This window comes from Kordia aestuariivivens, from assembly GCF_014397005.1.
GTDB lineage: Bacteria > Bacteroidota > Bacteroidia > Flavobacteriales > Flavobacteriaceae > Kordia > Kordia aestuariivivens.
Genome location: NZ_JACGWS010000011.1, coordinates 1 through 223362, shown reverse-complemented (window position 1 = coordinate 223362; position 223362 = coordinate 1). Strand labels below are relative to the sequence as shown.

General features: G+C 34.0%; 179 protein-coding genes. 120 read left to right on the top strand and 59 right to left on the bottom strand.

From position 1 onward, the window contains the following. The 15 genes from H2O64_RS17655 to H2O64_RS17585 all read left to right on the top strand — a co-directional run. Positions 1 to 10826: non-ribosomal peptide synthetase (locus H2O64_RS17655; protein WP_187563534.1), on the top strand; the 10826-nt coding region annotated here is incomplete at its 5' end. 10 nt (positions 10827 to 10836) lie between these two features. After that, positions 10837 to 14196 (top strand): non-ribosomal peptide synthetase, encoded by a 3360-nt coding sequence (locus H2O64_RS17650; protein WP_187563533.1) that lies wholly within the window; start codon positions 10837 to 10839, stop codon positions 14194 to 14196. 83 nt (positions 14197 to 14279) lie between these two features. Continuing rightward, positions 14280 to 14978: a HalD/BesD family halogenase gene (locus H2O64_RS17645; RefSeq protein ID WP_187563532.1), complete on the top strand. Its 699-nt coding sequence runs from the start codon at positions 14280 to 14282 to the stop codon at positions 14976 to 14978. A 111-nt stretch (positions 14979 to 15089) separates the two neighbouring features. Beyond that, on the top strand, positions 15090 to 19751 hold the full coding sequence (locus H2O64_RS17640) for a non-ribosomal peptide synthetase (protein WP_187563531.1): 4662 nt from the start codon (positions 15090 to 15092) through the stop codon (positions 19749 to 19751). Positions 19752 to 19793: 42 nt separating this feature from the next. Beyond that, complete coding sequence (locus tag H2O64_RS17635; protein WP_187563530.1) at positions 19794 to 22175, top strand: TonB-dependent receptor domain-containing protein; 2382 nt, start codon at positions 19794 to 19796, stop codon at positions 22173 to 22175. Beyond that, positions 22150 to 22941, top strand: coding sequence for a thioesterase II family protein (locus H2O64_RS17630; protein WP_187563529.1), 792 nt, complete (start codon positions 22150 to 22152; stop codon positions 22939 to 22941). The genes H2O64_RS17635 and H2O64_RS17630 overlap by 26 nt, the downstream gene beginning before the upstream one ends. A gap of 65 nt (positions 22942 to 23006) precedes the next feature. After that, on the top strand, positions 23007 to 24641 hold the full coding sequence (locus H2O64_RS17625) for a cyclic peptide export ABC transporter (protein WP_187563528.1): 1635 nt from the start codon (positions 23007 to 23009) through the stop codon (positions 24639 to 24641). A gap of 42 nt (positions 24642 to 24683) precedes the next feature. Then, positions 24684 to 29108, top strand: coding sequence for a non-ribosomal peptide synthetase (locus H2O64_RS17620; RefSeq protein WP_187563527.1), 4425 nt, complete (start codon positions 24684 to 24686; stop codon positions 29106 to 29108). 58 nt (positions 29109 to 29166) lie between these two features. Beyond that, positions 29167 to 31119 (top strand): alpha/beta fold hydrolase, encoded by a 1953-nt coding sequence (locus H2O64_RS17615; protein WP_317173843.1) that lies wholly within the window; start codon positions 29167 to 29169, stop codon positions 31117 to 31119. Between the two features lie 27 nt (positions 31120 to 31146). After that, positions 31147 to 32517: an ATP-grasp domain-containing protein gene (locus H2O64_RS17610; protein ID WP_187563526.1), complete on the top strand. Its 1371-nt coding sequence runs from the start codon at positions 31147 to 31149 to the stop codon at positions 32515 to 32517. 51 nt (positions 32518 to 32568) lie between these two features. Beyond that, a complete protein-coding gene (locus tag H2O64_RS17605; protein WP_187563525.1) occupies positions 32569 to 33237 on the top strand; it encodes a 4'-phosphopantetheinyl transferase family protein in 669 nt (222 codons plus the stop codon). Positions 33238 to 33364: 127 nt separating this feature from the next. Continuing rightward, the gene (locus H2O64_RS17600) at positions 33365 to 33883 is read left to right on the top strand and encodes an RNA polymerase sigma factor (RefSeq protein WP_235982927.1); all 519 of its coding nucleotides are present in this window, start codon (positions 33365 to 33367) and stop codon (positions 33881 to 33883) included. A 2-nt stretch (positions 33884 to 33885) separates the two neighbouring features. Next, positions 33886 to 34686, top strand: coding sequence for a zf-HC2 domain-containing protein (locus H2O64_RS17595; RefSeq protein WP_187563545.1), 801 nt, complete (start codon positions 33886 to 33888; stop codon positions 34684 to 34686). Between the two features lie 13 nt (positions 34687 to 34699). After that, positions 34700 to 35458 (top strand): DUF4097 family beta strand repeat-containing protein, encoded by a 759-nt coding sequence (locus H2O64_RS17590; protein ID WP_187563523.1) that lies wholly within the window; start codon positions 34700 to 34702, stop codon positions 35456 to 35458. Between the two features lie 12 nt (positions 35459 to 35470). Next, positions 35471 to 36178: a DUF4097 family beta strand repeat-containing protein gene (locus H2O64_RS17585; protein ID WP_187563522.1), complete on the top strand. Its 708-nt coding sequence runs from the start codon at positions 35471 to 35473 to the stop codon at positions 36176 to 36178. A gap of 208 nt (positions 36179 to 36386) precedes the next feature. Here H2O64_RS17585 and H2O64_RS17580 read toward each other — a convergent pair whose 3' ends face one another. The 3 genes from H2O64_RS17580 to H2O64_RS17570 form a co-directional block, all read right to left on the bottom strand. Next, entirely contained in the window at positions 36387 to 37409 is a 1023-nt protein-coding gene (locus H2O64_RS17580) for a hypothetical protein (protein WP_187563521.1), read from the bottom strand. A 212-nt stretch (positions 37410 to 37621) separates the two neighbouring features. Then, on the bottom strand, positions 37622 to 37807 hold the full coding sequence (locus H2O64_RS17575) for a hypothetical protein (RefSeq protein ID WP_187563520.1): 186 nt from the start codon (positions 37805 to 37807) through the stop codon (positions 37622 to 37624). 391 nt (positions 37808 to 38198) lie between these two features. Continuing rightward, positions 38199 to 38426 (bottom strand): hypothetical protein, encoded by a 228-nt coding sequence (locus H2O64_RS17570; RefSeq protein WP_187563519.1) that lies wholly within the window; start codon positions 38424 to 38426, stop codon positions 38199 to 38201. A 307-nt stretch (positions 38427 to 38733) separates the two neighbouring features. Here H2O64_RS17570 and H2O64_RS17565 point away from each other — a divergent pair, with 307 nt between their 5' ends. From H2O64_RS17565 to H2O64_RS17540, 6 genes are all read left to right on the top strand, one after another. Then, a complete protein-coding gene (locus tag H2O64_RS17565; RefSeq protein ID WP_187563518.1) occupies positions 38734 to 40410 on the top strand; it encodes an AraC family transcriptional regulator in 1677 nt (558 codons plus the stop codon). 109 nt (positions 40411 to 40519) lie between these two features. Next, positions 40520 to 40735 (top strand): hypothetical protein, encoded by a 216-nt coding sequence (locus H2O64_RS17560; RefSeq protein WP_187563517.1) that lies wholly within the window; start codon positions 40520 to 40522, stop codon positions 40733 to 40735. 350 nt (positions 40736 to 41085) lie between these two features. Continuing rightward, entirely contained in the window at positions 41086 to 43092 is a 2007-nt protein-coding gene (locus H2O64_RS17555) for a fibronectin type III domain-containing protein (protein ID WP_187563516.1), read from the top strand. Between the two features lie 25 nt (positions 43093 to 43117). After that, the gene (locus H2O64_RS17550) at positions 43118 to 44725 is read left to right on the top strand and encodes an O-antigen ligase family protein (RefSeq protein ID WP_187563515.1); all 1608 of its coding nucleotides are present in this window, start codon (positions 43118 to 43120) and stop codon (positions 44723 to 44725) included. Between the two features lie 226 nt (positions 44726 to 44951). After that, positions 44952 to 45836 (top strand): DUF6962 family protein, encoded by an 885-nt coding sequence (locus H2O64_RS24330; RefSeq protein ID WP_187563514.1) that lies wholly within the window; start codon positions 44952 to 44954, stop codon positions 45834 to 45836. Between the two features lie 176 nt (positions 45837 to 46012). Beyond that, entirely contained in the window at positions 46013 to 46222 is a 210-nt protein-coding gene (locus tag H2O64_RS17540) for a class I lanthipeptide (protein ID WP_187563513.1), read from the top strand. Between the two features lie 480 nt (positions 46223 to 46702). Here H2O64_RS17540 and H2O64_RS17535 read toward each other — a convergent pair whose 3' ends face one another. After that, complete coding sequence (locus H2O64_RS17535; protein WP_187563512.1) at positions 46703 to 46900, bottom strand: hypothetical protein; 198 nt, start codon at positions 46898 to 46900, stop codon at positions 46703 to 46705. A 139-nt stretch (positions 46901 to 47039) separates the two neighbouring features. On the opposite strand from H2O64_RS17535, the gene H2O64_RS17530 reads away from it, so the two are divergent. From H2O64_RS17530 to H2O64_RS17485, 9 genes are all read left to right on the top strand, one after another. After that, positions 47040 to 47597, top strand: a complete 558-nt coding sequence (locus tag H2O64_RS17530) for a hypothetical protein (protein ID WP_187563511.1) — start codon at positions 47040 to 47042, stop codon at positions 47595 to 47597. 39 nt (positions 47598 to 47636) lie between these two features. Then, on the top strand, positions 47637 to 49343 hold the full coding sequence (locus H2O64_RS17525) for a tetratricopeptide repeat-containing sensor histidine kinase (protein ID WP_187563510.1): 1707 nt from the start codon (positions 47637 to 47639) through the stop codon (positions 49341 to 49343). Positions 49344 to 49349: 6 nt separating this feature from the next. Continuing rightward, positions 49350 to 50087, top strand: coding sequence for a LytR/AlgR family response regulator transcription factor (locus H2O64_RS17520; protein WP_187563509.1), 738 nt, complete (start codon positions 49350 to 49352; stop codon positions 50085 to 50087). 669 nt (positions 50088 to 50756) lie between these two features. Further along, on the top strand, positions 50757 to 51434 hold the full coding sequence (locus H2O64_RS17515) for a hypothetical protein (protein ID WP_187563508.1): 678 nt from the start codon (positions 50757 to 50759) through the stop codon (positions 51432 to 51434). A 374-nt stretch (positions 51435 to 51808) separates the two neighbouring features. After that, complete coding sequence (locus tag H2O64_RS17510; protein ID WP_235982922.1) at positions 51809 to 52948, top strand: DUF2891 domain-containing protein; 1140 nt, start codon at positions 51809 to 51811, stop codon at positions 52946 to 52948. Then, positions 52932 to 54122: an Nramp family divalent metal transporter gene (locus H2O64_RS17505; protein ID WP_187563507.1), complete on the top strand. Its 1191-nt coding sequence runs from the start codon at positions 52932 to 52934 to the stop codon at positions 54120 to 54122. Before H2O64_RS17510 ends, H2O64_RS17505 begins: the two co-directional genes overlap by 17 nt. A gap of 21 nt (positions 54123 to 54143) precedes the next feature. Next, entirely contained in the window at positions 54144 to 54824 is a 681-nt protein-coding gene (locus H2O64_RS17500) for a hypothetical protein (protein ID WP_187563506.1), read from the top strand. Between the two features lie 74 nt (positions 54825 to 54898). Beyond that, complete coding sequence (pxpB, locus tag H2O64_RS24325; protein WP_317173841.1) at positions 54899 to 56350, top strand: 5-oxoprolinase subunit PxpB; 1452 nt, start codon at positions 54899 to 54901, stop codon at positions 56348 to 56350. Then, positions 56347 to 57186 carry a 5-oxoprolinase subunit C family protein gene (locus H2O64_RS17485; protein WP_187563505.1) on the top strand — a complete coding sequence of 280 codons (840 nt, stop codon included), beginning with the start codon at positions 56347 to 56349 and terminating at the stop codon, positions 57184 to 57186. Before pxpB ends, H2O64_RS17485 begins: the two co-directional genes overlap by 4 nt. Here H2O64_RS17485 and H2O64_RS17480 read toward each other — a convergent pair. Further along, positions 57173 to 57394 carry a hypothetical protein gene (locus H2O64_RS17480; RefSeq protein WP_187563504.1) on the bottom strand — a complete coding sequence of 74 codons (222 nt, stop codon included), beginning with the start codon at positions 57392 to 57394 and terminating at the stop codon, positions 57173 to 57175. The two genes, H2O64_RS17485 and H2O64_RS17480, sit on opposite strands and share 14 nt — an antisense overlap. Positions 57395 to 57690: 296 nt before the next feature. On the opposite strand from H2O64_RS17480, the gene H2O64_RS17475 reads away from it, so the two are divergent. From H2O64_RS17475 to H2O64_RS17460, 4 genes are all read left to right on the top strand, one after another. Then, a complete protein-coding gene (locus H2O64_RS17475) occupies positions 57691 to 58089 on the top strand; it encodes a hypothetical protein (RefSeq protein WP_187563503.1) in 399 nt (132 codons plus the stop codon). A gap of 12 nt (positions 58090 to 58101) precedes the next feature. Beyond that, positions 58102 to 58779 carry a hypothetical protein gene (locus tag H2O64_RS17470; RefSeq protein WP_187563502.1) on the top strand — a complete coding sequence of 226 codons (678 nt, stop codon included), beginning with the start codon at positions 58102 to 58104 and terminating at the stop codon, positions 58777 to 58779. Positions 58780 to 58945: 166 nt separating this feature from the next. After that, the gene (locus tag H2O64_RS17465; RefSeq protein ID WP_187563501.1) at positions 58946 to 59731 is read left to right on the top strand and encodes a sensor histidine kinase; all 786 of its coding nucleotides are present in this window, start codon (positions 58946 to 58948) and stop codon (positions 59729 to 59731) included. A gap of 1 nt (position 59732) precedes the next feature. Beyond that, the gene (locus H2O64_RS17460) at positions 59733 to 60389 is read left to right on the top strand and encodes a response regulator (protein WP_187563500.1); all 657 of its coding nucleotides are present in this window, start codon (positions 59733 to 59735) and stop codon (positions 60387 to 60389) included. Between the two features lie 93 nt (positions 60390 to 60482). Here H2O64_RS17460 and H2O64_RS17455 read toward each other — a convergent pair whose 3' ends face one another. The 4 genes from H2O64_RS17455 to H2O64_RS17440 all read right to left on the bottom strand — a co-directional run bounded on the left by H2O64_RS17455 (position 60483) and on the right by H2O64_RS17440 (position 65582). After that, positions 60483 to 61217: a nitroreductase family protein gene (locus H2O64_RS17455; protein WP_187563499.1), complete on the bottom strand. Its 735-nt coding sequence runs from the start codon at positions 61215 to 61217 to the stop codon at positions 60483 to 60485. Positions 61218 to 61288: 71 nt separating this feature from the next. Continuing rightward, positions 61289 to 62668 carry an aldehyde dehydrogenase gene (locus H2O64_RS17450; protein ID WP_187563498.1) on the bottom strand — a complete coding sequence of 460 codons (1380 nt, stop codon included), beginning with the start codon at positions 62666 to 62668 and terminating at the stop codon, positions 61289 to 61291. Continuing rightward, a complete protein-coding gene (locus H2O64_RS17445; protein ID WP_187563497.1) occupies positions 62638 to 63162 on the bottom strand; it encodes a DUF4252 domain-containing protein in 525 nt (174 codons plus the stop codon). Before H2O64_RS17445 ends, H2O64_RS17450 begins: the two co-directional genes overlap by 31 nt. A 47-nt stretch (positions 63163 to 63209) precedes the next feature. Continuing rightward, the gene (locus H2O64_RS17440; protein WP_187563496.1) at positions 63210 to 65582 is read right to left on the bottom strand and encodes a penicillin acylase family protein; all 2373 of its coding nucleotides are present in this window, start codon (positions 65580 to 65582) and stop codon (positions 63210 to 63212) included. Between the two features lie 311 nt (positions 65583 to 65893). On the opposite strand from H2O64_RS17440, the gene H2O64_RS17435 reads away from it, so the two are divergent. Further along, a complete protein-coding gene (locus H2O64_RS17435) occupies positions 65894 to 67513 on the top strand; it encodes a tail fiber domain-containing protein (RefSeq protein WP_187563495.1) in 1620 nt (539 codons plus the stop codon). Between the two features lie 293 nt (positions 67514 to 67806). Here H2O64_RS17435 and H2O64_RS17430 read toward each other — a convergent pair whose 3' ends face one another. After that, complete coding sequence (locus tag H2O64_RS17430; protein ID WP_187563494.1) at positions 67807 to 68700, bottom strand: hypothetical protein; 894 nt, start codon at positions 68698 to 68700, stop codon at positions 67807 to 67809. A 289-nt stretch (positions 68701 to 68989) separates the two neighbouring features. Continuing rightward, complete coding sequence (locus H2O64_RS17425; protein WP_187563493.1) at positions 68990 to 69211, bottom strand: hypothetical protein; 222 nt, start codon at positions 69209 to 69211, stop codon at positions 68990 to 68992. Positions 69212 to 69695: 484 nt separating this feature from the next. Between H2O64_RS17425 and H2O64_RS17420 the strand changes: the two genes are divergently transcribed. From H2O64_RS17420 to H2O64_RS17395, 6 genes are all read left to right on the top strand, one after another. After that, complete coding sequence (locus H2O64_RS17420; RefSeq protein ID WP_187563492.1) at positions 69696 to 69896, top strand: hypothetical protein; 201 nt, start codon at positions 69696 to 69698, stop codon at positions 69894 to 69896. A 247-nt stretch (positions 69897 to 70143) separates the two neighbouring features. Next, positions 70144 to 70308, top strand: a complete 165-nt coding sequence (locus tag H2O64_RS17415) for a hypothetical protein (RefSeq protein WP_187563491.1) — start codon at positions 70144 to 70146, stop codon at positions 70306 to 70308. A 79-nt stretch (positions 70309 to 70387) separates the two neighbouring features. Then, positions 70388 to 71350 (top strand): grasp-with-spasm system ATP-grasp peptide maturase, encoded by a 963-nt coding sequence (gene gwsG / locus H2O64_RS17410; RefSeq protein WP_187563490.1) that lies wholly within the window; start codon positions 70388 to 70390, stop codon positions 71348 to 71350. 2 nt (positions 71351 to 71352) lie between these two features. Then, complete coding sequence (locus H2O64_RS17405; protein WP_187563489.1) at positions 71353 to 71538, top strand: hypothetical protein; 186 nt, start codon at positions 71353 to 71355, stop codon at positions 71536 to 71538. Beyond that, complete coding sequence (gene gwsS / locus H2O64_RS17400; protein ID WP_187563488.1) at positions 71535 to 72542, top strand: grasp-with-spasm system SPASM domain peptide maturase; 1008 nt, start codon at positions 71535 to 71537, stop codon at positions 72540 to 72542. Before H2O64_RS17405 ends, gwsS begins: the two co-directional genes overlap by 4 nt. Next, complete coding sequence (locus H2O64_RS17395) at positions 72487 to 74166, top strand: hypothetical protein (protein ID WP_187563487.1); 1680 nt, start codon at positions 72487 to 72489, stop codon at positions 74164 to 74166. Before gwsS ends, H2O64_RS17395 begins: the two co-directional genes overlap by 56 nt. A 25-nt stretch (positions 74167 to 74191) precedes the next feature. Here H2O64_RS17395 and H2O64_RS17390 read toward each other — a convergent pair whose 3' ends face one another. From H2O64_RS17390 to H2O64_RS17360, 7 genes are all read right to left on the bottom strand, one after another. Further along, positions 74192 to 75709: a T9SS-dependent choice-of-anchor J family protein gene (locus H2O64_RS17390; RefSeq protein ID WP_187563486.1), complete on the bottom strand. Its 1518-nt coding sequence runs from the start codon at positions 75707 to 75709 to the stop codon at positions 74192 to 74194. A gap of 585 nt (positions 75710 to 76294) precedes the next feature. After that, on the bottom strand, positions 76295 to 77101 hold the full coding sequence (locus H2O64_RS17385) for a hypothetical protein (RefSeq protein WP_187563485.1): 807 nt from the start codon (positions 77099 to 77101) through the stop codon (positions 76295 to 76297). A gap of 224 nt (positions 77102 to 77325) precedes the next feature. After that, positions 77326 to 77661: a nuclear transport factor 2-like protein gene (locus tag H2O64_RS17380; protein WP_187563484.1), complete on the bottom strand. Its 336-nt coding sequence runs from the start codon at positions 77659 to 77661 to the stop codon at positions 77326 to 77328. An 85-nt stretch (positions 77662 to 77746) separates the two neighbouring features. Further along, positions 77747 to 78811, bottom strand: coding sequence for a methyltransferase (locus H2O64_RS17375; protein ID WP_187563483.1), 1065 nt, complete (start codon positions 78809 to 78811; stop codon positions 77747 to 77749). Between the two features lie 175 nt (positions 78812 to 78986). Next, positions 78987 to 79637, bottom strand: a complete 651-nt coding sequence (locus tag H2O64_RS17370) for an alpha/beta fold hydrolase (protein ID WP_187563482.1) — start codon at positions 79635 to 79637, stop codon at positions 78987 to 78989. A gap of 617 nt (positions 79638 to 80254) precedes the next feature. Then, on the bottom strand, positions 80255 to 80644 hold the full coding sequence (locus tag H2O64_RS17365) for a Rid family detoxifying hydrolase (RefSeq protein WP_187563481.1): 390 nt from the start codon (positions 80642 to 80644) through the stop codon (positions 80255 to 80257). Between the two features lie 62 nt (positions 80645 to 80706). Continuing rightward, positions 80707 to 83424 carry a putative LPS assembly protein LptD gene (locus H2O64_RS17360; protein WP_235982920.1) on the bottom strand — a complete coding sequence of 906 codons (2718 nt, stop codon included), beginning with the start codon at positions 83422 to 83424 and terminating at the stop codon, positions 80707 to 80709. Positions 83425 to 83658: 234 nt separating this feature from the next. On the opposite strand from H2O64_RS17360, the gene H2O64_RS17355 reads away from it, so the two are divergent. From H2O64_RS17355 to bshA, 11 genes are all read left to right on the top strand, one after another. After that, positions 83659 to 84786, top strand: coding sequence for an N-acetylmuramoyl-L-alanine amidase family protein (locus H2O64_RS17355; protein WP_187563480.1), 1128 nt, complete (start codon positions 83659 to 83661; stop codon positions 84784 to 84786). Between the two features lie 64 nt (positions 84787 to 84850). Then, positions 84851 to 85819 carry an MlaD family protein gene (locus H2O64_RS17350; protein ID WP_187563479.1) on the top strand — a complete coding sequence of 323 codons (969 nt, stop codon included), beginning with the start codon at positions 84851 to 84853 and terminating at the stop codon, positions 85817 to 85819. 28 nt (positions 85820 to 85847) lie between these two features. Further along, positions 85848 to 87161 carry a (Fe-S)-binding protein gene (locus H2O64_RS17345; protein WP_187563478.1) on the top strand — a complete coding sequence of 438 codons (1314 nt, stop codon included), beginning with the start codon at positions 85848 to 85850 and terminating at the stop codon, positions 87159 to 87161. Positions 87162 to 87197: 36 nt separating this feature from the next. Beyond that, a complete protein-coding gene (locus tag H2O64_RS17340; protein ID WP_187563477.1) occupies positions 87198 to 87977 on the top strand; it encodes a (Fe-S)-binding protein in 780 nt (259 codons plus the stop codon). A 10-nt stretch (positions 87978 to 87987) separates the two neighbouring features. Then, entirely contained in the window at positions 87988 to 88626 is a 639-nt protein-coding gene (locus H2O64_RS17335; RefSeq protein WP_187563476.1) for a hypothetical protein, read from the top strand. 5 nt (positions 88627 to 88631) lie between these two features. Further along, on the top strand, positions 88632 to 89117 hold the full coding sequence (locus H2O64_RS17330) for an ABC transporter ATPase (protein ID WP_187563475.1): 486 nt from the start codon (positions 88632 to 88634) through the stop codon (positions 89115 to 89117). 149 nt (positions 89118 to 89266) lie between these two features. Then, entirely contained in the window at positions 89267 to 89443 is a 177-nt protein-coding gene (locus H2O64_RS17325) for a hypothetical protein (protein WP_187563474.1), read from the top strand. 76 nt (positions 89444 to 89519) lie between these two features. Further along, positions 89520 to 89690 carry a hypothetical protein gene (locus H2O64_RS17320; RefSeq protein ID WP_187563473.1) on the top strand — a complete coding sequence of 57 codons (171 nt, stop codon included), beginning with the start codon at positions 89520 to 89522 and terminating at the stop codon, positions 89688 to 89690. 173 nt (positions 89691 to 89863) lie between these two features. Continuing rightward, on the top strand, positions 89864 to 91465 hold the full coding sequence (locus H2O64_RS17315; RefSeq protein ID WP_187563472.1) for a sensor histidine kinase: 1602 nt from the start codon (positions 89864 to 89866) through the stop codon (positions 91463 to 91465). Between the two features lie 812 nt (positions 91466 to 92277). Then, positions 92278 to 95193, top strand: a complete 2916-nt coding sequence (locus tag H2O64_RS17310) for a glycoside hydrolase family 3 N-terminal domain-containing protein (protein WP_187563471.1) — start codon at positions 92278 to 92280, stop codon at positions 95191 to 95193. An 11-nt stretch (positions 95194 to 95204) separates the two neighbouring features. Beyond that, on the top strand, positions 95205 to 96332 hold the full coding sequence (gene bshA / locus H2O64_RS17305; protein WP_187563470.1) for an N-acetyl-alpha-D-glucosaminyl L-malate synthase BshA: 1128 nt from the start codon (positions 95205 to 95207) through the stop codon (positions 96330 to 96332). Between the two features lie 137 nt (positions 96333 to 96469). On the opposite strand, the gene H2O64_RS17300 is transcribed toward bshA, so the two are convergent. Both H2O64_RS17300 and msrB read right to left on the bottom strand, forming a co-directional pair. After that, positions 96470 to 96769 carry a GIY-YIG nuclease family protein gene (locus tag H2O64_RS17300; RefSeq protein WP_187563469.1) on the bottom strand — a complete coding sequence of 100 codons (300 nt, stop codon included), beginning with the start codon at positions 96767 to 96769 and terminating at the stop codon, positions 96470 to 96472. A 273-nt stretch (positions 96770 to 97042) separates the two neighbouring features. Next, the gene (gene msrB / locus H2O64_RS17295; RefSeq protein ID WP_187563468.1) at positions 97043 to 97486 is read right to left on the bottom strand and encodes a peptide-methionine (R)-S-oxide reductase MsrB; all 444 of its coding nucleotides are present in this window, start codon (positions 97484 to 97486) and stop codon (positions 97043 to 97045) included. A gap of 1122 nt (positions 97487 to 98608) precedes the next feature. On the opposite strand from msrB, the gene H2O64_RS17290 reads away from it, so the two are divergent. The 10 genes from H2O64_RS17290 to H2O64_RS17245 all read left to right on the top strand — a co-directional run bounded on the left by H2O64_RS17290 (position 98609) and on the right by H2O64_RS17245 (position 113665). Further along, entirely contained in the window at positions 98609 to 99313 is a 705-nt protein-coding gene (locus H2O64_RS17290) for a Bax inhibitor-1/YccA family protein (protein WP_187563467.1), read from the top strand. Between the two features lie 859 nt (positions 99314 to 100172). Continuing rightward, a complete protein-coding gene (locus H2O64_RS17285) occupies positions 100173 to 100559 on the top strand; it encodes an HU family DNA-binding protein (protein WP_187563466.1) in 387 nt (128 codons plus the stop codon). Positions 100560 to 100742: 183 nt separating this feature from the next. Continuing rightward, entirely contained in the window at positions 100743 to 102008 is a 1266-nt protein-coding gene (locus H2O64_RS17280; protein WP_187563465.1) for a DUF6161 domain-containing protein, read from the top strand. Positions 102009 to 102406: 398 nt separating this feature from the next. Beyond that, positions 102407 to 104569, top strand: coding sequence for a type I restriction-modification system subunit M (locus H2O64_RS17275; protein WP_187563464.1), 2163 nt, complete (start codon positions 102407 to 102409; stop codon positions 104567 to 104569). Continuing rightward, a complete protein-coding gene (locus H2O64_RS17270) occupies positions 104566 to 105864 on the top strand; it encodes a restriction endonuclease subunit S (RefSeq protein WP_187563463.1) in 1299 nt (432 codons plus the stop codon). The genes H2O64_RS17275 and H2O64_RS17270 overlap by 4 nt, the downstream gene beginning before the upstream one ends. Positions 105865 to 106058: 194 nt before the next feature. Next, complete coding sequence (locus H2O64_RS17265; protein ID WP_187563462.1) at positions 106059 to 109352, top strand: type I restriction endonuclease subunit R; 3294 nt, start codon at positions 106059 to 106061, stop codon at positions 109350 to 109352. An 87-nt stretch (positions 109353 to 109439) separates the two neighbouring features. Further along, entirely contained in the window at positions 109440 to 111719 is a 2280-nt protein-coding gene (locus H2O64_RS17260) for a P-loop NTPase fold protein (RefSeq protein WP_187563461.1), read from the top strand. A gap of 9 nt (positions 111720 to 111728) precedes the next feature. Beyond that, a complete protein-coding gene (locus tag H2O64_RS17255) occupies positions 111729 to 112577 on the top strand; it encodes a GIY-YIG nuclease family protein (protein WP_187563460.1) in 849 nt (282 codons plus the stop codon). Between the two features lie 2 nt (positions 112578 to 112579). Next, entirely contained in the window at positions 112580 to 112735 is a 156-nt protein-coding gene (locus H2O64_RS17250; RefSeq protein ID WP_187563459.1) for a hypothetical protein, read from the top strand. A 387-nt stretch (positions 112736 to 113122) separates the two neighbouring features. Then, the gene (locus H2O64_RS17245) at positions 113123 to 113665 is read left to right on the top strand and encodes an NUDIX hydrolase (RefSeq protein ID WP_187563458.1); all 543 of its coding nucleotides are present in this window, start codon (positions 113123 to 113125) and stop codon (positions 113663 to 113665) included. A gap of 610 nt (positions 113666 to 114275) precedes the next feature. Here H2O64_RS17245 and H2O64_RS17240 read toward each other — a convergent pair. Next, a complete protein-coding gene (locus tag H2O64_RS17240; protein WP_187563457.1) occupies positions 114276 to 115526 on the bottom strand; it encodes a mechanosensitive ion channel family protein in 1251 nt (416 codons plus the stop codon). A gap of 156 nt (positions 115527 to 115682) precedes the next feature. On the opposite strand from H2O64_RS17240, the gene H2O64_RS17235 reads away from it, so the two are divergent. The 4 genes from H2O64_RS17235 to H2O64_RS17220 all read left to right on the top strand — a co-directional run bounded on the left by H2O64_RS17235 (position 115683) and on the right by H2O64_RS17220 (position 121869). Then, complete coding sequence (locus H2O64_RS17235) at positions 115683 to 118478, top strand: helix-turn-helix and ligand-binding sensor domain-containing protein (protein WP_187563456.1); 2796 nt, start codon at positions 115683 to 115685, stop codon at positions 118476 to 118478. A 338-nt stretch (positions 118479 to 118816) separates the two neighbouring features. Next, entirely contained in the window at positions 118817 to 120103 is a 1287-nt protein-coding gene (xerA, locus tag H2O64_RS17230; protein WP_215907191.1) for a site-specific tyrosine recombinase/integron integrase, read from the top strand. Between the two features lie 104 nt (positions 120104 to 120207). Beyond that, positions 120208 to 120942 carry a DUF7003 family protein gene (locus H2O64_RS17225; protein ID WP_187563455.1) on the top strand — a complete coding sequence of 245 codons (735 nt, stop codon included), beginning with the start codon at positions 120208 to 120210 and terminating at the stop codon, positions 120940 to 120942. Between the two features lie 225 nt (positions 120943 to 121167). After that, on the top strand, positions 121168 to 121869 hold the full coding sequence (locus H2O64_RS17220) for a suppressor of fused domain protein (protein WP_187563454.1): 702 nt from the start codon (positions 121168 to 121170) through the stop codon (positions 121867 to 121869). Between the two features lie 114 nt (positions 121870 to 121983). Here the strand turns inward: H2O64_RS17220 and H2O64_RS17215 are convergent, their stop codons facing one another. Continuing rightward, complete coding sequence (locus H2O64_RS17215; protein WP_235982918.1) at positions 121984 to 123534, bottom strand: IS1182 family transposase; 1551 nt, start codon at positions 123532 to 123534, stop codon at positions 121984 to 121986. A gap of 190 nt (positions 123535 to 123724) precedes the next feature. Here H2O64_RS17215 and H2O64_RS17210 point away from each other — a divergent pair, with 190 nt between their 5' ends. After that, a complete protein-coding gene (locus H2O64_RS17210; protein ID WP_187563453.1) occupies positions 123725 to 124387 on the top strand; it encodes a hypothetical protein in 663 nt (220 codons plus the stop codon). 100 nt (positions 124388 to 124487) lie between these two features. Here H2O64_RS17210 and H2O64_RS17205 read toward each other — a convergent pair whose 3' ends face one another. Continuing rightward, on the bottom strand, positions 124488 to 126038 hold the full coding sequence (locus H2O64_RS17205; protein ID WP_235982916.1) for an IS1182 family transposase: 1551 nt from the start codon (positions 126036 to 126038) through the stop codon (positions 124488 to 124490). A 202-nt stretch (positions 126039 to 126240) separates the two neighbouring features. On the opposite strand from H2O64_RS17205, the gene H2O64_RS17200 reads away from it, so the two are divergent. The 3 genes from H2O64_RS17200 to H2O64_RS17190 all read left to right on the top strand — a co-directional run bounded on the left by H2O64_RS17200 (position 126241) and on the right by H2O64_RS17190 (position 127716). Continuing rightward, entirely contained in the window at positions 126241 to 126957 is a 717-nt protein-coding gene (locus tag H2O64_RS17200; RefSeq protein ID WP_187563452.1) for a hypothetical protein, read from the top strand. An 84-nt stretch (positions 126958 to 127041) separates the two neighbouring features. Then, entirely contained in the window at positions 127042 to 127362 is a 321-nt protein-coding gene (locus tag H2O64_RS17195) for a hypothetical protein (protein ID WP_187563451.1), read from the top strand. A 9-nt stretch (positions 127363 to 127371) separates the two neighbouring features. Further along, complete coding sequence (locus H2O64_RS17190; RefSeq protein WP_187563450.1) at positions 127372 to 127716, top strand: hypothetical protein; 345 nt, start codon at positions 127372 to 127374, stop codon at positions 127714 to 127716. Between the two features lie 511 nt (positions 127717 to 128227). On the opposite strand, the gene H2O64_RS17185 is transcribed toward H2O64_RS17190, so the two are convergent. Beyond that, positions 128228 to 128404: a hypothetical protein gene (locus H2O64_RS17185; protein ID WP_187563449.1), complete on the bottom strand. Its 177-nt coding sequence runs from the start codon at positions 128402 to 128404 to the stop codon at positions 128228 to 128230. 357 nt (positions 128405 to 128761) lie between these two features. Here H2O64_RS17185 and H2O64_RS17180 point away from each other — a divergent pair, with 357 nt between their 5' ends. From H2O64_RS17180 to H2O64_RS17095, 18 genes are all read left to right on the top strand, one after another. Continuing rightward, positions 128762 to 131923 carry a SusC/RagA family TonB-linked outer membrane protein gene (locus H2O64_RS17180; RefSeq protein ID WP_187563448.1) on the top strand — a complete coding sequence of 1054 codons (3162 nt, stop codon included), beginning with the start codon at positions 128762 to 128764 and terminating at the stop codon, positions 131921 to 131923. A 10-nt stretch (positions 131924 to 131933) separates the two neighbouring features. Beyond that, on the top strand, positions 131934 to 133400 hold the full coding sequence (locus H2O64_RS17175) for a RagB/SusD family nutrient uptake outer membrane protein (RefSeq protein WP_187563447.1): 1467 nt from the start codon (positions 131934 to 131936) through the stop codon (positions 133398 to 133400). Positions 133401 to 133426: 26 nt separating this feature from the next. Further along, positions 133427 to 135520, top strand: a complete 2094-nt coding sequence (locus H2O64_RS17170; RefSeq protein ID WP_187563446.1) for a PKD domain-containing protein — start codon at positions 133427 to 133429, stop codon at positions 135518 to 135520. Positions 135521 to 135532: 12 nt separating this feature from the next. Beyond that, entirely contained in the window at positions 135533 to 137161 is a 1629-nt protein-coding gene (locus H2O64_RS17165; RefSeq protein ID WP_187563445.1) for a glycoside hydrolase family 16 protein, read from the top strand. A 515-nt stretch (positions 137162 to 137676) separates the two neighbouring features. Continuing rightward, positions 137677 to 140850, top strand: a complete 3174-nt coding sequence (locus H2O64_RS17160) for a glycoside hydrolase family 2 TIM barrel-domain containing protein (RefSeq protein ID WP_187563444.1) — start codon at positions 137677 to 137679, stop codon at positions 140848 to 140850. 6 nt (positions 140851 to 140856) lie between these two features. After that, the gene (locus tag H2O64_RS17155; RefSeq protein WP_187563443.1) at positions 140857 to 142323 is read left to right on the top strand and encodes a CIA30 family protein; all 1467 of its coding nucleotides are present in this window, start codon (positions 140857 to 140859) and stop codon (positions 142321 to 142323) included. Between the two features lie 21 nt (positions 142324 to 142344). Next, on the top strand, positions 142345 to 143184 hold the full coding sequence (locus H2O64_RS17150; RefSeq protein WP_187563442.1) for a glycoside hydrolase family 16 protein: 840 nt from the start codon (positions 142345 to 142347) through the stop codon (positions 143182 to 143184). 13 nt (positions 143185 to 143197) lie between these two features. Then, positions 143198 to 144037 carry a PKD domain-containing protein gene (locus H2O64_RS17145; RefSeq protein WP_187563441.1) on the top strand — a complete coding sequence of 280 codons (840 nt, stop codon included), beginning with the start codon at positions 143198 to 143200 and terminating at the stop codon, positions 144035 to 144037. Between the two features lie 60 nt (positions 144038 to 144097). Continuing rightward, positions 144098 to 147559 carry a hypothetical protein gene (locus tag H2O64_RS17140; RefSeq protein ID WP_235982913.1) on the top strand — a complete coding sequence of 1154 codons (3462 nt, stop codon included), beginning with the start codon at positions 144098 to 144100 and terminating at the stop codon, positions 147557 to 147559. Positions 147560 to 147574: 15 nt separating this feature from the next. Continuing rightward, positions 147575 to 148861 carry a glycosyl hydrolase family 17 protein gene (locus H2O64_RS17135; protein WP_187563440.1) on the top strand — a complete coding sequence of 429 codons (1287 nt, stop codon included), beginning with the start codon at positions 147575 to 147577 and terminating at the stop codon, positions 148859 to 148861. A 2-nt stretch (positions 148862 to 148863) separates the two neighbouring features. Beyond that, on the top strand, positions 148864 to 150381 hold the full coding sequence (locus H2O64_RS17130; protein WP_187563439.1) for a glycoside hydrolase family 30 protein: 1518 nt from the start codon (positions 148864 to 148866) through the stop codon (positions 150379 to 150381). Positions 150382 to 150394: 13 nt separating this feature from the next. Next, positions 150395 to 151903 (top strand): MFS transporter, encoded by a 1509-nt coding sequence (locus H2O64_RS24090; protein WP_187563438.1) that lies wholly within the window; start codon positions 150395 to 150397, stop codon positions 151901 to 151903. 24 nt (positions 151904 to 151927) lie between these two features. Continuing rightward, positions 151928 to 152836 carry a glycoside hydrolase family 17 protein gene (locus H2O64_RS24085; RefSeq protein WP_187563437.1) on the top strand — a complete coding sequence of 303 codons (909 nt, stop codon included), beginning with the start codon at positions 151928 to 151930 and terminating at the stop codon, positions 152834 to 152836. 13 nt (positions 152837 to 152849) lie between these two features. Beyond that, the gene (locus tag H2O64_RS17115) at positions 152850 to 153734 is read left to right on the top strand and encodes a glycoside hydrolase family 17 protein (RefSeq protein WP_187563436.1); all 885 of its coding nucleotides are present in this window, start codon (positions 152850 to 152852) and stop codon (positions 153732 to 153734) included. Between the two features lie 12 nt (positions 153735 to 153746). After that, on the top strand, positions 153747 to 155333 hold the full coding sequence (locus H2O64_RS17110; RefSeq protein WP_187563435.1) for a T9SS type A sorting domain-containing protein: 1587 nt from the start codon (positions 153747 to 153749) through the stop codon (positions 155331 to 155333). A 129-nt stretch (positions 155334 to 155462) separates the two neighbouring features. Then, entirely contained in the window at positions 155463 to 156431 is a 969-nt protein-coding gene (locus tag H2O64_RS17105; protein WP_187563434.1) for a T9SS type A sorting domain-containing protein, read from the top strand. A 99-nt stretch (positions 156432 to 156530) separates the two neighbouring features. Then, a complete protein-coding gene (locus tag H2O64_RS17100; protein ID WP_187563433.1) occupies positions 156531 to 157529 on the top strand; it encodes a LacI family DNA-binding transcriptional regulator in 999 nt (332 codons plus the stop codon). A 105-nt stretch (positions 157530 to 157634) separates the two neighbouring features. Beyond that, a complete protein-coding gene (locus tag H2O64_RS17095) occupies positions 157635 to 159590 on the top strand; it encodes an endonuclease (RefSeq protein ID WP_187563432.1) in 1956 nt (651 codons plus the stop codon). A 215-nt stretch (positions 159591 to 159805) separates the two neighbouring features. Here H2O64_RS17095 and upp read toward each other — a convergent pair whose 3' ends face one another. Continuing rightward, the gene (upp, locus tag H2O64_RS17090) at positions 159806 to 160462 is read right to left on the bottom strand and encodes a uracil phosphoribosyltransferase (protein WP_187563431.1); all 657 of its coding nucleotides are present in this window, start codon (positions 160460 to 160462) and stop codon (positions 159806 to 159808) included. 511 nt (positions 160463 to 160973) lie between these two features. Here upp and H2O64_RS17085 point away from each other — a divergent pair. Continuing rightward, positions 160974 to 161639: an HAD family hydrolase gene (locus H2O64_RS17085; RefSeq protein ID WP_187563430.1), complete on the top strand. Its 666-nt coding sequence runs from the start codon at positions 160974 to 160976 to the stop codon at positions 161637 to 161639. Positions 161640 to 161947: 308 nt separating this feature from the next. Here H2O64_RS17085 and H2O64_RS17080 read toward each other — a convergent pair whose 3' ends face one another. Next, positions 161948 to 162385: a DUF1801 domain-containing protein gene (locus tag H2O64_RS17080; RefSeq protein ID WP_187563429.1), complete on the bottom strand. Its 438-nt coding sequence runs from the start codon at positions 162383 to 162385 to the stop codon at positions 161948 to 161950. Positions 162386 to 162570: 185 nt separating this feature from the next. Here H2O64_RS17080 and H2O64_RS17075 point away from each other — a divergent pair, with 185 nt between their 5' ends. Next, entirely contained in the window at positions 162571 to 163005 is a 435-nt protein-coding gene (locus tag H2O64_RS17075) for a COG2426 family protein (RefSeq protein ID WP_187563428.1), read from the top strand. Between the two features lie 329 nt (positions 163006 to 163334). On the opposite strand, the gene H2O64_RS17070 is transcribed toward H2O64_RS17075, so the two are convergent. The 3 genes from H2O64_RS17070 to H2O64_RS17060 form a co-directional block, all read right to left on the bottom strand. Next, the gene (locus H2O64_RS17070; RefSeq protein ID WP_187563427.1) at positions 163335 to 163676 is read right to left on the bottom strand and encodes a hypothetical protein; all 342 of its coding nucleotides are present in this window, start codon (positions 163674 to 163676) and stop codon (positions 163335 to 163337) included. 87 nt (positions 163677 to 163763) lie between these two features. After that, complete coding sequence (locus H2O64_RS17065) at positions 163764 to 164843, bottom strand: pentapeptide repeat-containing protein (protein WP_187563426.1); 1080 nt, start codon at positions 164841 to 164843, stop codon at positions 163764 to 163766. Positions 164844 to 165089: 246 nt separating this feature from the next. After that, the gene (locus tag H2O64_RS17060; RefSeq protein ID WP_187563425.1) at positions 165090 to 165941 is read right to left on the bottom strand and encodes an AraC family transcriptional regulator; all 852 of its coding nucleotides are present in this window, start codon (positions 165939 to 165941) and stop codon (positions 165090 to 165092) included. A 432-nt stretch (positions 165942 to 166373) separates the two neighbouring features. Here H2O64_RS17060 and H2O64_RS17055 point away from each other — a divergent pair, with 432 nt between their 5' ends. The 5 genes from H2O64_RS17055 (at position 166374) to H2O64_RS17035 (ending at position 172536) form a co-directional block, all read left to right on the top strand. Continuing rightward, positions 166374 to 167297 (top strand): dihydrodipicolinate synthase family protein, encoded by a 924-nt coding sequence (locus H2O64_RS17055; protein ID WP_187563424.1) that lies wholly within the window; start codon positions 166374 to 166376, stop codon positions 167295 to 167297. Between the two features lie 432 nt (positions 167298 to 167729). Beyond that, entirely contained in the window at positions 167730 to 169313 is a 1584-nt protein-coding gene (locus H2O64_RS17050) for an aldehyde dehydrogenase (NADP(+)) (protein ID WP_187563423.1), read from the top strand. 118 nt (positions 169314 to 169431) lie between these two features. Further along, complete coding sequence (locus H2O64_RS17045; RefSeq protein ID WP_187563422.1) at positions 169432 to 170439, top strand: 4-hydroxyproline epimerase; 1008 nt, start codon at positions 169432 to 169434, stop codon at positions 170437 to 170439. A gap of 407 nt (positions 170440 to 170846) precedes the next feature. After that, a complete protein-coding gene (locus H2O64_RS17040; RefSeq protein WP_187563421.1) occupies positions 170847 to 172097 on the top strand; it encodes an NAD(P)/FAD-dependent oxidoreductase in 1251 nt (416 codons plus the stop codon). A 106-nt stretch (positions 172098 to 172203) separates the two neighbouring features. After that, positions 172204 to 172536 carry a hypothetical protein gene (locus tag H2O64_RS17035; RefSeq protein WP_187563420.1) on the top strand — a complete coding sequence of 111 codons (333 nt, stop codon included), beginning with the start codon at positions 172204 to 172206 and terminating at the stop codon, positions 172534 to 172536. Positions 172537 to 172656: 120 nt separating this feature from the next. Here H2O64_RS17035 and H2O64_RS17030 read toward each other — a convergent pair whose 3' ends face one another. Further along, positions 172657 to 173556: an FkbM family methyltransferase gene (locus H2O64_RS17030; RefSeq protein ID WP_187563419.1), complete on the bottom strand. Its 900-nt coding sequence runs from the start codon at positions 173554 to 173556 to the stop codon at positions 172657 to 172659. 182 nt (positions 173557 to 173738) lie between these two features. Here H2O64_RS17030 and H2O64_RS17025 point away from each other — a divergent pair, with 182 nt between their 5' ends. Continuing rightward, the gene (locus H2O64_RS17025) at positions 173739 to 174383 is read left to right on the top strand and encodes an O-methyltransferase (protein WP_187563418.1); all 645 of its coding nucleotides are present in this window, start codon (positions 173739 to 173741) and stop codon (positions 174381 to 174383) included. Positions 174384 to 174392: 9 nt separating this feature from the next. On the opposite strand, the gene mnmE is transcribed toward H2O64_RS17025, so the two are convergent. Continuing rightward, on the bottom strand, positions 174393 to 175784 hold the full coding sequence (gene mnmE / locus H2O64_RS17020) for a tRNA uridine-5-carboxymethylaminomethyl(34) synthesis GTPase MnmE (protein WP_187563539.1): 1392 nt from the start codon (positions 175782 to 175784) through the stop codon (positions 174393 to 174395). A 353-nt stretch (positions 175785 to 176137) separates the two neighbouring features. Here mnmE and H2O64_RS17015 point away from each other — a divergent pair, with 353 nt between their 5' ends. Further along, positions 176138 to 176584, top strand: a complete 447-nt coding sequence (locus tag H2O64_RS17015; RefSeq protein ID WP_187563417.1) for a hypothetical protein — start codon at positions 176138 to 176140, stop codon at positions 176582 to 176584. A gap of 37 nt (positions 176585 to 176621) precedes the next feature. Here H2O64_RS17015 and H2O64_RS17010 read toward each other — a convergent pair whose 3' ends face one another. Continuing rightward, on the bottom strand, positions 176622 to 176954 hold the full coding sequence (locus H2O64_RS17010; RefSeq protein WP_187563416.1) for a winged helix-turn-helix transcriptional regulator: 333 nt from the start codon (positions 176952 to 176954) through the stop codon (positions 176622 to 176624). A gap of 137 nt (positions 176955 to 177091) precedes the next feature. Between H2O64_RS17010 and H2O64_RS17005 the strand changes: the two genes are divergently transcribed. Both H2O64_RS17005 and H2O64_RS17000 read left to right on the top strand, forming a co-directional pair. Next, positions 177092 to 177895, top strand: a complete 804-nt coding sequence (locus H2O64_RS17005) for a CPBP family intramembrane glutamic endopeptidase (protein ID WP_187563415.1) — start codon at positions 177092 to 177094, stop codon at positions 177893 to 177895. A gap of 154 nt (positions 177896 to 178049) precedes the next feature. Then, positions 178050 to 179219 (top strand): alpha/beta hydrolase-fold protein, encoded by a 1170-nt coding sequence (locus H2O64_RS17000; RefSeq protein WP_187563414.1) that lies wholly within the window; start codon positions 178050 to 178052, stop codon positions 179217 to 179219. 682 nt (positions 179220 to 179901) lie between these two features. Here the strand turns inward: H2O64_RS17000 and H2O64_RS16995 are convergent. From H2O64_RS16995 to H2O64_RS24240, 5 genes are all read right to left on the bottom strand, one after another. After that, positions 179902 to 181383 carry an aminotransferase class V-fold PLP-dependent enzyme gene (locus tag H2O64_RS16995; protein ID WP_187563413.1) on the bottom strand — a complete coding sequence of 494 codons (1482 nt, stop codon included), beginning with the start codon at positions 181381 to 181383 and terminating at the stop codon, positions 179902 to 179904. Between the two features lie 276 nt (positions 181384 to 181659). Continuing rightward, on the bottom strand, positions 181660 to 181968 hold the full coding sequence (locus H2O64_RS16990) for a hypothetical protein (protein WP_187563412.1): 309 nt from the start codon (positions 181966 to 181968) through the stop codon (positions 181660 to 181662). After that, entirely contained in the window at positions 181925 to 182095 is a 171-nt protein-coding gene (locus tag H2O64_RS16985) for a hypothetical protein (protein ID WP_187563411.1), read from the bottom strand. Before H2O64_RS16985 ends, H2O64_RS16990 begins: the two co-directional genes overlap by 44 nt. Before the next feature lie 177 nt (positions 182096 to 182272). Beyond that, positions 182273 to 183460 (bottom strand): alpha/beta hydrolase-fold protein, encoded by a 1188-nt coding sequence (locus tag H2O64_RS16980; protein ID WP_187563410.1) that lies wholly within the window; start codon positions 183458 to 183460, stop codon positions 182273 to 182275. A 155-nt stretch (positions 183461 to 183615) separates the two neighbouring features. Then, positions 183616 to 183747, bottom strand: a complete 132-nt coding sequence (locus H2O64_RS24240; RefSeq protein ID WP_262890650.1) for a hypothetical protein — start codon at positions 183745 to 183747, stop codon at positions 183616 to 183618. Positions 183748 to 183931: 184 nt separating this feature from the next. Between H2O64_RS24240 and H2O64_RS16975 the strand changes: the two genes are divergently transcribed. The 3 genes from H2O64_RS16975 to H2O64_RS16965 all read left to right on the top strand — a co-directional run bounded on the left by H2O64_RS16975 (position 183932) and on the right by H2O64_RS16965 (position 187154). After that, positions 183932 to 185335, top strand: a complete 1404-nt coding sequence (locus tag H2O64_RS16975; RefSeq protein ID WP_187563409.1) for a YfcC family protein — start codon at positions 183932 to 183934, stop codon at positions 185333 to 185335. A 2-nt stretch (positions 185336 to 185337) separates the two neighbouring features. Beyond that, positions 185338 to 186483: an acetylornithine deacetylase gene (argE, locus tag H2O64_RS16970; protein WP_187563408.1), complete on the top strand. Its 1146-nt coding sequence runs from the start codon at positions 185338 to 185340 to the stop codon at positions 186481 to 186483. Between the two features lie 332 nt (positions 186484 to 186815). Then, on the top strand, positions 186816 to 187154 hold the full coding sequence (locus H2O64_RS16965; RefSeq protein ID WP_187563407.1) for a DUF4870 domain-containing protein: 339 nt from the start codon (positions 186816 to 186818) through the stop codon (positions 187152 to 187154). A gap of 291 nt (positions 187155 to 187445) precedes the next feature. Here the strand turns inward: H2O64_RS16965 and dnaN are convergent, their stop codons facing one another. The 6 genes from dnaN to H2O64_RS16935 form a co-directional block, all read right to left on the bottom strand. Beyond that, complete coding sequence (gene dnaN / locus H2O64_RS16960) at positions 187446 to 188564, bottom strand: DNA polymerase III subunit beta (RefSeq protein ID WP_187563406.1); 1119 nt, start codon at positions 188562 to 188564, stop codon at positions 187446 to 187448. A gap of 153 nt (positions 188565 to 188717) precedes the next feature. Then, positions 188718 to 190376 carry a gliding motility-associated ABC transporter substrate-binding protein GldG gene (gldG, locus tag H2O64_RS16955; protein ID WP_187563405.1) on the bottom strand — a complete coding sequence of 553 codons (1659 nt, stop codon included), beginning with the start codon at positions 190374 to 190376 and terminating at the stop codon, positions 188718 to 188720. A gap of 2 nt (positions 190377 to 190378) precedes the next feature. After that, positions 190379 to 191104: a gliding motility-associated ABC transporter permease subunit GldF gene (gene gldF, locus H2O64_RS16950; RefSeq protein WP_187563404.1), complete on the bottom strand. Its 726-nt coding sequence runs from the start codon at positions 191102 to 191104 to the stop codon at positions 190379 to 190381. Beyond that, positions 191105 to 191920, bottom strand: coding sequence for a class I SAM-dependent methyltransferase (locus H2O64_RS16945; protein ID WP_187563403.1), 816 nt, complete (start codon positions 191918 to 191920; stop codon positions 191105 to 191107). It lies immediately after the preceding gene. Positions 191921 to 191974: 54 nt separating this feature from the next. Beyond that, on the bottom strand, positions 191975 to 192271 hold the full coding sequence (locus tag H2O64_RS16940; protein ID WP_187563402.1) for a putative quinol monooxygenase: 297 nt from the start codon (positions 192269 to 192271) through the stop codon (positions 191975 to 191977). A 1-nt stretch (position 192272) separates the two neighbouring features. Then, positions 192273 to 193106, bottom strand: a complete 834-nt coding sequence (locus tag H2O64_RS16935; RefSeq protein ID WP_187563401.1) for an SAM hydrolase/SAM-dependent halogenase family protein — start codon at positions 193104 to 193106, stop codon at positions 192273 to 192275. Between the two features lie 107 nt (positions 193107 to 193213). On the opposite strand from H2O64_RS16935, the gene H2O64_RS16930 reads away from it, so the two are divergent. Then, entirely contained in the window at positions 193214 to 194167 is a 954-nt protein-coding gene (locus H2O64_RS16930) for a PhoH family protein (RefSeq protein ID WP_187563400.1), read from the top strand. A gap of 205 nt (positions 194168 to 194372) precedes the next feature. Beyond that, the gene (locus tag H2O64_RS16925; RefSeq protein ID WP_187563399.1) at positions 194373 to 195323 is read left to right on the top strand and encodes a phosphoribosylaminoimidazolesuccinocarboxamide synthase; all 951 of its coding nucleotides are present in this window, start codon (positions 194373 to 194375) and stop codon (positions 195321 to 195323) included. A 434-nt stretch (positions 195324 to 195757) separates the two neighbouring features. On the opposite strand, the gene H2O64_RS16920 is transcribed toward H2O64_RS16925, so the two are convergent. Together H2O64_RS16920 and H2O64_RS16915 are read right to left on the bottom strand one after the other, a co-directional pair. Further along, positions 195758 to 196090: a hypothetical protein gene (locus tag H2O64_RS16920; RefSeq protein WP_187563398.1), complete on the bottom strand. Its 333-nt coding sequence runs from the start codon at positions 196088 to 196090 to the stop codon at positions 195758 to 195760. Between the two features lie 179 nt (positions 196091 to 196269). Next, complete coding sequence (locus H2O64_RS16915) at positions 196270 to 198888, bottom strand: zinc-dependent metalloprotease (RefSeq protein WP_187563397.1); 2619 nt, start codon at positions 198886 to 198888, stop codon at positions 196270 to 196272. 220 nt (positions 198889 to 199108) lie between these two features. Here H2O64_RS16915 and H2O64_RS16910 point away from each other — a divergent pair, with 220 nt between their 5' ends. Continuing rightward, on the top strand, positions 199109 to 200770 hold the full coding sequence (locus tag H2O64_RS16910) for an AraC family transcriptional regulator (RefSeq protein ID WP_187563396.1): 1662 nt from the start codon (positions 199109 to 199111) through the stop codon (positions 200768 to 200770). 91 nt (positions 200771 to 200861) lie between these two features. Next, positions 200862 to 201050 (top strand): hypothetical protein, encoded by a 189-nt coding sequence (locus tag H2O64_RS16905; RefSeq protein WP_187563395.1) that lies wholly within the window; start codon positions 200862 to 200864, stop codon positions 201048 to 201050. Positions 201051 to 201134: 84 nt separating this feature from the next. On the opposite strand, the gene H2O64_RS16900 is transcribed toward H2O64_RS16905, so the two are convergent. The 4 genes from H2O64_RS16900 to H2O64_RS16885 all read right to left on the bottom strand — a co-directional run bounded on the left by H2O64_RS16900 (position 201135) and on the right by H2O64_RS16885 (position 202630). Further along, positions 201135 to 201335, bottom strand: coding sequence for a hypothetical protein (locus tag H2O64_RS16900; protein WP_187563394.1), 201 nt, complete (start codon positions 201333 to 201335; stop codon positions 201135 to 201137). A gap of 280 nt (positions 201336 to 201615) precedes the next feature. Next, positions 201616 to 201804: a hypothetical protein gene (locus tag H2O64_RS16895; protein ID WP_215907190.1), complete on the bottom strand. Its 189-nt coding sequence runs from the start codon at positions 201802 to 201804 to the stop codon at positions 201616 to 201618. 279 nt (positions 201805 to 202083) lie between these two features. Beyond that, positions 202084 to 202272 (bottom strand): hypothetical protein, encoded by a 189-nt coding sequence (locus tag H2O64_RS16890; RefSeq protein WP_215907189.1) that lies wholly within the window; start codon positions 202270 to 202272, stop codon positions 202084 to 202086. A 178-nt stretch (positions 202273 to 202450) separates the two neighbouring features. Beyond that, on the bottom strand, positions 202451 to 202630 hold the full coding sequence (locus H2O64_RS16885; protein WP_187563393.1) for a hypothetical protein: 180 nt from the start codon (positions 202628 to 202630) through the stop codon (positions 202451 to 202453). A gap of 220 nt (positions 202631 to 202850) precedes the next feature. Between H2O64_RS16885 and H2O64_RS16880 the strand changes: the two genes are divergently transcribed. From H2O64_RS16880 to H2O64_RS16860, 5 genes are all read left to right on the top strand, one after another. Next, a complete protein-coding gene (locus tag H2O64_RS16880; protein ID WP_215907188.1) occupies positions 202851 to 204242 on the top strand; it encodes an MATE family efflux transporter in 1392 nt (463 codons plus the stop codon). After that, positions 204229 to 204456 (top strand): hypothetical protein, encoded by a 228-nt coding sequence (locus H2O64_RS16875; RefSeq protein WP_187563392.1) that lies wholly within the window; start codon positions 204229 to 204231, stop codon positions 204454 to 204456. The genes H2O64_RS16880 and H2O64_RS16875 overlap by 14 nt, the downstream gene beginning before the upstream one ends. A gap of 9 nt (positions 204457 to 204465) precedes the next feature. Continuing rightward, the gene (locus H2O64_RS16870; protein ID WP_187563391.1) at positions 204466 to 205035 is read left to right on the top strand and encodes a phosphatase PAP2 family protein; all 570 of its coding nucleotides are present in this window, start codon (positions 204466 to 204468) and stop codon (positions 205033 to 205035) included. A 594-nt stretch (positions 205036 to 205629) separates the two neighbouring features. Further along, positions 205630 to 205893: a hypothetical protein gene (locus tag H2O64_RS16865; RefSeq protein WP_187563390.1), complete on the top strand. Its 264-nt coding sequence runs from the start codon at positions 205630 to 205632 to the stop codon at positions 205891 to 205893. Between the two features lie 10 nt (positions 205894 to 205903). After that, positions 205904 to 206563: a hypothetical protein gene (locus H2O64_RS16860; protein WP_187563389.1), complete on the top strand. Its 660-nt coding sequence runs from the start codon at positions 205904 to 205906 to the stop codon at positions 206561 to 206563. Positions 206564 to 206603: 40 nt separating this feature from the next. On the opposite strand, the gene meaB is transcribed toward H2O64_RS16860, so the two are convergent. Then, a complete protein-coding gene (gene meaB / locus H2O64_RS16855; RefSeq protein WP_187563388.1) occupies positions 206604 to 207689 on the bottom strand; it encodes a methylmalonyl Co-A mutase-associated GTPase MeaB in 1086 nt (361 codons plus the stop codon). A 327-nt stretch (positions 207690 to 208016) separates the two neighbouring features. Between meaB and H2O64_RS16850 the strand changes: the two genes are divergently transcribed. From H2O64_RS16850 to H2O64_RS16820, 7 genes are all read left to right on the top strand, one after another. Next, positions 208017 to 208568, top strand: coding sequence for an RNA polymerase sigma factor (locus tag H2O64_RS16850; RefSeq protein WP_235982912.1), 552 nt, complete (start codon positions 208017 to 208019; stop codon positions 208566 to 208568). Further along, complete coding sequence (locus tag H2O64_RS16845; protein WP_187563387.1) at positions 208565 to 209089, top strand: hypothetical protein; 525 nt, start codon at positions 208565 to 208567, stop codon at positions 209087 to 209089. The genes H2O64_RS16850 and H2O64_RS16845 overlap by 4 nt, the downstream gene beginning before the upstream one ends. Further along, positions 209070 to 210233, top strand: a complete 1164-nt coding sequence (locus H2O64_RS16840; RefSeq protein ID WP_187563386.1) for a hypothetical protein — start codon at positions 209070 to 209072, stop codon at positions 210231 to 210233. The genes H2O64_RS16845 and H2O64_RS16840 overlap by 20 nt, the downstream gene beginning before the upstream one ends. A gap of 12 nt (positions 210234 to 210245) precedes the next feature. Next, on the top strand, positions 210246 to 211433 hold the full coding sequence (locus H2O64_RS16835) for a redoxin domain-containing protein (RefSeq protein WP_187563385.1): 1188 nt from the start codon (positions 210246 to 210248) through the stop codon (positions 211431 to 211433). Positions 211434 to 211799: 366 nt separating this feature from the next. After that, positions 211800 to 212345, top strand: coding sequence for an RNA polymerase sigma factor (locus H2O64_RS16830; protein ID WP_187563384.1), 546 nt, complete (start codon positions 211800 to 211802; stop codon positions 212343 to 212345). Further along, positions 212329 to 212913: a hypothetical protein gene (locus H2O64_RS16825; RefSeq protein WP_187563383.1), complete on the top strand. Its 585-nt coding sequence runs from the start codon at positions 212329 to 212331 to the stop codon at positions 212911 to 212913. Before H2O64_RS16830 ends, H2O64_RS16825 begins: the two co-directional genes overlap by 17 nt. Further along, a complete protein-coding gene (locus H2O64_RS16820; protein WP_187563382.1) occupies positions 212903 to 214366 on the top strand; it encodes a hypothetical protein in 1464 nt (487 codons plus the stop codon). The genes H2O64_RS16825 and H2O64_RS16820 overlap by 11 nt, the downstream gene beginning before the upstream one ends. Positions 214367 to 214450: 84 nt before the next feature. On the opposite strand, the gene H2O64_RS16815 is transcribed toward H2O64_RS16820, so the two are convergent. From H2O64_RS16815 to H2O64_RS16775, 9 genes are all read right to left on the bottom strand, one after another. After that, positions 214451 to 215092 (bottom strand): response regulator transcription factor, encoded by a 642-nt coding sequence (locus H2O64_RS16815; RefSeq protein ID WP_187563381.1) that lies wholly within the window; start codon positions 215090 to 215092, stop codon positions 214451 to 214453. 113 nt (positions 215093 to 215205) lie between these two features. Then, positions 215206 to 215976: a sensor histidine kinase gene (locus tag H2O64_RS16810; protein ID WP_187563380.1), complete on the bottom strand. Its 771-nt coding sequence runs from the start codon at positions 215974 to 215976 to the stop codon at positions 215206 to 215208. Then, positions 215934 to 216593: a hypothetical protein gene (locus H2O64_RS16805; protein WP_187563379.1), complete on the bottom strand. Its 660-nt coding sequence runs from the start codon at positions 216591 to 216593 to the stop codon at positions 215934 to 215936. Before H2O64_RS16805 ends, H2O64_RS16810 begins: the two co-directional genes overlap by 43 nt. A 22-nt stretch (positions 216594 to 216615) precedes the next feature. Then, positions 216616 to 217296: a hypothetical protein gene (locus tag H2O64_RS16800; RefSeq protein ID WP_187563378.1), complete on the bottom strand. Its 681-nt coding sequence runs from the start codon at positions 217294 to 217296 to the stop codon at positions 216616 to 216618. A 240-nt stretch (positions 217297 to 217536) separates the two neighbouring features. Continuing rightward, the gene (locus tag H2O64_RS16795; protein WP_187563377.1) at positions 217537 to 218469 is read right to left on the bottom strand and encodes a hypothetical protein; all 933 of its coding nucleotides are present in this window, start codon (positions 218467 to 218469) and stop codon (positions 217537 to 217539) included. 298 nt (positions 218470 to 218767) lie between these two features. Then, positions 218768 to 219739: a hypothetical protein gene (locus tag H2O64_RS16790; RefSeq protein ID WP_187563376.1), complete on the bottom strand. Its 972-nt coding sequence runs from the start codon at positions 219737 to 219739 to the stop codon at positions 218768 to 218770. A gap of 344 nt (positions 219740 to 220083) precedes the next feature. Further along, positions 220084 to 220743 (bottom strand): peptide-methionine (S)-S-oxide reductase MsrA, encoded by a 660-nt coding sequence (gene msrA, locus H2O64_RS16785; protein ID WP_187563375.1) that lies wholly within the window; start codon positions 220741 to 220743, stop codon positions 220084 to 220086. A gap of 69 nt (positions 220744 to 220812) precedes the next feature. Next, positions 220813 to 221367, bottom strand: coding sequence for a hypothetical protein (locus H2O64_RS16780; RefSeq protein WP_187563374.1), 555 nt, complete (start codon positions 221365 to 221367; stop codon positions 220813 to 220815). A gap of 96 nt (positions 221368 to 221463) precedes the next feature. After that, positions 221464 to 221814: a DUF6249 domain-containing protein gene (locus H2O64_RS16775; protein ID WP_187563373.1), complete on the bottom strand. Its 351-nt coding sequence runs from the start codon at positions 221812 to 221814 to the stop codon at positions 221464 to 221466. A gap of 304 nt (positions 221815 to 222118) precedes the next feature. Between H2O64_RS16775 and H2O64_RS16770 the strand changes: the two genes are divergently transcribed. Next, the gene (locus H2O64_RS16770) at positions 222119 to 222703 is read left to right on the top strand and encodes an RNA polymerase sigma factor (protein ID WP_187563372.1); all 585 of its coding nucleotides are present in this window, start codon (positions 222119 to 222121) and stop codon (positions 222701 to 222703) included. Then, complete coding sequence (locus H2O64_RS16765) at positions 222687 to 223079, top strand: hypothetical protein (RefSeq protein WP_187563371.1); 393 nt, start codon at positions 222687 to 222689, stop codon at positions 223077 to 223079. Before H2O64_RS16770 ends, H2O64_RS16765 begins: the two co-directional genes overlap by 17 nt. The last annotated feature ends 283 nt before the right edge of the window (positions 223080 to 223362 follow it).

Sequence of the window (223362 nt, the reverse complement as noted above, 5' to 3'; positions counted from 1 at the left end):
AGGCTAGTTTTAATGAGCTCTACGAAAAAGTAAAGCACAATGTGCTGTCAGACTTTGCACATCAGCAATATCCTTTTGATACCCTTGTTGAAGAATTAGGCTTGCAATATGATGCAAGTAGAACTCCATTATATGATATCTCTTTAACGCTTCACAACATCTCAGATATGAGTGACTACAAAATGTCAAACATAACAGATGCAGCAGGTATTAGTGATTTAGGAGAAGGACTGTGTAAAAACGATGTTGAATTCCACGTACAACCCATTGGTGGAATGTTATCCATTGGAGTGATGTACAATACAGATTTATACGATCAGGATATGATCAGTAATTTACTAGTTCACTTTAAAGAACTGACCAAGAACTTGATAGACAATCCAACAAAAGCCATTGGGTATGTTGACTATCTAAAGCAGGAAGAAAAGCATGAACTCTTGCATGATTTTAAAGGTGACACTAAACAATACTCAGGTAAAAACTTTTTAGAATTATTTAAAGAACAAGTAGCCAAGACACCAGAGGCAACGGCACTGGTATATAAAGACAAAACACTTAGTTATGAGGAATTGGATACAATCTCCACACAACTAGCACATAGTTTAACCACAGATCATAAGGTACAACTCGGTGATTATGTTGGAATCCAGTTAGCTAGAGACGAGCGTTTTGTATGGAGCATCTTAGGGATCTTAAAAAGTGGAGCAGCGTATGTATCAATCGATCCTGCGTATCCAGAAGATCGAAAAGCGTATATGGTTACTGATGCAGGCATTGAGCTGTTGATTACAGATACCACCTATATGTTTGATATGGATTACTATGAAGGCGCATTATTAGCGCTGGATGTAGAATTTGAAAAAGACGCCTATCCAACAACGCCATTGCAATTAGAGATTCCAATGGATAGTACGGCCTATGTAATTTATACCTCAGGATCGACAGGCCTTCCGAAAGGAGTTTTAGTGAATCATGAAAATCTGAGCAATCTAATTCACTGGCAAGGAGAATACTTAGGTAGAGTAGAACAAAGTCATGTATTACAATACTTCTCATACAACTTTGATGGGGCAGTAGGAGAGACGTTTTGGACACTTAGTTTTGGACACAAATTATGCATGTACGATCTTAAAGGACACGAAGAACTGAGTATCTCAGAGTACATACTAAAGAACAAAATTCAAGTCTTTGTTACCATTCCAAGTTTATTAAAAACACTCTCTCCAGAAGACTTTACAGGCATAGACAATGTATTAATAGTTGTAGTAGGAGAAGTCTTTGACAAAGAACTCTACGAGCGTTGGAAAGGAGTTGGAACCCTAGTTAATGGTTACGGACCCACAGAAAACACGGTATATTCAACAGTTTATGAACTAGGCGATCGTTTAGATCACAATCGAGTACCGATTGGAAAAGCAATTACCAATACAGGTGTTTATATCTTGGACGATCAAGGCGAACTTGTTGGCAAAGGGATTACAGGCGAACTCTATGTAAATGGCGCTAATGTAGCACAAGGATATCTAAACAGAGAGGAATTAACAAGAGACCGATTTGTGGCAGATATTTATGAGATCCCTTACAAAGGACACTTAACACACAACACCGAAGCAGTCGCTGCTTTTATAGAAAAAGAAGTAGAAGTTAGTGGCAATAGATCCTTCTTTCAAGATAGCATTGAAACGTTTTACAACGATCAGGAATTATCGCAAGACTTACGAGAAAAGATCAAACAACTCTACCAGAGTGAGAGTGATATTTTCAGAACGGGCTTCTTACGTTATTTAAACGAAAGTAAAAAAGGGAGTTACAGCTCATTTGGTTTTACCAAAGAAGTGGTAAAAGAATTATTAGCAGGCGAAAAGTTACAAGGCAAATCTGTATTAGACATTGGTTTTGGAAATGGAGAACTGTTAGATATTTTATCGGATATGGGCGCAAATGTCTTTGGAATAGACGCCAATCCATACTTTGTACACAACCAATCACACAAGGATTATGGAGTGGTAATGTCGCGCGTAGATTTATCTCCAGAAGATTTTAAGATATCGACAGGCTTTACCAAGGATCAGTTTGATATTACATTTATGACCTTGGTGTTAGACCGATTGGAATACCCCAAACGTGTGTTGGAGAGTATGTTTGATACGTTGAAATCAGATGGAAAATTCTGTGTACAGGCTTTGTTACCGATCATCCCATTTGATGATGGCGATCATGAAGATCGAATTGTGTATACAGAAGAAGATCATTACATCACAAAGGGTCAATCAGTGGCTCAAGACAAATACCAACTCTTAACGTTATTACAACAACTTGGTGGTGGCGACTTGGCAGTTAGAAGCATGGATTACTATGTAAAAAGCACCGATGGGAACCAGAAATACACACTTTGGTCATTTACAGGAGTGAACAATGGCAAAGGCAAGTTCATGTATAAAACAGGCGATGTTGGAAAATGGCTAGCAGATGGAAACATAGACTTCTTGGGAAGAAAGGACAGTCAAGTTAAAATAAGAGGACATCGTATTGAATTGGATGAAATCATAGCAGCGTTAGACAAATTACCAGTTGTAAAACAATCAACAGTAATCGTTCACAATGAAAACGAAAACAAAGAACTCATTGCGTATGTAGTTCCAAATGGTGATTTAGACGAACGTAAAGTTCAAAAAACACTCAAAGAACAACTTCCAGATTATATGGTTCCTAGAATATTTATCATTCTAGAAGAAATGCCATTAAATCATACGGGAAAAATTAATACAAAAGCACTTCCTTCTCCAGATGGTAACAGTTACAATCAAAATAACTATATCGAACCAGTTACGGAAGTAGAGAAAAAATTAGCATCGCTTTGGGAATCTGTACTAGGAACTAAAAAAATAGGCTTGCAACATGATTTTTTCGACTTAGGCGGAAACAGTATCAATGCTGTAAAACTAATAGCACAATACAACAAAATATTCCAAAAACGTATTGCGATCAAAGACATTTTCGATCATCCAAAATTACAAGACCATGCTGCTTTACTTGCAAAATCAAGTGAAGAAGCGTATGAAAAAATAAAAACAATCGAAGCAGCGGAAAACTATCCGTTGTCAAACGCACAATTACGTTTATGGCTTACGAGTCAAATAGAAGATGGTCTGGTTGCGTACAACATGCCAAACAAAGTAACACTCACAGGTTCATATTCAGTTGAGAATTTCAAAAAGGCAATTGATACAACGATTGCAAAACACGAATCATTACGAACACTATTCAAAGTATCTGATGCTGGCGAAGTGCGTCAATACATTGTAGCGCCTGAAGAAATCAATTTTACATTAGATTACAAAGATTTCAGTGCTGAAAAAGATGCTTCAAATCAAATAGAGGCATACACTTCAAAAGATGCTTACACAGCATTCGATTTAGAAAAAGGACCATTACTAAGAGCTGCATTGCTGAAACAATCAGAAGAAACATATGTGTTTTATTACAACATGCATCATATCATAAGTGATGGTTGGTCTATTGAAATTTTGTCAAGAGATGTTATACGTTACTATGAAGCATTCGAAAATAATACGATAACAGAAGACAAGCCATTAAATATTCAATACAAAGACTATACAGCTTGGCAACAAAATCAATTATACAGTGAAAAATACGAAGCTCACAAAACCTATTGGTTGTCACAATTAGCTAGCGAATTGCCATTGGTTAATTTACCAAGTTTCCGTCGCAGACCACAACTAAAAACGTATAGCGGACATTCGCAACGTATTTTTCTTTCAGACAAAATCACACAACAACTTCGTGACTTTGCCAATACAAAAGGAGGAAGTTTATTCACAGGATTACTAACGGCAACTAATATTTTACTCTATCGTTATTCAGGTCAAAAAGATATCATTGTTGGAAATCCAGTAGCTGGAAGAGATCACGCAGATTTACAAGATCAAATAGGTTTCTACGTAAACACGTTGCCATTGCGAAACAAACTGAATCCAGAAAACACATTTTCAGCATGCTACGATCAAATCAAAGACAATACGTTGGAAGCGTTGAAACATCAAATGTATCCGTTGGACAAATTATTGGAAGAATTAGATGTACAACGCGATGTAAGCAGAAGTCCATTATTTGACATTCTAATCAACCATAACGGAACGGTTGAAGGAAATTCGGAAGACTTTGTGCCGTTCCAAGTAGAAGATTACGGTTCGGGAATGGTAAAGTTTGACATTGTACTAAACTTCACGGAAATTGGCGATAAAGTCGAAATCGTATTGAGTTACAATACTGATATTTACGATCATGAATTAATGAAATCTTGGTTGCGCCATTTCTATACGTTGCTAGAAAAATCATTAGAAGATGAAAATGCTACTGTAAGTTCAGTTGATTATGTATTGGATGATGAAAAGCAGTATTTAACCAATGTCTTGGGAACGAACTCAGTTCCGTACAACGCGCAGGAAACAATCATTGACCAGTTTAACAATCATGTACAAAACGCGCCAAATGCAGAAGCGATCATCTTTGAAAATACAAAACTAACATACAAACAGCTTGATGAAGCTTCTAATGGATACGCAAATTTCTTATTAGAAAAAGGAATCAATTCAGGTGATTTTGTTGGAATCTACGCGGGAATCAGTGAAAAGTATATCACGTCTATTCTTGGAATCCTAAAAGCTGGTGCAACGTATGTACCGCTTGATGTAAAACATCCAGTAGCACGCAGACAATACATCTTTGAAAACTCAAACATGAAAGCTGTCTTAACAGACAATAGCGAATTGCTGACAACGGAAAATGCGAACATTCCAGTATATGATTTCAATGCTATCAACGCAACAAACGTTTCAGAGGTACATCTAGCGAAAGCTGAAAAATTAGTATACATGATATACACATCAGGATCAACAGGTGTTCCAAAAGGTGTAACCATTTCGCATAAAAACATTGCAGATTATGTTGCAGGATTAACACAATCTATAAACATAGCCACACAAAGTAATTTTGCTTTGCTCTCTACATTATCATCCGATTTAGGAAATACGATCTTATTTGGTGCATTGGCAACGGGTGGAACATTGCATGTATTCGCTAAAGAAAACTTAATGGATGTGTACAAGTTGCATCATTATTTTGAAGATAATTCCATTGATTACATCAAAATTGTACCTTCCTATTGGTTGTCATTGCATAGAGATGAAAACTATATAATCCCGAAAAAAGCAATCATTTTTGGAGGAGAAATGTTGACAAATGAAGCGTTGACGAAAGTAAAAGCAGCAAACACAACAACGGAAGTATTTAATCATTACGGACCGACAGAAACAACCATTGGAAAACTATTACATAAAGTAAATCTTGACACTGAATATCTAAATATTCCTATTGGGAAACCATTCTCAAACACAGGAATCTATATTCTGGACGAACATCAACACATCACACCAATTGGTGTTACGGGTGAATTGTTCATTGATGGTGATGGTGTTTCTCCAGGGTATTGGAATCTTTTGGGAACGCAAGAAGAAAAATTTATTGACCATCCATTTAAAGCGGGTAAAAAAATATACCAAACGGGCGATATAGCACGATGGAATTTTGATGGAAACGTAGAATTCATGGGTCGTAAAGGAAACCAAGTTAAAATTCGTGGATATCGTGTAGAATTAGGTGAAATAGAAGCTGTCATTAGCGAATTAAAAACCATACAACAAGCAATTGTTACGGTTCAAAAAGATGCGGAAAATGTACAACAACTCATTGCGTATATAGTAGCGGACCAAGCTATCAATCAAACAGAAATTCGGAATGCAATTGCGATGAAATTGCCAGATTACATGATTCCAAATATGTATGTAGCATTGGAAAGTATTCCATTTACAGAAAATGGAAAAGTAGATTACAAAGCATTGCCAAATCCAACAGAAGCATCAGAAGCGAAACAAGAAATAATTCCACCAAAAACAACAGAAGAAAAACTGTTAGTAGAAGTCATGGAAGCAATTTTGAAAAGAACTATTTACAGTATTCAAGATAACTTTTACAACTTAGGAGGCGATTCGATCAAATCAATTCAAATTGTGAGCAGGCTGCGTCAAAAAGGATTTGTATTAAGTGTTGCAGACATTTTATCAACACCAATTTTAGAAAAAATGGCGTTGCTCATCAAAGAAAAAACAACAACTTCAAACCAAGCAGAAGTTAGTGGAAACGTACAATTAACGCCAGTACAACAGTACTTATTTAATAACGAACACATAAAAGCACCTGCACATTACAATCAATCGGTTGTATTAAGAAGTCAAAAAACAATTGATAAAAATCATTTAAAAAACAGTTTGCAAGCATTGGTAAAACATCATGATGCATTACGAATGGTATACAAACAAGAAGTTTCTGGTTGGACACAATACAATGAAAAATTCACAGGTGATAACTTCCAACTGCAAACGCATGACTTTACAAATACAGAAGATGCTGTCACTAAAATGGGAGATATTTGTAATGAATTACAAGCTGGATTCAATCTTGAAAGCGGACCATTATTCATTGCAGCAATTTTTAAAATGTCAGATGGCGATCGTTTGGCACTCATCTGTCATCATTTAGTTATTGATGGAGTTTCATGGAGAATCCTATTGGAAGATTTAGCATCGTTATATCAACAACAAGAAACAGGAACTTCAATACTATTGCCTAGTAAAACGGATGCTTTCCAACAATGGGCAATTCAATTAAATGAATATGCAAATCAAAAACAAATTCGTAAACCGAAACAATACTGGGAAAATATAGTACAAGAAAACATTCCAGCATTTCCAACGGATAACACAAATAACATTGCTGAAGAAAGAAACGATCAAAGTATATCATTTGAATTGGGAAGTATACTAACTGAGAAAATTCAAACGCAAATTCACGATGTCTATCATACAGAAATCACCGATGTATTGCTCACAAGTTTAGGATTGGCAATTAACGAAGTATTCAATGTTAACAAAACGGTACTGATGATGGAAGGTCACGGTAGAGAAGATGTGATCAACGGAATTGATGTCAGTAGAACTATTGGATGGTTCACATCACTCTATCCACATATACTAGAAGTTTCGGAATCGGGAGAAATGCTGCAAAGTTTAATTCAGATCAAAGACAATTTGCGCAGTATTCCAAACAAAGGAATTGACTACGGAATTATTAAATATCTAGGCAAAGGTTTTGATCAGGAATTAACGCCAACCATCAAATTTAATTATTTAGGTGATTTTGGTGATACTGTTGGAAACAATGCAGAAGAAACCATGTTTGAATACGGTGCGGAATATATCGGAGAAACAGTAAGCAAGCACAATACAGACGAAACTAGTATTAGTATTTCTGGAATGATCGTTTCTGGAAAATTACAACTATCTGTAGTATACGACAGCCGTTTATTTGAAAAAAATACAATTGCGCAACTGACACTTGCGTATGAAAAACAGCTCTCACAGCTTATAGAAGCGTTGACAGAAAGTACAGAACAATACGTAACATCATCAGATTTAACATACCAAGAAGTTGCGTTTGAAGAAATTCAACAACTCAGTAATACAGGACAAGGAAATGTAGAAGATATCTACGAACTATCGCCTTCACAACAAGGAATGTATTATCACTGGTTGGTTTCGGAAGATCCAATGTTATACTTCGTACAAGTATCGTATCGAATAAAATCAAAAGGACTCACGCCAGAAGCAGTAAAACTAGCATATGATACTTTAGTAGAACGTTATTCAATCTTACGAACAGGATTTATAAACCATGCGCAAACAGGAAAACTATTGCAAATAGTTCGTAAAGACATTCCGAGTAACTTTAAAAACGTACAACTAAACGCAGCTACAAATACAGAAGCACAAATCCAATCATTCAAAAAGAATGACGGACAAAAAGGCTTCAAACTTGATGATGCTTCTCAAATGCGTTTGATGTTGATAGAACTTGGAAATGATGAATTTGAATTTATTTGGAGTCATCACCATATTTTAATGGATGGTTGGTGTAACAGTATTCTAATCAACGATTTCTACAAAATATTACAAGCAAACAGTACACAAACTACGCATAACTTACCAGATGTAAAATCATATGGACACTACATCAAATGGTTAAACGCAATTGACAGAGACGAAACGCTTTCTTTTTGGAAAAATTACTTAGCAGCATATTCAGAAGTAGCAGAAGCACCATATAAATACCTTGATAGTGTTGAAGATGTGTACGAACACGGAATTGAAACCATTGAAATAACTGGGGAAAAATATACCAACTTAACAACGGTTTGTAATGACTTAGGTGTAACACAAAATACCTTCATGGAAGTTGCTTGGGGCTATTTATTATCTAAATACAACAATACACAAGATGTTGTATTTGGTTCTGTAGTTTCTGGAAGACCAGCCGATTTAGAAGGCGTAGAAACCATGGTTGGCTTATTTATCAATACCATTCCTGTGCGTATCAAATACGAAGGAAAAGATACGTTGAGTACTGTGTTGAAAAAAGCGCAAAACAACGCAATTCAATCGTTACCACATCACTATTTAAGTTTGGCTACGGTACAAGGTCAAAGCGAATTGGGAATGTCATTAATAGACCATGTAATGGTATTTGAAAACTTCCCGATTCAAGAATTACTAGACGAAGAACTGGTTGGTGAAAAAGCAGAAAACAAAACATCACTTTCGTTAGAATCAATAGATGTTCACGAACAAATGAACTACGATTTTAGTGTCATTGTAACATCCATAAACAATACTTTAAAAGTTGATTTTGAATACAACAAAAAACGTTACAATACGGAATCACTGAAAAAAGTAATTGTACACCTGCAAAATGTAATAGAAACATTCATTGCGCAACCAACACAACAATTACAATATGTTGAATACTTAAATGAAGTGGAAAATGACGAATTGCTAAACGTATTCAATGCGCCAGCAGTGAGCACACCAAAAGACAAATCGTTATTAGATTTATTTACGGATCATGTTGAAAAAACGCCAAACGCAATTGCATTAGCATACGGAGATGAACAATTGACGTTTGCAGCATTAGAAGAAAAGTCAAATCAACTAGCAAACCATCTTGTCAAACAAGGAATCACAACAGGAACACACGTTCCAATCTGTATAGAACGTTCTACACATTTAATTATTTCGATACTTGCGGTCATGAAAACTGGCGCAGTATATGTGCCAATTGACGCTTCCTATCCGAAACAACGAATTGAATACATTCTAAAAGATGTGGAAGCTTCCATAGTGTTGACACAAGAAAAATTTGACAGTACATTCCAAAAATTAGTAGAAATTCCACAGCTAATATTTGCAGATTCAGAAACGATTGCAAACGAGTCAGTAAGCGCATTAAACACACAAATTGATTTACAACAAAATGTATACATCATTTACACATCTGGAACAACAGGAATGCCAAAAGGTGTAATTATAAATCATGAATCTTTATTAGATAGAACGCATACATGGAAAGATTTATACGGAATTGATGGAACTACGAATGTATTACAAATGGCGAATTTCACGTTCGATTTATTCTCGGCAGATTTCTGTAGATCGCTAATGCTTGGTGCAACCTTAGTAGTTTCTGAAAATGATTCATACGACCCAATTACGATTTATGACCTATTACAAAAACATCAAGTAACATTCTATGAATTTACGCCAGGAATCATCTTTCCATTAATGAATTATGTCTATGAAAATCAACTTAAATTACCATATTTAAAAACTTTAATTGTTGGTTCTGATACGGTAAGTGTAAATGAATTCAAAGAATTGGTAGATCGATTTTCAGATACATTGACACTATTCAATTGTTACGGAACCACAGAAACATCGATTGATGCTTCTGTATTCAGTCCATATCCTGAATTCAATTACAGAGGACTAAACGCTACACCAATAGGAAAACCTATTCAAAACACTACAATGTATGTGTTAGACAAGCACATGAAATTAGTACCAGTTGGCGTTGCAGGCGAATTATACATTGGTGGAATTGGTGTTGGAGTTGGCTACTTAAACCGTCCGGAACTATCCGAAGAAAAATTTGTAAGTCACCCGTTTATAGCAAACGAACGCGTATACAAAACGGGCGATTTAGCACGCTTGTTGCCAGATGGAAACATTGAATTTATAGGAAGAAAAGACGATCAAGTAAAAATTAGAGGATATCGTATTGAGCTTGGAGAAATAGAATCTGCGCTCAACGAAGAAGAAATCGTGCAACAATCTGTCGTAATAGCCAGAGACAATGCAAATGGTTACAAACAACTCATTGCTTATGTCGTTAGAACTTCCGAAGAAATCAACAAAAAAATGTTGCAAGAAGCATTGCAAGACAAACTGCCAGAGTATATGATTCCTGCGGTATATGTATTTATGGATGAATTGCCATTATCTGAAAATAGTAAAGTCAATAAAAAAGCATTGCCATTGCCAGATGAAAGCTTATATCCATCGCAACAATATGTAGCGCCTTCAACTGAAGTAGAAGAAACGTTAGTTACCATGTGGCAAGAACTATTCAAAATAGAACGCATCGGAACGCAAGACAATTTCTTTGAATTAGGTGGCGATTCATTATCAGTGATCAATCTCATCATGAAAATTCAAACGGCTTTTAGCGTAAAAATTAAAATCACAGATTTCTTTGCCAGACCAACAATCAAAGAACTTGGAAACATCATTTACATCGCGATAGAATTATCGAATACCAAAAATCGTGAAGAAAAGAAAAATACGATCACTATCTAACCATTAGACCATGCTAGATTTAATACAAGAATTAAGAAATAACAACATAGACATCTATCTGGAAGGCGAGAATTTAAAACTCAACTTCGATCAGGAAGAAATCAATGCACAGCTGATTGAAAAAATCAGAGATAACAAAGTTGCCATTGTTTCTTTTCTGAAAGAATATGCTGCGCCAAGCGAAAAACAACAAATCAAACCTGTTGCAATTGCTGAAAATTATGCGCTTTCCAATGCACAATTGCGTTTATGGTTGGCATGTCAAACGGCAGAAGAATCTGTGACGTACAACATGCCAAATCAATTCATAATTGCAAATGATTTTGATGCGCTAAACTTTGAAAAAGCAATTATAAAAGTCATAGAACGTCATGAAATATTGCGTACAGTATTTAAAGTAAACGAAGCATTAGATGTACGTCAATATATATTGAATACTGTCAATTTTCAATTAGACGTAAAAGACTTTAGTGAAAACTCAAATGCAGCAGCAATAGCAAATACGTATGTACAATCAGATTATTACAAACCTTTCAACTTTTCGGAAGGTCCATTGCTAAGAGCAGGATTGTACAAACTTGCAGATCGTAAATATATGGTGTATTACAACATGCATCATATTGTAAGCGACAATCTATCTATGGGAATTCTATTAAATGATACCATGGCGTTTTACCAAGCATTGCAAACACAGTCAGAAGCTGCATTGCCAACATTAAACATTCAATACAAAGACTATGCAGCTTGGCAAATAGAGCAATTAGAAAGTTCGGAATACGATGCACATAAAACCTATTGGACAAATAAATTCAATACGCAAATTCCGCCACTAAACTTACCATCTCAAAAAAACAGACCGTTATTAAAAACGTACAACGGAAAAGCAATCAAAACATACATTGCTCCTGCACAAATCAGCACCTTAAAAGCGTTTGCCACAGCAAACAAAGGAAGTGTGTTTATGGGGTTATTGGCAGCTTGGAAAGTACTTTTATATCGATATACTGGAGAAACGGATATTGCTGTCGGAAACATCATTGCCGGACGTGATCATGAAGATTTAGAAAATCAGATAGGATTTTATATCAATATCTTAATTCTTAGAAATGAAATTGATCCAGCGTTGAACTTTACGGAAGTATTCAACACGATCAAAGAAAATACATTGCAAGATTATGAACACCAAATGTATCCTTTTGATGCACTGGTTTCGGAATTAAACATGCAAAGAGATCGTAGTAGAAGTCCGTTGGCAGACATTCATATCAACTATTACAAAGAAGACGATCAAAAGTCAGTAGGTTTATCACATGATACAATCACGGAAGAAGGAACAACTTTTGTAAAATCGGACATTGAATTGCATTTTGTTGAGCATGGCGATTACATTGAATTAGTAGTCAACTACAACGAAGATGTGTATGAAGCGAGCATGATGAAAAAACTCATTCAGCACTATAAAAACTTGTTGAACAATGTGTTGGAAAACCCTTTCGGGGGAATAAACACAGTTTCATATTTCACGAAAGTAGAAATAGAAGAACAAATACACACATTCAATAACACTTTTAAAACATACGAAGCTGATAAAACAATGCTTGATATTTTCCACGAATGTGTTGAAAAATACCCAGAAACAACTGCGTTGGCATGTGAAGAATCAACACTAAGCTATCGCGAATTAGATGAAAAATCGAATCAATTTGCAAGGTTGCTTTCTGAAGCAAAAGGAATTCAAAAAGGAGATATTGTTGGTGTACATGTGCAAAGAGATGAACAGTGTATCATTGTAGTACTCGGAATTCTAAAAGTAGGCGCAATCTATTTGCCTATAGACACAACATCGCCAAAAGAACGGAAAGAATACATCATCAAAGACGCGAATGTAAAACTATTGATCGTTTCTGAAGAAACAACAGCTTTTGAAGAAACGCCAAGTTATATTTTTGGAAGAAACACAGTGCTTTCAGCATACTCAAAAACATACACAAGCAACGTACAAGTAGAAGATATTGCCTATATAATTTATACGTCAGGATCAACAGGACAACCAAAAGGAACATTAATTACGCATGGAGGAATTTGTAACACAATACAAGCGCAAATAGAAGCTTTTGACATCAAAGGAAACCAATACAAATGTTTGCAATTTGCTTCTTTCTCATTTGATGCATCTGTATCAGAAACATTTTTAAGTCTCTTATCTGGCGGAACATTATACGTTGCCACAGAAACACTTCGCGTAGATCCTGCAAAACTAGAAAACTACAATGTAGTTCACGGAATAGAAGTAATGACATTGCCGCCATCATATTTCAAAATGATGAATATTGAAAGTTTCAATGCGGTAAAAGTATTAATTACGGCTGGAGAAGCGGCAGCTGTTCTGCATGCAAAAGCATACGTAGAAGCTGGCGGAACATTTTACAACGCGTATGGACCAACGGAAACAAGTATTTGTGCAACCATATTCAAATTGGATGCAAGCAACATGTCCAACAACAATACAAATGTGCCAATAGGAACACCAATTGCAAATGCGCAAACATACATTTTAGATGCAAACGATCAATTACTTCCAAAAGGGGCTATTGGCGAAATATGTGTGAGCGGAAAAGGATTAGCAAAAGGATATCTAAACCGTGATGCATTAACGGAAGAACGTTTTACAACACATCCTTTTATAACTGGAGAAAAAATTTACAAAACAGGTGATCTAGGATACTATTTGTCAGATGGAAACATTGTATTCATTGGGCGAAAAGACGATCAAGTAAAAATAAGAGGATATCGTATAGAGCTTGGAGAAATTGAAGCTGTATTAAAAACGGTAACAGGTATTCAGCATGCAGCTGTTTTGGTAAAAGAAAATATTGGGAACACAAAACAATTGGTGGCATACATAGTTGCAGATGCATCTGTAAACAGTCAGCAAGTACAAAACACACTTGTAAAGCATTTGCCAGCATACATGATTCCGAAAATATATGTTGCATTGGACGAAATGCCAATCAATAAAAACGGAAAAATTGATAAAAAACAATTGCCAGAACCGCAAGAAGCCGCACTAAATACAACAGCGTATATAGCGCCAACAACGGAAACAGAAAAAGTGCTTTTCAATATTTGGGAAGAACTCTTAGGAATCTCAAAAATAGGAATACACGACAACTTCTTTGAATTGGGAGGACATTCTTTACTCGCAGTAAAGCTAGCATTCACGCTTACAAAATACTATGAAATAGTTATTGATAGAGATATGATCTTTCAATTTCCAACCATAGATATGCAAGCAAAATATTTAGATATCAAAATAAAAGACACTATAAACAAAGATGAAATTGTAGATGACGAAGTACTATACCTATAATTAGTAGTACAACGCATTCAATATCATTTTATACTACATAACCTATAACCAATTAATTAACAGAACAACGTAATTATCTTACCATGGAACTAGAAATCATCAACCGAGTTGTAAATCCTTCTACAAAGAAGGACATCACAAATTTAAAACAACAATTTGATCGAATTGGATACATCAAATTGCCTTCTTTTTTTACTCCTTCTGTCTTTAATAAAATAGAAGTTGAAGTGAATAATCTTTTAGACACTTTCGCATTGCGTAAAGATTTTCTAATGGAAGAAACGAACAATACACCAAGAAGAATCACAACAGTCTCAGGAAAAGTAATCGATCAAGAATCTACTTTTATAACGAGCTTATACAAGAATGAAGAAATCATTGACTTCATCACAAAAATTACAAACAATTCTATTTGTCTAACGCCAGATATGGCAGACAGACATGCGATTCACAAACTGCATAAGAAAAATGATATTCATGGCGGACATTTAGATACCTATCCGTATGTACTTATTACCTGTTTTGAATCACCTGGAAAAGATGGTGGTGGCGAATTAGAATTTGTGCCAAAATCAATGGATTTGAGCGAGTTAGGAACTGACAAAGCAATAACAGATTATCTGGAAAAAGGAGAATCATACCTTATGAATGCAAGTCATTCTGTACACAGAGTACTGCCATTAAAAGAAGATCTAAACAGAACTGTATTGGTATTTACATATGCTGATTTAGCTACGAAAGACGTAGATATTTCGTATTCTTCAAATAAATTATACGATTAAAAAGAAAGAAAAATAAAAATTAGTTGTAACCAAATACATATTTGCAAGTATACACTAATAGGGAGGAATCATACAATCACTACACAAGGAACCAAAGTTAATTCATAACGAATGCAACATAAACAAATCCTCATAGAAATAATTCATAAAGCAAAAAAGCAAGGAATTCATTTGTCTGTTGAAAATGATAACCTAGCGTTGCGTAAAAGTAAAAATGCGGTATTAACACCAGAATTTTTACAAACAATCAAAACGCACAAATCAGCGCTTATTGAATTTATTAAAGTTGAATTTGATACTGCAACCGAAAAGCAGTTTGTTAAAATCAACAAAACAGCTGAAGCTGAAAGCTATCCGCTATCCAATGCGCAAAAACGTGTATGGTTGGCGAGTCAAGTTTCGGAAGCTTCTACGGCGTACAATATGCCCAATCAAATTGTATTGGATGGCGCGTATAACATTGCGCTTTTTCAAAAAGCAGTGCATAAAGTAATTGAACGTCATGAAATATTACGTACAATATTCAAAATGAACGCTCAAGGAGAAATTCGTCAATATGTTTTATCAACAGAAGCATTAAATTTTACAATAAATCAGTATGATTGTCAGCAAGAAATAGCGCCAGAAGTAGCGGCAAACAATATCATACAGAAAGACGCAAAAACAGCTTTCAATTTAGAAAAAGGACCATTATTCAGCATTTCACTAATACAATTGACGGCAACCAAATATATTTTCTATTACAATTTGCATCACATCATTAGCGATGGTTGGTCAATGGAAGTTATAGCAAAAGATGTACTAGCATATTACGAAGCACTTTCAAATGGAACAACAATAAAACCTTTGGATATTCAGTACAAAGACTATACAATTTGGCAGCAAGAACAATTGCAATCGGAAAACTTTAAAGCACATAAAAACTATTGGACTTCAAAGCTTCAAAAGAAAAATCCAGTACTAAAACTTCCATTTCAAAAAGAAGAAATCATAGCTTCTTTCGCTGGAAAAAGTATACAATGCTTTATCTCGGAAGAAACAACACAAAAACTAAGAAACTATACAACTGAAGCTGGAGAAAGTCTCTTTTTAGGAATTTTTACCGTGTGGAATATACTGTTGCATCAATACACAGGTGAAACAGATATTATACTGGGAAATCCTGTTGCAGGAAGAGACCATGCGGATTTACAAAATCAAATAGGATTTTATATCAATACCTTGCCATTGCGCAATACGGTAAAGTCAACGGAAAGTTTTAAAACGATTTTCAAAAATATTGCTACAGCTACGCGTGAAGCTTATGCGCATCAAATGTATCCGTTGGACAAAGTTGTAGAAGATTTAACAGCATTGGATGGTGATGGTAAACGTCACTTATTCAATATACTGATTGACTATCACGGCGTTTCGGATGGTGTACTAAATACTTCTGATGAAATTCAAGAATTAGAAGATACGTTAGTGAAATTCAATGTTGAAATTCACGTAACGGAAGTCAACAAAGAAATTGTAATTACACTTAATTATAATGAAAATATATATGATGCAGCCATCATGAAACGTTTATTGGCGCATTATAAAACAGTACTTAAAGAAGTAGTAAAAGATGCTGATAAAGAAATTGGTTCAATTAATTATTTGACAACTAGTGAACTAGAAAAAATACAACAAGAAGCTATTGGCGAACTAGTTGAAATTCCGGCAAACGAAACTGTTTTAACACAGTTTGAAACACAAGCAATACAAACGCCAACAGCAATTGCACTTCGTTACAAAGAACAAACGCTTACGTATGCAGAATTGCATACACAATCGAGTCAATTGGCAAACTGTTTACTACAAGATCACGGAATTCAAAAAGGTGATTGTGTCGGAATTCATTTAGACAGAGAAATCAATTATGTAGTTGCAATTTGGGGAATCTTAAAAGCTGGCGCAACGTACGTTCCAATTGATGTTGCATATCCATCATCAAGAAAAAATTACATTGCTACGGACGCAAACTTGCAATTGCTAATTTCTGATACCAATTATATTTTTGATATTGATTTTTTTGAAGGAACTGTCCTTGCATTAGATGTAGAATTTGACGCAGAAAATTACGATACAAAAGTAAACGTAAACGTTACACCAGAAGATGCAGCATATATCATTTACACTTCAGGATCTACAGGAAATCCAAAAGGTGTATTGATTTCGCATGAAGCATTAAACAACTATACAGTTTTTGGAAAAGAAAACTACTTAAAATCATCACTCACAAACTATGACTTTGGCTGGTTTAGTTCGCCTTCATTTGATTTAACAATAACGAGTTTATTTCTATCCATACTAAAAGGCGGAACAGTTCATATATTTCCAGAAACATTAGATGCAAGAAGTATTTTTGAAAACTATCTCACACAAGGAATTTCTTGTATCAAACTAACGCCCTCGCACATACATCTATTACAAGAATTATCACTAGAGAATGTAACACTAGAAATGGCAGTTGTTGGAGGAGAAGCATTGAAAAAAATTCATGTAGATGCATTACTAAAATTAAATCCAGCAATTACAATTTACAACGAATATGGACCAACGGAAGCAACTGTTGGTTGTATGATTTCTGAAATAACGAAGGAAAACGCAAACGAACAAATCACGATAGGAAAACCGATTCAGAATGCAGAAATATATATTCTAAATACAAATCAAACAATAGTGCCAGAAGGTGTTATAGGCGAATTATACATTGGCGGAAAAGGATTGGCAACTGCATATATAAATCGTCCAGAACTAACCGCAGAAAAATTCATTCAATCGCCATTTAAAGAAGGAGAACGTTTGTACAAAACAGGTGACATTGCTGCAAAATTGCCAAATGGAAACATTCTATACAATGGGAGAAAAGATGAGCAAGTCAAAATAAACGGCTATCGTATAGAATTACAAGAAATAGAACATGCGTTGGACGGAATTAAAAACATACAACAAGCAGCAGTATTAGCAAGCGGAAACCAAGAAGGAATCTTGCAATTAGTAGCTTACATAAAAGCAAACGAACACTTCAGCGAAAAAGAAGCACAACAACAACTAGCGACACAACTTCCTGAATATATGATTCCGAGAATCTATATCAACTTGGAAGAAATTCCACTGACACAAAACGGGAAAATTGATAAAGATGCTTTAGAAAACATTGATTTTCTCGCAAACAACTCAAAAGAATACATAGCGCCAGAAACGGAAGCAGAAAAAGTATTGGCGGAAGCATGGAAAATGATTCTCAAAAAAGAAAGCGTTGGAAAAAAAGACAACTTTCATCGCTTAGGTGGCGATTCAATCAAATCAATGCATCTAATCGCGTATCTCAAAGGAAAAGGATACATGTTGGAAGTACTTGACAGCATTCAATTTCCAGTATTGGAAGACATGGCAAATGCGATATTTAAAGATGATTTCAAACTTAATGGAGAAGATTTTAATCCAGAAAATGAAGTGTTTGAAAAACCGAATAACACAACAAATACAGATAACATCTCAGAAAATCAACGCTACTTTTTACGCAGACCTTGGGATATGGTAGCTTCACCAATCATGGTATTAAATAACTATGAAAAAGATAATTTTGAAGCGAAACTTAATCAAATTATAAGCAAACATAATTCATTAGCGGTACGTTTTTCAAAACAAGGAAACACAATACAGCAACAAAACATTGCTGCAAGTGAAGTAGCAATTGATTCAAAACATAGCATACTTAACGGAACAGAAGATTTCAATACAATATACAATGAAGCGCATGATTTCTTAAAAAGAACATTCAACTATTTTGATGGTTCTGCTTGTATTCGTGTATTCATTGCAACAGCTATACAACAGCCAAACCGAGCATATGTTCGCATTAGTATTGCGCATGCATTAATTGATATTTACAGTTTTAGTGAAATATGCAGAGCAATTCAAACAACAGCAAACGCAAAAGAATTCACGGTTTCCAACGAAACATTTGCAACATGGCAACAGCAATTCTTAACGTCACATGTTGCGATGGAACAAAGAAATTGGTGGAAAAAACAATTATTGGCAGCTACAATCAAAGAAATACCGCAAAGCAAATCAGAAACTATATTGGAATATGTGGTATTACGCAAAACAATTACAGGATTTGATTATGAAATGCTAAAAGCGGCGGCAGAAGGTTTCAATATGCCACTAAATGCAGTATTGATGACAGCACATCAGTATTTATTATCAGAACTAAACTTTAGCGATTCGGACTTAGTATTGCTTGCTGTTAATGGGCGAGAAGATTCATATAGCGGATTGGACAAAGAAGCATTTTCTGGTGTAATGACAAACTTTTTACCAGTACAAAATATTCCGTTCAGACATACATCAATTCCAGCATACATTACGGAAGTATACGAACAATACATAAATGCACGCTTTCATCAAAAAATACCGTATGAAACCATTCGAAATGATTTCTTAAAACATTCGGAAACTGATATCGAAAAAGGAATCAAAGGGTATTTCAACTTTAGTGTTCAAGATACGATTGATATTTCACAGGAAGATTTAGCATCTGATGAAATTGTTGTCACAGAAGACAAACTGTTTTGGAACACAGTTTACGGAGTCGGATTGGTCTGTGTAGCATACAAAAACGGAATTGAATTACGATTGGTAACACCAGTGGAATTATACGAAAACAATGCATACAATGCACAATTTCGCAACTTTCTAGAAAACAATCTATTTAGCCAATTTGGAAAAATGGTATAATCATAATTAACAAACAACAATTTAAATTAAACATACACAATAATGAAACACCTACTTACATTTCTAGCTATATTTTGCGCTCACGTAAGTTTCTCGCAAATTGAAGTAAAAGGATTGGTCAAAGACTCGAAAGGTCCAGTACCATTCGCAACTGTAGTACTAAAAGATGCAGAAAACACGGTAAAACACTATGATATTACTGATGAAAACGGAACATTCTCCATAAATGCGCAATTAGGCACATTTACAATGGAAATCAGTATTTTAGGTTACCAAACTTGGAACAAAAGTATCACAGTTCAAAATGCAACTACATTAGATGATATTGTATTAGAAGCTTCAAGAGAAGAACTAGACAAAGTTGTGGTAAAAGCGCAAAAACGCTTAATAGAACGCAAACCAGATCGATTGATCTTCAATGTCGAAAACAGTATTGCAGCTAGTGGTGGAAATGCTATTGATGCATTGCGTGTAGCTCCAGGATTAAGTGTAGAAAGTGATGGAGTTAGTATGATTGGTAAAGGTGTTTCTCGTGTAATGGTTGATGGACGTATTATTCAGCTTTCAGGAGAAGAATTGGTAGGATTTTTAAATTCAATTTCTTCGGACGATATTAAAAAAATAGAAATCATTACAAATCCACCTGCAAAATATGAAGCTGCGGGAAGTGGTGGACTCATCAATATTGTATACAAAAAAGGAGTTGGTGATTTTTGGAAAAATACAACTACATTATCATACACGCAAAACACATATAGTTTTTATACGTTGCGGAACAGTTTTGTATATAACAAAAACAAGTTCAAACTAAACTTTAGCTTAAACGGAGACAAAGGCGATATTCGGATCATAGAAACCTTAGATACTGATTATCCAAGCGGTCCGTGGAATACGCGATTAGATTTAAAAGAACAAAAAGACAACATTTCAAGTCGTTTCTCTTTAGATTATGCTTTGACAGATAACACAACGATTGGCGCACAATATATGGGGAATTTTAACGCACCTGATACACGCGATCGTAACATTACGGAAATTCGTAACAACCAAAATCAAATAGATTCTATATATGATAATGTTGGTACAAGTGATCGTTCTGTGAAAAGTCATATGTTAAATGCACACTTAATTTCAAAACTAGATACCTTAGGGAAAACACTTTCTGTAGACTTGGATTATTTCAGTTATGGAAATGATTTGGTAAGAGATTATGTAGTAAACACATTCAATCCAAGCGGACAATTCTTAAATATCAATCAAGCTATTATCAACAGATCAAAACAATCTATTGATAACTACAGTATGCGTGTTGATATGGAGCAACCAACAAAATTTGCAAACATATCGTATGGTGGAAAAATAAACTTTATCAAAACCATCAATGACTTACGAACATTTGATACAGCATCTGGCGCAGCAGTATTTAATGCAGCATTATCTGATGAATTTGAATACAAAGAAAATGTACAAGCTTTATATGTAAACGGATACAAAAAACTAAATGATAAGTGGCAAATGCAACTTGGATTTCGTTTAGAAAACACAATCACAGAAGGATTTTCAACATCTTTAAATCAAACAAACAAAAACGATTATTTAAAACTATTTCCAACGTTTTATGTATCGTACGCAAAAAATGAAAACAATTATTTCTCTTTCAACTATGGAAGAAGAATAACGCGTCCAAGCTTTAGAGAATTAAATCCATTCCGTTTCTTTAATAACAGTAACAGTTTCTCAGAAGGAAATCCATTCTTACAGCCATCATTTACGGACAATTTTGACTTTAACTATACATACAAAAGAGTCTTAACAACAAACATATTTGCAAGTAGCATATCTGATGGATACGGAACTATTTTTTCTGCAGATCCAGTAACAAATACGCAAGCTGTCATAAGACGTAACTATTACAAACGTTTTAGCATGGGAATTGCACAAATCTATTCCTTTAGAAAAATTTCTTGGTGGCAAAGTCAAAACCAAGTAATGTTAATTGGTTACAAATCGGACTTCAGCAATAGTTTGTTAGATGCAGAACCACAAAACGGATTTCAATTCTACGCAGATACTTACAATACGTTTATCGTAAATGATAACACAAAATTACAACTTGATTTCTTTTACAGTTCACCATTAAAAGATCGTTTATCAACATATGGAGAACGTTACGGATTGGACTTTGGAGTTCGAAAAAGTTACCTAAACAACGATTTGCAATTTTCACTCTTCGTAAAAGATATTTTAGATACGGGAAGTTTCAGAAACATTGTATCTAACGTAAATGGAGTTGATGTAACCTATGGAGAAAATAGAAGTAGAAGATATTTCCGATTCTCAGTATCATACAATTTCGGAAACAATAAAATTAATGTAAGAAACAGAAACTTTGGAAGTGATGAAGAAAAAGGAAGAACGAACTAAAACAATCATAAAAACAACGTATCCATTGCAAAGACATCAACTATTTCTGTTGCACTTTGCAGGTGGAAGTAAATACTCTTTTGACAGCTTAAAAGAACACCTAGGAATGCACATTGATTTCTTACCCTTGGAAATTCCAGGACGTGGAAAACGATTCAAAGAAGCGTTGCTAAAAAGCAAAACAGAAGCTGTCCAAGATTACTGTCAACAAATAAAAACACTCAGAAATGAGCAACCGTATATTATTTATGGACATAGTATGGGCGCAACTTTAGGATTAAATATAGTTGCAGAACTCGAAAAAGAAAATGATGCGCCTGTACATTTAATCCTTTCGGGAAACTCTGGACCAGGAATCAAAGAATATGTTGGAGGTAAAGAATTACCAAAACGATATTCTATGAATGACATAAAATTTAAAGAAGAACTCAGACGTTTAGGAGGCGTTCCAGAAGAAGTATTAGAAAATAACGAATTATATGACTTATTCAGCCCAATCATGCGTGCAGATTTTGAAATCTTAGAAAAAGAAGAAAACTCAGAAAAAGGATTGATGATTCACACACCAATTCATGCCATGATGGGTTCAGAAGAAAAGACAAAAGATCATATTGCTAATTGGAAAAAATTTACATCCAAAAAATTCACTTCCGAAATTGTAGAAGGAAATCATTTCTTTATCAATGAACATCCACAAAAAATTGCAGAAGTGATCAATGCGATAAGTAGTCAGCCACCAAAAATGACGAAATCCATATTTATTTAACAATAATCAATAACCACACGAAGTAGTCAATCCTAACCATTGCACTACACTTAAAATTCAAAATCATGATTAAACTAAAAGTTAAAGACATTATTTATCTGTTGCTATACGCGATTCCAAACACAGCACTTAGTTTCGGAATCATTTACATCATAAATAATGTATTGGCAGGAAATGAAGCATTTCTTCAAGATTATATGATGATCGTTTTTATGGCGATAATTATATATACATATTTGCTAAATATCATTTTCCAAAAAGGATTGAATAAATACGCTTTCAGAATATTATATGAAAACGAAAAAAATCTATTCAACCAAATATTACGGGCACCACTTATCACCATTGAAAAGTTTGGAACACAGCGGTTTTACACAGCAATGGAAGATTTGCGACTTTTCTCCAGTTTGCCATATACGGTAACACACACGGTAAGTTCATTACTCATGTTAGTCTTGGGAATTATATACATGTTTACACTTTCTCCAGTTTCGGCACTGATTGTTTTAGGACTTATTATTGTTGTGGCAGCTTGTTATTTTATTGTAATGAATTCTATGTCGAAAGAGGTAGGGACATTGCGTAAATACAACGAATATTACTATGGATATGTAGACGATTTGTTAGGCGGATTCAAAGAATTAAAATTAAGTGCAATCCGAAGAAAAAATATGATGTCTAAATACCTTGGACCAAATCGTGATGATTCTGAAGAACTAGATTTTAAAGTAAACTACGTATTTCTTTCAATCAACATGATAAGTCAATACGGATTGTACGCGGTTATTGGTGCAATTCTATTTGGTTTGCCAGCATTAGGATTATTGGGTAGAGATGAAGTGATTGCATATGTGGTTGTAATCTTGTTCATTTCTGGACCTATCAATAATATTATCAACTTACAACAAATGTACACACGTTTTCTAGTGGCAAATCGAAGAATCAAAACCTTCATGAACGATTTCCAAATTAGTACAGAAAAAGTATTACTAGAAGAAAAAACGGACCATGCTTTTGAATCGTTAGAATTTAAAAACATCGGATTTCAATATGAATCAGAAAATCAAGAAAGCAAATTCGCGCTAAAAAATATTGACTTAAAAATAGACAAAGGCGAAGTGCTTTTTATTGTTGGAGGAAATGGTTCAGGAAAAAGTACGTTCATTAATATCTTAACAGGATTGTACGAACCAAATGCGGGAGATATTGTCTTAAACAATGATCCAAGTTTAACAATCAAAGAAGATTTGCAAGATTCAATGACAGCAATATTTACCAACAATCACATCTTCTCATTCAATTATGACGATTATGGATTAGAAAACAACACGGAATACCGTGAAATGTTGGAAATGATGCAAATGGAAAAGATAATTACGGATGACAAAGAAGACTCTGCACGAAGAAAATTCTCCAAAGGACAAAGCAAACGTATGTCAATGATATTTGCCTTACTAGAGAAAAAACCAGTCTTAATCTTAGATGAATGGGCAGCAGATCAAGATCCACACTTTAGAAAATACTTCTATGAAGAATTAATTCCAAAATTTAAAGCACAAGGAAAAACAATCATTGCAGTAACGCATGATGACGCATATTTCCACTTGGCTGACAGAATTATCAAATTTGATTATGGAAGTATCATTAAAGATGTAAGCGTTCACAACAAACAAGAATTGACAGAAAGTTTGTGGGCATAATTGCAACAAAATTTAACCAAAAACCAAACTACTTTAGAAACTATGAGACTCACACTTCCTCAAAGAGACGTTTACTTTGAGCAATTACTCTATCCTGAAGATCCAATCTATAATATTGGTGCTAAAATATCAGTGGTAGGATACTTAAACTATGAACTATTACACAAATCGTACACCGCGCTAATTGATCAGCACGATGCGTACAGAAGTGTATTGGTTGGAAGTATGTCTGATGCGCAAATTGAAATTCTAGAAACGCACAATGCACAACTAGAATTTATAGATTTTTCAGAAGATAAATCTCCTGAAACAGCTGCAAATACATACATGAAGGAAACTTTTGTAAAACCATTCAATTTGCAAAAGAAAGCATTGTTACATCAATTTGTATTAATCAAAGTACGTGATGATTTTCATTATATATTCTCAAAATATCATCACATCATTACAGATGGTTGGGGAACTTCACTCATGTTTCAACGTTGGGTTCAGAATTACAATGAACTTGTAACGCAAGGAAACATTAGTACCGAATATCCTTTTAGTTACAAAGATTTTGTAGCGAACGATGCTGCTTATCTAGCATCAGAAGATTTTCAACATGATAAAAGCTATTGGACAGAGAAATTTAAAACTCTGCCCAATAGAATCTTTGAGAAAAAAACGGCGCGTACCATTCATCAAAGTAAGCGTGAATTTTTGATGCTAAAACGAGAAACGTACAATCAACTTGGAATCATTGCAAAAGCAAATAGAAGCACAACGTTTCATGTTATTTTAGCTGTATTGTACACATACATTGGTCGCAGTTCTCAACAAAAAGACCTTACCATTGGTTTGCCTGTTTTGAACAGGAGTAAATCTATTTTCAAAAAGACGGTTGGTTTATTCATGGGAATCAATGCATTGCGCATGAAAGTCGATTTTGAAGATACGTTTGAAAATCTAGTATTAGCCATTCGTCAACAATTGCGACAAGACTATCGTCATCAACGTTTTCCGATTGGGAAATTGATTGAAGAATTACAACTTTTCCAAGAAAAAGATCAGTTGATTAATATGACCTTATCGTATGAAAAGCAGAACTATTCAGCACACTTTGAAGGAACTAAAACAACCGTAATTCCAATGACGCATCAAGCGGAACGTGTTGCTTTAGCAGTATACATTCGTGAATTTGATGACACAGAAGCTGTAAAAATCGATTTTGATTATAATATCAACTACTTCGATGCAGCCGAAATGCAACAATTTATAACCCATTTTGAAATATTACTAAACAATGTACTGCGTGAACCTTCTAAAAAACTATCACAATACAAGTATCTTACAGAAGAAGAAGAATTGAAATTATACAATTTCAATCAAACAAAAACAGCATACCCGCGTGAAGAAACATTGCTAACATTCTTCAAAAAACAAGTGAAAATTTCGCCTACAAAAATTGCGGTGAAAAACCATAATACAAACTTTACCTATCAAGAACTAGACACTATATCAGATAAAATAGCGAGTTACATTTTAAAACATTTTTCAGAAGAACCTACGTTGCCAATTGCAGTTTTATTGGATAGAAACCCAAATTTCATTGCAATATTACTGGGAATTCTCAAAGCTGGAAGAGCGTACATTCCGTTAGATCCAAGTTTTCCAAAAGATCGTTTGCAATACATTGTCATGCACAGCGGCGTGAATTATGTAATCTCTACGGAAGAATTACTATCAAAAGTAGCGCATGATACTACGACAAACGTTTTGGTCACTGAACTACTAAATACAAAATCTGAAAGTGTTACAATTGAAGATGAGGTACATGCTGAAAATACAGCATATATCATTTATACATCAGGCTCTACGGGAAATCCGAAAGGCGTAGAAATTGGACATCGTTCTCTATTGAACTTTTTACTCAGTATGAAAGCGCAACCCGGAATTTCGCAAGAAGATGTGTTATTCTCAGTCACAACACAATCGTTTGATATTTCGATGTTAGAATTTTTTGTACCGCTTATTTCTGGCGGAACGTTATACATTGCTGACAAAGAAATTTTAAACAAACCGTTGCAATTAATTGAAGAAATTAATCGTGTACAACCAACAGTAATCCAAGCTACACCAAGTTTTTATCAATTACTTTTTAATGCGAATTGGAATGGAAACAAAGCGCTAAAAGTATTATGTGGTGGCGATTTATTAAGCAAAGCATTGGCTGAAAAATTAGTGCAAAATTGTGGTGAAGTTTGGAATATGTACGGACCAACAGAAACGACAATTTGGTCAAGTATAAAGCAAATTAAAAAGCCAGCAGACGCAGCAATCATTGGGAAACCGATTCACAATACACAATTATATATTTTAGATGCCTATCTGAATGTATTGCCAATTGGCGCCATTGGAACTTTATATATTTGTGGAGATGGATTGGCAAAAGGATATTATAAAAGTCCAGAGTTAACAGCAACTAAATTCATAGAAAGTCCATTTGTAAAAGGAGAACGAATTTATGATACAGGCGATTTAGGAAAATGGAATCCCAATGGTGAAATTGCTTTTTACGGTCGTCAAGACAATCAAGTGAAAATTCATGGGTATCGCATAGAACTCGAAGAAATTGAGAAAAAACTAGATCGCATTCCAGAAATAAAAACATCGGTTGTCATTGCAAAGAAATTAGAAGCGCAAGAAGCAATCTTAGTTGCGTATATTATTTATGAAAAAACGCAGCTCGATATAGAAATCATTATTCAGCAATTACGAAAAGAATTGCCTGCATATATGATTCCGCAAGTCATCATTCCGATGGAAGCATTTCCATTAACACCAAATCAAAAAGTAGATCGTAAAACATTAGCAGCGCTAGAAATCTCCAATATAAAAGAAGCAAATGAAATTGCACAACAACCAACAACAAGCTTGGAAAAAGTGTTGTGTACATTATTTCAACACGTGTTAGAATTGCCAAATGAAGTTGGTGTAACGGATAATTTCTTTCGCTTGGGCGGGCATTCGCTCAGTGCAGTAAAACTGTTAAGCGCAATAGCTGAAGAAAAACACTATCAAATTCCACTAAAAAGTATTTTTGATTATCCAACAGTTGCTTCCTTAGCAAATTATCTGGAAACGGAAGAAACGCAGCAATTGCCTACGATTACTTCTGGAAGTATAAAAGAATTTTATCCTGTAACAAACGCACAATACGGAATGTGGTTAGCTTCACAACAACTAGAAAAATCTGTTGCGTATCAAATGTTTGCGAATTATAAGATCGTTGGAATTATTAATGAAAATTTCTTGGCAAAAGCATTTCTGGCAATCATAGAAAATTACGATGTATTGCGAACAAACTTTATTGAAATCGAAGGAATTCCGCATCAAAAAATAGCAAGTAGAGAAGCTTATAACTTTACCATTGATAAATTAACTAAAGAAACATATCAGCAGTACATTCACAAAGAATTTGATTTAGAAAAAGATGCATTGCTCAGAGTTGGTTTGGTTTATGAAAATAATACGCCAACATCATTACTATTTGTTACGCATCACATTATTATGGATGGTTGGTCGCTAAACATACTGATGCAGCAATTTATTCAAAATTATAAAGCTTTGATTGCTAACGAGAAGATTCAGCAAAAAATAGTACAATTTCAATATCAAGATTATACGCTTTGGTTAGCAGATAAACTAGCAAAGAAACATGCAAAGAATAGTGAGTTTTGGAATTCATATTTGGCAAACTATTCATGGAAAAATTTAGTGCCACATGATGAAAACCTTGAAATAACAGCACATTCGGGCGCAACGTATAGCTATGAAATTGATAATTCTCAAACAACAGTTTTAAAAAATATAGCAGAAACACATCAAATAACAGTGCACACATTGCTTTTAACAGCGTTTAATGTGTTGTTATATAAAACCTATGCACATGATGATATTTGTGTTGGAACGATCAATTCGGGGCGTAATTTTTTACATGCTGATGATCAATTGGGAATGTTTGTAAAAACACTTCCAATTCGAACACAACTAGAAACAACGGATAGTTTTAGTGCGATAGCTGTAAAAACACACGAAAACGTATTGACATTAGATGCATTTCAAGATATGCCAGCAGCAACCTACAGAAACTTGCGTTTGGATATTTTGATAGCGTTTCAAGATGCATCAATGGACTTTGAGAACATTCGCATACACAAACAATTAGAACTTATAGAACAACCTGAACAAGTAAAATATAGCAGACTTCCATTATTAATAAACTTTGCAGTAAAACCTTCAGGAATCAACACAACAATAACATACAATACACACAATTATGAAGAAGCCACAATCGAATTATTGATGTTGCGCTTTACTTCCGTATTAAAAAGTATTACAAATAATCCTAAAATTTCGCTTCATGAAATCGACACAACATTGACTCAAGAATTGGAAAATACACTAGAAATAGATTTTAACTTTTAGACAAACATTAATACCAACAATTAATAACTTACTTATGATAAACGTTTATCAAAAAATAGTGAAATGCACGTTATGTATCATCATAGCTTGTGTACAATTCGGAATGGCGCAAGAAGCGAGTTTCGAAGAAACAGAGACTTTTTATCCAGGCTATACTGAAGTACTTGAAAAAGAGAATGCAGTTTTTGGATATTTAACTACACCTGAAAACTGGAATGATCCACAAAGTAAAAAAGTAAAAGTGGCAGTTTCGATACTGAAAAACTACGAGAATAAAGAAAACGCAGAAGCGGTTATATTCTTGCAAGGTGGTCCAGGCGCAAGTAGTGTGCAAAGTATATGGACATGGTTGCATCATCCGTTGCGAAAAGACAAAGACATTATATTTTTGGATGTTCGTGGAACTGGGTTTTCAGAACCGCGCTTGTGTCCAGATTTGGGAAATGACTTTTTACAAATACTTGCCAAAAATCAATCAGAGGCAGAAGATGAAAAGCAAAAGGTTTTGGCTGCATTGTCTTGTAAGCAAGAATTAATTAAGAATGACATTGATATTGCACAGTACAATAGTTTGTCTGTTGCCAAAGATTTGAATGCATTGCGAAAAGAATTAGGATATTCAAAATGGCATGTATATGGCGTATCTTATGGAACGTATATGGCGCAAGTATATGCAAATGAGTTTCCGCAAAATGTGAGTACATTAGTATTAGATTCTTCTATTCCTGATATTTCTAAGTATTACACAGAAAATACAGACAACTTCATGGGTAGTTTACAAAATGTGTTTGATGAATGTAAAAACAATCCAACATGCAATGAGGAATATCCTGATTTAGAAAAAATATTCTTCAAAACGATTGCTGATTTAGAGAAAAACCCAATTACAGTTTCAGTTAAAAAAAGGGTGGTTGAAAGTGAAACGTTTACGTACAATGCAGAAGATTTTAAAATAGCAATTCATCAGGCATTATACAATAAACAATTGGTAGAAGTAATTCCAATACTGATCTATCAATTTCATGATAGAAATGAAGCTGCACTTGGAAACTTAGTAAGTGCCTTTTCGGGCTTATTATCTATGGATTATGGCGTTTATTATTGTGTAAGTTGCAACGAAGCCTTGCCGAAAAATAATATAGAAGCCTACAATGCAAATGCTTCAAAATACAAATTGCTTGGTGGTGGAATTGCGTTTTATAAATCTGATTTTGCGGTATGCGACAAGTGGAATACCAATCAAAAAGATTCATTATATAGCATTGCACCAACGCTTTCTAACGTATCGGAAGCAAATTTTCCGGTATTAATAATTGCAGGAGAATACGATCCGATAACACCACAATCAAACGGAGAAAAAACAGCAAGTAAATTCAAAAATTCAACGGTTGTAAATGGTACTACTTATGGACACACTCCAGGGTTTACATATTTAGGAAATAAATTGACAACGAACTTCATTAACAATCCAATACAGAAACCATCAAAAGATGCTTTCAAGGAGGCACAACAAATATCGTATGTAAATGATATCAAATTAAATAGTGGCATTTCGGGCATGGGACAAAGTTTACAAGAGTTAAATCCAGTGTTTATCGTACCATTAGCCATTGCATTGTTTGTATTATTACTATTTATTGTATTGCATTCTTATAATCTAATCAAGAAGAAATACAACAAAGTAAGTCGTTACAATCATTGGCCAGATAAAATTGTACGAATTCTAGGAATCATTACATCTGTTATTGGTGTTATTATGATGATTGGATTTTTTAGAAGTTTAGATCATGTATCACAACAAAATTTTTACATACTAGCGTTTGGGTTGCCAAACAGCTTTAATTACTTATTTATCACTCTATTCATATTCGTTGCTTTGTTAGTAATTACAGTTGTGTATTACATCATTAAACTACGAAAAATTACAGACAGAAGTATTGTCTTTTTAGTCGTATTCTCAAACCTCTTATTGTTTGTTTATATGGGGTATTGGGGCGTGTTATCAATATAATTAAGTGTAATAAAAATACGTATTCTTATGAATCCTACAATTCTCTTCAATCATTACGATACATTCGTGTCAGAAGCAACAGCGTCACTACCTCCAATTGCAGATGCTACACACGAAAGCGTACATGAAATATTCAACAATTATGAATATCCAGTAAGTTCATGGCCTGTAATTATTGATTCAGAAATTTCTAATAAACTGGAAAAAATGTGTGTGCGTTTATCAGCATTACTGCGTAAAATACCAGCATGCTATTTTAAAAATGATGTCAAAAAGATTGCTGATTTCTATTTTAATGGAAATGAAATGCTCGCACAATTTGTATTGATGTGTCATGAAAAAGAAGTAGAAATTGGCAGTCGATTGGACTTAACATACACTGAAAACGGTTTTAAAGTCTTAGAAGTAAACATTGGAACTTCCATTGGTGGCTGGCAAATTCAAAGTTTTGATGCGTTAATACGATCGATGCATTCGGCATTATCAAGCGAAGAAACATCAGCAAATTTTACAGCAATTAATACACAACAAAAGTATGCCGAATTTTTAATTGAAAAAATTAAAAACTACGTACCTGGAATTGCAAATGAAATAAATATTATTATTGTTGGATTGCCAAAAGTAGAGAAAGATACTAAAATGGTATCAGATGGGCTTTATTTTTTCAACGAGCTGATTCAGAAAGAATTGCACAAACGTAATTTGACAGGTAAAGTCTATGACGCTGATCCGGCTACATTACAATTTACTCCTCAAGGGTTATTCCTCAACAATATACAAATTCATAGTGTTTTATATTTTAGTTTTAAAGATACGGATGAAATTCCACCAATTCTAACGCGTGCTTTCATTACTGATAAAATATACTTTCCAGATCATATCGGGACTGCCATGTTAGGCGATAAGCGAAACTTAGGCATTTTAAGAACTTTAGCCGAAAAGAAAACATTTAGTGAGGAAGACAATGCACTATTACTCGATTGTATTCCTTGGGCAGCAGAATTAAAAAACCAAGAAGTAACATTCAGAAGTCAAACAACAAACTTACTAGAACTTCTAAAAACACAAAAAGATCAATTTGTCATAAAACCAGCCGCAGGATTTCAAGGAAAAAGTGTATTCGTTGGAAAATTTCTATCGCAAGATGCTTGGGAAAAAGCAATTGAAGAATCATTGCCACATGCGGCTTTTATAGCACAAGAATTTTGTGAATCCTTAAACTTTCATGCACCAAATAATGAAAATGAATGGACGCCTCACAAACTCATTTGGGGCGCTTTTGGTTTTGGTAATAACTATGGAGGTGTTTGGGTACGTATGTCTTCATCAAAAACAGATGGTGGCGTTATCAACTCTGCAACAGGTGCAATTGAAGCCATTGTTTACGAAGGAAAATAATAGGCTCCCAAAATTCTAAGATACCTACTAAATACGACAGAAAACCTAACTATGATTCAAATTCTTTATACATTCTTATCAAAAGAGTTCTATGAAACTTCATTGCAAGAACAACTGAAAATATTTCCAAATGATTTTACGAACAAGATTTGTAAATACAAACGTTGGCAAGATCAACAGGCTTCTGTTTTAGGGCGTTTATTATTGATCCGCGGTATTGCAGATTTTTATGACAAACAAATAAACGGATCAGATATAGGTATTAACGAGAATGGTAAACCATTTTTAAAAGATAGTGATATTGAATTCAATATTTCACATTCTGGAGAATTGGTTATTTGCACGATACAAAAAACGCTACCAGTAGGCATTGATATTGAAGAAATGAAAGAAATACAAATTGAAGATTTCTTTTATCAAATGACCGAAAACGAAAGCGCTACTATTAAAAATAGTACGGATCAAAAACGTGCTTTTTACAATTATTGGACACAAAAAGAAGCCGTTTTAAAAGCCAATGGAAAAGGATTAAGTGTACCTTTAAAATCGTTTGAAATTATAGAAAATCAAACGCAACTATACAAAGATGAATGGTATGTTTCTAAACTAAGTATTCATCCAGAATACAGTTGTCATATGGCAGCCAAACAGAAATCGAAATACATCATTTACTATGTAGATCATAGAGAAATCAATACGTTTATTGAAAAAGTAAATTAATTCTTTCGTACATTTCCGTTACTTATCAAAAAATTTTCAAAAAAAAGATACATTGCGTGTAACCTTTTTCAAAAAACGGGTTATATACAAGTGAACAAAGGATCAAAAACTATCCAACGTGAAACAAATGACAGACGAGCATATTATGCAAAAAGTAGCCGAAGGAAATGTAGCTATGTTACAAATTCTTTTTGAGCGTTATCATAAGCAGATATACATTTTTTTGTATAAAATGTCTGGTGATAAAATGCTGAGTGAAGATTTGACACAAGAGGTTTTTTATCGATTAATTAAGTACAAATCATCGTATAATTTTGATAAAAAATTTGTCACATGGATTTACACAATTGCGCGAAACAATTTAAACACACATTATCAACGACAAAAAGAAAATCACTTAGCGTTGGAAGGTTTTGAGCATAAATTAGTTGAACCGCAAGCATCTAAAAATGAAGAATATTCACACTTAATGAATGTTTTGAATAGGATGGAAGCTTCTGATAGAGAACTTTTGATTTTAAACAGATTTCAGGAAATAAAATACGCAGAAATGGCTGAAATTTTAGGAAGTACAACAGGTGCTGTAAAAACGAAAGTCTGTAGAGCGTTGAAAAAATTAAAAACATTATACCTGCAAAAAGTATAGCAATGGAAAAAGAACATATTAAAGATTTACTGGTTGAATACCTTGACGGATTGTTAGATACATTACAAAAAGATCAAGTAGAACAACATTTAAGTGAGTGTGCTATTTGTGCAAAAGAATTGGAAGGATTGAAAGAAGTAATGAACGCTTTCAAAGAACAATCGCCAGAAATGTCGCCAGAAAGTCTTCGAGAAAATTTTCACAAACGTTTGGATGAAGAACTTCAAAAATATCATAAAGTTGTTTACATAAGTGAAGATAAAAAGCCAAAAAAGCGTACTGTTTGGAAACAAAACATCATGCGTATTGCAGCAAGTATTGTATTGTTAGTAGGTGGATTTGTAATTGGAAAATACCAACAAACAGATACTACTAGCAACGAAATTGCTGTTCTAACGAAGGAAACGAAATCTGTAAAACAAAAAATGGCAATCTCTTTAATAGAAAGTACATCTGCCGGAAAACGAATTCAGGCGGTAAATTCAATAAATCAACTGGAAGAATTAGATCCTGATATGTTGCAAACCCTAGCAAATAGTGTGTTATATGACAATAATGTCAATGTTCGTTTAACTGCCGTTGAAACCTTGCAGAAATTTATCAAAAATCAACTTGTACAAAAAAGTTTCATCAATGCATTGCAAACAGAAAAAAATGCAGGTGTTCAAATAGCAATCATTCAAGCTTTAGCAAATTTAAACGAAGAAGATATTATATCACCAATGCGTCAATTGTTGAACGATTCGGAAACGGAAGGATTTGTAAAAGATCAGATTAAGAAAATAGTCCCTAATATTACTTAAAATCATACAACTTATGAAATTTATAGTCACTTTCATCATACTAATAGGTACAAGTTTCTCGCTACAAGCGCAAACAAGCCATACTGAACCCGTGAATGGTATTCAGTGGATACGTATTACTTCTGAAGCAGATGTTGTCATTAAAGCGCATGATAAAAACGAAATACAGATAGTTCCAGAACGATTTAGACCTGTATCGGAAGATAAAACAAAAGGGTTGAAAAGAGCAGACACCAATGACACAGATAATACAGGAATTGATTTTAATGTGAGTCGCGATGGAAGCAACTTGCTCATAAAAAACTTAAGAGCTTCTGGCGGAGAAAAAACAACTATTTATGTGCCTGCTTCGTTAAATATTGCTGTACATAGCGAAAACCTATGCAATACGGAAATAGAAAACATGGAAGGAGAAATTGAAGTAGATTCAGAAGTTTCAGGAAATGTAACTATTACGGACGTTTTAGGACCTGTTACGATAAGTACAAATGCTGGAAATGTAGTTGCTACATTTAAAAAGATAAATCAAAAAATACCCACCACAATTTCCACAACAACAGGTGAGATAGAAGTCCGTTTGCCAAATAATGCTAGCGCCAGTATTTTTATGGCTTCTATGATGGGGAAAATACATTCGGATTTTAGAATTGACGATCCAAAAAACGAAAAGAAAAAAATTACAGATCAAAAAATAAAAGGAGTGATTAACAATGGTGGCGTTTCTGTACGATTAAGTTCTGCCACAGGAAACATTCAATTAAAAACTAACTAAAAAAATAACAAAATGAAAAAGCAATTTATTATTGTATTAGTCTTCCTCTTTGGAATTCAACTACATGCGCAAAAAATAATAAAAAAAAATATTCCATATAATGGTCAAAAAATTAATTTCTATCTAAAATATGCTTCTACGATTGAAATCAATTCTTGGGACAAATCTGAAGTATATGTAAAAGTAACGATTCAAACAGATGAAGAAAGTTTTATAGAAGATTTTGAACTGAATGTTGCTAGAACATCTGATAAAATAAATGTTGAAGCGGAAGCAGAGAAGATTATTAGAAAAATTTGGGCAGAAAACAATAAAAAGAATCCTGACAACGTAAAGCAATACAATGATACTGATAAGTATACATTTAGTTATGAAATTTATGTTCCTAAAAAGGCGACAATTTATATAAACAGTATGAATGCTGAAGTGACTTCTAAAGAGATTGAAGGTGATCTTTCTGGCGATTTGATCAATGGGAGTTTCAAGCTCAAAAAGTATACTGGAGATTTATTTTTAAGTACTGTTAATGGTGAAATAGATTTAGAAATTGTAGATGCCAGTGTGATTGCAGAAACGACACATGGAAAAGTATTTGCAGCTGAAAAATTAAAAACAGTAAACGTAACTCAATCTATCGGACGAAAGGTAATTGCAAACACGAAGAAACCAATAAGTAGTTTGCAATTAAGTACCGTAAACGGAACCATTTATTTGCGATAAACAATATTTCAATTTAAAACAAAAGCTTCTCCTATTGAGGAGCTTTTGTTGTTAGTTAAGTGTAGCAAGTACAGAAATCTTATTCGAGAGGATGAGATTTTTTTGTGTTATACTTTTTACAGAAACTTAGTTTTTAGTATGGTTTCCATTATCGTCAATTCTTTCTCAAATAGAACAACAATACGACGCGAGTCTCTAACTAAGTATCCTATTTAAAATTTGCTATAATGGCAGCTTGTAACTCTTGATATATTTGTTTGTTATGTCTCCAGTTGTTTAGCTTTCTGATATCTGTTCGTAAAGTCCGCTCTGCAGTCTCTTTCTGTTTTTCTAATAAATAATGTCCTTCTCCTATACCTTCTAATTCAGCTAATATTTCTAAATGAGACGATATGGTTTTAATTCTACTTTCTAAATTCGAAATATCTTTTTTGGTAGTTTTAATTCTATAATTCCAATACGCATTTTGACTAGCTAAATAGATCAATAATTGATTTTTAACTTGAGACGTTAAACTCACAAGTTTCGTATCATAATCATCACTTCGGTCATTTGGCGTATTTTTTCCTGCTGTGGCATATCCGCTATTAGCTAAATGAGTAGCAAATTGTTTAAGGTTTTTATCTTGTTTTTTAAGATCAAGATGCCATCTAGACTTGAGGACTTCTATATGATGTGTAGCAGAAGTAACAGGTGATTCATAAACAAAAGTAGGGCTGTTTTTTTTCTTTTTTCCGCCTTTAGAACTATGTTCTTCTTGCAATAACATCTCAACATGTACGCCTTCTTTTCTTAATTTTTTAATCTCTTCAGGACTTAATACTAACTTTGGATTTCCATGTTCATCAACCACTGTTTTATTGTTTTTCTTACGAATTGCTGCATGTTCATTAAACAATCTATAAAGACCATTAGATTGAATTATTCTGGATGCAGGCCTTTTTTCTTTTGCATTAGGACCTTGTTCACCATACGCTTGTACAATTAAATTAAAGACCTGTTGCATAGATAAAGATTTTTGTCTTGCACCAACTAAAATAGCTGGAACTGCAACCTTTAACCAATCGGAGATGAATTTTGGGTTTTTGGGTTTCTTTTTGTCTCGTTGAACAACATTTGATGGAATAAAATTGTTTTTATTTTTTGTGGCAGCAATAAAAGTTCCTTTTTTAGGATTTCGTTGTGTACTCGAATGCTCATCAAGTTTCTTCTCTGTTGAAGGTTGTGCCATGCCCTATATGGTTTTGAATCTAATAAAGTACTGATTTTTTTTGGAGATCGAAAAGGGAGATTTTCCCCTTTTTAGTCAAAATTATCAAATCGTAGACAATAGAATCATTTCACAAAATATGAACCTAAGCTAAATCCAATTAAAAGGATACCATTAGTAAGCTGATCAACATAAGAAGACTCTGAAATCTTCAGAGTCTTCTATATTTTCTATTAAATGGGTGTTACACAACATCCAAATTGGCAAATAGCTGGAAAACCATTATGAACTGGATGACATTGTTCATTGCTAGTACATGCGCCCAAAAGCGGGATGCACTCTTCTGCAAGGCCGCCATGAATAGTGCTTTGTTCTGCTTTACTTAAAGCTTTTCCAATACTTAAAATGTGTTGTTTCATAATAAAAATTTAAAGGTTAATTATTGCGCAAGCGTAAAAAATAAACTTGCTGTTTATTAGGTGTTTGACTTTGTTTTAAAAAATGCAAAAAGGAGGTATGGTCTTACAAAATAAATTAGTGCCACATACACATTGAGAATTTAAAATATCAAGTGTTGGCATATCTGTTCCTCCTTTTAAGTTAGAAGTGTTCAAATTAGAAACTGTCTTTTTCTTAATATTCAATTGGTGTAAATGCTGTTTTTTCATGAGTAAATCGTTAAAATTATTTTTCAAGCGAACAGTTATAGACACTCGCTTTTTATGTCTTTCATGCTAAAAAAACAGAAGACTCTGAAAACTTCAAAGCCTTCTATCTTATAAAAATTGTTCTTGCAAAAAAGAATTTACATTAATTGACACCTATACAGTGCGTATTCCATTGTATTAATGTTTGTGTTGCTAAAGCATCATTTTCAGCACTAATTCCATCGCCTTCAGGATCATTTGTTAAGGAATAATATACAATAGAAAGCGAACCGCAATACTCTTGAAGATTTGTAAGTGAATCTCCACCATTGATGTTTCTTTGTTGCTCTTTGTTTAATACGGTTCCAATGTTTAAAATTGATTTTTTCATAAATTAAAATTTAAAGTGTTCCTGTTACAGTAAACATTTTAAGACATGTACTGTTTATGTCTGCACAAACTCGGTATTGGCTGTTACATTTGTGCATTACAAAGCAACAGCTCAAAAAAATAGCTGACAAACAGTGTTGTATAACATTCATGAATTTGTAGTATATATTCATGAATCCATGTTTTTTTTTGAAAAAAGAACTATTTTTAGATATCATTTTTTTACATAACTAAAAAAATCTACCACATTGACATTAGATATTAAAAAAGAAACGCGGTTTTCATACAAGAAAATTGGTTTTCTATGTATGATCGTTCTAATAATACTGTATATAAGTAGTTGTAATCAAAAACAAGAAACTGCTATTGATGAAGTGACACGCAAAGAGTATGGCGAAATATACAAGTTGCTACAAGAAGCCACTACCATAGAACAAAAAATTTACTACGGCGAACAATATTTAGAGAAAGCAAAAAACGACAAGCAAGCCACAGATAGTACAAACATCATTGTTGGCTACAGAATTCTTTCCGTAACACATACCGACGAAAATGTACTTGCTTATAGTGATAGTATCATTGCGTTGACTAAAAATAATTCGAGCATTCATTATCCCGCCATTGCTTACGAGAAAAAAGGAGATTTTTATTATGGAAAACACGCCTATCAACGGGCATTAGACAACTATCTTCAATTCTTTGAATATGCGCAAAAACATGACCAAAAAGATATGATTTCTCGCGCAAATTATAACATAGGAACGGTAAAAAGACGTACAGGAAACATCAAAGAAGCGTTGGAATTATATCGGCAGAACTATGCGTACACGCAAAAAAATAAAGAAGCCGTAAATACAATAACCTATTTCAACTCAATTGCGGCATTGGCAAACATCTTCAATGATAACAAAACCGTAGATTCTGCCAATCATTACAATAAAATTGGACATCGGGAAGCCATTCGATTAAAAAACGAATCGTACAAAAATCACTTCGCATTCAATGAAGGTGTAACAAACTATCATAAAAAAAACTATCAAATTGCTATAGACAGCATTCAAAAATACACTCCATACTTTGAAAATATTCACGATGATGATAAATTGGTATTTGTATACTATTACTCTGGAAAAGCGCATGCAGGATTAAATCAACCCGAGAAGGCAATCAATTTCTTTAAAAAAGTAGATAGTATATTTCAAAAAACATACTCCATATTTCCCATCACAAGAGAAGCATACATACAATTAGATACCTATTACAAAAATAAAAACGACTTAAAAAATCAATTGATATACAAAAACCAATTAATGAAAGTTGACAGTATTCTCAAAGCAGACGAACTTTATCTCAACAAAGCAATCTTTAAAGAGTATGACATTCCGAAGCTAAAAGCAGAAAAAGAAAACCTGCGCGAGGAAAAGCAACAACAAGGAAACAGATTCAAAAAAGCAATCATTGGTTTATTTGTGCTTATTCTGTTCTTACTCATTGGTTTTGGCATACAATACCGAAAACGGAAAACATACCAACGTCGATTTGAGGAAGTCATCAACGAAAAAAAACCTAAAAAATCATCAAAAAGCCTAGCTTCTGACGAACAAAAAATAGCAATTCCAATCGATATTGTAAATGACATATTGCAAAAACTTGAAGCATTTGAACATGAAAACAAATTCATTTCCAATCAAACTACGCTCAATGATTTGCCAAAAGGACTTCATACCAATCCAAACTATCTATCAAAAGTAGTCAATCATTACAAAAAATGTTCCTTCTCCACATACATCAATAACTTGCGTATTGAATATACAATTGAGCAGCTAAAAACCAATCCAACATATCTAAAATACACGGTAAAGGCTATTGCTGCAGAAGTTGGGTTCAACAATGTACAATCGTTTTCCAAAGCGTTTTTCAATGCAAAAGGAATCAATCCTTCATATTTCATCAGAAAACTAAAAAAGATAAGCAGTTCAGCGTAAATTTCATAAAAAACGCTACAAATTCATGAATATATACTTTCTCAGACGAAAAAATAGCTGATAAAGAGTGTATTTTTTTTAGATTCAGATTTCATTAAAACTATGACAGATGAAAAAACGTACATTAACATTGGCATTAAACAAAACAAAAATTGTAAACCTATCAGTAACAACTAAAATTATTGGAGGTACAGGTATCGAAAGCGATATAAACGATCCAAACACTGTATGTGGTATTGACACACACATGACAGATGACAAAACAAATGGAAATAATAGCATACCAACTGTTGTTACATTAGTTTGTCTATCAATACTATGTTAACCGTTTGAAAGTACATTCAAAAATCATAAAAACTTGCAGCAATGCGAGTTTTTTTATGCACAATAATTTGGGTGTAACCATCGCGAAAAACTCAGGTCGGGTAAAATATAATTAACCTTAATTTTTAGTGATTACTCTTGTTTTTTTTATAAAGTTTTTAGCATTTCATCTATAAATACCATCATAACTAATCCTTGTAAAATTTCGAATAGTGCTGTTTTAGAAATAATTAAACTTTATTGGGTAACAAAATTTTTATGCGGACTCTTATTAATGAATCGATTCACGTAGGTAAAACCTGAAACCTATTAGTAAATTCAAGCAGGGAATTAAAACTTTAAATTAAAATTATGAAAAAAAGACATTTGTATGTAATGCTACTTTTTATCTGTTTTATGGTGATAGGATGTCAAGAAGAAGAAATTTTACTTAGTTCATCTCTTGAAAAATCATCAGTAGAAAGAAATGGAAGTTCTAATAAATCTAAAAGTTATTTAGATTATGGAAATAAATTGACTAGCGTATTGACTAGTTTAATTGATAAAAAAGAAACTCTTGCCAAAGTATTAGAGTCAAACGCCAAAAGGAAAGATGGTAATAATGAAAGTTTGATAACAGATATATTTAAAACCAATGTTGATGACAGGAATTTGACAGGTTTACAAATTTTCTCAAGAGAATTAGCTCGTAATGAACACATCTCAGTCGATCAAGCAACAGCGTATTTAACGACTAGAGCTGAAGAAATGCCAAACGTTATAATAGCACTGAGAAATAATATCACAACGAGTCCTTCGTCTCTAACTCCAGGAGATTTAGCGATACGAAAAGTTGTTTTTGTTAATGGAGAACATAGAGTTGGTAATTTACTTTTTGGGTATGATAGTAACGATACAAGAGTACAAGTGGTTAATGAAGTTTTTTTAACTGTGCAAGTTAGTGAACGACATGACGATCAAGGAAATTCAATCATGACTTATGATAATCCTTTCTTCTTCGGTCCTTCTGGTCCTGTGGGTCCGTTAGGGGAATTAACACCATCGCAAGTATGTGATGTAGAAAGCATACCAGAACCTGATGGTCCTTGTGACACTCCTAATACTCCTACTAATTTTACAGTAACCATGCAAGATGGTTTTATACAAATAGTGTGGAATAGCGATTTAGAAGAAGCAGGAAGTTGGAATCGTTACGTACTTGAACGACGCAACCCTGTAACTGGTGAAATAAAATTATTTCCTATTTATTCTTGTGGTTATATAAGCAATCAATATCTAGTTACTGATACAGATTTAATACCAAATACAACGTATATATATAGAGTTAGAAGTGTTGTAATGCGAAAATTTCCTTTTGGATCATCCGAAGATTATTGTCGCTCAGCTTGGACAAACTCTATAACCGTACAAACTGATGCTAGTCTTATTGTAGATCCTGTTCAAAATTTTGAAACAAGAAACTATAATGAAGGATTTATTGAATATTATTGGAGTCCACCTGCAAGTTATCAATCTACAGGCTATAAAATTGAAGCCTCAACAAATGGAACTAACAGCTCTTGGTCAAACATTGAAGACATTACTGATCCTTTAGAAATAAGCCATACTGAAGGTCACCCGGCAGGTTGGAAAGGGAATCGCCAACATTTTCGAATTAGAAACAAATTGGGAGCTAATTATTCTTTACCCGTATACGATGTTGTTTATCCTGCATGGAGAGACAGTGGAGACCGTGTCAGAATTAGTGAAATTAATATTCCTGATATTACTACGTTTGAATTACCAGAATTAGGGATGCCAGAGATTTTTATTGCTTCAACAATTGCTACCGATGAAGACGCAGGTACGAAAACATCAGAAGGTATTGTTGGTTTGACGCCAAAATTAGCTCAAGTTATACAGCTTCCATGGCCTTATCAAAATTTTCAACTTCTTATACCTTTTGGTAACGATTATGTTCCGTCTACATCCAATCCTATCTATGCGCATCAGATTCCATACGCACCAGAAATCTTTCTGATTCAAAACTCAACACCAATTACATTGATCAATAACTGGTATGGTGATTATTACAATAAGGTAATTTTTGTAAATATTTCGGAAACTGATACAGGTGAGATAACTACTGAAACCTTTACAGAAACAAAAGAAATAGACGCTAAAGGAACATTTAAAATTGGAAAAAAAGATGTTTTCGATATTGGTCTAGATATAGGAGCCAAAAAAGCGAGTACTGTTGTATTTGATTATCCTGATAAAACCTTACCTATGGGAGCTTTTGATTTATTTTATTGGGAAGAAATTAATAGAAACTATTCTCTCCAAGGCTCAAATATTGTTTTAAGAATTACAGACTAATTTTTGATTAAATAAAAGCCTCATAATGAAAGCACAAACCACAATTAATATGAACCTTAAGGACATACTAATGTGTGTTGTGCTTTCTTTTTTTATAGTGTTAAATCCACTATACAAAACTATTAATATTTCATACCTTATTATTGGCTTGTTGTGCGTTTCTTTATGCTTTATAAATAGCACTAGATACAGTATAACAGAAAATATACTTCTTTATATTTCATTTGTAGTTGCGCTACTCTTGGTATTTGTAAATCAGTACACCGATGTACTGGGAATTTCATTATTGTTATTTTTTTCAATATCCATTCATAAAAGGATAAGTGCAAATCTTCTATTACTAGTATTGATTCCTATAATTTCAATTTTGATTCTAAAATCTGTTTTATTCTTACAAATAGAAGGTATTTCAAAACTAAACGGATTTTATGTAAACACTTCAATTTTAATCATTTGCTTATCCGTTTTAAAAATGGATAAAATCAATTTAGCGATGCTAATTATATTAATCGTTTTTACAATTTTGTTTTTTATAATAAAATCACGCTTGGGCTTTATAGCTACTTGTAGTTTATTACTATTTAAGATCTTTGATCATTTTAAAAGAACTCGATTAAAAGTTTTAAGTGTGCTTATTTTTTTATCAGTATTGATCCCACTTTTGACTATAAAAAAGATATCTATTACAGGTAGAATGCACATCAATACTTTTATTTTAAATCATTTAGACACCGTAAAGTTTTTTGATTATAATCCTTTTACAAATTGGTATAATCATACTATCATTAATCATAATGTTAGTGAAATGAGTCAGATTATTGGTGAAGTTTACAATGTTGCCTTTAATGATTATTTACAAATACTAATTCAATATGGAATTATTCCATTTAGTATATTCGTAGCACTTAACATGTACATACTCTATATCCTATTAAAAAGAAAAAAAGGACTTTATATCGTTTGTTTTCTAATCATAAACTTAATGCTTCTAACAAGTTATCCTTTCTTTATGACTGCTAGTTTATTCTTCTTAATTCTGTTTTATGTTGAAATTGCAAAAAAAGAGAAGTTATTCAAACTAAATATTTTTAATAAAAACACACTATTTACGAATACTATTTCAATTAAGGTGATCACTATTTTATTATTTTTCACATTAAGTGCTGTTTATTATTACCCAAAATTTGTTTTATTAAAAAATATAGATAATTGTGTTTCTGTAAACACTTTACTTGATTCTAAACTAACGCAACATGCTTTTAAAAATAATGAAATTAAATACTGGGTAGCTAAAGAGTACATCAGTAAAGATTCCAAAAACGCAAAGCGCATACTTCTATATTTAAATGATAAAAATCTCTCATATAATATGCTTTTATTTACAGGCGAAGTTTTTGAGTATTTAGGAGAATATGAGGAAGCTTTTAAGTATTATGAAAAATCTCATATAGTAAGACCTTTTACTTTATTACCTATATACAAACAACTTTTAATTAATGATCATTTAAAGAAAAAACATAAGGTAAATGAGTTATTAAACTTTTATAGAAATATGGAATTAAGAGTAGATAATGATCATACTGATGTAATGAAAAAAGAAATTAATGGGATCATTAAAAAGTATAAATTTTAGATAAAAATAGTTTCATTATAAGAAATTGAAGACTTCGTACGCATATCTAAGTAGTATTCACACTTAATAAATACCTTAAAGGTTAAAAATTTAGAGCGTGTATTTTTTCTTTTTCACAAAGTATAATTCATCACATAAAAATCAATTTGGTCACAAATCACAGGTTAATTTCCATAAAAAACAAAACAATTTTGTAACTTCAAGTCACTTTTTTAATCAAAAAACCGTGACAATAGACAAAATAACAGACTACTTTCAACAAAAACACCAACTCATAGATAACCAATCGTATTATCTAAAACTTTCTGTTGTCATTGGAATTGTGCTTACGATGTTTGTCTACATATTTGATCCGTATGATAACTACTTAGCGATTCCTAAATATGAAATTCCCATAAAAGTCATTCAATTAGGTTACGGAATCAATACAGCTTTGGTGATTTACTTTCTGTATTGGTTGCTTTTTCGTAAACTACAATTTGCCAATGAACATCGACCTTGGAAAACCTATCAGCATTGGTTATTATTAGTTGCCATCATGAGTATTGCCGGATTCATTGGAACCATGTACCATCGCTTTATGATGGATGTTGGTGTAGTTGATACAAATTATTATCTATTTGTCACCATTCCACGATCCATCATGATCAGCATTCCGTTGTTCATCATTACAATTTTATTAGATCAATTATACACAAACAAAGCTGTAAATAATAGAAGTAATGTAGTTGCTCAAGTAACTGTTGACATTGCAAATGAAAAAATTGAATCAGACAAAAAAATCATTCTAAAATCGCCAGACGTAAATCAATGTATTGAAGTCACACCTTCGCAAATTGGCTATATAAAAGCTTCCGGAAACTATGTTGAAATCTATTCCATTGGCGACAAAAAAGCACAACTATTGCGCGCACCATTGCGTTTCATTGCAGAACGACTAAAAAACTATGATTTCATCGTAAAATGCCATCGTCAATACTATGTAAACATTCATAAAATAAATTCGCACAAAGGAAACTCACAACGAATATTACTTTCGTTAGAAAATACAACTACGCTAGTGCCTGTCAGTAAAAGTTACGTAAGAATAGTACTTCTATATTTAAAATAAGGCGAAAAATCATACTATTGCATTCGTCACAAAACACATGCATTCGTCACATTTATTTTCAAATACCTAAAAAAGAAGGTAATATTGGGAATACGTTTTTCAGCACATCATTTCTGCAAAATTTTACTGAAAAACTCAAAACCTAATAACCATATAACCATTAAATTTTAACCATTATGAAAAAAAAAAAAATCAACAAACTAACATTAAACAAAAGTGCAATCTCTAACCTAGACGAAGTTGGTGGAGGATTAGCAGCAGAAGCAGCTTCCAATCCTTGCGTAGTATCTAATCCAAGAAGCGCTTGTGCTACAAAATGTGTAACGAATTGCGGATGGACATGTCCAGCACTTGCATGCGTTGCATCTGGAATACTTTTCTGTTAAGATTCTTAGTATTACGATATAGGAAAGCGAGCTTCGGCTCGCTTTTTTTGTTTCACACAAAACCAAGACTTCTACTCCGCTCAGCATATAACAAGTCTAAGTAAGTTTAATAAATCCAACAATCAAAGGAGTCTAACTAAGTCCAACAAATCCATTATCTGGATGTCCCGTATGTCTGTTACCTCAAGTAACAGATAATACGTGTCTTACCAATTGCTTTGTGAGTTGTTTTTTAACTTGTAAAGCAACCTGCTTCCCTTGCTGGTAGAAACTCATTTAGTATTATGATGAAAAACAAGCTTCAGGTTGCCCAGGAGTTTTGTACACCTTTGACTAATTTTAATTGTACTACACAAAATAATCAATGCGCAAGTAGTGTAGTTGCTTGGTGTAGTGTATCATGCTTTATCTGTTAAGATTACACACAAACACAAATACCAAAAGCGAGCTTCGGCTCGTTTTTTTGTTGAGCACTATTTCTTAATGACCAAATGTACTTGTAAAATGTTCAATTACTGCGTTAGTCGCATAATAATCTAAACACTTTTCAAATTCAAAAATCCGATCGTTAATTCCACCAAGCCAAACGCTTACAGATTCATTTATGCCAAATTCATTTATAAATTCAATTCTATATTCGTGGTATTGCATTCCTAAAAACATTGAAAAGTATCCCAACTGAACACGTGTTTATTCATTTTTTTTAAGGAGTAAAAATCAAGACAAGTTCAGTAAAAATTAAAAACTTAGAAAGTGAATTCTTTATTTTAAAGTAATTTTTTTATATTGGGCAGACTAATTATAAAATAAACCTACTATGCACCAACTAATTTATTTCTCTAACACTGATAGTAATATCATTACACAAACCACAAAACGAAGTTTTCCTTCGGATGCTATGGATAAATCCCTTGGACCTTTAGTTCACATATGCGAAAAAAGAGGTATCATTTATGTAACAGCTCATTTTTGTGCTTCAGTGACCAAAGACCAAATAAAGATTCCAACCTATGTAGAAGTCATAGATAACGGTATTACACTTGATATAGAAAATATTAAAGAAGTAAGTTTGCCAGAAAAAGTTACAGCACGAAATCATTGGGAATTTTGGTTTCAGCCAAAAAATAGTAAGGATGTTTTTGGTTTAGCGAAAATAGAAGTAAATATTGATTTTAACGAAAAAATAGTGAGTTATAATAGCGAATTAGTTACTCCAATTAAGGGATTAAAAAAGATAAAAAAAATCACAAAAAACATAAATTGTATTAGTGAACAAAAGGCTCAAAAAAAGATAGCCAAAATATATAAAATATTGGACTCAATTAAATTTGGAGATCCAAAAAGAGGAACTGTATTCATTCCACCAAAATTATGAGTTTGAAGGTTTTTTAAGAAATCAATTTATTTTCTCATAATGAAAACTATCAACTATTTTATATACATACTATTTTTACTCATTTTTAATACAACATTTGGTCAAAATTCATACATTGATGAATGGTTTTCAACATATTGTGAGTATTGTAAAGCGAATACAAAAACGCAACAAAAAGTAAACGTTACAGCAAGTGCGTGGCACAATGCACATGTAAGTTTTGCGAAAAAGGACTATAAAGAGGCAAAACGATATGTGTTAAATGACAGGGAAACGAATGATACGCTAAAGCTATTACTAGAAAAACATATTTTAGTACAACTAGAAGTTGAAAATGAAGCAAAAAATTACTTCTTAAGCATTAGCAATACACCTAATAAAAGCTTGAAACAATTTGTTTACAAGAGTTTGGGAAAACTATATTTTGACCAACAAAAATACGATTCTACAATTAGCTATTATGACAAAGCAATTGCAATTCCTATAACACAAACACATTATTTTAAAACAGAAATATTTGAAAGTGAAGCTTTTATATATTTGTCAAAGAGAAATTACAAGGCTTCCGATTCATTATCTCAAAAAGTATTACAACTATATAAAAAGAATAACGATTCACTTCAAATTGCTAGAACGTATTCAAACTTAGGAAACCTATACTTTGAGCAATATAAAGACAACATCGCCAAAAAATACTTTGATTCTGCGTATAACTTCTCCAAACCATTGAAAGATTTAGAGCTGAAAAGTCAAATTACATATAATATGTATTTGACTTCGGAAGTTTTTAAAGAGCATAAAAAGGCAATAAATTATTTAAAAGAATACACAATACTCAAAGATTCACTTCAAAAACAAAATACAATATGGCAAGTAGCCAAAGAAAAAGAAACATTTAGTATAGCACAAAAACAAGCTGAAGTAGACATTCAAACCGAACAGCGAAATACATTCATAGCCATTTCCATTGCAATTTTACTCGTATTATTGATCGTTTTTATATTCTACAGAAAATTGGCGCGTCAACACAAAGTGATCAATCAGTTGAATGCAAAGTTGAATGAAACAAATGCAGTCAAAAATCAACTATTCACCATCATTGCACACGATTTAAGAAGTCCAGTAGCGCAATTAAAACAAACATTTCAGTTGCGAAAAGTAGCTGAAAATACCACAATCTCATCAGACAAAAATGTATATAAAATCATTGATTCGTTAAGTTTACTATTAGACAATTTACTCAATTGGGCATTAAGTCAATCCGATTTGCTTTCTGTTCAAAAAGATTGGTTTCCATTATGGCCAATTCTCTCGCAAATAGAGCAACAATACGGCGCATTAATTGCCGAAAAAAACATCGAATTTCACATCAAAGTTCCAAAATCTGTATTAATATTTGGAGACATGGAAATTTTCAAAATCATTATCAGAAACTGTTTAGACAATGCAATAAAATTCACGCCAAAAGGAGGGAAAATTGTCATTTCTGGCGAAATCGAAAACGAATCATTTACGGTATTCATCACAGATTCAGGCATTGGAATTCCGGAAAAAGTACTCAAAAGTATTTTCGAAATCAAATCAAACAAAACACAAAAAGATACATCAGGAAGAAAAAGTTCTGGATTGGGTTTAATGCTTACCAAATCAATGATTGAGCTCAATGGTGGAAGCATTCAAATCAAATCAAATCCCGCTGGCGGAACCATCGTAAACATCTCATTACCATATAAAAACGTAGCATAAAAACCTATGGATAAAATAAATATTTTAATATTTGAAGATAATTTAGAAGAAATAGAAATTCTAAAACAAGCACTTTCCGATAATTACAATATCTGCGGAATTGCTACAAATTATGATGATGGCGTAAAGACTTTCAATGAAAACCTTCCCGATATTGCCATATTAGATATTTTTATAGATCAGGCACGCGACGGAATTCGCTTTGCCGATTACATCAATCATCATCATCCAATTCCGATCTTATTTTTGACCAATTCAAAAGACAAAATATCATTCATCGCTGCCAAAAAACAAAAACCCTACAGCTATTTACTAAAACCAGTGAATCCGTTTGAAATTCGATTTGCTATAGAACTTGCCATCGAAAAATATGTGGATCAAATTGGGCAATTGACGACCAAAGATGAAGCAACTTTACAAATTGACAATACATTACTCATCAAAAAAGGAAATGTCTTAGTCAAAGTTGCCATTGACGATATTTACTATGTAGAATCGGATGATAAATACTGTTACATCTACACCAATGATGCTCGATTTTTAGTTCAAAAAAGCTTAAAAAGTTTTTCTGAAACCTTACCACAAAACTTTGTTTCTATCCACAGAAAATATGTTGTCAATACCAATCAAATCTTATCTGTACATACAAATGATTATACCGTCATTCTCAAAAATAACAAAGATATACCAGTAAGTCAACGTCACCGAAAAGTACTATTAGAGCTCTTTACAATTATCAAATAAAACAGTCAAAACCTTTCCTTTTCTTTTTAAAATTTGGGCGTATCCTTCGCGAAAAACTCAGGTCGGGCTTTAGTGAGTCGCTCTTTCCATTGCATTCCAAGGAGCTCCAACAATCACTCTATCCCTTACGCGAATTTGGATATTAAAACGTGAGTTCGATATAACTTAACTTTTAATGTTTTGTTTTTCAGCATTTTAATTCAAATGTCAAATCGAGCATTATTGAAATTAAAATATATTTTAATTGAAAATACCTAGCGTAGCTATCGAGATTCTATAAAAAAAAGCGTTTTGAAGCTTCTCGACTTTAGTTTATCTTGAGCGGCAGTCGAAAGGCTCGAAGTGACAAAGTATTGATTTTAGTACGCTCGGCAATTATATTACTTATTTCTTATGTCGAACTCATGTTTAAAACAAAATTTTAATCTTTAAGTAATTAACTTTTAGACTAATTATCCATATCTAAAAAGATAAAAATCATTCTTTCCGCACTTTTCATCATTCACACTACATTTTGCTGCGTTCATTGAACAATTCATTAAACGGCTTCATTTCATAACTACATTTACATCGTACAAAAGCAAAAATGATATCATTTTAAAATTAAAAGGCGGAATCTGAAAAGCCTAAAATAGAGTAGGAAAATTAATCAAACTAAAATTTAATATTATGGGTCTATCATTAAAAGAATCATTGGAATTGCACATGGAAATGGGCGCAAACTCTAACTGGGTTCAAACAACGAGTATACAAGAAGCAGTAACTTTAGGAAGAAGTATTCTTAATTACAAAGGAGTATTGCCATTAAACGGAACAAATAAAGGATACTTTGTTAGAATTATTGATGGTGAAGGGAAAACTGTCGAGGGTACGTACAAAAGTTATAATGTAAAAAGTAGCCCAGTTGAAGGACAAATTAAATCTAATTATTTGGATTTTTACAGCAATAACTACACGTTAGAATTTGGACCACACTACTTAGATAGCAATGTACTTTCGGTTGCAGCTACAGCTACTATTATTCAAGGCCAAGCGAAAAGATTTCAGTCATCAAGAATTTTCAAAATTAGCAACCGAACCAATTCTGTATCTTACGACTTTAGTGTACCGCCTTCTATTTTTGATAACAAAACCAATGTAAAAATATACTTGGTGGCAGGAACGGAAATAAAAGGAGAGTCTGCGGCAGTCCAAGGAAAAGTAGTTTCTGTGTCAAGAGAAAGTTATACTGGATTTGGAGATTTGACGTTTGACAAACCATTGAACCATAACGAAAAATACACACTATGTATGGGAATATATAGTTCCGTAAGACAAATAGCAAGTAATACTTTCATTTGGGAATAAATAATTTTCAGATTAGATGTAAATTAAGAAATTAAAAGTGAGCATCAGCTTATAATAATTTAACAAAATAGAAGACGCTGAAATTCTTAGCGTCTTCTATATTTACCATTAGTAAAGCTACATACAACAACTATCTAGACTAACTGATACAATTACATTATCATAATTAGGTTCTATTGATTGCTCTTTCAAAAATTAAAATTTATAAATCGCCACTTTTCATTTTAAATAAGTCCAAAAAGTTCCACAAATCCAACATCCAACAAGTCTAACAAGTCTAAGACAGTCTAACAAAGTCCAACAAAGTCTAAAACAGTCTAACAAAGTCTAAACAGAAATTCCTATCTTGAACCTTTAACCAAAACATTTTAAGATTGAGAAAAATTAGCTACCTCATAATGCTTTGCCTGTTCGTTCAATGTCAAACCACAGAAAAAACAGAAAAAGCAGTTCAAGAAACATCAAAAACGGACGAAATCGTGAAAGTTTCTGGTGAAATTGTCAAACTATCTTCAGCAGAAGCAAGCCGTTTGGCTGCATTGCCATTGCATTGCATTCAAGAAGAATATCCCAACAAACTCAATCAAACCATTGGAAGTGGGGAAGATTTACAATCGCCAAAAGCATTGCATCCAGCATTTTATGGTTGTTTTGATTGGCATTCGTCGGTTCACGGACATTGGTCGTTAGTGACGTTATTGAAACAATTTCCAGACTTAGAAAACAGCGCAGAAATCAGAGAAAAACTAGCGCAAAATATCTCCAAACAAAACATAGAAACCGAAATTCTATACTTCAAAGGAAAATACAGCAAATCGTTTGAACGAACCTATGGCTGGGCTTGGTTGTTAAAACTAGCAGAAGAATTACACACTTGGAATGATCCGTTAGCACGCGAATTGGAAACAAATTTACAACCGTTAACAGACTTGATTGTGCAAGGATATGTGAATTTTTTACCAAAACTCAACTATCCAATTCGCGTTGGAGAGCACACAAACACTGCGTTCGGGCTTACATTTGCGTACGATTATGCCAAGACACTTGAAAATACAGCATTAGCCAATTTAATAGAAAACAGCGCAAAAAAATTCTATCTAAACGATGAAAACTGTCCAATAACTTGGGAGCCAAGCGGATTCGACTTTCTATCGCCATGTTTGGAAGAAGCAGACATTATGCGAAGAATTTTAGGAAAAGACGAATTCAAAACGTGGTTGCACAAATTTTTGCCACAATTAGCCAACAAAGACTTTCAACTTGCACAAGGAAAAGTATCCGATAGAAAAGATGGGAAACTCGTCCATTTAGATGGTGTGAATTTCAGTAGAGCTTGGTGTTTATACGGAATTGCAAATCAATTTCCAGAATATGCACACTTAAAAAAGGTTGCAAACGAGCACATTAACTATTCTTTACCAAGCATTGTAGACGATAATTACAGTGGAACACATTGGTTAGGTTCATTCGCTATTTACGCTTTAAATACTGCTGCAAATGTTCAAATGGACTAAAAATATAGGACCTGGAACGCTCGTAGCCGCAGCGTTTATCGGACCTGGAACCGTAACGGTTTGTACAAAAGCGGGCGTGCAATTTGGCTACAGTTTGCTTTGGGCAATGTTACTATCAATCATTGCAACGATAGTATTACAAGAAATGGCGGCACGAACCGGAATCATCACGCGAAAAGGATTAGCGGAAGTCATCAAAGGACAAATAAGCAATCCAATCGTACGAAACTCAGCTATTTTCTTAATTCTCGGCGCTATTGTCATTGGAAATGCAGCGTACGAAGCAGGAAACATCAGCGGCGCAGCATTAGGCATGCAAGTATTTGGTGAAGCAAACGCAGTAGTATATCCAATTCTAATTGGTGCTATTGCATTCATTGTACTATTCATAGGGAATTACAAAGTGTTGGAACGCAGCTTAGTAACGCTAGTCTTACTCATGAGTATATCGTTTCTAATCACGGCAATTCTAACAAAGCCAGACATTATGGCGATGTTAAAAGGAACATTTGTGCCTACGATTCCAGAAGGTAATGTTTTGATTATTATTGGTTTAATAGGAACAACCGTAGTTCCATACAATCTATTTTTGCACGCTTCTTTAGTGAAAGAAAAATGGAAAACGAAAGAAGATTTATCAATTGCTAGAAAAGACACCGTAATCTCTATTATTTTAGGTGGAATTGTCTCTATGGCAATCATTGTCGCAGCAACTGCAACAACTGGCGGCGATATTACGAATGCATTCGATCTTGCAAAAGGACTAGAGCCATTATATGGAGAATACGCCAAATACTTGCTTGGAATCGGTTTATTTGCCGCAGGAATCACGTCTGCAATTACAGCGCCTTTAGCGGCTGCGTATGTAGCAAAAAGTTGTTTTGGGTGGAAAGGAACATTAAAAGACAACCGTTTTCGTACGGTTTGGGCAATCATCTTAGTACTAGGAGTTGTGTTTTCGTCCTTAAAATTTAATCCTGTAGAAGTCATTACATTTGCACAAGTTGCGAATGGATTATTACTACCAATTGTCGCGATTTTCTTAGTTTGGATTGTAAACAAAGCCAATGTTTTAGGGAAGTACAAGAATTCAATGTTTCAAAATATCTTGGCAATATGTATCATCCTTATCACATTTGTTCTAGGAATAAAAGGAATCATAAGCGTATTTTAATCTGAATAGATTTTAAAACTAATGAACATAAGACTCACTTTACTACTATTTTTTACGGTTCAAACATCTTGGGCGCAACAATGCGATTTTGAGATCACAACAATATCAAATCAATTAAATGGAAAGTCTACACTTATTGAAAAATCTGCATACGAAAAAGTCATTGGAATTTCAGAAGAGTATATAGAATTCACATCAATATCAGAAGCGAAACTAGTCCAAAACTATCCAAAGATCTTCAAGCGTAAAGACTCTTGTTACGAATTCAAAATAAAAATTGATGACGAGACGTGTCTTATTCCATCTGTATTTAAAGCTTGTAAAAACAAGGTGCAAACTAAAGAATACTTAGACTATCAATTCAAAGGAATATATTGTGGAAATGCTTTAATTGAACTCTCAAGCTATGAAAGTTGGGGATTTTTATCTATTGATTTAATAAACGGAATTGCCTTTTATACCATGGGAAAACCGTTGACTTCAAATGGTGTAACTGCAATTTCATACTCAAATTATTATACAGAAGAAGAAGTGGCGTTAACTGATCTAAAAACAAAAAAACAATACATGATCAGTATTGAAGGCTGGACAACAACAGCTTCCAAAGTACATAAAAACGTATATTATTTAAAGCTAGTACGAATGTTTTTAAACGATTGTAAAGAAAAAGTTAAATATTTAAAAGTTGAAATAAATGACTAATTACGCGTTTAAAAAGTCTAGACTCTAAAAGCGAAGCGACCCAAAAACCCAAAACCTAACACCAAAAACCCAAAATGATACATATCAATTGTGATGTTGGAGAAGGCGTAGATAATGAGGAAATCCTCATGCCGTACATCAATGCGTGTAATATTGCGTGTGGCGGACATGCTGGTGATGCGGAAACCATGCACACAGTTGTTGCATTGGCTAAAAAATATCAGGTAGAAATTGGCGCGCATCCTTCGTATCCTGATCGTGTCAATTTTGGACGAGCTTCTATGGAAATGCCAGAAGTTGAATTCATCAAAACGATCCAAAAACAAATCTCTGATTTAGAAAAAATTGTTGTGTTGAATGATGCAAAAATCACACACATAAAACCACATGGTGCTTTGTATAATGATGTGGCAAAAAGTGAAGAAAAAGCACAACTTTTCTTAAAGGCAATTTCAACGTATAAAGACAAATATAAGCTCTATATTTCATACAATTCTGTGATTGAAAAAGCAGCTTTAGAACAAAATTTTAAAGTCTATTATGAAGCGTTTGCTGATCGAAATTACAATGATGATTTGACACTAGTGTCGCGTAAAAAAAGCAATGCTATTATTACCGAAATAGGAGAGGTGATTCAGCATGTTTCTACACTGAAAAATGAGCAAAAAGTATGCACGGTTTCTAGTCAAAAAATCACACTAAAATCAGATACATTTTGTGTGCATTCTGATACGCTAAACGCGATTGAAATTGTACAGCAATTATATTCACATTTTAATACAAAAAAAGACAACTCAAAAACTAAATTCCCAACGTACAAATCGTATGGAAATTCAGGGATGTTAGTAACTTGGGAAGCAAAAATGTCACCAGAAGTACTAAATAAGGTGTTGGAATTCAAAGAGAAAGTGTTGAGTTTTAATATTAAAGTAATAGTTGAGTTAATTCAATCAAATAATTCATTATTAATTGTTTATGATGAATTAAAAGTGAATTTTATAACGCTCCAACATTTGTTGGAAAGGTTGTTTTTGCTAAAAAACGATATCGTACAGACTAAAACATACCATTGTTGGGAAATTCCTGTGTGTTATGATTCAAAATTTGGAATTGATTTGCCAGAAATCGCACAAAAAAATAAGTTGACTATTGACGAAATTATACAATTGCATACAGCTCCAAAATATCAAGTATTTTCAATCGGTTTTTTGCCCGGTTTTTTATACTTAGGCAGACTCGATAAACGCTTGCATATCGATCGTAAATCAACACCGCGATTAGAAGTGACGAAAGGTGCTGTTGGGATTGGCGGAATGCAGACTGGAATCTACCCGAAATCAAGCCCTGGTGGTTGGCAAATCTTAGGCAATTCCCCGATCAATTTTTTTGATGCTTCAAGCGAAAATCCATGTTTTGCAAAAGCGGGCGATTTTATAAAATTTGTTTCAATTTCGTTGGATGAATATCACAATATTTCTGAAGCTGTTTCTAATGGAAATTATGAACTAAAATCAAGTGTAGAATGATGGAAGTTTTACAGAGCGGATTGTATACTTCCATTCAAGATTTTGGGAGGTTTGGATACCGAAATTACGGTGTTCCAATTTCGGGTGTGATGGACGAATATCATGGAGCTTTGGCGAATCAGATTTTAGGAAATGATCAAGATGCAGCCGTATTAGAAATCACATTACAAGGTCCAAGTTTGTATTTTCATGAAGCAACACAAATTGTGATTTGTGGCGCAGATTTATCCCCAAAACTAAACAATCAACCAATCCGATTGAACATTCCGATTCATATTGCTAAAGGCGATCAACTTGATTTTGGCGCACGAAACTATGGTGTTCGAGCGTATTTGGCTGTGCAACATGGATTTCAAACAGAAAAAATATTGGGAAGCCGTAGTTTTTATGATGGAATCACAGTAAAATCACGAATTCAAAAAGGTGATTTTGTTCCGTATCAAGCGACAGCGAAAAAAGTAGAATCGTTTTCAAACATTAAATTGCGACAAGATTTATTCAGCGACAGCGAAATAAACGTGTTTAAAGGCCCAGAATTTGATTTGTTATCAAAACAACAGCGAAAACAGCTATTCAGCACTTCGTTTTCAGTTGGATTGAACAATAGAATGGCGTATCAATTGAACGAATTGGTCACAAATGACTTTCCATCCATCATTACTTCGGCAGTATTACCAGGAACAATTCAATTGACACCATCGGGGAAATTAATAATTTTGATGAAAGATTGCCAAACTACGGGCGGTTATCCGAGAATTCTTCAATTAGACCAAAAAAGTATCAGTATACTTTCGCAAAAACATACTGGAGATAGCATCTATTTTAAGATGCTCTGAGTTTTGTAATATCAATTTCGTCGGAAAGTAATTGCATGGCATCTTCTTCGCTAAGTTTTCCTAAAATATCTTGCGTTCCATCTTTAAAACTATCATGATTTAGAAACAAGCGCCACAACGCACGGATAAATTCGGTATAATTAAGTCCATCATTCCACTGAATATATTTTTCAGCGAATGCTTTATCAATATGTGACTTAATAATCATGCGTGATGCACTTATATTTTTATCTAGCGAGGTCATTTTGGAGGTTTACAGTAGTTTTATTTATATAAGCGAATGTACAGCGTTGTGCGATAGCTGACAAGAGGAAAGTCCCTTAAATAAAGGGGCTTTTTCCCCTTTCTAAAAGGAAATTACCTGAGAATTTTCAAGCATTTTCAGGGTAAGATTCTAGTTATCAGTTTTTTAGCTAAAATTGCACATAAATACTGTGTTTAGAAGTTTTTGAATTGTGGTTCTTTATAGATAACTTGTCGATATAATCAACAATATTATTAAGTATGAGTGACTACAAAACCCCTAAAGAAAAGCTTATAACGAATGAGCAAGCAGCTGAGTTAAATGCTTGTTTCAAAGAAAAGCAAAGCGGCCGGTTTAGCGCCGAAGAAGATGACAGCAATTTTTCTTGCTCTAGTTGGTATTCGCTAGAAGATTTAGAAGGCTACATCAATTATGTAAAGCAGCAAGCTTTGGAGAAGGAAGTAACAGTTGATGGCATTCGATTCTATTTTGGTGTATATCCAGAAAGTACAGATGATGAATCCAAAGCTGGTCAAAACACATTGTTTATGTGTCCTACAACCTCTTCTAGAGAGAATTGCAGTAAAGACATTACTGAGATTCCAGCAATGAATTTAGGAGATCAAGGAAATCCTCCACAAAACGATTATGGAGAATAACATTTTAAATTAATGGAAGAACTACGTTTCTTATCAAAATATTTAGTCCTAGCAGCTGCCTTAATAGGTTTATTTTTTTATCTAGTTAATTATACTAAGCATAAGAAAAAACAGTTTGCTGAGACTGAATATTTTTTATTATCAGTCTTTTTAATGGCTGGTTTCGATTTTTTGGGAAGTAAATTTACTTCATGGTTTGGGATGTTAAATTATCCTGTCTATAACACATATATAATAACATTCATGCTCTTTTATTATTGGTGGTATTTCAGGTTAATAAAGCCTAAGTTTAAAAAGAATTTACTAATTTCTTTTGGACTGTTATTTCTTTGTTTTTCACTAATTAATGTATTTTTCATTCAAAATTTTTATACAGGTATACAAAGTTATACTTATGCTTTAGGAGTAATCTTATTAATAATTTCAATATGCTTTTATTTTGTTGAAATTTTTAAAAGTGATATGGTACTTAATATTACTAAATCTACTCATTTTTGGTTTAGTTTAGGGATTTTATTGTTCCATGGAACGTTTTTACCGTTCCAAGTTGCCTACAAATTTTTCCTTCTTGGAGACCCAAAGATATTCAGTACGGTATTATTTTTCTTGAATTTTGTAATGTGTATATGTTTTATAATTGGATTTTCTACTATGCGTAAAAACTATAACAATCAAATAACTGATGTGTAATGGATAATTCAAGTTTAGAATTAACTGTAGTTGTATCTTCTGCTATTATATTTTTTAGTTCAATTATCTTTACTATACTAATATTAATATTACATAAAAAGAAAACTAAAAAGCTATTAGATTATAGAAAAAATGTAAAATTATTTAATATACAAGGGTAAAAATCATGCAGACTGAAGAAGAAGTTCAAATGTTAGTAGTTGTAGCAACATCGTCTTTAGTGTTGCTTATTTTGTTAATAACCGTTATAATTTTATTTGTATTCTTCCAAAAACGAAAATTAAAGTTTATTCTTGAAAAGAAAGAAGCCGAAAAGAAATACATGGAAGAAATTGCCAAATCGCAAATTGAAATTCAAGAACAGGCACTGCAAAATATGAGTTGGGAATTGCATGATAATATTGGTCAGTTATTATCTGTCGCACGCATGCACATCAACATTTTAGGAACACAACTCACATCTGAAAATAAAGAAAAGCTAGATGATATTAGTGAGATTGTGGGCAAAAGTTTGCAAGAGATTCGATTGTTGTCTAAAACCATGAATACGGAAATTATCCAAAACATGGGACTTGTGAAGTCAGTAGAAGTAGAGTTGGATCGATTTAATAAGTTAAACTTTTTAGTCGCAAAATTAGAGGTTGTAGGAGAAGAAAGAGAACTTGATATTAAGGAAGAAATCATTTTGTTCCGTATCATGCAAGAATTCTTTTCAAATGCCATCAAACATTCCAAAGCAAATAAATTAGATGTAACTATTACTTTTGAGTCAGATCGATTAATTATCTTAGCGCAAGATGATGGTGTTGGTTTTGACGAAGGAGAAATAGAAAAAGGATCAGGATTAATTAATATGAAAAGCCGCGCAGCAATCATAAATGCGGAATTTAGTATGAAATCTGCTAAAAATAAAGGAGTTTCCTTAACTTTATCCTATCCCTATAAAAAATAGTATGAAAAAACATTCAGTTGTTATTGTCGATGATCATTTGCTTTTTGCCCAATCATTACAAGGTTTGGTAAATGCATTTGATGAGTTTGAGGTTTTGTACCATGTAAAGAATGGAAGCGAACTGATAAAGAAGTTATTAGAATCTGAAAATGTCCCAGATATCATTTTATTAGATATCAATATGCCTGTGATGAATGGCTTTGAGACGATGGAATGGATCAAAGAAAATCGCCCAAGGATTCAAGTATTGGCACTTTCTATGGACGATCATGAAGAAACCATTATACGAATGTTGCGCTTAGGCGCGAAAGGATATCTACTGAAAGACATTCATCCCGAAATATTTTATAAAGCCCTAAATGAAGTCATTTCTAATGGAATTTACTACTCTGAACGTGTTGCTACCACACTACTAAATACGCTGCACGGAGGAAATGATAATGAAGTCAAAAACGGTAAAAAATTGAAAGACACGGAATTAACGTTCTTAAAATTGGCGTGTACCGAAATGACCTATAAAGAAATTGCGCAAGAAATGTGTTTGAGTCCAAAAACCATTGACGGTTATCGCGAATCGTTATTCAAACATTTCAAAGTAAAAAGCAGAATAGGCTTGGTTTTATACGCAATTCGTAACAATATGGTTGCTAGTAAATAGTTTGTGTTTAGTATTGAGAAATTAGTAGTGAGTATTGAGATTTTTTAGTTTTCATAACTCATAACTCATAACTCATAACTCATAACTCATAACTCATAACTCAAAATACGTAGTTTCAAATGGCACTCTGAATTGTGGTCCGTACACTCCATTTTCATCGCGAACGCCGCAACCAATAACCATATTGATTTCAGCACCACGCGGAAGTTTTAAAATCTTTTTGACGCGTAACGTATCGCTGCCTTCCATCGGGCAAGTATCATAACCAATTGCTGCCATGCTAATCATGAAGTTTTGGGCTGCCAAACCTGCACTTTTGTGTGCTACAATGCGTAAATCGCTCAAGCGAACTTGTCTGTATACTGGTCTGAATAATCCAATACAATTAAAAACGACATATTTTAACCAACCATAAATACCTAGAAACTCTGCATAAATTGGCGGAATTAACTTTTGGTAATAGTTTAAAGCAAATTTTTCTCTCCGCGAATATTCTTGTTTGGGTTTATCGCCATATAAGCTCTTCAAGAAATCTACATTTGCCTTAGCGCGTTGTTTCCATAAATCTTTTCGGGCAACAACAACGACCAATTGTTTTGCGGTTTTTGCGGCATTCTGTCCCAAACAAGCTTCCGTTAATTGTTTCAAAACGGCTTCATCTGTTACATGATAAAACTCCCATAACTGTAAATTACTACTTGTAGGTGCTAGCACAGCATTTTTAACGCATTGTTTCACTTTTTCGGTGTCAATCTCAATGTCTTTGTCAAAAACGCGCACAGAGCGTCTGTATTGAATAGCTTCGGTAACTGTTTTTTCTGGAGTCATGCTACAAACATACCAATCATTTTGTTAAAAATAGTATTAGGAATAGGAATTAATTTCTAGATATAATTGGACTAAAAATATTTCAGAAATGATTTTAAAACTTTCAATTTCCCTCTGTATGGTGCATAGCGCATCGGAATATCGAGCCAAGTAGCTTTGTTTGTGATTGATTTTTTATGTGAAAAGACATCAAAACTTCTTCTGCCATGATACGCGCCCATTCCGCTATGTCCAACACCACCAAACGGCAATCTATGATTTACAAAATGTGTCACGGTATCATTAATGGCACCACCACCAAACGAATGCCGTTCTATCATGCGATTGGCGAATTTTTTATCGTTAGAAAAAACATATAATGCTAATGGTTTTTCATACTTAGCAATAATATCACTAATATCTTCCAAGGTTGAATATACTTGAATCGGTAAAATAGGTCCGAAGATTTCATCTTTCATGACTTCGCTATCAAACGCTGGTTCATCTAAAACTGTTGGCGCCATGTACAAATCGTCTTTATCAACGATTCCGCCATGTAATACATTTTCACCTGCTAATAGTGCTTCCAAACGATTAAAATTCTTTTCGTTGACAATTCTTGGATAATCGGGTGATTCTTGTGGGTTTTCGCCATAAGCAGCTTCAATTTCTTCAATCAATGCTTTTATAAAGTCAAACTTTGCTTGCGCTTGTACAATCAAATAATCTGGAGCGATACAGGTTTGTCCTGCATTTAAAAATTTCCCCCACACAATGCGTTTGGCAGTTAATTTAAAATCGGAATGCAAGTCTACAATACATGGGTTTTTTCCACCAAGTTCTAAGGTAACAGGCGTTAAATTTGGCGCAGCTGCTTTTGCAATGATTTTTCCAACAGGCACGCTTCCTGTAAAGAAAATATAATCCCAACGTTCTGCTAATAATTCTTGAGAAATAGCAACGCCGCCTTGTACGACTTTCACATGGTTTTCTTCAAAAACTTCTGAAATAATTTCTGCTAGTATTTTTGAGGTATTTGGTGTTAATTCAGACGGTTTTAAAACAACGGTGTTTCCGGCAGCAACAGCGCCAATTAAAGGTGCTAAGGCCAACTGATATGGATAATTCCACGGCGAAATAATTAGCGTAGTTCCGTAAGGTTCTGAATGAATTCTATCTTTCGATGGAAAGTTTAATAATGCTGGCAATACACGTTTTGGACGTGCCCATGATCTCATCTTTTTGATGGTTAACTTCAACTCAGCAATCACAATACTTGTTTCGGTAAGTACCGCTTCAAATTTTGGTTTCTTAAAATCAGCATATAAGGCGTCACAAATATCGTTTTCACGTTTTTTGATTTCTTTTAAGAGCTTTTTTAATGAATTTCTTCGATACGTACTATTTTGTGTGCGTCGCGTTTTAAAAAACTCTTTTTGTGCTAATACGATATCGGAGCAGTTGTATTCCATGAGTATTGTTGTGTAATCGATTGGGCTAAATTATCAAATTTTCCTGTTTCGGCGTATTGTTTTATTGTCGTTGGATTGAAATTTCCGTTTAAGTATAAAACCGTATGTTTTTCACCAGCTGTGGTATGTACGATAACTTCTTTAATAACATTTCCTTGTTCACGAACCGAAACTAAGGTACGTTTTAATAAATCATTCTTTCTATAAATATCTGTAAAACGTTCGTTTGTGAGTTGATTGATTTCTGCCTGAACTGCTTGTGCTGCCGATTTATTTTTGGGTTGTAATTGTATGTAGCGAAGATCGTTTACATTGGCTAAAACCGAATTCATTTCTGGCGAAAGTCCTTTTAAAACCGCAAACATAAATCGCGGAACTTGCATTGCCGTTACTTTGTCATCATTTTTGTGTGCATTGTAAAAAGTTGACATTTTGTAATAACTTCCACAAGAGGAAAAGAGTAAAACACTCAGTATCAATATCATTTTCTTCATCACCGACGTTTTAGAATTTGTATAAAAATAAGTGTAAATTACTATTTTTATTTTAAAATCAAGGTGTTTTTTGAGGTGCGTTTGATTTCTTCCGTATTCAACATCATTTTTCTAAATTTCCCTTGAATGTACAGTTCCGCTTGATCTTGATAATGAGGACTGAACGGATTTCCCGATTGTCCCGTTGGTAAAATGCTCATGCCATTTTCAATATCTGAAAAATCAACAACTCGTCGTGTAGAAGGTCCGAAATAAACTTTGTATTCACCTGAATCATCATAATGATACCCAAGATTGTTAATGACTTCACGCGTTCCCGCGACTTCATACGGACCTACATTAAAATACGGACGCAAGGTTTCCACTTGTCCCATTGGATGCGGATGTTCTACAGTATGTACTTTATTCCACGTCCAAGCGTTTACATCATTGCCTAATTGTGTTTCTAACAATGCAATGGCTTCTTTGAATGATTCTAGTAAGATGTCTTTTCTAGTTTCTTTCTTTTCTGTGGAAACGTTATCGTACCAAATAGATTCTTGGTAGAGTAGTGGCGCAGTGAATCGTTTTGCAATATGCGTTTTTATAAGTTGATCAAATGTTTCTTTGTCCAACTCGTCGGTAAATGTATTTTTTAGGTATTGATAGATAAATTTATGATATATAGTTGGCGCAATATCTGTGAGTTGATTGTCGCCATTCCAGTTTTTTAATATGTTGATCGCTTCTTTTTCTTTGGCAGAAAAATTACTGCTTTCAATTACTTTTATGACTTCTTGAATCGCCGCTACATGTGTTTTTGCTGTCACATCAAGTGTCATATTCATCATATCATCTTTTGTCCAATCACTTTTCTGTTCGATGAGTTCTTTGATGCGTTTTGCTCTATTTTCGGGTAAATAATACCCAGGATATAAATCTTTGGCAATACTATCTGGTTGATTGTTGGCAGAATAGACATAATTCCACGGTGGATTTACAGCACCAGGATTTTCATCCGATTTCATGTATCGAATTTTTTCGTTTGCACCTGAAGCACCATCTAAAATTAATTTTGAATTTACATGTGATGGACGTTCAAAGAGTTGTCCGACCGCATACCAACCAATATTATCTTCTGCATCGCCATACATTAAATTTAAACCTGGCGCGTGAATTTTAGGTAAACATTCTTCAAATTCAGCTTGATTGTTTGCATGTGACATAATGTAACAGGCTTCCAAAACCTGATTTTTGTGATGTACATATGCCCAAGACATCGCAACAGGTTGTTCGTAATTGATTCCGTCCGCAATTTGATTTAAAATTGGTCCATGACGCGATATTTTATACGTCAATTCCACAGGTTCACCATCTTTTACTTGAATCGTTTTGGTACGTGTTTCATAGGTTTCCCAACCAGTTGGCGTTTTATACGAATTGTCGTCATTCGGTTTGTTTTCTTCCCAATAGAAATCAATATCATCATTTTCAAACATCGTCATTCCGTAGGCTATTTTTCGGTTGTGACCTAATAATGGAAAAGGGGTTCCTGCCAAGTGATATCCGTACATTTCATAGGTTGGTGTATGCACATGTGCTTCATACCAAACCGAAGGTTGCGAAAATCCAATATGTGGATCATTGGCAAATAATACTTTTCCTGTAGCTGTTTTTTGTGGCGCAATCACCCAACTGTTACTTCCAATAAATTGCGGAATTGGCAATGGATTTAATGCATTGTGAACAGAAGTTACCAATGTATTTTTGATGGCAGTTCTAGCTTTTGAAGGATAATTGTGCAAAAGTGTCGTTTTTGGATCTACATGAACGCCTAAATCTGCCAGATATTCGTTGCCAAGTTTTTGTTGTATATCGGTTAGTAATGGATCTGTTTTGTGTGCCATTGCGAAGCTAAACGCCATGTAACCAATGATGTTGTGAATATCCTTAATGGTGAATTCGGTTTTGTCCGTTCCCGTAAGGTAAAATTCAATTGGTGTAGCGCCATTTGCGACAAATTGATTGATTCCGTTGATGTATGCTTGCGCGAGTTTGTAACTCTGTGAGTTTTTATCGAGTTCTAATAAAGTTTGTTCGGAAGCTTCATCAATCCCTGAAGCGGCAAAAAAGCGATCCGTATCGAGTAATTTTTCTCCAAATAATTCTGATAATCTTCCCGGTGCAATTCTGCGAATGAGTTCCATTTGCCATAAACGATCTTGTGCGTGTACATAGCCTAACGCCGTAAACGCATCGGGTTCATTGTTAGCATAAATATGTGGAATTCCGTATGTATCGTAATGAATGGTGACTTCTTCTTGAAGGTTTTCAATATCGAGTGTTCCGTCGTAGGTTGGCAATAAGGTGGTGTAAAACCAAAATCCTGCAATAAAAATAACAAGCAATAGGATTCCGATAATTTTAGCAGCTTTTTTCAATGTGAATCATTTTTTTTTAAAACTACAAAAATTTATTTAGAGTTTGGAAGTTAAAATTTTGGGGTTTGGTTGCTAGTTTTGGTGCTAAGAATTTTCTTCTTAAACGATAATTTTAAAGTTTCACTATACGAGTTTAATCGTCACCCTTAGTCTTTCCTATTTCTTCTAATTTTTCTTGATATTTTTTTACATTAATTAATGTTTCATTGGTTAAAAACATGTTCTTACAATTCATAAATAACGAGTATAATACTCTTTTTAATAATGGATTAATTCCTACATTGAATGGACTAATTTAAACCATGATAATTATGAAACTAAAAATTATTTTTTTCGGATTTTCTTTATTAATATCTAATTTAATGTTTGCGCAAGTGCCACACGATATTAATGTCGCTAGTAATGGTGACGCAGAACGAGTTGCTAGATTTAAAGTACAAGACGAAGCAAGAGACTTCCTTGAAATTACTAATTCAACAAATCAGACAGGGAAATTTATTCCGTCTATTTGGGCACATCAACAATCAGATAATAGATATGTGTTAAGGAATTTCGCTACAACAACTTCTGCATTTGATACTGGAAGTATTCCTCTGATGATATTCAGAGCAGAGCTTAGAAACAATATTAATTTGAATGCTCCGAGTGGAGGATCATTTCCTTGGGGAACATCAGCGAGCAATGTAGTTAATAGGCCTGTGTTTGCTTGGGAAAATGGTAATACACAGTTAATGACATTACGTGCAAATGGAAATTTAGGGTTGGGAACTACAACTCCAAGTGCTAGACTGCATACAAATGGAGCTGTTAGGTTTCAAAATCTTTCTAATGGAACTACTGCTACTTTTATGTTAGGAACTGATACAAGTGGAAATGTACGAGAATATCCTGTTCCGAGTGGTGGTGGAAGCTCAGATGCCGATTGGTTTAAAACAACAGGAGGCATTCCAACATCGATAAACGATAATATTTATACCAATGGACAAGTTGGTATTGGGACTTCAAGTCCAACGGCTCAACTTCATACAACAGGAAAACTTCGGTTCGAAAATCTTCCTTTTGCAAGAAGTGCTACTTATATTTTGGGAACTGATGCTAATGGTAATGTACAACAGTATTCTAATAATTTTAATGGTGTATCATTAAGATGCTTGTTAGTATCACCTCAAACCCCAACTAACCGTTTAACAAAAGTAACAAGTAGTGGTGATCTTACATGTAGTCAAGTATTCGATAATGGCACTAATGTAGGAGTAGGAACTGTCACACCTACATATAAACTAAGTGTAAATGGTCCTGTTCATTCAATGGCAAATATTTTTATATCGGATAAAAAGTTTAAGAAAAACATAGTTGCTATTGAAAATCCTTTAGAAACGCTACTGAAACTTAATGGAAAAAAATATGATTGGAGAGTTGGTGAATTTGACCAATATGACTTTACGGACCGTAAACAAATTGGTTTTATTGCCCAAGAAGTAAAACAAATCATTCCAGAAATTGTACATGTTGATAAAAGTGGTGAGCATAGCATGAACTATACAGCACTTATTCCTGTATTAGTTGAAGCTATCAAGGAACAGCAGAATCAAATTATATTACTTGAAAATAAACTTTCAGACATAGAGCAATTATCATCATCTACAGATGAAGGATTAAAACTTGGTGATAGAACATCGTTCTCTACAAATTACCCTAATCCATTTAATACAACAACAACAGTTGACTATTTCATTTTAAAGACAGTAAATAGTGCAAAAATCATTATCTATGATTCTAATGGAACCACAATTAATACTTTTAAACTTGATGAAAGAGGAAGAAAGTCTCAATTAGTAATTAATAAAGATAGCCTTAAATCGGGTATTTATTTCTACACATTAATTGCTGATAATATTGTTATGGGAACAAAAAAGATGATTGTGAAATAAAAATGAATATTAATATTTAGAGGTTGTCTAAAAAGTCTTGAAAAGCGGCATTCAGAATCTCAACGTGCTAATTTTCATGGATTATGTGAAACTGAATTAAGTTCAGTTTGATAAAATTATATTTTTAGACAACCTCTTTCAAATTAGAAAAAAACTAATTCTGTTTGTTTAGGTTTTATTCTATTATTAATAGTTTAAGTAACGGTTTCGGATATGTTTTCTACTAGGGTTTAGTTTCTAGTTTGGATATAAAACTTGTTTTTAGACTAGTTGTTTTTAATTAATAACTGCCATTATTCGGTACATTTTTCCTTGTAATCATCTATAATTTTGATATAATTATTTAATAAAAATAATCGGTTGTATTCACTCTCTATATATGCGTCTCTGTCTTTTTTAGGAAGGCTTTTTGACTTTTTCTTGATCTCTTTCATTTTCTTTTTATAAACTTTAGCAAACTCTTTCGCTTGTTTTTGAGACACTTTTGCATAGTTGTAATCTTTATATTGTGCAACAAAAGCATCACAGTCTTTTCCTATTTCTTTAAGCGTAGCAACAAACTTATCAGAAATCAATTTTGTGTTAAACATACCACCAGAAAAATCAACGGGATTTATTACGACGTCTGAGTCTGGATGATTTAAAAAATAATAAATACTTGATACAGGCGGCATCATTCTTCTCGTACTATAGCCATTTTTTTGTTCATTGTACACATCAAAAGTAGTTACTTTATATCCGTAAATATTTATGCTATCGGTATATTGCAACGGTAACAATATATTTTCCGCTACGGTAACTAAATTTAACTCCTTATCAAACCCTTTAATTGTTGAATTTTTGAATTTATAAGTGATGTTCTTCTTTACATCTTCGATAATTAATTCACTGATAGAATCTTTCGGGATTTCTATTTTTTGTTTCTTTTTCTGCTTTACAACAATCTTTTGCTTTTTTAGTTTTTTAATACTTAATGGTTTAAAAGATGGCAAAACAGAATTATTTTGTTTCATTCCTGTATATATCTTAGAAAGTCTGACGTTATTGTATTGCTTTTGTTCATTATTTTTAAAGCTAATAGTAACATTATAACTTGATTTTTCGTCAATGTCAGAATAAAACTCTTGAGAAAAAGCGTATTGACTAAAAACGAATATAAGAATTGAAACAAAAGTTTTTATTTTCATAATGATGTAAATTTTAGAATTTGTTGGATCGTTTTTATTAGAAATAAAAGTTCCTGATATGTAACTTTTTTTTAAAAAGATTTAAAATTTGTTTGAAATTAATTGTTGTCAAATATAATTAAAATGGAAGCAGAGGTAAAGTAGAGCGTCTGACAATTCAGTGAATTGTAGGAGATTTGCCTAAACTTATCAATAGTTTGAGCTACTATTCATAGTGAGGCGTTTTTTTTACGCTAAATGGTTTGCAAATAGTAACTAATTACTATTCAAAATATAAATCCGATGGTGTCTATTCCACTATTCTATGAATAATTACATAGGAACTTATTCTACTTTGTTGTTCAAAATCACCATCACAGATATCCCAATATCCATCAAGAAATTCAACTTCAAGTGTGGCAACTTTAATTTCTGTATCCATCGTAGAAAGATAATTTTCTAAATCTTCACTACTAATTTTACTTTCGCAGAATTTTATATAATAATCTTGTATGGAACGTCGAATGTACATCTCTTTATGTTCAGTTATCTCGCCATTTTTTTAACGAAATTTTTAAAAATTATTGGGGCAGATATGATATACTTTCCATTACTAGATGATATATCTTTTGTTTTATTATTTGACATAATTACGTTCTATTGATTTAAACAAGACCACGTGAATACACAAATGATACACGCCAATATACATACACCATATTTTAGTTTTATTTTTCTCATTCTTCAATATTTATGAACGTATATATATAGGGAATTCCTGTTGTTTTTCTAAAAATACAACTTTTTTGGACATTCCTAAAAACAAGAATATTTCTCAAAATACGTGCTAATTGCTTTTAAATCTTCAATTAAAAAAGTTGACTTTAGGAACCTTAGAGGTACTATAAAAACAACTGTTTTTATGCTCGATATTTATGAATCTCGATGCATGATTCTTTTATTTTTTATTTTTATTTCCAACCTTTAATCATCATTAATTTTAAATTATTTTAATTATGAAAAAAAAGAATCTAAAATCGTTAAAACTTAATAAAACGTTTGTTTCAAGTTTCAAAAAAAATAAAGTAGTAGGTGGAAGTGTTACGCTTATGCCTTCTCTTATAACTGTGAATAGCTTTATTATATGTGAATCTGAAACTTGTATTACTACTGCTCAAGTAGGAGAAGAACTTAAACCAACGTGTGGCAACTGCTAATTAGTCACGCATTCTAGCGAATTTTGGTTCGCTAGAAGGAAAATATGTTTCATAGAGACGGTTTATTCACACAGTATAGTACTGACTGTTACAGATTTTTGTTAAATAAGGTAAAACCCTACTCACAAACCTTTTGATTTATATACTTTGAAAATCATTAAATCAAAAGCAATTCATTTGAATAAAATAGGGAGGAAGCTGAAAATCCTTAAAAAGAGTAAGCATTAATTTATAAATTTTTTTTAAAATGAAAAAATTAGAAGATTTTAATTGTGAAAAAGTTGATATCGATTCAATTTTTGGAGGAAGAATGGCGTCTAACACATTCAGTTCTAACACGGTAACTGTTGGAAGTGGAGCTCCTGCTGATGGAGACGATGGTTCTGATGAAGATTGGGATGACTTAAAGTAATATTTTATTACTAATATTATGATGAGATTGTATGATTCGTTATACAATCTCATTTTATTTTTTTTAATACTATCAATTTATGATATTAATTTTAAGCACACCAAGAGATTATGACACGCAAGCGGTTATCGATTGGTTACATTTTAAAAACACCCCGTTTTTTAGGCTGAATGATGAAGATATTATGACTGGAAAGGCTTCTTTTTTCCTCGATCCAGTAAAAATGGAAGATTCATACATCGTTTCAAAAAACATTAAATTTTATTTTAAAGAAATCACCGTAGTTTGGTATCGAAAGTTTGGTTTTTTTAAAGGATATCAAGATGAATTTGGCAGTAAAAATGATTTGGTACGCTATGTTAGTTCAGAATTTTCTGTTTTAAGAACCATCATCTTTAATTTATTGGAAGATAAAAAGTGGTTGTTCAAAAGAAAGAACATGCTAACGAAGCTTGAAATATTAAATTTAGCGCATCAATTTGGGCTAAAAATACCCAACACAACCGTTACTTCTAAAAAGACTGATCTTGAAGCCTTTTTTAAAAATAACAATAATTCAATTATTTCTAAGTCCTTAGGAGAAGGAAAACATATTCAGTATGAAGGAAAAAATTATCCTTTTTATACGCAAAAAATAGAAGACCTTTCAAAGGTAACTCCAAAATTCAGTCCTTCATTATTTCAAGGGTATATTGTAAAAGAATATGAATTAAGAATATTTTTTATTGAAAAGAAGTTCTACAGCATGGTTATTTTTTCTCAGAATAATGAAAAAACCAAAGTCGATTTTAGAAATTACGATTTCGACAATCCAAATAGAGTTGCCAGATATAAACTTCCAAGTGCTATTGAAAAAAAGTTGTCAAACCTAATGAAGCATATAGGCTTAAACACCGGATCTATTGATTTGGTAAAAGGTATTGATGGTAATTATTATTTTTTAGAAGTGAATCCTTCTGGGCAATTTGGGATGACTAGTTTCCCTTGCAATTATAATTTACATAAGAAAGTAGCAAATTATTTAATTAAAAAATTAGATTGAATATGAAGACTGTTTTAGTTGATGAAATTCCATTAGAGTTTAAAGACTGTTTGCCTATAAATGTTTTTTTTATTGAAGGCAAAGAAGTTGCTCCTATAAAAAGATCAGATTTAACATTTGTGGCTTCTGATTTTTATACGACAGATAAAATGAGGTGTTACGATTTTTATAAACCAGCATTTTTATGATTGATAAAGACAATTATTTCAAGTTTCATAATTCTTGCGTTCCTGTAAAAGGATCAAAAAGAGGCGTTATTTTTGATTTGCAACGTGGAAGTTTTTTCTTTTTCCCAAACTCTATTATAGATTTACTTTTAGAAAACGAAACAAATACGTTGGCAACAATTTATAAAGAATATGAGTCGCAAACTGCTTTGTTAGATAAGTATTTCAATTATTTAGTAGCGAATGAATTGATTCATTTGACGAAAGATGTAAGTCGATTTCCGAGTAATAGCAACAAATTCAGTTCTCCTTTTTTGTTGGATATTCTTTTTTTAGAAATAGACACTTTGCAAGAAAGTAAAATAGCGTTATTACAAAACATCAATTCTTTAGGTTGCATTCAAGTTGTATTCTTGACAAGAAAAGAAGTTGATAGTACACATCTAGAGAACGTTTTGAATCTGCTTGAAGGATCAAAAATCCAAAGTGTTTCACTGATCACTAAGCATGAAGCGGAAAGTGAAGCTGAAATTTTGAATCTTCACTATACGTTTCCAAGATTCAAAAAAACAGTCTTTTTTGAGTCCAACGAACAGGAGCAAGGCGAAGACAAGCCATTTAGCTATGAAAACGGCTCTTTTGATACAGTGCTCACAAAGCGAATAACGAACATACACGATTTTATTTTAAACCAAAAAGCATACAGAGAATCTTTAAAGCATAACCTTTTCTTTAATAGAAAAGCATACATTGATAATGAAGGAAATATTAAGAATTATTATAATTCCGAAATTACACATGGTTCTATTGAAAAGGATGATATAAAATCAATAGTTACTTCCAAAGCTTTTAAAAAATTATGGAAGATACCTAAGGAAAAAATTGAAGTTTGCAAATCGTGTGAATTTAGATACGTTTGTCCAGACAATAGAATTCCTGTACTAAAAAGCAACCTTGAAAATGAAGTATATGAACATAATTCCACTTGCAATTATGATCCGCAGACAACTGAATGGAAGTCATAAAGCAGTTCTATATGTAATAGTACTCATTCTAGTATCATCATGTAGTGTTGTTGACGTGAATAGAAACTATAATTATTTCAACGGAAATGAATTCTACAACGATTCTTTAAAAATCAGCGCTCGTTTTTTTGGAGATATTAACTATTTATTTCCTAGTAAAAGTGAGTACAAAAAAATCATGAGTACCAATGATTTAAACATTAGCTACAAAGATTTAGTCGTAGCCGGAAAAGCGTATTCTTCACCCAAATATGACCTTCTTTTTTTCTATAAAATTGATAAGACACTTCAAAGTAGCACAGAATCTACTACTGTTGATTTAGTTGTAAATGATACTATTGAGAATTTTGTCGTGTACCGAAAAACAGAAAAAACAAAAGCAATTTATGTGTATTTAAAAGCAATTGGCACGCATAAATCAAATAGATCAATGCTACAAGACGGGAAATCAATAGTAAACTCTGTACGATTTGATAATTCATTGAAAGATGAGCTAACGTACATGAAAGTATTCAACACGTATAAGCAAGAAGACAATATTTTATTCGTAGAAAGTAAATTTGAGAATGCTCCGATAGAAAAGAAGAACAATAATGAGTGGACAAAGTTTCAGTTATTAACAACGATTCTTTCCAAAGATCCGACTTATAAAAATTACAATGACTTGGTTGCTAAATTTGAACTCAAAAGGGAAAAATATTTAAAAAAACATATTGATTCTATTTTAAAAAACAACAGAAATGTAACTTTTGAAGATTCGTTTTTAGCAAAAATAAAGCAAATTTCAAGCAAGACACAAGTGCTCATGCTCAATGAAATGCATTGGCATCCAAAACATAGAATCGCTGCTTTAAAAATGTTAGCTACCTTAAAAGAAAACGGTTTTAAATATTTGGCTGTAGAAGCTATCGATAAAGAGAAAAATTCATTCTTTCAAAACAGTAGTTTTCCACTGAAATCTTCGGGCTATTACACCCGAGAACCTTATTTCGGACTTTTCATCAGAGAAGCATTAAAATTAGGTTTTACAATTGTTGGGTATGATGATTTTAGCACAGAAAACAGAGAACAAACGCAAGCAATAAACATAAAAAGCATCTTAGATACAGATCCAAACGCAAAAATAGTGGTCTATTCAGGAATTGATCATATTTTAGAAAAAGATGCTACGAACAAACGAATGGCGGAATATTTTATGGAATTAACAAACATTAATCCTGTAACAATTGACCAAGTAGAAATTCCGTATACTTCTTCAAACACATTGACTTTACTGGAATCAGCTGCGTTAAAAAATGTGCCAAAAATTAATACAAATGTCGATTACTTCTTACTAAACAATCTAAAACCCGCTTTAGAATCTATTTATGAAAAGGAGCAACTTAAAACGATCAATTTCACAAATGAACTCCTAAACAATCATGAGAATGAGCAACTATTATTTTCATTCTATTTTGCAAATGAGTATTCAAAATACAAATCGAATTCAATAGCTATTCTCAATAAAATTAGTGCGATTGATAAAAAAGGTATCAATTTTTCGTTGCCCGTTGGCGCATATCAATTAGTTGTAAAAGACATTCATAATAATTTGATTATTTCTGAATTGATAACTGTTGATTAATTTTAGCTGTTTCCTTCAATATGAATTAGTTTTTTAAGATGCGAATCGTTTTAAAAGCATCATCAATAGTTACTTGCGCAAAATATGTTCCCGATTGTAAATTGCTTAAATCTATTTTAGCTTCTTTAGTGTTTGGAGCGTGTAATTTCACTTCTTGTCCTAACATATTGTAAATCCTAACCTGTTGGATTTTCGATAGCGAATTCAATGTCAATATATTCTCCACAGGATTTGGATAATATGTGAGTGATGTTGCATTCTCGAATTCTTCTACACCTAAAATAGCTTCACCAAAAGTTATATCATCTATGGCAATATCGCTTCGAAATCCGGGTCCCATAATAGCTTTAAAAGTAACTTGTATGGTTTGTCCAACATAGTTTGACAAATCAATAGTAGCCGTTATAAACGGATCATTTTCAGTTGCTTGTTGTTCACCAGATACTGTAAATACAGTTGTCGTTGTGGAGCCATTATCTATAAGAATTTCTAAAGTTCCCATATCAACCCCAAACATATGATACTTAAAAGTCATTTCAGGATCAGCCAAAGTAGATAAATCTACAGAAGGAGATATTAAGTTTGTAACTTCTCCACCTAAAGCGGCAGAAGCTTCTGTAAACATATAATTTCCATCACTTAAATTCGGAGCAGGACCAGTGTCCGTTGACGACGTGTCAGTTGGAGCTGCAACTTCCCAATTGTAACCACCAATACTCCCTGGAGTTCCTGTCCAGCAATTTCCTTCTAAAAAATCAGCTTCGGAAACCGTAAAGTCTTCAAAACTTTCTGCGTATGGAGGCGTCGCTAAACAAGTCGCTATAAATGTATACGGACCTACCCAAGTAGAAGTACCATCTGGGCCACAATCGGCTTGCACATAAAAATCATACGTTGCACCAGAAGTTAAGCCAGTTATATTTTGAGGATTATTGGGAGTGTTGTTAATTGCATTCCCAGTTCCTTGCGTAAAACCAGTTAATCCCCATTCTACATTCCATGCCGTAGCCGCGCCCAATTCTACCCAAGTAAGATCAGCACTTGCTGTTGTGATATTCGTAACACCTAAACCCGCAGGAGCAGAACATGGTGTACAATTTGTAGTGATAGAAAACTCAATGGGTCCATCATTGATTTTATTTCCGACTCTTATATAATAAGTGGTTCCTATATCTGAGAAGAGCGTCGTTGTACTGATAGAACCATTAATAAATCCAGCGCCATAAATACAATTGCCAATCGAAATTCCTGAACATTCATTGTTGGTACTTTCGTAAATTTCTGTGTAGGCAGTTCCGTTAGACATGACTAGCACAAAATTTATTTCATCTCCAGTTCCTTCAAACTTATACCATACATCTTCTCCAATCAGATTCCCAATACAACTATTTGAATCTTCTAATACAGCATTAATTGTATCTTGATTGTTTAAGGTAGTTCCGCAAGAAAGCGTAATTGCATTAACACATTGGTCATTGCTTGGTTGTGCAAACAGTTGCAGTGTAGAAATGAAAGTAAAAATAATGAGTACTGCTTTTTTCATAATAAATGATTTAGAAATTAATCGCTGTCAAATATAGAGAAGTAGCGTATGCAGAAAGTGTGGAGTATCTGACAATTCAGTGAATTGTAGTAGATTTAATTGAATTTAATGCAACAAATAAAGCGTGTTCTTTTACAAACACGCTACTTGTTTTAAAATCGTTAATCAAAAAGGTTGGCTTTATAAACCTTGTTGATACAGAGAAACAATTCTTAAAATTAAAGCCTGATAGTGAGGTTGTGTTATTTTTAAACTACGATTCTATGTTAATTATGGTGTTACCGTAAGTGGTTCTTCATTTGTTTTTATACTTTTTAGTTAACCAAAACATTATATCATGAAAAAAAGTAATCTTACATCATTAAAACTGAACAAAAAATCTATTTCAAATTTAAAGCACGATACTTTAGTTGGAGGTATAGATCCAACTTTTGTAACTAAATGCTATGGATTACCAGGATCGCGTTGTCATTGTCTCATTACAATGGCTTGCATGTAGTTTAGTAAATTAGGCGAACTTTGGTTCGCCTTTTTTGTCTTTAAGATTTTGTAATCAAGTTTGAATACTACTATAACTTTTTTAAACTAGTTTCCTTTCTTAGCGTTAGAACTAAGACTGCTACGACCTAAAATATAACCAGAAATTCCTCCAATTAATGCTGAAATCTCTTTTCCACCCAAAACTCCTGTAATTCCAAATAGAATAATAGCAATAATGATTGAGAAAATGGTGATAAATTGCAGTCCAGCGTCGCCAGAGAAAATTGTTTTACGAATTTCATCATCTCTATACGCTATGACAAAAAAGCCAACAATGACAATCCCAACTAAAAGAGCGAATGACCAACTAATCTGTTTTTTAAAGTTTTGAGTTACAAAAGAAGTATTGTTCAACTCTGTTACTTTTGTGCCAACACTTGAAAGTTGATCTGTCTTTTTTACAATTGTTTGCACTTTGTTTTCTATGATTCGTCGAAAACCTTCTGTCACGCTAATAGATTGCATATTATGTAAATCTATACCGCCAACTGTTTGAAGTTCAGGTAATACAATTTGCGACTTTATTTCTTGTAAACGCTCAATATTCATTCGTTCTTTCATTGAAAAAACACTTGAATCCATACCTTTAGAAATTTTTTCATGGTAGCTATTTACTAATTTTTCAAGGCTTTGCGCTCTCTCTAGTTCTGTAAAAAGACCACCAATCTCATACATCATTGAATACATATCAGCAATAAGCTCTAATCTTTTCTCTTCCAATTCATGATAATCATAAGATTGCTGTATTTCATTTTCTAGCGCTATTGTTTCGGTATCATCTTGTGCAAAAAGTGAAAAATTGAGAATAAGTATCATAGCAATACTCATCAGTAAAGTCAGTGGTTTGTTCATTTTAATTTTTGTTAAAGGGTTATAAGGTCAGTTGAAAAAATAGTTTCAAAATTGTATGCAATACGTATACAGAATCCCGAATATTTTTTACAAAATACTGTTTTCTCTTCAATAACTAATAACTTATGACCAATTTGTATGTAACATTATTGAAACCCTTTTAAACGCTAATAATCCCTTACAAATCGTACACTACTAATCAATCCATTGTTGATTTCATAAATTTAAATGTACTTTGTTTTCTTTCCGTTTTCTGTTACGATTTCATGATTGATTACGTGGTTTCCATTCGTCATTTGGCTTATAATTTCCACCTTTATAGATTTGGAAGTAAATTTGGGTTCAAAAATAGAAGCAATATTTTCGGTCCCTGTTCCTAATAACTTATCTGGATAGGTGTAAATTTTCACATCTTCTTTATAAAGTTTTATAAACGCTTCAAAGTTGTGTTCATTGTACAAACGCATTCTCTTATTCACAATTTCTAGTGGTGTATCTTGTTCCTGAGCAATTCCAACACTAAATGATAGCAAAAGCACTACTAATGTCATTGTTTTCATGTGCGTTCGTGTTTTTGAGTGAATATAAGCAACTAAGTTACTGAAAGCGAAACGAACAATTTTGTGTATTTTCGGAATAGACTTATCAATACGTCAACACCCAAAGTTCTACTTCTTCGGAAGCGCGCCAATGCTGATCGCGTTTTGTTTTGTCGGAAGCCGCTTTTACAGCTCTTGTTAACTTTCTTTCCAATTGAAATCGTCCACCGCTGGCGAGTTCTTTTTCAATAGGATGATCAGTTGTAACATTTGTTATTTGCGCTAAATTTGAGAATATAATAACGAGTTTGCCTTCTGGCAAAAGCCTTTTTTTAGCTTCTGTAAAAAAGTCAGGAAATAAACCTTCAGGATAATAAATAGCTTCATCATTTCTATTTAATTGCTTAGAGGTTGGCAACCATGGCGGATTGAAAACAATGAGTTCGGTTTGTTTTTCCCATTTCCCAAAAAGATGCCCAAAATCTAATTCAACCTTTCTGGACATTTTTGTATCGCCCATAAATTCGGTAAGCCCTACAATTGCATTCGGGTTTGTATCTGTACCAAAAACTTTCTGAAAGCCATGTTTTACTAGTTGAAACGAAAGTACGCCACTTCCAATACCAACATCAATGGCAGACTTTTTTGGTCCTTCGTAGCGTTTCAACCAATTGTCAAAAAGAATCAAATGATCAAAGCGAGTAGGGAAATAGGTGCCGTAATACGGATGCAATTTGTTTCGCAATACAGGAATTGCAATCCCTTTTATATACCATTGCCAAGCACTATTCAGTCCTTGTATTTGTGGAAAAGTCAATAAAAAATTGCCAGTTTCAGGATATAATTTTTCTAACCAACCAATAGAAGGTGCTTTTTTGGGAACCAGTTTATGGTCAGCAATTTCTATTAAGATTTGATTCGATAACTTGTGATATTGCGCACGATATTCGCGTTGTTCTTTAAAAGATTCGGTGGGCAACTTTCTTCTAAGATATACTTGCAATTCTTTCAAAAGCGACAAACCATTGCTATAAAACGCTGTGATTAATACCGATTTTCCAGCTTCTAACGCTTTCATTGTTTGTTTCATATCTGACGAACGATCAAAAAGCACTAACTTTTCTTTAGCGATAATTGGTGTTGGCTTATGTACCTGTATGTCTGTACTCATCGATTGTTTTTACTTGATTTGAAACGAGTTGCAGTGTATTGATTGTCGCAAAACGCATGATTCAGTTCACTTTTAAATGCTAATCGGTAAAGATACTTTTTTAAACGCAGTGTCAGGAGAATACGAACGTAATATAAATTCTTTTAAACGATAGAAATACTACTTTTTTAGTGTGTTACAGTACATTTTTAATCAATGCAGAGATTTCTGCTGCTCTTTTAAGGACACAAATATGCGTGCCGTTTTCAATAGTAAAATCTGTTTTCTTGACTAATTTATACGGAAGAGTTTTGTCGTTTGTGCCATGAATGTGAATTATTTCTGTTTCTGCTGGAATTGTGGGTTCGTGCCAAGTTGATAATTCTCTCAACGCCCATTGTAAATAGCGATTTGTTTGATTTCCAACCATGCTTTTAAATAGGTTTTGCTCGTTCTCAGTTTCAAAACCATGACCTTTTCCCCAAAATCTGACTGTTTTTACACAAAGCCCTTTCGTGAAAAACACATCTAATCGCAATGGTTTTACGAGTTTAAAAGAAAAAGGCAATTCTTTTCTTGATTGGATACTTGAAATTAAAATGACCTTTTCAATGTTATGAGCACTTGCAATTTCTTGCGAAACGATTCCGCCGAGCGAATGACCAATAAGCGTTACTTTTTCAGAAGAAGGTTCAATTTTTGAAAATAAACGCTGTGAATATTCATGAATTTTCTCGTTGGTTTTGGGTTCAATCCAATTAAGATGTTCCACCTCGTAGCCTGATAAATCTAGGTTTTCAAAAATTCGACAGTCAAAAGCCAATCCTGGAATTAAAATGATTTTCATGCAAGGTGTATTATGTCCTTTAAAATTAAAGAATTATTATCGAAATGTATTTTAATCAGACGGCTACTTTTTAAAATTTTGTTAAATAGGGTAAAACCGTAAAGTGTAACCTATTGATTTTTATAACTTTATGCAGCAAAAACTACAAATTTTAGATCAGAAAAGAAGTAAGAATTAAAAGCTTATCCATTTCAAAAGAAACTGTATCAACCTTAGATTCGGCGAGTATTAAAGGTGGAGTTTCAGGACTGTGTACATCAAGTAACAATATTTGCAATGTTATTTTTAGTGCAATACGTTAGATACTGATGGTTGCTAGGATAACGAGCAAGTATTGGCAGTATAATCGCAATTAAATATTAACTAAAAATTCAAAATCATGTTAAAGACAATTCTAAAAATTGAAAATGTAAAAGAACTGAGTAAGAAAGAACAAAATGGTATCGCAGGTGGAATACTATTTTTGTGTGAGGATACCTGTATATTAGGTCAACGACTTTGTTATAGAACGAAGACAGAGACTTTCTATTTGCCTTGTTAAAAGAAACAGTATTCACAAAAAAACCTCAGAAAACAATTGTTTTCTGAGGTTTTTTTAGTTTGAAAAGTAGTGTCTATTAAGCATCTTGTATCGCAATCATAGAAATTTCTACATTTACATACATTGGTAAGTTTCCAACTTCAACCGTTTCACGCGCTGGCGCAGTTGCATCATCAAAATACTGACCGTATACAGGATTAATCTTCTTAAAATCGTTCATGTTTTTTATAAAAATAGACGATTTTACTACATTCTCAAAAGTCATATTCGCTGCCGCTAAAACAGCTTTCATATTTTCCATAACTTGCTTTGTCTCTACTTCAATAGAACCTTCAACGAGTTTTCCAGTTTTAGGATCTATCGCAATTTGACCAGAAGTATATAAAGTTCCGTTAATTAAAATTGCTTGATTGTATGGACCAATTGGTGCTGGCGCGTGTGGTGTTGAGATGATTTGTTTTGACATATTTTTTAGTTATTGGTTGTTAGTTGCTGATTGTTTGATTTAGAGTTCTAAACTCTAAACTCTTACAATCGTCTATCCGGTTCACTTCGTTTTTCCCACTTCACATCACGTAAAACAGATGCTTTAATTCCAATAAAGAAATACCATGAAGCTCGTGAACTAAACGGAACCCAGTTAAAATTGATTCGCCAACTCTTCAAATCGCGTTCAAAACGCATTTGTGTATACGTAAATCCTTTATTCTTAAAATCATACCCCGAAGAAACTCCTATTTTCCATTGTGGTGTCAACTCTACATTTCCAGAGAACATGAGTGAGTTATTGGAAATTTCGTTTTGCCGATTACTATTCAAATAGGTCATGGAGTAGGCAAGACGTAAATCCCACGGAATCTTGGATCTATAGGCTTCTACATCTTCTTTTTCTTCGTCATCTTCATCGTCATCATTGCCAAATGAATCACTATTACTGAAATCTTGTGCACGACCAAACAAATCATCATCACGTCCACCGCTTCGTGTATTATCGGAATCTTTCCTTTCTTTTCCATCCAAGCTTTTACTGGAGATCGAATAATTCAGTGTTAAATTGGCACTTGTCAAACGGAATAAACTTCCGCCATTATTTATATTAAACTTATTAATACGTGTTCCTTGATTATCAATAGAATACGGATCTAAATTGGCGCCAAAGTTTACACTCATCTTATTGTCAAAAAGTTGCGTACTTCCTGATACACGCACAGGTGCCCAAGCCAAAGAATCGGCTGCAATATTATAACTCGTAGAAAAGTTAAAACTATTCAATAACATCACCTTTTTAGGTTCGGTTTGTGTAGAATCATTCGAGCGTACTTTTGCTTCAAGTGTATTGGCTACATTGATTCCAATAGAACTGGCAAACGTTCTGCTTGGCACTCCAAAAAGTCCATCTTCAAAACGGGTATAATCTTGCATTGTACCATTTTCAGCATCTACAATATACGTATCATAATACTGATCAAATGCAGGATTATAACTATAGCTAATAGAAGGTCGTATGGTATGTCGAATAGCTTGAATTTTTCGATCTTCACCACGCGTAAACGTTCCGTAAAGCGTTGTACCAATACTTGTACTAAAATTATATGTTCTGTACGAATCAAATCCGCTAATCGTATCTTTTACGGAAGCTATTTGCATTGTTGTATCATTAGGATCAAGTGTTGCATCCGTACGATTGGTGGTTTTAAAATCCCAAACTTCATCATAGTTTCCACCTAAACTTACACTTAAGTATTTAAACAATTTAAAGTTTGTATTTACAGGAATACTGTGTCGCATACCCATTTTTGCATCTTCAAACATTTCTTTCTTAAAAAATAAAGAATCTGTCGTATTAATTCTGTTTTCTCCTCTCAAATTATATTGAAAGTTGATATTCTGAATAATTCCTTTTTTTGCTCCATCTTTTGGCGCAAACGGATAAATACGTTCAACACTTGCTTGCAATGTCGGCAAGGTAAGGTTGATGCTCTCCGTATTTGTATTTTGTGAATGTGTGGCTGTTAGCGAAACATTTACCGATGGATAGGATGGAAATGTCTTTGAATACGAAACCGAAGAATTTAAGGTGTTATTCAAGAAATTTGGCGTGTTCAATTGATTGATAGACGCTTGATAAAAACTACTACTCCCTAAGTTTACCGAAGCAGAAAATCGCGAATTCGGATTTGCTTTGGCATCTTGATTGTGCGACCAGCGAATATTATAAATATTAGACTTACTATAATCGGGAAAACCTCGCTGACTGTTGATCAATGCTTCAAAACGCACACTTAAATTCCCTCGAAAACGATAACGTACCGCATAATTGGTTTCTCCCCGAAAGGCATAACTCCCATTCGTATAATAATCGGCGAGTAGCGCGAGATCAAAATAATCACTAATGGCAAAATAATAACCTCCATTCTGGAAGAAATATCCACGACTGCTATTTTCTCCAAACGTTGGAAAAATAAATCCAGAAGCTCTATCATCTGTCAAAGGAAAATACGCAAACGGAAAGCCAATGGGTGTGGGAACATCTGCGATGTATAAATTTGTAAACCCAGAAACAATCTTCTTTTTAGGTACTAATTTTATTTTTCGTGCTAAAAAATAATACTCAGGATTGTCAATATCTTTAGAAGTGGTAAACTTTGCATTCTTAATAAAAATTACAGAATCGTTTTCCTTTTTTGTGATTTCTCCTAAAATCTGAGTCCCATTTTGTTCGGTTCTTGAATTCCAGATCTTTGCCTTTTCAGAATCAAAATTGAATCGAATCGAATCGGGTTCAACAATATTATCTCCTTGTTTAAAGTATGGAGGTTGCGAATATACACCTGCCGAATCTTTCAAGCGACCTGCATATACTTCATTCTTTTCATAATCTAAAATAATAATTCCCGACTTTAATTCTGTATCCTGATAATACAATTCGGCTTCATTATATAAATAAATTTGCTTCGTACGTTGGCTAATTTTTACATAATCTTTCGATTTGTATTTTACCAAATCCAGTAATACAGGTGCTTTTTGCGGAACCGAATCTTTTTGAATAGAATCGTTCTTAATCGTATCTCTAACTTTTCGCGTTCCTATTTTGATTGAATCTTTCAGGCTTACCTTTAACGTATCCATTTCCTGAATAGGCTTTATTGGAAGCTTCTTCCTTTCTGGAAGTTCTTGTGAAATAGCAAACGAACTAATCAATAACAGTAGTAGCTGCGTAAGTATGTAATGTTTTTTTGTCTGCAAAGGTTTTAATCAAAATTCGTTATAATTCACAAAAGAAAGATTTCTTTTATGAATAGTCAAGTAACTTTTATATTTTCGTTTAAAATATAGGTCGTAAAAGTATGGTTCAATATTTGAAGTGCCAAACCTAGTTGTGTATTTTTATCATAGATTTATGATAAATTAATCATAATTAACACAATAAAGAACACACAATAATCATTATTACACCAGAAACGAATGAAAATCGAATATATGCAGAAATATTTTTCAGTGCTGATCCTATTATTAACTATTAGTTTTTTAACAGCTTCTAATGGAAATGTAGAAAAAGATCCTCCGAAGAAGAAGAAACAATTTGTAGTCATGATCGATCCCGGACATGGCGGCGGCGATACCGGAACTCCCGGAACCGGACGTTATAAAACCACCGAAAAAGACGTAGCACTCGATGTTTCGTTGGCTTTGGGGAAAATGCTGGAAAAAATTCCAAATGTAAAAGTAGTGTACACGCGCACAAGAGACACGTATCCAACGTTGCAACAACGCGCTATTGTGACGAACAAGAAAAAAGCAGACTTATTCATTTCCATACATTGCAATGCGCAACCTGGGAGAAATGGCAAAAAATTTGGGACTACAGCGTATGGCTCAGAAACATTTGTATTGGGTTTAAGTAAAAACAAAGCAAACCTCGAAGTTGCCAAACGTGAAAACTCGGTAATCTTACTTGAAGACAATTACGAAGAAACGTACGGAGGATTCGATCCAAACTCACCAGAATCCTTAATCAGTCTCATTCTCATGCAAGAAGAATACTTAGATCAAAGTATTGAAATTGCAAGTTACATTCAAAAAGAATTCAAAGTAACTGCCAAACGTAAGGACAGAGGCGTAAAACAGGCAGGTTTTTGGGTACTTTCCAAAACATACATGCCAAGCGTATTGGTAGAGCTCGGTTTCTTGACGCACAAAAAAGAAGAAGATTTTTTAAACTCTAAAAAGGGTAAAAAAATCATGACGCAATCTTTATACAATGCCATAAAAAAATACATTTCATTGCATGCGGATACATCGAGTGAAATTGTGATAAATCATGAAGAACAAGTAACTCCAAGAGTTTACAATGGTGTTACCTTTAAAGTACAGTTATCTGCGAGTTCTAAAAAAATTCCAACAAAATCATATAATTTCAAAGGATTAAAAGAAATCTCACGAGAAAAAGCAGGAAGCATATACCGTTATTTCTATGGTAAAACTTCTGATTATGAAGAAATAAAACGCAAAAAGCAAGAAGCCATTCGCAAAGGATACAGTGATTGTTATGTTGTAGCTTACAAAAAAGGAAAAAAGGTATCCTTGACAGAAGTGCTAAAACAATAATAAATTAGACGTATTCTTAGTAAAAAAATCTTTAATTTTGTGAAGTTCACAAATTCCCAAAAAATTGAAAATATCCAGAGAAATTAAAACAGCATTGCTAGTAATTACCGCACTAGTCCTCTTATACTTCGGAATTAGTTACCTAATGTCAAGATCAATATTATCTACCGACAGAGTATTCTACGCAGAATACAATAATGTTGGCGGCTTAGTTCCTTCTACCAAAGTCTTAATCAACGGTTACAAAGTCGGAAAAGTGCAAGACATACAATTGCAACCATCAGGAAAATCATTAGTTACGCTAGCTATAAACCATGACTTCCAATTTTCTAAAAACAGCTTATTGCAATTACAGGAAAGTGGATTTCTCGGCGGAAAAAACTTAGCAATCCTACTAAAACAAGACGGCGCAGAAATGGCAGTTTCGGGTGATACACTCAAAACGGAAACCCAACTAGGAATGGTTGATGCTTTCAAAAATCAATTACTTCCGTTGCAAGGAAAGGTAGAACACATGATTGTCAGCGCAGATTCGCTCATAACTTCTGTCAACTTAATATTAGACACAGAATCTAGAAACAACATCAAAAACGGAATCAAAGAACTCAACGCCACCATTGCAAACTTCAAAAAAGCATCGGGCACCTTAAATACGATGTTAGATAGTAACAAAGAAAAACTCGACAATACCTTTACCAATGTTGACAACCTAACGGCAAACCTTTCTAAAGTATCAGATTCGTTAGCCAAACTGGAAATCAACAAAACCATGAAGCAATTACAATCAACCATTGAAGGGTTTGACAACATCATTGCAGGAATTGAAAATGGAGAAGGTTCAGTAGGGAAACTATTAAAAGATGAAGAACTGTATAACAATCTTACAGGCGCATCTTTACAAATGGAGCAATTATTGGAAGACATGAAACTGAATCCAAAACGATACGTACACTTCTCGTTATTCGGAAAAAAAGCAAAGCAATACGAAAAAGCGAAAGAAGGAGAAGAAGAAAATACACCAAAGAAAAACTAAAGCATAACCATCTAAAGTTACACTACCCATGGAGTACATTCCAAACATTCTATTTGCCATACTACTAATTGCTGGCGTAGGTTATTTTGCGAAAAATGTCAAAAAACTATCTAGAAACATAAACTTAGGAAAAGATGTAGATCGATCTGACAACAAATCACAACGTTGGAAAAACATGGGAATGATTGCGTTGGGACAATCCAAAATGGTACGCAGACCTATTGCAGGTTTCTTTCATATCATTGTCTATGTAGGATTTGTAATCATTAACATTGAAGTACTAGAAATCATTATTGACGGACTCTTTGGTACACACAGAGTATTTACTAAAATCTTACCAGATAGTATATACGGTTTCCTTATCGGAACCTTTGAAGTATTGGCAATTGCGGTATTAATCTCTGTAATTATATTCTGGATTCGTAGAAATGTAATCAAACTAAAACGTTTCCTAAGTGCCGAAATGAAAGGTTGGCCAAAAAGTGATGGAAACATCATTCTATACTTTGAAGTCGTATTAATGACTTTATTCATCGTCATGAATGCAGCAGATGTGAAATTTCAAGAAGCAGGCGTTGGAAACGTCATCAGTCAATACCTATATCCTTTATTTGAAGGTAACATAGAAATGGCGCATATCATTGAGAAAACTGCTTGGTGGTTGCACATTGCAGGAATCTTGGTTTTCCTAAACTACTTATACTTCTCAAAACACTTACACATTCTCTTAGCATTTCCAAACACATGGTACGCGAACTTACAGCCTAAAGGCGAATTTGTAAACGATGCGAATGTAACAAAAGAAGTGATGTTAATGATGGACCCAAATGCTGATCCGTTTGCGGCACCAGCTGAAGGAGAAGATGAAGGCGAACCCGAAAAATTTGGCGCTTCGGATGTGCAAGACTTAAATTGGGTTCAACTTTTGAACGCGTATACCTGTACTGAATGTGGACGTTGTACAAGCGAATGTCCAGCGAATCAAACAGGGAAAAAACTATCGCCACGTAAAATAATGATGGACACCAGAGATCGTCTGGAAGAAGTTGGGAAAAACATTGACGCTAACAAAGGCAAATTTGTAGACGATGGCAAATCATTACTAAATGATTATGTCACTACGGAAGAACTATGGGCGTGTACTTCATGTAACGCATGTGTAGAAGCCTGTCCTGTAAGTATTGATCCGTTATCCATTATCATGGAAATGCGTAAATACCTAGTCATGGAGCAATCGGCTGCACCAACGGAACTAAACGTAATGATGGGGAATATTGAAAACAATGGAGCACCTTGGCCATACAATCAAATGGACAGACTCAATTGGAAAGACGAAAACTAAGCAAAAAATAAAGTTACAACTTAAAAAAATACAACAATGAAAGTACCAACAATGGCAGAATACATGGCCGAAGGAAAACAACCTGAAGTACTATTTTGGGTTGGTTGTGCAGGAAGTTTTGACGACAGAGCCAAAAAAATAACAAAAGCTTTTGTAAAAATATTGAACAATGCAAATGTAGAATTTGCGGTTCTTGGTGCAGAAGAAAGTTGTACTGGTGATCCTGCAAAACGTGCTGGAAACGAATTTCTATTTCAAATGCAAGCTGTGACCAACATTGAGGTCATGAATGCTTACGACATCAAAAAAGTAGTAACGGCATGTCCACACTGTTTCAATACGCTCAAAAACGAATATCCATCCTTAGGAGGAAATTATGATGTGATGCATCATACACAATTCCTAAAATCATTACTAGATGATGGACGATTGACCATTGAAGGTGGAAGTTTCAAAGGGAAAAAAATCACTTTCCATGATCCTTGTTACTTAGGACGCGCCAATGATGTTTATGAAGCGCCGCGTGAACTCATTCGCAAGTTAGATGTGGAATTGGTTGAAATGAAAAACTGCCGTAAAAAAGGACTCTGTTGTGGTGCCGGTGGCGCACAAATGTTTAAAGATGCGGAACCTGGAAACAAAGAAGTAAATATAGAGCGTACAGAACAAGCACTAGAAGTAAAGCCAGACATCATTGCGACAGGTTGCCCATTCTGTAACACCATGATGACAGACGGAATCAAAAACAAAGAAAAAGAAGACAGCGTGATCGTGCAAGACATTGCGGAGTTGATCGCAAATGCACAAGATTTATAAAAAAATAAGGATGAAGAAAATAATAACAGTAATCGCTTTATGTTTTGCAACCATAGGATTTGCACAAGACAAAAAAGACACTAAAGATGTGGTACTTACTGAAATGACACAAGAAGTTTGTGAATGTGTAAGTGAAAAAAGTTCAGAAGGATTAACCAAAGAAGAAGTAGAAATACAACTTGGGTTATGCATGATGAAATCGTACGGAAAATACAAAGACCGATTGGATAAATACTTGGTTGTTTCTTTAGATGATGCAAACTCTTTAGAAGTATTAGGGCAAGAAATTGGATTCAAAATGTTGGAACTTTGCCCAGATACGTTTATGGTATTTGCAAAAGACTTGATAGAAGATGAAATCAAAGAGCAATCAAATGCGCCAAGCAAAGGAAGCAACACGGCTGTACTTGGGAATGTGGTTAAGTTGACCAATGATCAATTTAACATCGTAACATTCAAAGGTGAAAACAAACGCGAATACAAACTACTTTGGTTGGAATACTTTGAAGGACAAGAATTGCTTTCTGATGTAAAAAATCTCAAAAAAAGCAAGATGAAAGTTTCGTATGAAAGCAAAGAAATGTACGATCCAAAGCTCAAAGACTATCGTACCTATAAAGTACTAAGAAAACTAGAAGTCCTAAACTAAAAAAAATGCTCGTAGAATTTAATACAATCTCGGATGAAGCTAAAGTTTGGATTTACCAAGCAAACAGATCATTCAGTGAAACTGAACTAGAAGAAATCAAAGCGAAACTATCTAGTTTTATCACACAGTGGACAGCACACGGAAGTGACTTACAAGCTTCCTTTGAAATCAAATACAAACGTTTCATTATCATTGCGGTAGATCAAGAAGCACAAGCGGCAACAGGTTGTTCCATTGATGCGTCTGTACGTTTCATTCAACAACTAGAAAAAGAATACAATGTTGATTTAATGGACAAAATGAACGTGTCTTATAAGCAAGGTGAATACATAGCCTACAAAGACTTAAAAGACTTCCGTAAAATGGCAAAAGACAAGTCGGTTACGGCAAATACAATCGTATTCAACAACTTAGTCACCACCAAAGCAGATTTCCTAGAAAACTGGGAAGTTCCTGCACGCGACAGTTGGCACGGACGTTTCCTAAACTAAAAACACACTACATCACTATATAAAAGGTAAGCTATTCGGCTTGCCTTTTTTTGTATAAACTACTCTTATCATAAAATTTGTAAGATTTTGAAGTTTTGGGTTGTATGTTTATTTAGTATCTTATGGTATAAACCAAAACAAACACAATCATGAAAAAGAGAGCATTCAAAAAAATCAGTTTGCAAAAGACTTTAATTTCTAGCTTGCAAGCAACTGCGAAATCAGGACAATTATTTGGCGGATTCGGAACAGGCGGAACTTCTCCCAAGTGTGGAACCAGCGAATTAGAATCTTGTCACGGTTCGTGCAATCAGGGTACGATGTGATTTAATATCGTAAGGGAAAACCGTAAAGGATTGATTATCAAATAGCTTATTTTTGTGATAACTAAAAAAAGGGATCATGAAAAAAAGAAATCTAAACGTAAAGTTAACTTTAGGGAAGAATTCAGTATCTAACTTAGAATCGACACAAATCAAAGGAGGAGCCAAAACAGATATTTGTACAGGCTTGCAAGAAACCTGTTCTAACTGTCAAGGAGTAACCAGAGAATGGCCTTGCCCACAACACTAATAATAGTATATCTAAACTTTATCTGGCTTCAATATGTTTATAAGGATGCATTTTTTAAAGATGTTTAACTCTTTAGTTGGATAAAAGTAGAAAGCCTTGTTCGTAAAGAACAAGGCTTTTTTTTAAACGCGTATATTTGTAGGTATAATTTCCCCTTAAATTATCATTATTACATGTTTAAAAGTTTCAAATATTACGTTGGTGTATGTATTGTTTTAGCAATAACTGGATTTTTATTGCATAACATATTAAATAACTATGAAGCGCTTGAGCAACAAAAAGTTGATGCACAACTAAGCAAAGCACACACTGATGCTACGATAAATGCAAAAGCTGGAATAGAAGTATATGCCTCTTTAGTGTCATCTCTAAAAAGTTATATAAAAAACAGCGAACAGTTTCCTACGGAGATTCAATTACAGAGTTATCTCAATGACTTTTTAAAAGAAATAAAATTCAACGATTCTATATTAATCAACTACATCGATACAAATCATGTATTTAAATATGTAATCACACCTCAAAAAATAGATCCGAATAACTTAAAAGGGTTTTCTGTAAAATCGATTAAATCTCAAAAAAGAATTGATGAATTAGATCGTTTAATGCAAAGCAAGACTATAAAACTATTTACGCCAATCAATCTTAGAGAAGGTTGGGCGGGTTTTCCTTTTAACTTTTCAGCCGAAAATAGTGATAGTGAAGTTGTAGGTTATGTAACACCAATACTAAATGTAAAGTACTTGTTGGAGTATTTTTACGAAAGCAACGATCAAGATGTGTATGTACATAAGTTTTTAATCAATGACTCTATAGATTTAACACGAGAAGCTATTTATGATGGATCTAAAATTTTCAATACAGCTAGAGATGCTGAATACTACAAAAAATTTAAGGTAAAAGAAGAAGACTTTATATACTCAACAGTTCAATTATTTGGATTAAAATTAAAAGTTGGGAGCGCCTACAAAAAGCCACAAACCATTAGTAAAAACATTAGTTATATTTCATACGTATGGTTTGGTGTGGTTGCTATGTTATTATTTTTAGTATTGCATCAATTTTTGAAAAATAAAGTGCTTAATAAAAATCTACAAGAAGCCAACGCAATTGTTATTTCCAAGAATCAAGAACTAGAAGCGAACCTTAGCAACATACAAACACTTATCAAGGAAATACATCATAGAGTAAAAAACAATATGCAAATGATTTCGGGTATTCTAATGCTACAAGAAGATGAATACAAAGATGAAAATGTAAAAAGAGCACTCCGCGATAGTCAAAACCGAATCAAATCCATGTCATTAGTACATGAAAAACTATATGAGAATCTTACATTAAAAAATGTTCAAATTAATGAATACATAGCACAATTAATTAACTTTATAGAAGATACAGTGCGCAACAAGGATTTAGACTTGACAAAAGAAATCGATATTGACAAAGAACTCATCTTTGATGGAGACACAACAGCCAATCTAGGGTTAATCATCAATGAATTGATCACAAATTCATTTAAACACGCTTTCAAAGAACACCAAAAAAACAGTATTCATATTTCAATTACCAAACAAAATGAATATTACAAACTCATCTACAAAGATAATGGGGTTGGATTGCCTGCTGATTTTAATTTTGAAACAGCAACTTCTTTAGGGATGCAGTTAATACAAATACTCACAGATCAATTGAGTGGTACACTAAAATATACCCGAACTCCTGAAAAAGCGTTTGAAATCCATTTCAAACCATTGCCTGATAGCTTTTCACGCTAAGTTTTATGTGCAAAAGCCTGTCTGTACACATCTGTATCTATCCAATTAGATACTTTCAAAGATGACAATTCAACGTATAGCGATGTGCTATTTTGTATCGCTTAATTTAATGCAGGAACAGATGTTTGTTTTGAAACCAATGACTGCGGTGGAACTACAGGAGTACTTTGTGGAAACACAATAGGATCATTCTGTGGATATCAAATCTATAAGTTTATGGTTGTAGATGAGATTTATAATCGGAATAATTAATTAAACTTTAAAAGAGGCTGTCTAAAAGTCAAAATTTCGTCAAACCGAACTTGATTCGGTTTCTCATCATCATTGAAAATCAGTGTAATGAGATTCTGAATCAAGTCCAGAATGACGCCTTCTAAAACTTTTCAGATTGTCTCTTTTTTTATGCAATAAAGTGTGTTTTTAAATCCATTTCTGCGGTTGGTTCATACGTTTTAAGAAACATTAAAATCAAAACATTAAAAATTCTTGTTAAAAACAGCACAAGACTTTTTTTTGTATGCGCGAAAGTCTTTACATTTAATCTATATTCGAGTTAAGGATAGAAACGGCATCCTTTTTGCGTCAGTTCGAGTGAATTTGCGAAGCAAATTTGTATCGAGAACAAGCAAAAAGATACAGTGGATAGCCTGACGAAGAAACACTGAGGCACTCAAAGTGTTTTCTTCGGAACTCCCATAAATGAAAGCGATTGCCACGAATTTTTAAAAAATTCTCGCAATGACTGATTTTAACTATTGAAGTAACTGTATGCTGAGGTACTCGAAGCATACCAATGAAAGAGATTTTACCCTATGAATAAATACAGTACACTTGTACTTGTTGTCGTTTCCCTTTTCATAATAGGCGCACAACAATCGCATCCATTCCATACAAAAAACGATACAGCACAGGACAAATGGGTCGATAGTGTCTATAATAATATGACACCCAAAGAACGCATCGGGCAACTATTTTCCATTGCGGCGTATTCTAACAAAGGATTAGCGCATGACAATCGTGTAAAACAACAAATCATGAGATACCATGTGGGTGGCGTCACGTTTTTTCAAGGGAATCCAACACAACAGGCAACACTGACGAATCAATTTCAAAAACTCTCTAAAATTCCGTTGCTAATCTCTATGGATGTCGAATGGGGTTTGGGCAAGCAACTCGACTCTACAAACCGCTATCCATATAATATGATGCTTGGCGCGATTCAAAACGATACCATCATAGAACAAATTGGGAAACGCATCGGCGAACAAAGCAAACGACTCGGCGTACACGCAAACTTTGCACCTGTAACTACGGTGAAAATAGCACCAGACAACATGATTCTTGGAAATCGTTCCTACGGAGAAGACATCATGAATGTTACAAACAAAGCAACAGCATTTGCCAAAGGATTGCAAAGTACAGGAACCATAGCGGTGGCAAAATACTTTCCAAGTGTAGGCGACAGACATAGAAATGCGGATGACGAATTGCCAACTTCTGTAATTTCCGAATCCTATCTTGACAGCATACAAATAGCTCCGTATAAAGGACTCATTGCCAACAACATTGGCGGAATTATGGTAGGACACGTACAAGTGCCAAGTCTTGAACCAATAGAAGGTTTAGCAGCTTCCTTATCAAACAATATCATTACTAAAAAACTAAAAAATGAACTTGGTTTCAACGGATTAATCTTTACGGATGCGCTAAACATAAAAAATCTCACACAAAACAAAGAAGTGGGCGCTATAGAATTGGCAGCTTTCTTAGCGGGGAATGATGTATTACTGTTGCCAGAAAATGTACCTATCATCATAGAAAAATTTGAAGAAGCCATCATGTTAGGCATCATCAAAGAAGAACGCTTGGCATATTCAGTAAAAAACATACTAAGAGCAAAGCTCAAGCACGGTTTGTTTTCGCTTGAAGCCATAAAAGTAGATTCTATCGGAGCAAACTTATACACCGTCAAAGACGATCTTTTGCATCGAAAAGCGGTAAAACACGCCATTACAGTTGTAAAACATACCAATAATATACTGCCACTCAAAAACTTAGACCAACAAACCATTGCGTATGTTGCCATGGGCGATGCTGACGGGAAAACCTTTATAAACACCTTACAGAAATACGCTTCGGTGACAGTCATCAAAGAAAAAAACTTAGCAGAGTTAGTAGCAAAATTAGCGTCCTATAAAACAGTCATCATTGGGTTTCACAAATCGGATGCAACGCCTAGGGAAGCGTATCAATTTACAGATAAAGAAATTGTTTGGCTGCAAGAAATCGCACGTACCAACACGGTCATTTTAGATGTCTTTGCAAGTCCGTACAGTCTATTAAAAGTAAAAAGCTTTACCAACATTGATAACATCTTAGTATCGTATCAAAACAGCGACGTTTCGCAAGAAATCTCAGCGCAAATCATCTTTGGAGGATTAAAGGCACAAGGAAAATTGCCCGTAGCAATCAAAGATGTATTTCCTATAGGTACAGGATTTGAAACCACAACCTTACCACGTTTTGGCTATGATTTACCCGAATCGGTTGGAATCAACTCCAAAAAACTAAACCGTATTGATTCCTTAGCGGAATTAGTCATCTCAGAAAAAATGGCACCTGGTGTTCAACTTTTAATCGCGCGCAAAGGAAAAATCATTTACAATAAAAACTTTGGGTATCATACCTACAAGAAAAAGCGCAAAGTAAAAGACAATGACATTTACGATATTGCTTCTATGACTAAAATATTGGCAACGCTGCCATTGGTCATGAAACTAGAAGAAAACAAAAAACTAGCTTTGAACTCAGAATTGGCAACACTCTTACCAAAATTCAAAGGTACCAATAAAGATACCATAAAAGTGATCGAAATACTATCGCATTACGCACGTCTCAAACCTTGGATTCCTTTCTACATCAATACCTTGGACAGTGTGACCAAAAAGCCAGACAAAAAGTGGTACAGCAGTAAAAAATCTAAAACCTACAATATCAAAGTCGCTCACAGGCTCTACATGAACAACGAATACAAAGATTCCATCATGCAGCGCATCATTGACAGCGATTTACTAGAACGCCTTCGTTATAAGTACAGCGACTTGCCTTTTTACATCTTAAAAGAATATATAGAAACAACACTCAAATTGGATTTGAATACGCTTACCCAACAATATTTTTACAAATCCTTGGGCGCGCACAACACAACCTACAATCCGTTAGAAAAATTTTCAAAAAAAATGATAGTTCCATCAGAAGTGGACGACTACTATCGAAACCAAACTGTGCAAGGGTACGTTCATGATATGGGCGCTGCCATGCAAGGTGGAATAGGAGGACACGCAGGATTGTTTAGCAATGCCAATGATGTTGCCAAAATAATGCAAATGTATATGAATGGCGGAACCTATGGCGACAAAAAATACTTGGATGCGGCTACCATAGCCAAATTCAATAATTGTTACTTTTGTCATGAAGACAATAGACGTGGCGTAGGATTTGACAAACCGCAATTGGGCGATGTGGGTCCAACCTGTGGATGTGTTTCCATGAATAGCTTTGGACACTCAGGATTCACCGGAACATACACATGGGCAGATCCTGATGAAGAACTAGTGTATGTATTCCTATCCAACAGAACCTATCCGACGATGACGAATAGGAAACTAATAAAAACTGATATACGAACCAAAATTCAAAAGCTCATATACGAAGCAATTGAAGAGTAAACTGAACTAATTTGAAAATAGCAATAGTATGTTATCCAACCTTTGGCGGGAGTGGCGTTGTCGCTACCGAACTTGGAATTGCCTTAGCCAATAGAGGACACGAGATACATTTTATAACCTACAAACAGCCTGTTCGTTTGGCTTTGTTAAGCGAAAATGTGCACTTTCACGAAGTAAATGTACCCGAATATCCATTGTTTCATTACCAACCGTACGAATTAGCATTGTCGAGCAAACTAGTCGATATGGTAAAACTCCATGAAATTGATTTGTTGCACGTACATTATGCCATTCCACATGCCTATGCGGGATATATGGCAAAAAAGATGTTGGCAGAAGAAGGAATTACCGTTCCTATGGTAACCACGTTGCACGGAACAGACATTACGCTGGTAGGAAGTCATCCGTTTTACAAATCGGCAGTAACGTTTAGCATCAACAAATCGGATGTAGTGACGTCGGTTTCGGAAAGCTTAAAGCAAGATACCTTGCGTTTATTTGACATTAAGAAAGAAATAGATGTTGTCCCCAATTTTATAGATGTTACCAAGTACGATCACGGATTTACGGATTGTCAACGAAGTTTGATGGCAACCGAAGATGAAAAAATCATCGCGCATGTGAGTAACTTTAGAGAAGTAAAACGTATTGGTGATGTAGTATTGATCTTCAATGAAATTCAAAAAGAAATTCCTGCCAAATTGATGATGGTTGGAGAAGGACCAGAGCGTGAATCAGCCGAACTACTCTGTGAAGAATTAGGGATTACAGACAAAGTTATTTTCTTTGGAAATAGTAATGAGGTTGATAAGATATTGTGCTTCTCAGACTTATTCTTATTACCGTCAGAAACCGAAAGTTTCGGATTGGCAGCCTTGGAAGCAATGATTTCTTCGGTTCCAGTGATATCGAGCAATACGGGAGGAATTCCAGAAGTAAATGTACACGGTGTTTCAGGATATTTAAGCGATGTAGGTGATGTGGCAGACATGTCGCGCAACGCACTCAAAATACTAACTGACGACGCCGAACTCGAAAAATTCAAAAAAGGTGCAAAGGAACAAGCCTTAGCTTTTGATATCAATAAAATTGTACCAGTGTATGAGTTTATCTATCAGAAGGCTTTTGAGATGGCGTGATTTCGACAGGCTCAATCGCCGCAATTCAGGCTTTTTCGATCCGTCTTTGCGAGGAGCGATAGCGACGTGGCAATCTGTTTGTAGTATTGCGAAATTGAGATTGCTTCGTCGAAACTCCTCGCAATGACGTTAATGAATTAATCAAAATAAAACAACCATCCATCAGACAAATCATTCCATTCGGGATTTTCTTGATTAATCAATTCTTCTTTACGCTTTCTATTTCCAGCCTTTAATTGTTTTTCTCTAGCGATGGCTTCATCCATTGTTTGAAATTCTTCAAAATAAACAAGTATATCACAGTTATATTTAGAGGTAAAACTTTTATATGTTTTTGATTTGTGTTGATATATTCTCTTAGTTAGGTCAGAAGTCACACCAATATAAATGACTGTATTATTTTTATTGGTTAGGAAGTAGACACATGGATTCTTCATAAAAACGAATATAATAATTTTTCGTCAGTTCGATGAGTACGCGACATGGCAACTTGTTTCTGGTTTTACGAGAATGAGATTGCTTCATAGCTTCGCATGGTATCTTCAATCAAAATATATTTTGACTTCAATAATGTTCGCAATAACGTAAAGGAGAATTATTCGCAATGATATTCTTATTACAATGCTAAATTTTAAATGTAAAAGTATTTTCACCTAACACCTAACACCTAACACCTAACACCTAACACCTAACACCTAATACCCAAGAATCTATTCCCCCAACACCAACGACTCCGAATTAATACAAAAACGCAAACCACTTGGTTCTGGTCCATCTGGGAATACGTGTCCTAAATGCGCATCGCAGGTACTGCAGGTCACTTCTACGCGAACCATGCCGTATGTGGTATCTTTAATATAATCAATTACATTCTCCTTTACAGGCTCGGTAAAACTTGGCCAACCACTACTGGATTCAAACTTTAAATTAGAATCAAACAAAGGTGTATTGCAGCATACGCATTCATACACACCCGGATCATAGCGACTGCAATGTTCACCCGAAAAAGCACGTTCGGTACCTTTTAAGCGGGTAATGCGGTATTGTTCAGGAGTTAACTGTGCAATCCATTCGGCTTCTGTTTTCTCAACGCGTCTATCAGGTTTGTTGTTGCCTTTTGTTGCGAGGTGAATAATATCTTTCCAAGTAAGCATCGTTCTTTTTTTTTGTGGTGTAAAGATACGGAGAATGTGTTTAATGTACCAATGTACCAATTTGATGATGTGTTAATTTGGAAATGTGTTAATGAGTTTGGAAATGTGTAGTCTTCGACTCCGCTCAGAATTCTTCAGTGCGTCATTGCGTACTTCGGCTTAGCTCAGCATACAAGGAGTATGCGACGCGGCAGTCTTTGTGTAGTATAGCGAGGGTGAGATTGCCGCGACTGCGTCTCGCAAAGACGTTTCTTATCACGATATTGAATTATGAATGTTAGATGTAATTTTTTTAGTTTTGAACCTTGAACAAACAAATATCAAATGTAAAATGCTAAATGTAAAATGTAAAAGTATATTGAATATCGAATAAACGAAGAACAAAGAACAGAGAACAGAGAAATATCAAATGTAAAATTATAAATTATAAATGCTAAATGCTAAATGTAAAATGTAAAATGTAAAAGTATATTGAATATCGAATATCGAATAACGAACACCGAATAACGAATAAACAAAGAACAAAGAAATATTAAATGTAAAATGCTAAATGTAAAATGCTAAATGTAAAATGTAAAAGTGTGTTGAAGAACAAAGAACAGAGAACAGAGAACAGAGAGCAGAGAACAGAGAAATATCAAATGTAAAATTATAAATGTAAAATGTAAAAGTGTGTTGAAGAACAAAGAGCAAAGAACAGAGAAATATCAAATGTAAAATTATAAATGCTAAATGCTAAATGCTAAATGTAAAATGTAAAATGTAAAAGTATATTGAATATCGAATAACGAATAAACAAATATCAAATGTAAAATGCTAAATGTAAAATGTAAAATTAATTTCACTCACAACTCACAACTCACAACTCACAACTCACAACTCACAACTCACAACCGAACACCTAATAAACAAAGAACAAAGAAATATTAAATGTAAAATGCTAAATGTAAAATGTAAAAGTAATTTCCAACATACCAACATACCAACATACCAACATACCAACATACCAACAACCAAAAAACCACTTTAACGAACAATTAACAGACATTCTACATACTTGGCTATTGCACGGGACGAAACTAAATAGTAAATTTGGATATATATTAAAAAAACCGTAACACAATGAATGAATTTAATCAAATATTGCCAGTTAGCGCTTTGGGTGAAGATGCTAGAGTTGCTTTCTATAAAAAAACATATACCTACTTAGCATTTGCAGTATTGCTATTTGTACTAGTAGAATACCTCTTTTTACAAGTAGACTTTATCGTAAATATTGGACTGCAAATGATCCAAGGTTGGACATGGCTTCTAGTACTTGGTGGATTTATGTTTGTCACCAATCATGTAGAACGAATGGCATTAGGTTCGAAAGATAAAACAGTACATCATACCGCTTTATTCTTATATGTAATTGCGGAAGCTTTTATATTTGTGCCCTTAATTTATATTGCGATTGAAATATCGGGCGCTAGAGAAACAGACATCTTAAGTCAGGCTGCTGTGATGACCTTAGCTTTGTTTGCAGGATTAACAGCAATCGTATTTGTAACGAAGAAAGACTTTTCATTTCTGAAATCGATCATTACTATTGGAAGTTTCTTAGCCATCGGATTGATCGTCGCAGGAACACTTTTCGGAGGATTTACTTTAGGATTGTGGTTTAGCGTAGGAATGGTGGTATTGGCTTCAGGTTCTATTTTATACCAAACATCGAACATGATGCACAAATACGAAGAAGAGCAGTATGTAGCAGCATCTTTAGGATTGTTTGCTTCGTTAATGTTACTATTCTGGTATGTTGTGAGTATCTTTATGAGTGAGTAAGTAGTACTTTCTTAAAATATATTAAAAACCGTTTTGCACTTGTGTAGAACGGTTTTTTGTTTTAGGACTCGGCTTCGCCTGTTAGTATCGCTTCGCTGTTGGATCGCTTCGCTTTTAGTAGCGGCTTCGCCTTTTAGTATCGCTTCGCTTTTGGATCGCTTCGCTCTTAGTATCGGCTTCGCCTTTTAGTATCGCTTGCGCTCTTGGTATTTTGGTAGGTTCGTAATTGTTACATTTTCAAATTTTCACATTGATACATTAAGTTTGCTTCGCTTTTGGGTCGCTTCGCTGTTGGGTCGCTTTGCTTTTGGGTCGCTTTGCTTTTGGGTCGCTTCGCTGTTGGGTCGCTTCGCTCTTAGTAGCGGCTTCGCCTTTTGGTATCGCTTGCGCTCTTGGTATTTTGGTAGGTTAGTAATTGTTACATTTTCAAATTTTCACATTGATAAATTAAGTTCGCTTCGCTTTTGGGTCGCTTCGCTTTTGGGTCGCTTCGCTTTTAGTCTTAATCTTTCTGTTGTCATTCCTGCGAAGGCAGGAATCTATGACTATAATACGTCACTGCGAGGAGTATGCGACGCGGCAGTCTGTTTCTAGTATATCGAGAGTGAGATTGCTTCACTGCATTTGCAATGACGTAATGGAAAACTGTCTAACAACCGAAAACTGAACACTGAACACTGAATACTGAACACTGAGAACCCGTAAGAAAACCCACAATCAGGTGCGGATGTTTTGCCTGAATTTGCCTCGTTTTATCACTATCCATAGTATTTGATTCAAAAAAATAATAGAGATTCACTACATCAAACAGTACTGTACTGTGTTTTAAAACTATTATTAATTCAAAATCGAAACAAAAATGGCAGTAAAATTTAAAGTAATTCAGCGTAAAAATCCTCGTGATTTATTAGCAGCACCAAAAAGCTATGCGATAGCTATTAATAACGGAACGGTTGATATAGACCGACTTGCCGAATTGGTAGGTGACGGTTCCACCGTACGTCAAAATGATATCTATGCAGTAATCATTGGTTTGTTAAATGTCATCGTAGGGGAACTCAAAGAAGGGCGTAGTGTCCGCTTAGACAAATTAGGAATGTTTTCCATTTCAGTAAGTAGTGATCCATCGGACACACCAGAAGAAGTAACCGCAAGCAACATCAAAAGTGCTAAAGTGCGGTATCGTCCTGGAAAGGAACTCCGAAACATGCTAAAAACATTAGAGTATACTAAGACAAGTAGTTAGTATTGAGGTTTTAGTATTGAGAATTGCCAAGCACTATTGTAATTATGTATTACAGTAGTGCTTTTTTTAATGCTCAGTATCTAGTATTTGAAAGGTTTTTTCTGAAATAGTAGTAAGTAAATGAATAGTAGTTGTAACATTACTTACTTTTGCCCTACACATGATTAAACACTGAAACACGCAATGGATCTTATTAATGATTATATTACCCTAGAAGAACTAAAAGAAAAAATAAATACTTTACCAGCAGAAAAACAAGAACACCTTAAAATGTTTGGAGCTACCGCAAACTATCCTCAAGCTAATGTTTACAAAGAATTAAAAGGTTTTATCAATTTATACCGCTTTGTGCTAAAGCAATATAAAGGTTGGGACAGTCAAGAAGATTTAAATGGATATTTTGAAACCTCCAAATTATACTTCCATGAAATATTAAAGTTATTCAATAAGTTTATAGATAATAATTTTCGTGAAAATAAGGATAGATTTAATAATAATGGAGATACAGCAACAGCAGGTATTATAATGCTACGACAAAAGTCGTATAATGATGAATACATATTCACTTATGATGCAGCTGCAACAGAGTTTCTGACAAACCTACACAAAAGAGACGAAAGCAAAGTACACAAGGCAGCTAGCTATTTAGCAGGTGAAAAGATAGAAAATTTAGACTCGGATGACTTCTTCTTTCTACAAGAACTATATGAATTCCGAAGAAATGAAAACGACTACATAAAAAGGAGCGAAGCAGAAAAGAAAAGCTTGCAAGTACTTAGAAGCGAATTCGAATCTTACATTGAAAAAGTAGAACATAAACTAACAAGTTTCGACGGTCGCAGCACAGAGAAATTTGAAGGATGGTTTCGTACTGAACGACAAGATTATGATAGATGGATTACCAAAACCCAAAAAGCATTCCAAACCTTCGATGAAAAAAGCAAACAAACCATTACTGACAAAGAAGAGCTATACGATAAAAAACTACAATTGTCAGCACCTACAGAGTATTGGAGCAAAAGAGCAATACAATTACGTAAAGAAGGAAACAAGTGGCTATACTGGCTTATTGGTTGCTCGGTAATTGCAATAACACTACTCACATTAATACTTTACTTCATATCCGACGGAACACTAAAAGAACTCTATGAAAAAACAGGACTTGCCATTCGGTGGTCTATTGTATTTATTACTCTAATATCTTTCTTGGCATTTGGTATTCGCACCTTTACAAAATTGATGTTTAGTTCGTATCATTTGGCAAGTGATGCCGAAGAACGAAAACAACTTACTTATGTCTACTTAGCATTAAAACAAGACAAAAATATTGACGAAAAAGAACGTCACCTAGTTTTACAATCACTATTCAGTAGGTCGGACTCTGGTTTGCTAAAATCTGATACATCACCAACTATGCCTGGCGGTATATTGGAGAAAATCACTAAATAAAAAGTCTAGTATATATTATAATAAGAGCACTTGAGTAGAAATATTTCTACTCAAGTGCTCTTATTCTGTGCTCTTGTCTAGAATTTTTTTTACTCAAGAGTAGAAAATAAGTAGTGCTGAGTAGCTGTTATTGCTAACTTTTCATAATTTGTTTTGAAACTGTAGAGCATGTATGTATACAAGTAGAAAAACAACCAAAAAGAAGTGCAACGATACCGCACTGCTTCACAAAAAAATGTAAGATAATATGTGAATAATTTGTTGTTTTTATGGCAAATTATAGACTTTTTTCTATCTTTATACCGCAATTACTACACAATAAAATTATAAATCAGTATAGCTTATTATAGATACTTGTGTAAATTGCAACTATTGTATTAAAGAAAGTAATCCTACGAATGACACAAGAAGAACTCAAAGAATTAGAAGACAATTTATGGGAATCGGCAAACAACCTACGCGCCAATTCAGACCTTAAATCAAGCGAGTACGCTACGCCTGTATTAGGATTGATATTCCTAAAATATGCAGATAACAAATACAAGCAAGTAGAAAATGCTATTGATACAGAGTACAAAGCACAAGAAACTTCGCGTAACAAAAAAACAAAACAAGAAATTGCCATTGCTAAGTGTGGCTTTTACTTACCCGATAATGCCCGTTTTCAATACCTGCTAGATATGCCAGGGAAAGAAAGCATGGCGGATGCCTTAAAACTTGCCATGCAAGGCATAGAACAAGACCAAGAAGAAAAATTTAAAAACGTACTTCCCAAGGATGAGTACGCACGCATCGAAAAAAGTAGCCGTACCATTTTGCCTGAGTTGCTCAAAGCACTATCCAACATTCCCGAAGATGCCCAAGGCGATGTATTTGGAAAAATATATGAATACTTCTTGGGGAAATTCGCGCTAAGCGAAGGACAAAAAGGAGGACAATTCTTTACACCAACATCGGTTGTAAAATTTATTGTAGAAGTTATAGAGCCGTACAAAGGTAGAGTATACGATCCTGCTTGTGGTAGTGGTGGTATGTTTGTACAATCGGCTGAGTTTATCCGCAAACGAAAACATGGCAATGTATCGGACGATATCATGGTATACGGACAAGAGAAAACAGGCGATACCGTAAAACTTGCCAAAATGAACCTCATGGTCAACGGATTGCGCGGCAACATTATGCAAGCCAACTCCTATGCAGAAGATCCGTATGACGGATTTGGAAAATTTGACTATGTCATGGCAAATCCGCCATTTAATGTAAAATCAGTAAAAGAAAGTACCGTAGAAAAAGACAAACGCTTTACGGAGTTTGGATTGCCCAAAAACAAAGGTAAAAAAGAAGACAAAATTACCGATGCCAACTACCTTTGGGTAAGTTTATTTGCAACATCACTCAACAGTACAGGGCGCGCAGGTTTTGTGATGGCAAATTCTGCCAGTGATGCACGAAATTCTGAATACGACATTCGCCAACGCGTGGTAGATGCTGGTATGGTAGATGTAATGACAACCATGCCATCCAATATGTTCTATACCGTAACCTTGCCCGCTACATTATGGTTTTTTGACAAAGCCAAAATCAATACCGACCGTAAAGACAAGATACTATTTATAGATGCCCGCAACGTATACAAGCAAATCAGCCGTTCGCAACGCGAATGGACCGAAGAGCAGGTACGTAACTTAGGAATGATAACCCGTTTATACCGTGGCGAAAACGAACGTTTCATTTCGCTCATCAACGAATACCTTTCCGCAGCGCAACCTTTGGTAATGCAAAGCGAAACGAGTTTGGAAGCCTATATTTTAAAACTACAAGACCAAACGGAATATCTTGAAAAATACCTACAAGAAGCCCAACAACATTGGACAAAAGCACAGCTAAAAAAGAAAGAAGACTTTAATTGGAACACCAAATGGAAGGACTTACAAGCAACTGCCATTAGTTTCCCTGATGCCTTTCCGCAAGCACAACTACTACAAAAAGCAATCATTGCGGGTATAGAAGCTACCGAAACACAAAAGCTAGCCGACGCCAACACAGCACAACACCAATTGGCTACTGAATTGGCTACGCTAACACAAAGCCACCAAACACATCAACACCAATTGGCAAGCTATACCAAGCAACTAGAAGCCTTGCTAAGCTTTGCCGAAAAGCAGCTAAAGCTAAAAAACAAAAGTGTTTGGAATACCTGTTTTAAAGAAGCACCGCAGAGAGCACTAACCAAAGCACAACACAATTACCAAAAAGTATATACCAAGCTGGCGTACTACCACGAGTGTATGGCGTGGTTGCAACAACGGTTCCCAAAGGCGGAATACCAAGATGTGGTAGGTTTGTGCAAACTAGCAGACAAGCAAGAAATAACCGAAGAACAAAATTATTCCTTAAACCCAGGACGTTATGTAGGCGTGGAAATTGAAGAAGACAACCTAACAGAGGAAGAATTTAAAAAGAAGATGAGTGATAAAATAAAAGAATTTACCAATTTAACAGATAAGTCAAAAATATTTGAAGATGAAGTTTTGAATAAACTAAAATCAATTTCATCATGAAAGAAGTAAATATTCATACTAGATTAGGTAAATTGATAAATGACAAGAAAGGTTTAGTTTCTGGGCCTTTTGGTTCTTCAATTAGTAAAAAGTATTTTGTAGAAAGTGGTATTCCAGTTATTAGAGGAAACAATTTGAAAGACCCGCGGAAAAAATTTATTGATAATGGATTTGTTTATATAACTGATCAGAAGGCTTATGAATTAAGAAACTGTACTACTGTGTCTGATGATATAGTATTTACCGCAGTTGGAACTTTAGGGCAGATAGGCATCATTCCTAGAAATACAAGATTTCCAAAATATATTATTTCAAATAAACAAATAAGAATAAGAGTCGATAATAACAAGGTTGATCCTTATTATTTATATTACTATTTCTCTTCTGAAAAAATGAGAAAATATATAATATTACAAAATAGAGGTTCTTCTGTCCCATTATTAAATTTATCAGATATTAGACAACTCCCTGTTATATTGCCACCATTACCAACCCAACAGAAAATAGTATCTATCCTTTCCGCCTATGATGATCTCATAGAAAATAACAACAAGCGCGTTGCATTATTAGAAGAAATGGCTTCCGAGCTTTACAAAGAATGGTTTGTACGCTTGCGATTTCCTAACTATGAAAATAGTACAATTGTTGATGGTATTCCGGAAGGTTGGGAAAAGAAACGACTAAACGACCTAATTTCATTCTATATAGGTGGCGGATGGGGACAAGATGAAGAAACAGGAAAGTTTACAGAAGAAGCGTATGTAATACGAGGAACTGATATTCCTAAATTTACAAAAGGTAATCTCAATAGAGAAGTACTTCGTTATCATACAGAGTCAAATTTATCATCACGAGCAATGCAAGAAGGAGATATTGTATTTGAAGTTTCAGGCGGAACGGAAAGTCAATGGCTTGGACGCTCTTGTTTATTAACCCAAAAAGCATTAGATAGATACGGGAAACCAGTAATGCCAGCTAGTTTTTGTAAATTAATTAGAGCAGATAAATCAGTTATTGAACCAGTATTGTTGTATCAATTCTTTCACAGAATATATTATACGGGAGAAGTTTCTATATTTCAAGTACAATCAACAGGAATTAGTAATTATCAATTTGAAGATTTTATACATTCACAAAAAGTATTAGTTCCTTCCGAAGTTATTCAAACAAAATTTAAACAAACCATAGCGCCAATGCTTGAAGAAGTTCAAGTATTAGGAGAAAAAAACAACCTCTTACAACAAACCCGTGATTTGCTGTTGCCACGGCTCATTAGTGGGAAGTTACAAGTATGACTTCGAGTGCCTCAGTCACATACATTTGTTACTGCAAAGAGTAAGCGATGCGGCTTTCTTTGTATAGCATAGCGATGTTGAGATTGCCACGACTGCGTCTCGCAAAGACGTTTCCTTTAAATCTTACAAAGTAGTATCTTACAAATACCTAAGATATTCTTATATTGTATGAAAATTAATGCGCATACAATAGCATGGCAAACTACCTTAGCGAAGATCACTTAGAGCAAGCAGACATAGACTTGTTTATCAACAAACTTGGTTACGACGAACACATTAACGCGTATCGCGATAAGCTACTAGGACGCAGCAGCCTAAAAGAAGTAGTACTCAAAGACCGCTTGCGCGCCAAGTTGGAAGCCTTTAATACACACTTGCCACCAAAAGCCATTGATGATGCCTTGGAAAAACTGACGCAAAGTAGAGCTTCTATGAGTGCCATACTTGCCAACAAAGAAGTACACAACCTCATAAAAGATGGCGTACCTATAACGTATACCAACCATGAAGGCAAGGAAACACCTACCAAAGTACAAGTAGTAGATTTTGACAATGCGGCTGCTAATGAATTCTTAGTAGTATCGCAACTTTCCATACAATACCGAGACATTGAACGAAATCGTCGACCAGATGTATTACTATACGTCAACGGATTGCCTTTGGTGTTTATAGAGCTTAAAAATGCCAGCGAAAAAGTACGCCAAGGCTACGACAAAAACCTAGAAGACTACAAACGCGACATTCCACAACTGTTTGATTATAACTTGCTCGTCTGTATTTCAAACGGAATACAAACCCGGATGGGAAGTTTCAATGCCGATTGGGAACATTTTTTCCCATGGGTAAAACATGATGATACTACGGCAAACAGACGGCAACTAAGTTTGCAAGAAGTAGAAAAGCGAAGTGAAACTACCGACAAACGCCTTAGTTTAGAATATTTTAGCGAAGGACTCTGCAATAAAACCACCTTGCTCGATTATTTTGAAAACTTTGTACTCTATCATAACAATACCAAAAAGATACTTGCCAAAAATCACCAATACTTAGGTGTCAACAGTGCGCTGAAAGCATTTACACAGCGCGAGGACAAAAAAGGAAAATTAGGCGTATTTTGGCATACACAAGGTTCAGGGAAATCGTATTCTATGATATTCTATGCAGAAAAGATCAACCGTAAAATACCAGGCGACTTTTCGTTTTTAATACTCACCGACCGTACGGACTTGGACGATCAAATATTTAGAAACTTTACCGAAACGGAAGCCATTACAGGCATAAGCAACACAAAGAACAATAAGTACCGACCAAAAAACAAAAAGGAACTCTTACAGTTTTTGGGCGAAAACAAAAGCTATGTATTTTCGCTTATTCAAAAATTTGGGACAAAACGCGGGTTACAGTTTAAGCAAATTACAGATCGTACCAATTGGATTGTCATGATTGATGAAGCACACCGATCGCAATACAAATCACTTGCCGACAACTTACGCATCGGCTTACCCAATGCACAATACCTAGCATTTACAGGAACACCACTTATAAAAGGCGGATTAACGGAACGTTGGTTTGGCGACTACGTATCCGAATATAACTTTGCACAAGCTATAGAAGATGAAGCCACCGTGCCATTATTCTACAAAAAGCATGTGCCAACGATGGTAAATGTAAAGGATGATAAACTCATTGAAGAAGCTGCGGATATATTAGAAAAAGAAGACATTACCGAAGAAGAAGAGCAAAAGCTCAATAGAGAGTATAGTACCATAATAGAAGTTGTAAAACGTGATGACCGTTTGGAGGTAGTAGCACAGGATATATTGGAGCACTATCCGTATCGTTTAGACATGACGGACGATGAAGGCAACCGCAAACCCATGAAAGCCATGGTGGTATGTATAGATAAGTATACGGCTGCTAAGATGTATGAAAAAATACAATACAAACAGGAACTATATATAAGAGAACTCAATAAAAAAATAAGTAGAACCTTCAATATAGAAGAGCGCACACGCTATGAACGCGCGGTAGCGTTTATGAAAGAAACGCAAATGTCGGTAGTAATAAGTTCGGATATTAATGACGAAAAACGCTTTGCAAAAAAAGGCTTGGATGTAAGCAAATATCATAAAATGGTTGACGCTAGAGATAACGATGGTAAGAGTGTAGAAGATTATTTCAAAGATGCCAATCATCCGCTTCGGATCGTATTTGTAACTGCTATGTGGCTTACAGGCTTTGATGCGCCTTCGGTATCTACCTTATATTTAGACAAGCCGTTGCGAAATCATAACCTTATGCAAACCATAGCGCGTGCCAACAGAGTATTTGCAGCGAAGAAAAATGGATTGGTAGTAGACTATTTTGGCGTATTCCGAAACTTGAAAAAAGCGTTGGCTGTCTATGCACAAGGAAGTAGCGACAAGGTTACTGATGATGACGATATGCCAATACAAGAGTTTGAAGAACTCGTAGTTATTTTAAAAGATGCTATTGATGAAGGTATGCAGTATAGTAAAGATAATGGTGCCGATTTACAAGAAATCTTAGACATAGGAGAAAAAGGCTTTAAAGAAATTCGCTTATTTGAAACCTTTGGAAATCTCTTATTAGTAAATGATGATGTGAAGAAGCAATTTGCACTCTATACAAACGCCATTGTTTCCTTATACGATTCGTGCAAGCCCGATATATACAACTATCCAATTATTAAGCAACAAAAAGAAGTATTTGAATACTTAAAAAAAGTAGTAGAGCGCAATGCAGGAAGTGATGAACGTATGGACAAGGTACGCGAACAAGTAGATCAATTGTTGGACGAATCCATATTGAAATCTGATGATGCTGTGCAAGAAGAAAGTGTTGGGTACGAAATTACCAAACACAAACAAATAGACCTAAGTAAACTGGACATTGACAAACTCCGAAAAGAATTTAAAGAACGTGATACCAAGAATATTGCTTTTGCAGATTTGCGCGAGTTTTTAGGTGCAAAGCTACAACAGATGATACGTGAGAATAAAACACGTACACGTTTCTTAGAACGTTTTCAGGAAATATTGGACGAGTACAATTCGGGCAGTACTTCTATAGAGGAGATGTATGAAGAAATGCTAAAGTATGCCAAAGAAGTTCAGAAAGAAGAAGAACGCCATATCCGAGAAGAACTCACCCCAGAAGAATTGGAAGTATATGACATGCTTTGCAAAGAAAAGCTAACCAAAGCAGAGCTGCAACGTGTAAAGCTGGCAAGTAAGTATTTATTAAACCGATTAAAAGAGGAGAAAGAAAAACTGTTTGTGATTGATTGGTACAAATCATACAAAACACGCTTGCGTGTACAAAACATCATCAAGGATTTACTAGACGATAAAGAAAAAGGCTTACCAAAAAGCTATGATGTAAATGTCTTTGCAGAGAAAAGTAATGAGATTTTTGATCATATTTTTAATAGTGCCATGAATGGTACTGGTATTGGTGCGGCTTAGATAATATATTGATGTTATTGTGAGAAACCGTAAGAGTACAATCTGTAAATTGAATAGGTTCACAACGAGAATAATAAACCATACGAAATGGCTGAAAATTTAGCAAAGATTGTTACAAGAAATGATGTACTAAGAGCTGTAAATAGTATTGATATTAATAATTTAATTCCATCAACAAAATACGATGTTTTAATTTCAGGAAGATTATACCCACCCAAAGAAATTATACGAGAGGCAGCAAGATATGAAGGCTTAGATCCTAGTAAATATGCGCTAAATGGTGGTGCACCCACCAATGATTATTTAGTAAATATGGGGTTTCCTATATTTGACAAAGAAGGAAATCATTTAGGCGGTGGTGATACTGGTGTTGTTTGGAAACTAGGAACCCGTTGGGGAAAAGGAAACCCTAATTTTCATGAATTACTAAAAAGAGAAAAGATAGTTATTACATTTGAGAAGCATACCTTCAATTCAGGAGATTTAGTAGCTATTACGGATGGTCATACGGTACATGGAGTTGCAAGGGTAAACGATAATATGCAATCCTTTCCAGATTCTCCTTATGCACATTTAGAAAAAGAATTTAGAGAATTAGAGGTTGATTGGGGAGATTGGATATTAGTATCAGATGCAATTATTTACGATTTATCAAAAGAGGAACAATTTGAATATAAACTTGAAGCAGGAATACGACAAATACGGCAAGATGAAGTTAAGAAGAAAGTAACTAAGTTATGGTTTCGAAAAGAATATGAAAGCGCCAAGAATAGCAGAAATTCTAAAAGTGCTGGTACTATTTCTGGAAATTCATTTTATACGTATGATCATGATGTATTACCCAAACTTGATGTTGAAATATTAAGTAAAAGTTTTGCAGAACAGATTTCTAACTTGCAAAACACACCTGGACAAATGCTAGGTGTCTTTGGTCAATGGGGAAGAGGGAAAACGTATTTTATGAATCAAGTTAAAGAGAAACTTAAACTAGATCATCATAAAATTGCCAATAATGAATCAAAAGAAAATCAGTTTTATTATTTAAAGTTTCACGCATGGAAATATCAAGATACGGAAGGCGTTTGGGCGTATTTGTATCAAAATATCATGGAATTATATTTAACTCATAAAAATAATGAATCGCTTAAGTATGGAAACTGGTTTCAGAAAAATATAAGATATCCTATTTTAGCAAAGTGGCATGAAGCACGATTGTTGTTTCGTTTGAATAGAATACGGAATGGCATGTTTAATTTGAGTATGTTTTTAATAGTATTACTACTAGCTATTTTAATAGCTATATATTATCCTAATTTTTTAAAGGATTGGCTATTTTGGAAAGCCTTCTTTGGAACAAGTGTTTCAGTTCAAATATTGGTATTTTTGAGTAAAGCTTGGAAACTCGGAGATAAAGGTAAACGACTCATCAGGACATATACTCATAAACCCAATTTTAATAAATTATTGGGCGTACAAGCAGAAATACAAGAAGAGCTGAGGTTTATATTACGTGCTTGGATGAAGACTGAATTTAAAGAAGAAGATGGCAAACTTGGCAGTAAGCCTATTGAGTGTTTAAAAAATGATCAAAAACGGTTGTTATTATTTGTAGACGATATTGATCGTTGTCATGAAGAACGTTTGATTCAGGTAATAGACGCTTTAAGAGTGATGCTTGAAGATGATGAAATTTTAATGCGTGTTATTATTGTTGCAGCAATAGATAAAGATATTTTGGAACGTGCTATAAAATGGAAATATAAAAATTTTCTTCATGAAAATGAAGAGGAAAAAAGAGATGATACATTAGTGAAAGAATACATGGACAAACTTTTTATATCTTGTTTAAAACTTCCTCCTTTATATGGAGAAGAAAAAAATAAAATATTGGATAGTTATGCAGAAAAAATAGGTCTCAAAAAAGAAAAGAGTGCAGAAGAAAATTTAGAAGGTATAGTAGAAAATAATCGTTCTAATACAACTAATGCTGAAGTTGATAATGTAAATTACTCAAATAATGAAATTTCAGACGAAACTATAGAAGAAATTAATTATGTTATTACATCAGAAGAGTTAGAATTACTTAAAGAGTGTGCAAAAGGTATTGAAGGAAGAATAACTCCACGTCAATTACGAATTTTCATGTTTCGCTATTTGTTAGCAAGAAATATAGGTCAACAATTTAATAGCAACAACAAACTAGATCTTGAATGGTGCACATTCATGATGAAAGAGATTATTAAAAAAAGAAATAATAAACCCGCAGATAGTGTCAATGATATTGAAAGTATACTAGAAGATTTTGATATTTCGGATAAACTGAAATCATCTACCAATAAAATTATTGAAATTATAGCACCTTATTAATAACAACGAATGCAAAACCGACCACAAACTATACAAATATTTCTTCCAGACGGTTCGCCAACCAGTATCAGAGAAGCAGAAATCACCAATAGATTAGTAAAAGCAATTCTGTTTCCTAGAAACAAAATGCAAGAAGTCGCAAAGCGTGAAATGGTTCATTTTACAGGTGTTTATTTTTTGTTTGGAAATACAGAAGACGGAACAAAGCCATTAGTATATATTGGAGAAGGCGAAGATTGTTTTAAACGCATTCAATCTCACAATCGTAACAAAGATTTCTGGACACAGTGTGTCATCATCACAACTAAAACAGATGAGTATACCAAAACAGATGGGAAGTACTTAGAACATTACTGTTTAGATAAAGCAAAAGAAATTGGACGTTATATTATTGATAATGATGCAGGTTCTAAAAAGCCTTCTATATCAGAAAGTAGAGAGTATGATTTATTAGATAACTTTGATACCGCAAAAATACTATTAGCAACTTTAGGCTATCCAATCTTTGAAGAGAAACGAAAAGCAAAAAGTGCTAAAGAATTGTTTTACTGTAAAGGCACAAATAATGGTGCTGCAATAGGAGAGCTAACTGATGACGGTTTCTTAGTCTACAAAGATGGTACAGCTAGTATTGAAGAAACCAAAAGTATGACGAAATGGATAGGTGTGTTACGTAATCGCTTAGTAGCAGAAGGCATATTAAAGGAAGAAAATAATGTGTATGTATTTCAACAAGATTATATATTCAACTCACCAACAGCAGCAGCAGCAACTATTATAGGACGAAATACAAATGGATGGACGAAGTGGAAAGATAAAAATGGCAAAACCTTAGACGAACTCAAAAGACAGAACTAGTCATGCCAAAACCCAAAGGACAAAAAAACACCAAAAACAAAGCCAAGCATACCAAGCTCCTGCAACGCAAGCTCAACAAAGAGCGCGCGGAGAAGGAAGCGACCAAGGCACGGCTAAAGGCTATTGTACAGAAAGCGAAGGAAAAGAATGAAGAGTAAAGACTCAAGAGAAAAGAGAAAAGAGAAAAGACCCAAGACCAAAGACCAAAGACCAAAGACCAAAGACCAAAGAGCATAGAGAAAAGACCAAAGAGCCAAGTAAATGAAAAATGAAAAAGATTAAATGTAAAATGTAAAAGTGTTTTTAGTGTGGTTGGTTCTCGACTGCGCTCGAACTGACATTGTAATTTTAAATGTAAAAGTGTTTCTTTTAATACCTAATACCTAATACCTAATACCTAATACCTAATACCCAATACCCAACACCCAAGACCCAAATTATAAATATTAAATTCAAAATTCAAAATGTAAAATGTAAAAGTTTTAAATTTGAACCTTGAACCAACAACTAATCCCTAATCCCCAAAACCTAATCCCTACAAACACATGGAACTCCTCGACATCCTAGACAACAACGGCAAGCCAACAGGTGAATACTTGCCCAAAGATGAAGTACACCGCAACGGATATTTTCACGGAACGGTACACGTGTGGTTGTATACAAAAAGGGGAGAAGTGGTATTGCAATTGCGCGCAGCAGACAAGCAAAATTTCCCCAATCGTTGGGACGTATCGGTGGCAGGACACATCAGTCATGGTGAAACGGCGTTGCAAGCCGCACAACGAGAATTGGAAGAAGAACTAGGAATACAAGCACAGCCAGCACAGTTCCAGAAAATTGCAAACTTCCAGATAGATTATAAACATGCAGCAGATTATTGGGACAGAGAATTCAGTACTATTTATGCCTGTGAAATAGCCGCAACGACGGAATTCACACTACAAACAGCAGAAGTTGCCGCGGTGACAACGATTCCACTAGCGCAGGTACAGAAAGAATTGGCAACTATTGAACTTGCTCAAAAATATGTTCCGTTTAATGAAGCGTATGCGAAAGAAGTGTTTGCGAAGTTAAAAAGGTTCTTTTAGTAGTAATGGTTCTCGACTGCGCTCGAACTGACATTATGTATTTTAAATGTAAAAGTATTTCTTTTAAGACCTAAGATTCAAGAGCAAAGAGTAAGATTCAAAATTATAAATGTTAAATGCTAAATTTTAAATTAAAAAGTATTTTTGAACACCCAACACCCAACACCCAACACCCAAATTATAAATGTTAAATTCAAAATGTAAAATGTAAAATGTAAAATGTAAAAGTGTAAAATGTGTCACATCGAGCGCAGTCGAGATGCTAAATCTTAAATGTAAAACTTCGACTCAGCTCAGTTTCCGTGTTTTCCAACACCCAACACCCAACACCCAAATTATAAATGTTAAATTCAAAATGTAAAATGTAAAAGTTTTAAATTTGAACCCACAACCCACAACCCACAACCCACAACCCACAACCCACAACCCACAACTGCCACACTGAGCGGAGTCGAAGTGCAAGCAACCAACATACCAAGAGCGAAGCGATACCAAAGCGTAGCGTTTCCAAGAGCTTTATTAGCGATACTAACAATCCAAAATTCTAAGAGCGAAGCGATACCAAGAGATTCCCGCCTACGTGGGAACGAGTCCAAGAGCGTCAGCGAGTCTATGAGCGCAGCGAGTCAAAACTATTCAACTCATACGTTTCCAAATAAAAATACGGAACGGCAGCTAGTAAATGATCAAAGATATCGCCCATAATATGTTCGTAGTTTTTCCAAACCTTATCTTTACTAAACGCATAAATCTCAATAGGAACACCTTGTGGCGTTTGTGCCAATTGGCGACTCATAATCATCATGTTTTCATTAATGGCAGGATGTCTTTCTAAATACGTTTCTACATATTTTCGGAAAACACCAATATTAGTCAAGTTGCGTCCGTTGATGAACAAGGATTTATCTGCCGAACGTTTTTCATTGAACAACTCAATATCTTTCTGACGGTGATCGATATAATTGGAAACAAGCTGTATTTTTTTTAATTCTTCAATTTCTTCGTTGTTGAGGTAATGAATGCTATGCGCTTTGATTAAAATGGCACGTTTTATACGGCGTCCGTCAGATTCATTCATGCCGCGCCAGTTCTTGAACGAATCCGAAATCAATGCGTACGTTGGAATCGTGGTAATGGTTTTATCAAAATTCTGCACTTTCACAGTAGCCAAGTTGATCTCAACGACATCACCATCAGCACCATACTTTTCCATCGTAATCCAATCGCCAATCCGTACCATATCGTTTACAGATACTTGAATACTCGCCACAAAACCAAGAATCGTATCTCTAAAGATTAACAAAATAACGGCTGATAACGCTCCTAAAGTCGTCACAAATGCAACAATAGATTTTTCTGTGATGATGGAAAACGCGGAAACAATTCCGATCATCCAAATAAAGATCATGAATACCTGAATGTAACTATCAATTGGTTTATCGCGAAAAGCGGGCAAGGTTTTTAAGAAATCACGAACAGATTGTAAGATGCTACGAATCACTCTAATGATTAAAATCACTAAAAAGACATCAATTGCTTTTAAGAAACCAACTTCAAACTGTGGAAAATGTATAAATAAATGCGGCGTTATTTGTTCAATAAAAAATGTAGGGACTAGATGTGCTAAATTTTGAGGAAGTTTATTTTTAATTAAAAAATCATCAAAATCATTTTTTGTTTTAGGGGCAATCCGATGTGCCAAAGAAATCAACAAACGCCTAACTATAAAATCGATTATAAAAGCAATAATGGAAACGGCTATTAACAGCACGATCAAGTTTGCATAAATAGCAACTCCTTCTGAGTAGTTTTGCCCTTTTATATAATCATAAATAAAAGTAAATAACTTTTGCGTGTCCATGAATGGTAAGTTTAGTACAAAGATAAAGCTTCCATGCAAAATCATCGAATATTATGGTACTTTCCTATAACTAGATTTTTATTTGTTGTATTTAATTTGAATATAAGTCAAAAAATAATCTTAAATTTAGGATCAAATCCCAAACCCAATTATTTTTTGCGAACATTTATTTACGTATTCATTGTACTGTATTCGTTTTTTTCTTTTGCACAGGAATTGCCGCCAATAATTAAGTACACACCAAAAACATACAATGCGGACAACCAAAATTGGATGATTTCACAATCAGACGATGCATTTATGTATGTAGCCAATAACAAAGGATTGTTGGAATTCAACGGCGCACAATGGAAACTCTACAAGTCGCCAAACGAAACCATTATGCGTTCCGTAAAAGTCATTGAAAATCGTGTATACACGGGGTGTTACAGGAACTTCGGATATTGGGAACGCAATGCCATGGGAAGCCTGGAATACACATCGCTAAGTGACCAATTAGAGATTGAAATGGTGGAAGATGAACAGATTTGGGAAATTATTCAACTAGATCAATGGGTCCTTTTTCAATCGCTCAATAGAATCTACAGTTATCATACAGAAACTAAAACACTGAAAACCATTGAAGCGTCGCAAACCATCACGAAGCTTTATAAGATTGAAGGCGAATTGTACTTTCAGGTACTTAATGAAGGTTTGTATAGCATTGAAAATGGTGAGAAATCACTTGTAAGCGACAATGCAATTTTAAGAAATAATAGAATCGTAGGATTGTATCCAAAAGGTGATCAAAAACTCATCATTACCCGGAATGGAAGTTGGTATACGTATGATGAAAACGGATTGACAGCACTACAATTGCCATATCAACAACAATACCAACAAAAGAGTGTATATACAAGTATTCAACTAAAAGATGGAAGTTTTGTATTAGGAACGATTTCGAAAGGAATTTTTCATATTTCTGCTGACGGCGCGTTATTGTATCATATAGATCAAACGAACGGTTTGGGCGATAATACCGCACTTTCTTTGTTTGAAGATATTGATGGAAATGTGTGGGTTGGACTCGATAACGGAATCAATTGTATAAACACCAAAGAACCTTTTAAATACTTTGATGATCATGAAGGACGCTTGGGAACTATTTATGCGTCTATAATTCATAAGGGTTCTATTTATTTAGGAACGAATCAAGGATTGTTTTACAAGAAAGAAAATAGTACTTCTAATTTTAACTTTGTAGCAGGGACTAATGGACAAGTTTGGTGTTTGCGTGTCATTAAAGATCAATTATTTTGTGGTCATGATTTAGGAACGTTTCTTATCAATAATGGAACACAGCAAAAAATTGCAAATGTCCAAGGTACTTGGGATATCAAATCGGTTCCGGGAAATGAAAATAAGATCATTCAAGGGAATTATGACGGATTGTACATGCTTACCATACAAGATGATTCTTGGGCATTGGATTATAAACTCAAAGGATTCAATATTTCTTCAAAACATTTTGAATGGGCAACGCCGACAAAAATATTAATGAATCATGAATACAAAGGTGTATATGAACTCACGCTTGACGAGAAGTATGAAGAAGTCACAAAATTCGTCAAAAACAAAACCGTTCAAAAAAGTGCCAATTCGAGTCTAATAAAATTCAACAATACCATCTATCAAGCAAATAAAAACGGTATTTACGGCTATAATACAGAAACGGCTTGGTTTCAAAAAGATTCCATTTTGAGTACTATTTTTGAAAATGACGAATATACTTCAGGGAAACTAGTGGTAGACAATGTCGGCTATTTATGGGCGTTTACAGACAATTATATTAATTATGTTACCAAAGAAAAATTAAACGGAGACTTTAAAGTACAGCGCATTGCCATTCCACAATCGTTGCGAAACGAAATGAAAGGATATGAAAACATTGCGCATCTTAAAGGGAAGAATTACCTCTTAGGAACGTCTAACGGATACATTACCATTGATTTAGCGCAGATGCATTCCAAATCGTATGAAATCACGATCAATAGTGTTACAAATTATAAAATTTCGGGCGATATAAAACAAATTCCTTTAGCTGTTGAAAGTGAATTTAAAGCGAATGAAAATTTCTTGGCGTTTATGTATAGCATTCCTGCCTATAACAAATATGAAGTTGCAGAATATTCGTTTCAGCTTGAAGGTTTATACAATGAATGGAGTACCTGGAGTACAAAATCAGATGTAGCTTTTGAAAACTTGCCACATGGTAGTTATACATTTAAAGTAAAAGCACGGATCAACAATCAGGTTACAATGAATACAGCAACGTACGCGTTCATCATTCATAGACCTTGGTATTTATCAAACTTAGCATTATTGCTGTATGGAATTCTAGCCATTTTACTCTTAACAGCATTGAACGGTTACAACAAAAGGTATTACAAAAAGCAGCGCGAACGTTTATTAGAAAAAACCACGCGCGATTTGGCTTTAAAAGAACTTGAAGCGCAAAAAGAAATCATTCAATTAAAAAATTCACAACTAAATAGTGATATCGAATCTAAAAATCGTGAATTGGCAATTGCCACTATGAACATGATTAAGAAGAATGAAACGCTCAATAGTATTAAACATGAACTCAACAAACACGATGGCGATCAAAATGTGACGCCTGTCATTCGTTTAATTGACAAAAACATCAACAATGCGGAAGATTGGAAATTCTTTGAAGAAGCGTTCAATCATGCTGATAAAGATTTCTTCAAAAAAGTAAAAGAACTGCATCCGCAACTGACTGCAAACGATCTTCGTTTATGTGCGTACTTGCGATTGAACCTTTCCTCAAAAGAAATTGCGCCGCTATTAAACATCTCTGTACGAAGTGTGGAAATTAAACGCTATCGATTACGTAAAAAAATCAGCCTTGGGAGAGAAATCAACCTTAACGATTACTTTTTAAACTTGTAGACTACGGTTTAATTGGAGTTTGATATAATAATAGACGCTAATTTTTTCTACGTAGTGGATTCTTTTTTCGCAGTGTAGCAGCTATTTTTCGTTAAGAATTTTTGAAGTCACAACATTCTGGAATCTAAGTTTCCCATCAAAGATATTATATCTTTTGGGGAATATTTAGAGAGGAATATAGAACTATTACAAGCTTGTTAGATTTTATAATTCAGAAAGTAAAAATCAATGTTTTTTAGACGCTTATACATTATTTCTAACGCTTATTAAAAATATACACCAATAAAAATAAAACTTCCGTATATTCCTCTTGTTTGGTGTAATAACAGGAATTTTACATGAAAGTAACAGAGATTTTTTATAGAAATAAGTATTGGTATGTAGTAGCAATTCATGAAAATGACAAAAGAATTGAACTCATTAAAAATAATGTGCTTTCAAAATGGTCAAGTACTTATAGACAATGGGTGTTTCCTAAAAATGAAGAAGCTCGAAAGTTTTTAAAATCCATAGCTAAGCAGCCCAAAAGGAGTGTTACGTTTCTAATACTAAAAGGGAACAGACTGCGTATTACTTGTCATCCAACGCAGAAAGGTATAGAATATATAAAATCATTAAGTTATTATCATTACAATTCAGAATACAAGCATTGGACAATTCCATATACAGAAACTATTGTTGTCAAATTAGAATTACTATTGAAAGATGGTTTCATTATAGACTACATAGATAAAAGAAAAACGAAACCTAAGAGATCTACAAAATCTACGATGTTAGAAGAACACCACAGAAAATGTCCTAGTATAGTTATCGATAAATTAAAGGCGTTACGTTATAGCGCCTCTACAATCAAAACATATTCAAATTTTTTGTCCATATTCTTCACGTACCATTATGCTTATCAACCTCAAGAGATTACAAATGAAATGATTAGATCATATTTAAGATATTTAATTCAAGAAAGAGAAATTAGTGAATCGTATCAAAATCAAATGATTAATGCGATAAAGTTTTATTATGAAAAAGTATTAGGAGGAAAACAACAAACCTATTTTATAGATCGTCCAAAGAAAAGTAAGCCCTTACCAATTGTGCTATCACAAAAAGAAACTATTTTGTTGCTAAAGTCAATTTCAAACTTAAAACATAAAACTATTCTAACAGTAATTTATAGTTGTGGACTTAGAGTAAGTGAAATTATTAACTTAAAATTGTCATCAATATATTTTGAGGAAAACAAAATACATATTGTGGCTGGTAAAGGCAAGAAAGATCGCTATGTTACTATTGCAAATAGAACCAAAAAACTTATTCAAATTTATTTAAAAGAATATGCTCCAGAATATTATTTAATTGAAGGGCAAAGAGGAGGAAAATATACAGCTTCAAGCATACAAAAGTTTTTAAAAAAACAAAGCTATAGTATTGGAATTTCTAAAAATGTTACGCCACATACTTTAAGACATAGTTTTGCAACACATTTACTTGAAAAAGGGATTAGCTTACGCTATATACAATATATATTAGGTCATGAAAGTTCTAAAACAACTGAAATTTATACACATATTACAAATACAGGTATAGAAAACATTAAAAATCCTATTGATGATTTTGATTTTGATTAGGAAAAGAGTAGTTTAGAATTCAAAGAAAAGCTAAACTATAAAAAGGTTTAGCTATAGTAGAAATATACGGAATTCCGTATATACATACGTTACCATACATACGAATGAACATTTTCGGATTTAAGAAAAAACAGGAATATTCATCAAAGGATATTTTAAAACAACTGGACAAGTGTGCGGAGGATTTTACGTTTCCAATGTTGGATAATGGATATGTTTATCCAGTTCATTCTAAATTGAGTGCTTATCGAGATGAAAAACGATGGGCTTTGATAATTGAAGTAATCGGATTTAATTATCGTGGTGGTGGACATAACGGAATTTCGAATTGTTTGCACATTTTTGGAAATTGTATTGAGACAAAACCTGGAACCGATAACAACAATTTCTTGTATATAACAGATGATAGTTCCGAGCATTCAACTTTTGATGAAGAATATCTGGAAAGCTTGAATCCCGAAACTAAAACAATGGTTTTGAGAGATAAAGAAATTGATATTAATCATAATCGCGATTTCTATTTAAAAAAAGGAATTGAACTTGAAGAAAACGACAAAATTTTCATTTGGGAATTTTTGAGAGGTTTAGAGCCTGAATACAGTAAAGAATTTGAAGCAACTGAAAAGGAAATCAGAGACCGAATCCCAACGGATATACCAAAAATTATGGAATTGACGGAATGGAATCATCCAGACTGTGCGGATTCTGAAATTCCGAGTAAAAGCAAAACTTTTAAGCAAATAGCCAAGGTTCTTGAAACTGGACAAACGGAATTTTACAAACCGACTGAAAAGCCAAATAATCATTGGAAAAATTGGCCTGATGGTGGAACGTTGTAAAAAAGTACGTATGGTAACAACGTGTATAAAACATAGCTAGTAAATGCTAAATCTAAGGTTTGTGCTTATTTGCAAAGACCGCCAAATTTTTAAATTTGGCTTTTAGAATAGAAAAATTAAAAACAAAATATAAAAATTCGGCTCTGTGTTAATCCGAAAAATTAGTGTCTTTTTGCACGCTACGTTTCATACACAAGACCGTTAGGCACAAGCTGAAAAAAACATATGGCTGAATACAAAAATCCGTTCTCGGAAAGAAAACATTATCACGAACACGCTGAATGGATTGACGAACATTTGAGCAAATTTTTCGATGATAAGTTAGTCTCTGTATTTCACGAAATACCTACTTTGGATTTACATCTTGACGTTTATTTCATAAAACCTGAAAGCTCGTCATTCAACATACTTTTGACCTCTGGAATGAGTACTTTAAAAATGAATGTTGAGGACCAAGTGGAAAATCCAAAAGATGTTGAGTTTGCCGAATTAATGATGCTTATTCCAAAAACTATCGAATTCGGACAAGTTTACTCTGGAGAAAATAAAAATGATTGGATTATTTCAATTCTAAAAAGAACTGCGAAATTCCCTCATTTTTATGACACTTGGATTGGAATTGGACACACAATACAAGCAGAAGAGGATTTAACGCCTTATGGAAATGATACGGAATATGTCGGTGCACTAATTCTTCCTTCTGTTACTTTTGATAAAGACTTTACCGAAATAAATAAGGACGGTAAAAAAATAAATATTTACAACGTTCTTCCTCTTTACAAAAACGAGATGGAGTTTAAAATAGAAAACGGATATAGCAAATTATTGGATTTATTAATAAAAGCCAACGGAAAAGAAGTGTTGGATTTAAACAGAAAAAATCTGATTTCTAAAAAGTCGTTTTGGGATAAAATTAAAGGCAAATGATTAACCGAAAGGAAAAGCCTGTGCCTAACATTGGTAACCGTTGCGCAACCCTATAATTTCAAAAAAAACAAGGCATTCTTAGCACTTTTAAGAGTGCCTTTCTTTTGATTCTCGTTATAGAGTTCTAAAATTAACTCCGCTTACAATCAAGATATAGTGTTTAAATAATGGCTTTATTTTAAAAATGACTAGAGCAAGTGGTTTTACTCCACTTTTTGCTGTTTTTGTAACGAATTTCAGGTATTTCTTCAAGTTATAGGCAATTGCTGCCAAGTGCATTACTTTGTTTGCTTGTTTAATTCCTAATGTGTTGATCTTTCTAAGTCCCGTATATTCCTTTAGTGTTCCAAAGACTGGTTCTACCGTGCTTTGCCGTTTCCTCTTCATATAACGTCCTTGTTTGCTACGGACTCTTTTGTTGTTACGTTCATATGCTGATCGATAATATGTAACAGAGAATTTTTTCTCCTTCGCTGTCTTTCCTAAACATTGTGAAGCTATTGGGCAGCCTTTACATATTTTGGAAGAATTTCGGTATTCTTTTTTCTTGGTCTTGGTGCGATAATCTAAAAATACTTTCTTAAACGGAATAATCTCTCCTTGTGGACATAGATAATGATCGGATTCTTTGTTATATATAAAATCATCTGGACCACCTTTGTAAGTTCCATGTGGTGGAATGTAACTCTTAATTCCTTGCGACTCTAAAAACGCATAATTCTCTCCGCTGCTATATCCTGTATCAGCTACTATATTTTCAAAAAGCACACCTGATTTGCGTAAACGTCTTTGTACTCTTATGGTAATATCTTGTAAATATTGATTGTCTTTCTTATCAGCATGATACGCCTTTATATCACTAATCACATGATGCGCTGTATCCACACTAAGTTGACTCATATAATTAAGTTTTCTTGCTTTGCCGGGTTTTACACTAATGCGAGCATCAGGATCTGTGGGACTGTAATGCGTTTTGTTACTGGTATAACGACTGCCTTTATTACCTGCACCTGGACGTTGATCTTGATCCTTTGCCCATTTTTTGTTTCTTGATTTGATAGCGTTGAGTTCCTGAGTATTGGCAGTAATTGTCTGTTGTTCTTTAGTCGCCTTATTTTCAACTTGACGATCTCGATAACTTTGTACGCGAACTTTGGATAGGTGCGCTTCTAAGTCTTCTTCGGGAACTTTGAGTTCCAAACTATCCATCGAGGCATTTGCCTTGATTGGTGCGGAATCTATTGCCTGCGTATGACCGCTAACCATGCCTTTGTCAACACAAAGCATAAAAACCCGCGTAAAAACTTCTTCAAATATTGATTCAGGGAACAACTGTCGCGTTCTACTTATGGTACTATGCCATGGAAGTTCCTCATCAATATCATAACCTAAAAAATACAGGATATCCAATCGCAAACTACAATGCTGAATCAATTTACGATCACTAATAATATTTTCTAAATAACCTACCAAACAGAGTTTGAAGAAAACTACTGGATCAATACTTTTCTGTCCGCTTTTACCATAATACCTTTTAGTAAGTTCATACAAATAGTCTAAATCTAACTCAGATGATAATTGACGATAAAAGTTCTCTTGGGGAATACGTTCACTTAACCGAAATGATATGAATAATTGTTCTTGGTATACTTTCTTGCCTTGCATTATTCAAGATAAGAAATTTATCAATATCTTAGACTTGTGCAACAGGCACACCGTATATAATTTATTGCTAGTTCTAGCCTACTTACGAAAATCCTCGCGGATTTTCTATTCGGTTTATATTTGCTAAATTAGGTGCTTAAAACACGCAACAAACCATATACAAACACGTTACCACACATTTGAGAAACCAATGTTAGAGGAATTAATTAAAAGAACAAACACCACAAAATTCTATCAAAATGGACATTTTCATTTGACCGAATTAAAAGGTCAAATTGGACATTTTAAAACAATGGAATTCAATTTTATCGTTGAAGAACGAGATGATTATGGAAAAATTACTGATGTTGAACATTGGCGATTAATTGCTCATAATACAATAAAATTTAGCGGAATTTTTAGCGAACAGTATTTACCATATATAAAACTAAAAGTCTTAACTGAACATCCACTACTTTGGACTTTCAACAAAAACGAATTGGAATGTGAATTAAATGGTTTTCCGACAAACGCAAGTGAATTTATTGGAGATTTATTCTTTGCCTACGAAAAACACGCTGGAAATTGGTTGCCACTAAATGAGAATTTTTACAACATCAAAGAATATTATAAAAAAGCTGGAAAAATGAATCTCGGAATTTCAGAACCGCTCGCTGAACCGATAAGAGCAGTTTGTGAAAAACACGGAATTGAATTTAATGTTGAGAACGTAATTAAGGATTTTGACAAAGGTTATGCGTATCGACCAAATGCAAAGCTTCTGATTTTTGGAAACGAAGATGTTAGTCCAAACGATTTTAGTTTGGGACAACCATATATAATCGCAGATGAATTTATTGCAAACCAAAAATAAAAAACGTGTGGTAACACCGGTAACCGTTGCACAAGCCCTTAATTTTATAAAAAGTGCCTAATTTTCAGTTTTTTTAAGGATATCTTTCTTTTGGATTATGCTATTGAATCCTAAAATTAGCATCTCTTAGAATCAAGATAAATTTGCCTAATTGGAATTTTATTTCTAAAAAAACAAAGGCAAGTGATCTTGCTTCACTTTTTACTGTTTTTGTGATGAATTTTAGGTATTTCTTCAAATTATAAGCAATAGCAGCCAAGTGCATTACTTTGTTTGCTTGTTTAATTCCTAATGTGTTGATCTTTCTAAGTCCCGTATATTCCTTTAGTGTTCCAAAGACAGGTTCTACGGTGCTTTGCCGTTTCCTCTTCATATAACGTCCTTGTTTGCTATTGATTCTTGCTATGTTACGTTCATATTCTTCGCGATAATACGTAACCGAGAACTTCTTTTCTTTAGTTGTTTTACCTAAACATTGTGAAGCAATTGGGCAGCCTTTACATATTTTGGAAGAATTTCGGTATTCTTTCTTCTTGGTCTTGGTGCGATAATCTAAAAATACTTTCTTAAATGGAATAATCTCTCCTTGTGGACATATATAATGATCGGATTCATTGTCATATATAAAATCATCTGGACCACCTTTGTAAGTTCCATGTGGTGGAATGTAACTCTTTAAGCCTTGAACTTCTAAAAATGCATAGTTTTCTCCACTACTATATCCTGTATCAGCTACTATGTTTTCTAAAAGCACACCTGATTTGCGTAAACGTCTTTGTACTCTTATGGTAATATCTTGTAAATATTGATTGTCTTTCTTATCAGCATGATACGCTTTAATGTCGGTAATTACATGATGTGCTGTGTCCACACTAAGTTGACTCATATAATTAAGTTTTCTTGCTTTGCCGGGTTTTACACTAATGCGCGCATCAGGATCTGTGGGACTGTAATGCGTTTTGTTACTGGTATAACGACTGCCTTTATTGCCTGCGCCTGGTCGCTGATCTTGTTCCTTAGCCCATTTGGTATTCCTTGATTTAATAGCGTTGATTTCCTGTGCGTTGGCGGTAATTGTTTGTTGCTTTTTAGTTGCCTTGTTTTGAACTTGACGATCTCGATAACTTTGTACGCGGATTTTAGATAGGTGCGCTTCTAAATCTTCTTCGGGAACTTTAAGCTCCAAACTATTCATCGATGCATTTGCCTTGATCGGAGCAGAATCTATAGCCTGCGTATGACCGCTAACCATGCCTTTGTCAACACAAAGCATAAAAACCCGCGTAAAAACTTCTTCAAATATAGATTCAGGGAACAACTGTCGCGTTCTACTTAATGTACTATGCCAAGGAAGTTCTTCATCAATATCATAGCCTAAAAAATAAAGGATATCCAATCGCAAACTACAATGCTGAATCAACTTACGATCACTAATGATATTTTCTAAATAACCTACCAAACATAATTTAAAAAACACAACAGGGTCAATGCTTTTTTGTCCGCTAGTTCCATAATACCTTTTGGTAAGTTCATACAGATAATCTAAATTTAGTTCAGATGATAAACGACGATAAAAATTTTCTTTGGGAACGCGATCGCTTAATCGAAAATCTGTAAATAATTGTTCTTGGTATACTTTCTTGCCTTGCATTATTCAAGATAAGAAATTTATCAATATCTTAGACTTGTGCAACAGGCACAAAGTGTATAATTAATTGCTTGGGTCTGTGTTACTCGGAAAATCCTCCGGATTTTCCTGAGGTTCGGTTTCCTTTTGCTAAATTAGTTGCGAAACAATCGCAACTAACCATACACAACACGTTATGCCTAATTAAAAAGAATTCTAAATTTAAATGAAAGAAGAATTAGAACTTTTACAATCTGAACTCAATAAAAGTTATAATGAATTACTTAATATAGAGAGTAATAAAATAACTGTTGAACCTGACTTTACGTTTGAATCCAATATTGAATTAAAAGATAAAGATAGAAGTTGTAAAATTTACCCATTTTTTTTTAGCGAAATTCCGAAATACGTTTTTGAATGGGATGATTGTCCAATTTTTGAAATTTCAAGTACCGACATTAAAAGACAAGGGGAAATAATAATTGACTGGGTATTAGAAAAATCAATACCATCAAAAATTCAAACTCAATTTCCTGAAATAGAACTTAATGAACTGGCAAAATATTATGAAAATGGAGAAGGAATAAAAGGTGAGTTCATAGAAAGTTGGAACATTCTGGAAGAAGATTATAATCAACGACTGTCAATTGAACCCTATGAACAAGACAGAGATGTTATTAGGTTAATGAAAGAAATGAAAGATTTTAAACTTGATGAATTATTGCGAGTTGGAACACAATTGTCTGTTTTCATTTTATCAAGATCAAGAAGACATGGAATAGATGAAAATAAACCTCAAATAAGGATAGCTTTCTTAGGTGCCAGTAGAATGAAAATATATTCCAATTTGAAGAACAAAAAGAAAAGTTTGGAGTGTGAAGTAAAATATGAAGGGTATCTTGAGAGAATTGTAAAAGAACTATTAAAAGAAAAAATAAAATAAAAAGGCATAACAATTTGTATAGTTCATTTGCTCCCTGCGGGAAGCAAACGCACCATACAAGAGACGTTGCCAACCATTTGAGAAATGAGCAACATAAAAGTATCAGAACTAAAGATATTATTCGAAAGAGTTATAAATAAACTCGAAACGGAATATGGTAAAGATTCGGAAATGAAACTTAATACTTCCGTTTATAGATTAATTCCAACATATAAATGGAATAAATTCGAAAAGCCCGAAGATTGGTTTTCAGCATCTGAAATTTCTCAAGGAGATTTACAGGATGATTTAATGGAATTAAAAAAACTAATTAAAGATGATGATCGAATTTGCACTTTTGTTGATTTTGATAGATTAGCAAGTATAATAAGAGAAATCAGTGAAGTAGAAAATCCTGTAGAATGAAAATCTGAAATGGAAAGCGTTGAAAAACTATATAATTATCTAAATCTAAAATTACCAAACTCTTTGGTTTATGAGGATTTATATAATTTGTATTATTCCTTGTTTTGTACTTTGGATATTCTGCCCGAAAATTTAAAATCTTTAAAACTCACAAAAGAAGTTCTCGCTAAGACATTTGTGAAATTAGCAACTGAAAAGAATATTACCAATTTTCCAAATCAACATAGTTCTGAATTATTATCAATTAACAAAATTCAAAACGAGAATTATTGGATTGAACAAATTGCCATATTTATGAGAGCTGATAAGTGGCCGAATCACGAAATCGCAAGAAAATTAATCGGAACTGAATAAAAAACTGTGGGTAACAATGGTAACCGTTGCACAACCCTATAAATTCAAAAAAACGAGACATTCTTAGCGCTTTTAAGGATGTCTTTCTTTTGAGTTTTACTATTAAATCCTAAAATTAGCACGGCTTACAATCAAAATATAGTTACCAAATAATGACTTTATTTCTAAAAAAACAAAGGCAAGTGATCTTGCTTCACTTTTTACTGTTTTTGTGATGAATTTTAGGTATTTCTTCTCAAGTCTTGGAGAAATCTAAGATTCATGAATACCTTGATTTAAAGTATAAATGCATGAACTAAAAAGCGCACTTTCTTTTGTTGAAGCCTGTGCTGAACTTGATTCAGTATTCTTTGTACGAACAAAGTAAAACAATTAAAAATGAATTACTTAAGTTCTTATTTTATGAAGATAAATAGAATTACTTTATTGCAAAAAAATAAGCTACAATACAACAATAGGATATTGCTGCGTTGTAGCTCATTAAAATAAAACTATCTAAAATAAATAGTTGTTATTTCGCACAACCAATACTAGGAGGGCAGTCTGGTTGTGTTGTAAAACCACCACACCCTTGTTGACCAGAACCTTGTTCAAGTGGTGCATTTCGCCCACCTGCAATAGTTGAAGTTTCATTCAATTTTAAGATTGAAGTTTTGTTCAAGTTGAGTTTTTTTACTGATTTTTTCATAATTTAAAAGTTTAAGTTAATAATTACTTAAAAGTAAAGAAAAACGAGTGAACCCACGATGGATTAGTGATATACGAATACATCCATTCCTTAAAAGACTGTTAAATACCTCATCATTTCTCAAAAAGACTACAACATTACCACAACACTGTCAAAAAATACTACAACGTTGTAGTTGTATTTGCATATTATAGTAAAAACGATTTAGTTGCTGATACACCATTATTGTTGCATTGCTATTGATAATCTGATAAAAAAATAACATTAATTTTAGGATGTATGTTTTTTGTATAGGTGGTTTTTAAGGATTCGTTAACAATTATAAATAAATTGCTACTACTAATCAAAAACAACTATATGAACCGTTATTTAATCATCCTTGCTTTCATGTTCTCCGCAATATGGAGTTATGGACAAGATTTTGAGATAAAAGGTAATGTTACGGAGGAAGGCACCAACATGCCGCTTCCAGGCGTTACTGTTTTACTAAAAAACACAACCACTGGAACTGCCACCGATTTTGATGGTAACTTTATCTTAAAAGGCGTCCCAAGCGGAAGTACTTTGGTATTCTCTTCCATTGGATATGCAACTCAGGAAGTTGTGATCAGATCCAACAAAGCACTTTCTATTATTATGGTAGAAGATGCTGAATCGTTAGAATCGGTAGTCGTAATTGGGTACGGTTCGCAACGAAAAGAACTCGTTTCTGGAGCGTATTCTACTGTAAGTGCTGATAAAATTATTGAGCGAAACCCGGTCAGAGTTGAAGAAGCATTACAAGGAGCAGCTTCGGGAGTACAAGTAAATGCAACTTCAGGTTCGCCTGGAGCAGCGTTAAACATTCGTATTCGTGGTATTACTTCAAACGGAAACAACAATCCATTAATTATTGTAGATGGTGTGAACGTCGGAAATGACCTAAGTATCATTGATCCAAACGACATTGAGCAAATTGATGTTATTAAGGATGCAAGTTCTGCTATATATGGTGTGCAAGCATCAAATGGTGTCATTTTAATTACTACGAAAAGCGGAAAAAGAGATTCGGCAACAAAATTCTCTTACAATGCGTATTACACAATTCAAGAAACATCCAACAAGCTCGATTTGATGAATGCTACTGAATATGGAGTATATGTAAACGAAACTGAAATTGCGGATGGAAACGCATTACCGTTCCCAGACATTTCAGGACTTGGCGTAGGAACAGATTGGCAAGATGAGTTATTTGGAACAGCAGCATTGTTCAGTCACAGTTTAAGTGCAACTGGTGGTTCGGAAAATATATCGTACGGATTCAGTGGAAGTTATCTTGGACAAGATGGTATCATTGCCAGTGATAAATCTAACTTTACAAGATGGACGTTAAAAAATAATTTAAGTGTTGATCTTTCTGAAAGACTGAAATTAAACACACTCTTACTATATACAAACAGAAAAACAAGAGGAATTCCAGAAGGCGGAAGAGGTTCTATACTCTACTACGGCGCAAATGCTTCTCCATTAACGCCAATATTTGACGGAACAGATGGTACAGGTCCATCAAGAGGGTTCTCATACATTGGTACGGAACAAGGAATTGAAATTATCAATCCATTTGCTGTAATCAATAATACGTTTAACGAAGCAAAAACAAATCGTTTTACAGGAAAAATAGAACTGGTATATGATATTATAGAAGATATGCAAATTACATCGCGTTTTAACTTTAACTATGCAGATGTAATTTCTCGTTCATACAATCCATTACAATATTATGGACCAAACAAAGTACAAAACAATGTATTGGTACAAAACAATCAGTTTAACTTAGATACGAATGATGACGGCGACAGAGACGTATATAGTACGGTAAGTGAAAACACGCAGAACTTCTTCGATTATACATGGGAAACCTTCCTTAACTATCAAAAATCATTTGGAGATCACAATTTCAAAGGATTATTAGGAGCATCCTTGCAAAGTTTTCAATATGACGGAATATTTGCGACAGGTTTCTTAGTAAATGGTCCAGATACATGGAGCAACGCATATCTAAGCAATACACAATCATTCATTATAGATGAAGACGATACGCCAAACGGCGATCCACAAGACATTCAGCAAACGCTAAATGCAACCACAGGAATAGGAGAAGACAGAAACTATTCTGTATTTGGTAGAATTCAATACGATTACCAAGGAAAATATTTACTCTCTGCCATGTTACGACGCGATGCTTCTACACGTTTTGGTCCTGACAACAGAGTTGGATACTTTCCATCAGTTTCTGGTGGTTGGGTTGTAACGGAAGAAGAATTCTTTAAAGTAAAAGGAATTGACCGATTAAAACTAAGAGGAAGTTGGGGTATTACAGGAAACGATAGAATTGGAAGTTACCGTTGGTTAGGTTTCTTACAAGGAGCCAACGCAGAAGCTACATATCCTTTTAATGATAACTTATCATTTGGAAATGCAATCGGAGCTTTATCAAACTCAAAACTACAATGGGAAACTACGAGACAAACAAACATCGGTTTTGATATTAGCTTATTAGATCGTAAATTAGATATCACAGTAGATTATTATAAAAAACGTACGGAAGACTTACTATTAATACCTGAAGTATCAGGATTATTAGGAACAAGCGCAGGTGGAAGTTCAGCTCCAGTTGTAAATGCGGGAGTCGTTGAAAACAAAGGACTTGATTTAAGTATTAACTTCTCTCACGACTTTTCTGATGATTTCAGTATCCAAGTGGGTTATAACCTAACAAGTATTGATAACAAAGCAATTGAAGTAAACAATGCGGCAGGTTTCTTACCAGGAGGATTGTTTGACTTAAATCAAACAACATCGCGTTTTCAATCGGGCTTACCAATTGGAGCATTTTGGGGATTACAAACAGATGGAATCTTTCAAAACCAAGCAGAAATTGATGCACATGCTGCACAACCAGATGCACAACCGGGAGATATTCGTTATGTAGATTTTGATGGAGATGGTGTCATTGAATTTGGAAGTCAAGATGATCAAACCATGATTGGAAATCCAATTCCAGACCTAACGATGGGACTTAGCTTAAACTTAAATTACAAACAATTTGATTTTGCTACGTCTTTATATGCTTCTATCGGAAACGACATTGCTAGAAGTTACGAACGTTTCTTAACCTATAGCAACAAGCCAAGTTTATACTTAGATCGTTGGACAGGCGAAGGAACATCAAACTCAGTACCTAGAGCTTCTACAAACGCTGCAAACAACCGTTTGTTTTCAGATTTTTATGTAGAAGATGGTTCGTACTTACGTATACAAAACATTCAAGTTGGATACTCATTGCCAAAAGATGTCTTAGAAAAAATTCATTTGGACAGATTCAGACTTTACTTTGGAGTAAATAACTTATATACGTTTACAAAATACCAAGGATACAATCCTGATGTATCGAACTCAAGTCCATTGGGCGCAGGAGTTGATTTAGGACAATATCCATTAGCAAGAACATTTACAACAGGAATTAATGTATCATTCTAAAAAGAGAACTATGTATAATAAGATAACAAAAATAGCAGCAACACTGCTGGTCATTATAAGCATACAATCTTGTGATGATTATTTAGAAATTTTGCCTCCAGGGCAAGAAAACTCAGAAAACTTCTTCAATACGCCCGATAACTATCAAGATGCACTCGTTGGTGTCTATGACTTACTATCTACTACGTATTTGAATAATATTTTAGGTGAAATAGCCTCTGACAACAGTTTGTGTGGAGGAGAAAGCCCAACAGATGTACTCGATTGGCAACAAATTGATGATATGATTCAGACTCCGGACAATGGCGCTTTGCGTAACATTTTCCAGTGGATGTATGCAGGAATCAGTAGAGCCAACTACATTGTAGAATTTCAAGACAATATCGATTTTGATGGAAAAGACCAGCTATTGGCTGAAAACCTATTCTTAAGATCATACTACTACTTTGAATTGGTAAAATTCTTCGGAGATGTACCTTTATATACAGACGGAAGAATCACTATTGATGAAACACAAGCAATTGACAGAACGCCTAGCGCAGATGTATATGCACGTTTAGAAGTTGATTTAATGAATGCAATTCCAGAATTACCTTGGACGCAAACTCAAAACGGGAGAGCAACCAAAGGAGCTGCATGGGCATTACTAGGTAAAATATACTTATACCAAGAGAAATTCACGGAAGCAGCACAAGCGTTTAATGAAGTGATTAACTCAGGACAATATCAATTAGTACAAGATTTCAACACTATCTTTTTAAACAATAACGAAAACAATGAAGAATCTGTATTTGAAATTCAATACTCAGGTACGCAAGAAGGTGCTAGTTTTGGATGTTTTCAATGTGTAGAAGGAAATGTAGCTGTAGGTTTTATGGGACCACGTTTCTTAGGAGGAAACTTTTCACCGTATGCTTCTGGTTTCAGTTTCAATGTACCAGTACAAGATGTTGTAGATAGTTACCAAGCTGGTGATACGCGTTTGGCGTCAACAGTATTAGATATCAATGCTTTTGTTGCAGCACGACCAGATGTAAGCTTCAATGAAGGTTCAGAACACACAGGATATTTCAATCTAAAATACATTCCGTATGCAAACGACAATGTAATACAAGATGCAAACATCAACCGTAGTAACAACTACAGAGCGATCAGATTTGCAGACGTACTCTTAATGGCTGCAGAAGCAAACTTACGTGCGCCAGCGCCAATTGCAAACCCGCAAACATTCTTAGATGCGGTACGCGATAGAGCATTCGGAAACACGCTAAACAGAATTCCAGCAACTTTGGAAAATGTATTAGATGAAAGAAGACGTGAATTAGCAGGTGAAGGACATCGTTTCTTTGACCAAGTTAGAACAGGACAAGCAAGCACTATTCCAGGGTTTACACCAGGGAAAAACGAAGTATTTCCAATTCCAAGAATCGAAATAGAATTGGCAGGGAATCGTTGGCCACAAAATGCAGGATATTAATAGCTAGAAAAAGAAAACAATACAAGATGAAAATATTAAAATATGTATTCAGTTTATGTCTAGTCGCACTGATCGTTTACAGTTGTGATGAAGATGACAGTACGGATTTTGTAGACACAGCAAGTGCGCCTACAAATTTATCGTTATTAACAGAAATAACGCAGGACAATACTGGTTTGGTGAAAATCACGCCATTAGGAGAAGGAGTTACTAACTATGATTTGAACTACGGTGATGGTTCTGACTTAGTAGAAGGTATAGAACCGGGAAGTTTTGTAGAGCATACGTATGCAGAAGGTACTTACCAAGCTACGTTGACAGCAAAAGCGTTAAATGGAGACATTACCACGTTGACAAAAGAAATAGTAGTATCGTTTCAAGCGCCACAAAACTTAGTGGTGACCATTGAAAATGATCCGGGAATCTCAAAACAAGTAAATATTACAGCTACCGCAGATTTTGCAATGAGCAACCAAATTGACTTTGGTGATGGAAGTCCTGTTGTATCTGGAAACATTGGAGAAAACGTTTCTCATATATATGATGATCCAGGAATCTACACAATCACAGTGATTGCTATGGGTGGAGCCATTGAAACAACTACATATACCGAAGATTTTGAAGTAACAGCAATTGTACAGCCATTAACATCAGCACCAGCACAACCTGCTAGAGCAGATAGCGATGTAATCTCTATCTTTAGTAGTGCATACAATGATGTAGCAGGAACTAACTATTTCCCAGATTGGGGACAAGGTAGTCAAGGAAGTAGCTGGGCAATGTTTGATTTAGGTGGAGACCAAATGCTTCAGTACATCAACCTAAGCTATCAAGGAATTGCTTTAGCAGATGGAACATCAGTTGATGTTTCTGGGATGGAATTCTTACACATAGATGTTTGGACAGCTGATGTTGTTACAGACCTAGAAACTTCACTTATCAACGGACCAGCTGCAGCAACAGAAGCACCAGTAACACGTTCGTTAACAGCAGATTCATGGACTAGTATTGAAATTCCAATCGCAGAATATGTAAATCAAGGACTAAGCGTAAATGAAATCTTTCAATTAAAATTCGTTGGAACACCTTGGGCAGCAGGAACAGTATTCATTGATAATATCTATTTCTACAAACAAGCCTCAGCAGCACCCGCTATTGCAGGAGTTTGGAAAGTAGCACCAGAAGCAGGATCGTTAGCCGTTGGACCTACATTAGGTTCAGGACAATGGTTCTCTATTGATGATGCAGGAGTAATAGCAAGAGCATGTTTCTACGATGATGAATATGTATTTAACAATGACGGAACATTCAACAATGTATTAGGAGCTGATACTTGGATAGAACCATGGCAAGGTGGTGGAGACGCTTGTGGCGCACCAGTAGCACCGCATGACGGATCAGGAGCAGCAACGTATACGTATGATGATACTGCAGGAACCATAACACTAAACGGAACAGGTGCATATTTAGGAATCCCTAAAGCAAACAATGCAGGAGAACTTTCAGATCCAGCAAATGCTCCAAGTTCTATTGTATACGATGTAACACTAGTTGATATCAATACAATGATCGTAAATATTGAAGCTGGTTCAGGTGTATTCTGGTCATACAAACTTATCAGAGATGGCGCAGCACCCGTATCACCTATTGCAGGATCATGGAGTATTACTCCAGAAGCAGGATCATTAGCCGTTGGACCTACATTAGGTTCAGGACAATGGTTCTCTATTGATGATGCAGGAGTAATGGCAAGAGCATGTTTCTATGATGATGAATATGTATTCACCAATGGTGGATCATTCAGCAACGTATTAGGAGCCGATACTTGGATTGAACCATGGCAAGGTGGTGGAGACGCTTGTGGCGCACCAGTAGCACCGCATGACGGATCTGCAGCAGCAACATTCGTGTATGACGAAATCGCAGGAACAATCACAATCAATGGAACAGGCGCATATTTAGGAATCCCTAAAGCAAACAATGCAGGAGAACTTTCAGATCCAGCAAATGCTCCAAGTTCTATTGTATACGATGTGACCACTATTGATGCCACTACAATGACACTGAACATAGAAGCAGGTGCAGGTGTATTTTGGACATTTAAGCTAACAAAGAATTAAAAAATGAAAAAGATGAAAAAAATTAAATACATACTCACATCACTTATAGGTATTCTGTTACTCACAGTGAGTTGTCAGGATGATGAAGCGACTGTTGGAGACTTATTAACACCAACAAACTTACAAGTCACGGCAGTAATTGTTGGTCAGGATGCAAACAATCCAAACGGAGATGGAAGTGGAGTGGTAAACTTTAGCGCCTCCGCAGATGATACTATCACCTATAGGTTTGTGTATGAGTCAAACGAAAAAACGGACCCAGCAGGAGCAGCGACATTTACATTCTCTAACTTAGGAATCAACACGTATACTGTTACTGTAATTGCTTTTGGAACAGGAGGAATTTCAACATCTACTACAATTACTGTAGATGTATTAGCTACGTATGCACCACCAGCAGAATTACTAGATAAACTTGTTGGAAATGGTTCAAGATCATGGAGAATCAAATCTGAACAACAAGGACACTTTGGTTTAGGACCTGTTGGCGGATCAGTTCCGACAGAATGGTATGGAGCTGGACCAGAAGAAAAAGCAACTGTTGGAATGTATGATGATAGATATGTTTTCAATGCTGACGGAACGTTTACGTTTATCACAGACAATACAAATGACGATCCAACAACAGACACTTCAGGAACCGTATTTGGTCGTGTAGGTCAAATAGATGCCTTAGGAGGTTCTGGTGGAACTGTCAACGGAGCAGATCTTGAAAACTTACCATTCAGTGATTTTGATGAAGCTTGGGCATTAATCGCTCCAGGTGGTGTAGAAACAATCACACTTACAGGAAACGGATTCATTGGGTATTATACAGGCGGATCACAAACGTATGAGATTTTTGATCGTTCAGTACCAAATGAATTGATATTAAGAACTACAGATGGAAACAGCGAATTTGACTGGTGGTTTATCATCACTTCGGCTGAACCAGCAGGAAACAATTTCCAAACACAATATACCAACCTAGTTTGGCAAGACGAATTCGATACAGATGGCGCACCAGATGCAGCGAACTGGACGTATGACCTTGGCGCAGGCGGATGGGGGAATGGAGAACTTCAAACCTATACAAATAGTACAGACAATGCAGTTGTAGATGGTGGATTCCTTAAAATCAATGCGATAAGTACTGGTGGCGGAAACTACACATCAGCACGTTTAAAATCAGAAGACTTATTTGAGTTTACCAATGGTAGAGTAGAAGTTAGAGCAAAACTGCCAGCTTCTCAAGGAACATGGCCAGCAATATGGGCGTTAGGTGAAGATTACCAAACAAACACATGGCCTGGTTGTGGTGAAATTGACATCATGGAGCAAAAAGGACAAGATAAAAATACGGTTTTAGGAACGGTGCATCATCCGGGAGTTTCACCAGGCGGAGGAGATTCGGCAACGACATCATTACCAACATCGACTACAGAATTTCATAACTATACTGTAGAGTGGACACCAACGGAAATTATCTTCTTGGTAGACGATTTCGTATATCATACGGTTGACAACAACGCAACATTACCATTTAACAGTGATTTCTTCTTAATCTTAAATGTCGCAATGGGCGGAACATTAGGAGGAGACATTGACCCAGCATTTACACAAGATACTATGGAAATTGACTATGTAAGAGTATATCAATAGCTAATTATTATTTGAATAAGCAAACTTGCTTAAAATGTTTGTTCTTTTCATATTCGAAAAGAACAAACATTGCAAGTTATGATAAAGTATTACCGCTAATGAAAAGTCAATCAAATTAACCAAGCAATCTTAGATTAAAAGAACGACATCGATGTCGTAAATTATAGTATTTACCCTCAAAATCACCTATATTGTTAGCATAGTGGATATTAAAAATACACAAGACACACCACAACAACTACAACATTACCACAACATCTAACGAAATAGCTGTAAAACAGCTGGTATATTTAAAAAATATTTAAAAAATAATATCATTGCGAATCCTTTAAAACCAACGGATTCAAATTAAATAATTCACAATAAACACTTGTTTTTATTACGGTGTATGTTTTTTGTTGTAATTCTTTTTGAGAATTTCGCAATAATTATATATAGTTTTAGTAACAAACAAATCTTGCTGTGTTTTCATAACCAATTTACCAAATGTTAACATTGCAATAAACTAATCAACAATGAAAAAAACCTTTCTAACGTTAGCACTGATTTTTTTAACAACGACGATGTTTTCTCAAACAAATAGCGTGACTGTTAAAAAAGACAGTCAGGGAATGAAATTAGTAGTAAACGGAAAAGATTTCATCATTAATGGTATGAACTGGGATTATGTGCCTATTGGTTCTACAATTACTGATCCAGGAATCTGGAATAGATCTGACGAAGTAATTATGTCAGCATTAGATGCTGAAATGTCTCTATTAAAAAACATGGGCGTAAATGCAATTCGTACATATGGTTTAAAACCTAAATGGATTACATACATCTATGAAAATTATGGGATCTACACAATGTTAAATATAACATTTGGAGCATACGGACTTACGATAAATGGTGCTTGGACACCACAAACAGATTATGCTGATCCTGCTACGCGAAAAGTTTTAATGGCAGAAGCTATAGAAATGGCAAATACCTATAAAGGTACGCCAGGACTATTATTATATATGATAGGAAATGAAAATAACTATCACTTGTCATGGACAGGAGCAGAAACAGAAGCCATTCCAATAGAAGGTATTGATTCAAACAAAATACAATCTGCCCGTGCTTTATACAAAGCTGTCAATGATGCAACAATAGAAGTTAAGAAAATTGACAAATCGGTTCCTGTTGCAATCTGTAATGGAGATTTATTATATATAGACTTAGTAAAAGAAGAATGTAAAGATGTTGATATCTACGGTACAAATATGTATAGAGGTATTTCATTTGGAGATGCTTTTCAACGAATTAAGGATGAATTAGATATGCCTGTCTTATTTGCAGAATTTGGAGCTGATGCTTTTAATGCAAGAGACAATGAAGAAGATCAATATTCACAAGCTTATTACAATCTAGGAAACTGGAAAGAAATATATGCAAATGCTGCTGGTTTAGGAAAAGCTGGAAACTCATTAGGAGGATTTACTTTTCAATTCTCTGACGGTTGGTGGAAATATTTACAAACAAAAAATTTAGATGTTCATGATAATGTTGCTGTTTGGCCAAATGGAGGATACTCTAGAGATCAAGTAAAAGGAACTGATAACAACATGAATGAAGAGTGGTTTGGTATCTGTGCAAAAGGACCAACCAATGCTAGAGGTTTATATACATTATATCCTCGTGCTGCATATTACGCTTTACAAGAAGCACATCAATTAAATCCGTATGCTCCTGGTACAAATGCTGAGTTTATATCAAATCACTTTGACAATATTCAAATCATGGATGCAGTCCTAAGAGCAAGAGGAGATAAAGCTGCCTTGAGTGGTGGCGGAAGTCAACAAATACGTATTAGTCAGTTAAGAGCTGAGTTCACAACATTCAATACAGGTGGAAGCCTCATTACAACACCAGACAATGCGGATCCTAACGGTGACAGTTTTCCAAATCAACTAGGTTTTGATCATATGCAATCGTATTTTATTGGTATTGAAGGAAATCCTTCGCCAAACATGAGAGCAAATGTGAACTTCAATGTTATTGGTAGAGTTGCTGAGAATCCAATTGATGAAATTTTCTATGAAAACAGAGGACGTAATGTTTCTGTTAATTCTGATAATGGAGAAGTAATACTCGGTGATGTAAATCGTGTAAATGTATACAACGCTGAATTTGAATGGAATGCTAAAGATTTTGATTTAAGAGGTTTTTACAGAACTGGTCATTACCATTGGGGTTATGAAGGTGATATCTTCGGATTATATCCAGAAGCAAACTATGGTCCAAACTTAGACATCTATGGAGGTGAAATTTTAGGAATCGAAGTAGATGGTAAAGGAGCCTTTAAAGGTGCAAAAGCTGCATTTGGTCCACAACTTTGGTGGGGAGCAAATCCAACAATGTTATTAAAATATTCAAGAAATGTAAAAGGGTGGGATATTACAGGTATCTATCACAGAGATCTTGAAACTGATATTACATTCGATCAAACTGGACGTCGTGAACTAGATCCAAATCAAGTTCGAAGTGGTGTGATACCAGCGTGGCCAACAGAAAGAGCTACACTTGCTATTGAACGTGATTTTGGTAAATTCGGATTGACACTTGGAGCTATATGGGCAGGAAATCCATTAAACGGTAGTTCTTATCAAGATGTTAGAGGAACTTCAGGAAACTACACAGTTGTAAATGACAAAATAAAATCTAGTGACAATTGGGGAGCGAAAGCAAAAATCACCTACCAAGGTGGAAGATTTAATTGGTATGCACAAGGTAGTATCATGGGATTAGTTGCCAATGGTGGTGCTGATCAAACACAAACATTCACAGGATGGAGATTAAGAGACTCTGGAAGTGGTAACATGTCAAACATCTTAACTGGTTTCACATACACATTTGGAGACTTTCAAATAGCACCAAACTTTATGTGGCAAAAACCACTTGTAGATGCAATGCCAACTGATGTTACAGGTCCAGGTAGATTACGTAATGTTATTGATGATCCTTTTGCTGTTAGAGGTGGAAACCGAGAAACAACTGCGGGTGAATTATTAATCACATTCGATCCAACACCAGGAACTTGGATGTATGAGTGGAATAATGACAGAGCAGAAGATGCAAAATTTGCTGCAAACTTAGGATTTGTATTCCGTCATTTACCAACAACACAAGATGCACATATTGGTTTCAATGCAAATCGTACATTCTTTGCCTTTCCAAATACTGTTGCCGCAGAAGACTTATGGGAAATAAACTCTCGTATCGTATCTAAGATTTCTCCAGAATTAGGAATCATTGGAAACTTCTACTACGGAAATGCACAAGCAAACGGTGATGACGATCGTTTAATCAAACGATTTGGTGGAGATATAAGAATGATTTACAACAACATTAAAGTAGTATCACATGTAAAAATTAACGATTGGGGACCATTTGATTACCACAGAGATTTCAACTTAACATATCCAACACAGTTAATGTTAGATATATCTACAACACTTGGAAAACCAGATTGGTTTATTTTACCAAGTACAACAGTCGGAATTCGTGGAACTTGGCGTACAATGAATGAATTTTCACCAAGATACGCTCCAAATGCGACAGCTAATGAATTTTCAAACGCACCAGTATTAAGTCCAGTAGGATTTGATAATGGTACGGAATGGGAAATAAGAACATACATACACATCAACATCGGAAAATAAAAAGCTATGCAAACGAAAAAATTAACATACATAAAAAAAGCACTACTTGCGAGTTTGGTAATTGCCATGACTGTAAGTTGTGAAAGAGACATATCGGATGATGCTATAGAAGCAACATTCCCTAATACACCAGATATATTTACGGATGCACCAGTAGGACTTACAGATGAATTCTTTACATCTTTTGATCCTGCCGTTGGTGCTAACACTGAAGGTTTTGGAACTGATGAAAACGTGGCTTATGAAGGAACATCATCAATAAGAATTGATGTACCGAGTCCAAGTGATCCAGATGGTAATTTTATTGGTGGAATTTTTAAAGATCGAGGCGAAGGTAGAGATTTATCTGGCTACGATGCTTTAACTTTTTGGGCAAAAGGAACGCTTACTGGAAGTATAGAAGTTGGTTTTGGTACAGATTTCGAAACTGATACATATCCAGTTTCAACAGTAATCCAATTAGCAACCGGTTGGAAAAAGTATGTCATTCCAATACCTGATGCTTCTAAATTAGTTCAGGAAAGAGGTATGTTCTTATTTTCAGCAGGATCTTTCGATGCCTTAGGAAATGATGATTTTGCCGATGCAAGCTCATTTAGTGATAATATTGGATACACGTTTTGGATAGATGAATTAAGATTTGAAAACCTAGGTACTGTAGACTTACTATTCCCATTTATGCTAAATGGTCAAGATGTAGAAATTGATAATTTTACAGGATATACACAAACAATAGATGGCTTAGGAGCTACTTTCAACCGAGGAAACGGACAGAATGTATCTGTCAAAGCAGCAAAAGCTTATTTCGATTTTTCATCATCTGATACAACTGTTGCTACTGTGACTGATAGTGGTGATGTAACTGTGATTGGCGCAGGTGTTGCAACTATTACAGCAAGAATAGGAAATGAAGAAGCTAATGGATCTTTAGAAATAACTTCTACAGGTGCATTTGTGAATGCTCCAGACCCAACGCAAGCACAAGCCGATGTTACTTCTATCTACAGTGATTCTTACACTGGAGTTGATGGATTTGATCCAGGAGTTTTTGCAGGTTCTAATACTCAGAATATTGCCGTACAATCTTTTGCAGGGAATAGTCATGTGCGCTATGAAGGAATAGATTTTATTGGAATGGGATGGAATGGAACTGTGAATGTAACAGGTGAAACAATGGTTCATATAGATGTTCAGTTAACAAGCGCTGCTGGTTCTGCACTTGTAATGGAATTAATCGATTTTGGCCCTGATGATACTGACAATGGTTTTGGTGATGGAAGCGCTGGTGGATTTAATGTCAGCAGTCAATTAATCCAAGGACAATGGGTTGGTATAGATATCCCTTTAAGTTCATTTACTTTACCTACGGGTGGAGGCGGTGCTGGTTCTCCTAATTTAGGTAATATCGGTTACCTTGTTTTTGTTTCTTCAAACGGAGCATCATTTTTAATCGATAACATATATTTCTATTAAGAATTCATAAAATTTCAAAATATGAAAAAGATAATTAAAAATAGTATTCTAGCATTAACGATTATTTCAAGTTTTACTTTTGTTAGTTGTGATGCAGATGAAACCCAAACTGTCGCTACTCTAAATAATTTAGTGATGTCAGACGAGTTTGATATTGATGGTACGCCAGACGCTAGCTTATGGACGTATGATTTAGGTGATGGAACACAACAAGGTTTACCAGCAGGTTGGGGTAATAATGAGTTGCAAGTGTATACAAGCAATTCTGAAAATGTAGAGGTTCAAAATGGACTTTTAGTTATTACGGCTCGCGAAAGTAACTCTGGAGGTTACACTTCTGCTAGAATAAAAACTCAAGGATTATTTGAGCAACAGTACGGTCGTTTTGAAGCACGAATTCGTTTGCCTCAAGGAAAAGGTTTATGGCCAGCATTTTGGTTGTTAGGAAATGATTGTGATCAGAATCCTTGGCCAGCATGTGGAGAAATTGATGTCATGGAATATCTAGGAGACCAGCCTACAATTGTTTTAGGTAGTGTACATGGACCTAATTATTCTGGTGCAGAATCCATCTCAAAAGAATATCAACTTACAAATGATAGATTTGATACAAGCTTTCATGTTTTTGGTATAGAATGGAGTCCAAATCAAATTAACTATTATGTAGATGATGTCTTATACCAAAGTATTACACCAGAAACCATTACAGAAGAAACTAATGGTCAAGGTACATGGGTATTTGATAGCTCTTTCTATATTATTATGAACGTAGCAGTTGGAGGTAACTTGCCTGGTAGTCCAGATGCAAATACCGTTTTCCCACAAAGAATGTTTGTTGACTATATAAGAGTTTATAACTAAAAAAAACAAAGACATGAAATTTTTAAAACATAAAATAACCCTACTTTCTCTAGTAGTATTCTCACTAACAATCTTTACCTCTTGTGAAGATGACAATGAAAGTGGAGTAACACTTATAGGATTAGAAGCTAAATTTGTAAAAGAAATAGATTCTAAAACAATTTCATTTATCAATGTTTCTAACAATGCCACATCTTATTTATGGGATCTTGGTGATGGAACTACTTCTATATTGACGAGTCCTGTAAACCGGTATGATAATGGGACGTATACAGTAAGCCTTACAGCATACAATGACAACGGCGACTCTAGTACTTTTCAAGAGACATTCATAATTGATGGATGTACTGACGAAACGGATGAAAATATAGATCCTGCAAACGGGGATTTAAACTGGACTTTTTTAAATACAAATGATGATGCAACTTTTGATCCATTCGGAAATATTGGTGGTGCCATTGTAACAAATCCAGTATTAGATGCTGTAAACAGTAGTTGTAATGTACAAGTCTACGAAAAGGCAAATGGTTGTGAAGTTTGGTCTGGAGTAGGTAAAGAACTTCCAACTTCATTAGATTTTGCAACAATGACTAATAAAACTTTTAAAATGAAAGTTTTAGCAGAAAATCAAGTTACAGATGTTACGCTAAGATTAGAATTTATGCCTTTTCCAAATGTAAATCCTTTCCAAGAAAGAATAGCAACCATAACACAAGTTGGAGCATGGCAAGAACTTAGTTTTGATTTTACAAATGTTAATTCTGGAACTTTTAAAAGTATGATTATCTATTTTGAAAGAAATACTCCATGCGACGGTGACATTTATTATTTTGATGATATCACCCAAGAATAAAAATTAGAACGAAATACATTATAATAGCCGCTACTTCTACGGAAGTAAAAAATGACAATAATGATTAACCAAGCAACACCAGATCAAGATATTTTAGCTCATATGTCTCAAATAGATACCGTCAAAATAGACAACGAACAATTTTATAAAATTTCCAATAGCGATACCATACGACCATTTTTCATGAGTATCGTAAGTGATTCAAACCATTGGATGTTTATTTCCAGTAATGGCGGATTAACCGCAGGACGTAAAAATTCAGAATTTTCTTTATTTCCATACTACACAGATGATAAAATCACAGAATCTGCTGATATTACTGGAAGTAAATCTATTTTTCAAATCACGAAAAACAACAAAAATCACTTATGGGAACCGTTCTCTGAACGTTTTGAAGGTATGTATGAAGTGACACGTAACTTGTACAAAAACAATTACGGAAACAAAGTAATGTTCGAAGAAATCAATCACGATTTAGAACTTACGTTTCGCTACCAATGGAATTCAAGTGAGAATTACGGATTTGTAAAAAAATCACAACTCACTAACAATTCACAAGAAACAGTAAGCATTACTGTTTTAGATGGAATTCAAAATATTCTGCCGTATGGTGTTGGATCTGACTTGCAAAACGCAAGTAGCAACTTGGTGGATGCTTACAAACGTACTGAACTTGAAGAAAGTACAGGCTTAGGAATCTATGCGTTAAGCGCGATTATTGTTGACAAAGCAGAACCAAGCGAAGCGTTAAAAGCAAATGTAGTTTGGTCATTAGGATTTGATAATGCACAATACTTACTATCATCATTACAACTAAAATCATTCCGTAAGCGTCATCCTATTCATCAAGAAACAGATGTAAAAGCAGAAAAAGGAGCGTACTTTATCAATGCAGAAGTAAGCTTAAATGCTTCCGAAAGTAAAGATTGGATCACGGTTGCGAATGTAAATCAAGATCATGTTGATATTGCAAGCTTATCAAACAACATAAAAAACGATCCAGACTTAGCGCAAAAAATACAGGAAAGCATCGACGTTGGAACAAAAAAGTTGATTCAACTAAATGCAGCTTCTGACGGATTGCAACTATCTGCGGATAAATTTAGAGATACACGTCATTTCTCAAACACGTTATTCAACATTATGCGTGGAGGAATCTTTGATAACAACTATCAAATAGAAAAGTGGGATTTCAAAAACTATCTAGCAAAAGCAAACAAAAAAGTTGCCATTAACAACAAAGAAGTTGTTGACGGATTGCCAGAAGAATTTGCTTTTTCACTACTTCAAGACCTTGCATACCAAAGTACAGACAAAAACTTTAGACGTTTATGTTTAGAATACATGCCATTAAAATTCAGTCGTCGTCACGGAGATCCAAGTCGTCCTTGGAATAAATTTTCGATCAATACACGAAGTGAAATAGATGGTTCTAAAATTCTTGATTACGAAGGAAACTGGCGCGATATCTTCCAAAACTGGGAAGCATTAGCACATTCGTATCCTGAATTTATCGAAAGTATGATTCATAAATTCTTAAACGCAACTACGTTTGATGGGTACAATCCATACCGTGTAACAAAAGGTGGTTTTGATTGGGAAACAATTGAGCCAGACGATCCTTGGTCGTACATTGGATATTGGGGCGATCACCAAATTATTTACTTACAGAAGTTTTTAGAAATTATAGAAAGTCACAAACCAGGAAAACTGGAAAGTTTCTTTAGCAAAGAATTATTTGTGTATGCAAATGTTCCTTACAAAATAAAAAAGTATCAAGATTTACTAAAAAACCCAAAAGATACGATAGAGTTTGACGAAGCGTTAGATCTTAAAATTCGTGATCAACGTGAAGAATTAGGCGCTGATGGAGCGTTACTACGCGATGAAAACAGATTTATTATCAAAGTAAACTTCATTGAAAAAATACTAGCAACAACGCTAGCTAAACTATCTAACTTTATTCCCGAAGGTGGAATTTGGATGAACACACAACGTCCAGAATGGAATGACGCAAACAACGCATTAGTTGGAAACGGAGTTTCAATGGTAACGTTATATTACTTGAGACGTTTCTTGAAGTTTTTCGACGGTGTATTTGCACAATCGAACACAGAAACGGTTGAAATCTCTACGGAATTAGCTGAATTTTTCCACAAAGTTTCAAACACATTTACAATACACAAAGACTTACTTGCAGGAAAAATAAACAACACGGAGCGTAAACATGTTTTAGATGGTTTAGGAAACGCAGGAAGTGATTACAGAGAAAAAATCTATAACGAAGCATTTTCAGGAAGAAAAACAGATATTTCTATCAGCGAAATCAAAGCATTTGTGGAAACAAGTTTAGCATACCTAGAGCATGCAATTGAAGCCAACAAACGCGAAGACAATCTCTATCACGCTTACAACCTAATGACTGTTGAAGACAATGGAGATGTTTCTATTTCGTACTTAAACGAAATGTTAGAAGGACAAGTTGCGGTATTAAGTTCAGGCTATATCTCATCGAAAGAAGCATTAGAAGTGCTTGATAGTTTAAAAAGCAGCAAACTATTCCGCCCAGATCAATACAGTTATGTACTCTATCCGAATAAAGAATTAAAAGGGTTTATTGAACGTAATACAATTTCAGCTTCAGCGGTAGCGGCATCAACGCTATTACAACAATTAGTAGCTGATGGAAATGGCAAAATCATTAAGAAAGATGTAAATGGTGACTATCATTTCAATGGAAACTTTAAAAATGCAGGCGATTTAAAAATTGCTTTAGACGGATTAGCGGACACTTCATACAGCGATTTAGTTACATCTGATGCGACACAAGTTTTAGACATATTTGAAGAAGTATTCAATCACAAAGAATTTACAGGACGTTCAGGAACGTTTTACGGATACGAAGGATTAGGTTCTATCTATTGGCACATGGTGTCAAAACTGCAATTAGCAGTATTAGAATGTTGTCTAAAAGCAATTCGTGAAGATGAAAGCGATGAAGTTGTTGGTCGATTATTAGAACACTATTACGAAATCAACGAAGGAATCGGAGTGCATAAATCACCGTCACTATACGGTGCTTTTCCAACGGATCCGTATTCGCATACGCCAGCAGGAAAAGGTGCACAACAACCTGGAATGACAGGACAAGTAAAAGAAGACATCTTAAGCCGTTTTGGTGAACTAGGTGTATTTGTAACGGAAGGAAAACTCTATTTCGATCCATGTTTATTGCGTCAAGATGAATTCTTACTAAAAGATCGTCCATTCAACTATATAAACATTGCGAAAGAAGAAAAACAAATTCCTGTACAAAAAGGTTCGTTGGCATTTACGTACTGTCAAGTACCCATAGTATATACAATTTCAGACGAATACGCTTTAACAGTTCATTTAAAAGATGGACATACCAAAGCATTTGAAAAATTAAGCTTAGACGCAGAAACAAGTCAAAAAGTATTTGATCGCGAAGGCGAAGTGATTCAAATCAATGTGAATATTAAAACAAGTCATTTAAAGTAACATTTAAAAAGTACCATGAGCACACTAAAACACATATCGAAACTACTATTGGTAACGCTATTAATGGTGTCTTGTGAAAATTCACAAAAAAAGAAAGAATCATCCGAACCATTAACACAGAAAGAAGTGACTGCTAAAGATATATTAGGAAACAAAAACTATTTAGCCATCTCGTATGGAGGTTACCGTGATACATTACGTGACATACAGCCAACTATTGCAGAGCTAAAAGAAGATATGAAGATTCTCCATGCGATGGATATTCGAGTATTACGTACATACAACGTACAATTACCACAAGCAGCTAACATTTTAAAAGCAATTCGGGAATTGAAAAACGAAGACGCAAACTTTGAGATGTATGTGATGTTAGGTGCATGGATTGATTGTAAAAATGCTTGGACAGAACATATTCCTGATCACAATCAGGAAAGTGAGCTAAATGCTGACGAAATCGCAAGAGCTGTCGCATTGGCGAATCAATATCCAGATATCGTAAAAATAGTAGCTGTCGGAAACGAAGCAATGGTAAAATGGGCGGCTAGTTACTATGTACAACCTAATGTAATCCTAAAATGGGTAAACCATTTGCAAGACCTCAAAGAAGAAGGAAAACTATCAAAAGATGTGTGGATTACAAGTTCGGACAACTTTGCTTCTTGGGGCGGTGGCGATACCGTATATCATGTAGAAGACTTAAATAAGTTGATAAAAGCAGTAGACTTCATTTCTATGCATACGTATCCAATGCACGATACACATTACCATCCAGTTTTTTGGGGAATAGAAGAAGGCAAAACAAAATCGAGTCTTCAAAAAATTGACGATGCAATGTTGAGAGCTAAAAAATATGCAATATCTCAATACGATAGTGTCTATAACTACATGAAAAGTTTAGGAGTTGACAAGCCAATTCACATTGGTGAAACAGGTTGGGCAACATTTTCTAACGGACATTACGGAAATAAAGGAAGCAAAGCAACAGACGAATATAAAGAAGCATTGTATTACAAACACATCCGCGAATGGACAACTGAAGCAAACATGTCATGTTTCTACTTTGAAGCATTCGATGAAATATGGAAAGATGCACGCAATCCGGGCGGTTCTGAAAATCACTTTGGATTATTTACCATTGATGGAAAAGCAAAATATGCACTTTGGGATTTAGTAGACAAAGGTATATTCAAAGGCTTATCTAGAAATGGAAAACCAATTGTTAAAACATACAATGGAGACAAAGACTCTTTATTGCTGGAAGTACAATTACCACCTATAAAAAAACTAGCTGTAAACCACTAACCATGAAAAATATAAAAACATACAGTTTTTTAATGCTATCAATCATCACAATAGCAGCATGTAAAACAGAAAAACCTACACAATTGAAATTGAAAGCAGACGTATTTGAAACTTCAGAAAGCGGAAACAAACTGACGCAACTTACTGAATTTAAAACGGCAGAACAGGATACGCTTATAAATCCTTCTGAAATTGTGCTTTCTCCCGAAAAAGAATACCAAACCATTACTGGTTTTGGAGGTTCATTTACAGAATCATCTGCTTACTTATTAAATAAACTGAGTAAAGAAAACAGAAATAAAATCATTCAAGCGTACTTTGGAAACGATGGCGCGCGCTATTCACTCACACGAACACACATTAGTTCTTGTGATTTTTCATTAAGTAACTATACGTATGCACCAGTTGCAGACGATATGACGATGGAACATTTTTCCATTCAAGAAGATCAAGATGACTTAATCCCGATGATAAAAGATGCAATGAAAGCCTCTGAAGACGGATTCAAAATCATTGCTTCTCCTTGGACTGCGCCGCCTTGGATGAAAGACAACAAAGAATGGGTTGGTGGAAAATTATTACCAAAATACAATGATGCCTATTCATTATTTTTCTCAAAATATATAGATGCATACAAAGCAGAAGGTATTGATATTTGGGGAATAACAGTTGTAAACGAACCACACGGAAACGGGAATAACTGGGAAAGTATGCACTTTTCGCCGAAAGAAATGACAGATTTAGTTCAAAACCATTTAGGACCAAAATTAGAAGCTGATGGAAAAGGAGATGTGAAAATCTTAGGATACGATCAAAACCGCGCAGGTATCAAAGAATGGGTTGACGAAATGTACAAAGATGAAGCCTCTTCAAAATACTATGACGGAATAGCGATTCACTGGTATGAAAGCACCTATGATTTCTTCCCAGAAGCATTACAATACGGACACAACAAAGCTCCAGACAAATACCTAATAGAAACAGAAGGTTGTGTAGACTCACAAGTACCTGTATGGAAAGATGATGCTTGGTATTGGAAAAAAGAAGCAACCGATTGGGGTTGGGATTGGGCTTCAGAAGAAGACAAACACTTACACCCAAAATATGCCCCTGTAAATCGCTATGCGCGAGATATCATCGGTTGTTTAAACAATTGGGTTGATGGTTGGGTAGACTGGAATATGGTCTTAGACAGACAAGGTGGACCAAACTGGTTTAAAAACTGGTGTGTAGCGCCTGTTATCGTTGATCCTGATGCAGATGAAGTATACATGACGCCATTATATTACACAATGGCGCACTTTAGCAAGTACATTCGTCCTGGAGCAAAAGTAATTGATGCAAACAAAACTGACAAAGAACTCATGGTGACAGCAGCGAAAAATCCTGATGGAAGCATCGCTGTAGTTGTATTTAATGAAGGAAAAACAGAAAAACACTTTTCACTTAAACTAGGTGAAAAAATAAAAAATATATCAATTAACCCACAAGCGATTCAAACCATCGTAATTACCAACTAAAACCAAATAAAATATGTCAGACATACAATCTACAGCTAGAGGTAAAGTTCCATTTGGACAAAAGCTATCCTTTGGAGCAGGTCATTTAGTATTGAACCTATTACCAGGTTCTCTTGCAATATTTATGTTCTTCCTTCTAACTGCTTTTGGGATGGATCCCTTTTTGGCAGGATTATTAGGTGGTCTTCCACGTATCTTTGATGCGCTTACAGATCCAATAATGGGTTTTATCTCTGACAATACAGATTCTAGATGGGGACGAAGAAGACCTTACATATTTGTTGGAGCCATACTAAGTGGAATCTTATTTGCTATACTATGGCAATTAGATCCTGAAAGCTCACAAAATTATAACTTTTGGTATTTTCTAATTCTATCGATGATTTTCCTAATAGGGAATACGATGTTCGCCACACCATTGATTGGTTTAGGATATGAAATGACATCAGATTATAATGAACGAACACGTTTAATGGCGTTTTCACAAATGATGGGACAAATTGCTTGGATGATTGTGCCATGGTTTTGGGTAATTATTGCTTCGCCAGATATACTGCCTTTAGGAGCAGAAGAATTAAGAGGTATAGCAGAACTAGGCTTAACAGAGGAAGAAACAGCAAAAGCAACACTTCAAGCGTTACAAGCAAACGGAGTACGTAAACTATCTATCATTGTTGCAGCTATTTGTATTGTTTTAGGAGTATTACCAGCGTTTTTCTGCAAGGGAATAGATTCCTCTCACATGAAAAATAGAAAGAAAATTAGTTTCAAAACAATGTTTTCTAATCTAGCAGATCTTTGGGCTGGAATAAAAGAAGTTTCAAAAAGTAAGCCTTTCGTAAAGCTTTGTGGAGCAACGTTTTTAGTATTTAATGGTTTCCAATTAGTAGCATCATTTAGTTTCTTCATTATTGTATTTCACATGTATAATGGTAGCTATGAAGCGGCAGGGAATTGGCCAGCTTGGTTTTCTACAGTAACAGCAATAGTAACTGCGTTTGCAGTAATACCAATCATCTCATGGATGGCGAACAAATGGGGAAAACGAAAAGCATTTATATATTCAACAGTAATTTCAATCATCGGTTACATCCTTAAATGGTGGGCTTTTGATCCAGAAAATCCTTTCCTATTATTTATGCCAGTGCCATTTATTGCATTTGGATTAGGAGGATTATTTACACTAATGATGAGTATGACAGCCGATGTCTGTGATTTAGATGAATTAGAAAACGGAATGCCGCGTAAAGAAGGAACCTTTGGAGCAATCTATTGGTGGATGGTAAAATTAGGGCAAGCACTAGCATTAGTTTTAGGTGGACTAGTCTTGAAAATAGTTGGATTCAATCAAGACAATGTTACACAAACAGTTGAAACAATGACACAACTGCGAATTGCAGATATTATCATTCCGTCTGTAACTGCTGGAATAGCAATATGGATTATGTGGTCATATAGTTTAGATGAAAAAAGAGCTAGAGAAATAAAAGAAGAATTAGTAAAACGAAGAGGAGAAATATAAATTAATAAAGAATACCAATTAACAATGTCATATAGAGACGAAGATTATCATTTATACCAAGGTGTAAATTTTACAACACATTCAGGAATAGATTTTGAAAAATATTCCATTGAAGAATTAAAAAAACTTTGGCGAGCTTCGCTAAAAAAAGGAATGCACGGGATTTGTTTTAGCATGTACGAAGATGGACAAGAACCCGGCGATACCATAAGTGAAGAGCAAGTAGAAAGAAGAATAAAAATTTTAAAACCATATTCAAAATGGGTACGTTCTTTTTCTTGTATCGAAGGAAACGAGCACATTCCGCGAATAGCAAAAAAGCACGGAATGAAAACATTGGTAGGTGCTTGGTTAGGAGATAACAAAGAAGACAATGAGAAAGAAATAGAAGGCTTAATACAATTAGGAAAAGAAGGTCTTGTAGACATTGCAGCAGTTGGTAATGAAGTATTATATAGAAATGATTTAACTTTACAAGAATTACTTGACTATATTAAAAGAGTAAAAGAAGCGTTGCCAGATGTTGAAGTAGGGTATGTAGATGCGTACTATGAATTTTCAGTACATCCTGAACTTGTAGAAATTAGTGACGTAATCTTGAGCAATTGTTATCCATATTGGGAAGGTTGTCACATCGATGGATCATTAGCGCACATGCAGCAAATGTTTGGACAAGCATCACATGCAGCGCAAGGAAAAAAAGTAATCATTACCGAAACGGGTTGGCCTAGTGAAGGTGGAAGTCTAAGAGGAGCAGAATCTTCAGAGATAAACGCCATGAAATACTTTATCAATTCTCAAGTGTGGGCAGACAAAGACAACGTCGAAATTTTCTATTTCTCATCATTTGATGAATCATGGAAAACAGGAGATGAAGGAGATGTTGGCGCATATTGGGGACTTTGGGATAAACATGAAAAATTAAAATTTTAATCGATAACTAAACATGTCTTTACGTAAAGAAAAATTTTTTGCACTTGCAGCCTTAGATTTTGAAGGAGAATCCTTTGACGATCTAAAAAAGCTATGGCAAAAAACGCTTAAAGCAGGAATGCACGGATTGTGCTTTAGTCCTTATGAAGAAGGACAAGAGCCGGGTGCAACACTTTCTGAAGCGCAAGTAAGACGTCGTTTAGAAATCATTCAGCCGTATACCAATTGGGTACGTTCATTTTCATGTACAGAAGGAAATGAATTCATTCCTAAAATCGCCAAAGAACTGGGTATGAAAACCTTAGTTGGTGCTTGGTTAGGAAACGATCCAGAAATCAATGAAGCTGAAGTACAAGGTTTAATAGAACTTGCAGATCAAGGATATGTTGACATAGCTGCGGTAGGAAATGAAGTAATGTATCGAGGTGATTTAACCGAAGAAGAATTACTTAAGTTTATTTATGATACCAAAAAGCAACTCAAAGGAATTCCTGTAGGATATGTAGATGCGTATTATGAATTTACAGAACGTCCAGCAATTACGGAAGCTTGTGATGTAATCTTAGCAAACTGTTATCCTTTTTGGGAAGGTTGCGATCAAGATTACTCGTTGTTGTATATGAAGGACATGTACAACAGAGCAGCAAAAGCCGGAAAAGGTAAAAAAGTAATCATTACCGAAACGGGTTGGCCAAACAAAGGAACAAGCTTAGAAGGCGCGTTTCCATCAGACACAAATGCAATTAAATATTTTATAAACACTCAAAAATGGTCAAGAGAAGAAGACATTGAAATCTTCTATTTCTCATCTTTCGATGAATCATGGAAAGTAGGAAATGAAGGTGATGTTGGCGCTTATTGGGGACTTTGGGACAAACATGAACAATTCAAATTTTAAATAGAAACTATTATGAAGAAAATTACGTATTTATTTCTGTTGTTCGCATCTATAATGTATGCGCAACCAACTACAAATCCAGCAGCACCTACAAATGCTGCAGTGGATGTAATATCTATATATGGTGACACATATACATCTGTTACAACGAACCATGACCCTAACTGGGGACAATCAGGGCACACGCAAGTAAACGCAGCGTACGACCCAGGAACAGGACAATTCTTATTAGCATATCCAAACTTTAACTACCAGGGAACTGAGATTGCAACACAAGATGCTTCTCAAATGGAATTTTTGCATATTGATATCTGGACAGCAGCAAGTCCAGGAGCTACGGACATTCAAGTAAGTCCTATTAACAACGGATCTGGAGCAGGTGAAACATTAGTTTCAATTGCATACACATCAGGTACTTGGACAAGTGTAGACATTCCAAAGTCAGCTTTTACTGGAATGACTTGGGATAGTGTATTTCAAATGAAGTTCGCAGCGAATGGACCAGGAAGTACGGTACCTGTTGATATTTACTTAGATAATATCTACTTTTGGAAAAACCCAACTGCAGCAGGTTCTGATGCTAGTTTAGCTTCATTAGAAATTGACAGTACTCCATTAGCAACTTTTGCTTCAGGAATCACTAGTTATACTGTTGAATTAGCTCCGGGAACAACAGTAGTGCCGCAAATTACTGCAGCAACACCAACTGATCCTGCCGCTACAAGTGTAACTATAAACCAAGCTCCTGCAGTTCCAGGTGATGCAACAGTAGTTGTAGTTTCACAAAATGGATCTGTTACTGAAACATATACAGTTTCATTTATAACTGCTGGACCAACTTCGGCAGCACCAACACCACCAGCTAGAGCACCACAAAATGTTATTTCTTTATTTAGTAATGCATATACAAACACTACAATTGAAACTTGGAATGCTTCTTTTGACGATTCTGTTTCTGAAGATGTAGTTGCTTTTGGTGATGATATCAAAAAAATTACGTTTACAAACTTTATCGGGGTTGAGTTTACAAATAACAGAATTGATGCATCAACAATGTCACATTTTCACATGGATTTCTGGACAGATAACCCAGATTTAGTAGGGAAAGTATTCAACTCTAAATTCTCTCAATGGGGCGGAACATCTAGTGAAGTTTCTGCTATGGAATTAAACATTAACGGAGGAACAACACCACCTTTAGCAACTGGTACGTGGGTTTCTATTGATGTTGAAATAGCAACAAGCTTCTCAAACAACTTAACAAGAGATGATTTAGCTCAATTTTTAATTACATCTAACTTAGGTGTTGTATATGTAGATAATATTTATTTCCATAATAACATTTTAAGTACAGAAGAGTTTACTGCTTCAACGTTTAAAACGTATCCAAACCCAACAAAGGATTCTTGGAATGTAGTAGCTGATAATGTAATTATCAATGCTATACAAGTATATGATATTGCAGGAAGACAAGTAATGACATTAGCTCCAAATGCTTCTGAAGTTTCTATCGATGCTTCATCATTACAAAGAGGAGTGTACTTTGCTAAAATTCAATCTGATAAAGGGCAAAGCAGTATCAAATTAGTGAAAAACTAAATAACTGTAAAAATTCATTAAAAAAGTGTGTCTATAACCAGTATAGACGCACTTTTTTTATAAAAAAAACAATATATTTGATACTTTATATGTATAAACCCTAAATATTTTTAATTTAAACATCAAAGTATGAAAAAACTTTACTTTTTTATTGCAGTATTGACAAGTTTAATGATGACTGCTCAGAACGACATTACATTTAGTGTTGACATGAGTTCTTATGGAACTTCTTTTACAACCGTCTATGTAAGTGGAGAACTTAATGGATGGAGTGGAACTGCGAATCCTATGGTAGACATGGGTGGCGGAATTTGGTCAGCTACCATTAGCCTTGCTGATGGAGAATATCAATACAAATTTTCTCATGATGATTGGGCAGGACAAGATAACTTAATACAAGGAGAAGCATGTACCGTTACTGACGGTGGATTTACAAATAGATATTTGGCTGTCAATGGTGCAAATCAAACTTTAGACACACCTTCATTTAGCACATGTTATGATGATGGTAATGCTGGCCCATACAATACTACTTTTATAGTAGATATGTCAGGATATGCAGGAGCTTTTACAACTGTACACGTCAGTGGAGCTTTTAATGGATGGAGTGGAACAGCGAATCCTATGGTAGATATAGGGAGCGGAATGTGGTCAACAACAATATCAATGACAGAAAACTCACATGAATTTAAGTTCTCAGTTGATGATTGGGCTGATCAAGAAAATTTTATGCCAGACGCTGCAGGAACAATAACCAATGGTGGATTTACAAACAGATTTGTCAACGTCTTAGGAGATGAATCTAGAAGTTATGTTTGGGGAGCAGGAGGAAGTATTACTTTAAGTACAAATGAAGTAGTTTCAGCAGCTAACTTTATTGCATATCCAAACCCAACAAACGATGCTTGGAATGTTGCAACAAACAACACAACAATCACTTCGGTTCGTGTATATGACATTTCTGGAAAACAAGTACTGACATTAACACCAAACGCGTCTACAGTTTCTATTGATGGTGGAACGTTACAAAAAGGAATCTATTTTGCTAACATTCAATCAGATAAAGGACAAAGTAGTATCAAATTAGTAAAAAATTAAAATAGAATTGTTTACAGTAAAATAGTGTGTTTATAATGCATAAGCACACTTTTTTTACTTCACAATAACTATTCATACTAACAACATAAAAATCAATCAATGAAAAACGTAGTTTCTTTAAAGTCCCTTGCAAAAGAATTAAACATATCTGTGTCTACGGTTTCTAAATCATTGAATGATAGTGAAGAAATAAGTGCACAAACCAAAGAACGTGTCAAGAATCTGGCGAAATTAAGAGGTTATTCGCCAAATCCTATTGCTGTTCGTTTGCAAAAGCAAGAAACCATGCAAATTGGTGTAATTATACCAAACATTGAAAATCCGTTTTTTGCCTCTGTTTTAAAAGGAATTGATGAAATTGTTAGTACTTCAAAATACAATATCATTACATTTTTCAGCAATGAAAGCCTTGAAAAAGAAAAAGAATGTCTGGATCATTTTTCACGAGGAAATGTAGATGGAATTCTTATCTGTATAGCGGAAGAAACCAACAAAAAGAAAACATTTGATCATATCATTGACATCAAACAAAAAGGAATTCCTTTAGTCTTGTTTGATCGTATTCCGATGCAACCACTTGGTTTTGATGTGGTACATGTAAACGATTATGACAGTATAGTCAGTGCGTATGAATATCTTGAAGAAAAAAAGTGTAAAAACATTGCCTTTGTATCTTCCATACCTACATTAATAGTTGGACGCTTGCGCGAAGATGGATATCTATCAAAAGCAAAAAATCCAATAGTAATTGCTTATGAAGAATTAAGCGAATTACAATTAACACTTCAAGAATCCTTAAAAGAAGGTAAGATCGATGGACTAATTTCGGCAGATATCAATGCAACATTGCTTTGTAACAGTGCGATTCAAAAACAAGGGTTGACATACTCAAACGAAATATCGCTAATTGGTTATGTAAATGCAGCACAAAACGAACTTTCGTACCCAAAAATCACATCCATAGATCAACATCCAGAAGAAATTGGCAGGCAAACAGCCAAAGCATTATTACTTCGTTTAGAATCAAAACTTGAAAACGTTCCGGTAAATGATATTGTGCTGAATACAACCATTACAATTGGCGAAACCAGTGTTTAAAAGCCAAACCTCATGTTGATAGCATGTGAAGATCTTCACAATAAAATATATCTAGAAGCACTCAAAAGATAATGGGATTATTGTACTTTTGCCAAAAGTAGAATAATGAAACATACATTTCCCTTATTCTTACTACTATTGATGAGTCAATTTGTAGTAAGTCAAACAGTTGTGATCAATGAAATTGATTGTGATACTCCAGGAACAGATACTGGAGAATTCATTGAACTAAAATCTTCTGTACCAAACTTCACACTAGATGGCTATGTTTTGGTATTATTTAATGGTTCTAGCTCTGGAAATGATAGTAGTTATTTTGCATTAGACTTAGACGGACAAACGACAGATGTTAATGGATTACTATTAATAGGAAGTAGTACAGTTTCACCAATTCCACAACTAATCATTGGTGCAAACACCATACAAAATGGAGCTGATGCTGTAGCAATCTATCAAGCTGACGCATCTGATTTTCCGCAAGGAACACAAGCAACCACCACAGATTTAGTAGATGCTATCGTATATGACACAGGAGAAGCGGATGATGTTGGACTACTTGCCTTATTAGGCTTAACGACACAAATTAGTGAAGGTGGAAACAACAATACAAACTCAATTCAACGAAGTGAAACAGACGGAAGTTACTTTGTAGCAACGCCTACACCCAGACAACTCAACGATGGAAGTGGAATTATTCTGAATGGAATTGCAATAAATGTTGTAAACGATCAATATACAGAAGGTGAAACATTCAACATAGAATTCACTACGGAAACGCCAGTTTTATCAAACTTAGACTTAACATTTTCATTGGATAACGGAACGTTTGATATTGCTGACTATACAGGAGCAACAACGGCGACTATTCCAATGGGACAAACTTCAGTAACCGTACCAATTACATTGATTGATGATACTGCGGATGAAGGTGATGAAGAATTAATCATAAATCTAGTAGATAACTTTTCAATAGAATACATCATTCTAAACAATGATTTTTTAGTGCGTGCTGTTGATAATGATTTTACAGTAGCACCTTTTGGTACACCACTAAATCCAACATATGGAACGGTTGCAAGTACTGCACCAAACGGTTATTATAATACTATGGATGGCTTAACGGCTGGTCCTTTACAAGATGCTATGCAAGCCATTATTGCAGATTTTATGACTGTGCGAGCGCAAACGTACGCAGATGTAATTGACATACTGAAAGAAGCTGATCAAAACCCAGCAAACAGCAATCAGGTTTGGTTGGTATATACGGAGCAAGGTCGTGCAAAGCTAGATGTGCAAAGCGGTTCAAACAGTACAGGTGCTTGGAACAGAGAGCATACATTCCCACAATCATTAGCAGGGTATGGAAGCATAGAAGAAGATGGTATTGCTGATGGAAGAGATGTATTTTGGGTCACAAGACCCGATTCATTACGTCATGGATACTCAGACGCACATGCATTACGCGCGAGTGACGGACCAGAAAATAGTTCCAGAGGAAATCAACATTACGGACAATATGTTGGACCAACAGGAACAGCGGGAAGCTTTCGTGGCGATGTAGCTCGAAGTGTATTATTCTTAGCAGTTCGTTACAACGGATTATCTATTGAAAACGGTTTTCCTGCGGTACTAGGGCAATTAGGCGATTTAGCAACCATATTAGATTGGCACAGAAACGATCCGCCAGATGATTATGAAATGAATCGTAACAATGTAGTCTATACGTGGCAATTCAACAGAAATCCATTCATAGATCATCCAGAATTAGTAGAACATATTTGGGGAAATCTAACAGCTGTGGCGTGGACACAACCATTATCTACGGAAGAATTCACTGCAAACACAGTAAAAATCTATCCGAATCCGGCAAAAAATCACATTACCATTCTCGGAATTGAAGAAGATGCTACGCTAGAAATTTATGCGTTAGACGGAAGAAAACTATTGACGAGTCAATTCTCGGGAACGGTCACAATTCCACTAAACCTAACAAGCGGAATCTATCTTTCAAAAATAATATCTAACGGAAAAACACTCACAAAAAAGATAGTAATCAACTAGATTATCAGATTTTTAGATGCGCTTCGCTTTTTGATGATTAGATATAGCTAGCGCAAGTTTGTAACTTGTGCTGGTAAATTACTAAAACATATAATAAGATGCTGAATCAAGTTCAGCATGACGTTTCTAAGTCTAACAAAGTCCAAGTAAGTCCAACAATCTAAGAGCAAAGCAAGTCCAAGCAATTCCAAGAAGTCTAATTAAGTCCAAGAAGTCTAACTCCGCTTCGTCCCATACGCCAAATCACCAGCATCGCCCAAGCCAGGAATAATATATCCGCGACTGTTCAATTGGTCATCAACTGCGGCAATCCATAAATGTGTATTTGCTGGGAAATGTTCTTGTACATACTCAACTCCTTGTGTAGAACCTAACACAGAAACAATGTGAATATTTTTTGGTGTTCCTTGTTGTAGTAAAACATCATACACACTTTTCATGGTGCGTCCTGTTGCCAACATCGGATCAACCAATAACAATGTTTTTCCTTCCAACGAAGGTGTAGCCATATAATTTACAACAATTTCAAATTCGTCTTGATCATCAATATGATCGCGATATGCAGAAACAAAAGCATTCTCTGCAGTATCAAAATAATTCAAAACTCCTTGATGTAATGGCAAACCAGCACGAAGAATAGAACAAATCACCACATCTTTCACAGGTACGGTCATTTCTTTCGTTCCTAATGGCGTTTCTACGATTTCAATAGTATTTGCTAATATTTTGCTACATTCATAGCTTAAAATTTCTCCTACACGCTCAATATTTCGGCGAAAGCGCATTGAATCTTTTTGAATTGTAACATCGCGTAACTCAGCTATAAACTGATTCATTAAAGACGACTGTGTCGTAAAATCGTGAATAATCATAAAATATGGTTTGATGCTGCAAAATTACTAATTTTTCAATTGGGAACACATATTTGAATCGTGAAACGATAACTTTCAAATACTATTATAACCTGAACTCGATATAAAATTATATGCGACTGACTCTTTTTCCGCAGTGTAGCAATCATTTTACGTTAAGAATTTTCGAAGCCTTGGAGAAATCGAAGATTCATGAACTCCTATTTAATAAAATAGAAAAGTGTGAACTAAAATTTAGTAAAATGATTGCGATTTTAGCTTTCCGAAGAGAAAGCTAAAAACACCTCTGGAAATCGAAGATTCATGAATACATTAATTTAAAGTGTAAATGCATGAACTAAAAAGCGCACTTTCTTTTGTTGAAGCCTGTGCTGAACTTGATTCAGTATTCTTTGTGCGAGCAAAGTAAAAGAAAATATAAAAAATTTTATTTTGTAGAAGTTATATCTAACTCACATTAATGGATATTAATTATCAAATCACTTTTAGTATATTCGCCAAAAAATAAGCAATGTTAAAAGGAGTTTTATTTGATATGGATGGCGTAATAGTGGACACAGAACCATTACACCATAAAGCCTATCACCTAATGTTTGATGATGTAGAAATTGAGGTTACACCTGAGTTATATCAATCATTTACAGGACAATCTACTTTAAATATTTGCAAACGTTTGTGTGATCATTTTGGTGTAACAGAAACGCCAGAAACCTTGGTTCAGCTCAAGCGAAAACACTTTAAACACATATTTGCAAACGATCCTAGTTTGCAATTGATAGATGGCGTATTGGACATCATCAAAGAATATCACGAAAGAGAATTAAAATTAGTTTTGGCTTCTTCGGCATCCATGATGACGATTAACAATATTTTTGATCGATTCGACTTAAATCAATACTTCATTGAAAAATTTAGCGGAGCCGATTTACAACAATCCAAACCGCATCCGGAAATCTTTGAAAAAGCAGCATTCTCAACAGGTTACGAACGTTCTCAGTGTATGGTGATTGAAGATTCTACCAACGGAATCAAAGCGGCAAATGCAGCCAAAATTTTCTGTGTTGGATATGATAGTGTACATTCTAAAAATCAAGATTATTCCATAGCGAATCATGTCATTTCAGATTTCTCAGAAATTCAGCATGATAAAATGCAAGCGATATTTAAGGGAAAATAGGAGTGAAGTTACTAAAAATAATATTTATCTATGAATTACGGTGTTCCCGTAAATAGGTCATATATTATTTATCTATATTTCGTAATAATCAAACATTTATATTATGAAAAAAAGAAATCTTACATCATTAGAATTAAAGAAAACAATTGTTTCAAATTTGAAAATACATGAAGTAAAAGGAGGTAACACATCACCTACTTTATGTGCATTTACAAATTGTTGTGGAATTGATCATCATTAAACAATCATATCAAAGCGGGTTTTGCCCGCTTTTTTATTTCACTTAATTAAAAAAACATACCTACCTATTACTTTTTAATCTTAGAAATAGTCGTTCCTAGTATTTTTGAAGGTTTTTTAAGATCTGAAACAGCGAGTTCAATAGCAGATTTCAGTAAATTCTCTACATTTACATTTCTATAATCAGCAATTTTTGAAACTGGTATGTGACGAATCAACTTTCCTGTTCCTTGCAACAACTCTTTCGGATCGTGTAAAAGTGTTCCTTTATTAAAGCCAAAATTCAGATGTTTTGTATATATCGGAATCATGCAAAACGCATCTGAAAGTTTCTCAGAAATCGAGAAAACAGCTGTCAACGCATGTGTATGATACACAAGTTCGTTTGCATCAGGATACAATTCCAACACATAATTCCTCAAATCGATAAACAAATCAATACAATCTTGATCTTTCAAGTATAGAAACGTTTCAAAATCGGGATGAAGTATTCTTGTTGGTTGCATAAAATCAAAGGGTTTTGCCTAAAGATATAAAATCTCACAGCATGGACGATTCATAAAATTGATATAATTAACCAGACTTCAATTTTTACCAAAATTTTACAAACCTAAAATTTGTTCACAGTTCAAATTCACTTAGCTTTGCACAGCTATAAAAAAGAACCGTCATCGAAGATATCATTATAACAATGTTGTGGAGTATTTCACCTTTCGGAGAAGCCAAAGTTGGTATTCCGATTGGACTGAATTCGGACGCAAATCCGTACGTCATTTTTGTGGCTGCATTTGTAGCAAATGTATTGGTATTTCCTGTCATGATTTTCTTTTTAGATCACGTCAATCGATACTTACTTCGCTGGCGATTTTACAAAAAAGGCGCGTTATTCGTTGCCCGAAAAGCAAAACGTGGCGCCAAAGATAAAATTCAGAAATATGGTTTTTGGGGATTAATGTTTTTCGTCATGATTCCAATTCCAGGAACGGGCGTATATGCAGGAACCATTGCAACGTACCTCTTTAACATTGAGCGTAAAAAGGCATTTGCAGCCAACGTAATTGGCATCTTTTTCTCGTCAGTAATTGTTTGGGTAACCTTCTATTTCGGCTTTAGTTTCTTCGATTAATTATATATACTTATCTTTTTGTCATTCCTGCGAAGGCAGGAATCTATTGAATGCGTCATTCCTATTTGTCACATCGAGCATTATTGAGATTAAAATATATTTTGATTGAAAATACATAGCGAAGCTATCGAGATTCAGGCAGAAATCTATTCAATACGTCAAACTGAACTTGATTCAGTTTCCCATAACCTAGCGAGCAACCTGAAAGAATTTTGTATCAAGATCCACTTTGAAATTAAAAAGCATCTCGACTGCGCTCGATGTGACATTATACGGTAAACAAAACTTTTGAATTTAAAATTTAGCATTCAACATTTATAATTTTTTTATCACTGCTTAAACCGCTTCCGTAAAGCCAATACAAAAAACGCTAAAAACGTACCACCAAGCACCAATTCTATATTTCGAAGAATTAACCAATAACCTTCAAAAGGATTCTTAGTATCAATTTCCATATATGGTAATGCACCTTTAACTCCTCTTTGTAATGCTTTTAAAATATCATAATCAATAAAATAATAAATTCCAGAAAACATCAAAATTAAACAAAGAATACTAAGAATAGGTTTCTTAAAATCTTGTGTATAACCGCCAAAAACATCATAAAACTTATAAATAAACCATTGATAATACTTTTTCTCTAAAAATAAGCGACGTTTCCGCATTTCCATTTCACTGATGTATGCTTTTCCTGATAACTCCCAGTTTTTAGTGGTTTCAAAGTTTTTTTTAAGTTGACGATATAAAACTTCTAAGCTTTAAAGTTTATCTTTTTCTTCTTTACCAATATCTTTTTCATCTTGTAAAACTATTCGATAATTTTCTCCCCATTCACATTCTCTGAACTTTACATCAGTTAAATCAGACTCTAAAAATGTAGTATTTGTAAAGTCTATTCTCCTAAAAAGTATGGATTTTGAGAAAATCGTATTTTTGAAACTTAAATTTAATGGATTGCCTTTTAAATCTAAGAAATAGATTTTCTTAGCTTCTAAAAAAATTGAATTATCAAAACTAGCAGTGTCTGAAAAAAGTGTTCTGTAGAAATTAGTGTCTCCTTTAAATTCTGCATCAGAAAAACTCACTTTTTTTTCAAATTCAGTGTCTATAAAGAGTGTTAGCTGTGAAAAATCAGCTCCTTCAAAATTAACAGATTCATTGAATTTACATCCATTAAAGTATGCATCTTTCTTAAAAATAGCATTTTCAAAAACCACTTCTGATTGAAATTCAGTATTAATAAAGTTTGCTAGATTATGAAAATTAGTTTGATAAAAGTTAGCATTACCTTTAATTATTCTTGGCATAAATACATTCTTATAAAAAACTGCATTTGTAAACTTTACATTTCCACTAAATTTACACTTTAGGGAAGTATAAAATTCACCATGAAATTGAACATTTTTAAAGTCTATATCTTTAGCAAATTCAATATTATAAAAATTTAAATCATCTAAAAATTTTGCACTTTTTAAGCTTATTTCAAATGGAATAACTTTATGTGATAAATCCATCCAGAAGTTTTTATGTCTAGCGTCTCTTAAAAAAACATAGGTAGAAATTGAAAAAGCATTTATAAGCTTTGGGAAAATAAACTCTGAAAAATTATAAAATTGATGTTTATCACCTTCTGGAAAAACATACTTGCCTATCAAAAACCAAAATTGTTCAACTTTTTCAATATCCCATTTTTTTCGATCATCAACTTCTCTATACCAATCTGTTTTATCTTTTCGAAAATAATCTTTAACTAATTTATCATAATCATCATCTGAAAGTTCTGTAATTTTTGGATCAAGTAGTTTTTTTACCCAATCATAAGTTTCTTTTGTAATCATAGAGAATAAATATAGTTAATTTCTTACTATAAAATACGTGTACTTTTGTAAGTGATTGTTACAGTTATAAAGATTTTAGTATTGAGAAGTGAGTATTGAGGAAATGGTTTTTAGTTTTTATTGGTTGAAATTGTCATTCCTGCGAAGGCAGGAATCTATACAGTCAGTGATTGGATTCCGCAACAGGTGCGGAATGAAATAATAAAACAAACAAAACTTTTACATTTAAAATTTCACATTCAACATTTATAATTTAGAAGAATGTTTCCGAAACTCAGTAGGCGTAACGCCTTTAATCTCTTTAAACTTTCGATTGAAGTTTGAAATATTAAAAAAGCCACAATTGTAGGCAACATCTGCAATAGATACCTGTTGTTGATTGCTTAAAAATTTACACGCATTTTCAATTCTGACTTCAGTCAAAAACTTAAAAAAAGTTTTATTCGTTCGTTGTTTAAAATACTTGCAAAATGCATTCGGCGTCATATTGGCAATTGTTGCAATTTCTTCCAACACAATCTTCTGATCAAAATGATTCATCACAAACTCAAACACTGCACTCATGCGCTTTCCTTCGTCGTCGGTGTAGTTTTTTGTATTAATGAAAGATGAAACAGTTTCATACTTAGATTCCGTGACAATAGCGAGCATTTCAAAAAAAGTAGCAAAGCGTTTGATGGTTTTCTGAAGTAAAATCGCTTCAAACAATGGTTTCAAAATAGCTTGATTTTCTTTGAATTTAATTCCAAAACTTGCATCATTCAGTAATCGATTTGCCTCTTGAAGCTTTGGTAAATCGAAGAACTGTTCGCCAAAACTATCATGCGTAAAAAACACGGTAATCATATAGGATTCTTGCTCGGTTGAAAGATCACTTTTCAAAACATGCGGAATAGTACTACCAAACAATAACACATCATCGGATTGAAAATCACGAATGGTATCACCGACAATAAACGTTCCTTTTCCAGCAACAATATACGAAAGCTGAATCTCTTCATGTTGGTGTAACTTTTCATAAAAAGTCCGCCCACGATCTTCCTGCACAATCAAAATTGCATCTTCAGACTTTGGTATCTTAAACGGTAAAACTTTCATGATATATTTATTTACTCAGTATCGAATTTTAATTAATCAAAGCTTAATGGATATTATTATGCAATAGCTTATCTTTTTTCTGAAGTATAGAAAAGGTTTTGCGTTAAGAATTTTTGAAGCCTTGGAAAAAATTTAGTAAAACATTTTCGGTTTTAGTTTTCCGAAGAGAAAACTAAAAATACCTGCCAGAAAAATGCCCTTTCTTTTGTTTCGTTTTCTTTGGGCAAACAAAGAAAATGAAAATAAAAATATAAAAAGGGTATAATTAACTTGAATCATTATTAATAAAGAACTAAAAATTATTATGCTAAAATTAATCCAAAAATAATAAAAAGTAAATAATAATGATAAAATAGTATCAGTATTGGATAATATCTACAATTTCTAAGATTTGAATACAATGTATTTTTACCACATCAAAAAAACAATCAGATGACAATCAATTGGAAAGGCGTTATGCCAGCAGTCACAACTAAATTTACAGATGAAGATACATTAGATTTAGAGATGTTTACTGTAAACATAAAAGCACAAGTAGAAGCGGGCGTACACGGAATTATTCTCGGTGGAACCTTAGGTGAAGCAAGTACGTTAACAAATGACGAAAAGCGAATCTTAATTCGTGAAACGGTAAAAATCGTCAACGGAAAAGTTCCTGTAATTATAAATGTTGCCGAGCAATCTACAGCTGCAGCAAAACTAGCCGCAAAACATGCCAAAGAAGATGGTGCAAGTGGTTTGATGATGTTGCCACCAATGCGTTACAAAGCAGATAGCAGAGAAACGGTAACGTATTTTAAATCAGTTGCAAACAGTACCGATTTGCCAATCATGATCTACAACAATCCTGTAGATTACGGAATTGAAGTAACTTTAGATATGTTTGAGGAATTACTAAACGAATGTCCAAACATTCAAGCAGTGAAAGAATCAACACGTGATATTTCAAACATTACGCGTATCAAAAATCGTTTTGGCGATCGATTAGCAATTCTTTGTGGTGTTGATACACTTGCGCTAGAAAGTATATTGATGGGCGCAGATGGTTGGGTTGCAGGTTTGGTGTGTGCATTTCCTGCGGAAACTGTGGCAATTTATGCCTTAGCGAAATCAGGAAGAACACAAGAAGCAATCGAAATTTACCGATGGTTTTTACCAATATTAGAATTAGACATCAATACAAAGTTGGTTCAAAACATAAAACTAGCCGAAGTTGCAACAGGAATCGGAACAGAAAACGTGCGCGAACCACGATTGCCATTAATTGGAACAGAACGTGAAGATGTGTTAGCAATCATCGAAAATGGTATGAAAACACGACCAAACTTACCAGATTACAAACAGTATTTGGGTTAGTATTGAGATATGTTTTGAAACGTTATTACGAAGGAAGTATGACTGAAGTAATCTGCTTATCAACAAACAGATTGCCACGAGTTTTTCAAAAACTCTCGCAAAGACGTAATGAACAGTATTGAGATATTAGATATTAGAAAAAAAATAGATAATCTAAAAAAAAAGTAAAGAGTTGAAAAATTAATTCCAAGATTTAACCTTTTATGCAGCGTAGTGAATTAAATCCGTTAAAAATTCCTGAAGCCTTGGAAGGAATTTAGGATTTGAGTCACGCTTTTATTACTTTTCTAAAAAAAGGAATAAAAACGCCTCATAAAAGTGCCATTTCTTTTGGTTCATTTTCTTTGGGCAAGCAAAGAAATCGAAGATTCATGAATTCCGCTTTATTAGAATAGAGTTTATGAGTAAAAGAACAATAAATAATAAAATATTATGATCACAGGAAAAAACTATATTGGAAACACACTTTCCGCCAACGGAAATATTACCTATAAAACCTTCAATCCACAAGCAAATGCTGAAAACGAAACTGTGTATACGGAAGCAACTTCGGAAGAAATTCTAACAGCTGTACACTTAGCTTCAGAAGCATTCAAAACATATTCTAAAATTTCTGGAACCAAAAAAGCAACATTTCTAAATGCAATTGCAGACGAAATTTTAGCGTTAGATGACGAATTAGTCAAAACCTATATGTCTGAAACTGGTTTGCCAGAAGGAAGAGCTAAAGGCGAACGCGGACGAACGATTGGACAATTGCGAACGTTTGCAACGTTACTAGAAGAAGGTTCGTGGGTAGAAGCACGAATAGATACCGCACAACCAGATCGCACACCATTTCCAAGAGTAGATGTCCGAAAAATGTTAGTTCCTATTGGACCAGTGGTGGTTTTTGGTGCGAGTAACTTTCCATTAGCGTATTCAACAGCGGGCGGCGATACAGCTTCCGCATTGGCTTCTGGTTGTCCAGTTATTGTAAAATCGCATCCAATGCACGCAGGAACAGGTGAATTGGTTGCTTCGGCAATCGCGAAAGCAGCACAAAAAACAGGTATGCCAAACGGCGTATTTTCAAACTTAAATAGTAGTGGAATTGAAGTCGGGCAGCAACTCGTAGCGCATCCAAATGTAAAAGCGGTTGGTTTCACTGGAAGCATTCGTGGTGGACGTGCATTACTCGATTTGGCTGCAAAACGAAAAGAACCAATTCCTGTATTTGCAGAAATGGGAAGTATAAATCCGGTTGTTTTATTGCCAAAAGCGTTGGATGAAAAAGGAGCATCTTGGGCGAAAACTTATGCAGGTTCTATCACGTTGGGAACTGGACAGTTTTGTACAAATCCAGGATTAATTTTAGGAATTAAAAGTGATTCACTCACAAAATTTATAGAAACGTTGTCGGAAGAAATTGTAACGATTTCACCGCAATGTATGTTGCATCCGAATATTCATCAAGCGTTTAAAAAGAATAAGACGAACGCACAATCACAAGAAAATGTACAAACTGTTGCAAGTGTTGATACTGCTGTCGCTGAAAACTACGCACAACAAGCTGTTGCTACCGTTGATGGAAAAACATTCTTAGAAAATTCAAACTTGCATGAAGAAGTATTTGGACCATTTTCGTTGGTGGTACAATGTGAAAACGCGTCAGAATTAGAAAAAGTGATCGCGAATTTAGAAGGACAATTAACAGGAACAATTATTTCTGAACATGATGAAGCTGCACAACATGAAGGAATTGTAAATGCATTAACTGAACGTGTGGGAAGAATTATTTTTAACGGCGTTCCAACTGGAGTTGAAGTTGTGCCAGCAATGCAACACGGCGGACCGTATCCTGCGTCGACAGATAGCAGATTTACGGCGGTTGGTAGAGACGCTATCAAACGTTGGGTGCGTCCATTTAGTTACCAAGATTGGCCAAATGACTTGTTGCCAAACGAATTGAAGAATGAAAATCCTCTACATATTACGCGATTGATAAACGATCAAGAAACAAAGGAAGCACTATAAAGAGTTATTTAGTTAATGAAAAATTATTTTTGCTAAATGCTAAATGCTAAATGCTAAATGCTAAATGCTAAATGCTAAATGCTAAATGCTAAATGCTAAATGCTAAAAAAAGCTTGCTATGAGAAAGACATTTTTTTGTATTGATGCACATACTTGCGGAAACCCTGTGAGAGTTGTCACTGGTGGCGGACCCAATTTGGAAGGTTCGAGCATGAGCGAAAAACGGCAGCATTTTCTACAAGAATATGATTGGATTCGCAAAGGTTTAATGTTTGAACCACGCGGTCACGATATGATGAGCGGCAGTATTTTGTTTCCGCCAAGCAATCCAGAAAATGATCTTGGAATTTTGTTTATTGAAACTTCGGGTTGCTTGCCAATGTGCGGACACGGAACGATTGGTACCATTACGATTGCGATTGAAGAAGGTTTGATTACACCAAAAACAGCAGGGAAAATCAAGATGGAAACGCCCGCTGGCTTGGTCGAAATTGAATATCAACAAACAGATAAAAAAGTAGATTGGGTTCGCTTGACGAATGTAAAAAGTTATCTCGCTGCGGAGAATTTAACTGTAGATTGTCCCGAATTAGGTACACTTACGTTTGATGTCGCTTACGGCGGAAATTACTATGCAATTGTGGATCCGCAAGCAAATTTTTCAGGCATTCACGATTTTACTGCGAGTAAAATTATACAATATTCACAAGTCATTCGCGAACGTATTAATGCGAAATATCCAAATCTATTTATTCATCCAGAAGATAAAACCATTCGCGATGTTTCACATTTATTGTGGACGGGAAATCCGTTAGATGCAACTTCTTCGGGAAGAAATGCCGTTTTTTATGGCGATAAAGCCATTGATAGAAGTCCTTGTGGAACCGGAACTTCCGCGCGATTGGCACAATTGTATGCAAAAGGAAAGTTAAAACTAGGCGAGGAGTACATTCACGAAAGTTATATTGGATCAAAATTTATTGGTCGTGTTGAAGAAGAAACCACCTTAGACGGAAAACTTGCGATTATTCCAAGCATTCAAGGTTGGGCAAAAATATACGGTTATAATACGATTATTATTGATGAGGAAGATGATCCGTATGCGCATGGTTTTCAGGTAATTTAATTTTTTTTGAATTAAATTATCCTGAATTTATTTCAGGATCTGTTGGTAGGGATAGATTTTAGTATTGAGAAGTGAGTATTTAGTATTGAGATTTTTTAGCCGTCAGTTCGAGTGCCAAATCTGTGATTTGGTGTATCGAGAACTGTTTGAAACGATAAGGCTTCTCGATACAATTTTCTATCGAGAATCACTCGAAGAGACGAATTAAGTTAGTATTGAAAATAAGTTATAATTGTATGATGAGATGCTGAATCAAGTTCAGCATGATGAAAATTATAAAATGAATTATGAAAGTCTAAGAAGTCTAAAAGCAAAGAAATTCATGAGATTCCTGCCTACGCGGGAACGAGTCTAAAAATCTAAGAGATTCCTGCCTACTCAGGAATGACAAAATAAGTAATATAACATTGAAAAAAGAAGTAGTTATTATCGGTGGTGGAATTATTGGGCTTTGTTGCGCGTATTATTTGCAGCAAGATGGTCACCAAGTCACGATTGTGGATAAAAGCGATATTTCTAGAGGTGCATCTTTTGTGAATGCTGGATATATTACACCAAGTCATTTTATTCCCTTAGCTGCGCCAGGAATGATTACGAAAGGTTTGAAATGGATGCTGAATTCTTCGAGTCCTTTTTATGTAAAACCACGATTAGACGCTGACTTCCTGAAATGGTCTTGGTTGTTTAAAAAATCTGCGACAGCGAAACACGTAGAACAATCAATTCCTGTGATTAAAGATATCAATTTATTAGGTCGTGAATTGTATGCCGAATTGAAAAAATCCAACGATTTTGATTTTCATTTTGAACGAAAAGGCTTGCTGATGTGTTATCAAACAGAAAAAGCAGGCGAAGAAGAATGGAACATTGGCGAACGCGCTATCCAAGAAGGTTTGAACGTTCAACATTTAACAAAAGAAGAAGTTAAAAAGTTTGAACCAAACGTAGATTTTAATATTAAAGGCGCTGTTTTTTACGATTCGGATGCGCACATGACGCCAAACGATTTTATGAAGCAAATGATTGCTTTTTTGAAGACAAAAGGTGTTCTGTTTTATACAAATGAAGCCATTACCAATCTGGCAGTTTCTAATGATAAAATTGTATCTGTACAAACTTCGAAACGCACACTGAAAGCAGACGAATTCGTGCTTTCGGCAGGTACATGGAGTTCCGTTTTGGCAAAAAAACTACAAATCAATATTCCGCTTCAAGCGGGAAAAGGATATAGCATTAATGTTACAGAAGACACCGGGATTTCAATGCCAGCCATTTTGGTGGAAGCGAAAGTTGCGGTGACACCAATGCGAGGATTTACGCGTTTTGCAGGAACGATGGAAATTGGCGGCATTAATCACGATATGAATCCGAAACGAGTGAAAGCTGTTGCAAATACTGCCGAAGGTTTTTATAACGGTTTACAGATTCCGAAAAGCGCTATTGATGCTGCTACATGCGGATTGCGTCCGTGTTCGCCAGATGGTTTGCCATATATTGGAAAGACAGAGAACTACAAGAATCTTACCATTGCCACTGGTCATGCCATGATGGGTTGGAGTTTGGGTCCAGCTACCGGAAAGTTGGTGAGTGAGTTGATTTCTGAGCGAAAAACTTCGATGAGATTGGATGGTTTTGAGGTTGGTAGATTTTCTTTTTGAAATTATAAATATATACTTAACTATTTTAGCTTGCTTTTTGTTAATTTATAATAATTTGATTAGTTTTAAAAATTATCATAAATGAAACCTTTCAAAATTATAGACAATGACAGAAGATGCTACTGGATGTAAAACGATGTCCCAAGATGACTTTCTTAAAATTATAGAAAATAATCCTATTTTGAAAGAAAAACTAGAACAAATAGGAATTGATCAAGATTTGGAAGGACTCAATATTACATTAAACTACTCTGATTTATTAACAAAGGATGAAAAAAAATCTCTCAAAAAGCAGTTTAAAAAATTTGGTTTTAATCCAAAAAAAGATGCTGATCATTGGTATATCAAATTTGGTAGTCGAAATGGTGATTTTTTTGTTTGTTTATCAGATGTGGTTTGTGATAATTGTTACAAAGGTCTTCTAGATTATAGAAAATAAAAAATTAAGCAAAACCAAGCGTACTAGTTTTAATTTTATAAAGCAATATAAAAATTTCAATCATCTTTTGTTGTACCAAATTTAGGATTTAGTGTATCGAAAACAGGCTTCTATTGATTATCAATCTACAATCCATTCTTCAATTAAATCCATTTTAGAAAGTGGAACAAAAAATACATCTCTAACACCATTATCAGTATCTCTAACAAGTGAATCTAACAATTTTAAGCCTTTTTCGGTGTGCGCGTAAAATTTATATGCATGCGCGAGCATGATCATTTCTAGTTCTTTTTCAATCTTATTAAATAACAATTCACATATAATTATGGGTTGATGTTGTTTAATAACTTCATGTGCTCCTTTTAAAATGTATGCTTCAGCGCCTTCAGTATCTAGTTTTATTAAATTCAAAGCATTGATATTATTATCTGAAAAATAGGCATCAAGTGTCGTGGCTTTAACTTTTGTTTTTTGAGATAATTTATAGGTTTTTGTACCAATATTATGCTCTCCAGATAAGTTATAGATGGAAGGATATTTTTTATTTCGAATTTCGTAAAAGTCAATTTCTCCTGAAGCATCCATTAAAGCGGATGATTCCACAAATATTCTGTTAGATAAGTTGTTTAATTTCACATTTTCGGACAAATAAAAATTGGCTCCTCTTGAGGGCTCAAATGCATACGTTATTAATTCGGGATTTACTTTACTGCCCAAAATAGAATAATACCCAATATTAGATCCTATGTCAATAAACAGCTTCATTTTTTTGATCAACCCAATAAATATTGGAGAATATTCAAAATTTAGCGCACCTTCCCAGAAAATTTCTCTAGATATATAACTCGTTTGATTCGTTTTTAAGATAAAAGAACCATGATTTTTATCTATGGAAACCTTCATTTTTCCTGAAGGATGAATTTTAATTTTTGAAGGTAAAAGTGGCGCTAAGAAATAATTAATATTTCTAATGATTCTATTAATTGTTGATTGATATATGATACGATAGAGTAAATTCATAGGTATATAATGTATGCGGCAAATGTAATTAATTAAGTTTTGAACGTAAAAATATGCTATGTATTAAAAACACTAAATTTATTCCATAGACTTCATAAAACAAAAAAGGAAATCCACTTCTGTAGAAAAAATAAAAAGATTATTATTGCATACTAGCAATAAAAACAATTCTTATTCTTAACATGGTATTCATAAAAAAAATATTGAGGAAATATGCGTTCACGGCAAGACTATTAGAGACCTATTTTTTTTCTAAAAAATATCTAATACCAAAAGGATGGTTTTTAAGTAGATTTTTATTGTCGCCTGTTGATGAAAAAAATGTTCCATTGCCTTGGTTTACATATGCATCTATTCATTTTATTACTCAAAAACTGAATACATCATTTACTGTTTTTGAATTTGGAAGTGGAAATTCAACACTTTGGTTTGCTTCAAAAGTAAAAAGCGTTTTTTCTGTGGAACACGATGCAGATTTCTATGCGCACAAACGCAATGAACTAAAATCATTTGAGAATATTCAGTGTGAATTAATTCCTTTAGGAGAAGGATATAGCGATAAAATACTAGATTTTGATAATGCCTTTGATATTATTGTAATTGACGGCAGAGAACGTGTTAATTGTGCAAAAAACTCCATCAAAGCCTTAAAAAAGGATGGAATTATTATCTGGGATAATTCAGATAGAGATGAATATGCAGAAGGGTATGATCACTTTGTGAAGAATGGTTTCAAGAAAATCGATTTTAAAGGACTTGGACCTATAAATCACAGTGAGTGGCAAACATCTATATTTTACAGAACAGCTAATTGTTTTGATATTTAGATCATAAAATTACTTCCCAATACAAAAATTAGCAAAGATATTTCCTAGTAGATCGTCACTGGTGATTTCTCCTGTGATTTCCCCGAAATGATATAATGCTTGGCGAATGTCAATTGCCATTAAATCTCCTGATAAACCAGATTCTAATCCGAAATGTACTTTGTCAATTTCTTCCAATGCTTTTAGCAGTGCATCGTAATGACGTGTGTTGGTAATAATGGTTTCATTGTTACGCAATGCGCCTGTGTTTACGAAAGAAACGAGTTTTGTTTTTAATTCGTTTACACCTAAATTTTCTTTGGCAGAAAGCAAGTGAATGTTTTCAATTTCAGCTTGTAATTCCTCAATTTGAGTGGTTTGAAGCGTGTCAATTTTATTAGCAACTATAACTAATGGTTTTAAAGGATATTTGTTTTGAATTTTCCCGATTTCAGTTTTTAATAAGGCTAAACTATCGGCTGTTAATTGCGAACTATCTATTAGATATACCACAACTTGTGCTTGTTCAATTTTCTCGAATGTTTTCTGAATTCCGATACTTTCAATTTCATCTTTCGTTTCTCGGATTCCAGCCGTATCAATGAATCGGAACGAAATTCCTTCAATAATTAATTCATCTTCAATCGTATCACGCGTTGTTCCAGCAATGGAAGAAACAATAGCGCGTTCTTCATTTAGCAACGCATTTAGTAAGGTAGATTTGCCCACATTTGGTTCGCCAACAATTGCAACAGGAATTCCGTTTTTGATCACGTTTCCAACCGCAAAAGAATCAATTAAGCGTTTTAAGACAAATTGAATGCGTTTGACTAAGGTTTTAAATTGTGAACGATCGGCAAATTCGACATCTTCTTCTGCAAAATCGAGTTCTAATTCTATTAACGACGCAAAGTTTAGTAATTCTTCACGCAAGTTTTTTATTTCATTGCTAAATCCGCCACGCATTTGCTGCATTGCCAATTGGTGTGAAGCTTCCGAATCACTCGCAATTAAATCTGCGACTGCTTCCGCTTGAGATAAATCGAGTTTTCCATTGAGGAATGAACGCAGGGTAAATTCTCCCGCATTCGCGTTTCTACAGCCACTTCTCAATAGTAATTGAATGATTTGTTGTTGAATGTACACAGAGCCGTGACATGAAATCTCAATCGTGTTTTCGCCAGTGTAGGAGTGAGGTCCTTTAAACAAAGACACTAAAACCTCATCCAAATAGCGATCTCCATCAATAATATGCCCTAAATGAATGGTGTGCGACTTTAGTTTAGTCAATTTTTTGTTACGAATTGACTTAAAAAGTGGTTCACATATTGTAATTGCCTCTTTTCCTGAAACTCGGATTACTGAGATTGCTCCGGCTCCAGAAGGCGTTGCTAATGCTACAATGGTATCATTTGGAATCATACTGAAATGAATTTGTGCAAAAATAGGAATAATGTTTTTAGTTTGAAGCATAAAAAAACACCATCTCATCGTAGATGACGTTTACGTAATTAGTTCCTAAGATAATCTAGATTACTTAAAAATGAGTAAAAGAAAAGTGAACCGAAGTTCGCTTGTTCCATAAAGTTTAAAATGGACAATAATTAGTACCATTTGGAACTGAGATACACCTATCTTAAATAGAAAATTCCTGCTAATAGTTTTGATTTTGCACAAGATTATAATAGCTTTATATATAACTAAATGTCTAGAAATAACAAGAATTCCTGTTTTGCATAGGCAGGAAGAAACTAGAATATTAATTCAATAAGGCGATGATAAAATCAATAATGCTATTGTTAACTCTTTTACTTTTAGGGTGTAATGATTCAAATAAAAAAGAAAATAGTTCCTTCTCAAATACGGAAGAAAAAAGTATCAATTGTGTTAAGCAGATATTTGAAAAAGACAGCATTTTTGGTAATATCAGAAATCATGCTTCTGAAAATATTTCATTAAGTGAAACAATTAACAATTACTCAAAGAATTTAAAATCATTGGATTTTTCTCATTGTCCAAAAGAGTTTGAATCGGCATATCAAAAACATATTGATGCTTGGCTAGATTTTAGAAAAGTATCGGATAAATATCCATTACTTCGAGGTGAGCTCCATGATATATTTGCGATCATCGAAAAAAGTGAAGATTCCACAGAATTCAAATCAAGATTGAATCAAATTTTGGAAACATGGAAGATAGTTAAAGAACGTTCAAATCGATAAATGGCAGTTACCAATAACATATAAATCTTGAATTAATTTACGTAATATTTTTTTGTTCCATTTGGTTTTTAGCCCAACTTCTTAGTTGTTCAATAAAAGGAATTAATTCTTTTCCTGTAGTCGTTAACGCATACTCTACTTTTGGGGGTACTTCTAAATACACTTTTCTATGAACCAACTCGTCGGCTTCAAGTTCTCGAAGTGTTTGAGTTAACATTTTTGGAGTAATACCAACAATAGCACGTTTCAATTCTCCATACCTTAAAACACCACCTTTAAGTACCCATAATATGCGCCCTTTATATTTGCCTCCAATTCTTTTAAAGCCATAATCGACAAAGCAATGAACGATTTCTTTATTATTTTTCAACTTTATTAGGTTTTAATTAGCTGATAATCAACATTAGTAACTTTTTAGTATGTACATTACAATTAAGTATGTACTTGTTACAAAGATATTAATTTTCTTTATTTGTATCACAGATATAACTAATTAATACGAATGCAATGTCTAATACTAAAACTATTTCTCCTTATCTTTTTACAATACTACTACTATCTATAATTGGCTTAGTTGGTTTTATCCCGCTGGAAAATTTTCTTTTAAGCTGCTCATTCTCAAGTTTTCAGGCAGAATATATTCATCTATTGGCAAAAACGAGCGTACTAGCGCTGTTGGGATATGTACTAATTAAAAAATGGAATTTAACAGTTATTTCGGGGCTTTCAACAAAATACGCATGGAAGTTTTCATACTTAAATTTAATTCCTGCTTACTTGATGCTTCTTGGGATAGCTTCTGTACTATCAGCAGATTTCACCAACATAGAATTACCAAATGTTATTCTTCTGTTGTTAAGTTTTTTGGGAGTAGGCTTTTTTGAAGAATTTTTATTTAGAGGTGTGCTTCAATCCCTTTTTCTCAAGAAATATAGTTCTCTAAAATCAGGAATATTTTTAGGAACTTTCATTCCTGCGTTTGCATTTGGGCTATTTCATCTTGTTAATATTTCTCCAGACGAACCAATAGTACCTGTACTAATCCAAGTTATTTTTGCAACGCTCATTGGCTTCTTTTTTGGTGTATTATTGCTAAAAACGAATAAACTAATGCCGCTAGTTATTACGCATGCCTTAATTAATTTTTTCTTTTCACTTCAATTTTTACCAAACTTTAAAAGCGAAGTAGCAGAAGAACCAGCATCCATAACTTCAATAATTATATGTTTGCCATTATTTATTATAGCACTTTTTCTTCTTAAAAAAATAGACAAAACTGAAGTGCAAGAAAAATTAAGCCAAAGTTTCTAAGGTTTTTTATGATGCTTAAAATGGTACCTTGTAAAATCACGAAAAAGAAGAAAACCGTTTTATAGTATGAAAGGAAGCTTTTCTTTTACTAATTTAGTTCGAATCAAGGTAAACCATACATGAACACATTACCAATTATATGAAAATCAACAGAATGAGTAGGGAAATCATTGTAGTATTATTTTTCCTAATTGGAATGAATCAAGTAAAGTCACAAAATGACGAGCAAATTGTAATGGGTACGAAACATATTCTCAATTCAAATATCTTGAATGAAGATAGAGAATATTGGGTAAGCCTTCCTGAATCTTACAGCAACGAACAATCATCTTATAAAACATATCCAGTGCTTATTGTACTTGATGGAAATTCACATTTTAAGTCTATTACAGGTATGGTAAACTATATGAGTTCTGGATACAATGGAAACAGGAAAATTCCGGAAATGATTGTAGTCGCTATTCAAAATGTTAACAGACGCAGAGACTTTACACCTGACAAAATTATTACAAGGCGAAAGAATGATTCTGGCGGTGGAGAAAGATTTCTAAGCTTTTTAGAAGATGAACTTATTCCTGAGTTGGATCAGAAGTATAGAACAGCTCCTTATCGAATACTTTTTGGACATTCTTTAGGCGGTTTGTTGGCTACGCATACCTATATGAAGGAAAAGACACTTTTCAATTCATTTATTGCCGTTGATCCAAGCCTTGGAACCTGGGATGCAGAAATCATGGACAAAAAGTTAGCTGCCATGACAACGCAATCATTTAAAAGATTCATCTACATAGCTACTGCAAATTGGAACAAAAGAAACATTAGAAATCGTGATCGCCATGTACGGTTGTATGAGGCATTAAATAGTAAATGTGAAGGTGAGTTTCCCGCAAAATTGGAATACTTTGAAAATGAAAACCATGGCTCGGTTCCAATTATTGCCTTTCATAATGGAATCTCTGCAATTTTTGAAGGTTATGGAATTTCCTATCGTGATGTAGAAAGCAAAGAGCTGTTAACTCAACATTTTCAATCTATTTCTCAACGGTTATCTTGGGATTTTAATCCACCTGAGTCTCTTGTGAACCGAATAGGGTATAGAATGTTACGAAGCAGAAATAAAAGTGATACATCCAAGGCATTGGTATTCTTCATTTTGAATACCAAAAACTTCCCAAATTCATTTAATGCGTATGATAGCTTGGGAGAAGCATACGAGGCATTAGGAGATAAGAAAAAAGCAATCGAAAACTACAAAAAATCACTTGCACTTTATCCTGATAATGAACATGCTAAAATGAAGGTAGAGAGCTTAAAGAAGAACTAATAAATAACCTTAGTTCAATATAAAAACCAATAGTGATTTTCTTCTTTTCCGCAGTATAGCAGTGTTATTTACGAAGTATATTACGACAACGATTTAAGATTCTTTTTTTATGTTATATAATTTTAACTTAGAATAGAAAAATATAAATAACAAATTATAAACCACTTATGGTAAAGCCTTAATTGAAAGAAAAGGAATGTTCAATTGATAAAATGAATAACAAAATAACAGTTGTTATGAAAACAAAAGGAAAAAGAAATGCGAACCGAAGTTCGCACTCTACATTCTATTATCTAGTTTTCCAAAGAGTATCACACTGTCGAGAAGTATTAGTAGTAATACCACCTTTTACTCTTTCGCTATTTACTTTAGAAATAGACCTTTTATTGAGACTTAAAGATTTAAAGTTTCTTTTTTTCATGATTAAATGATTTTAAAATTAATAACATAACCAAATTAAAGGTTATGGAACCTAAAAAAAATAGTTAGAACCTCAAATTATTTAAAATGAGGAACTAGAAAAACTGTAGTTATGAAGAAAAGAAGGAAAAAGAAAAAATAAACAGTAGATCCATGAGTGGCTTTTGTGTAAAGAATTATATAAAGATGAAGCATAAAAAACGCCATCTGATAAGAAATGGCGTTTGTGTACTTAGGCAAACTATATATTTTTAGTTTAAAACTATGCTTCTATAACCGTTAATGCTTCTAATTTTTCGGGAGTGATATTATGACCTTGACGAATAAAAGTAGCGATCTTTATCACTATTGCTGAAATTTGATTTGGTAAATTCATGATATGAGGACAGATTCTAAGACTTTCTGGACATGGGCTAACAGTTGTTCTTTCAGGAATATACCCTACGGCAAATCTATTTTGCTCTCCTTTTTTCCCATATAAGTAATTGTATAAATCTTGATGGTTTATGGTTCTTCTCGGTACAACAATGTTAAAAATTGTCACGCCATTTGATAACTTTTCAGAAGTAGGTGTGGTGTATTCGATTTTTACACCCAACTCTTGTGCCATAAGGTTTAATTTTCTTCTTAAATCTTTTTGAAGAAATTTGACTCTTTTCTCAATGCATTTTGGGTCCCCTTTATTTATTTTATTGTGCTCTGCAATGGTTTCTCCAAGCGCATATATATTGGCTTCATCTCTTTGTCCAAGTAATTCAAATCGCGATGTGTCTTTTGGCAATTCATCTTTAAAGCCAATTTTACCATCATACGCATGAATACTAATATCGAAATTTTTGGCTAGTTCAGGTTTCATATAAAAAATACCAGTTTCAAATGGTCCCATTAACCATTTGTGTGAACTGGAAGCAAAACTGTCGCAACCTATGCCTTTAACGTTATTTTTTTCTATAAGATTGATCTCTAAACCGCCCCAACTTACAGCGCCGTCAATGTGAATATGAATTTCAGGATATGCAGCACGTACTCTTTCTACGATCTCTTTTGAAGGCATACAAATCCCTGAAATATTAGATACTTCAGAAAAACTTAGCATTACTGTTTTTCCAGGTATATTTTTAATTGTTTCAATAATAATGTCACAGATTTCTTTTACAATTTGTTCGTCTGTCCAATTAATGAAGTCTACCGTATTGAGTGAAAATGTTTTCACTTTTTTCGTTTCGGTTTCTCTCAATTTCCAGACATTATTATTTGTTGGATGATTTTCATCCCATAGCAGCACCGTATTGCCTTCCCAAAGTTTATATCCTTTTGAAAGTTGATTGTTGGCTTCACTCGTATTGCGAACCAGCGCAATGTTTTTAATATCTGGTTTAGACACAGCACCAACGTGCAATGCAATTACATTCCTTATCGCTTCTAAAATTATTCCATACCGTTGTTGCCTTGATTGCATGGAAATATCGGCATTGAATTGAAAACGTAGCTTATTAATTTTATTTAATACAGGAACAAACGTGGGACACAAGTTTGCAGAATTCATGGGTTCAACTTCAAACTCAGGCTTAACACCAGGGTTAAAAAATAATTCGCGAACCTTTAACCAATTGACAGATTCATTGAGATTAAAAGTTGGTTCAAAATCTTGCTTTAGGAATTGGTATTGTTCATTGGTAATTAATGATTTTTCTTCCAGCGTTTTTATAAGCTGAAGCATTTCGTTTTGTATTGCACTATTCATCGTTCTACAATTTAATTGTGTTTCTTACTCGTTTTAGGTTTTTCAGATTCCACCTTCTACTTGAAATACAAATTTGGGTTGAAATCAATCACTAAAACAGACCATAACTACGGAAACTGCTATTGCGGATACTACGTGAATTGTACAGCGTTTATACGTGAAATAAACAAAACGTTGAAGCTTTCGGCAAGTTCCGAAATGGCCTCGTAGCTGTGCAGGAAGCTTTCGTTTGGAGCATAAGAAAGTGCCATCTAATTAAAGATGGCGTTTGTGTATTTAGTTTTCTGGCAATTGTTCTATAATTTGATACGTACTAAAATTTAGAAAATTTCCTAGATGCGCCAATACATTTTGAAGAATGAAAGGCGTATCAGGGCTTGTTCCTGAGTATTGTGTGTTTCCATCCATGTTTACATCATTAGCATTATAGCCACTTACCACATAGGTTGGAAAGTTTAAGAAGTTTTTAGCATCATTTAGTACTGTTGATAGAATGTCTGGCGTATCAGGATTGACTCCAGAGTATTGAATTATTACATCTTCATTTGCATTTCCTGTCCGCATACCAACAATATCGGTTTGCATTCCAAAAAATCGTTTGTGCATTGCTTCCGTAGGTAATTTGGTCAGTTGCATCTGTAAAGTCTACCGTAGTTGCTGTTTTAGCCAACCCAATGGTATTCGGCGCGACTAAAATTATGATCCAACTCATATTCGCCTAGCGTAAGCATAGCTTTTATTTTTTCAGTAGGAGCAAAGCAACACTATGTTTTTGACTGAATATATAAAAAATACCATTTAAGAAGAATCTTCGCAGCTGTGGAAGAAGCTTTCCGATGCGTTTGATACGTTCTCGTAGCTGTGCAAGAAGCTTTCGTGAGCAAACAAATTACTCCTTTTCTAATTCTTCTAATTTATACTTAGCGTATGAATCTATATTTAATGAAACTGCTTTTTTATAATTTTCAATCGCTTTTTTTGTATTCCCAATCGCTACATAAAAATCTCCCATGGAATCATACACACCAAAACTTTCAGGATGATTTTTTATATTCAATTCAAAAGCTTGTGCTGCTTTTTTAAACTGTTTATTTTCTAATAGCGTAAAACCGATGTCATTCATATAGAGTTGATCTGGTTTCATGTCTATTCCAAACCCTTTTGAAAGTCTTTTATAGTACTTCTGAACTTTCACTAAAACATCAATTTCAGGGTTTGAGTAATCTTCACTCTTTAGCCTAAATCTATAAAACTCGAAAATATAGCGCAAGGCATCATACTCAGCAATTAAAGGAACAGAACCATGATTATCATCTTCGTAATAGGTTCCTTTATAAGATAATTTCTTTTGAGTGTCTTTTTTAAAATAAGAATCTAGTTCTAAAATAGCGCGAATATGTCTTGTGGTAGCAGTGGTGTCTTTTTGGACGCTTACGATATTCATATCTTTGCTCATTGTATTTGCAATGGCTAAAAACAGTGTTTTGTTGGCATACTTTTCATTGAATGGTGTATTCTTAATCTGATTGAGTAAATTCTTTTCATTCCACCACATTGATGGATCAATTGCAACATAGGCATTGAATAAATCAGGCGTATGTACTAAAGTATTCATAACGGTAAGTCCTCCAAGTGAATGTCCAATAAATACGCGATATGGTTTTGTTGGATACTTTGAATCTATATGTGGAAAGAGTTCCTTTTCTATAAATGACATAAAATTAGCGCCGCCACCTGAATCAGGAAGTTCTCCTTTTGTGAGACTTAAATCTCTATTTCTATGCGTATTCGGAATTCCAACGACAATCATTTCAGGGCACATCGTATTTCGATTTTCAGGACCCAATTGCTGTATCAAAGCAACCACCGAATGAAAATGTGAATCTCCATCTAAAACATAAACAACAGGATACGTTTTATTAGAACTTCCTTTTGGAACATGTATCAATAGTTTTCGTTCTTCGTTTAATATCTTGGAATTTATGCTGTCAATTTTTGCAACAATATCATTACTATGTTGTCCATTCACAGTATAAAGACAGAGACATAAAAAGTAGAGGATGGTTATTTTTTTCATTTGTTAATGTTTATATGCTGCTTAAGTTAGCATTTTATCGCAAATAATGTTTTGCATTGAAGTTATAAAGATTGAGTAGAATAAAAAAACTACTGACATACGTTCAAAAACGAATCAGTAGTTTTAAAATGTTATAAACTTAATTAGTGAAAACATTAGCAACATGCCCACCATCCTTTGGAAGCATCCCAATAAATACAAGCGCAGACAATACCTCCGTTAATTTCTGTTTGTTCTTTTTTGTTTAGTGTCTTAACACCATCAAGATTTGAAATGTTTTTTAACATGATATAAAGTTTTTGGTTACATAAAAAGTATAAAAACAAATTAGGAATTGCTTACGGTAAGACCGTAATTAACATTTGAACGCTAGTAATTATAGTAACCATCATTTTATTTCCCTGAAAAATCAAAAATAGTTGAGTTTTTGAGTACATTACGCTTTCATTTATTTTCAAACATAGCTAACCATTGAATGCAACTTTAAAGAACAGGAAAAAATGGTATGAACATATTCCTCATGCTGTAGTCATCGTATTTCTAATTATAGTTTTTGTAACACTCCTTACGTATATCATTCCTGCTGGAGAGTTTAAGCGGATGCTAATTGACGGTCGCAATCGTGTGATTCCAAATTCATTCAGAACTATTCCAAACACACCGATAGGTTTTTTAGACATGTTTAAAGCCATTCCTTTAGGTTTTAAAGCAGCCATTGAAGTCATGTTTGTAGTTTTTGCTGGAGGAATTATGTTTGGTATCATGGAACGTACGAAAGCTATTGAAAATGCGGTTGGATCATTTGTGAAAAAACTTGGACAGGAAAAGAAATACCTTGCCGTAGTCATTATGACCTTTATTTATGGAGCACTTGGTGTTTTTGTCGGGTACGAACACAACATCGCTATGGTTCCTATTGCTGCTGTTGTTGCATTGGCACTTGGTGGCGATTTAATATTAGCTGCGGGAATTTCGGTTGGAGCCATCACTATTGGATTTGGACTGTCACCTATAAATCCTTATACGGTTGGTGTTGGACACAAAATTGCAGAACTTCCTTTATTTTCAGGTGCTTTGTTAAGAAGTATCTTATGTATAAGTTCACTTAGTTTCTTAGCTTTTTACAATGTGAGATACTTAAAGAAAATTACGAAGAACCCCGAAAAAAGCCTTGCAAAAGGGTTGAATATAGATGGTATTTCACTTTCAAAACCTATCAAAGAATATACAATATCAATGAATAATTGGCTGGTGATTTTTGTATTTATACTAGGTTTGAGTGCAATTTTATACGGTGTTTTTAATCTAAAATGGTACCTTAATGAAATTTCTGCTATATTTTTAATGGTAGCGATTGCTGCAGGAATTATTGGAAGAATGAATGCTGATACGTTTAGTGAGACCTTATTAAAATCAGTATCGTATGTAGCACCAGGCGCTTTTATGGTAGGGTTTGCAACAACGATAAAAGTATTATTAGAAATGGGACATATTAGCGATACGATTTCATTTCATCTATCAGAATTATTAAAAGATTTACCATTATATGTTTCTGCTGTCGGTATGGCAATATCACAAAGTCTAATTAACTTTTTTATTCCTTCTGGAAGTGGGCAAGCATTGGCAACATTACCAGTTATGATTCCGTCAGGAGAAGTGATCGGATTAACACGCCAAACAACTATTTTAGCATTTCAAGTTGGAGATGGAGTTTCTAACTTAATCAACCCAACACTTGGCGGATTAATCGCGATGCTTAGCATGTGTCGTGTACCTATCGATCGTTGGTTTCGATTTATATTTCCGGTGGCAATAATGATCTTTATTTTTTCAGCAATCACACTCGTAATAGCAGTATTAACAGGCTATAATTAACTATGAACGCAACTACTATATTAAGTAAATTGGTAAGTTTTCCTGTTTTAGGAGGCGAAAGTAATCTGACTATAATTCATTGGATTAAAGAGTATATAGAATCTCATGGAATCTCCACGACACTTGTTCCAAATGAAGAAAATACAAAAGCTTCGCTACACTGTAGAATAGGTCCTGCTGTTGATGGCGGAACGATTCTTTCAGGACATACGGATGTTGTGCCAGTAAAAGGGCAAACTTGGGATACAGATCCTTTTACCTTAACTGAGAAGAATGGCAAACTGTTCGCGCGCGGAAGTTGTGATATGAAAGGTTTTGTGGCGTGTTGTTTAGCAGTTTTACCAGCTATGATAAAGGCTGACTTAAAAACACCTATCTATTTTGCTTTTAGTTATGATGAAGAAATAGGATGCTTAGCTGCACCAGATTTAATAGCACATATTAAAACTACATACGAGGAAACTCCAAAATATGCTATTATAGGTGAACCAAGTTTATTAGAACCTGTAATTGGTAAAAAAGGAGTTTGTTATGTGAAAACAGAAGTAAACGGATCTGCAGGACACAGCAGTGGAATTCACAAAGAAATAAGTGCTATTCATGAAAGTACACGGTTAATAGTGTGGTTGGAAAATAAAATGAAAACAATTGCTACTGTTTCTTCAGATGATCGTTTTGATCCGCCACATTCCACCGTTCACGTAGGACAAATTAATGGTGGTGTAGCTACTAACATCGTAGCAGATTATTGCTGTTTTGAATGGGACATTCGTGTGATTCCAAAAGATGATATTCACCAGCTATTTGAAGATTATTATGCATTCTGTGCAGAAAGAGAAACAGCAATTCGTAAAAAATATACTGGATTTAAAATAACCAATACATTGGTGCATCCGCCTGTGCCAGCATTAGATACTAAAGAAACGGATAGCATTGTTGGATTAGTGCAAAAGTTGACAGGAAATCATAGCTGGAAAACAGTTGCCTATGCTGCGGAAGCTGGACAATTTCATGAAGCTGGATACGAAAGTATTATTTGCGGTCCTGGGAGTATAGAACAAGCGCATCGTGCGAATGAATTTGTAACGCAAGAACAATTGGACAGTTGTGTTGAAATATTAGAAAAATTGGTTAAAGAATTGAGCTAATTTGTGTTCGATATAAGTTAACAACTATACTATAGTTTTGATTTTTAGCTTTTTATAATTTTAATAAAAATGTCAAATCGAGCGCAGTCGAGATTCAATATAAACAAACATTTTCTTTGGCTTCTCGACTGCGCTCGAAGTGAAAAATGTTGATTTTATTGCGCTTCGCAATTACAATGATAATTTCTTACGTCCAACTCATATTAAGTTAACTGTTTTGATACAAAAAGTAGTGCCTTCTCCAGATAGTTATTTGATAAATCAAAAAATAAAAGTGTAACAAAATATAATTTTCTCCGTCACATAGCTATCAATCAATAAAACACAGCATCATGAGAAGAAAAGACAATCAATTAATCGTCATCACACATTTAAGTCAATTATCAACTTTTGTCATAGGTTTTGGAAGCTTAATCGTTCCCTTAATTCTTTGGGCAACTAATAAAAATGAAGTTGACGAAATGGACGAACAAGGAAAACAAATTGTAAACTTTCAACTAAGCATGATTATATATGCAATCATTAGTATTCCATTAATATTTGCTTTCGGATTAGGTTTACTATTATTATTAGCAGTCGCAATATTATCTTTTGTGATGCCAATTGTAAATGCAATCAAAGCTAGTAATGGAGAAGAGCCTTATTATCCAATGTCGTTTAAGTTATTGTAAATTGGACTTCTTAGACTTGTTTCCGCGTAGACGGGAATCTCTTAGATTACTAGACTTTTAGATATGTTGGAGTTTTGGTCAAACTGAACTCGATTCAGTTTCATATAAAGATATTCCGACAAACAAACTAAAAATAGATTCCTGCCTTCGCAGGAAAGACAAAATAGAAAAATGTAAAAGCCGTTATACAAATCGTACAACGGCTTTTACTATATAAAAAATATTTTCAAATATCATAAGATTCTAAGCCAACACCTAAAAGCGAAGCGACCCAAGACCAAATACCTAAAATTAGTTATTCAACATCACAGGCATTACCAACATTGTAATGTGTTCGCCTTCTTCCAAACCATCAATTGGTGTTAAAATTCCGGCTCTGTTTGGTAACGACATTTCTAACGAAACATCATCAGAAGTTAAGTTATTCAACATCTCTGTTAAGAAACGTGAGTTGAATCCGATTTGCATATCATCACCTTGGTAATCACATGTCAAACGCTCTTCTGCTTTGTTAGAGTAATCAATATCTTCCGCAGAAATATTCAATTCAGCTCCAGCAATTTTCAAACGAATTTGGTGTGTAGTTTTGTTAGAGAAAATACTAACACGACGTACAGAGTTTAAAAATTGATTTCTATTGATTTCTAATTTATTTGGATTCTCTTTCGGAATTACCGCTTCGTAGTTTGGATACTTTCCATCAATCAAACGACAAATTAAGATCGTATTATCAAACGTGAATTTTGCATTGCTATCGTTGTATTCAATCACAACTTCGTCTTCGCTTCCGCCTAAAATTCCTTTCAACAAAGTCAATGGTTTCTTTGGCATGATAAATTCTGCAACCTGTGACGCTTTTAAGTCATTACGTTGATACTTTACCAATTTGTGCGCATCTGTAGCTACAAACGTTAAACTATCTTGTGAAAACTGGAAAAAGACACCACTCATTACTGGGCGTAAATCATCATTTCCAGAAGCAAAAATAGTTTTGCTAATCGCAGTTGCTAACACATGTCCCATAATTGTTGTGGAACTTGGGTCTTTTAACTCAACTGCTTTCGGAAATTCAGCGCCATCAGCATACGCCAACGCGTATTTACCGTGATTAGAGCTAATTTCAACCGTATTATTCTCTTCCACAACAAACGTTAATGGTTGCTCTGGAAACGTCTTTAAAGTATCTAATAATAACTTTGCTGGCACTGCAACACTTCCTTCACTATCCGATTCTACGTTTAATTTTGAAGACATCGTCGTTTCTAAGTCAGAAGCCGATACGGTAAGTTCGTTATTATTCAGTTCAAAAAGAAAATTATCTAAAATAGGTAAGGTATTGCTATTATTAATTACGCCTCCTAAAACTTGAAGCTGCTTTAATAAATAGGTGCTTGATACAATAAATTTCATCTGTTTATGTTCTGTTTTAATGTTCAAAAATAATTCTTTCGAACTAAATTACATAGCTTTTTTAGCTGTAAATTTATGTGTGAAGAATCACATTGTTATATGCTTACAAATATATCTCAAATGTAGTTGTAAAGAAAGGAAACTTATTAACAACTATTTCGCAAACTTGCGCTTGCGTAAGTAGGTAAATACAAACCCAAAAATAGCGAGTATCACAAGCGGAAAGCCAATGTTTATCATTTGCCAGTACGATTTCTCTGCAATTACTTTTTCCGTATTTAAAAATGCTAACTTTAATTCTTTAGATCGAATGTTTATAAGTCCGTTGTTGTCTAGCAGGTAATTTACCGAATTTAATAGAAATTCTTTGTTCCCATATTGACGTTTAGTAGCAATATCAAAGCCTAAATCTTGTGGTCTTCCGCGCGTAACTTGATTCTTTATCACATCACCATCGGCAATGACCAACATTTTAGATGTACCTGTATTCTTAGGGTCTGAAAGTTCAAATGGTTTCACTCTATTTTTATACACAGATTCAAAAGTTCCTTCCAATAAAACAGCTAAATTTTGATTGCCTTTTCCTTGATATTCTTCTAATTTTGGTTCGTTTTCAATCACAGAAAGAGAAATCGGTTTTGGAACGCCTTCTAACTTTGATTCAGCCGAACTTTTCAAAAGAATCGTCTTTTTTGTGCTACTTTTTAAGGTGTCAATCTGGTTTGCAAATTCAAATCGTACCAAGTTGGTATTATTTGTAATTGGATGTTTTCCAGATGGTTTCACCAATGGATTGTAGCGCCATTGAATTGGTAAAAACTGTGTATTGTTTCCTTCGCCAACTGCCATCATAATAGGCGCGCATTGCATATCATTGACCAACTTTGGATTGATCCGAACGCCGTATTGAAAGAAGAAATCGTTCAGGCGTAAATCTCTTGGAAAAGCTAAGCTATTGCCATTTCCGCTGTACAAACTGTCCATTTCGGCCAATACATTTTCAATAAGCCACACAGATTTTCCACCATTGAGTGTATACTGATCTAAAATGTATTTTTCTTCATCCGAAAACGCTTTTGTAGGTTTTGGAACGATGGCTAAATCAAAACGCTTTAAATTTTCTAATGACTTTTCTGGATTATCTGGAAACGCACTCAAATCAAACGGTGCAATTTTATAATATTCTTTCAGTGTTTGCAAAAAACTAGCAATATACACATCGTCCAATTCGCCATTTCCTTTCAAAATAGCAATCGTTTGCTTTTCTATGATGGTTAATTTTGTAAACGCATCCGCGAAAGCATACTCTAAATGTTGTACCGAACCTGCAATTTTTTCATCATCCGAACTCGCCAGATTATTCTTGTACAAAGCTACTTTTACATTTTTGTTTCCATAATTGGCAATTGCCCACGGATACACGCTTTCGCGCGATATTTTATTGGTAGCTTCTTCCGTAATGTAAGTTGGAGGCATTCCGTTTGTATTCAGGAATTCTTCTGCATTTTCTTCAATCGGATCAACAAAACTATATTTTACATTGGAATTATAGGCTGAAAACTCTACTAATAACTGTTCGGTTTCCGTAGCCAAACGTTTATAATTTGAAGGCAAATCACCTTTTAAAAATACGGTAATTACAATTGGAGCATTTACTTCTGAAATGGTGTTTTTGGAAGCTTCTGATAAGGTATAGCGTTTGTCTTGTGTTAAGTCAAAACGTGTAAATACGCTGCTTGCAATCACATTCAAGACGATCAATCCGATAAGGACGAACAGTATTTTAACGGGCGTGTTGAGTTCTTTTTTCAAGCTTATCGTTTTTTTAATTGTAATACGGTTAGAAATAAAAAGAAAATAGTGACACTCAAAAAGTAAATCACATCGCGTGTATCAATCACACCGCGCGCAATGCTGTCGAAATGTGCTTTCATTCCTATTTTTTCAATGGTGTTATTAAAATCTCCAAAAACATCCGCATTGGCAATTCCTTCAAACCCAAAATAAAGTAAGAAACAGATAAAAACTGCCGCAATAAACGCCACAATTTGATTCTGCGAAAGCGTTGATGTAAATACGCCAATACTTGTATACGCAGCAATTAAGAACAATAGTCCAAAGTAGGAGCCAAGCGTACTTCCAACATCTAAGTTTCCTTCTGGGTTTCCTAAAATCCAAACGGTGTATACATATAATAAGGTCGGAATTAGCGCAATGAGAATTAACACAAACGCACCAAAATATTTTCCAAGGACAATATGCCAACCTGAAATTGGTTTTGTCAATAACAATTCAAGCGTTCCCAAGCGTTTTTCTTCCGAAAAGCTTCGCATGGTAATGGCAGGAATTAAAAAGATGAATATCCAAGGCGCTAAGGTGAAAAACGGTGTTAAATCTGCAAATCCGTAATTGAAAATATTAAATTCACTTTTAAAAAACCATAAGAATAATCCGTTAAGAATTAAAAATATAGCAATCACCAAATATCCTATGGATGAGGAGAAAAAGGAATTGATTTCTTTTCTAAGTATGGCTAACATTTAGTTCTTTTTTAATATAATTATATCTTGGTATGATAAAGTATTTTCAGTTCTTCCAGACCAAGTCCCCGGAAAATAGTTGGCAACTTCAAAGCCTTTAGCTTCAAAGTGTGCAAAAATATAGTCTTTATCAAAAGCGACATTGGCTTCTTTTACTTTTTCATCCATCAGTGAATACGTTCCGCGATTTACGCTAAAGTTCATCGTGCTAGATTGCATTAATTCTTTAGACGTTTCATCTAAAATAAAAAACGTTGCCAAACATATTTTATCCGTAGCTAATACTCTGTTAATTTCGCTTAAATAATGCAAAACATCGTTCGGCATCATGTGTGTAAACACAGAGGTTAAGAAAGCAAAATCAAACGTCTCATCCTCATAAGGAAATATAAAATTTTTAGCTTCTTCGGACGTATTTAAGTTGTATAAATCGTTTTTTAACGGTGTATGTATAAAGGTAAAGTTTGGATATTTTGATGTAATATTCGCCGAACACCAATCAACACCTTGTGCCACCACATCAAAGCCTTTGTAGCTTCCTTGCTCGTTTAAAAATGTGGTAAACGGAATTGCCATCCGACCGATTCCTGAACCAATATCTAAAATACGACTGTTGGGTTGAATGTTTCCGTAGGTTTTGAAATACTCAAAAAACGTTTCGCCAATTTCAATATAATTTCCAGGACCTGTATAAATGTATCCTTTTGGCGGTTCGAGTTCGTGACGTTTTCTAAAAAGATCAATAGGAAAATACACTATGCGTCTCAGTAATAGTCGTTGTTTGGGCGATAAGCTATAGTATATTGATCTCAGCATATATGTGTAACTCTAATAGTGTGTAACGTTTTGTTATGGATTCTAGTATTATTATTAGGATAAACTCACTAATTTGTCAACGCTCCACGCTTGTGGTTTGTCGTTAAACATCGCTTTGGTTTGTTTCCAAACATTCTTAAACAATTCTGAATTGCGATACGCTTCTAAATTATCAACATGTTTCCAGTGACTATATGTAAAGAATATTTCAGGATTTGTTTTATCTTGATACAACTCTAAAAATTCACAACCTTCTCTATTTTTTATTGAATCCTTCTTTTCATCAAACATAGCCAAAAATTCAGGAATGTGTTCCGAATGAAAACTCATTTTTACAATGCGTACAAACATATTATGCTATAAAATTAATGGTTATGGTATCTCTAAATCGCAAGCCAAATAGGGTAGAAGCGCTACCCACGGTTTGCGGATTACTTTTATAAATCGCTAATTCTAAAAAGTCAGCAGAATTAAACAGCGCTAATTTTTTACCATCTTCTTCGCGTTTGTGACGCTCTACCGTAAAATTGATGCTATCGCTATACCGATCGTGAATCTTTTTAAATTTATAATTACGCGCTGAAATTTCAAACTCGCGCCCTTTTCCAACGTCTTTAAATATTTTTCGTGTAATATTTGTCACAACATTTCCGTAATTGTCAATATAAATCACATTTCCAATAATCTGGGATTCTTCAGCATTAATCACAGGTTTAATGTCGGTTAGATGTTTTATTTCTTGAATTGTTTTCCCAATAACTTCCAACGTTCCGCCACGCGCAATATGACATGCAACCTTAACAAACACGTCTAATACAGGGAAATTTGTTTCGATGCGATCGTGAATATTAATTTCAACAATCTTTTCAGGAACAATTTCAGAAGCAATCAAACTCATGATGCCATTATTAGCACAAACAAAAAAATGACCGTCCAATTTTACCGCAATATGTTTGTTTTCTGGGTTTAACTCAGAGTCAATTCCGATAATATGAATGCTTCCTTTTGGGAAACTATTAAAGGCATTTTGTATGATATAAGCAGCTTCTGTAATGTTAAAAGGATTCACACTGTGAGAGATATCAACAATGCGAATATCATTCAGTTCACTATAAATAGCTCCTTTAACTGCGCCCACAAAATGGTCTTTCTCCCCAAAATCTGTTGTCAGTGTTATAATTGCCATTGGCGAATTGTTGATATTTTTTTAAACTTAATATATTAAAAAATGGTAAGTTTGTTATGCAAATCTAAAAAAACAAAACGGAAATCTAACCTTAATACGAGTCGCTTTTGAACGAAATTATTTTTGAACTTTCTGAGATCAGTCCAAGAGAGTTTTTTGGTCACCAAAATACCAACATAGAATTGTTAAAAAAATACTTCCCAAAACTTAAAATTGTAGCGAGAGGAAATAAGATTAAAGCTTACGGAGATGAAACTTTATTGGAAGAGTTTGATAAGCGATTAACCATGTTAATGGGACATTTTGCCAAGTACAACAAAATTGACGAAAACGTCATTGAACGTGTACTGACAAGCGAAAGCACCAAAGATTATGATACTTCTGCGGAAAGTGGCCAAGTATTGGTTCATGGAACGAATGGAAAGTTGATCAAAGCTATTACGGCAAATCAACGGAAGTTGGTAGAAATGATGAACAAAAATGATATGGTGTTTGCTATTGGTCCAGCAGGAACAGGAAAAACCTATACAGGTGTTGCATTAGCCGTTCGCGCCCTGAAAAATAAAGAAGTACGACGAATCATTTTAACGCGTCCAGCAGTAGAAGCAGGCGAAAGTTTAGGTTTCTTACCGGGAGATTTAAAAGAAAAACTAGATCCGTATATGCAACCGTTGTATGATGCGTTGCGCGATATGATTCCACCAGAAAAATTAGCACTTTATATAGAAAACGGAACCATCCAGATTGCCCCTATGGCATTTATGCGTGGTCGTACGTTGGATAATGCTTTTGTAATTCTGGATGAAGCACAAAATACTACACATGCGCAAATGAAAATGTTTTTAACGCGTATGGGGAAAAATGCAAAATTTATGTTGACTGGCGATCCTGGACAAATAGATTTACCAAGACGTGTGATTTCTGGACTAAAAGAAGCTTTATTAATATTGAAAGATGTAAAAGGAATCGGAATGATTTACTTAGACGATAAAGACGTTGTACGTCACCGATTGGTAAAGAAAGTTATAGAAGCATATCGAAATATTGAACATAGTAGCTAAAAAATGCTAAATGTTGAATTATAAATTTTAAATGTAAAAGTTATACGTCACTTCGAGTGAATTTGTGGAACAAATTAGTATCGAGAAGTGTTTGGAATTTTAAATATAAAAGTTTTTTTACCTAGAACCTAGAACCTAGAACCTAGAACCTAGAACCTAGAACCTAGAACCTAGAACCTAGAACCCAACACCAAATACCCAAAAAATGAGTAACACGATTACCGCAACAAATTTTAATTTCCCCGGACAAACGGCAAAATATACAGGGAAAGTACGCGAAGTATATACAATTAATGATGATTTGTTGGTCATGATTGCAACGGATAGATTATCTGCTTTTGATGTAGTGATGCCAAAAGGAATTCCGTTTAAAGGTCAAATTTTAAACCAGATTGCGACTAAAATGATGAAAGCTACAGAACATTTAGTTCCAAATTGGTTATTGGCAACACCAGATCCGAATGTGGCTATTGGTCATGCATGCGAACCTTTTAAGGTAGAAATGGTGATTAGAGGTTATATGTCTGGTCATGCAGCTCGTGAATACAAAGCTGGAAAGCGCATGCTTTGCGGTGTGGAAATGCCAGATGGTATGATTGAAAATGATCAATTTCCAGCGCCAATTATTACACCAGCTACCAAAGCAGAAATGGGCGCACATGATGAAGATATTTCTCGTGAGGATATTTTAGCACGTGGAATTGTTTCCGAAGAAGATTATATTCAATTAGAAAACTATACGCGTTTATTATTTGCAGAAGGAACTAAAATTGCAAAAGAACGCGGTTTAATTTTGGTTGATACCAAATACGAATTCGGGAAAACGAAAGATGGTAAAATTGTACTGATTGACGAAATTCACACACCAGATTCTTCTCGTTATTTCTACGCAGATAGTTATCAAGAATTACAAGACAAGCAAGAACCACAAAAGCAACTATCGAAAGAATTTGTGCGTCAATGGTTGATAAGCAACGATTTTCAAGGATTAGAAGGACAAAAAGTTCCTTTTATGAGTGACGAATATATCAACTCTGTTTCTGATAGATACATAGAATTATATGAGAATATTACAGGAGAAACGTTTGAAAAGGCAGATGTTTCAAGCATTCTTACCAGAATAGAAGAGAACGTAGTTTCGTATTTAACGAAGTAGCAACGATCTCAATATAAATAAAACTAAAAGCGGCATTTTCGTTACGGAAATGCTGCTTTTATTTTTTATAAGCATCTGTTCCTCTTGGAAGAGATTCAATGTTTGCGTTCATTTTTGCGCTTACAATTCATAAATCTAGACTTTCATTTCTTCCTATTAATCTTTCTTTTCCTTATATTTAGAAAGTTATTAATTTAAAATAAAAATATTATGAAAAAGAGAAATCTAAATTCTTTGTCTTTGAACAAGAAAACAATTTTAAAATTTAATGTTATGAATGTAGTAGGTGGAATTCGTGATCTAGATCATTCAGGAGTTCAAGGTTGTCAAGGAACTGCGACAAGATATCCATGTTCTTAAAAGTGATTAATTACTTTTAGTTACATTAAAAAGAAAGCACCATTTTCAGCAATGAAAATGGTGCTTTTACTTTTTTAGTTACTTGCAGAAATATCTAATCCATTTGTACTATTTATAGTGATAGTACTATGTGTATTTAAAACCCAATCAAACGTTGGTGCAACACCAGTAGCAATTACTTCTTCTTTAGCATTTGTTAGTGATTGTGTTGTAGGATCTTTGTATTCTAATACTAATCCGTTCAAGTAAATATTTGTAGCATTTCCATACTCTACAAACTTTGTCTCACCAGCATCTAAAGAAAAAAACTGCTCTAAAGAAGGTTTTTGAATATTTGTTCCTTGACGAATTAATAATGTCACATTAATGTAATTTTTTGATTTGTTGTGAAATGTCTTTCCAGCCATGATTAAAAGTGTTTGTGGTTAATTATATCAAATTTATAACCTAAAGATTGAAAGTTTTAACGTACAAACACGTAATTAAAAAATAAGGTATTATTACTAATAAATTGTTTTTCAGACTATTACAATAATAAAAGGCATCATAATATGATGCCTTTTATAAATTTTTGAATAAATTATTATTACTTAATCTCTTTCATTGCATTGTCAATTAAGGTTTTCAAGTGCATTTTGTGCGCTTTTGTTCCTAAATCTCCAAGATTGTTTGCTGCAAATCTTCTGATTGTTTTTAAGTTGTAAATCGCCATAGATTTAGCAACATTGCTAAAACGTCCGCTTACTTTTCCTGTCAACATTTGAATTAACATGTCTGTATATGCTAACTGTAAGTTCTGTCTGAATGAATTTACAGAAGTATTAATATCTGCATTGAAAATAGCTTTGTTCAAGTCTCTCATATATTCTGGAAGCTTGTATTCATTACCATATAATTCAGAATCTACAATACGTTGTAATGTATTTGGATGTAATATGTGATATAAAACGCCCATTTGTCTACGTAATGCTGCACTGTGAATTTTTGGATCTTCTGGTCCACCGAAGAAGTTAAACCCTCTACGTTGTCTTGCTAAGTGCGTATATAAATCTTTTGGAACATCATTTGCGTTTGGTGCAAACAAATAATCTTTTAAAGCTTTCATCGCTCTTTTTTGGTCAGCATAACTTACAGGCGTGTATGGTTGTGTTCCACCAACTTGTCCTTGCATAGCTCTATCAACATAAATACCACCAATAAAACGAGAGATTACATTTAAAGCACTTGATTTTTGACCTTGTAAGATGCTATACGCAACTACTAATTCTTGGTATGATTTTCCGTAATCACTGTACTTTGTACGTAATTTAGCCGTCATTTCATTCACCAAGTTGATTCTATTTACAGAATATGTAATTTGATCATTTGATAAATCGCCTACCATTACTCTTGGATCAATTGCTTTCCCAGGACTTCTCATGTCATCCGCATCATTTCCGAAGATTAATTCTGGTTCAGTTGATCTTTTTAAGATGTCATCTAGTTCTTTATACGTCGTTACAGGCTTGTACCCGAACTCAATTGCCCAAAGGTCATAAGGTCCTAAAGTCGTTGTAAAATAGTGTCCTTGTTGCGTTCTATCGTTTGTTACGTTAATAGCTTCGTAATCCATTACAGAACCTGTTAAGGCTTTTCCTTGAATATAATTTTTATCGGCTAATTGAGCAGGTGAGTGCAACTGACTAGACTTCATGTTATGGTTTAATCCTAACGTGTGTCCAACTTCGTGCATAATTAAGTGTGTCAATCCTTCGTTTCTCAACACTTCTTTTTCGTCTTCAGATGCATTCATAAGTGTTAATGCCGTATTTCCGAATACACTATTCTCATGCATTAAATGTCCTAAAGAACAGTAGTTGTATTGCTTGTTGAATTTTTGCAACTCGTTTTCAGCTTTGTCAATATCTTCATAAGAGAATGCACTCATTGTTTCAAACAATTTGTCATAAATAACTCTATTTGTTTGATGTACATATTCTAACATTACATCAGCACCTAAAATTTGTCCAGTTCTTGGGTTTACGAAACTTGGTCCGTATCCACCGAATGGAGGTCTTGGAGAAGATGTCCAACGCAATACATTGTAACGAACATCACCTGCGTCCCATTCTGCATCATCAGGTTGCACTTTGACAACCATTGCATTTTTAAATCCTGCTTTTTCAAAAGCTATATTCCAACGCAACACACCTTCTTTTATAGTTTCTCTATATTCAAGAGGTGTGGTGTTTTCAATCCACCATGTAATTGGTTCTACAGGCTCAGAAACTGCTGCTGCAGGATCTTTTTTCTCTAAGTGCCATCTGTGGATTAAATCTTTATATGGTGTAACGCTTGGCGTTGTCATGTTGGTAACTTGTGTAGTAAAATATCCAACTCTTGGATCATCATATCGTGCCATATATGTATTGTCTGGCACTTGAATCAAACTGTGATTTACTTTAATAGTCACGTTTCTTCCATCTGTTACTGCGTTCGATCCACCATTTAATACAGAAGGTTTAGAGTATACATACTCAATTACTAAATCTGTATTCTCAGGATAGTTTTTAATCGCGTTGATTTTAGTTTTTCCTTTATCTAAGTTTCCTAAAGAAAAAGAGAAAGGTCCACGACCTGGAAAACGTGGTGGCTTTATTTGAGATAATGTTTCTTTTAAGAAGATGGCATCTGCTTTAATTAAATACAATCCTTTTTCTTTATCGGTAGCTTCAATCTTCAAACTTGCCATTACACCTTCACTAATATTTGCTTCGGCAGATTTTGACAATGCGCTATTAGGATCAAAATAGTAAGAAGTATTTTTGGCAACGAATTCTATTTTATTAAAATATTTTTTCAGTGTAAATATTTTAGAACCTCTATAAGCACCTCTAAAAGCACCAACTTCTGAAACTCCGTCTTTTATTTGACTGAAATAAATAAATTCTTTTTCTAATTGTTCTTTGGTAACAACCATTTGAAGACTTCCCGTAATAGTATCTTGATAGATCGTAAATAGACCTTCAATTTTTTTGCTTTTTTTGGTTAAATCAGCAATAGATTTTTCAGTAGATTTCTTCTTTGGTGCTACTTTTTCTGTATCGCCTTTCTTGTCTTTATTTCTTTTTTTTCGTTGTGCATTTGCATCTGGAGTAGCTAAAAATGCAAACAACAATAATAAGACAAAGAATACTTTGTTTTTTGATTGTGGTTTAAATGTCATATTTCTTTTTATTTATTAGGATGGATTAATTAAGTCAAAAATAACTTTTTGAATGTGTTTTATTTCTTAAAATGAAGTTAAAAAGAGTGTAAAGGCTCTATTTTATTATAAAATGTGAATATTTTAGAACGTAATTAGTTGTGTTCTGGAAAAAAGAACGACTAAATAGTTTTTATGATTGTAAAAAAGTATATTTTTCACAAGGATATAATGTGCCAATATGAATCGTTTTTTGCTGATATGTTTGTTTAGTTTTTTGGTATATTCTTGCACGAATACGACTTCGCAAGAATACACTATTACTGATATTACAAAGATTCTTGATAAGGCTGAAGAAGATTTGTTAGCGTATCAAGGAATTGAAACCGATTCTATGATGAAACTTCACATGGAGTATTTTCATAAAGCAAAAACCTTCAATGATTCGGTACATTTGTATCGCGCACATTATTATTTAGGAGAATTTTACCAAAGTAAAGGAATTTACAAAGACGCCATGTCTGAATATGAAAAAGCACTACAAAATATTTCAGACGATGCTGATAGCGCACGCTACATTCAAACAAAAATTGCCATTGCAACAACCGAAATAGAATTAGGTAATAAATACAAAGCAGGAAATATTTTATTGCATATATATGAAGTTGCGCATCGAAATAAACGAACCCGGCAATTGCTCAATATTAATGGAAATATGGAGATTTTGGGCTTGGAACTTAAAAATTATAGCGAAGCCAAAGAAACTTTCAAAGAAGCTATTGCTACAATAGAAGAGGAAAAACTAATCGAAAATGATGCAACTAACTATGTAGAAGATTACATTAATTATCACATGTTTTTAGCCAAAGCATATCAAGCAGAAAAAGAGCTAGATTCTGCGTTATTGTACATTGACAAAGGAATTAACATCGCTGATTATTACAACGATATTGAAGGAACAGCGTATTTATTTGAGTTAAAAGGGAAAGCATATACTGCAAAAAAACTTTTCCCAGAAGCATATGAAAACTTAATAAAGGCAAAAGACATTTTTGAAACGTTAGAAAATAACAAACAAGTTTCTAAAATCATCTATTTATTGGCAGATTATCATGTTCAAAAAGAGGAATATTCAGAAGCATTGGCGTTTTTGGAACAGATGGAAACACGTTACAAAGAAAAAAAAGTGTTAATTACTGATTATTATGACGTTTTAGTGTTGAAAGCTGCTGTTTATAAAAGCACGAAACAGTTTGAAAAAGAATCGATATACCGACAAAAATCAGCAGACATAAACGATAGTATTCTCGCGGACGGAAATGAAGAAACGGTGATTCAAACCACGACTAAATATGAAATAGAAAAAATTAAGAATAAGTATGAAGCACAACATCAAAAAGATAAAAAACGGTTCTATATTTTTCTAAGTATTGCCATTGTTGTGGTCGGGGTTTTTGGTTTTTTATTATATAGACAATTCAATAAAAAAAGAGCAGAAGTTATAAGTAAACTAAAAGGTGCAGACAAAAAAGAACCGCAAAATGCTGTAAAAAGCGATAAAACTGTGGATGAGATTCTTCAAAAATTAAAAAACCTTGAGGCACAAGAATTCTACTTAAATCCAAAGTATAATTTATATGCAACCGCTAAAAAAATAGACACCAATACAACCTATTTATCTAGTATTTTGAATTCGCATAAAAAGATGACTTTTACAGAATATTTAAACAATCTTCGCATTCAATATACACTTGCTAGGCTCGAAAATGACAAAAAGTTTCGTATGTATACCATAAAGGCAATTGCAAAAGAAGTTGGCTATAAAAGCCACGGATCATTCTCACGCGCATTCAAAGCCAAAACAGGCGAAAACCCTTCTACCTATCTAAAAAAAGTACGTTAAAAAGGCTGTTCAATTTATAAAATAGCAATACTTTCTTAGCGTTCATTACATACAGTTATGTATCTTGGTTTAAACTAATACATATTCTCATATGAAAACGCAACGAAAATTTTTAGCCCTCAAAAAAATACAAATAGCAAAAATAAATTCATTTAGTATCATTGGTAAAGGAACCATTGCAAATTCTACACTGCCATGTACGATACAAGAATCAAGAACTCCAAAAGGAGGAAGAACACAAACTGATTCATATCAATTAGATTGTGAAACTTCAGTTTAACAAAATTCAAAATTCATTAAAAAGCAAAAAGGCTTCTGAAATTTTCAGAAGCCTTTTTTAATACGAATATTTAGTATCAAAAATTTATGATGCTTGGCTATCGTCACAAGTATACACCTGTGGACATCCAAAAATTTGTTGACAATAAAAAGGTCCAGTAACACGTCCTGCACAATCGCATCCACATCCAACACCAGAACCTAATCCGATTCCGCCATTAATTTGACTTTGCTTCTCTTTAGAAATTTCTGAAACTCCCTTGATGTTTAAAATGTTTTTTTTCATGATATTTAAATTATAAATTGTCCTTACTCTATTAAAGGTTTTTCAGGATCCACCTTTTTGATTGCAATAAATGTATACACATATATGTAGATAGGAAAGAGGAGTATTCATCGATTTACAAATTACAGCTATTCATTTTATAAAATAAACATTATAAAATGTTGCTCAATGTATTGCTATCACAAGTAAAAAGGCTTCTATAATATAGTAAGAAGCCTTTTTGTAATCTAAAATATAGTTTCATTAATAGGAACCATATTTAATTCACTTTTCAGAAAGTTTATATATCATTACCACAAGTGTATACTTGTGGGCAAGCCATAATCCATGGACAATATTTTGGTCCTGTAACGCGTCCTGCACAGTCACATCCGCATTTGGAAATGTCCCAACCAGCACCACCATTAATTTGACCTTGCTCTTCTTTAGAAATTGCTGAAACTCCTTTGATGTTTAAAATGTTTTTCATGATATTTAAGTTTTAGATTGTCCGTACTCTATTAAAGGTTTTTCAGGATCCACCTTTTGATTGCAATAAAAGTATACACATATATATCGATAGGAAAGAGGAGTATTCGTTGATTTACAAATTGCAGCTATTCATTTTATAAAACAAACACTATGCAATGTTGCTCAATGTATTGCTATCACAAGTAAAAAGGCTTCTTTTATATAAAAAGAAGCCTTTTTGTAATCTAAAATATAGTTTCATAAGTTGGAACCATATTTAATGTGTTTTTCAGAAAGTTTATATGTCGCTACCACATGTATATACTTGTGGGCACGCTATAAACCATCTACAATATTTTGGTCCTGTAACACGTCCTGCGCAATCACATCCGCATTTTGATAAATCGTATCCAGCACCACCATTAATTTGACCTTGCTCTTCTTTAGAAATTGCTGAAACTCCTTTGATGTTTAAAATGTTTTTCATGATATTTAAGTTTTAGATTGTCCGTACTCTTTTGAGGTTTTTCGGGTACCACCTTTTGGTTTTATAACTGTTGCTTAAGTAAAAAAATGGCTTCTTAATTTTTTGAGAAGCCATTCTTTTCATTTAAATCATAGTTACTTTATGTAAATCTATAATTCACTAAAATTTTTATCTGTCATTAACAAGTATATACTTGTGGGCAAGCCATAATCCACGGACAATATTTTGGTCCTGTAACACGTCCTGCACAGTCACATCCGCATTTGGAAATGTCCCAACCAGCTCCACCGTTAATTTGACTTTGCTCTTCTTTAGAAATTGCAGAAACTCCTTCGATGTTTAAAATGTTTTTTTTCATGGTATTTAAGTTGTTTAGATTGTCCGTACTCTTTTGAGGTTTTTCGGGTACCACCTTTTGTATCATAAAAATACGACTCGTATTTCAAAAAAAAAAGAGCGCGATAGGGAGTTTACAAATTATGGCTGTTCAATTTATAAAACAGAAAGGATAAATTCACTTGAAAGTATAGGTGTCAAAAGCAAAAGTGCTCTATATTTGCCACGTCTAAAAATAACCATTGATTTTACAAGAATACACCAAAGAATTCGCTTATAATTTAAAGCTTGCATCTCCAATAATTTTGGGAATGCTTGGGCATACATTTGTAAGTTTTGTAGATAATGCAATGGTTGGACAACTGGGAACAGCAGAATTGGCGGCGGTTTCTCTAGGAAATAGCTTTTTATTCATTGCAATGTCGATTGGAATCGGATTTTCAACAGCAATTACCACGTTGGTTGCAGAAGCAGATGCAGCAGGCGATAAAGCAAAAGTAAAAGGCGCACTCAAACACGGTTTGATATTGTGTACCATCATTTCAATGATCGTTTTTATTGGTGTGATGATGGCAAAACCACTCATGTACGTCATGGATCAACCCAAAGAAGTGGTCGATTTGGCAATGCCGTACTTAAACTTAGTTGCTGCTTCCTTAATTCCGCTAATTATATTTCAAGCGTTTAAGCAATTTGCAGATGGTTTATCACAAACAAAATACGCTATGTGGGCAACATTATTGGCAAATGTGGTCAATGTTGTCATCAACTACTTCTTAATTTTCGGAATATGGATCTTTCCAAAATGGGGCATTATTGGCGCAGCAATCGGAACCTTAGTTTCGCGTGTGGTCATGTTAGTATTTATCTGGTTATTATTGCGATACAAGAAAAAATTTAGAAACTATGTGACTAATTTTAACTTTAAAGAAATAAAAAAATCTGTACTTGAAAAGATCATTTCATTAGGTTTTCCATCTTCGTTACAAATGTTTTTTGAAGTCGCTATTTTCACGGCAGCTATTTGGTTGTCTGGTATTTTAGGTAAAAATTCACAAGCAGCAAATCAAATAGCATTAAACTTATCTTCCATGACGTTTATGGTGGCAATGGGATTAAGTGTTGCGGCAACGATTCGTGTCGGAAATCAAAAAGGATTAAAGCGTTTTCCTGAATTGCGTAGAATTGCCCTTTCACTATTCTTATTAGTATTGATCATTGATATTGTATTCGCTGCCATGTTTATGATATTTAATACTTGGTTTCCAACATTATATGTCAATGAAACGGATGTGGTAAACTTTATAGACAATCAAGAAGTAATAGCTATTGCAGCCAAATTATTATTTGTTTCTGCATTTTTTCAAATTTCGGACGGAATACAAGTCGTTGGTTTGGGTATTTTGCGCGGTTTGCAAGATGTGAAAATCCCGACTTTAATTACATTTTTCGCCTATTGGATGGTTGGTTTTCCAACTTCCTACTATCTCGGATTGCACACTGAATATAAAAGTGCAGGAATCTGGATAGGTTTGCTAGCGGGACTCACCGTTTCGGCAATATTATTGTATATTAGATTCAATTATTTATCAAAAAAACTTATTAATAATCAAGCTACTTATGGAGTTTCCTAAATTTTTACTAGGCGATAATACCGATTATCCCGATGCAATCTTCATCATACATACCGAATTTCCAAGATTTATCATCAACTTAGAAAATGACGAAGTGGAATGGTTAGAAGAATTCGATAAAGAAGATGAAAAAGAATTGGCTACAGAAGCTGAAGGTTTATTTCAAGATGCAAACGATTTTTATGATCGTGAATTATCACGTTACGACGATTAATATTTTGACATGATCGATCAACTCATCAATTACGACAAAGAATTATTTTTATTCTTAAATGGACTCGGAACGCCCACTTGGGACGGCTTTTGGATGTTTATCACGGATAAATATTATGCAATTCCGTTGTATGCTTTTTTGTTGATTCTCATCTTAAAAACACACAAAAAGAAAGAAATATTCTTCACGTTAGTATTAGTTGCGTTGTTGATTACAATTACAGATCAAACCGCAAATCTATTCAAAAAAACACTCTTTTTACGCCCGAGACCTTGTCATACTGCGGATTTAGTTGATCATATGCGATTGGTAAAATCGTATTGTGGTGGACAGTTTGGCTACTTCTCAGGGCATGCGTCAAACGCGATGGCACTCGCAACGTTTGTTGGTTTGGTGTTACGGAAACATTATAAATACATTGTATTCATCTTACTCTTTTGGGCAGCATGTGTTGGCTACAGCCGAATTTATATTGGTGTACATTTTCCAGGCGATGTCCTCACAGGAATGATTGTGGGTGGTTTTTATGGCGGAATGATCTTTAAACTGAGACAATTCTTGATAAAGAAATACGCTTAAATTTTATTGGTTTTACTTTTGTCGAAATTTCAAGTTATTGTTAATGAATTGATAATTTGTGCCTTAACTTAAATCTATTTCAGTAATTTTATGACATAACCAAATAAATTTATATCATGAAAAAAAGTAATCTTAACACATTAAAACTTAACAAAAAATCAATTTCAAATCTGCGTAGTGTTGCTTTAAGTGGTGGTACAAACAGATGGACAAATGACTCTTGGTGTGCTTGTGAAACTGAAAGAGACTGTACAGACACAGAATGCCATACCGTTTGGGATTGTGAATTGTAGAAAAAACAAATATCATAAATTAAGCGAGCTTCGGTTCGCTTTTTTTATACAATCATTACAAGTAATTTAATGAAGTTCGGTGTAAAAAAACTATTCATGCTAACATTTGTAACGCATTGATATTGGTGAATTTATGAGAAAATTCTACGAACCATCTTCAGGTTCATTTTCTTTTACTAAATTAGTTTCTTGTATACACAACTAAATACAAACGAATACGCTGCATTCAATTATGGAAACCGAAACCTCTATTATAATCTCGTTAACTACATATAAATTAATTTCCCTTTTAGTTGGTCTAATGTCAATATACCTAGGTTACAAACTATTTGCCAAAGGTATTTGGGGACAAGCAGGAGATTTAGATATAAAATTTAAAGACAATCAATTAATTCTTAAAAAAGCTGCTCCTGGAACTTTCTTTGCGTTATTTGGAGCAATAATAATATCTGTAACCATCTGGAAAGGATTAGATTTTACTAAATACGCTGATTCTAACACTAATAAAAATACAGAAATAGAACAACTGGATAGTCAAGACCTACCAGATGAATCTCCAATTTAAATACTAAGCTATGAAATACATTAAATGGATAATTATACCAATATCTTTAATAATAGTGTTTGGTTTCACATCGCATATTATACAATCTTCAAATAACCATAGTGAGCTATATACTAAAGGAAATAATGCATATAAGAATAAAAACTATGTTGATGCATTAAAATATTTATATTCTTATAAAGTAATTAATGAACAAAAATTATCAAATGAACATAAGGATTTTTTAACAAAACTGAATAAAGCAATATTGGATTGCGAACGTAAGTTGCGCCAAAAGTTAATTGTTATTAGGGAAAACGAAAACCAAACAACCAGAAGTTATTTTAACGGAAATGGCTACGAAATTCCTGAATATTTAAGAGAATTTGTCAAAAATCAAAACCTTGATAAACCAGTAACAATTTTAGGTGGCATAGATAGTAAGTTACCAGAAGCTTATAATGAGTATTTGAAAAACGCAAAATTAAATGGCTTAGAAAATATCAATTTTGTAATAATGAAAGACAACAAACTTGTTATCGATCAAACTGCCTTAAGTAAATATTTGGATGATAATAAGGAAAACAAGCCACAATTAGAATCCATCAATAAAGCTATTGAGTTTCAATTAAATTACCAACAGATTTTATTAAATAAAAAACAGAATGTAATAAAACAGGAAGGTAATTAAAAGGTGTATTTTTTGTTAATCTTTATCTAATCGAAAAATATTAAGAATTCAACAACTCCAACAACTGTTGTGCCGCATGAAATGGAGAAATTGTACTATTTTCAGTCGCTTTCAAATAGTCGTCTAAGACTTTTTTTACGTTTGAGTTATTATAAAAGTTATGTTTCAAGCGTTCTTCAATAGTTTGTAGTAACCAAAAACGATTCTGTTGCTTTCTATGATTTTCAAAATAACTATTTGCTTTTGTAGTTTTATGAAATTCAGAAATTAGTTGCCAAACATCGTCAATTCCTTCTTGTTTCAAAGCAGAAGCTGTAATCACTTTAGGAAGCCATTCAGACGCTTTCATCGGATATAAGTGTAATGCGCGCTTAAATTCGGTTCGCGCCATTTGCGCACGCTTTACGTTATCGCCATCGGCTTTATTAATCACAATTGCGTCAGCCATTTCAATAATTCCACGCTTAATTCCTTGCAATTCGTCTCCGGCGCCAGCCAATTTCAACAATAAAAAGAAATCCACCATACTATGCACGGCAGTTTCACTTTGTCCAACGCCGACAGTTTCAATCACAATCGTATCAAAACCACAGGCTTCACACAAAATAATCGTTTCACGGGTTTTTCGGGCAACACCACCAAGCGAATCACCAGAAGCGGACGGACGAATAAAAGCGTTTTCGTCCTTTACCAAATCTTCCATGCGGGTTTTATCGCCTAAAATACTTCCGCTAGAAATTGAACTACTTGGATCAACTGCTAACACGGCAACTTTTTTGCCCAAACCTGTCAAATGTTTTCCAAACGCTTCAATAAAGGTGCTTTTTCCAACACCTGGAACGCCTGTAATTCCGATTCGGATCGATTTATTAGCATGTGGTAAACACTTCTCTATAATTTCAGTAGCTTTCGCTAGATGCGTATTATTTTTGCTTTCTACAAGCGTAATTGCTCTACTCAACGCAACTTTATCCTGATTCAAAATTCCTGTAACCAATTCATCTACAGAAGGTTGTTTTCTTCTATTCTTTTTAATAGATGCCACAGAATCTTTGCTGATAAAATCTGGTGGTGAAATACCGTCTTTTTCATGCAAGGCAGATGTATGTTTTGGTTTTGAATTCAAGTGTGTTTATATAATTTTAAATTGTAATACCATTTACCATTTGAATTTACTGTAATAAAACACCCTTTTTCCCCTTCTTCTTCACTAAAAAAAGAAACCGTAGCTAATGCTATGATTTAATTTTTGAGTTTGAATAAAGAAAAAAATCATTATTTTATTTTACAGTAAATTGAAACTATAAATGATATAAAAACGAAATTACAATATATTTTTCAGAGTTTTGAATAGGCTAGGAGAATAAAATTGAGCGAAATTGAAATAAATTTCCACTAAAATGAAACGCTTGAAAAATAATGTCGTCTTTAAAATAGAACTCAAACCAAATAAATGAGCCAACAGCATTTAGGAATACTTAAAAAATGTATGCAAGGAAATCGGAAAGCCCAACTAAAGCTCTACGATTTATATGCGGATGCGATGTATAGTGTTACCTGTCGGTACATTCAAAATAGGGAAGATGCCAAAGATGTTATGCAGGAAGGATTTCTGAAAGCATTTACACGCTTGCAACAATACAAAGGAGAAGTTGCGTTTGGCGCTTGGTTGAAGCGAATTATCATCAATCAATGTATTGATACGCTCAAAAAACGATCGTTGGTCTATGAAGAAATGAACGAGCAAACCTTGACAATTATTGACGATGATGCTACTTGGGAAGTACATTCAGATATTAGCAAACAAGAAATCATTCAAGTCATTGACACATTGCCAGACACTTACAAATACGTTGTAAAACTCTATTTGATTGAAGGCTATGATCATCAAGAAATTTCAGAAATATTGAACATTCCTGTGCGAACTTCAAGAACGCAATTAATGCGCGGAAAAACAAAGCTTAAGAACATATTAAATGATCATTTTAAACATAAAATATCATGAAAAAAAATATAAAAGACATTTTAAACGAAAACGATGCTACTTTGGATACACCAACGTTGCCAACAGGACATCGCGCTGAGTTTTTAGAAAAACTCGCTACAACGGAAGGAATTCCTTCAAAACCAAAATCATTTCAATACTGGAAAAGCATTGCTGCAGCATGTGTATTATTTCTAGGAATTGGCGCTGTTCTGTATAGTAATTATGGTGAAACAGCAATTGTGCAATCTTCACTATTTACCGAAATGAAATCTATTGAAGATGAATATTTACAACATATTGCATCGGAATGGGAAACATTTCAACTGACGGCAAACGACGAGAGTTTAGTTAAAAAGTATGAAGAACGCTTGGAAAATTTGGATGCATCCTATCAAGAATTAAAACAAGCCTTTTTAGTAGAAAAAAACAGTTTGACAACACTTGACAAAATGATTAAAAACTTGCAAATGCGTTTGACGCTTTTACAGGAAATTCAACAACATTTAAAACGCTTACAAGATGAACAAAAAAATATATAGTTTAGTCATTATGCTTTTCATCGGTTCGTTTGGACTGATGGCGCAAACGCAGAAAAAGTATCAAAAAACCTTTTCGGTAGATAAAAATACTAGGCTTAATTTTGAAACAACGAATATTGATGTCACTTTCAAAGTTTGGGACAAAGATGAAGTAAAAGTAGATTTTGAAATCAATTTTAAAAATTACACAGCTGAAGAAGAGAAACATGTTTCTAACGGAATCGTTGTGTATGCTGCGATGCAAACGACTATGGGCGATTCAAATTATTTAGAAATTAAAAATGCTTCCCCAACTTCCGTAGGAAATTTTTCGTACCAACTTAGTGATGGACACATTAGTATTGAAAATATATTTGCTGAAAAGAATGAACCAAATCAGTACAAAACCGTTTCAGATATTAACAAAATGATTTCTGAAAACGGTACAGGTTTTCAAGATTTGGAAGGTTTTATGGTATTCAAAAATGATAGTGTTGCTTTAAAAGATATCAAAACGAGTAACCATAAAGGAATTCAAAGTATTCGAGCTACTTATGAAATCTATATTCCTTCATATATGATCATGAATTTACATGTAAATCGCGCTAATGTGTATTTTGAAGGAAAATTTACAAACACAATTGTTGGTTCATTTCAAGAAAGTAATTTGATTGCTAAAGAGTTAAATAATAAAGATAATTCGATTGCTTTTAGGAATGGAAGTATAAAAATCAAAAAAGTGATTGGTGGTGGTTATATGTTTAAAAATGTTACGCATGGGGTATTTGGTCAACTTGAAAATGTAATGATGCAAACTGAATTTTCAAAAATAATTATTGGAGAAATCACTAAAAATGTACAATTCAGTGACTTTAAAAGCGATTTTTTAATTCATAATTTGGGGAAAAACTTTGAATCGATCAACATGATGTGTGAATATTCAGATATAAAACTATACACTATAAAAAATCAAAATTATTATATGGAAGCTGTTGGAAACAATGCTGTGATGAATGATAAGGGCATGAAAATAGTAATGCAACCCAACAGAAACGGCGAAAAAACTAAAATGTTTTCACGTGGAAAAGACACTCCTGAAGTGAAAAAAAACATGTTCAAGCTTGATTTAGTTCACGGTTTTGTTACGCTTCTTTACAACGAATAACACCAAAAACAGATGAAAAAAATAACAATTTGGTTGATGCTTTTCGCATTGACAAGCACAACGTATGCGCAATCGAAACTAAATATTGGCGATATAATTCCGGAAGTTCAATTGACAAATTTGTTGAATTCTACGAGTGCAAACATTTCATTATCAAGCTTAAAAGGAAAAGTAATTATTCTTGATTTTTGGGCAACTTGGTGCGGACCGTGCATTCCTGCGATGAAAAAATTGATCAAATTTCAAGATGAATTTCCAACGGATTTGCAAGTCATTGGAATTGCGGAAGACAAACCAGAACGTTTGCAGCGCTTCATTGACAATTTACCTTCCAAAGTTTGGTTTGGATTACAGACAAAAGAATTAGAAGCGTTATTTCCGTACAGAATTCTGTCGCATGCAATTATCATCAATCCTGAAGGAAAAATAGTTGCGATTACATCTACGGATAACATCACGAAAGAAATTATTCAGAAAGTAAAAAATGGAAAATCAATTTCGTTGCCATTGAAACAAGAAAACATCACGTTTGATTACGATGCAGATCCTTTTCCGCTAAGGAAAGATGAAAATGAACGCGTATTACTAAAAGGTGGAATTTCTGGCGTAGCATCTTTCTCGAAAGGATATTTGAATGATGAAAATTATAAGGGAAGACGTTTAACATTGATCAATCTGACGATTCCGAGCATGTATCGCCATTTGTATAAAACAAGTTATAACAGAACAGTTTTTGAGATTGATGAAGAAAAATATAACTATAAAGATCCAAAAAACAAGTACTGTTTGGATGTGATTACTGAAACGTCAGGCGATGAAATGTATGAAAAAGGAATTGAAAAACTGAATGAAACCTTTGCAGTGAAAGCCAAACTTGAAAAACGTACGGTTTCTGTGTATGTATTAAGTGTAATTGATCGTACTAAGTTAAAAACGCTCAAATCGAAAACTGAAAAACGTTCCTTGGTGTTTCAAGGATATGAATTCAATGGAAAAAAGGTTCGCATGCACGATTTTGCAGATTATATAGAAAATGAATGTCCTGTTCCTGTGGTTGATGAAACAAATTATATGGAATTTATAGATATTGATTTTGTATTTGATCCTCAGAAAAAAGGTTCTTTTAAAGAAGAATTGGCAAAAATTGGGTTGAAATTGAGTAAAGCTGAACGGGAAGTGGAAGTGTTGGTGATTTTTTAGACGCGCTTTGCGCTTGGACTCGCTTCGCTTTTGGATCGCTTTGCTCTTAGATTGTTGGACTCGCCTCGCTTTTGGAACGCTTCGCTTTTAGACTTTATCTCGCGGGCTCGATGATCTGTCATTCCTGCGAAGGCAGGAATCCAAGAAAGTCTAAAAATCTAAGAGATTCCCGCTTACATGGGAACGAGTCTAAGAAGTCTAACAATCCTTGTAAAATCTAGCGTAAGCGAATATATTATAAAAGAAAAAGAAGAAAAACGTATCAAATTGGTGCGTTTTTTTTACATTATTGCAACATTCAAAAAATTAGTACGTCTTTAGAGATGTATAGCAATTAACCAACACCAAAAAGGCCAACTAGCTAGTATGTTTCAAACTGAGCTCATCGAGAAGTGTAAGAATAACGACAGGAAAGCGCAACTGCATTTGTACAGGCAGTATTGTGAAGGAATGTTTATTGTTGCGAATCGATTCTTGAAACATACAGAAGACGCAGAAGATGCAATGCAAGAAGCATTTATCAATGCATTTCAAAAGATTGATCAGTATACGGCAACCGTAAGTTTTGGTGCTTGGCTAAAAAAGATTGTCATTAATAAGAGTCTTGACAAATTGCGAGCGAAACAACAGTATTACGTAACTATTGATGAAGCGCAATTGGAAGTGATTGCCGACGAAGATTCTTGGCAAACAAGCGATGAAACTACGTTGGAGGAAGTAAAAACTGAAATTGAAAACTTGCCCGATAAATATCGAGTTGTAGTGATTTTATTTTTATTAGAAGGATATGATCATCAAGAGATTTCAGAAATATTAAATATTTCAACTACCGCATCACGGACACAATTATTAAGAGGGAAAAAGAAATTACAACACGCATTAAAAAAGAAGAATCATGGGACAGGATATTAAAGATTTGTTGAAAACTGAACCGTTGCATATTCAAAAAGAATTGTCGGACGGACACGAAGCACGTTTCCTAGAACGATTGGATAAAGCGTTGCCAGCTAAGAAAAGTAAGCCGAAAAAGCGTTCTTTTTCACTGTATCAAATTGCGGCAGCTATTATTCTGATCGTCAGTTTAGGTGGTTTGGCATATCAGCAATTGCAACAAAAACCATTGATTTCAGATGAGACTGTTGTGAAGAACAATACCGAATCAAGCGATGAAAAATTGTTGAGTTTAGGTGATATTTCTCCCGATTTAAAGAAGATTGAAGATTACTACATGGCTAATATAAACTATGAATTGACGCAAGTAGAAGTTTCTGAAGCGGGAAAACAATTGTTTAGTAGCTATATGGAAAAACTTTCTTTATTGAATGAAGAACACAAAGTACTTCAAAAAGAATTGAAAGAAATAGGACCGAACGAGCAAACAATTAATGCGATGATTGACAATTTACAATTTAGACTGAAATTGCTATACCAATTAAAGGAAAAGTTAAACGAATTAAAAAAATCAGAAAATGATGCATAAATCAAAAATTACCAAATGTGTATTGATCGCTTTGTTAGTGATTACATTTGGATATTCACAATCAAAAAAGCGAACAAAGAAGGAAGTTTTTACGGTAAATAAAGATGTTACTTTAGAAATTAATACTTCGCATGCAGATGTTGAATTCGATACTTGGAACAAGAATAAAGTAGAGATTGAAGCTACGATCGAAATTGAAGATGCAACCGAAGAAGAAATAGAAGCATACTTTAAAAAGTGGAATTTTAAAGCCATTGGAAATAGCGAAAAAGTAACAGTTACTTCAAAAGGAAGCAATTCATTGTTTGGAAATGCAGGTCCGTATGCAGTATTATCAGATCCAATTGTTATTGATCATGGATCACTACCGTTACATTTTGAGCTTAGTGGACTTGCAAAAATTCCAGATTTACCAAATATTGTCATTGAATCGATGAAAGATATAAAATTTGACATGGAAGCTTTTGAAGAAAATGGCGAAGCGTACATGAAAGAATGGCAAAAGCAATGGAAAGATGGTTTTGATGAAAAGAAGTTCAAAGAAGGTATGGAGAAATGGAAAGTTGAATTTGAAAAACATCAAGAAGAATTAGCAAAACTAAGAGAAGTTACTGATAAAGGAAAACACAATTCAAGAGTTATAAAAATTGAAGAATTGGCTAAAGTGTATAAAGATGTTGAAAAATATAACACGAAAGAGTTATTAGAACAAAGAGAAGAATTACTTGAAAAATTAGAAATGATTAACGAATCAAATCTAAGTAATGCGACTATACTGAATCTGCAAGGAAAAGCAAACAAAGATGGTCTTTTCTATATTTCATCTGGAAATAAGCATTTTAAAGTAAAGAAAACAATCAAAATAAAAATGCCAAAGAAAGCCAAGTTAAAACTCAATGTTCGTCATGGAGAGGTAACGTTAGCTTCCACTAGCGAAAATATGAATGCAAAGCTGTCTCACGCAGCTTTGTATGCCAATGTGATAGATGGTGCAAATACGACGATAGAATCGTCGTATGCGCCTGTTCATGTTACTAAATGGAATAATGGTTCTTTGAAAGTAAATTTTGTTGATACGGTCGATTTACAATTGGTGAATGATATTAATTTGATGTCTAATTCTTCCAATGTAAGTGTTGGAACACTCGAAGAGAAGGGAATCATTAGTGGAACCTTTGGCAACTTATTGATCCATAATGTAAGTGATACTTTTAAAACCTTGGATATCATTTTAGAAAATACGGACGCGCGCATTCAATTGCCCGCTTCCGCGTTTAAGTTGTATTACATCGGTTCAAATTCTAAGATTAGCTATCCTGAAAGTGTGATTGGAACTGAAAATAAAACGCAGTTCAATACGATTGTTCGTGGATTTCAAAAGGCAAATAATACAGGCAGTGAGATTAATATCAACGCCAAGTATAGCGAAGTCTCATTGCAGAAGAAATCGTAAGTTAGTTTATAAGTTTAATGGTTTATGAGTTTAGAGTATTGCAAACAACTAATAACCAACAACTAGCAACCAAAAACAGTCAGTCTACGGTAAATATATTTTATTCTTAATCGCGTAAATAACGAGTCCGATTCTATTTTTTACGTGTAGTTTTTCAAATAATGCATCGCGATATCCATCAATTGTTTTAGGACTCAAACACATTTGATCTGCAATTTGTTTATACGTCATTTCCGTACACACCAACTTCATAAAGGAAATTTCATTCTCCTTCAGTTTTGCGCCACTATTTCCTTTTCCGTTTAACGAACCAATCAAAATGTTAGTAACATGTTTGGAATGGTAAAAACCATTTGTAATCACTTCGTTTAGCGCCATTTCTAAGACACTTTTTTCGACATCTTTCATCAAATATCCTTTTGCACCAGCGCGCAACATTTGAATAATGGTACGTTCGTCTTCTTCAATAGAAAGTCCAATGACATCTATATTTGGAAAATGTTCCGTAATCCAGGTTGTGGTTTCAATACCATTCATGATAGGCATATTGATATCCATGAGAACGATATCTGGTGCATTTGAATTTTCTTCCAAGCGTGTGATAAGTTCTTTTCCATTTTTACACAAATAACTTACCTTAAAACGATCAAACGAATCGACTAAGCCGCCAATGGCTTGTGATAATAATACATGATCTTCTACGATGGCAACGGAATATGTTTTCAATTTTTTTTTGGTTTTTAGCTTCTAGCTATTCGCCTTTAGCATTTAGTTTATATGTTTAATGGTTTATCAGTTTATTCATTACTAACAACTAGTAGCGAACAATCAACAACGAACTAAAGATAATGAATAATCGTCAATTCTGTACCTTTTTCTAGTTGTGATTCTAGTTCAATTTCAGCGCCAATTAATTTCCCTCTACTTTTCATATTGAGCAATCCAATGCCTTTATTAGAAGCATCTTCTGATTTATTAAATCCTTTTCCATTGTCTTTTGCGGTAATGGTTAGTCTCCGATTTTCATACGTCAACGTAACATCTAGTTTGGAAGCTTTTGCATGTTTGATGGTATTTGAGAAGAATTCTTGTAGAATTCTGAACAAAATAATTTCGGCTTTATCATCAATAATTTGTTCTTCACCTTTGATAGTTAACGTAGCTTCAATAAAGTTTAAACGATTAAATCGTGCTACTTCTAAACTCAATGCTTCGGGTAGCATGATGTTTTTCAACGCATCCGGATTGATCAATTTTGATAGCGCTCGCAATTCCGTTAAACTTTTTGAAATAGTTTCGGTGACTTCCGAAATATCTTCGTTACAACCTTCTATTTGATGCAATTGTATTTTGGCAAGTGTAAGGAGTTGCCCAATATTATCGTGCAACTCCCAACTTATATTTCTAAGGGTTTGTTCTCTAATTTCTATTTGTGTTTCGGCAATAGCGTTTTCAAACTCTCGTTTCGCTAATTCTTTTTCGGTCAATAGCTTATTCTTTCGCTTGATGAATACCAAGAAAAGCGCAATGATTGCAACGACCATTAGTATAAATACCAATGTAATGATTATTGCAGAGATGTCTCCTGTTTCTGTATTTTGTGACTGCATATAAAGCCTACTATATAGCAAATATTTAAAATTAAGATTAGTACTCTAAATAGTGTATTCATTGCAGCAAAACTCTCTGAATAATGTTTCAAAGTAATTACCCATGGTATAACACCTATGTTAAATAAAACCACACCAACACTAATCCAAAATAATAAATCTCGTGTTACGTTTAAAACTTTTTCTGAGTTTAATATCTCTATAAAGTAAAATGTGACAGTAATGATTAGAAAGCATGATGCCATAATAAAAGGATAAGTAACTAAATCTTTAGTATAGTTCTCAAAAAATAATCCATTTACTGTAAAAAATATAATATATATAACCCCAAAGATGAAAACAGTTTTTTTATATTTTTTATATTTTAAAAAATTCCAATAAACTGAAAATAAAAAAGAGAAGCTAATCAATAAATATATATTGTAAATTATTAGATTGTAAATAGCCAAAACTTCCGACGAATATTTACCAATAGCCTCATTAATTGCAATATACCAGAGATAAATTATAAAATACTTTAGATACGTACTTTTATATTTATAAAAATAGATACTAGCAACGATAGCAGTAGTTATTTCAACATATAAAATTAAATTATATAATATGTTATCTTGCATGTATTTATAGTTTATGCTTTTGTTAGCTTCTTGGTGGTGGAGGTGATAAGTGACCTAAATTGAAAGATAAACTTGTATCATCACCTCCATTTTTTGCATTCGATTTTTGTGCTATATTTTCTGACGATTCATGTCCTAAACTTGCGTTTGCTTCATTGGCTCTGGTATCTGCATAATGCTCGTCTAGTAATAATCTCGCTATTACTTTATATTTTCCAATTAGTGGAGAAGATGCATCTTTTGGTTTAATAGAAAAAGGTAAGTTTTTCATATTTGGAAATTCCGCTTCACTTGTAAGGTTTGTATCTACCGTTGGTGTAAAGAAAACTGTTTGTTGATTCGGATATTTTTTGTGATCATTGTATTTACCAAAGTATACACGAATTCCAGACATTTTTGGATTGTCAGGATTTACTTTTTCGACATTATCTAAATATTTTATATAGTCGCGAATTTTCTTCATAGAAAACCAAACAAATTGTGTTTCTTTAAATTCGGGATTATTTACTGTTCCATGTGTTGTATCATTCAATTTGGTAACATAATTTTCATGTAAGGTTACGGCATCATTTACAGAAATAATTCCTTCAGGAGCTTTCGCATCAGGATTTCCATCAGGATTATCTCCCATACTTTTGCAAATAAAATAACCAATTACAATTCCTAAGATGAGTGGAATAATCGTTTTTACTGAATTCTTCATAAAGTTGTAGTTTTATTAATCTTTTTTAATTTATGCTAAAATTAGCCAATCTTTTGAGAAAAAAAATTAGAAATTAAAAATTGGGTGTTTTTCCCTTTTGATAAAAAGTGGTTAAAGATAGAACGTACAGAAAAAAACTACAATTGTATTTTTGAGAGAAATTAGGTGTAGCTAGGTAGAAAAGGGAAAAATCAAAAGGATATGTAGAAAAATAAAATAGGCTTGGAGGAAGCTAATTTTTTAATTATTTTTTGGTGGTGGAGATAAGTGCCCTAAATTATAAGCTAAACTCTCATCTTCATCATCAGTGGCATCATCTTTTGCGAAAAAACCGTTTTGGATATAGTTTTTCAACAACTCATTTTCTGTATTGATAATCGCATGTTTTTGTATACTTGCGGTTAAAAACAAGGTTTGCGCATTGGACTTTAATTCCAAATTTGGATTAGTATCATACACCCCAAAAAACACATCAATTCCAGTAATGGCAATATCATGATCGGTAGCTTTCTTTTTTATGTACGAAATATATGCTTTAATTTCATCCAACGAATACCAAACTGCTTTGGTGTAATATTCCTTTGGAGTTTTGGCAGCAAACGGTTGAATATAGTTTATTTCATACGTATTAAACAGCGTAACAGCTTCATTAAATGATAGATATCCGTTTGACGATAATATTAAGTTTTCATTAGTTACCGAATTGGGTTTTACTTTTAAGTATTGGTCAATATGCTTGAATGTTAGAAATTGTCCGTTTTCAATCGTAAATGATTCTTGATAATCTAAGGAAGCATTCCGTGTTGAAGGCATTAAAAATACCGTTCGTTTTCCATTGGCATCAGCTCCAAACACAAAACTTGCCCCTGTAATTGGAATATTTCTTGAAACAGCAACGGATTCTAAATGATTGACATACTTGGTGAGTTCTTGTAAATCAAAATAGATTGATTTTTCTTCAAAACTAGTGGTCTCTTTTCCAATTTGTGACAATCTAGTAGTATGATCATTTTGAAAAAGTGTAGCAGCTTTTGCGTTGGAAATAATCTTCTCAGGCACTTCCAATGCTGCATCTAAGCGTTCTTCATAGTGTTGGTTTTCTGTTTCACAACTTAGGAAAAATGTAGCGCACACGAGTCCTAAAGAAGCAAATGAAATCATTTTTTTCTTCATGGTATTTAGTTTTACGTTGATAAAGTGTAAAGCCGCGACTTAATGTGTGTAATTACATTATAAATATAAGACAAAAGAGTCCTACAAAAGTGAGAAGATGTATAGCTGTCGTTTTTTTATGTGTAATTGTCAATTATCTTAATAATATGTTAAAAAAGAAAGAGGCTGTCTGAAAAGTCTTGAATAACATCATCCTGGATTTAATTAAGAATTTTAACTTGTTAATTTTCAAGTGTTCTGTGAAACTGAATCAAGTTTAGTTTGACGAAAATTATACTTTTCAAACAACCTCTAATATTTATTCTACATATTTACATTTGAATGCAGAGCACGTTGAATGATTACAAATAGGCGGTGGCGGAGAAAGTTGACCTTCATTAAAGCTTAAACTTCCACTTGTATTTTCATCACCATTTTTCGCAAAAAATCCTTCTTCTGTAAATTGCTTTAAAGGCTTTCCTTTGATATTTATAATAGTTTGTTGTTGTGTACTCGCGCTCATAAACAAAGTTTGTGCATTCGATTTTAACTCCAAACTTGGATCATTGTTATATACTCCAAAAAATACATCAACACCCGTAATGGCTAAGTTGTGGTCTTTTGATTTCTTTTGTAAGTATGCAAAATAGTCTTTGAATTCTTCTAGAGAATACCAAACTGCTTTTGTATAATAGTCTTTGGTTACTTTTTTAGCAAACGTACTGATGTATTGTGTTTGATAGTTATTAAACATGTTTGTCGCTTCATTAAAAGACAAATATCCATTTGGTGACAAAATCAAGTTTTCATCATTTTGAGAGCTGTTTTGTAGTTTTAACGATGGATCTACATGTTTGAATGTTAAAAATTCTCCGTTTTCAATCGTAAATGATTCTTGATAATCTAAGGATGCATTTCGTGTAGAAGGCATTAAAAATGCGGTACGCTTACCATTCGCGTCAGCGCCAAATACAAAACTTGCGCCCGTAATCGGAATGTTTTTTGAAACAGCCATGCTTTCCAAACGGTTGATATAAGCAGTTAAGGTTGCTAAGTCAAAATGAATAGCTTTGTCTTCAAAGGACATTCTTGACTTTCCTATTTGCGCCAACCGTGTGTTTTGATCATTTTGAAATAGCGTAGCAGCTTGCGTATTGGAAATAATTTTGTCAGGCGTTTCTAACGCTAGGTCTAATTGTTCTTCTTCTGCTTGATTATTTGTTTCGCAACTCAGGAAAAATGTAGCACATACAAGTCCTAAAGAAGCAAATGAGATCATTTTTTTCTTCATAATTTTAAAGTGTTTAATTAAATAATGTTAATTGTGATTCCACTTTTCAGCGGAATTTGCTCAACGTATAGTTTTGAATTCGCCTAAATGGCTTTTCAAAACTTAGTTTCACTAAATAAAAAAACGCGTTTTTTGTATGTAATTACTTTATAAATGTAGGAAAAATAAATTTAGAAATGGAATATATTGTATAAGCGTTGAATTTTTACAATGAGCGTTGAATTTTGATCAAAATTGAACTGAATTCTTATGAAGTAGACACAAAAAAACCGACAACACTGGTTATCGGCTTTAGATATAAAATATTTTAAAGTTTCAACTATTGAATTTTCAATCCATCGAAATTAATGTGCATCTTTTTTTAATAATTCTGGGAATTTCTTTTGGAAACGTTTTAATCTCGGAACAGAAACTCCTCTGATATAGGGATTGTTCGGATTGTTTGCTTCGTAATCTTGGTGATATGCTTCTGCATCGTAAAAAGCAGTATACTTCGTTATTTCGGTGGTAATTGCTCCGCTAAAAACCTTATCGGCTTTTAATTTTGCAATATATGCATCTACGATTTTTTTCTCGTTAGCATCTTTGTAAAAGATCGCCGAACGGTATTGTCTTCCTGCATCAGGACCTTGTCTGTTTAAAGTTGTTGGATCGTGCGAACCAAAGAATACTTTTACTAAGGTTTCATACGAAACTACTTTTGCATCGTAATACACTTTTACAGCTTCCGCATGATCGGTTCTTCCGGCACTTACCAAATTGTAGTTTGCCGTTTCTGCTTTTCCTCCAGCATATCCAGAAACTACTTCTTTTACACCTTTTACACTTTCAAAAACAGCTTCTACACACCAAAAACAACCACTTGCAAAGTATGCAGTTTCGTATTTAGCTAAGTCTTGCTGACTCATTTTTTCTTTTTGATGTGTTTCTTTCGTTGTTGTATTAGAATTACAACTTAACGTAAAGAATAGAATGGCAATAAATGTTAAGGATATCGATTTCATATCAATTATTTTTTTGATTCAGTCGTGTATGAATTTAAAACTTACGAAAATTTAATGGTATTATACATTTCAATGTCCTACAAAGGTACCAATAGTTTGATTGACTATAAAAATAATAAACATAATACCGATGACAATAGCAATACTCTTTATTCTTGTTTTTAACTCGATTTGTTGCTTACTTTTTCTTTTTGTTAAGATATGAAATACTGCGATAATTTTTTCTTTATGAAAATATAGAATTCCTAAAAGCAATAGAAAATATACAATTGCATTTACTAATGCGGCATATGTATCTAAAAAGATAATATCAAATACAATAATGTTTACTAATATTGGAATTAGAATAAAAACACCAAGAAGTACTGTTCGTTTAAAAAGAAGACAAAATGCTCCAATTAACTGTAAAACACCAACAAATAAGATGTAGGCGAATGAATGTCCCATAAAAACCCATGCCAATTCAAAACTACTAACATCAACAATTGGAGTTGTAGCAACATCTTGTGGAATAAAGCCTTTACGATAGAATTGACCACCCATAATTTTCCCCAAACCATAGATGCTAATAAATAAAAATAGATACCAACGAAAGGCAATTTCTAGAAAATCTCGATATTTCATATGTGACAATTTTAAATAAAAAAACGACTGTTAATCCTTAAATTAACAATCGTTTTGTGTGATAACTAACTGTGTTTTTTGATTGATGAAAATCAATTATGCTTTTTCAACCAATTTTTTAGTTAAGAAGAAACCTGTAAATAATGAGATTCCACCTACTAAGAAAATAGTTCCAGGATACGCAACTTCTTCAGGTAAACCGAAAGATACATGCATCATGTTTCCAATAAAGATTCCCAATCCGATTCCCATCATTAAAACAGCAACATTTAAAACCAATACTTTCCATGTAGGCGTTAATGATTTTTTAGTGCTAAAAAAGATAGAGGCGTCTGCGCCTTTTTCAATTAAAGCCAAACGTTCTTTGTTTCTTGACGAAATGTACAAATAGTAGATTCCGAAAACTACTCCTAACATTGCTGGCATTATAATTACTTCTGATCCCATAATAAATTATTTTTTGTATTTAGTTTTTATGTATTTGCCCATTATGACGAACGGTTTTTTGTTTTGGTTACAGAAAATTTAAAAAAAGTTTGAAAATGTATCAATTAAGCAATGTGTCAATTTGAAAATGTGTTGATTTGAAAATGTATATATTATGTTGAATTTTAAATTCAAAAATTATTTTACCTAATACCTAATACCTAATACCTAATACCTAATACCTAATACCTAATACCTAATACCAAATACCAAATAATTTAAAAAAACTGTAACCAATCAAACAAAGTCATCGTCTTAACTACAAATGAATCAAAAAACTGACCACGACTATATTCTGGAAATTCGTTCTGGAAATGTGAATGCGTATGCTATGCTTGTAAACAATTACAAGGATATGATATTTACATTGGCGTTGCGTATGGTTGGAAATCGAGAAGATGCGGAAGAAGTTGCGCAAGATACGTTTGTAAAGGCGTACAAGGCTTTAGATTCGTTTAAAGGAACGTCTAAGTTTTCTACGTGGTTGTACAGAATTGTGTATAATACGAGTCTGGATTACATCAAAAAGAGTAAAAGAGTCATTTATTCAGAACATATTGATACAATTCACGAATCCGATATCGGAACCATGCAAGATGCATTGAGTTATTTGGAAGCAAAAGAGAAGAAGGAAACGATAGAAAAAGCCTTATTGCAGTTGCCAGAAGAAGAACGTGTGTTGTTAACCTTGTTTTATTTTGAAGATTTATCACTGAAAGAAATCTCGAAAATTGTTAAAATCTCGTATGATAATGTAAAGATTAAATTGCATCGCAGTCGAAAAAAGTTATATCATATCTTGAAAAATGTTGTAGAACCTATATATTTGAATCATGGAAGCAGAAAATAAAAACCTAGATCAATTTACGAAAGATGTCATTCAGGAAGCTGGATTGACAACTCCTTCTGTAGATTTCTTAGCCAATGTCATGGCAGAAGTTTCCAAAGAAAAAGTCCCTGTAAAAGTATACAAGCCATTAATAAACAAAGTTGGCTGGTTGCTTATAGGTTCATTATTCTTAGTCTTTACGTTTGTATTGACACGTTTCTCACTTGGTTTTTCTATTTTGGGTGATTGGGATTTATCTACTTTATTCGTTCAGAAATACGATATCAAATTCACCATTCCCGCAACGTATGCGTATAGTTCTTTCTTTTTATTAATCTTCGTGATTATTCAAGTAACTATGATTAGCAAGCGATTTTCTAGGAGTTTGGAGAGTTAGACTTCGAATGCCTCAGTCTACTTACTTAGATTGTTATATTTACGCTACACTGAGCGGAGTTGAAGTGTATATTTTCTCAATTCATGATACACTATTAAAATAATAAGAATAGGCAATCAATTTTGGTTGCTCCTTTTGAGTTGTTTCACTGAATTTAAGAGGTCGTCTAAAAAGTAATTTTTAGGCGATTTTCTTTTTGGTCTAATTTTGTTTTGATCTCAAGCTTTGATTAATTGAGATTAAAAACGGTCACAATAAAAAAGCGAAGTTAGTTTACAGTGTT

Coding starts and splice junctions, on each gene's coding strand:
- H2O64_RS17365 (WP_187563481.1), bottom strand. CDS start 80,644: ATGTCAAAACAAATCATCTCAACACCACACGCGCCAGCACCAATTGGT.
- H2O64_RS17155 (WP_187563443.1), top strand. CDS start 140,857: ATGCAAACGAAAAAATTAACATACATAAAAAAAGCACTACTTGCGAGT.
- gwsG (WP_187563490.1), top strand. CDS start 70,388: ATGATATTAATTTTAAGCACACCAAGAGATTATGACACGCAAGCGGTT.
- H2O64_RS17480 (WP_187563504.1), bottom strand. CDS start 57,394: ATGATTATTAAGTCACATATTGATAAAGCATTCGCTGAAAAATATATT.
- H2O64_RS16885 (WP_187563393.1), bottom strand. CDS start 202,630: ATGAAAAAAAACATTTTAAACATCGAAGGAGTTTCTGCAATTTCTAAA.
- H2O64_RS17540 (WP_187563513.1), top strand. CDS start 46,013: ATGAAAAAAAAAAAAATCAACAAACTAACATTAAACAAAAGTGCAATC.
- H2O64_RS17135 (WP_187563440.1), top strand. CDS start 147,575: ATGAGCACACTAAAACACATATCGAAACTACTATTGGTAACGCTATTA.
- H2O64_RS17315 (WP_187563472.1), top strand. CDS start 89,864: ATGTTTAAAAGTTTCAAATATTACGTTGGTGTATGTATTGTTTTAGCA.
- xerA (WP_215907191.1), top strand. CDS start 118,817: ATGAAAGTAACAGAGATTTTTTATAGAAATAAGTATTGGTATGTAGTA.
- msrA (WP_187563375.1), bottom strand. CDS start 220,743: ATGAAATCGATATCCTTAACATTTATTGCCATTCTATTCTTTACGTTA.
- H2O64_RS17560 (WP_187563517.1), top strand. CDS start 40,520: ATGAAAAAACGTACATTAACATTGGCATTAAACAAAACAAAAATTGTA.
- H2O64_RS17185 (WP_187563449.1), bottom strand. CDS start 128,404: ATGAAAAAATCAGTAAAAAAACTCAACTTGAACAAAACTTCAATCTTA.
- H2O64_RS17045 (WP_187563422.1), top strand. CDS start 169,432: ATGAGAAAGACATTTTTTTGTATTGATGCACATACTTGCGGAAACCCT.
- H2O64_RS24090 (WP_187563438.1), top strand. CDS start 150,395: ATGTCAGACATACAATCTACAGCTAGAGGTAAAGTTCCATTTGGACAA.
- dnaN (WP_187563406.1), bottom strand. CDS start 188,564: ATGAAATTTATTGTATCAAGCACCTATTTATTAAAGCAGCTTCAAGTT.
- H2O64_RS17175 (WP_187563447.1), top strand. CDS start 131,934: ATGTATAATAAGATAACAAAAATAGCAGCAACACTGCTGGTCATTATA.
- H2O64_RS17355 (WP_187563480.1), top strand. CDS start 83,659: ATGCAGAAATATTTTTCAGTGCTGATCCTATTATTAACTATTAGTTTT.
- H2O64_RS16905 (WP_187563395.1), top strand. CDS start 200,862: ATGAAAACGCAACGAAAATTTTTAGCCCTCAAAAAAATACAAATAGCA.
- H2O64_RS17075 (WP_187563428.1), top strand. CDS start 162,571: ATGTTGTGGAGTATTTCACCTTTCGGAGAAGCCAAAGTTGGTATTCCG.
- H2O64_RS16840 (WP_187563386.1), top strand. CDS start 209,070: ATGAACAAAAAAATATATAGTTTAGTCATTATGCTTTTCATCGGTTCG.
- H2O64_RS17320 (WP_187563473.1), top strand. CDS start 89,520: ATGAAAAAAAGAAATCTAAACGTAAAGTTAACTTTAGGGAAGAATTCA.
- H2O64_RS17590 (WP_187563523.1), top strand. CDS start 34,700: ATGAAATTTATAGTCACTTTCATCATACTAATAGGTACAAGTTTCTCG.
- H2O64_RS17180 (WP_187563448.1), top strand. CDS start 128,762: ATGAACCGTTATTTAATCATCCTTGCTTTCATGTTCTCCGCAATATGG.
- H2O64_RS16845 (WP_187563387.1), top strand. CDS start 208,565: ATGAAAAAAAATATAAAAGACATTTTAAACGAAAACGATGCTACTTTG.
- H2O64_RS17205 (WP_235982916.1), bottom strand. CDS start 126,038: ATGCAAGGCAAGAAAGTATACCAAGAACAATTATTTACAGATTTTCGA.
- H2O64_RS16835 (WP_187563385.1), top strand. CDS start 210,246: ATGAAAAAAATAACAATTTGGTTGATGCTTTTCGCATTGACAAGCACA.
- H2O64_RS17165 (WP_187563445.1), top strand. CDS start 135,533: ATGAAAAAAATTAAATACATACTCACATCACTTATAGGTATTCTGTTA.
- H2O64_RS17345 (WP_187563478.1), top strand. CDS start 85,848: ATGGAGTACATTCCAAACATTCTATTTGCCATACTACTAATTGCTGGC.
- H2O64_RS17340 (WP_187563477.1), top strand. CDS start 87,198: ATGAAAGTACCAACAATGGCAGAATACATGGCCGAAGGAAAACAACCT.
- H2O64_RS24085 (WP_187563437.1), top strand. CDS start 151,928: ATGTCATATAGAGACGAAGATTATCATTTATACCAAGGTGTAAATTTT.
- H2O64_RS17110 (WP_187563435.1), top strand. CDS start 153,747: ATGAAGAAAATTACGTATTTATTTCTGTTGTTCGCATCTATAATGTAT.
- H2O64_RS17060 (WP_187563425.1), bottom strand. CDS start 165,941: ATGAAAGTTTTACCGTTTAAGATACCAAAGTCTGAAGATGCAATTTTG.
- H2O64_RS17160 (WP_187563444.1), top strand. CDS start 137,677: ATGAAAAAAACCTTTCTAACGTTAGCACTGATTTTTTTAACAACGACG.
- H2O64_RS16900 (WP_187563394.1), bottom strand. CDS start 201,335: ATGAAAAAAAACATTTTAAACATCAAGGGAGTTTCAGAAATTTCTAAA.
- H2O64_RS17625 (WP_187563528.1), top strand. CDS start 23,007: ATGATTAAACTAAAAGTTAAAGACATTATTTATCTGTTGCTATACGCG.
- H2O64_RS17265 (WP_187563462.1), top strand. CDS start 106,059: ATGGCAAACTACCTTAGCGAAGATCACTTAGAGCAAGCAGACATAGAC.
- H2O64_RS17225 (WP_187563455.1), top strand. CDS start 120,208: ATGAACATTTTCGGATTTAAGAAAAAACAGGAATATTCATCAAAGGAT.
- mnmE (WP_187563539.1), bottom strand. CDS start 175,784: ATGATTCCAAATGATACCATTGTAGCATTAGCAACGCCTTCTGGAGCC.
- H2O64_RS17275 (WP_187563464.1), top strand. CDS start 102,407: ATGACACAAGAAGAACTCAAAGAATTAGAAGACAATTTATGGGAATCG.
- H2O64_RS17335 (WP_187563476.1), top strand. CDS start 87,988: ATGAAGAAAATAATAACAGTAATCGCTTTATGTTTTGCAACCATAGGA.
- H2O64_RS16790 (WP_187563376.1), bottom strand. CDS start 219,739: ATGAAGAAAAAAATGATCTCATTTGCTTCTTTAGGACTTGTATGTGCT.
- H2O64_RS17430 (WP_187563494.1), bottom strand. CDS start 68,700: ATGAAAATAAAAACTTTTGTTTCAATTCTTATATTCGTTTTTAGTCAA.
- H2O64_RS17435 (WP_187563495.1), top strand. CDS start 65,894: ATGAAACTAAAAATTATTTTTTTCGGATTTTCTTTATTAATATCTAAT.
- H2O64_RS17630 (WP_187563529.1), top strand. CDS start 22,150: ATGAAGAAAAAGGAAGAACGAACTAAAACAATCATAAAAACAACGTAT.
- H2O64_RS17395 (WP_187563487.1), top strand. CDS start 72,487: ATGAACATAATTCCACTTGCAATTATGATCCGCAGACAACTGAATGGA.
- H2O64_RS17505 (WP_187563507.1), top strand. CDS start 52,932: ATGTTCAAATGGACTAAAAATATAGGACCTGGAACGCTCGTAGCCGCA.
- H2O64_RS16830 (WP_187563384.1), top strand. CDS start 211,800: ATGTTTCAAACTGAGCTCATCGAGAAGTGTAAGAATAACGACAGGAAA.
- H2O64_RS16910 (WP_187563396.1), top strand. CDS start 199,109: ATGAATCGTTTTTTGCTGATATGTTTGTTTAGTTTTTTGGTATATTCT.
- H2O64_RS17105 (WP_187563434.1), top strand. CDS start 155,463: ATGAAAAAACTTTACTTTTTTATTGCAGTATTGACAAGTTTAATGATG.
- H2O64_RS17210 (WP_187563453.1), top strand. CDS start 123,725: ATGTTAGAGGAATTAATTAAAAGAACAAACACCACAAAATTCTATCAA.
- H2O64_RS16985 (WP_187563411.1), bottom strand. CDS start 182,095: ATGAGTTGGATCATAATTTTAGTCGCGCCGAATACCATTGGGTTGGCT.
- H2O64_RS17635 (WP_187563530.1), top strand. CDS start 19,794: ATGAAACACCTACTTACATTTCTAGCTATATTTTGCGCTCACGTAAGT.
- H2O64_RS16850 (WP_235982912.1), top strand. CDS start 208,017: ATGAGCCAACAGCATTTAGGAATACTTAAAAAATGTATGCAAGGAAAT.
- H2O64_RS17145 (WP_187563441.1), top strand. CDS start 143,198: ATGAAATTTTTAAAACATAAAATAACCCTACTTTCTCTAGTAGTATTC.
- H2O64_RS17260 (WP_187563461.1), top strand. CDS start 109,440: ATGGCTGAAAATTTAGCAAAGATTGTTACAAGAAATGATGTACTAAGA.
- H2O64_RS17515 (WP_187563508.1), top strand. CDS start 50,757: ATGGGTCTATCATTAAAAGAATCATTGGAATTGCACATGGAAATGGGC.
- H2O64_RS16920 (WP_187563398.1), bottom strand. CDS start 196,090: ATGGCTGGAAAGACATTTCACAACAAATCAAAAAATTACATTAATGTG.
- H2O64_RS17640 (WP_187563531.1), top strand. CDS start 15,090: ATGCAACATAAACAAATCCTCATAGAAATAATTCATAAAGCAAAAAAG.
- H2O64_RS17555 (WP_187563516.1), top strand. CDS start 41,086: ATGAAAAAAAGACATTTGTATGTAATGCTACTTTTTATCTGTTTTATG.
- H2O64_RS17095 (WP_187563432.1), top strand. CDS start 157,635: ATGAAACATACATTTCCCTTATTCTTACTACTATTGATGAGTCAATTT.
- upp (WP_187563431.1), bottom strand. CDS start 160,462: ATGATTATTCACGATTTTACGACACAGTCGTCTTTAATGAATCAGTTT.
- H2O64_RS17385 (WP_187563485.1), bottom strand. CDS start 77,101: ATGAACAAACCACTGACTTTACTGATGAGTATTGCTATGATACTTATT.
- H2O64_RS17055 (WP_187563424.1), top strand. CDS start 166,374: ATGACAATCAATTGGAAAGGCGTTATGCCAGCAGTCACAACTAAATTT.
- H2O64_RS16805 (WP_187563379.1), bottom strand. CDS start 216,593: ATGCAAGATAACATATTATATAATTTAATTTTATATGTTGAAATAACT.
- H2O64_RS16825 (WP_187563383.1), top strand. CDS start 212,329: ATGGGACAGGATATTAAAGATTTGTTGAAAACTGAACCGTTGCATATT.
- H2O64_RS16940 (WP_187563402.1), bottom strand. CDS start 192,271: ATGTTTGTACGCATTGTAAAAATGAGTTTTCATTCGGAACACATTCCT.
- H2O64_RS17565 (WP_187563518.1), top strand. CDS start 38,734: ATGATCGTTCTAATAATACTGTATATAAGTAGTTGTAATCAAAAACAA.
- H2O64_RS17600 (WP_235982927.1), top strand. CDS start 33,365: ATGACAGACGAGCATATTATGCAAAAAGTAGCCGAAGGAAATGTAGCT.
- H2O64_RS17330 (WP_187563475.1), top strand. CDS start 88,632: ATGCTCGTAGAATTTAATACAATCTCGGATGAAGCTAAAGTTTGGATT.
- argE (WP_187563408.1), top strand. CDS start 185,338: ATGAACGCAACTACTATATTAAGTAAATTGGTAAGTTTTCCTGTTTTA.
- H2O64_RS17450 (WP_187563498.1), bottom strand. CDS start 62,668: ATGGAATACAACTGCTCCGATATCGTATTAGCACAAAAAGAGTTTTTT.
- H2O64_RS17475 (WP_187563503.1), top strand. CDS start 57,691: ATGAGTGACTACAAAACCCCTAAAGAAAAGCTTATAACGAATGAGCAA.
- H2O64_RS17085 (WP_187563430.1), top strand. CDS start 160,974: ATGTTAAAAGGAGTTTTATTTGATATGGATGGCGTAATAGTGGACACA.
- H2O64_RS17035 (WP_187563420.1), top strand. CDS start 172,204: ATGACAGAAGATGCTACTGGATGTAAAACGATGTCCCAAGATGACTTT.
- H2O64_RS17390 (WP_187563486.1), bottom strand. CDS start 75,709: ATGAAAAAAGCAGTACTCATTATTTTTACTTTCATTTCTACACTGCAA.
- H2O64_RS17595 (WP_187563545.1), top strand. CDS start 33,886: ATGGAAAAAGAACATATTAAAGATTTACTGGTTGAATACCTTGACGGA.
- H2O64_RS17130 (WP_187563439.1), top strand. CDS start 148,864: ATGAAAAATATAAAAACATACAGTTTTTTAATGCTATCAATCATCACA.
- H2O64_RS17455 (WP_187563499.1), bottom strand. CDS start 61,217: ATGACTCCAGAAAAAACAGTTACCGAAGCTATTCAATACAGACGCTCT.
- H2O64_RS17170 (WP_187563446.1), top strand. CDS start 133,427: ATGAAAATATTAAAATATGTATTCAGTTTATGTCTAGTCGCACTGATC.
- H2O64_RS24240 (WP_262890650.1), bottom strand. CDS start 183,747: ATGTTAAAAAACATTTCAAATCTTGATGGTGTTAAGACACTAAACAAA.
- H2O64_RS17050 (WP_187563423.1), top strand. CDS start 167,730: ATGATCACAGGAAAAAACTATATTGGAAACACACTTTCCGCCAACGGA.
- H2O64_RS17220 (WP_187563454.1), top strand. CDS start 121,168: ATGGCTGAATACAAAAATCCGTTCTCGGAAAGAAAACATTATCACGAA.
- H2O64_RS17300 (WP_187563469.1), bottom strand. CDS start 96,769: ATGAAGAATCCATGTGTCTACTTCCTAACCAATAAAAATAATACAGTC.
- H2O64_RS16770 (WP_187563372.1), top strand. CDS start 222,119: ATGAATCAAAAAACTGACCACGACTATATTCTGGAAATTCGTTCTGGA.
- H2O64_RS17610 (WP_187563526.1), top strand. CDS start 31,147: ATGAATCCTACAATTCTCTTCAATCATTACGATACATTCGTGTCAGAA.
- H2O64_RS17195 (WP_187563451.1), top strand. CDS start 127,042: ATGAGCAACATAAAAGTATCAGAACTAAAGATATTATTCGAAAGAGTT.
- H2O64_RS16865 (WP_187563390.1), top strand. CDS start 205,630: ATGTCAATATACCTAGGTTACAAACTATTTGCCAAAGGTATTTGGGGA.
- H2O64_RS17500 (WP_187563506.1), top strand. CDS start 54,144: ATGAACATAAGACTCACTTTACTACTATTTTTTACGGTTCAAACATCT.
- H2O64_RS17240 (WP_187563457.1), bottom strand. CDS start 115,526: ATGGACACGCAAAAGTTATTTACTTTTATTTATGATTATATAAAAGGG.
- H2O64_RS16775 (WP_187563373.1), bottom strand. CDS start 221,814: ATGGGATCAGAAGTAATTATAATGCCAGCAATGTTAGGAGTAGTTTTC.
- H2O64_RS17530 (WP_187563511.1), top strand. CDS start 47,040: ATGCACCAACTAATTTATTTCTCTAACACTGATAGTAATATCATTACA.
- gldF (WP_187563404.1), bottom strand. CDS start 191,104: ATGTTAGCCATACTTAGAAAAGAAATCAATTCCTTTTTCTCCTCATCC.
- gwsS (WP_187563488.1), top strand. CDS start 71,535: ATGATTGATAAAGACAATTATTTCAAGTTTCATAATTCTTGCGTTCCT.
- H2O64_RS17605 (WP_187563525.1), top strand. CDS start 32,569: ATGATTCAAATTCTTTATACATTCTTATCAAAAGAGTTCTATGAAACT.
- H2O64_RS17250 (WP_187563459.1), top strand. CDS start 112,580: ATGCCAAAACCCAAAGGACAAAAAAACACCAAAAACAAAGCCAAGCAT.
- H2O64_RS17645 (WP_187563532.1), top strand. CDS start 14,280: ATGGAACTAGAAATCATCAACCGAGTTGTAAATCCTTCTACAAAGAAG.
- H2O64_RS16860 (WP_187563389.1), top strand. CDS start 205,904: ATGAAATACATTAAATGGATAATTATACCAATATCTTTAATAATAGTG.
- H2O64_RS16890 (WP_215907189.1), bottom strand. CDS start 202,272: ATGAAAAACATTTTAAACATCAAAGGAGTTTCAGCAATTTCTAAAGAA.
- H2O64_RS16925 (WP_187563399.1), top strand. CDS start 194,373: ATGAGTAACACGATTACCGCAACAAATTTTAATTTCCCCGGACAAACG.
- H2O64_RS17325 (WP_187563474.1), top strand. CDS start 89,267: ATGAAAAAGAGAGCATTCAAAAAAATCAGTTTGCAAAAGACTTTAATT.
- H2O64_RS17255 (WP_187563460.1), top strand. CDS start 111,729: ATGCAAAACCGACCACAAACTATACAAATATTTCTTCCAGACGGTTCG.
- H2O64_RS17415 (WP_187563491.1), top strand. CDS start 70,144: ATGAAAAAATTAGAAGATTTTAATTGTGAAAAAGTTGATATCGATTCA.
- H2O64_RS17270 (WP_187563463.1), top strand. CDS start 104,566: ATGAAAGAAGTAAATATTCATACTAGATTAGGTAAATTGATAAATGAC.
- H2O64_RS17380 (WP_187563484.1), bottom strand. CDS start 77,661: ATGAAAACAATGACATTAGTAGTGCTTTTGCTATCATTTAGTGTTGGA.
- H2O64_RS17550 (WP_187563515.1), top strand. CDS start 43,118: ATGAAAGCACAAACCACAATTAATATGAACCTTAAGGACATACTAATG.
- H2O64_RS17585 (WP_187563522.1), top strand. CDS start 35,471: ATGAAAAAGCAATTTATTATTGTATTAGTCTTCCTCTTTGGAATTCAA.
- H2O64_RS17245 (WP_187563458.1), top strand. CDS start 113,123: ATGGAACTCCTCGACATCCTAGACAACAACGGCAAGCCAACAGGTGAA.
- H2O64_RS17005 (WP_187563415.1), top strand. CDS start 177,092: ATGTCTAATACTAAAACTATTTCTCCTTATCTTTTTACAATACTACTA.
- H2O64_RS16765 (WP_187563371.1), top strand. CDS start 222,687: ATGGAAGCAGAAAATAAAAACCTAGATCAATTTACGAAAGATGTCATT.
- msrB (WP_187563468.1), bottom strand. CDS start 97,486: ATGCTTACTTGGAAAGATATTATTCACCTCGCAACAAAAGGCAACAAC.
- H2O64_RS17070 (WP_187563427.1), bottom strand. CDS start 163,676: ATGGAAATGCGGAAACGTCGCTTATTTTTAGAGAAAAAGTATTATCAA.
- H2O64_RS16870 (WP_187563391.1), top strand. CDS start 204,466: ATGATCGATCAACTCATCAATTACGACAAAGAATTATTTTTATTCTTA.
- H2O64_RS17310 (WP_187563471.1), top strand. CDS start 92,278: ATGAATAAATACAGTACACTTGTACTTGTTGTCGTTTCCCTTTTCATA.
- H2O64_RS16795 (WP_187563377.1), bottom strand. CDS start 218,469: ATGAAGAAAAAAATGATTTCATTTGCTTCTTTAGGACTCGTGTGCGCT.
- H2O64_RS16945 (WP_187563403.1), bottom strand. CDS start 191,920: ATGCTGAGATCAATATACTATAGCTTATCGCCCAAACAACGACTATTA.
- H2O64_RS16800 (WP_187563378.1), bottom strand. CDS start 217,296: ATGAAGAATTCAGTAAAAACGATTATTCCACTCATCTTAGGAATTGTA.
- H2O64_RS17200 (WP_187563452.1), top strand. CDS start 126,241: ATGAAAGAAGAATTAGAACTTTTACAATCTGAACTCAATAAAAGTTAT.
- H2O64_RS17025 (WP_187563418.1), top strand. CDS start 173,739: ATGGTATTCATAAAAAAAATATTGAGGAAATATGCGTTCACGGCAAGA.
- H2O64_RS17425 (WP_187563493.1), bottom strand. CDS start 69,211: ATGTACATTCGACGTTCCATACAAGATTATTATATAAAATTCTGCGAA.
- H2O64_RS17620 (WP_187563527.1), top strand. CDS start 24,684: ATGAGACTCACACTTCCTCAAAGAGACGTTTACTTTGAGCAATTACTC.
- H2O64_RS17065 (WP_187563426.1), bottom strand. CDS start 164,843: ATGATTACAAAAGAAACTTATGATTGGGTAAAAAAACTACTTGATCCA.
- H2O64_RS17190 (WP_187563450.1), top strand. CDS start 127,372: ATGGAAAGCGTTGAAAAACTATATAATTATCTAAATCTAAAATTACCA.
- H2O64_RS16875 (WP_187563392.1), top strand. CDS start 204,229: ATGGAGTTTCCTAAATTTTTACTAGGCGATAATACCGATTATCCCGAT.
- H2O64_RS17485 (WP_187563505.1), top strand. CDS start 56,347: ATGATGGAAGTTTTACAGAGCGGATTGTATACTTCCATTCAAGATTTT.
- H2O64_RS17580 (WP_187563521.1), bottom strand. CDS start 37,409: ATGGCACAACCTTCAACAGAGAAGAAACTTGATGAGCATTCGAGTACA.
- H2O64_RS17000 (WP_187563414.1), top strand. CDS start 178,050: ATGAGTAGGGAAATCATTGTAGTATTATTTTTCCTAATTGGAATGAAT.
- H2O64_RS16980 (WP_187563410.1), bottom strand. CDS start 183,460: ATGAAAAAAATAACCATCCTCTACTTTTTATGTCTCTGTCTTTATACT.
- H2O64_RS17030 (WP_187563419.1), bottom strand. CDS start 173,556: ATGAATTTACTCTATCGTATCATATATCAATCAACAATTAATAGAATC.
- H2O64_RS16810 (WP_187563380.1), bottom strand. CDS start 215,976: ATGCAGTCACAAAATACAGAAACAGGAGACATCTCTGCAATAATCATT.
- H2O64_RS17150 (WP_187563442.1), top strand. CDS start 142,345: ATGAAAAAGATAATTAAAAATAGTATTCTAGCATTAACGATTATTTCA.
- H2O64_RS16780 (WP_187563374.1), bottom strand. CDS start 221,367: ATGAAATATCGAGATTTTCTAGAAATTGCCTTTCGTTGGTATCTATTT.
- H2O64_RS17470 (WP_187563502.1), top strand. CDS start 58,102: ATGGAAGAACTACGTTTCTTATCAAAATATTTAGTCCTAGCAGCTGCC.
- H2O64_RS17140 (WP_235982913.1), top strand. CDS start 144,098: ATGATTAACCAAGCAACACCAGATCAAGATATTTTAGCTCATATGTCT.
- H2O64_RS16820 (WP_187563382.1), top strand. CDS start 212,903: ATGATGCATAAATCAAAAATTACCAAATGTGTATTGATCGCTTTGTTA.
- H2O64_RS16995 (WP_187563413.1), bottom strand. CDS start 181,383: ATGAATAGTGCAATACAAAACGAAATGCTTCAGCTTATAAAAACGCTG.
- H2O64_RS17650 (WP_187563533.1), top strand. CDS start 10,837: ATGCTAGATTTAATACAAGAATTAAGAAATAACAACATAGACATCTAT.
- H2O64_RS16895 (WP_215907190.1), bottom strand. CDS start 201,804: ATGAAAAACATTTTAAACATCAAAGGAGTTTCAGCAATTTCTAAAGAA.
- H2O64_RS17575 (WP_187563520.1), bottom strand. CDS start 37,807: ATGAAACAACACATTTTAAGTATTGGAAAAGCTTTAAGTAAAGCAGAA.
- H2O64_RS17375 (WP_187563483.1), bottom strand. CDS start 78,811: ATGAGTACAGACATACAGGTACATAAGCCAACACCAATTATCGCTAAA.
- H2O64_RS17520 (WP_187563509.1), top strand. CDS start 49,350: ATGGATAAAATAAATATTTTAATATTTGAAGATAATTTAGAAGAAATA.
- H2O64_RS17405 (WP_187563489.1), top strand. CDS start 71,353: ATGAAGACTGTTTTAGTTGATGAAATTCCATTAGAGTTTAAAGACTGT.
- H2O64_RS17280 (WP_187563465.1), top strand. CDS start 100,743: ATGGATCTTATTAATGATTATATTACCCTAGAAGAACTAAAAGAAAAA.
- H2O64_RS17525 (WP_187563510.1), top strand. CDS start 47,637: ATGAAAACTATCAACTATTTTATATACATACTATTTTTACTCATTTTT.
- H2O64_RS17465 (WP_187563501.1), top strand. CDS start 58,946: ATGCAGACTGAAGAAGAAGTTCAAATGTTAGTAGTTGTAGCAACATCG.
- H2O64_RS17570 (WP_187563519.1), bottom strand. CDS start 38,426: ATGAAAAAATCAATTTTAAACATTGGAACCGTATTAAACAAAGAGCAA.
- H2O64_RS17445 (WP_187563497.1), bottom strand. CDS start 63,162: ATGAAGAAAATGATATTGATACTGAGTGTTTTACTCTTTTCCTCTTGT.
- H2O64_RS16915 (WP_187563397.1), bottom strand. CDS start 198,888: ATGACATTTAAACCACAATCAAAAAACAAAGTATTCTTTGTCTTATTA.
- H2O64_RS16965 (WP_187563407.1), top strand. CDS start 186,816: ATGAGAAGAAAAGACAATCAATTAATCGTCATCACACATTTAAGTCAA.
- H2O64_RS17100 (WP_187563433.1), top strand. CDS start 156,531: ATGAAAAACGTAGTTTCTTTAAAGTCCCTTGCAAAAGAATTAAACATA.
- H2O64_RS17015 (WP_187563417.1), top strand. CDS start 176,138: ATGATAAAATCAATAATGCTATTGTTAACTCTTTTACTTTTAGGGTGT.
- H2O64_RS17420 (WP_187563492.1), top strand. CDS start 69,696: ATGAAAAAAAAGAATCTAAAATCGTTAAAACTTAATAAAACGTTTGTT.
- H2O64_RS17290 (WP_187563467.1), top strand. CDS start 98,609: ATGAATGAATTTAATCAAATATTGCCAGTTAGCGCTTTGGGTGAAGAT.
- H2O64_RS17080 (WP_187563429.1), bottom strand. CDS start 162,385: ATGCAACCAACAAGAATACTTCATCCCGATTTTGAAACGTTTCTATAC.
- H2O64_RS17115 (WP_187563436.1), top strand. CDS start 152,850: ATGTCTTTACGTAAAGAAAAATTTTTTGCACTTGCAGCCTTAGATTTT.
- H2O64_RS17460 (WP_187563500.1), top strand. CDS start 59,733: ATGAAAAAACATTCAGTTGTTATTGTCGATGATCATTTGCTTTTTGCC.
- H2O64_RS17285 (WP_187563466.1), top strand. CDS start 100,173: ATGGCAGTAAAATTTAAAGTAATTCAGCGTAAAAATCCTCGTGATTTA.
- pxpB (WP_317173841.1), top strand. CDS start 54,899: ATGATACATATCAATTGTGATGTTGGAGAAGGCGTAGATAATGAGGAA.
- H2O64_RS17370 (WP_187563482.1), bottom strand. CDS start 79,637: ATGAAAATCATTTTAATTCCAGGATTGGCTTTTGACTGTCGAATTTTT.
- H2O64_RS16935 (WP_187563401.1), bottom strand. CDS start 193,106: ATGGCAATTATAACACTGACAACAGATTTTGGGGAGAAAGACCATTTT.
- H2O64_RS16990 (WP_187563412.1), bottom strand. CDS start 181,968: ATGCAAACCGATATTGTTGGTATGCGGACAGGAAATGCAAATGAAGAT.
- H2O64_RS17215 (WP_235982918.1), bottom strand. CDS start 123,534: ATGCAAGGCAAGAAAGTATACCAAGAACAATTATTCATATCATTTCGG.